The 218,705-nt window shown below is 64.4% G+C and carries 234 protein-coding genes, 2 tRNA genes, 1 other RNA gene and 1 pseudogene (1 of these 238 cut by a window edge); 112 read left to right on the top strand and 126 right to left on the bottom strand.

All coding sequences use genetic code 11. The features are described 5' to 3' along the window. A protein-coding gene (gene putP, locus T8S45_RS07820; RefSeq protein ID WP_322293333.1) for a sodium/proline symporter PutP crosses the window boundary here: on the bottom strand, window positions 1-66 show its 5' end (the start). Its footprint begins 1,398 nt before the window's first position; only the first 66 of its 1,464 coding nucleotides appear in the window; its start codon is at window positions 64-66; its stop codon lies beyond the left edge, outside the window. Between the two features lie 375 nt (window positions 67-441). Here putP and T8S45_RS07815 point away from each other — a divergent pair, with 375 nt between their 5' ends. Genes T8S45_RS07815 through T8S45_RS07805 form a run of 3 tightly spaced genes read left to right on the top strand, consistent with a single transcriptional unit; the run spans window position 442 to window position 3,990 of the window. After that, entirely contained in the window at window positions 442-1,611 is a 1,170-nt protein-coding gene (locus T8S45_RS07815; protein WP_322293332.1) for a PepSY-associated TM helix domain-containing protein, read from the top strand. Beyond that, entirely contained in the window at window positions 1,608-1,823 is a 216-nt protein-coding gene (locus tag T8S45_RS07810; RefSeq protein ID WP_188642348.1) for a hypothetical protein, read from the top strand. Before T8S45_RS07815 ends, T8S45_RS07810 begins: the two co-directional genes overlap by 4 nt. 37 nt (window positions 1,824-1,860) lie before the next feature. Continuing rightward, complete coding sequence (locus T8S45_RS07805) at window positions 1,861-3,990, top strand: TonB-dependent receptor (protein WP_322293331.1); 2,130 nt, start codon at window positions 1,861-1,863, stop codon at window positions 3,988-3,990. Between the two features lie 39 nt (window positions 3,991-4,029). On the opposite strand, the gene T8S45_RS07800 is transcribed toward T8S45_RS07805, so the two are convergent. The 11 genes from T8S45_RS07800 to T8S45_RS07750 all read right to left on the bottom strand — a co-directional run bounded on the left by T8S45_RS07800 (window position 4,030) and on the right by T8S45_RS07750 (window position 11,502). Beyond that, window positions 4,030-5,040 carry a cysteine synthase A gene (locus T8S45_RS07800; RefSeq protein WP_322293330.1) on the bottom strand — a complete coding sequence of 337 codons (1,011 nt, stop codon included), beginning with the start codon at window positions 5,038-5,040 and terminating at the stop codon, window positions 4,030-4,032. A 4-nt stretch (window positions 5,041-5,044) separates the two neighbouring features. Continuing rightward, window positions 5,045-6,874, bottom strand: coding sequence for a gamma-glutamyltransferase family protein (locus T8S45_RS07795; RefSeq protein WP_322293329.1), 1,830 nt, complete (start codon window positions 6,872-6,874; stop codon window positions 5,045-5,047). A 110-nt stretch (window positions 6,875-6,984) separates the two neighbouring features. Next, on the bottom strand, window positions 6,985-7,476 hold the full coding sequence (locus T8S45_RS07790; RefSeq protein WP_322293328.1) for a DUF6692 family protein: 492 nt from the start codon (window positions 7,474-7,476) through the stop codon (window positions 6,985-6,987). Next, window positions 7,473-8,018 (bottom strand): DUF305 domain-containing protein, encoded by a 546-nt coding sequence (locus tag T8S45_RS07785; protein WP_322295203.1) that lies wholly within the window; start codon window positions 8,016-8,018, stop codon window positions 7,473-7,475. Before T8S45_RS07785 ends, T8S45_RS07790 begins: the two co-directional genes overlap by 4 nt. A gap of 53 nt (window positions 8,019-8,071) precedes the next feature. After that, on the bottom strand, window positions 8,072-8,488 hold the full coding sequence (locus T8S45_RS07780) for a potassium channel family protein (protein WP_188642343.1): 417 nt from the start codon (window positions 8,486-8,488) through the stop codon (window positions 8,072-8,074). A gap of 106 nt (window positions 8,489-8,594) precedes the next feature. Further along, window positions 8,595-9,035 (bottom strand): hypothetical protein, encoded by a 441-nt coding sequence (locus T8S45_RS07775; RefSeq protein WP_188642342.1) that lies wholly within the window; start codon window positions 9,033-9,035, stop codon window positions 8,595-8,597. 34 nt (window positions 9,036-9,069) lie between these two features. Beyond that, complete coding sequence (locus T8S45_RS07770) at window positions 9,070-9,294, bottom strand: hypothetical protein (RefSeq protein WP_322293327.1); 225 nt, start codon at window positions 9,292-9,294, stop codon at window positions 9,070-9,072. 42 nt (window positions 9,295-9,336) lie between these two features. Further along, a complete protein-coding gene (locus T8S45_RS07765) occupies window positions 9,337-9,816 on the bottom strand; it encodes a DUF411 domain-containing protein (RefSeq protein WP_322293326.1) in 480 nt (159 codons plus the stop codon). A 13-nt stretch (window positions 9,817-9,829) separates the two neighbouring features. Next, on the bottom strand, window positions 9,830-10,720 hold the full coding sequence (locus T8S45_RS07760; protein WP_322293325.1) for a DUF2231 domain-containing protein: 891 nt from the start codon (window positions 10,718-10,720) through the stop codon (window positions 9,830-9,832). 2 nt (window positions 10,721-10,722) lie between these two features. Then, window positions 10,723-11,211: a YybH family protein gene (locus T8S45_RS07755; protein ID WP_229658145.1), complete on the bottom strand. Its 489-nt coding sequence runs from the start codon at window positions 11,209-11,211 to the stop codon at window positions 10,723-10,725. Between the two features lie 15 nt (window positions 11,212-11,226). Further along, the gene (locus tag T8S45_RS07750; RefSeq protein WP_188642338.1) at window positions 11,227-11,502 is read right to left on the bottom strand and encodes a metal-sensitive transcriptional regulator; all 276 of its coding nucleotides are present in this window, start codon (window positions 11,500-11,502) and stop codon (window positions 11,227-11,229) included. Between the two features lie 86 nt (window positions 11,503-11,588). Here T8S45_RS07750 and T8S45_RS07745 point away from each other — a divergent pair, with 86 nt between their 5' ends. Then, entirely contained in the window at window positions 11,589-13,271 is a 1,683-nt protein-coding gene (locus tag T8S45_RS07745; RefSeq protein ID WP_188642337.1) for a copper resistance system multicopper oxidase, read from the top strand. Window positions 13,272-13,279: 8 nt separating this feature from the next. Beyond that, a complete protein-coding gene (locus T8S45_RS07740) occupies window positions 13,280-14,233 on the top strand; it encodes a copper resistance protein B (RefSeq protein ID WP_322293324.1) in 954 nt (317 codons plus the stop codon). A 12-nt stretch (window positions 14,234-14,245) separates the two neighbouring features. Here the strand turns inward: T8S45_RS07740 and T8S45_RS07735 are convergent, their stop codons facing one another. Both T8S45_RS07735 and typA read right to left on the bottom strand, forming a co-directional pair. Continuing rightward, window positions 14,246-14,917 (bottom strand): hypothetical protein, encoded by a 672-nt coding sequence (locus tag T8S45_RS07735; protein ID WP_322293323.1) that lies wholly within the window; start codon window positions 14,915-14,917, stop codon window positions 14,246-14,248. A 113-nt stretch (window positions 14,918-15,030) separates the two neighbouring features. Continuing rightward, window positions 15,031-16,869 (bottom strand): translational GTPase TypA, encoded by a 1,839-nt coding sequence (gene typA / locus T8S45_RS07730; RefSeq protein ID WP_188642335.1) that lies wholly within the window; start codon window positions 16,867-16,869, stop codon window positions 15,031-15,033. 260 nt (window positions 16,870-17,129) lie between these two features. Between typA and T8S45_RS07725 the strand changes: the two genes are divergently transcribed. Together T8S45_RS07725 and T8S45_RS07720 are read left to right on the top strand one after the other, a co-directional pair. Continuing rightward, the gene (locus T8S45_RS07725) at window positions 17,130-19,787 is read left to right on the top strand and encodes a TonB-dependent receptor (RefSeq protein ID WP_322293322.1); all 2,658 of its coding nucleotides are present in this window, start codon (window positions 17,130-17,132) and stop codon (window positions 19,785-19,787) included. 108 nt (window positions 19,788-19,895) lie between these two features. Beyond that, window positions 19,896-21,713: a sensor domain-containing diguanylate cyclase gene (locus T8S45_RS07720; RefSeq protein ID WP_322293321.1), complete on the top strand. Its 1,818-nt coding sequence runs from the start codon at window positions 19,896-19,898 to the stop codon at window positions 21,711-21,713. Here T8S45_RS07720 and T8S45_RS07715 read toward each other — a convergent pair. Together T8S45_RS07715 and T8S45_RS07710 are read right to left on the bottom strand one after the other, a co-directional pair. Continuing rightward, window positions 21,710-24,214 (bottom strand): ABC transporter permease, encoded by a 2,505-nt coding sequence (locus T8S45_RS07715; protein WP_322293320.1) that lies wholly within the window; start codon window positions 24,212-24,214, stop codon window positions 21,710-21,712. The two genes, T8S45_RS07720 and T8S45_RS07715, sit on opposite strands and share 4 nt — an antisense overlap. A 99-nt stretch (window positions 24,215-24,313) precedes the next feature. After that, window positions 24,314-25,033 (bottom strand): ABC transporter ATP-binding protein, encoded by a 720-nt coding sequence (locus T8S45_RS07710; RefSeq protein WP_322293319.1) that lies wholly within the window; start codon window positions 25,031-25,033, stop codon window positions 24,314-24,316. A 48-nt stretch (window positions 25,034-25,081) separates the two neighbouring features. Here T8S45_RS07710 and T8S45_RS07705 point away from each other — a divergent pair, with 48 nt between their 5' ends. After that, complete coding sequence (locus T8S45_RS07705) at window positions 25,082-25,801, top strand: arylesterase (protein WP_322293318.1); 720 nt, start codon at window positions 25,082-25,084, stop codon at window positions 25,799-25,801. A gap of 6 nt (window positions 25,802-25,807) precedes the next feature. Here T8S45_RS07705 and recF read toward each other — a convergent pair whose 3' ends face one another. Further along, window positions 25,808-26,890: a DNA replication/repair protein RecF gene (gene recF / locus T8S45_RS07700; protein WP_322293317.1), complete on the bottom strand. Its 1,083-nt coding sequence runs from the start codon at window positions 26,888-26,890 to the stop codon at window positions 25,808-25,810. A 221-nt stretch (window positions 26,891-27,111) separates the two neighbouring features. On the opposite strand from recF, the gene T8S45_RS07695 reads away from it, so the two are divergent. Then, window positions 27,112-27,258, top strand: a complete 147-nt coding sequence (locus T8S45_RS07695) for a hypothetical protein (protein WP_188642329.1) — start codon at window positions 27,112-27,114, stop codon at window positions 27,256-27,258. Next, window positions 27,255-27,467, top strand: coding sequence for a PspC domain-containing protein (locus T8S45_RS07690; RefSeq protein ID WP_188642328.1), 213 nt, complete (start codon window positions 27,255-27,257; stop codon window positions 27,465-27,467). The genes T8S45_RS07695 and T8S45_RS07690 overlap by 4 nt, the downstream gene beginning before the upstream one ends. A 59-nt stretch (window positions 27,468-27,526) precedes the next feature. On the opposite strand, the gene T8S45_RS07685 is transcribed toward T8S45_RS07690, so the two are convergent. Then, complete coding sequence (locus T8S45_RS07685) at window positions 27,527-27,898, bottom strand: VOC family protein (RefSeq protein WP_322293316.1); 372 nt, start codon at window positions 27,896-27,898, stop codon at window positions 27,527-27,529. A gap of 123 nt (window positions 27,899-28,021) precedes the next feature. Here T8S45_RS07685 and soxR point away from each other — a divergent pair, with 123 nt between their 5' ends. Further along, window positions 28,022-28,462, top strand: a complete 441-nt coding sequence (gene soxR, locus T8S45_RS07680) for a redox-sensitive transcriptional activator SoxR (RefSeq protein ID WP_322295202.1) — start codon at window positions 28,022-28,024, stop codon at window positions 28,460-28,462. A 75-nt stretch (window positions 28,463-28,537) separates the two neighbouring features. Beyond that, complete coding sequence (locus T8S45_RS07675) at window positions 28,538-30,016, top strand: S41 family peptidase (protein ID WP_322293315.1); 1,479 nt, start codon at window positions 28,538-28,540, stop codon at window positions 30,014-30,016. Window positions 30,017-30,022: 6 nt separating this feature from the next. Here the strand turns inward: T8S45_RS07675 and T8S45_RS07670 are convergent, their stop codons facing one another. The 4 genes from T8S45_RS07670 to T8S45_RS07655 all read right to left on the bottom strand — a co-directional run bounded on the left by T8S45_RS07670 (window position 30,023) and on the right by T8S45_RS07655 (window position 35,541). Further along, on the bottom strand, window positions 30,023-33,436 hold the full coding sequence (locus tag T8S45_RS07670; RefSeq protein ID WP_322293314.1) for an AAA family ATPase: 3,414 nt from the start codon (window positions 33,434-33,436) through the stop codon (window positions 30,023-30,025). A gap of 21 nt (window positions 33,437-33,457) precedes the next feature. Then, on the bottom strand, window positions 33,458-34,198 hold the full coding sequence (locus T8S45_RS07665) for a thioredoxin domain-containing protein (RefSeq protein WP_322293313.1): 741 nt from the start codon (window positions 34,196-34,198) through the stop codon (window positions 33,458-33,460). Window positions 34,199-34,329: 131 nt separating this feature from the next. Continuing rightward, on the bottom strand, window positions 34,330-35,010 hold the full coding sequence (locus tag T8S45_RS07660) for a DsbA family protein (protein ID WP_322293312.1): 681 nt from the start codon (window positions 35,008-35,010) through the stop codon (window positions 34,330-34,332). Window positions 35,011-35,019: 9 nt separating this feature from the next. Further along, window positions 35,020-35,541 (bottom strand): DUF721 domain-containing protein, encoded by a 522-nt coding sequence (locus T8S45_RS07655; RefSeq protein ID WP_188642322.1) that lies wholly within the window; start codon window positions 35,539-35,541, stop codon window positions 35,020-35,022. Window positions 35,542-35,570: 29 nt separating this feature from the next. Between T8S45_RS07655 and T8S45_RS07650 the strand changes: the two genes are divergently transcribed. Next, window positions 35,571-36,599, top strand: coding sequence for an A/G-specific adenine glycosylase (locus tag T8S45_RS07650; protein ID WP_322293311.1), 1,029 nt, complete (start codon window positions 35,571-35,573; stop codon window positions 36,597-36,599). On the opposite strand, the gene T8S45_RS07645 is transcribed toward T8S45_RS07650, so the two are convergent. After that, the gene (locus tag T8S45_RS07645) at window positions 36,596-36,817 is read right to left on the bottom strand and encodes a hypothetical protein (RefSeq protein ID WP_188642320.1); all 222 of its coding nucleotides are present in this window, start codon (window positions 36,815-36,817) and stop codon (window positions 36,596-36,598) included. The two genes, T8S45_RS07650 and T8S45_RS07645, sit on opposite strands and share 4 nt — an antisense overlap. Window positions 36,818-36,916: 99 nt before the next feature. Between T8S45_RS07645 and T8S45_RS07640 the strand changes: the two genes are divergently transcribed. The 3 genes from T8S45_RS07640 to T8S45_RS07630 are packed head-to-tail and all read left to right on the top strand — an operon-like array spanning window position 36,917 to window position 39,782. After that, window positions 36,917-38,227, top strand: coding sequence for a serine hydrolase domain-containing protein (locus T8S45_RS07640; RefSeq protein ID WP_322293310.1), 1,311 nt, complete (start codon window positions 36,917-36,919; stop codon window positions 38,225-38,227). Then, entirely contained in the window at window positions 38,224-39,117 is an 894-nt protein-coding gene (nudC, locus tag T8S45_RS07635; RefSeq protein ID WP_322293309.1) for an NAD(+) diphosphatase, read from the top strand. Before T8S45_RS07640 ends, nudC begins: the two co-directional genes overlap by 4 nt. After that, a complete protein-coding gene (locus T8S45_RS07630) occupies window positions 39,114-39,782 on the top strand; it encodes a DsbA family oxidoreductase (protein WP_322293308.1) in 669 nt (222 codons plus the stop codon). Before nudC ends, T8S45_RS07630 begins: the two co-directional genes overlap by 4 nt. An 87-nt stretch (window positions 39,783-39,869) precedes the next feature. Here the strand turns inward: T8S45_RS07630 and T8S45_RS07625 are convergent, their stop codons facing one another. From T8S45_RS07625 to mgtE, 3 genes are read right to left on the bottom strand one after another with little or no spacing between them, the layout of a single operon-like run. Continuing rightward, the gene (locus T8S45_RS07625; RefSeq protein ID WP_322293307.1) at window positions 39,870-40,115 is read right to left on the bottom strand and encodes a hypothetical protein; all 246 of its coding nucleotides are present in this window, start codon (window positions 40,113-40,115) and stop codon (window positions 39,870-39,872) included. Window positions 40,116-40,164: 49 nt separating this feature from the next. Continuing rightward, a complete protein-coding gene (locus tag T8S45_RS07620) occupies window positions 40,165-40,557 on the bottom strand; it encodes a DUF1489 family protein (RefSeq protein WP_188642316.1) in 393 nt (130 codons plus the stop codon). Window positions 40,558-40,587: 30 nt separating this feature from the next. Then, window positions 40,588-42,012, bottom strand: a complete 1,425-nt coding sequence (mgtE, locus tag T8S45_RS07615; RefSeq protein ID WP_322293306.1) for a magnesium transporter — start codon at window positions 42,010-42,012, stop codon at window positions 40,588-40,590. A 99-nt stretch (window positions 42,013-42,111) separates the two neighbouring features. Here mgtE and T8S45_RS07610 point away from each other — a divergent pair, with 99 nt between their 5' ends. From T8S45_RS07610 to T8S45_RS07600, 3 genes are all read left to right on the top strand, one after another. Continuing rightward, the gene (locus T8S45_RS07610; protein WP_322293305.1) at window positions 42,112-42,573 is read left to right on the top strand and encodes a peptidylprolyl isomerase; all 462 of its coding nucleotides are present in this window, start codon (window positions 42,112-42,114) and stop codon (window positions 42,571-42,573) included. 100 nt (window positions 42,574-42,673) lie between these two features. Further along, window positions 42,674-43,750 carry a PAS domain-containing protein gene (locus T8S45_RS07605; RefSeq protein WP_322293304.1) on the top strand — a complete coding sequence of 359 codons (1,077 nt, stop codon included), beginning with the start codon at window positions 42,674-42,676 and terminating at the stop codon, window positions 43,748-43,750. 4 nt (window positions 43,751-43,754) lie between these two features. Then, on the top strand, window positions 43,755-44,108 hold the full coding sequence (locus T8S45_RS07600) for a response regulator (RefSeq protein WP_322293303.1): 354 nt from the start codon (window positions 43,755-43,757) through the stop codon (window positions 44,106-44,108). A gap of 8 nt (window positions 44,109-44,116) precedes the next feature. Here the strand turns inward: T8S45_RS07600 and T8S45_RS07595 are convergent, their stop codons facing one another. Genes T8S45_RS07595 through T8S45_RS07580 form a run of 4 tightly spaced genes read right to left on the bottom strand, consistent with a single transcriptional unit; the run spans window position 44,117 to window position 47,365 of the window. Next, complete coding sequence (locus T8S45_RS07595) at window positions 44,117-44,998, bottom strand: LysR substrate-binding domain-containing protein (RefSeq protein WP_322293302.1); 882 nt, start codon at window positions 44,996-44,998, stop codon at window positions 44,117-44,119. Next, window positions 44,998-45,918: a hemolysin family protein gene (locus tag T8S45_RS07590; protein ID WP_322293301.1), complete on the bottom strand. Its 921-nt coding sequence runs from the start codon at window positions 45,916-45,918 to the stop codon at window positions 44,998-45,000. Before T8S45_RS07590 ends, T8S45_RS07595 begins: the two co-directional genes overlap by 1 nt. Window positions 45,919-45,923: 5 nt before the next feature. Continuing rightward, window positions 45,924-46,427 carry an rRNA maturation RNase YbeY gene (ybeY, locus tag T8S45_RS07585; RefSeq protein WP_322293300.1) on the bottom strand — a complete coding sequence of 168 codons (504 nt, stop codon included), beginning with the start codon at window positions 46,425-46,427 and terminating at the stop codon, window positions 45,924-45,926. 14 nt (window positions 46,428-46,441) lie between these two features. Beyond that, window positions 46,442-47,365 carry a PhoH family protein gene (locus T8S45_RS07580; protein ID WP_373282521.1) on the bottom strand — a complete coding sequence of 308 codons (924 nt, stop codon included), beginning with the start codon at window positions 47,363-47,365 and terminating at the stop codon, window positions 46,442-46,444. Between the two features lie 272 nt (window positions 47,366-47,637). Between T8S45_RS07580 and T8S45_RS07575 the strand changes: the two genes are divergently transcribed. Next, entirely contained in the window at window positions 47,638-48,198 is a 561-nt protein-coding gene (locus T8S45_RS07575) for a COG3650 family protein (RefSeq protein ID WP_322293299.1), read from the top strand. Here the strand turns inward: T8S45_RS07575 and miaB are convergent. From miaB to T8S45_RS07530, 9 genes are all read right to left on the bottom strand, one after another. Beyond that, window positions 48,195-49,538, bottom strand: a complete 1,344-nt coding sequence (miaB, locus tag T8S45_RS07570; protein ID WP_322293298.1) for a tRNA (N6-isopentenyl adenosine(37)-C2)-methylthiotransferase MiaB — start codon at window positions 49,536-49,538, stop codon at window positions 48,195-48,197. The genes T8S45_RS07575 and miaB overlap by 4 nt on opposite strands. Window positions 49,539-49,573: 35 nt before the next feature. Then, window positions 49,574-50,341 (bottom strand): CPBP family intramembrane glutamic endopeptidase, encoded by a 768-nt coding sequence (locus T8S45_RS07565; RefSeq protein WP_188642306.1) that lies wholly within the window; start codon window positions 50,339-50,341, stop codon window positions 49,574-49,576. Window positions 50,342-50,384: 43 nt separating this feature from the next. Further along, window positions 50,385-51,257: a lysophospholipid acyltransferase family protein gene (locus T8S45_RS07560; RefSeq protein ID WP_322293297.1), complete on the bottom strand. Its 873-nt coding sequence runs from the start codon at window positions 51,255-51,257 to the stop codon at window positions 50,385-50,387. Continuing rightward, a complete protein-coding gene (locus T8S45_RS07555) occupies window positions 51,229-51,651 on the bottom strand; it encodes a Fur family transcriptional regulator (RefSeq protein ID WP_188642304.1) in 423 nt (140 codons plus the stop codon). Before T8S45_RS07555 ends, T8S45_RS07560 begins: the two co-directional genes overlap by 29 nt. Before the next feature lie 84 nt (window positions 51,652-51,735). After that, window positions 51,736-52,173, bottom strand: coding sequence for a Ros/MucR family transcriptional regulator (locus T8S45_RS07550; protein WP_188642303.1), 438 nt, complete (start codon window positions 52,171-52,173; stop codon window positions 51,736-51,738). 120 nt (window positions 52,174-52,293) lie between these two features. Continuing rightward, the gene (locus tag T8S45_RS07545) at window positions 52,294-52,764 is read right to left on the bottom strand and encodes a GNAT family N-acetyltransferase (protein WP_322293296.1); all 471 of its coding nucleotides are present in this window, start codon (window positions 52,762-52,764) and stop codon (window positions 52,294-52,296) included. After that, on the bottom strand, window positions 52,764-53,387 hold the full coding sequence (tsaB, locus tag T8S45_RS07540) for a tRNA (adenosine(37)-N6)-threonylcarbamoyltransferase complex dimerization subunit type 1 TsaB (RefSeq protein WP_322293295.1): 624 nt from the start codon (window positions 53,385-53,387) through the stop codon (window positions 52,764-52,766). The genes T8S45_RS07545 and tsaB overlap by 1 nt, the downstream gene beginning before the upstream one ends. A gap of 35 nt (window positions 53,388-53,422) precedes the next feature. Continuing rightward, entirely contained in the window at window positions 53,423-54,016 is a 594-nt protein-coding gene (locus T8S45_RS07535) for a malonic semialdehyde reductase (RefSeq protein WP_322293294.1), read from the bottom strand. Between the two features lie 29 nt (window positions 54,017-54,045). Then, complete coding sequence (locus T8S45_RS07530; protein WP_322293293.1) at window positions 54,046-54,639, bottom strand: NifU family protein; 594 nt, start codon at window positions 54,637-54,639, stop codon at window positions 54,046-54,048. An 87-nt stretch (window positions 54,640-54,726) separates the two neighbouring features. On the opposite strand from T8S45_RS07530, the gene T8S45_RS07525 reads away from it, so the two are divergent. The 8 genes from T8S45_RS07525 (at window position 54,727) to T8S45_RS07490 (ending at window position 67,148) form a co-directional block, all read left to right on the top strand. Continuing rightward, entirely contained in the window at window positions 54,727-57,636 is a 2,910-nt protein-coding gene (locus T8S45_RS07525) for a M16 family metallopeptidase (RefSeq protein ID WP_322293292.1), read from the top strand. Window positions 57,637-57,697: 61 nt separating this feature from the next. Then, window positions 57,698-59,080: a class II 3-deoxy-7-phosphoheptulonate synthase gene (locus tag T8S45_RS07520; RefSeq protein WP_188642298.1), complete on the top strand. Its 1,383-nt coding sequence runs from the start codon at window positions 57,698-57,700 to the stop codon at window positions 59,078-59,080. Window positions 59,081-59,212: 132 nt separating this feature from the next. Next, window positions 59,213-60,493 (top strand): ergothioneine biosynthesis protein EgtB, encoded by a 1,281-nt coding sequence (gene egtB / locus T8S45_RS07515; RefSeq protein ID WP_322295201.1) that lies wholly within the window; start codon window positions 59,213-59,215, stop codon window positions 60,491-60,493. Window positions 60,494-60,496: 3 nt separating this feature from the next. Then, window positions 60,497-61,483 carry an L-histidine N(alpha)-methyltransferase gene (gene egtD / locus T8S45_RS07510; protein ID WP_322293291.1) on the top strand — a complete coding sequence of 329 codons (987 nt, stop codon included), beginning with the start codon at window positions 60,497-60,499 and terminating at the stop codon, window positions 61,481-61,483. 178 nt (window positions 61,484-61,661) lie between these two features. Next, complete coding sequence (locus T8S45_RS07505) at window positions 61,662-62,351, top strand: energy transducer TonB (protein ID WP_322293290.1); 690 nt, start codon at window positions 61,662-61,664, stop codon at window positions 62,349-62,351. 188 nt (window positions 62,352-62,539) lie between these two features. Then, on the top strand, window positions 62,540-64,969 hold the full coding sequence (locus T8S45_RS07500; RefSeq protein WP_322293289.1) for a TonB-dependent receptor: 2,430 nt from the start codon (window positions 62,540-62,542) through the stop codon (window positions 64,967-64,969). A gap of 101 nt (window positions 64,970-65,070) precedes the next feature. Then, entirely contained in the window at window positions 65,071-65,592 is a 522-nt protein-coding gene (locus T8S45_RS07495; RefSeq protein ID WP_188642294.1) for a PH domain-containing protein, read from the top strand. Continuing rightward, entirely contained in the window at window positions 65,589-67,148 is a 1,560-nt protein-coding gene (locus T8S45_RS07490) for a PH domain-containing protein (protein WP_322293288.1), read from the top strand. Before T8S45_RS07495 ends, T8S45_RS07490 begins: the two co-directional genes overlap by 4 nt. A gap of 98 nt (window positions 67,149-67,246) precedes the next feature. On the opposite strand, the gene T8S45_RS07485 is transcribed toward T8S45_RS07490, so the two are convergent. From T8S45_RS07485 to yghU, 4 genes are all read right to left on the bottom strand, one after another. After that, a complete protein-coding gene (locus T8S45_RS07485; RefSeq protein ID WP_322293287.1) occupies window positions 67,247-68,032 on the bottom strand; it encodes a hypothetical protein in 786 nt (261 codons plus the stop codon). A gap of 218 nt (window positions 68,033-68,250) precedes the next feature. After that, entirely contained in the window at window positions 68,251-70,764 is a 2,514-nt protein-coding gene (locus T8S45_RS07480) for a putative bifunctional diguanylate cyclase/phosphodiesterase (protein WP_322293286.1), read from the bottom strand. Window positions 70,765-70,962: 198 nt separating this feature from the next. Continuing rightward, a tRNA-Gln gene (locus T8S45_RS07475) sits at window positions 70,963-71,037 on the bottom strand. A 143-nt stretch (window positions 71,038-71,180) separates the two neighbouring features. Continuing rightward, window positions 71,181-72,020, bottom strand: coding sequence for a glutathione-dependent disulfide-bond oxidoreductase (gene yghU, locus T8S45_RS07470; protein ID WP_322293285.1), 840 nt, complete (start codon window positions 72,018-72,020; stop codon window positions 71,181-71,183). Window positions 72,021-72,182: 162 nt separating this feature from the next. On the opposite strand from yghU, the gene T8S45_RS07465 reads away from it, so the two are divergent. Together T8S45_RS07465 and T8S45_RS07460 are read left to right on the top strand one after the other, a co-directional pair. After that, window positions 72,183-73,190 carry a DNA topoisomerase IB gene (locus T8S45_RS07465; protein ID WP_188642289.1) on the top strand — a complete coding sequence of 336 codons (1,008 nt, stop codon included), beginning with the start codon at window positions 72,183-72,185 and terminating at the stop codon, window positions 73,188-73,190. Between the two features lie 71 nt (window positions 73,191-73,261). Beyond that, window positions 73,262-74,272 carry a sensor histidine kinase gene (locus T8S45_RS07460; RefSeq protein WP_322293284.1) on the top strand — a complete coding sequence of 337 codons (1,011 nt, stop codon included), beginning with the start codon at window positions 73,262-73,264 and terminating at the stop codon, window positions 74,270-74,272. Here the strand turns inward: T8S45_RS07460 and T8S45_RS07455 are convergent. Beyond that, entirely contained in the window at window positions 74,269-75,366 is a 1,098-nt protein-coding gene (locus T8S45_RS07455; protein WP_322293283.1) for a branched-chain amino acid aminotransferase, read from the bottom strand. The genes T8S45_RS07460 and T8S45_RS07455 overlap by 4 nt on opposite strands. A gap of 743 nt (window positions 75,367-76,109) precedes the next feature. Then, window positions 76,110-76,679 carry a hypothetical protein gene (locus tag T8S45_RS07450; protein ID WP_322293282.1) on the bottom strand — a complete coding sequence of 190 codons (570 nt, stop codon included), beginning with the start codon at window positions 76,677-76,679 and terminating at the stop codon, window positions 76,110-76,112. 63 nt (window positions 76,680-76,742) lie between these two features. Between T8S45_RS07450 and T8S45_RS07445 the strand changes: the two genes are divergently transcribed. From T8S45_RS07445 to T8S45_RS07425, 5 genes are all read left to right on the top strand, one after another. Then, window positions 76,743-77,531, top strand: coding sequence for a TlyA family RNA methyltransferase (locus T8S45_RS07445; protein WP_322293281.1), 789 nt, complete (start codon window positions 76,743-76,745; stop codon window positions 77,529-77,531). A 62-nt stretch (window positions 77,532-77,593) separates the two neighbouring features. Next, complete coding sequence (locus T8S45_RS07440; RefSeq protein WP_188642284.1) at window positions 77,594-78,145, top strand: TspO/MBR family protein; 552 nt, start codon at window positions 77,594-77,596, stop codon at window positions 78,143-78,145. Between the two features lie 32 nt (window positions 78,146-78,177). Next, window positions 78,178-78,429: an accessory factor UbiK family protein gene (locus tag T8S45_RS07435; protein WP_188642283.1), complete on the top strand. Its 252-nt coding sequence runs from the start codon at window positions 78,178-78,180 to the stop codon at window positions 78,427-78,429. A gap of 17 nt (window positions 78,430-78,446) precedes the next feature. Beyond that, window positions 78,447-79,052 carry a DNA repair protein RecO gene (gene recO, locus T8S45_RS07430; RefSeq protein ID WP_322293280.1) on the top strand — a complete coding sequence of 202 codons (606 nt, stop codon included), beginning with the start codon at window positions 78,447-78,449 and terminating at the stop codon, window positions 79,050-79,052. Between the two features lie 39 nt (window positions 79,053-79,091). Continuing rightward, window positions 79,092-80,255 (top strand): glycosyltransferase, encoded by a 1,164-nt coding sequence (locus tag T8S45_RS07425; protein ID WP_322293279.1) that lies wholly within the window; start codon window positions 79,092-79,094, stop codon window positions 80,253-80,255. 31 nt (window positions 80,256-80,286) lie between these two features. Here T8S45_RS07425 and T8S45_RS07420 read toward each other — a convergent pair whose 3' ends face one another. The 9 genes from T8S45_RS07420 to T8S45_RS07380 all read right to left on the bottom strand — a co-directional run bounded on the left by T8S45_RS07420 (window position 80,287) and on the right by T8S45_RS07380 (window position 86,532). Next, window positions 80,287-81,768 (bottom strand): ABC transporter permease, encoded by a 1,482-nt coding sequence (locus T8S45_RS07420; RefSeq protein ID WP_322293278.1) that lies wholly within the window; start codon window positions 81,766-81,768, stop codon window positions 80,287-80,289. Continuing rightward, window positions 81,765-82,682 carry an ABC transporter ATP-binding protein gene (locus T8S45_RS07415; protein WP_322293277.1) on the bottom strand — a complete coding sequence of 306 codons (918 nt, stop codon included), beginning with the start codon at window positions 82,680-82,682 and terminating at the stop codon, window positions 81,765-81,767. Before T8S45_RS07415 ends, T8S45_RS07420 begins: the two co-directional genes overlap by 4 nt. A 110-nt stretch (window positions 82,683-82,792) precedes the next feature. Beyond that, complete coding sequence (locus tag T8S45_RS07410) at window positions 82,793-83,575, bottom strand: NUDIX hydrolase (RefSeq protein WP_322293276.1); 783 nt, start codon at window positions 83,573-83,575, stop codon at window positions 82,793-82,795. 271 nt (window positions 83,576-83,846) lie between these two features. Further along, window positions 83,847-84,176, bottom strand: coding sequence for a Grx4 family monothiol glutaredoxin (grxD, locus tag T8S45_RS07405; protein WP_322293275.1), 330 nt, complete (start codon window positions 84,174-84,176; stop codon window positions 83,847-83,849). 32 nt (window positions 84,177-84,208) lie between these two features. Beyond that, window positions 84,209-84,442, bottom strand: coding sequence for a BolA family protein (locus tag T8S45_RS07400; protein WP_322293274.1), 234 nt, complete (start codon window positions 84,440-84,442; stop codon window positions 84,209-84,211). Window positions 84,443-84,446: 4 nt separating this feature from the next. Next, on the bottom strand, window positions 84,447-84,770 hold the full coding sequence (locus tag T8S45_RS07395) for a DUF1476 domain-containing protein (protein WP_322293273.1): 324 nt from the start codon (window positions 84,768-84,770) through the stop codon (window positions 84,447-84,449). Window positions 84,771-84,828: 58 nt separating this feature from the next. Then, on the bottom strand, window positions 84,829-85,827 hold the full coding sequence (locus T8S45_RS07390) for an NADPH:quinone oxidoreductase family protein (RefSeq protein ID WP_322293272.1): 999 nt from the start codon (window positions 85,825-85,827) through the stop codon (window positions 84,829-84,831). Window positions 85,828-85,840: 13 nt separating this feature from the next. Continuing rightward, window positions 85,841-85,987, bottom strand: coding sequence for an isopropylmalate isomerase (locus T8S45_RS07385; protein WP_322293271.1), 147 nt, complete (start codon window positions 85,985-85,987; stop codon window positions 85,841-85,843). 38 nt (window positions 85,988-86,025) lie between these two features. Next, window positions 86,026-86,532: a DNA-deoxyinosine glycosylase gene (locus T8S45_RS07380; protein ID WP_322293270.1), complete on the bottom strand. Its 507-nt coding sequence runs from the start codon at window positions 86,530-86,532 to the stop codon at window positions 86,026-86,028. Window positions 86,533-86,601: 69 nt separating this feature from the next. On the opposite strand from T8S45_RS07380, the gene T8S45_RS07375 reads away from it, so the two are divergent. Together T8S45_RS07375 and T8S45_RS07370 are read left to right on the top strand one after the other, a co-directional pair. Then, a complete protein-coding gene (locus tag T8S45_RS07375) occupies window positions 86,602-87,009 on the top strand; it encodes an acyl-CoA thioesterase (protein WP_407654884.1) in 408 nt (135 codons plus the stop codon). Between the two features lie 21 nt (window positions 87,010-87,030). Beyond that, on the top strand, window positions 87,031-87,549 hold the full coding sequence (locus T8S45_RS07370; RefSeq protein WP_322293268.1) for a sterol desaturase family protein: 519 nt from the start codon (window positions 87,031-87,033) through the stop codon (window positions 87,547-87,549). A gap of 10 nt (window positions 87,550-87,559) precedes the next feature. Here T8S45_RS07370 and T8S45_RS07365 read toward each other — a convergent pair whose 3' ends face one another. The 14 genes from T8S45_RS07365 to T8S45_RS07300 are packed head-to-tail and all read right to left on the bottom strand — an operon-like array spanning window position 87,560 to window position 92,433. Further along, window positions 87,560-87,910, bottom strand: a complete 351-nt coding sequence (locus T8S45_RS07365; protein ID WP_322293267.1) for a YbaN family protein — start codon at window positions 87,908-87,910, stop codon at window positions 87,560-87,562. A gap of 10 nt (window positions 87,911-87,920) precedes the next feature. Further along, entirely contained in the window at window positions 87,921-88,328 is a 408-nt protein-coding gene (locus tag T8S45_RS07360) for a SufE family protein (RefSeq protein ID WP_188642269.1), read from the bottom strand. A 52-nt stretch (window positions 88,329-88,380) separates the two neighbouring features. Continuing rightward, on the bottom strand, window positions 88,381-88,557 hold the full coding sequence (locus tag T8S45_RS07355; protein ID WP_188642268.1) for a hypothetical protein: 177 nt from the start codon (window positions 88,555-88,557) through the stop codon (window positions 88,381-88,383). Further along, window positions 88,554-88,805: a hypothetical protein gene (locus T8S45_RS07350; protein WP_373282493.1), complete on the bottom strand. Its 252-nt coding sequence runs from the start codon at window positions 88,803-88,805 to the stop codon at window positions 88,554-88,556. The genes T8S45_RS07355 and T8S45_RS07350 overlap by 4 nt, the downstream gene beginning before the upstream one ends. A gap of 12 nt (window positions 88,806-88,817) precedes the next feature. Then, a complete protein-coding gene (locus T8S45_RS07345; protein WP_322293266.1) occupies window positions 88,818-89,063 on the bottom strand; it encodes a hypothetical protein in 246 nt (81 codons plus the stop codon). Then, window positions 89,060-89,344, bottom strand: a complete 285-nt coding sequence (locus T8S45_RS07340; RefSeq protein WP_322293265.1) for a hypothetical protein — start codon at window positions 89,342-89,344, stop codon at window positions 89,060-89,062. Before T8S45_RS07340 ends, T8S45_RS07345 begins: the two co-directional genes overlap by 4 nt. Continuing rightward, window positions 89,344-89,715, bottom strand: coding sequence for a hypothetical protein (locus tag T8S45_RS07335; RefSeq protein ID WP_322293264.1), 372 nt, complete (start codon window positions 89,713-89,715; stop codon window positions 89,344-89,346). Before T8S45_RS07335 ends, T8S45_RS07340 begins: the two co-directional genes overlap by 1 nt. Beyond that, on the bottom strand, window positions 89,715-89,999 hold the full coding sequence (locus T8S45_RS07330; RefSeq protein WP_322293263.1) for a hypothetical protein: 285 nt from the start codon (window positions 89,997-89,999) through the stop codon (window positions 89,715-89,717). The genes T8S45_RS07335 and T8S45_RS07330 overlap by 1 nt, the downstream gene beginning before the upstream one ends. Continuing rightward, window positions 89,999-90,337 carry a hypothetical protein gene (locus T8S45_RS07325; RefSeq protein WP_322293262.1) on the bottom strand — a complete coding sequence of 113 codons (339 nt, stop codon included), beginning with the start codon at window positions 90,335-90,337 and terminating at the stop codon, window positions 89,999-90,001. The genes T8S45_RS07330 and T8S45_RS07325 overlap by 1 nt, the downstream gene beginning before the upstream one ends. 22 nt (window positions 90,338-90,359) lie before the next feature. Beyond that, window positions 90,360-90,674, bottom strand: a complete 315-nt coding sequence (locus T8S45_RS07320; protein WP_188642262.1) for a hypothetical protein — start codon at window positions 90,672-90,674, stop codon at window positions 90,360-90,362. A 24-nt stretch (window positions 90,675-90,698) separates the two neighbouring features. Then, window positions 90,699-91,076, bottom strand: coding sequence for an envelope stress response membrane protein PspC (gene pspC / locus T8S45_RS07315; RefSeq protein ID WP_188642261.1), 378 nt, complete (start codon window positions 91,074-91,076; stop codon window positions 90,699-90,701). Then, the gene (pspB, locus tag T8S45_RS07310) at window positions 91,073-91,378 is read right to left on the bottom strand and encodes an envelope stress response membrane protein PspB (RefSeq protein WP_188642260.1); all 306 of its coding nucleotides are present in this window, start codon (window positions 91,376-91,378) and stop codon (window positions 91,073-91,075) included. The genes pspC and pspB overlap by 4 nt, the downstream gene beginning before the upstream one ends. A gap of 3 nt (window positions 91,379-91,381) precedes the next feature. Further along, window positions 91,382-92,278, bottom strand: coding sequence for a phage shock protein PspA (pspA, locus tag T8S45_RS07305; protein ID WP_188642259.1), 897 nt, complete (start codon window positions 92,276-92,278; stop codon window positions 91,382-91,384). Continuing rightward, window positions 92,275-92,433: a hypothetical protein gene (locus T8S45_RS07300; protein WP_188642258.1), complete on the bottom strand. Its 159-nt coding sequence runs from the start codon at window positions 92,431-92,433 to the stop codon at window positions 92,275-92,277. Before T8S45_RS07300 ends, pspA begins: the two co-directional genes overlap by 4 nt. A 166-nt stretch (window positions 92,434-92,599) precedes the next feature. On the opposite strand from T8S45_RS07300, the gene pspF reads away from it, so the two are divergent. The 6 genes from pspF to rbfA all read left to right on the top strand — a co-directional run bounded on the left by pspF (window position 92,600) and on the right by rbfA (window position 99,838). Continuing rightward, on the top strand, window positions 92,600-93,628 hold the full coding sequence (pspF, locus tag T8S45_RS07295; RefSeq protein WP_322293261.1) for a phage shock protein operon transcriptional activator: 1,029 nt from the start codon (window positions 92,600-92,602) through the stop codon (window positions 93,626-93,628). A 133-nt stretch (window positions 93,629-93,761) separates the two neighbouring features. Next, entirely contained in the window at window positions 93,762-94,328 is a 567-nt protein-coding gene (rimP, locus tag T8S45_RS07290; RefSeq protein ID WP_188642256.1) for a ribosome maturation protein RimP, read from the top strand. A gap of 2 nt (window positions 94,329-94,330) precedes the next feature. After that, window positions 94,331-96,031, top strand: coding sequence for a transcription termination factor NusA (nusA, locus tag T8S45_RS07285; protein WP_188642255.1), 1,701 nt, complete (start codon window positions 94,331-94,333; stop codon window positions 96,029-96,031). Further along, window positions 96,012-96,761 (top strand): DUF448 domain-containing protein, encoded by a 750-nt coding sequence (locus T8S45_RS07280; protein WP_322293260.1) that lies wholly within the window; start codon window positions 96,012-96,014, stop codon window positions 96,759-96,761. The genes nusA and T8S45_RS07280 overlap by 20 nt, the downstream gene beginning before the upstream one ends. A 5-nt stretch (window positions 96,762-96,766) precedes the next feature. Further along, a complete protein-coding gene (infB, locus tag T8S45_RS07275) occupies window positions 96,767-99,307 on the top strand; it encodes a translation initiation factor IF-2 (protein WP_322293259.1) in 2,541 nt (846 codons plus the stop codon). A 135-nt stretch (window positions 99,308-99,442) separates the two neighbouring features. After that, window positions 99,443-99,838 carry a 30S ribosome-binding factor RbfA gene (gene rbfA / locus T8S45_RS07270; protein WP_322293258.1) on the top strand — a complete coding sequence of 132 codons (396 nt, stop codon included), beginning with the start codon at window positions 99,443-99,445 and terminating at the stop codon, window positions 99,836-99,838. Between the two features lie 46 nt (window positions 99,839-99,884). Here rbfA and T8S45_RS07265 read toward each other — a convergent pair whose 3' ends face one another. Further along, complete coding sequence (locus T8S45_RS07265; RefSeq protein ID WP_322293257.1) at window positions 99,885-101,525, bottom strand: AbgT family transporter; 1,641 nt, start codon at window positions 101,523-101,525, stop codon at window positions 99,885-99,887. A 170-nt stretch (window positions 101,526-101,695) separates the two neighbouring features. Between T8S45_RS07265 and T8S45_RS07260 the strand changes: the two genes are divergently transcribed. From T8S45_RS07260 to pnp, 5 genes are all read left to right on the top strand, one after another. Next, complete coding sequence (locus T8S45_RS07260) at window positions 101,696-102,271, top strand: thymidine kinase (RefSeq protein WP_322293256.1); 576 nt, start codon at window positions 101,696-101,698, stop codon at window positions 102,269-102,271. 43 nt (window positions 102,272-102,314) lie between these two features. After that, window positions 102,315-102,992, top strand: a complete 678-nt coding sequence (locus tag T8S45_RS07255) for a site-2 protease family protein (RefSeq protein WP_322293255.1) — start codon at window positions 102,315-102,317, stop codon at window positions 102,990-102,992. Next, the gene (truB, locus tag T8S45_RS07250; RefSeq protein ID WP_322293254.1) at window positions 102,992-103,981 is read left to right on the top strand and encodes a tRNA pseudouridine(55) synthase TruB; all 990 of its coding nucleotides are present in this window, start codon (window positions 102,992-102,994) and stop codon (window positions 103,979-103,981) included. Before T8S45_RS07255 ends, truB begins: the two co-directional genes overlap by 1 nt. Before the next feature lie 5 nt (window positions 103,982-103,986). Continuing rightward, window positions 103,987-104,256 (top strand): 30S ribosomal protein S15, encoded by a 270-nt coding sequence (rpsO, locus tag T8S45_RS07245; RefSeq protein WP_188642246.1) that lies wholly within the window; start codon window positions 103,987-103,989, stop codon window positions 104,254-104,256. Between the two features lie 176 nt (window positions 104,257-104,432). Continuing rightward, window positions 104,433-106,721 (top strand): polyribonucleotide nucleotidyltransferase, encoded by a 2,289-nt coding sequence (gene pnp / locus T8S45_RS07240; RefSeq protein WP_322293253.1) that lies wholly within the window; start codon window positions 104,433-104,435, stop codon window positions 106,719-106,721. Window positions 106,722-106,787: 66 nt separating this feature from the next. Here pnp and T8S45_RS07235 read toward each other — a convergent pair whose 3' ends face one another. Further along, window positions 106,788-107,927: an alanine racemase gene (locus T8S45_RS07235; RefSeq protein ID WP_322293252.1), complete on the bottom strand. Its 1,140-nt coding sequence runs from the start codon at window positions 107,925-107,927 to the stop codon at window positions 106,788-106,790. Window positions 107,928-108,017: 90 nt separating this feature from the next. Here T8S45_RS07235 and T8S45_RS07230 point away from each other — a divergent pair, with 90 nt between their 5' ends. After that, the gene (locus tag T8S45_RS07230; protein ID WP_322293251.1) at window positions 108,018-108,698 is read left to right on the top strand and encodes a spermidine synthase family protein; all 681 of its coding nucleotides are present in this window, start codon (window positions 108,018-108,020) and stop codon (window positions 108,696-108,698) included. Here the strand turns inward: T8S45_RS07230 and T8S45_RS07225 are convergent. Together T8S45_RS07225 and T8S45_RS07220 are read right to left on the bottom strand one after the other, a co-directional pair. Then, window positions 108,695-109,228, bottom strand: a complete 534-nt coding sequence (locus T8S45_RS07225) for a DUF1993 domain-containing protein (protein ID WP_322293250.1) — start codon at window positions 109,226-109,228, stop codon at window positions 108,695-108,697. The genes T8S45_RS07230 and T8S45_RS07225 overlap by 4 nt on opposite strands. A 61-nt stretch (window positions 109,229-109,289) precedes the next feature. Continuing rightward, entirely contained in the window at window positions 109,290-110,012 is a 723-nt protein-coding gene (locus T8S45_RS07220; RefSeq protein WP_322293249.1) for a GcrA family cell cycle regulator, read from the bottom strand. Window positions 110,013-110,099: 87 nt separating this feature from the next. Here T8S45_RS07220 and T8S45_RS07215 point away from each other — a divergent pair, with 87 nt between their 5' ends. After that, window positions 110,100-110,978, top strand: coding sequence for an ABC transporter permease (locus T8S45_RS07215; protein ID WP_188642240.1), 879 nt, complete (start codon window positions 110,100-110,102; stop codon window positions 110,976-110,978). Between the two features lie 14 nt (window positions 110,979-110,992). Here the strand turns inward: T8S45_RS07215 and hspQ are convergent, their stop codons facing one another. Continuing rightward, window positions 110,993-111,376, bottom strand: a complete 384-nt coding sequence (gene hspQ, locus T8S45_RS07210; RefSeq protein ID WP_188642239.1) for a heat shock protein HspQ — start codon at window positions 111,374-111,376, stop codon at window positions 110,993-110,995. Between the two features lie 164 nt (window positions 111,377-111,540). Here hspQ and T8S45_RS07205 point away from each other — a divergent pair. The 6 genes from T8S45_RS07205 to T8S45_RS07180 all read left to right on the top strand — a co-directional run bounded on the left by T8S45_RS07205 (window position 111,541) and on the right by T8S45_RS07180 (window position 114,853). After that, a tRNA-Ser gene (locus tag T8S45_RS07205) sits at window positions 111,541-111,630 on the top strand. Window positions 111,631-111,772: 142 nt separating this feature from the next. Then, the gene (locus T8S45_RS07200) at window positions 111,773-112,954 is read left to right on the top strand and encodes a tyrosine-type recombinase/integrase (protein WP_322293248.1); all 1,182 of its coding nucleotides are present in this window, start codon (window positions 111,773-111,775) and stop codon (window positions 112,952-112,954) included. Window positions 112,955-113,155: 201 nt separating this feature from the next. Continuing rightward, the gene (locus T8S45_RS07195; protein WP_322293247.1) at window positions 113,156-113,356 is read left to right on the top strand and encodes a helix-turn-helix domain-containing protein; all 201 of its coding nucleotides are present in this window, start codon (window positions 113,156-113,158) and stop codon (window positions 113,354-113,356) included. Continuing rightward, entirely contained in the window at window positions 113,353-113,799 is a 447-nt protein-coding gene (locus T8S45_RS07190) for a hypothetical protein (protein ID WP_322293246.1), read from the top strand. The genes T8S45_RS07195 and T8S45_RS07190 overlap by 4 nt, the downstream gene beginning before the upstream one ends. Next, a complete protein-coding gene (locus T8S45_RS07185) occupies window positions 113,796-114,047 on the top strand; it encodes a transcriptional coactivator p15/PC4 family protein (protein ID WP_322293245.1) in 252 nt (83 codons plus the stop codon). The genes T8S45_RS07190 and T8S45_RS07185 overlap by 4 nt, the downstream gene beginning before the upstream one ends. 62 nt (window positions 114,048-114,109) lie before the next feature. Then, window positions 114,110-114,853 (top strand): hypothetical protein, encoded by a 744-nt coding sequence (locus T8S45_RS07180; protein WP_322293244.1) that lies wholly within the window; start codon window positions 114,110-114,112, stop codon window positions 114,851-114,853. 137 nt (window positions 114,854-114,990) lie between these two features. On the opposite strand, the gene T8S45_RS07175 is transcribed toward T8S45_RS07180, so the two are convergent. Then, a complete protein-coding gene (locus tag T8S45_RS07175) occupies window positions 114,991-115,329 on the bottom strand; it encodes a hypothetical protein (protein ID WP_322293243.1) in 339 nt (112 codons plus the stop codon). Window positions 115,330-115,477: 148 nt separating this feature from the next. Between T8S45_RS07175 and T8S45_RS07170 the strand changes: the two genes are divergently transcribed. After that, the gene (locus tag T8S45_RS07170) at window positions 115,478-115,870 is read left to right on the top strand and encodes a hypothetical protein (protein WP_322293242.1); all 393 of its coding nucleotides are present in this window, start codon (window positions 115,478-115,480) and stop codon (window positions 115,868-115,870) included. 420 nt (window positions 115,871-116,290) lie between these two features. On the opposite strand, the gene chrA is transcribed toward T8S45_RS07170, so the two are convergent. Both chrA and T8S45_RS07160 read right to left on the bottom strand, forming a co-directional pair. Then, the gene (gene chrA / locus T8S45_RS07165) at window positions 116,291-117,658 is read right to left on the bottom strand and encodes a chromate efflux transporter (protein ID WP_322293241.1); all 1,368 of its coding nucleotides are present in this window, start codon (window positions 117,656-117,658) and stop codon (window positions 116,291-116,293) included. A gap of 142 nt (window positions 117,659-117,800) precedes the next feature. Then, window positions 117,801-119,090 carry a DUF6438 domain-containing protein gene (locus tag T8S45_RS07160; RefSeq protein ID WP_322295200.1) on the bottom strand — a complete coding sequence of 430 codons (1,290 nt, stop codon included), beginning with the start codon at window positions 119,088-119,090 and terminating at the stop codon, window positions 117,801-117,803. 423 nt (window positions 119,091-119,513) lie between these two features. Between T8S45_RS07160 and T8S45_RS07155 the strand changes: the two genes are divergently transcribed. Next, window positions 119,514-119,951 (top strand): hypothetical protein, encoded by a 438-nt coding sequence (locus T8S45_RS07155; RefSeq protein WP_322293240.1) that lies wholly within the window; start codon window positions 119,514-119,516, stop codon window positions 119,949-119,951. A gap of 498 nt (window positions 119,952-120,449) precedes the next feature. On the opposite strand, the gene T8S45_RS07150 is transcribed toward T8S45_RS07155, so the two are convergent. The 4 genes from T8S45_RS07150 to T8S45_RS07140 form a co-directional block, all read right to left on the bottom strand. Next, a complete protein-coding gene (locus tag T8S45_RS07150; protein WP_322293239.1) occupies window positions 120,450-120,905 on the bottom strand; it encodes a hypothetical protein in 456 nt (151 codons plus the stop codon). After that, a complete protein-coding gene (locus T8S45_RS07145) occupies window positions 120,859-121,554 on the bottom strand; it encodes a recombinase family protein (RefSeq protein ID WP_322293238.1) in 696 nt (231 codons plus the stop codon). The genes T8S45_RS07150 and T8S45_RS07145 overlap by 47 nt, the downstream gene beginning before the upstream one ends. A 363-nt stretch (window positions 121,555-121,917) precedes the next feature. Next, window positions 121,918-122,397, bottom strand: a complete 480-nt coding sequence (locus T8S45_RS14195) for a DUF3617 family protein (RefSeq protein WP_407654883.1) — start codon at window positions 122,395-122,397, stop codon at window positions 121,918-121,920. Window positions 122,398-122,567: 170 nt separating this feature from the next. Continuing rightward, window positions 122,568-124,034, bottom strand: coding sequence for a S41 family peptidase (locus tag T8S45_RS07140; RefSeq protein ID WP_322293237.1), 1,467 nt, complete (start codon window positions 124,032-124,034; stop codon window positions 122,568-122,570). Between the two features lie 956 nt (window positions 124,035-124,990). On the opposite strand from T8S45_RS07140, the gene pip reads away from it, so the two are divergent. The 9 genes from pip to T8S45_RS07095 all read left to right on the top strand — a co-directional run bounded on the left by pip (window position 124,991) and on the right by T8S45_RS07095 (window position 133,540). Then, window positions 124,991-125,962 carry a prolyl aminopeptidase gene (pip, locus tag T8S45_RS07135; RefSeq protein ID WP_322293236.1) on the top strand — a complete coding sequence of 324 codons (972 nt, stop codon included), beginning with the start codon at window positions 124,991-124,993 and terminating at the stop codon, window positions 125,960-125,962. 319 nt (window positions 125,963-126,281) lie between these two features. Further along, the gene (locus T8S45_RS07130; protein ID WP_322293235.1) at window positions 126,282-126,410 is read left to right on the top strand and encodes a hypothetical protein; all 129 of its coding nucleotides are present in this window, start codon (window positions 126,282-126,284) and stop codon (window positions 126,408-126,410) included. 139 nt (window positions 126,411-126,549) lie between these two features. Continuing rightward, window positions 126,550-126,735: a DUF3008 family protein gene (locus T8S45_RS07125; RefSeq protein WP_322293234.1), complete on the top strand. Its 186-nt coding sequence runs from the start codon at window positions 126,550-126,552 to the stop codon at window positions 126,733-126,735. A gap of 256 nt (window positions 126,736-126,991) precedes the next feature. After that, window positions 126,992-127,672 carry a trehalose-phosphatase gene (otsB, locus tag T8S45_RS07120; protein WP_322293233.1) on the top strand — a complete coding sequence of 227 codons (681 nt, stop codon included), beginning with the start codon at window positions 126,992-126,994 and terminating at the stop codon, window positions 127,670-127,672. After that, the gene (locus T8S45_RS07115) at window positions 127,669-129,513 is read left to right on the top strand and encodes a glycoside hydrolase family 15 protein (protein ID WP_322293232.1); all 1,845 of its coding nucleotides are present in this window, start codon (window positions 127,669-127,671) and stop codon (window positions 129,511-129,513) included. Before otsB ends, T8S45_RS07115 begins: the two co-directional genes overlap by 4 nt. Before the next feature lie 23 nt (window positions 129,514-129,536). Next, on the top strand, window positions 129,537-130,919 hold the full coding sequence (locus T8S45_RS07110) for an alpha,alpha-trehalose-phosphate synthase (UDP-forming) (protein ID WP_322293231.1): 1,383 nt from the start codon (window positions 129,537-129,539) through the stop codon (window positions 130,917-130,919). 216 nt (window positions 130,920-131,135) lie between these two features. Continuing rightward, on the top strand, window positions 131,136-131,501 hold the full coding sequence (locus T8S45_RS07105; RefSeq protein WP_322293230.1) for a PRC-barrel domain-containing protein: 366 nt from the start codon (window positions 131,136-131,138) through the stop codon (window positions 131,499-131,501). 568 nt (window positions 131,502-132,069) lie between these two features. Continuing rightward, on the top strand, window positions 132,070-133,116 hold the full coding sequence (locus T8S45_RS07100) for a sensor histidine kinase (protein WP_322293229.1): 1,047 nt from the start codon (window positions 132,070-132,072) through the stop codon (window positions 133,114-133,116). 25 nt (window positions 133,117-133,141) lie between these two features. After that, window positions 133,142-133,540: a response regulator gene (locus T8S45_RS07095; protein WP_322293228.1), complete on the top strand. Its 399-nt coding sequence runs from the start codon at window positions 133,142-133,144 to the stop codon at window positions 133,538-133,540. Window positions 133,541-133,577: 37 nt separating this feature from the next. Here T8S45_RS07095 and asd read toward each other — a convergent pair whose 3' ends face one another. Further along, window positions 133,578-134,420: an archaetidylserine decarboxylase gene (asd, locus tag T8S45_RS07090; RefSeq protein WP_322293227.1), complete on the bottom strand. Its 843-nt coding sequence runs from the start codon at window positions 134,418-134,420 to the stop codon at window positions 133,578-133,580. Further along, a complete protein-coding gene (locus T8S45_RS07085; RefSeq protein ID WP_322293226.1) occupies window positions 134,417-135,289 on the bottom strand; it encodes an SDR family oxidoreductase in 873 nt (290 codons plus the stop codon). The genes asd and T8S45_RS07085 overlap by 4 nt, the downstream gene beginning before the upstream one ends. A gap of 154 nt (window positions 135,290-135,443) precedes the next feature. On the opposite strand from T8S45_RS07085, the gene T8S45_RS07080 reads away from it, so the two are divergent. The 5 genes from T8S45_RS07080 (at window position 135,444) to T8S45_RS07060 (ending at window position 138,210) form a co-directional block, all read left to right on the top strand. After that, on the top strand, window positions 135,444-135,932 hold the full coding sequence (locus T8S45_RS07080; RefSeq protein ID WP_322293225.1) for a CinA family protein: 489 nt from the start codon (window positions 135,444-135,446) through the stop codon (window positions 135,930-135,932). A gap of 134 nt (window positions 135,933-136,066) precedes the next feature. Beyond that, window positions 136,067-136,321 (top strand): hypothetical protein, encoded by a 255-nt coding sequence (locus T8S45_RS07075; RefSeq protein ID WP_322293224.1) that lies wholly within the window; start codon window positions 136,067-136,069, stop codon window positions 136,319-136,321. A 7-nt stretch (window positions 136,322-136,328) separates the two neighbouring features. Continuing rightward, window positions 136,329-137,078 (top strand): guanitoxin biosynthesis heme-dependent pre-guanitoxin N-hydroxylase GntA, encoded by a 750-nt coding sequence (gene gntA, locus T8S45_RS07070; protein WP_322293223.1) that lies wholly within the window; start codon window positions 136,329-136,331, stop codon window positions 137,076-137,078. After that, a complete protein-coding gene (locus T8S45_RS07065) occupies window positions 137,075-137,656 on the top strand; it encodes a DUF1989 domain-containing protein (RefSeq protein WP_322293222.1) in 582 nt (193 codons plus the stop codon). Before gntA ends, T8S45_RS07065 begins: the two co-directional genes overlap by 4 nt. Next, window positions 137,653-138,210: a DUF421 domain-containing protein gene (locus T8S45_RS07060; protein ID WP_322293221.1), complete on the top strand. Its 558-nt coding sequence runs from the start codon at window positions 137,653-137,655 to the stop codon at window positions 138,208-138,210. Before T8S45_RS07065 ends, T8S45_RS07060 begins: the two co-directional genes overlap by 4 nt. A gap of 266 nt (window positions 138,211-138,476) precedes the next feature. On the opposite strand, the gene T8S45_RS07055 is transcribed toward T8S45_RS07060, so the two are convergent. Next, complete coding sequence (locus T8S45_RS07055; RefSeq protein WP_407654882.1) at window positions 138,477-138,920, bottom strand: chromate transporter; 444 nt, start codon at window positions 138,918-138,920, stop codon at window positions 138,477-138,479. Between the two features lie 300 nt (window positions 138,921-139,220). Between T8S45_RS07055 and T8S45_RS07050 the strand changes: the two genes are divergently transcribed. Both T8S45_RS07050 and T8S45_RS07045 read left to right on the top strand, forming a co-directional pair. Further along, window positions 139,221-140,315: a sensor histidine kinase gene (locus T8S45_RS07050; RefSeq protein WP_322293220.1), complete on the top strand. Its 1,095-nt coding sequence runs from the start codon at window positions 139,221-139,223 to the stop codon at window positions 140,313-140,315. Window positions 140,316-141,474: 1,159 nt separating this feature from the next. Next, window positions 141,475-142,185 carry an ATP-binding protein gene (locus T8S45_RS07045; RefSeq protein ID WP_322293219.1) on the top strand — a complete coding sequence of 237 codons (711 nt, stop codon included), beginning with the start codon at window positions 141,475-141,477 and terminating at the stop codon, window positions 142,183-142,185. On the opposite strand, the gene T8S45_RS07040 is transcribed toward T8S45_RS07045, so the two are convergent. Genes T8S45_RS07040 through T8S45_RS07030 form a run of 3 tightly spaced genes read right to left on the bottom strand, consistent with a single transcriptional unit; the run spans window position 142,170 to window position 144,530 of the window. After that, window positions 142,170-142,781 carry a response regulator transcription factor gene (locus T8S45_RS07040; RefSeq protein WP_322293218.1) on the bottom strand — a complete coding sequence of 204 codons (612 nt, stop codon included), beginning with the start codon at window positions 142,779-142,781 and terminating at the stop codon, window positions 142,170-142,172. The genes T8S45_RS07045 and T8S45_RS07040 overlap by 16 nt on opposite strands. Then, a complete protein-coding gene (locus T8S45_RS07035; protein ID WP_322293217.1) occupies window positions 142,768-143,916 on the bottom strand; it encodes a two-component system sensor histidine kinase NtrB in 1,149 nt (382 codons plus the stop codon). Before T8S45_RS07035 ends, T8S45_RS07040 begins: the two co-directional genes overlap by 14 nt. Then, window positions 143,913-144,530 carry a response regulator transcription factor gene (locus tag T8S45_RS07030; protein WP_322293216.1) on the bottom strand — a complete coding sequence of 206 codons (618 nt, stop codon included), beginning with the start codon at window positions 144,528-144,530 and terminating at the stop codon, window positions 143,913-143,915. The genes T8S45_RS07035 and T8S45_RS07030 overlap by 4 nt, the downstream gene beginning before the upstream one ends. A 314-nt stretch (window positions 144,531-144,844) precedes the next feature. Here T8S45_RS07030 and T8S45_RS07025 point away from each other — a divergent pair, with 314 nt between their 5' ends. Then, window positions 144,845-145,483, top strand: a complete 639-nt coding sequence (locus T8S45_RS07025) for a Crp/Fnr family transcriptional regulator (protein WP_322293215.1) — start codon at window positions 144,845-144,847, stop codon at window positions 145,481-145,483. A gap of 14 nt (window positions 145,484-145,497) precedes the next feature. Next, window positions 145,498-146,805: a hypothetical protein gene (locus T8S45_RS07020; protein WP_322293214.1), complete on the top strand. Its 1,308-nt coding sequence runs from the start codon at window positions 145,498-145,500 to the stop codon at window positions 146,803-146,805. On the opposite strand, the gene T8S45_RS07015 is transcribed toward T8S45_RS07020, so the two are convergent. The 4 genes from T8S45_RS07015 to T8S45_RS07000 all read right to left on the bottom strand — a co-directional run bounded on the left by T8S45_RS07015 (window position 146,806) and on the right by T8S45_RS07000 (window position 149,222). Next, window positions 146,806-147,381 (bottom strand): hypothetical protein, encoded by a 576-nt coding sequence (locus T8S45_RS07015; RefSeq protein ID WP_322293213.1) that lies wholly within the window; start codon window positions 147,379-147,381, stop codon window positions 146,806-146,808. A 10-nt stretch (window positions 147,382-147,391) separates the two neighbouring features. After that, on the bottom strand, window positions 147,392-148,117 hold the full coding sequence (locus T8S45_RS07010; RefSeq protein ID WP_322293212.1) for a C39 family peptidase: 726 nt from the start codon (window positions 148,115-148,117) through the stop codon (window positions 147,392-147,394). A 34-nt stretch (window positions 148,118-148,151) separates the two neighbouring features. Next, window positions 148,152-148,610 carry a hypothetical protein gene (locus T8S45_RS07005; protein ID WP_322293211.1) on the bottom strand — a complete coding sequence of 153 codons (459 nt, stop codon included), beginning with the start codon at window positions 148,608-148,610 and terminating at the stop codon, window positions 148,152-148,154. Window positions 148,611-148,682: 72 nt separating this feature from the next. Further along, entirely contained in the window at window positions 148,683-149,222 is a 540-nt protein-coding gene (locus T8S45_RS07000; RefSeq protein ID WP_322293210.1) for a hypothetical protein, read from the bottom strand. Window positions 149,223-149,517: 295 nt separating this feature from the next. Here T8S45_RS07000 and T8S45_RS14190 point away from each other — a divergent pair, with 295 nt between their 5' ends. After that, window positions 149,518-149,622, top strand: a complete 105-nt coding sequence (locus tag T8S45_RS14190) for a DDE-type integrase/transposase/recombinase (RefSeq protein ID WP_407654881.1) — start codon at window positions 149,518-149,520, stop codon at window positions 149,620-149,622. Window positions 149,623-149,912: 290 nt separating this feature from the next. Next, complete coding sequence (locus T8S45_RS06995) at window positions 149,913-151,229, top strand: tetratricopeptide repeat protein (protein WP_322293209.1); 1,317 nt, start codon at window positions 149,913-149,915, stop codon at window positions 151,227-151,229. A gap of 143 nt (window positions 151,230-151,372) precedes the next feature. Here the strand turns inward: T8S45_RS06995 and T8S45_RS06990 are convergent, their stop codons facing one another. Then, window positions 151,373-153,502, bottom strand: a complete 2,130-nt coding sequence (locus T8S45_RS06990; protein WP_322295171.1) for a putative bifunctional diguanylate cyclase/phosphodiesterase — start codon at window positions 153,500-153,502, stop codon at window positions 151,373-151,375. 691 nt (window positions 153,503-154,193) lie between these two features. Between T8S45_RS06990 and T8S45_RS06985 the strand changes: the two genes are divergently transcribed. From T8S45_RS06985 to T8S45_RS06965, 5 genes are read left to right on the top strand one after another with little or no spacing between them, the layout of a single operon-like run. Then, on the top strand, window positions 154,194-155,117 hold the full coding sequence (locus T8S45_RS06985) for a phytanoyl-CoA dioxygenase family protein (protein ID WP_322295170.1): 924 nt from the start codon (window positions 154,194-154,196) through the stop codon (window positions 155,115-155,117). Beyond that, window positions 155,110-156,009 (top strand): phytanoyl-CoA dioxygenase family protein, encoded by a 900-nt coding sequence (locus T8S45_RS06980; protein WP_322295169.1) that lies wholly within the window; start codon window positions 155,110-155,112, stop codon window positions 156,007-156,009. Before T8S45_RS06985 ends, T8S45_RS06980 begins: the two co-directional genes overlap by 8 nt. After that, window positions 156,006-156,911: a phytanoyl-CoA dioxygenase family protein gene (locus tag T8S45_RS06975; RefSeq protein WP_322295168.1), complete on the top strand. Its 906-nt coding sequence runs from the start codon at window positions 156,006-156,008 to the stop codon at window positions 156,909-156,911. Before T8S45_RS06980 ends, T8S45_RS06975 begins: the two co-directional genes overlap by 4 nt. Continuing rightward, window positions 156,905-157,840, top strand: a complete 936-nt coding sequence (locus T8S45_RS06970; protein WP_322295167.1) for a phytanoyl-CoA dioxygenase family protein — start codon at window positions 156,905-156,907, stop codon at window positions 157,838-157,840. The genes T8S45_RS06975 and T8S45_RS06970 overlap by 7 nt, the downstream gene beginning before the upstream one ends. Further along, window positions 157,840-158,760 carry a phytanoyl-CoA dioxygenase family protein gene (locus T8S45_RS06965; RefSeq protein ID WP_322295166.1) on the top strand — a complete coding sequence of 307 codons (921 nt, stop codon included), beginning with the start codon at window positions 157,840-157,842 and terminating at the stop codon, window positions 158,758-158,760. Before T8S45_RS06970 ends, T8S45_RS06965 begins: the two co-directional genes overlap by 1 nt. Here T8S45_RS06965 and T8S45_RS06960 read toward each other — a convergent pair. The 5 genes from T8S45_RS06960 to T8S45_RS06940 form a co-directional block, all read right to left on the bottom strand. Beyond that, the gene (locus T8S45_RS06960; protein WP_322295165.1) at window positions 158,747-159,946 is read right to left on the bottom strand and encodes an ABC transporter ATP-binding protein; all 1,200 of its coding nucleotides are present in this window, start codon (window positions 159,944-159,946) and stop codon (window positions 158,747-158,749) included. The two genes, T8S45_RS06965 and T8S45_RS06960, sit on opposite strands and share 14 nt — an antisense overlap. After that, window positions 159,943-160,734 (bottom strand): ABC transporter permease, encoded by a 792-nt coding sequence (locus T8S45_RS06955; RefSeq protein WP_322295164.1) that lies wholly within the window; start codon window positions 160,732-160,734, stop codon window positions 159,943-159,945. Before T8S45_RS06955 ends, T8S45_RS06960 begins: the two co-directional genes overlap by 4 nt. Before the next feature lie 102 nt (window positions 160,735-160,836). Beyond that, the gene (locus T8S45_RS06950; protein WP_322295163.1) at window positions 160,837-161,841 is read right to left on the bottom strand and encodes a phytanoyl-CoA dioxygenase family protein; all 1,005 of its coding nucleotides are present in this window, start codon (window positions 161,839-161,841) and stop codon (window positions 160,837-160,839) included. 45 nt (window positions 161,842-161,886) lie between these two features. Beyond that, on the bottom strand, window positions 161,887-162,984 hold the full coding sequence (locus T8S45_RS06945; protein WP_322295162.1) for an acyltransferase family protein: 1,098 nt from the start codon (window positions 162,982-162,984) through the stop codon (window positions 161,887-161,889). After that, on the bottom strand, window positions 162,981-164,168 hold the full coding sequence (locus tag T8S45_RS06940; protein ID WP_322295161.1) for a glycosyltransferase family 4 protein: 1,188 nt from the start codon (window positions 164,166-164,168) through the stop codon (window positions 162,981-162,983). Before T8S45_RS06940 ends, T8S45_RS06945 begins: the two co-directional genes overlap by 4 nt. Window positions 164,169-164,310: 142 nt before the next feature. Here T8S45_RS06940 and T8S45_RS06935 point away from each other — a divergent pair, with 142 nt between their 5' ends. Continuing rightward, the gene (locus T8S45_RS06935) at window positions 164,311-165,378 is read left to right on the top strand and encodes a UbiA family prenyltransferase (protein WP_322295160.1); all 1,068 of its coding nucleotides are present in this window, start codon (window positions 164,311-164,313) and stop codon (window positions 165,376-165,378) included. Here T8S45_RS06935 and T8S45_RS06930 read toward each other — a convergent pair. After that, a complete protein-coding gene (locus T8S45_RS06930; RefSeq protein ID WP_322295159.1) occupies window positions 165,375-166,214 on the bottom strand; it encodes an SAM-dependent methyltransferase in 840 nt (279 codons plus the stop codon). The two genes, T8S45_RS06935 and T8S45_RS06930, sit on opposite strands and share 4 nt — an antisense overlap. Before the next feature lie 253 nt (window positions 166,215-166,467). Here T8S45_RS06930 and T8S45_RS06925 point away from each other — a divergent pair, with 253 nt between their 5' ends. Continuing rightward, window positions 166,468-167,415, top strand: a complete 948-nt coding sequence (locus T8S45_RS06925) for an NAD-dependent epimerase/dehydratase family protein (protein WP_229658137.1) — start codon at window positions 166,468-166,470, stop codon at window positions 167,413-167,415. Between the two features lie 11 nt (window positions 167,416-167,426). On the opposite strand, the gene T8S45_RS06920 is transcribed toward T8S45_RS06925, so the two are convergent. The 8 genes from T8S45_RS06920 to infA all read right to left on the bottom strand — a co-directional run bounded on the left by T8S45_RS06920 (window position 167,427) and on the right by infA (window position 173,798). Beyond that, window positions 167,427-168,356, bottom strand: coding sequence for a glycosyltransferase family 2 protein (locus T8S45_RS06920; RefSeq protein WP_322295158.1), 930 nt, complete (start codon window positions 168,354-168,356; stop codon window positions 167,427-167,429). Between the two features lie 295 nt (window positions 168,357-168,651). Beyond that, complete coding sequence (locus T8S45_RS06915) at window positions 168,652-171,039, bottom strand: hypothetical protein (RefSeq protein ID WP_322295157.1); 2,388 nt, start codon at window positions 171,037-171,039, stop codon at window positions 168,652-168,654. Between the two features lie 85 nt (window positions 171,040-171,124). Next, the gene (locus T8S45_RS06910; protein WP_322295156.1) at window positions 171,125-171,625 is read right to left on the bottom strand and encodes a hypothetical protein; all 501 of its coding nucleotides are present in this window, start codon (window positions 171,623-171,625) and stop codon (window positions 171,125-171,127) included. A 159-nt stretch (window positions 171,626-171,784) separates the two neighbouring features. Further along, the gene (locus T8S45_RS06905) at window positions 171,785-172,420 is read right to left on the bottom strand and encodes a response regulator (protein ID WP_322295155.1); all 636 of its coding nucleotides are present in this window, start codon (window positions 172,418-172,420) and stop codon (window positions 171,785-171,787) included. Further along, window positions 172,417-172,731: an ATP-binding protein gene (locus tag T8S45_RS06900; RefSeq protein ID WP_322295154.1), complete on the bottom strand. Its 315-nt coding sequence runs from the start codon at window positions 172,729-172,731 to the stop codon at window positions 172,417-172,419. Before T8S45_RS06900 ends, T8S45_RS06905 begins: the two co-directional genes overlap by 4 nt. 320 nt (window positions 172,732-173,051) lie before the next feature. Beyond that, window positions 173,052-173,276 carry a hypothetical protein gene (locus T8S45_RS06895; RefSeq protein WP_322295153.1) on the bottom strand — a complete coding sequence of 75 codons (225 nt, stop codon included), beginning with the start codon at window positions 173,274-173,276 and terminating at the stop codon, window positions 173,052-173,054. A 57-nt stretch (window positions 173,277-173,333) separates the two neighbouring features. Next, window positions 173,334-173,486 (bottom strand): hypothetical protein, encoded by a 153-nt coding sequence (locus tag T8S45_RS06890; protein WP_322295152.1) that lies wholly within the window; start codon window positions 173,484-173,486, stop codon window positions 173,334-173,336. Window positions 173,487-173,531: 45 nt separating this feature from the next. Next, a complete protein-coding gene (gene infA / locus T8S45_RS06885) occupies window positions 173,532-173,798 on the bottom strand; it encodes a translation initiation factor IF-1 (RefSeq protein WP_322295151.1) in 267 nt (88 codons plus the stop codon). Window positions 173,799-174,209: 411 nt separating this feature from the next. Here infA and T8S45_RS06880 point away from each other — a divergent pair, with 411 nt between their 5' ends. Genes T8S45_RS06880 through T8S45_RS06870 form a run of 3 tightly spaced genes read left to right on the top strand, consistent with a single transcriptional unit; the run spans window position 174,210 to window position 176,486 of the window. Then, complete coding sequence (locus tag T8S45_RS06880) at window positions 174,210-174,536, top strand: hypothetical protein (protein WP_322295150.1); 327 nt, start codon at window positions 174,210-174,212, stop codon at window positions 174,534-174,536. Window positions 174,537-174,540: 4 nt separating this feature from the next. Next, window positions 174,541-175,686 (top strand): YcaO-like family protein, encoded by a 1,146-nt coding sequence (locus T8S45_RS06875; RefSeq protein WP_322295149.1) that lies wholly within the window; start codon window positions 174,541-174,543, stop codon window positions 175,684-175,686. Continuing rightward, window positions 175,683-176,486, top strand: coding sequence for a TfuA-like protein (locus T8S45_RS06870; protein WP_322295148.1), 804 nt, complete (start codon window positions 175,683-175,685; stop codon window positions 176,484-176,486). Before T8S45_RS06875 ends, T8S45_RS06870 begins: the two co-directional genes overlap by 4 nt. On the opposite strand, the gene T8S45_RS06865 is transcribed toward T8S45_RS06870, so the two are convergent. Next, the gene (locus T8S45_RS06865; RefSeq protein WP_322295147.1) at window positions 176,389-177,975 is read right to left on the bottom strand and encodes a winged helix-turn-helix domain-containing protein; all 1,587 of its coding nucleotides are present in this window, start codon (window positions 177,973-177,975) and stop codon (window positions 176,389-176,391) included. The genes T8S45_RS06870 and T8S45_RS06865 overlap by 98 nt on opposite strands. 498 nt (window positions 177,976-178,473) lie before the next feature. Then, window positions 178,474-180,996, bottom strand: coding sequence for a hypothetical protein (locus T8S45_RS06860; protein ID WP_322295146.1), 2,523 nt, complete (start codon window positions 180,994-180,996; stop codon window positions 178,474-178,476). A gap of 332 nt (window positions 180,997-181,328) precedes the next feature. Here T8S45_RS06860 and T8S45_RS06855 point away from each other — a divergent pair, with 332 nt between their 5' ends. Beyond that, window positions 181,329-182,555: a DUF819 family protein gene (locus T8S45_RS06855; protein ID WP_188642210.1), complete on the top strand. Its 1,227-nt coding sequence runs from the start codon at window positions 181,329-181,331 to the stop codon at window positions 182,553-182,555. A gap of 3 nt (window positions 182,556-182,558) precedes the next feature. Here the strand turns inward: T8S45_RS06855 and T8S45_RS06850 are convergent, their stop codons facing one another. After that, a complete protein-coding gene (locus T8S45_RS06850; RefSeq protein WP_322295145.1) occupies window positions 182,559-182,951 on the bottom strand; it encodes a four-helix bundle copper-binding protein in 393 nt (130 codons plus the stop codon). Window positions 182,952-183,011: 60 nt separating this feature from the next. Then, entirely contained in the window at window positions 183,012-183,755 is a 744-nt protein-coding gene (locus tag T8S45_RS06845) for a 3'(2'),5'-bisphosphate nucleotidase CysQ (RefSeq protein WP_322295144.1), read from the bottom strand. 147 nt (window positions 183,756-183,902) lie between these two features. Between T8S45_RS06845 and T8S45_RS06840 the strand changes: the two genes are divergently transcribed. The 10 genes from T8S45_RS06840 (at window position 183,903) to mmsB (ending at window position 191,351) form a co-directional block, all read left to right on the top strand. Next, a complete protein-coding gene (locus T8S45_RS06840) occupies window positions 183,903-185,399 on the top strand; it encodes a CoA-acylating methylmalonate-semialdehyde dehydrogenase (protein WP_322295143.1) in 1,497 nt (498 codons plus the stop codon). Window positions 185,400-185,453: 54 nt separating this feature from the next. Continuing rightward, the gene (locus tag T8S45_RS06835; RefSeq protein ID WP_322295142.1) at window positions 185,454-185,972 is read left to right on the top strand and encodes a hypothetical protein; all 519 of its coding nucleotides are present in this window, start codon (window positions 185,454-185,456) and stop codon (window positions 185,970-185,972) included. After that, a complete protein-coding gene (locus T8S45_RS06830; RefSeq protein ID WP_322295141.1) occupies window positions 185,969-186,445 on the top strand; it encodes a hypothetical protein in 477 nt (158 codons plus the stop codon). The genes T8S45_RS06835 and T8S45_RS06830 overlap by 4 nt, the downstream gene beginning before the upstream one ends. Then, on the top strand, window positions 186,442-186,735 hold the full coding sequence (locus tag T8S45_RS06825; protein ID WP_188642204.1) for an I78 family peptidase inhibitor: 294 nt from the start codon (window positions 186,442-186,444) through the stop codon (window positions 186,733-186,735). Before T8S45_RS06830 ends, T8S45_RS06825 begins: the two co-directional genes overlap by 4 nt. Next, window positions 186,732-187,139, top strand: a complete 408-nt coding sequence (locus tag T8S45_RS06820) for a RidA family protein (protein WP_322295140.1) — start codon at window positions 186,732-186,734, stop codon at window positions 187,137-187,139. Before T8S45_RS06825 ends, T8S45_RS06820 begins: the two co-directional genes overlap by 4 nt. After that, window positions 187,136-188,281, top strand: a complete 1,146-nt coding sequence (locus tag T8S45_RS06815; RefSeq protein ID WP_322295139.1) for an acyl-CoA dehydrogenase family protein — start codon at window positions 187,136-187,138, stop codon at window positions 188,279-188,281. Before T8S45_RS06820 ends, T8S45_RS06815 begins: the two co-directional genes overlap by 4 nt. Further along, entirely contained in the window at window positions 188,278-189,348 is a 1,071-nt protein-coding gene (locus T8S45_RS06810; protein ID WP_322295138.1) for an enoyl-CoA hydratase/isomerase family protein, read from the top strand. The genes T8S45_RS06815 and T8S45_RS06810 overlap by 4 nt, the downstream gene beginning before the upstream one ends. 96 nt (window positions 189,349-189,444) lie before the next feature. Further along, window positions 189,445-190,227, top strand: coding sequence for an enoyl-CoA hydratase-related protein (locus T8S45_RS06805; protein WP_322295137.1), 783 nt, complete (start codon window positions 189,445-189,447; stop codon window positions 190,225-190,227). Then, on the top strand, window positions 190,212-190,472 hold the full coding sequence (locus T8S45_RS06800; protein ID WP_322295136.1) for a hypothetical protein: 261 nt from the start codon (window positions 190,212-190,214) through the stop codon (window positions 190,470-190,472). The genes T8S45_RS06805 and T8S45_RS06800 overlap by 16 nt, the downstream gene beginning before the upstream one ends. A 12-nt stretch (window positions 190,473-190,484) precedes the next feature. Continuing rightward, window positions 190,485-191,351: a 3-hydroxyisobutyrate dehydrogenase gene (gene mmsB, locus T8S45_RS06795; RefSeq protein ID WP_322295135.1), complete on the top strand. Its 867-nt coding sequence runs from the start codon at window positions 190,485-190,487 to the stop codon at window positions 191,349-191,351. Window positions 191,352-191,365: 14 nt separating this feature from the next. On the opposite strand, the gene T8S45_RS06790 is transcribed toward mmsB, so the two are convergent. From T8S45_RS06790 to T8S45_RS06765, 6 genes are read right to left on the bottom strand one after another with little or no spacing between them, the layout of a single operon-like run. Further along, window positions 191,366-192,964, bottom strand: coding sequence for a fatty acid--CoA ligase (locus T8S45_RS06790; RefSeq protein ID WP_322295134.1), 1,599 nt, complete (start codon window positions 192,962-192,964; stop codon window positions 191,366-191,368). Further along, a complete protein-coding gene (locus T8S45_RS06785; protein WP_322295133.1) occupies window positions 192,961-193,743 on the bottom strand; it encodes an SDR family oxidoreductase in 783 nt (260 codons plus the stop codon). Before T8S45_RS06785 ends, T8S45_RS06790 begins: the two co-directional genes overlap by 4 nt. A 26-nt stretch (window positions 193,744-193,769) precedes the next feature. Next, window positions 193,770-194,309: an NUDIX hydrolase gene (locus T8S45_RS06780; RefSeq protein ID WP_322295132.1), complete on the bottom strand. Its 540-nt coding sequence runs from the start codon at window positions 194,307-194,309 to the stop codon at window positions 193,770-193,772. After that, a complete protein-coding gene (locus T8S45_RS06775; RefSeq protein ID WP_322295131.1) occupies window positions 194,306-194,980 on the bottom strand; it encodes a TPM domain-containing protein in 675 nt (224 codons plus the stop codon). Before T8S45_RS06775 ends, T8S45_RS06780 begins: the two co-directional genes overlap by 4 nt. Window positions 194,981-194,992: 12 nt before the next feature. Then, the gene (locus T8S45_RS06770; protein ID WP_188642194.1) at window positions 194,993-195,811 is read right to left on the bottom strand and encodes a TPM domain-containing protein; all 819 of its coding nucleotides are present in this window, start codon (window positions 195,809-195,811) and stop codon (window positions 194,993-194,995) included. A 20-nt stretch (window positions 195,812-195,831) separates the two neighbouring features. Then, on the bottom strand, window positions 195,832-196,431 hold the full coding sequence (locus tag T8S45_RS06765) for a LemA family protein (RefSeq protein ID WP_188642193.1): 600 nt from the start codon (window positions 196,429-196,431) through the stop codon (window positions 195,832-195,834). 132 nt (window positions 196,432-196,563) lie between these two features. Between T8S45_RS06765 and mscL the strand changes: the two genes are divergently transcribed. Both mscL and ssrA read left to right on the top strand, forming a co-directional pair. After that, complete coding sequence (gene mscL, locus T8S45_RS06760; protein WP_322295130.1) at window positions 196,564-197,058, top strand: large conductance mechanosensitive channel protein MscL; 495 nt, start codon at window positions 196,564-196,566, stop codon at window positions 197,056-197,058. Further along, window positions 197,045-197,402: a transfer-messenger RNA gene (gene ssrA, locus T8S45_RS06755) on the top strand. Before mscL ends, ssrA begins: the two co-directional genes overlap by 14 nt. Before the next feature lie 403 nt (window positions 197,403-197,805). On the opposite strand, the gene T8S45_RS06750 is transcribed toward ssrA, so the two are convergent. The 4 genes from T8S45_RS06750 to T8S45_RS06735 all read right to left on the bottom strand — a co-directional run bounded on the left by T8S45_RS06750 (window position 197,806) and on the right by T8S45_RS06735 (window position 201,694). Further along, window positions 197,806-198,057, bottom strand: coding sequence for a hypothetical protein (locus T8S45_RS06750; RefSeq protein ID WP_322295129.1), 252 nt, complete (start codon window positions 198,055-198,057; stop codon window positions 197,806-197,808). A gap of 157 nt (window positions 198,058-198,214) precedes the next feature. Further along, window positions 198,215-199,462: an N-succinylarginine dihydrolase gene (locus T8S45_RS06745; RefSeq protein WP_322295128.1), complete on the bottom strand. Its 1,248-nt coding sequence runs from the start codon at window positions 199,460-199,462 to the stop codon at window positions 198,215-198,217. Between the two features lie 13 nt (window positions 199,463-199,475). After that, window positions 199,476-200,489, bottom strand: coding sequence for an arginine N-succinyltransferase (locus T8S45_RS06740; protein ID WP_188642189.1), 1,014 nt, complete (start codon window positions 200,487-200,489; stop codon window positions 199,476-199,478). After that, entirely contained in the window at window positions 200,486-201,694 is a 1,209-nt protein-coding gene (locus tag T8S45_RS06735; RefSeq protein ID WP_322295127.1) for a hydrolase, read from the bottom strand. Before T8S45_RS06735 ends, T8S45_RS06740 begins: the two co-directional genes overlap by 4 nt. A 150-nt stretch (window positions 201,695-201,844) precedes the next feature. On the opposite strand from T8S45_RS06735, the gene T8S45_RS06730 reads away from it, so the two are divergent. Further along, window positions 201,845-203,944 (top strand): malate synthase G, encoded by a 2,100-nt coding sequence (locus T8S45_RS06730; RefSeq protein ID WP_322295126.1) that lies wholly within the window; start codon window positions 201,845-201,847, stop codon window positions 203,942-203,944. 81 nt (window positions 203,945-204,025) lie between these two features. On the opposite strand, the gene T8S45_RS06725 is transcribed toward T8S45_RS06730, so the two are convergent. Genes T8S45_RS06725 through T8S45_RS06705 form a run of 5 tightly spaced genes read right to left on the bottom strand, consistent with a single transcriptional unit; the run spans window position 204,026 to window position 208,120 of the window. Beyond that, window positions 204,026-205,189 carry a CCA tRNA nucleotidyltransferase gene (locus T8S45_RS06725; protein ID WP_322295125.1) on the bottom strand — a complete coding sequence of 388 codons (1,164 nt, stop codon included), beginning with the start codon at window positions 205,187-205,189 and terminating at the stop codon, window positions 204,026-204,028. Then, complete coding sequence (locus T8S45_RS06720; protein ID WP_188642185.1) at window positions 205,186-205,791, bottom strand: CoA pyrophosphatase; 606 nt, start codon at window positions 205,789-205,791, stop codon at window positions 205,186-205,188. Before T8S45_RS06720 ends, T8S45_RS06725 begins: the two co-directional genes overlap by 4 nt. Then, on the bottom strand, window positions 205,788-206,336 hold the full coding sequence (locus T8S45_RS06715; RefSeq protein ID WP_188642184.1) for a DUF1285 domain-containing protein: 549 nt from the start codon (window positions 206,334-206,336) through the stop codon (window positions 205,788-205,790). The genes T8S45_RS06720 and T8S45_RS06715 overlap by 4 nt, the downstream gene beginning before the upstream one ends. Window positions 206,337-206,391: 55 nt before the next feature. Beyond that, window positions 206,392-206,904, bottom strand: a complete 513-nt coding sequence (locus T8S45_RS06710; protein ID WP_322295124.1) for a GNAT family N-acetyltransferase — start codon at window positions 206,902-206,904, stop codon at window positions 206,392-206,394. A gap of 43 nt (window positions 206,905-206,947) precedes the next feature. Then, a complete protein-coding gene (locus tag T8S45_RS06705) occupies window positions 206,948-208,120 on the bottom strand; it encodes a PQQ-dependent sugar dehydrogenase (RefSeq protein ID WP_322295123.1) in 1,173 nt (390 codons plus the stop codon). Here T8S45_RS06705 and T8S45_RS06700 point away from each other — a divergent pair. From T8S45_RS06700 to folP, 5 genes and pseudogenes are all read left to right on the top strand, one after another. Then, complete coding sequence (locus T8S45_RS06700; RefSeq protein ID WP_188642181.1) at window positions 208,119-208,763, top strand: ribonuclease HII; 645 nt, start codon at window positions 208,119-208,121, stop codon at window positions 208,761-208,763. The genes T8S45_RS06705 and T8S45_RS06700 overlap by 2 nt on opposite strands. Before the next feature lie 231 nt (window positions 208,764-208,994). Beyond that, window positions 208,995-210,152: a site-specific DNA-methyltransferase gene (locus T8S45_RS06695; protein WP_322295122.1), complete on the top strand. Its 1,158-nt coding sequence runs from the start codon at window positions 208,995-208,997 to the stop codon at window positions 210,150-210,152. Window positions 210,153-210,651: 499 nt separating this feature from the next. Then, complete coding sequence (locus T8S45_RS06690) at window positions 210,652-211,065, top strand: hypothetical protein (protein WP_322295121.1); 414 nt, start codon at window positions 210,652-210,654, stop codon at window positions 211,063-211,065. Window positions 211,066-211,072: 7 nt separating this feature from the next. Beyond that, window positions 211,073-211,213 (top strand): annotated as a pseudogene (locus T8S45_RS06685) (site-specific DNA-methyltransferase); the annotation flags it as partial. A gap of 279 nt (window positions 211,214-211,492) precedes the next feature. Next, on the top strand, window positions 211,493-212,605 hold the full coding sequence (gene folP, locus T8S45_RS06680; RefSeq protein ID WP_322295120.1) for a dihydropteroate synthase: 1,113 nt from the start codon (window positions 211,493-211,495) through the stop codon (window positions 212,603-212,605). Between the two features lie 9 nt (window positions 212,606-212,614). Here the strand turns inward: folP and T8S45_RS06675 are convergent, their stop codons facing one another. Further along, window positions 212,615-213,370, bottom strand: a complete 756-nt coding sequence (locus tag T8S45_RS06675) for an SDR family NAD(P)-dependent oxidoreductase (protein WP_188642176.1) — start codon at window positions 213,368-213,370, stop codon at window positions 212,615-212,617. Between the two features lie 229 nt (window positions 213,371-213,599). Between T8S45_RS06675 and T8S45_RS06670 the strand changes: the two genes are divergently transcribed. Beyond that, a complete protein-coding gene (locus T8S45_RS06670; RefSeq protein WP_188642175.1) occupies window positions 213,600-214,001 on the top strand; it encodes a hypothetical protein in 402 nt (133 codons plus the stop codon). Window positions 214,002-214,061: 60 nt separating this feature from the next. Here the strand turns inward: T8S45_RS06670 and T8S45_RS06665 are convergent, their stop codons facing one another. Continuing rightward, the gene (locus T8S45_RS06665) at window positions 214,062-215,483 is read right to left on the bottom strand and encodes a sigma-54-dependent transcriptional regulator (RefSeq protein ID WP_322295199.1); all 1,422 of its coding nucleotides are present in this window, start codon (window positions 215,481-215,483) and stop codon (window positions 214,062-214,064) included. Window positions 215,484-215,639: 156 nt separating this feature from the next. On the opposite strand from T8S45_RS06665, the gene T8S45_RS06660 reads away from it, so the two are divergent. From T8S45_RS06660 to T8S45_RS06645, 4 genes are read left to right on the top strand one after another with little or no spacing between them, the layout of a single operon-like run. Next, window positions 215,640-215,762, top strand: a complete 123-nt coding sequence (locus T8S45_RS06660) for a hypothetical protein (RefSeq protein WP_322295119.1) — start codon at window positions 215,640-215,642, stop codon at window positions 215,760-215,762. A 10-nt stretch (window positions 215,763-215,772) separates the two neighbouring features. Continuing rightward, entirely contained in the window at window positions 215,773-216,912 is a 1,140-nt protein-coding gene (locus T8S45_RS06655; protein ID WP_188642174.1) for a Re/Si-specific NAD(P)(+) transhydrogenase subunit alpha, read from the top strand. Further along, the gene (locus T8S45_RS06650) at window positions 216,912-217,193 is read left to right on the top strand and encodes an NAD(P) transhydrogenase subunit alpha part 2 (RefSeq protein WP_188642173.1); all 282 of its coding nucleotides are present in this window, start codon (window positions 216,912-216,914) and stop codon (window positions 217,191-217,193) included. The genes T8S45_RS06655 and T8S45_RS06650 overlap by 1 nt, the downstream gene beginning before the upstream one ends. Before the next feature lie 2 nt (window positions 217,194-217,195). Next, a complete protein-coding gene (locus T8S45_RS06645; protein ID WP_322295118.1) occupies window positions 217,196-218,692 on the top strand; it encodes an NAD(P)(+) transhydrogenase (Re/Si-specific) subunit beta in 1,497 nt (498 codons plus the stop codon). Window positions 218,693-218,705: the final 13 nt, after the last annotated feature.

The raw sequence follows: 218,705 nt of genomic DNA, 5'->3' as shown, positions 1-218,705 counted from the left end.
ATACAGCCCGATGCCGAGCATCAGGACGAAATAGGCGGCGAGCGAAATGAGCGTTCCGGTCTGCATGGCGCGAGGGGCTAACAAAAGAGGTAGGCAATATCCAGCCATGTCGCGGAAATGCGCGACAGGGCCGGAGACATGGACCGGGTGTTACACTGTCCAGGAGGTGAAAAACGGGCCGAGCGACAGAGCGCGAGTAATCGGCGGGCGGGGCGGCATGGAGGTCCCTGCGCACGCCCATGAAGGCGCGCGGCCAAAGCGGGAGGATCGACGGTAGGAAAGAGCCGCTGCGACCATACCAGCGCGGCGGCGAGTAGGAAAATCATCGGCTTGCGGGCAGATAGCCGAAGCCTGAAACGGGAAACGGGCAACGGCATGTCAATATCGCTATTGCGAATGATTAGCATTGACGGCGGGGTGGTGCGCTCCTAACCGGCGCGAGTGACCCGTCGCGCCATCCGATTCTGGTATCTCCTGCACAAGTGGAGCAGCCTCGTACCGATGGCGTTCCTGTTGATGCTGTGCGTCACCGGTTTGCCGCTGATCTTTCATGACGAGATCGATGCGCTGTCGGGGGCGGATGCCGAGGTGGCGTTGCTGGCTTCGGGGTCGGGCGCGCCGTCGGCCGAAGGTGGCTTGCCGCTCGATACGATGCTCTCCACCGCGCTCGCCGAGCGGCCGGGCGAGGTGCCGCTGTTCATGGCGTTCAGCCAGGATTCGCCGCTGCTGACCGTGACCACCGGGCCCGCGCCCGATGCGCCCGGCAGCGAGATGTCGCTGTTGTTCTTCGATCGCGCGACGGGGGCCTCGCTGGGTCCCGCGCCGACCAACGCGTTTCTCGATTTCGTGCTCGAAGTGCACACCGACCTGTTTCTCGGCCTGCCGGGAATGCTGTTCCTCGGCGTGATGGGGCTCGGCTTCCTGCTCGCGCTGGTCTCGGGCGTGGTGCTCTACGCGCCGTTCATGCGGCGGCTGCGCTTCGGCACGGTGCGTCGCGATCGCAGCGCGCGCGTGAAGCGGCTCGATACGCATAATTACCTCGGCATGGTGACGCTCGCCTGGGCGCTGGTGGTCGGCGCGACGGGCGCGATCAACGCCTTCGCCGATCCGCTGACCGATAGCTGGCGCGAGAACGAGCTGGCCGCGATGACCGCGGCGAATGCGGGCGGCGAAGCGCTCGACCCGGCCGATTACGGCTCGCTCGACACCGCGATGGCGGCGGCCAAGGCGGCGCTGCCGGGCCGCTCGCCGCAATTCATCGGCTTTCCCGGCGGCGACTGGAGCACCGACCGGCACTATGCGATCTTCTTCCAGGGCGACCGCCCGCTGACCTCGCACCTGCTCACCCCCGCGCTGGTCGATGCCGAGACCGGCGCGTTGGTCGATGCGCGCGACATGCCCGCGCTCAACCAGGCGCTGATGATGTCGAAGCCGCTCCATTTCGGCGATTACGGCGGGCTCGCGCTGAAGATCCTGTGGGCGCTGCTCACCCTGCTGACGATCCGCGTGCTGTGGACCGGGCTGCTGCTGTGGTGGCGCCGGCGGCACGAGAATATCGAACGCCGGATTTCCGAAATCCGCACCGGTGCACGGCGCGGGGCGCTGTCATGAGCTGGCTCCCGAGCCTGCGTGCGACCGGGCGCACGACGCGACGCCTGTCCGCGTGGCAGGTGTTCCGCATGCCGCTGCTGCTGATGGCGACCTCGCTCGGCGGGCTCGTCGCCGGGCTGCTCGGCGAGGGCGGGTGGGACATCGCCGCCGCGCTCCTGCTCGGCACCACCCTCCTCACGCTGATCGCGCTGCGCCTGACCGGGCGCGGTTGACCCATTCCAAAACCTCTCAAGAACAGAAAGTCTCCCGATGAACTACCGCCTGTCCGCCTCGCTGCTGTCGCTCTCCGCCGCCATCGCCACCCCCGCGCTGGCGCAGGATGCCGAGAACGAAGCCGCACCCGGGAACACCATCATCATCACCGCGCAGGCGGACAATTCCTCGCAGGTCGACAATGGCGGCGATGCGGGCGCGCTGGGCGACAAGCCGGCCGAGGACCTGCCCTTCGCGGTTCGCTCCTATGACGAGAGTCTCATTTTGAACCAGCAGCCGCAGACGCTCGGCGAGGTGCTCGAGAACGATCCCACCGTGCGCACCAGCTACGGCTTCGGCAATGCGAGCGAGTTGTTCGTGGTGCGCGGCTTCGCGCTGTTCGGCGACGATGTCGGTTTGAACGGGCTCTACGGTATCGCCCCGCGCCAGCTGGTCGCGCCCGAACTGTTCGAAAGCGTGCAGGTCCTGAATGGCGCGAGCGCCTTCCTCAACGGTGCCGCGCCCGGCGGCTCGGGCCTTGGCGGCAGCGTCAACCTGATGTTGAAGCGCGCCGATGCCGATCCGCTCACCCGGGTGACCGCGGGCTATACCGGCGACGCGCATTTCGGCGGCAGCGTCGATATCGGTCGCCGCTTCGGCGCGGGTGGCGAATGGGGCGTGCGCGTGAACGGCGCGTATCGCGAGGGAGAGCTGGCGATCGACGGCGAGGACCGCCGCACGCAGGTGCTCGGTGCCGGGTTCGATTACGACGGCGGGAATGTGCGCGCCGCGCTCGACCTCGCCTACCAGGAGGTGCGCGTCGACAATCTTCGCCCCAAGGTGACGGTCGGCACCGCGACGATCCCCGCCGTGCCCGCGCCGGAGGCGAACTACGCGCAGGATTTCAGCTTCACCGAGATGCGCGACCTCTTCGGCACCGCGAGCTTCGAATACGACCTTGCCGACAACGCGCTGTTCTACCTGCGGGGTGGGGCGCGCGACGGGCGCGAAGACGGCATCTATAGCGGGCTGACGGTGCTCGACGCTGCAACCGGCGACGCCAACGGCAACGCGCTGGTGGTCCCGCGCACCGACAATAACGAGGCAATCGAGGCGGGGCTGCGCGCGCGCGTCGGCAGCGCGGTGACGCATGAGTTCAATTTCGGCGGCAACATCAACTGGCAGACCAACCGCAACGCGTTCGATTTCCGCTACGGCCCGGGCTTCGCCGGCTTCGCGACCAATCTGTACGACACCCCGCAGGTCGCACTGCCGAGCTCGACGCTGGTCGGCGGCGATCTCGACGATCCGTTCCCGATCGCTCGGAGCAAACTGGTCAGCGGCTTCGTATCCGACACGGTCGGCCTGTTCGACGAGCGGCTGCTGGTGACCGGCGGCCTGCGCATCCAGTCGATCCGGCAGGACAGCTTCAACTACTACAATGGCGGCCAGCTCGATTCGACCTACGAGGAGGATGCGGTGACGCCGGTGGCCGGAATCGTCGCCAAGCCGTTCGCGGGGCTCTCGCTCTATGCCAATCGGATCGAGGCGCTGCAGCAGGGGCCGACCGCGCCGCTCGACCCGACGCTGGTCTCGAACCCCGGCGAAACGCTCGGTCCGCGCAAGTCGACACAATACGAAATCGGCGGCAAGCTCGCGCTGGGCGACATGTTCCTGACGCTCGCCGGCTATCGCATCAGCCGGCCGGGCGAGGGCGTGCTCCCCTCGGGACGGTTCGGCTATCTCGGCGAGCAGCGCCACCAGGGCCTCGAATTCACCGCCAACGGCACGGTGGTGCCGGGTCTGCGCTTCATCGGCGGCGCCTCGCTCGCCGACGCCGAACTCGACGGCAGCGGCGAGGTGCCCGGTGTGCCCGAATTCACCGCCAATGCCGATGTCGAGTGGGACCTGCCCTTCGCCCCCGGCCTGACACTGACCGCGCGCGCGGTCCACACGGGCGAGCAATGGGTCGATGCGGCGAACACGCTGCGGCTCGATGCCTGGACCCGCTTCGATCTCGGCGCGCGTTACGTGCTGGCGGCGGGCGAGGTCCCGGTCACGCTGCGCCTGACGGTCGATAACGTCGCCAACGAGGCCTATTGGGCCAGCGCCTTCGACAGCTTCTCCGCCGCACTGCTGCAAGGTCGGCCGCGCACGGTGAAAGCGTCGATTTCAGCGGATTTTTAGACGCTCAACCTCCCCTCCCGCATGCGGGAGGGGGCTGGCTCACAACCACCCAAACACCGGCAGGCCCTTCGCCTCGAGCCATTCGCGGTTGTAGATGGTCGAGAGGTAGCGGAAACCGGTGTCGCACAGGATCGTCGCGACCCTTGGCTTTGGGCGCGGGTTGTCGCGGCCGTCGGCGACCAGCTGCTTGCCTAGCGCGATCGCGCCGGCGACGTTGATGCCGCTCGACAGGCCGAGGCAGAGGCCTTCCTCGCGCAGCAGCTCGGCGACCCAGTGCAGGCCTTCCTCGTCGGATATGCGGAACTGGGTGTCGATGGGCGCGCCTTCGAGGTTGCCGGTTATGCGGCCCTGGCCGATCCCCTCGGCGGCCGAGCTGCCTTCGGACTTGAGCTCGCCATGCGCGTAATATTCGTAGAGCGCGGCGCCGTGCGGGTCGGTCAGCGCGATGCGGATGTTTGCGTCCTTCGCCTTGAGCCCCAGCCCGACGCCCGCGAGCGTGCCTCCGGTGCCGACCGCGCAGGTGAAGCCGTCGACCCGGCCTTCCAGCTGCTCCCAGATTTCGGGCGCGGTGGTGGCTTCGTGGATGCGGCGATTGGCCTGGTTGTCGAACTGGTTGGCCCATACCGCGCCATCTGTCTCTTCCGCGATCCGGCGGCTGGTATGGACGAAGTGGTTCGGGTCCTTGAATTTGGTCGGCTTGACCAGCACCAGCTCGGCGCCGAGCGCGCGCAGCGTGGCGTATTTCTCCGAGGCCTGGTTGTCGGGCATGACGATGATCGTCTTGTAGCCCAGCGCGTTGGCGACCAGCGCGATGCCGATCCCGGTATTGCCCGCGGTCCCCTCGGCCACCGTGCCGCCGGGCTTCAGCGCGCCGCGCGCCTCGGCATCGCGGATGATGCCGAGCGCGGCGCGGTCCTTCACCGAGGCGCCGGGGTTGAGGAATTCGCACTTGCCCCAGATCTCGCACCCGGCGGCCTCGCTGGGCCCCTCGAGCAGGACGATGGGGGTGTTGCCGATCAGGTCGAGCGGGGTGGTGGCGACCGGTGCCATCCGGTCAATACCCGGCCGCCTGGCCGTCCTTCCGCATCTCGGTCGCGCCGGTATAGGCCCCGGTCGCGGGATCGCGGACGATCGCCTGGTAGCCGCCGAAGGGAATGCCGGTGGTCTCGATCTCGACATTGTGGCCCATATCGCGCAGCGCCTCGATCGTAGCCGCGGGGGTGCCGGGCTCGACCATCAGCACGCCGAGGCTGTCGATCTCGTAGGTGTCGGCGGCGCTGCCCTTGATCGCGTCGGTCGGCGCGCGGCCGCCATCGTGCATCAGCCGCGCGGCGTCGCCCGCTTCCTGCAGGTTCATGCCATAGTCGACGAGGTTGACGAGGATCTGGACGTGGCCCTGCGGCTGCATCCCGCCCCCCATCAGGCCGAAGCTCATCCAGGGCTTGCCGTCCTTCTTCACGAAGGCAGGGATGATCGTGTGGAACGGCCGCTTGGAGGGCGCATAGGCATTGGGGTGCGTCGGATCGAGGCTGAACAGCTCGCCGCGATCCTGGAACATGAAGCCGAGCCCGTCGGCGACCAGCCCGCCGCCCATGCCGCGATAGTTCGACTGGATCAGGCTCACCATCATGCCGTCCTTGTCGGCGACGGTGAGGTAGGTCGTGTCGCCTTCTCCCTCGAGTTTCGGAGCCTTGGGCGCGCCGGGGGTGAAGGCGGGGGTGGCCTTCGCCGGATCGATCAGTGCGAAGCGCTCGGCCCCGTATTGATCGGTCAGCAGGCCTTCGGGGGCCTTGTAGAAATCGGGATCGGCATAGAAGCGCGCGACGTCCTCGAACGCCAGCCGTTTGGCCTCGGTGATGTAGTGCAGCACCTGCGGGCTGCCGCGCTCCCACTGCGAGAGGTCGACGTTCTTCAAGATGTTGACCATCTGCAGCGCGGCGAAACCCTGCCCGTTGGGCGGCAGTTCGCACAGTTCGTAGCCCGCCTTGTAGGTGACACAGGCGACGTCGACCCATTCGCTGTCGTGGCTGGCGAAATCCTCGAGCGTGAAGGCGCTGCCCTGTTCGCGGAGATAGTCGACGATCACCTGCGCGGTCTCGCCCTCGTAGAATTCGTCGCGGCCGTTCTTCGCGATCCGTTCGAGCGTGTTGGCGAGGTCGGGATTGCGGAAGATGTCGCCCGCTTCGGGCGCGCCGTTGAGGAAGTAGGTCGCGCGCGCGTTCTCGAACTCGAAATCGTAGCGTTCGAGCCGGTCCTCATAGGCGGCGAGCGAGCGCTGGAGGTACATCGCGATCACCGGCGCGACAGGGTGGCCTTCGCGCGCATAGCGGATCGTCGGGGCGAGGTTGTCCGCCATCGACAGCTTGCCGAATTTTTCGTGCAGGTCGAACCACGCGTCGACCGTGCCGGGGATCGTGATCGGCAGCGGGCCGACCGGCGGAATCGAGGTCGCCCCCGGTCCGAGCTTCTCCTTGAGCTGGTCGAGCGTCTGGCCGCTGGGCGAGCGCCCCGAGCCGTTGATGCCGTAAAGCTTGTCGGTCTTGGGATCGTAGACGATCGCGAACAGGTCCCCGCCGATGCCGTTGCCGGTCGGCTCCATCAGCCCGAGCGCGGCATTGGCGGCGATCGCCGCGTCGACCGCGCTGCCGCCCGCCTTGAGGATGTCGAGCGCGACCTGCGTCGCCAGCGGGTGCGCTGTGGCGGCCATGCCGTTGGGCGCGACCACGGGGGAGCGGCTCCATTGCGCGCCCACCGGCCGCGCGCCGGGACCGATCCCGCCGGTCGCCTCGGCGGTCGTGGTGGTGGCGGCGTTCTGCGCTTCCTGTGCCGCGAGCGGCGTTGCGGCAAGCGCGGCGGTGGCCAGAAGTGTGGTTGCGATACGCATGGTCGGCTCTCCCCAGATTGCTTTGGGTGTCAGGCTAGGGCCCGCAGGTCCGTGCGGCAATCGCAAATCAGGTCGGGTGCGCCCCGCATCTCACCAGGCGGGGCGCAGCCTCACGCGGTCCGCGGGCAGCCGACGAAGCCGTGATAGCCGAGCTCGTCCTTCGCGCCCGGCGGCACCACGATGATCTCCTGCCCGCGCAATCCGGCATTGCCTGTGGTGTCGAGATCGCGCGTGGCAACCACGAGGTCGCCGCTGGCATAGCGGTTTGCGCCGCTCGCCGAGAGCGGGATCAGCTTGCCGTTGAGCTTGATGAAGCCCTCTCCGCCCGGCTCGTAGACGAACACCGGGTAGCCGATCTCGGTCAGCCGGTAGACGCAGCGGCCCTGCGTGCCGCCGATCGCGGCGATATCGGCCTCGCTCATCGTCTCGGGCTTCACGATCGCGGTTGCGACGTTCTGCAGCGCGCTCGCGGCGGGCTCGATCGCCGCGGCCTCGGGCGGCGGGTAGAGATCGGCTTCGCGGTCGTTGCCGATCGCAGTGTTCTGGTTGCAGGCGCCCAAGGTCAGGGCGAGCGCGACGGCTGGGAGTGCTGCGGGTTTCATTGCGCTGCTCCTTCGGTCGTGGCGATCGGAACGGCGGGGGCGGGCGTTGCGGTCGGCGCCGGTGTCGGTGTTGAACGCGGGGCCTCGAACCCCTCGGGCAGGCGCTCCTCGCTACGCACCCCGTTGGCCTCGATATCGGCGATCAGGTATTTCATCTGCGCGATCTCGCGCCGCTGGGCGAGGATGATGTCGTGCGCCAGCTTGCGCACGCGAGGATCCTTGATGCTGGCGCGCTCGCTGGTCATGATCGCGATCGAGTGGTGCGGGATCATCGCCGACATGTATTCCCTGTCGTCGATCGTCGCCTGGCTGCGGACCAGCCACAGCGCCAGCGCCATCACCACCGCGCCCACCGCGAGGATGATGAAATTCTTCTTCCGGTCCTTGTACATGCCCCACATGAAAAGCAGCATGACGATCATCATCATCCCGCCCATCACGAAGGTCATCCAGAAGCGCGTTTCGCTCCAGAAGACGTGATCGGCGTCGAAGGTGTTGGCGTACATCAGGAAGAACATGATGACGGTGGAGGTCGCCACCATCGCCATGAAGCGCCAGTAATTGCCTCCGTGGCCGGAGTGTCCGTCTGCCATTCCTAATCCTCCTGTTGGCTCATGGTCTTGTAGACGTATTGCGCGGTACAGCTGATCATCAGGAAGCCGGTGATCGCCGCGATGCCGGTGATCGCGCGCAGGTGCCCGGTGGGATAGATGTCCCCCAGCCCGACGGTCGAAACCGTGATCAGCGCGAAGTAGTAGTAGTCCATCCAGCCATCGGTCGGCTCCTTCTCGAACCCGCCGAGCCCGAGGCTTTCGGCAAGGCCGAAGCCGCCCGCGAAAATCCCTGCGATCAGCAGGTGGCTGATGAGCACCAGCACCGATCCGCCGATCAGCCGCAGATGGTGCGGATCGCCTTCGGGCGGCGATATCCTTTTCGCGCCGCGCAGCATCGTCAGATGCAGGTAGAGCGACAGCACGAACAGGATCACCCCGATGATCAGCGCAGTTGTCACCGCGCGATCCCGTCGCGCCTGTCGATTTGGACGATCGCCCTGCGGCAAACCCGCGGGCGGCTGTTTGGCGCAGCCAATGCTTCCTCCGCTGTCCGATGGGTCTAGTTTATCGATTCAAGCTTTTTCGGGGAGGAATGTTCCGAGACAGCCACAGCGTGAAGAGCGGGACGACGATCCACATCGCGATCGGGACCAGGCCGACACCGGTCAGCGGCTCGCGCGGCATGAGCGGGGCGTAGTGCCAGCCCCATGCCCGTCCCTCGACGATCATTTCGACGACGATGGTGGCGAGCAGGCCGGTCCCGAGATAGGCAGCGAGCGCCGCCGGTGTCCATTGCCGGACCCAGTGACGGTTGCCGGTGGCGATAGACCCGACCGAATAGGCCAGGACCATTAGCCCCGAATCACCGAGTGAGCCCAGCGAACACCCGCGCACGGCTTCCGCGATGGTGAGGCCCGCCGTCGCGTAGAACGGCATCTGCCACATCTCCCACAGGAAGGCGGCGAGAAAGCCGAACAGCGCGATCCTGACCTCGGGACGCGACATTCAATTCAACGGGCGGAAGCTTGGCGGGATGCGGTCATTCCTCCCCGGTCGCGGGGGTTTCCGGAGCGGGTTCGCCGTTTTCGGGATGCTGGTGCGGCTCGTCGCCGCCGTCCTCGCCCGCCTTCTTCATCTTTTCGCAGCACGCCATCTCGCCGTCCGCGTCCTTTTCGCAGCACGGCATGTCGCATTTCATTTCGGCTGCCATGGCCGGGGAGGCCAGCAGGGCCGCCGCGCTCATTGCTGCAAACATGGTCTTCATCGATGCATTTCCTTCTTCGGGCCGGATCGACCGGGTTGATCACTATTTGGCGGGATAGCTCGCCCATACGCTGCGTCCGGCAGGGCCGAAGGCGATGACCTGGTAGGGCTGGCGCCGGTCGCCCGCTTCCATGCCGGGGGAGCCGAGCGGCATTCCGGCGACCGCCAGACCCGTCACACCCTCGGGGCGTTCGCGCAGCAGGCGCTCGATATCGGCGCGGGGCACATGGCCCTCGATCACGTAGCCGTCGGCGAGCAACGTGTGACAGGACCACAGGTCGTCGGGGACGCCGTGCTTGGTCTTGATCGCCCCCATGTCGGGATGATCGACGCGCTCGACTTCGTGCGCTTCGTCGCCTTCGACATGCTGTGCCCAGGCGAGACAGCAGCCGCAGCCGGGATCGCGAAACATCGTGAAACTCGCCGCCTGCGCGACGCCGGCACAGGCGACGAGGGCATAGGCCGCAAAAAGTCCGAGCGAGCGGCGGAGGTGAACCGGCGAGAGACGGGGTTTCAGGCGCATCTTGGGGGTTCCTTTAGTCGGTGGGTGGGGCATCCATGTCGTGACCCGCATGCGGATCCGCCTGTTCTGCGGCAGGAGGCGGAGTGGGCGAGGGCGCGGGTGCCGGGCTCGACCTCGTCGCATCAGCCTCGGTCTGGCGAGGTGAGGGAGCCGGCGATGGCTCGGCCGTGTCTCCGGGCGATTCCGCACCCTCGGGATCGACGGCAGGGCGGGTTTCTCCAGAGGCCTCGACGCCTGCGGCTTGCGGTGCCGGAGAGATCGCCTCGTTCTCCTGCGGAGAGGCTTCGTGGTGAGCGCCAAGGAGATGGTTCGGCCCGTGAGAAAGCTCTGCGCCGAGATAGCCCTGGACCATGATCAGTGTGGCCGACGCAAAAAGCAGGACGCGGAAGGCCTTGCGATAATCGGGATAGCGGCTGACCCACCAGGCCAGCAGCGCGAGCGCGGCGAGATTGGTGCCGAGCCAGCGGTGCCACTGGACCAGACCGTCGCCGCCGAACCACAGCCCGGTATGGATCCAGCCGAATAGCGCCGCGATCACCGATCCGATCGCGCCTGCGCCGACCATCACGGTGGCGGCCTGGGCGAGGCGCTGCGAACGGCGGCGCCAGGCGAGCAGTTCGACCAGCGCGGCGGCGAACAGCAGGCCGATCGGAAAATGGACGGTCGCCGGGTGCAGGTTTTCGAGCACTGATGCGACGGTCACCTGCGGTTCCTGCCGCGCTCCGACATCGGCCTGCGCCGCTCGGGCGGAGCTGTCGCCAACGGCATCGATTGGGGCCTGGGACCCGGTCGGCGGCGAGACTTGGGCGGTTTTCTCTTCCTCGTGGCTCTCGGGGCCGTGCGCGGCGAGCGGTGTCGCGATCGCGAACAGCAAGACGGCCGCGGCCAGGGCAATCAATCGCATGGTCAGTTCCTCGGTGCCCGGCTGGAGCTGTGGTGGCTGACGATCTTCCACGTGTCGCCTTCACGGCGCAACAGGCTGGTCGCCACCCCGTCGCGCTCGATCACGCGGCCGTCTTCGAGGGTGATGCGGTAGGAATAGCGTTCCTCGCCATAGGCCAGATCCCCCATCTCGCGGATTTCGACCTCGTATCGCGGGAATTCGAACGCCTCGAAATGACCTAGCTCGGGCCCGAGATGGTGCTCGAGATAATTGGCCCAGCTGCCCTCGGCCTTGCCGTTCTCGAACACGCTCGAATCCTCGACGAACAGCGCGCTCGCGGCGTCGGCATCGAGCGCGACCAGCGCGTCGCGATAGGCGATCAGGGCGCCCGCCGCAGTGGCTTCGTCCGCGCCCTGTTCGGCTTCCTGCGCCGATGCGGTGGTCGCCAGGCTGGGCAGTGCAAGCGACAGCATGCCTGCCGCGGCCAGCATCCTCAGTGCTCGATGGTTCATGCTCTCTCCCTCGTGTTATTTCCGGACGCGCTCGAACAGGTCGACGAGTTCGCCGAACTTGGCCTGCTGGTCCTCAGTGTCGCCGGTCGCGATCGCCTCGGCGACGCAATGCGCGGCGTGGTTCTTCAGAATCTCGCTCTCGGCCTTGGCGAGCGCGGATTTGACCGCCTGCAGTTGGTGCAGGATTTCGATGCAATAGCGGTCGTCCTCGATCATGCGCGCGATCCCGCGCACTTGTCCCTCGATCCGCGAGAGTCGATGAAGCGTTTTTCGTTGGGGATGCTCGGCCATGGTTCGCTCTTGAAATACCCTTGGGGGGTATATAGAAGGAACCCATCAAGTCAACGTTACCCCTTGTCGACCGGTCCTCTTCCCCCATGACCATTTCGCGCCTTTCGATTCCCCGCCGCTCGTTCCTGTCCGGCTCCGTCGCGCTCGCCGCGGCCTCCGCGCTGACCGTGCCCGCCTGGGCGCGCGGCGGGTCGCTGCGCCATGCCGTCAAGGGGCCGCCCGAACTGTCGGGCGAGGACATAAACCTGACCATCGACCGCGCGCATTTCTCGACCGGAGGACGCAGTGGCCATGCGGTGGCGATCAACGGATCGGTGCCGGGGCCGCTCGTGCGCTTGCGCGAAGGGCAGGACGTCCGGCTGCACGTCACCAACAATCTCGACGAGGACAGCTCGATCCACTGGCACGGCCTGCTGGTGCCTTTCCAGTTCGACGGCGTGCCGGGGGTCAGCTTCCCGGGAATCAGGCCGGGCGAGACCTTCACCTACGAATTCCCGATCCGCCAGAGCGGGACATACTGGTGGCACAGCCATTCGGGGCTGCAGGAACAGGCCGGGCATTACGGCCCGCTGGTGATCGAGGCGGCCGACGGGTCAGATGCGCAATACGATCGCGACTACGTCGTGCTGCTAAGCGAGTTCACCCCGCTCCACCCGCACGAGGTGATGCGGAAACTGAAGGTCGGCGAACACTATTTCAACCGCCAGATGCAGACCGCCACCAATGGCGAGATGTCGGGCGAAATGCGGCGCGAATGGGCGAAGATGCGGATGAACCCGCGCGACATCTCGGACGTCACCGGATCCACCTACACCTTCCTGATGAACGGCCACGGCCCGGCGGACGATCTCGAATACTTGTTCAAGCCGGGCGAGCGCGTGCGGCTGCGCTTCATCAACGGTTCTGCGATGACCTTCTTCAATGTCCGCATCCCGGGCGTCGAGATGAAGGTGATCCAGGTCGACGGGCAGGACGTGCGCGACGTCGCGGTCGACGAATTCCAGATCGCGACGGCCGAGACCTACGACGTGGTGGTCGAGCCGAAGGCCGGCGCGCACACGATCGTCGCCGAGGCGATGGATCGCTCGGGCATGGGCGTCGCGACGCTAACCGATACGCCGGGCCGCAAGGGCCTCGTGCCGCCGTTGCGCGAACCGGTCACGTTGACCATGGCCGATATGGGCATGGCGGGAATGGACGAGATGGAGGGCATGGACCATTCGATGCGCGACATGTCCAAGCTGCCGCCCGATGCCGAGCCCGCGGGCGTCGACATGGTCTCGCCGATGCCGGTCGACCGGATGGACTTCCCGGGTCTCGGCCTCGACAAGGTGGATCACCGCGTATTGCGCTACACCGACCTGCGCGCGAAGAAGCCGAACCCGCGCCGCAAGCCGACGCGGCGGATGGAAATCCACCTCACGGGCAACATGGAACGCTACATGTGGTCGTTTGACGGCAAGCGCTTCACGGCGGTGACCGACGATCCGATCCGCTTCGCCTATGACGAGCGGGTGCGCGTGACGCTGGTCAACGACACGATGATGGCGCACCCGATCCACCTCCACGGCCATTTCTTCGAACTGGTCAACGGCGCGGGCGCGACCGACCAGCCCTTGAAGCACACGATGGTCGTCCAGCCGGGCGGCAAGGCAACCTTCGACCTGACCGCCAACGAGCCCGGCGACTGGGCCTTCCACTGCCACCTGCTCTACCACATGCACGCCGGCATGATGCAGGTCGTGACCGTGCGGCCGTTCCCGGCATGAACCGCGCGATGAAACTTGCCGCGACGCTGGTCGCCGGTGCTGCACTGTTGCCCGCGAGTGCGTTGGCGCAGGACCATTCGCAGCACGGCAAGCAGGAGGAGCAGGAGAAGGAAAAGGCCGAACAGCCGGCACCGGCTCCCACCCAGGCGCCGATCCTTCCGGGCCTCCAGTTCGGCCCCGACGGGCAGCTGACCGTCGGCGAGGCCGACACCGTGATCCCGCTCGACGAGACCCCGCCGCCCGCCGCGCTAGAAGGGCCGCGCCACGCCGCCGACGAAATCTACGGCGAGGCCGCGATGGCCTCGGCGCGGGCGCAGCTGGCCGAAGAGAACGGCAACATGACCACCGGCATGGTGATGGTCGAACGGCTCGAATATCGCGGCGGCGCGCACGATGCCTATCTGTGGGACGCGCAGGCCTGGTACGGCGGCGATATAGACAAGCTGTGGCTCAAGTCCGAGGGTGAGGGCGAAATCGGCGAAGCGCTCGAGGACGCCGACGTGCAGGCACTGTGGAGCCGCGCGATCGGGCCGTGGTTCGATTTCCAGGCAGGCGTGCGCTACACGATCGCGCCGGTCGAACGCGCGCATCTCGCGCTCGGCGTTCAGGGCCTCATGCCCTACATGTTCCATGTCGACGCCGCGGCCTTCCTCTCGACCGAGGGCGACCTCACCGCGCTGGTCGAGGCCGAGCTCGACCAGAAGATCACCCAACGCCTGATCCTCCAGCCGCGCGTCGAGATGGAATTCTCCGCGCAGGATATCCCCGAATTCGATCTCGGCAGCGGGATCACCAAGATCGAGGCGGGCGCTCGCCTGCGCTACGAAATCGCTCGTGAATTCGCGCCCTATGTCGGGGTCGGCTGGGAGCGCAAGATCGGCCGCACCGCCGATATCGCGCGCGCCGAGGGCGAGGGCACCGGCGGGTTCGTCGCGGTGCTGGGCGTGCGGGCGTGGTTCTAGCTCGCCGGTAGTTCAGCGTTTGAAGTAGGGTCCGACCTGCGGGTAGGCTTGGTTCTCCGCGATCAGGTCCTGCACCGATCCCGGTTCGACCCCGAGCATTTCGGGCGTGTAGCCGAAGGGCATCTGTTCGACGTGCAGCCACATCAGGCGATCGAGCAGGGTCTTGGCGGCATCGAGGTCGAGCAGCGCCATGCCGGTGTAGTAATCCCCCTGTATGTCCCAGCGCAGCACCGCATAGGCGACGGTCTTTTCCCACTTCTCGGTATCGTCGTGATCGACCGGGCCCATGAAGCGGTCGTGGAAGCTGCGGCTCGCCGTGTCGGAGAATTCGAATACGGGGCCCGACTCCCCGATCCGTCGCAACCACAGGTGCATCGAATTGGGCTGGGCCAGCTCGTCATCGAAAATCCGCCCCAGCTCGGCTTCGAGCTTTTCGCGCTTCAGGTCGGGGATATTGCCCTGCAGATCGCGCTCGAGCAGGTCGCGCAGGCGGCGATTGAGCGCTTCGGCATGTCGCACCAGCGGCTGCATCCCCTCGAACAGCCGCTCGATCGCTTCGTCCCGCTCGATCTCGAAGCTCGACCGAGGGGGAGCGGCGTTGCGCGATGACGATCCTGCCGTGACCCTACGAAAGAGCCAGATTGCGACGATCGCAATGACGACAAGCGCAAGCAGTTCCGACATCCGACATCCTCCCCTCGGTCGCGACCCCGGGGCAGCGATAAAACACGAAGGGCCGCGATAGCAAGATCGCGGCCCTTACGGTTTCAGTCAGCGGAACAAGCAGTTGCCGCGCGTCAGGCGGCTTCCTTGCGCGACATCTTCTTGCGCTCGTGCGGATCGAGATAGCGCTTGCGGAGGCGGACGCTCTGCGGGGTGACCTCGACCAGTTCGTCGTCCTGGATGTAGGCGATCGCCTGTTCGAGCGTCATCTTGCGCGGCGGGGTCAGCTTGATCGCGTCGTCCTTGCCGGTCGAACGGAAGTTGGTGAGCTGCTTGGACTTCAGCGGGTTCACCTCGAGATCCTGCGGCTTGGCGTTCTCGCCGATCACCATGCCCTGATAGAGCTTTTCGCCCGGGCTCACGAACAGCACGCCGCGATCTTCGAGCGCGTTCAATGCGTAGCCCACCGCTTCGCCCTGTTCCATCGAGATCAGCACGCCGTTCTGGCGGCCCTCGATCTTGCCCTTGTAGGGGCCGTATTTCTCGAACAGCCGGTTCATGATCCCGGTGCCGCGCGTGTCGGACAGGAATTCGCCGTGATAGCCGATCAGGCCGCGCGAGGGGGCGCTGAAGGTCAGGCGGGTCTTGCCGCCGCCCGAGGGACGCATGTCGGTCATCTCGGCCTTGCGCTGCGCCATCTTCTCGACGACCGTGCCCGAGTGCTCGTCGTCGACGTCGACCACGACCGTCTCGTAGGGCTCCATCCGCTGGCCGTTCTCTTCCTGGAACAGCACGCGCGGGCGGCTGATCGACAGCTCGAAGCCTTCGCGGCGCATGTTCTCGATCAGCACGCCGAGCTGGAGCTCGCCGCGGCCGGCGACTTCGAAGGCGTCCTTCTCGGCGCTTTCGGTGATGCGGATCGCGACATTGGTCTCGGCCTCGCGCTCCAATCGTTCGCGGATCACGCGGCTCTGCACCTTGTCGCCCTCACGGCCCGCATAGGGGCTGTCGTTGACCGCGAAGGTCATGCTCAGCGTCGGCGGGTCGATTTCCTGCGCGTGGAGCGGCACGGTGACTTCCGGCGAGGCGATCGTGTCGGCCACGGTCGCATCTGTCAGGCCCGCGATCGCGACGATGTCGCCCGCCTTGGCATGGAGCACGGGGACGCGATCGAGGCCTTCATAGGCGAATACCTTGGTGGCGCGGCCCGCTTCGATCACTTCGCCCTTCAGGTTCAATGCGCGGATCGGCATGCCGACCTCGAGCCGACCGCTCTCGATCCGGCCGGTCAGGATGCGGCCGAGGAACGGATCGCGATCGAGCAGCGTCGCGAGCATCGCGAATTCGCCATCGGGATCGAGATCGGGTTCGGGGATGTGCGAGACGATGGTCTCGAACAGCGGCAGCAGGTCGCCGTCGCGCACGCTGTCGTCCATGCCCGCATAGCCGGCGCGGCCCGAGGCATAGAGCACCGGAAAATCGAGCTGGTCGTCGTCGGCGTCGAGATTGACGAACAGGTCGAACACCTCGTCGAGCACTTCCTGCGGGCGACCGTCGGGGCGGTCGATCTTGTTGACCACGACGATCGGGCGCAGGCCGAGGCCGAGCGCCTTGCCGGTGACGAACTTGGTCTGCGGCATCGGGCCTTCGGCGGCGTCGACCAGCAGGATCACGCCGTCGACCATCGACAGGATGCGTTCGACCTCGGCGCCGAAATCGGCATGGCCGGGGGTGTCGACGATGTTGATGCGGATATTCTCGCCGCCCGAGGGCGGGGCCCATTCGATCGAGGTCGGCTTGGCGAGGATGGTGATCCCGCGTTCCTTCTCGAGGTCGTTCGAGTCCATCGCGCGCTCTTCCACGCGCTGGTTGTCGCGGAAGGTGCCGGACTGGCGAAAAAGCTGGTCGACCAGCGTGGTCTTGCCGTGGTCGACGTGCGCGATGATCGCCACGTTGCGGAGCGAAGTGGTCATGAAAATATCCGTGTTGCGAGTTGTGGGCGGCGGCATCTCATTGTGCGCCGCACAATCGGGCGCGCCACTAGCCTAAGGGCGCGTCGCCTGCAAGATGGGGACTTGTGGCGCAGATGCAACAGTATAGACGCGCTTGGGGACGGAGCGGGGCAAATCCGCGTTAACGCGATTGTCCAATCCTAATCGATCGATTAACCGTTGTGACATGGGAAATGCGCAGGCCCGAAAACCGGCCGCGCGATTTGGGAGAATATCGTCGTATGAATACCCGTTTCAACGGCCGTGGTGCCGGCCTTCGTTTTGCCCTGCTTGCCGGTGCGGCAAGCGTGGCGCTGCCTTCCGCCGCCTTCGCGCAGGATGTCGACCAGGCATCCGACGAGGACGATCTCGAAATGGCGCAGCCCGCCGACGGTGACGAGTTCGGCGCGCAACAGGATGTCGCGACCGGCAATCGCATCGTCATTACCGCGTCCAAGCGCGAGCAGACGCTTCAGGACACGCCCATCTCGGTCAGCGTGACGACCGCCGAAACGCTCGAGCGCGCCGAAATCCGTGACCTGATCGACCTCCAGACGGTTACTCCGTCGCTGCGGGTCAGCCAGCTCCAGAGTTCGGCCAATACCACCTTCATCATCCGCGGCTTCGGCAACGGCGCGAACAATTTCGGCATCGAGCCTTCGGTCGGCGTCTTCATCGACGGCGTCTATCGCTCGCGCTCGGCGGGCCAGATCTCCGACCTCGCCAACGTCAGCCGCATCGAAGTGCTGCGTGGACCGCAGTCGACGCTGTTCGGCAAGAACGCCAGCGCCGGCGTGATCTCGGTCGTGACCCAGGCGCCGCAGTTCGAGTTCGGCGGCTCGGTTTCGGCGACCTACGGCAATTACGACCAGTTCATCGTCAAGGGCGATGTGACCGGCCCGATCACCGACACGGTCGCCTTCGCGATCGACGGTTCGTACAACACCCGCGACGGCTACGTCGAAGCGGTCGGGCTCGGCGAGAACATCAACGATCGCGATCGCTACAGCGTCCGCGGCCAGCTGCTGTGGGAGCCCGACGCGGTCTCCAGCGCACGCCTGATCGCCGATTACGGCAAGATCGACGAACTGTGCTGCTATGTCGGCACCGTCCAGGCCGGTCCGACCACGCCGCTGCTCTTCGCGCTCGGCGGGGCGACCAATACCGGTCCCGACAGCATCTACGACGACCGCACCTTCCTCAACCGGCTGCCCGAGAACGAAGTCGAGAATTACGGCGTCTCGCTGCAGCTCGACACCGAGTTCGGACCGTTCTCGGTGACCTCGATCACCGCCTATCGCGAACTGCGTTCGCGCAACGAGCAGGACGTCGATTTCACCAGCGTCGACGTGGTCAACGAGCTGCGCGACCAGTCGGTCGACACCTTCACTTCCGAGCTTCGCCTGACCGGCGAATTCGGGCCGCTTTCGGTCCTGCTCGGCGGCTTCCTGTTCGACGAGAAAATCCGCCAGGTCTCGGGCCTGACGACGGGCACGCAGTCGCGCCCGTTCTTCGACCTGCTCGCGGGCGGGGGCGTCCCCGGGACGCTTTCGGGCGTCGAGTTCGCACTCGGCCTGCCGCAGAACTCGATCTTCGCGCCCGGTCCGCTGACCGATGAATTCTTCGCGCTCGACAACGAAGCCTACTCGATCTTCGGCACGTTCGATTACGAGGTGTTCGATGGCGTGACGCTGACCGCCGGTTTCAACTACACCGACGACAAGAAGAACTTCACGCTGTCGCAGGCGAGCTACGATCCGCTGGCGCAGATCAACGTGGTCGACGCCTTCATCATCGGTGCCACGGGTGGCGCGATCAATTCGCCCACGGCCTTCCGGTCGCTGCCCGCCGCCAACCGGGCGGCGCTGATCGCCGCGGCCACCAATCCGGCGATCAACCCGCTGCTCGGCCTGACCGCGCTGCAGTTCCAGCCGCCCTTCCTCAACCTGCCCAACTCGGTCGAGCCGGGCCAGACGGCGGACGACGATTTCAGCTACACGCTGCGACTGTCGGCCGACCTCTATGAGGGGCTCAACGGCTACATCACCTACGCGACCGGCTTCAAAGCCTCGTCGGTGAACCTGTCGCGCGACAGCCGCCCGTCGGCCGCCGACTTCACCCCGGGCCCGGGCCGCAGCCTCATCGCCGCACCCGACTCACCGATCTTCAATGCCGGTCTCGCCGTGCCGAACCTCACCACCGGTTCGCGCTTCGCCGGCCCCGAGAACGCCGAAGTCTACGAAATCGGCCTCAAGGGCGTGTATCCGGGCATCTCGTTCAACCTCGCGCTGTTCGACCAGACGATCGAAGGGTTCCAGTCCTTCGCCTTCACCGGCACCGGCTTCGCGCTGGCCAATGCGGGCGTCCAGTCGACCAAGGGCATCGAGTTCGACATGACCCTCACGCCGACCGACAACCTCGTGCTGACGATGGCGACCACCGTGCTCGATGCGAACTACGACGAGTTCACCGGATCGGCAGTGGGCGACCTGTCGGGCAGCACCCCGGCCGGCATTCCCGAGCTGACGTTCGCGGCCTCGGCGATGTACACGATCGATCTCGGCAGCTCGGGCAATCGCCTGATCCCGCGCGTCGACTACTATCACGAAAGCGACACGCAGATCCTCGACGGCCTGCCCGATTTCGCCGATCCGACCGCGGCCGACCCGTTCGCCTCGGCGCGCGCGGCGGCGACCCAGTTCACCCGCGAGGTCAACCAGGTCAACGCCTCGCTGACCTTCGCGATGGATAACGGGTTCGAACTGTCGGCCTGGGCGCGCAACCTGACCAATGATCGTTACCTGACGACGATCTTCCCGGGCGTGGCGCAGTCGCGGACCGTCTCGGGCTATCCCAACGCCCCGCGCACCTATGGTGCCACCGCGCGGTTCCGCTTCTGAACCGACCGCACTCGATGATACGGAAAGGGGGCCCTGTGCCCCCTTTCTCGTATTGGCGCGGCGTGCGTTCTCAAGTCGTTGTTAACCGCCACTCGGCATAGGGATACGATGTCAGACAGGGTCGACAACGCCGGGATCACAGCGTGGTGGGCTCCGCTTGCCTTCGCGCTCGGCTACGGCCTGCTCGCGGTGCTGGCGCTCGTCACCACACGCACCGCCGATGGAATCGCCGTGATCTGGCCGTCGAGCGGCGTGTTGCTGGCGGGGCTGATGCTGCTCAAGGGCAACGCGCGGATCGCGCTCCTCCTGCTCGTCGGTATCGCCAGCATGGTGGTGAACCTGGTCTTCAACCAGTCGTGGCTGTTGGCGACGGGGTTTACCGCCGGCAACCTCGCCGGGGGCATGATCGCCTCCCGGATCAGCCTCGACGGCAACCGCGCCTGGGGCCGGTTCGACGACCCGGTCTGGGTCGCCCGGTTCTTCTTCGGCGCGGTGATCGCTTCGGGTTCGGGCGCGATGATCGCCGCGACCCTGCCCGCGATCGAATCCCCGCTCGAATTTGCCGGCTCGTGGTTCAGCACCGTCCTGCTCGGCCAGCTGATCGTGGCCCCCACCCTCGTGATCCTCTATCAGGGACGGCACCGCCGCCTCCTGTCCCGCGACATGTGGCTCAAGGCGATCGTGATCCTGCTCGCCGGCGCGGCCTCGATCGCGGTCGCATTCTTTCAGACCCGCTTTGCGCTGCTGTTCCTGCCGCTCACGGTGACGGTGTTCGCGACCTACCTGCTCGGGGTGACCGGGGCGCTCGGGATGCTGATGCTGGTCACCATCGGCGGTTCGACAGCGGCGGCGCTCGACCGCTTGCCGACCGGCTTCACTGACGACCCGATCATCAGCATCTACATGCTGCAACTCTACCTTTTGACGGTGTTCGCTTCGGCATTGCCGCTATCGACGCTGCTCGAGAAATCGCGGCGCCAGGCGCAGGAACTGGCCCGGCGCAACACGCTGCTCGAGACCGCGGAGGCCTTCGCCAATGTCGGGCACTGGCGCTACGACGTGGAGAGCGGTGAAATCGAATGGTCCGACGAGATGTACCGGATCTTCGGGCTCGACCCGGACCACGACGAGCCGCAGGACCTGAACAGCGGTGCAATCGATGCCGAGCACGTGGAAATCGTGCGCGCGGCGTTCCGCGAGGCGATCATCAGCGGCAAGCCGTTCGACTACAAGATCCGGATCCGGCGCCCGAGCGGCGAGCTGCGGTTCGTCCATTCGTCGGGCTATGTCGAGCGGTCGGAAATGGATCGTTCGGACGCCCTGTTCGGCGTCTTCAAGGACATCACCAACCATGTCGAGGCGATGGGCAAGCTCGAGCAGGCATGGGTGCAGGCGGAACAGGACGTGCGCAAGGCGCTGCTGCTGTCCGAGACCGACCAGCTCACCGGCGTGGCCAACCGGCGCAAGCTGCTGACCATGCTCGCGCGCGAGATGGAGGCCGCGGACGAGACCGGTCGCGATCTCGCGATCATCATGCTCGACGTCGATCACTTCAAGGCGATCAACGATACGCACGGGCACGGCGTGGGCGATCTCGTGCTGCAGAAGATCGCCGGGGCAGGGCGCTCGTGCCTGCGCGACCAGGACCTGTTTGGACGGTTGGGGGGCGAGGAGTTCCTCGTCATCCTGCCTGGTGCGGATGCGGAACTCGCCGCCAAGGTCGCCGAGCGGTTGCGCCATGCGGTCCACGAGCTGTCGGGCGATCCCGAACTCGGCCTCGACAGGTTGACCGTCAGCCTCGGTGTGGCGATGCACCAGGCGGGGGCCGACGAAAGCTTCTTCCTGCAAGCCGCCGACGCCGCGCTCTACCAGTCGAAGGCCGACGGGCGGAACCGGCTCACCGTGGCCCGGGCCGACGCGGCCTAGAGCGTCCGGAGCGCGCGCGCGGGCTTGGCCCTGAGTAACGGCAGCGAGCCGCCCAGCGCCACCACCAGCACCGTCGCGACCCCGCCGCCGAGCACCGCGAGCACCGTCGGCCAGTCGGGCAGCCAGTCGAACTCGAACAGTTTGACCACCACCAGCCATGCAAGCCCGCTCCCGATCGCGAGCGCGACCCCCGACAGCACCAGCGCGAGCAGGCCGTATTCGAGCAATTGCAGCACCAGCAGCTGGCGCCGGCTCGCGCCGAGCACGCGCAGGATCACGTTGTCGTAGAGCCGGCTCGCGCGCGCCGCGGCGATCGCGCCCGTCAGAACCGCGAGCCCGGCCAGCACCGCGACCGAGGCGGCGGCGAGGATCGCGGCGCCGACCTGGCTCAGTAGGTCGCGCGCCTGGCACAGCAATCCGCCGACCTCGATCGGCGAGCTCGAGGGAAATTCTCGCACCAGCGCCTGCAGCAGTTCGGGCGGCGGCCCGCCGGGGGTCTCGATCGTCGCGGCGAGGTTGTGCGGCGCATCCTCCAGCGCATTGGGCGAGAACACGAGCACGTAATTGAAGCCGAGCGCCTCCCAGTCGATCCGCCGGAAGCTGGCGATCCGCGCGGTGCGTTTGACCCCGAGCACGCCGATCGTGATGGTGTCGCCGATGTCGAGGTCGAGCACCTCGCCGAGTTCTGCGTCGACCGAGACCAGCGGTTCGCCCGCCCAATTCGGCCCCCACCACTCGCCCTCGACCAGCGAATTGCCCTCCGGCACCTCATCGGCGTAGGTCAGCCCGCGTTCGCCGCGCAGCGGCCACGCGCCCTCGGGCAGTTCCTCGAGCTCGTCGACCACCACCTGCGCGTCTTCGGGACCGTAGGCGAGGATCCGCCCGCGCAGTGCGGGCACGGTGCGCACGTCGGAGCCGGGCGCGGTCTCCTCGATCAGCGCGCGGAAGGCGGGTTCGTCGTCGCGCGGCACGTCGAGCACGAAATAGTCGGGCGCGCGTGCGGGCACGCTCAGCGCGATATTGCCCGCGATGCTTGTCTGGATCGCGGCGAGCAGGACGAAGGCCGAGAGGCCGAAGCCGAGCGCGGTGACCAGCGCGCCGGTCTGCGCGCCGGGGCGGTGGAGATTGGCGAGTGCGATCCGCAGCAGCGGCGCACCGGGCCGCGGCGCGCGCGCGGCGAGCCGGCGGATCGCCCAGCCGAGCAACGCCAGCGCGGCGAGCATTGCGGCGGCCCCGCCAAGGAAGAACATGCTCAGCATGCGCTGCTGCGAAGTCAGGAGCACGAGCACGACGATCGCGGCGAGGCCGAGCGTCACCGGCAGCCAGGCGGCGCGATCGCGCGCGAGCGGGGCGGCGCGGGCGCGCATCAGCGCCATGGCGGGGAAGCTGCGTGCCTTGGCCAGCGGGGGCGCGGCGAACACCAGCGCGACCAGCAGGCCGAAAGCTGGCGCGACCAGCAGCGCGCGCGGATCGAGCGTCACCCCGGCGGCGACCGGCAGCAGGTCCTCGAGCGCGGCCCCGAGCATCGGTGTCAGCGCAAGCCCGGCGACCAGCCCGGCGAGGCTCCCGACCAGCGCCGCTGCGACGATCTGCAAGAGGTAGATGCGCGCGATGTCGCGGCTGGTCGCACCGAGCACCTTCAACGTCGCGATCGATTGGCGGCGGGCCTCGAGATAGGAGGCGACCCCGCCGCCGATCCCGATCCCGGCGATCACCAGCGCGGCAAGGCCGACGAGGACGAGGAATTGGCCCATCCGCGAGACGAAGCGTTCGGCCCCGGGCGAGGCGCGCTCGGAAGTGTCGAAATCGAAGCCCGCTGTGGGGAAGCGGGTTTCGAGATCCTCGACCGTCGCGTCGAGATCACGCGGGCCGTCGAAGGCGATGCGGGTCTTCGACTGGTAGAACGATCCCGGCGCGGCGAGCCCCGCGGCCTCGGGAAAGCCGGTGCGCACCAGCACGGGCGGGCCGAGCGAGAAGCCCTCGCTCAATCGGTCGGGCTCGTTCGCGATAATCCCGCCGACGCGCGCCTCGCGCCCGCCGATCGAGAAGGTGTCGCCCGGGGCAAGGTCGAGCCGGTCGGCCGCGCCACGGCTGACCCAGGCCTCGTCCATCGCGGGTGCGCCGACGTCGCGACCGTCCTCGAGCGTGAGGACGCCGACCAGCGGATAGGCCTCGTCGACCGATTTCAACTCGATCGGGGAGACGAGATCGCCATTGCGCGCGCTGGCCTGCATGCGGAGCCCGATCGAAACCTCGCCCAGCGCTTCGAACGCGGCGAGTTCCTCTTCAGTGGGCCCGCGCTGCCAAACCTCGGCCTGCAGATCGCCACCGAGGATTTCGCGCCCGCGCGTTTCGAGCTCGCCCTCGATCGCGCCGGTCAGCGAATAGATCGCCGACAGCGCCCCGACGCCGAGGAACAGGCAGACGAGCAGGAGCCGCAACCCGCGAAAGCGCGCATTGAGATCGCGCTTGGCGATGCGCCAGGCGGTGGACCAGCCCATTATCTCGTCATCCCCGCGCAGGCGGGGATCCAGAGCGGATCGACACCCGTCCTGCCGCTCTCCATGGATTCCCGCCTGCGCGGGAATGACGAATAGAGGCTATTGTGCACTATCGCTCTCGATCCTGCCGTCGGCGAGCGTCACGATCCTGTCGCATCGTTCGGCCAGCGCGGGGTCATGCGTGATGATCACCAGCGTGGCGCCGGTCTCGCGGCGGCGGTCGAACAGCACCTCGATGATCTGCTCGCCGGTCGCGGCGTCGAGATTGCCGGTCGGCTCGTCGGCGAAGATCAGCGTCGGTCGCGGGGCGATCGCGCGGGCGATCGCGACGCGCTGCTGCTCGCCGCCCGACAGCTGGGTCGGGTAATGGTCGAGCCGGTGGCCGAGCCCGACCGCCTCGAGTTCGCTCGCGGCGCGGGCGCGCGCGCCGTCCATCCCCGCCAGTTCCATCGGCGTGGCGACATTCTCGCGCGCGGTCATGGTCGGCAGCAGGTGGAAGGCCTGGAGCACGATCCCGATCTTGCCGCGCCGCGCGGTCGCCAGCGCATCCTCGTCGAGCGTGGCGAATTGTTCGCCGGCGACCTCGATGCTTCCGCCCGAGGCGCGTTCGAGCCCCGAGAGCACCGCCATCAGCGAGCTCTTGCCCGAGCCGGAAGGGCCGAGCAGGGCGAGTGTCTCGCCTTCGCGCACCGCAAGGTCGATCCCCTTGAGGATCTCGACCGGCCGGGCGGCATCGCCGAGGGTGAGGCGGATATCGCGCGCGTCGATCGCCAGATCGGTCCGCGCGGATGGGGCGTTCGTCGAGGAAAGACTTGTCACCCGGACGCGATGGCATAGCTAGGAGCGAACCCGCAAGGAGGTTTCACAATGAAACGCATCATCGCATCGACGAGCGCCTTGGCGCTGCTGGCCGCCTGCGGTTCGACCGAGGACGAAGCGCCCGCGCCCGCCGAGGCTGCGCAGGCGACCCCGGTCGGGCCCGAAGCCGCCGCCGACCCGCAGGGCGAAGCGGTCCATATCCTCGCCTTCGGCGACAGCCTGTTCGCGGGCTACGGGGTCGAGGCCGGGCAGAGCTACCCGGCGCAGCTCGAGGCGGCGCTGCGCGCGCGCGGGATCAACGCCAATATCGCCAATGCCGGCGTTTCGGGCGACACCACGCAGGCGGGTCGCGATCGGCTCGCCTTCACGATCGACGGGCAGCCGCACAAGCCCGACCTCGTGATCATCGAGCTGGGGGGCAACGACTTGCTGCGCTCGATACCGCCCGAACAGACCCGGTCGAACCTGCGCCGCATGCTCGAGATCGCGCGCGAGAAGGACGTGCCCGCGATCCTGTTCGGGATGCGCGCGCCGCCCAATCTGGGCGAGGAATTCGTCAGCCAGTACGACGCGATCTATCGCGAACTCGCCGACCAGTTCGACGTGCCGCTGGTGCCGTTCTTCCTCGAATCGATCTACCGCGACCCGGGCAATTTCCAGTCCGACCGCATCCACCCGACCGCTACGGCGATCGGGACGCTGGTCGAGGATACGGCTGACGAGGTTGTGGCCGCCATTCCCGAGCAAGCGACCGCGACCGCCGAATAACCCGGTTCATCTGCGCCTTTCGACCGAGCCTGCGCTGACATCCCACCGCGCGGCTTCGGCTTGGATCTCGGCGAAGGGGGCGGCTTCGGTCCCAGTCAGCCAGACCTGCGCCTGGCCATCCCGCAACCGATCGAACAGCGCCGCGCGCCGCTCGGGATCGAGATGCGCGGCGACCTCGTCGAGCAACAGGACCAGCGGGCGATCCTTCGGCATCAGCCCGGCATGCGCGAGCACCAGCGCGATCAGCATCGCCTTCTGTTCGCCGGTCGAGCAATCGCCGGCAGGGCGGTCCTTGCCTGCCATGTGGACGAGGAGGTCGGCGCGGTGCGGGCCGATCAGCGTGCGCCCGGCGGCGCGATCGCGCGGGCGATGCGCGGCCAGCGCCTCGCGCAGCGCGTCGGCATCGTCCGACCCGCCCTGGTCGAGCGCGATATCGGGCCGCGCGAACGGCTCCTCGGGCAGTTGTGCGAGCGCGCGCGAGAGGCGACCGACCAGCGCCGCACGCGAGAAATTCATTGCCGCGCCGTGCTCGGCGAGCTGCGCCTCGATCCCCGCCATCCACACCGGGTCGGGCAAGGCATCGTCGGCGAGCAACCGGTTGCGCTCGCGCAGCGCAGTCTCGTAGCGCGTGGCATGGTGCGCGTGACCGGGCTCGAGCGCGAGCACCAGCCGGTCGAGGAAGCGGCGCCTGCCGCCCGGGCTTTCGGTGAAGAGCCGATCCATCGCCGGGGTCAGCCACAGCACGCCGAGCCATTCGCCGAGCCGCGCGAGCGGGGCGTCGGCGCCGTTGATGCGCGCGGTGCGCCTGCCGGGGCGCGCGGGATCGATCCGCGTGCCGAGCCGCACGATGTCGTCGCCGACCCGCAGGTCCGCGCCAACCGCGAGTCCGCCCGTACCGCCATCGCGCGCCATCTCGCCCAGCGCCGCGCGGCGCATGCCGCGCCCGGGAGAGAGCAGCGAGATCGCTTCGAGCGCATTGGTCTTGCCCGCGCCGTTTTCGCCGAGCAGCAGGTTGAATCGCCGCGCATCGGCGAATTCGCTGTGCGCATGGTTGCGGAAATCGGACAGGGTGAGCGAGGCGAGGGCCATGGAGGAATTCCTAGGGGAGGGGGCAGGCAAAGGTCACGCGAAATTCACGAAACCAAGAATTGGGAAAATATCCCACAACGTGGCATTCACTTCCTGTAAAGAATCGTGCACCCGGTCAGAAAACCGCAGAAAACTGCGAGTTTTTGAGTTTGGCACACCTCCTGCAGAGTATTCGGCGTGGCCAGACAATGGGGTCTCGGCCCACCAAAAGGACCCTTGAAATGAATACGCTTTCTTCGCTTCGCAACCAGGTCGCCGCCGCCTTCTCGGCGCTCGCGCTTTCCCTGGTCCTGATCACCGGCACCGTCGCCGTCCCCACCGACAGCGCCATCGCCGCCGACACCATCGTCATCGGCCAGCTCGCATGAGCCAGCTCGATCGACGCCAAAATCCCGGGGCACCGACCAAGTTCCGCCTCGGCCGCGCCGACGCCAAGCTGATGGGCGTGTGCTCCGGGATCGCCAATTACTTCGGCTGGGACGTCACGCTGGTGCGCGTGGCCTGGGTCCTCGCCGCCCTGTTCGGGATCGGTGCTCCGTTCCTGATCTATCTCGCGATCGGCCTGATCGCAGACTAGGTCGCCCCTCGAGGGCGACCTCGTCACGTCTGCCGAAGATCGAATTGCGCAGGATCGGCTCATTCATAGCTGACCACCTCCCACTCGATCCCGTCCCAATCGAAAAAGTAGAAGCGCTCGCCCGGCTCGTAATCGCCGTGCCCGAAGGGTTCGAGACCCGCTTCCTTCACCACTCCTTCCGCCGCCGCCAGATCGTCGACTTGGAGCGCGACGTGGTTGAGCGGCGCGCCCTTGGCGAAGTCCCCCTTCACCTGGTCGCCGGTGTAGAGCGCGACATATTGCCGCTCGGTGCCGACATGGATCGTGCGCCCGCCCAGCATCGACGGCCCGCGCCAGCGCTCCTTCCATCCGCACAGTCTTTCGAGCAGCGCGGCGCTGCGGTCGGGATCGGTTACCGAGATATTCACGTGTTCGAGCAAGCCCTTGGGCATCGTTCGTCTCCTCCAGTCGAGGTTGGTCCAATGCCCCTCCGGAGAGGGACTTGCTCTATATGCAAGCTGAAGTTAGGTTCAGGTCAATGGCGGTTCTGCCGATGGGGGAAAGCGGAAATGGCGATGACACGAAACGACCTGCTACCGATCGGGGCGCTGGCGAGGCGCACCGGGCTGGCGGTGTCGGCGATCCGGTTCTACGAGAAGAAGGGCCTGATCGAGAGCCTGCGCAGCCCAGGCAACCAGCGCCGCTTCCTGCGCTCGGACATCCGCCGGTTGAGCTTCATCCTGATCGCGCAGAAGCTCGGGCTCAATCTCGATGAGATCGAGCGCGAACTCGCCAAGCTACCGCAGGGCCGCACCCCGACGCTCCGCGACTGGCAGAAGATCAGCCAGTCGATGCGGGCGATGCTCGATGCCAAGATCGAGCTGCTCCACCGCACCCGCAACAAGCTCGACCAGTGCATAGGCTGCGGCTGCCTGAGCCTCGAAAAATGCGCGCTCTACAACAAGGACGACCGCGCCTCCGCGATGGGGGCAGGCCCGCGCTTCGTGCTGGATTAGCCGCCCACCGCGCCATCGATCGTCCCTCCGCCCGCCCAGTTGACCCGCCGGACGGGGCGGATAAGACAGCGGGCCATGACCCGATTATTCGCTCGAATCGCCGGCTTTTTCCTGCTCGTGACTGCCGCGACAGGAGCCTCCGCGCAGGAACAAGCCGCGTGTCGCGACTGTCTCACCGCGCAGGAAGCGCGGGCCGACCTCGCCTCGCTCTACGCCATCCTGCAACAGGAGCATGTCGACCTGTTCGCGCGGCGCAGCGAGGCCGAATACGACGCCAAGATCGCGGAACTTCGCGCGCGGATCTCGGGACCGATTGCAAAGCCGGAGTTCAACCTGCTGGTCCAAGAGGCACTCGCCTTCGGCAATATTGGCCATTCGAAGACCGATGCGCCCGTCGGCGATACGATTGCGTATGTCCAGGCCGGCGGAACGATAGTCCCGCTGTCCATCGTGTATCGCGGTGATTCCATACTGACCGAGGAGTGGGCGGACACGACTGACGATATGCCGCCGGGATCGCGTATCACGCGGATCGGCGGAATGACCATGCAACAGTTCGAAGATCGAGCCCGCGAATTGATCGCCGCCGATACGCCACGCCTGCTGCGCGCGCAGGTGGAGATGGCGCTTCCGGTCTACCTTCACCAGATGTTCGGCCCGGTCGATGCTCTCGCCGTCGAATATGTCGTTTCGGACGGCACGACCCGAAGCCGCGAGATCGCGGCCATGACCTATGGTGAAATGCTCGCTCTCCAGGAATCGCGCCCTGTTGTGAAACCCGAGCGCCGCGCCTCGACGCGAATTGCGCGGGAGATGCCCGATGATATCTACTATCTCCAGCCGGGACCGTTCTTCGCCACCGAAGAAGAACGCGGCGATGGCGAAGGTGATTATGCGATCGGGGCCTTCAGCTCCTTCGTCGACGAGGCCTTCGCCAGTATGGCACGCTCGGGCGCGCGCGACCTGCTGATCGACTTGCGCGGGAATCCGGGCGGCGATGCGAGCTTTTCCGATCTCATCGTCGCAAGGCTGGTCGACGAGCCTTTTCGTCACTCATCGCGCTACGAGATTCGGGCGGGAGCCAATACAAAACGCATCTGGCAGGATCGCGAGATCGATTCCGATACGCTTGGCGGCAAGGTCGGTTCGGCGATCGCAACCGCAAAAGTGGGCGAACGGGTGGCGATCGAACTTCCGTCGATTGAGCCGATCGACCAAAACGCCTTCGAAGGGCGGGTCTGGCTGCTGGTCGACAAGCACAGCTATTCGAACGCGGCGGTGGTCGCGGCGCTGATGCAGGATCTCGATATCGCGACGATCATGGGCGAAGAGACCGCCGACCTGCCGACCACCTACGGCGCCGTCGAACGGTTCAGCCTGCCGAATTCGGGCGCTTCGATCGTCTATCCAAAGGCCTATATGGTGCGGCCATCGGGCTCGGAAGAGGTGCGCGGTGTCGTGCCGGAATATCCGATCGCTCCCAATCCGATCGGCGAGAAACGCGACCTCATGCTCGAAACGGCGCTGACGCAAATCCGCGCTGCGCGTCGCTGATCGGACCTACTCCGCCGCGAGCAGCTCTTCCGCCCCACCGAGATCGACGCTGACGAGGCGCGAGACGCCCTTTTCGACCATCGTCACGCCGAACAGGCGGTGCATCCGGCTCATCGTTACCGCATTGTGGGTGACGATCAGGTAACGGGTCGCGGTTTCGCGGACCATCGCGTCGAGCAGGTCGCAGAAGCGATCGATATTGGCGTCGTCCAATGGCGCGTCGACCTCGTCGAGCACGCAGATCGGCGCGGGATTGGTGAGGAACAGCGCGAAGATCAGCGCGATCGCGGTCAACGCCTGTTCGCCGCCCGACAGCAGCGTCAGCGACTGGAGACGCTTGCCCGGCGGTTGGGCGTAGATCTCGAGGCCGGCTTCCAATGGATCGTCGCTGTCGATCAGCGCGAGATGCGCCTCGCCGCCCTCGAACAGGCGCGCGAACAGCCGCTGGAAATGTGCGTCGACCGCGTGGAAGGCGGCGCGCAGCCGCTCGCGGCCCTCGCGATTGAGGTTGCCGATCGAGCCGCGCAACCGGTTGACCGCTTCGCCCAGCTCTTCCTGCTCGGCGATGCTCGCGCCATGCTTTTCCTCGGCCTCCTCAAGCTCGGTCTTGGCGACGAGGTTGACCGGACCGAGCCGGTCGCGGCTGGCGACCAGCCGGTCCATCTCGGTGCTTTCCTCGCCCGCCGACTTGACTGCGTCTTCGTCGAATTCGAACTTTCCGGGCAGCATCGGCGGCGGGACCTGGAAGCGCTCGCCCGCGACCCCTGCCATTTCCTTACGCCGTGCATCCTCGCTCTCCGCCCTGGTCGAGGCGGCAGCGCGGCCCTCTCGCGCGGTCGAGAGTGCTTCCTGCACCTCGCGCAGCTCTTCGTCGGCGGCGCGCGCGGTCTCGCCCGCCTCGGCGACGGCCTGTTCGGCCGCCTCGAGCTCGACGGTCAGCCGCGCGCGGACGACGTCGCCCTGTTCGATTTCCTTGATCAGCCCCTCGGGCTTGGCGGCGACCACCGCGCGCTCTTCCTCGATCTCCTCGAACCGACGCGACATGTCCGAGAGGCGCCGCGTGGCATCGTCGCTGCGCGCCTGCCAGCCGGCGATATCGGCCTTCTGGCGCTCGGCCCGCTCGCGCGCGACCGCAAGCGACTGTTCGTGGCTGGAGAGCGCGGTGAGCGCCGATTGCTGGGTGGCGCGCGCCGCGTCCTGCTTCGCCTGCGCGGCGGAAAGCGTGGCACGCCCGCTTGCGGGGTCGGGCAGCTCGGCCTTCTTGCCGCGCGCATGGTCGAGATCGAGTTCGGCCTGCTTGCGTTGCTCGGCGAGTTCGCCCTCGGCGCGCGAAAGCTCTTCCGCGCGGCTGGCGAGCCGGGCCTTGAGCGCCTCGGCGCGATCGACCTCGCGCAGCGCCGCGCGTTCGTCCTCGACCGCGTCGTTGACCGCGCGTTCGGCGGCGACGAGATCGGTCTGCAATGTGCGCAGGTCCTCCTGCGCCTCGTCGTGGTGCTTATCGGCTGCCTCGACCGCGTTGCGCAGCGCGGGCAGCTGCGCGTCGAGTTCGGCGAAGCGGTTCTCGGCCTCGAGCCGCGCGGCTTCCGCCCCGCCTTCGCCGCGGGCGACGAACCCGTCCCAGCGCCGCAGCGCGCCGTCGCGGGTGACCAGCCATTCGCCCGGTTCGAGGGCGCGGCCATCATCCGTATCGACGACATGCACGAGCGCGAGGCGGGCAGCGAGTTCGGGCGGGCAGTCGGTGACATGGGCGGCGAGACTGTCGACCACCGGTGCGGGCTTGCTCGCCCCGGTCCAGTAGCGCCCGTCGCCGTCCGCATTGCCGAGCATCGCCTTGGCGTCGCGCCCCAGCGCGGCGGCGAGCGCGCGTTCGTAGCCCTTTTCGGCGCGGACCTTGTCGAGCGCCTTGGGGAGCGCGCCCTGCGCCTGCCGCTCGCGCGCTTCGCGGTCGCGCTTGAGGGCCTGCCATTCGCGCTCGATCCCGGCGAGTTCGGCGCGCGCCGAGGAGAGCGCGGACGAGGCCTCGTCGCGCGCGGCCTGCAATTGCTCCTTCGCCGCGCGCTTCTGCTCGAGCGCGTCGCGCGCACCGGTCAGCGCCGTTTCGGCGGCGGCGCGCGCCTGCGCGGCGTCCTGCAGCAGCACCTCGGGATCGCCTTCCTCCGACAGCGCGGTGCGCGCCTCGGCGAGCCGCCGCGCTTCGCCGTCTAGCCGGTCGAGCCGGTTCTGCGCCTGTTCGAGCGCGGCTTCGGCAACACGCCATTCGGCCTCGACCCCGGCCTGGTCGGCGGTCGCCTTGGCGAGCGCGAGTTCGGCGCTGCGCGCGGCGCTCTCGGCCTTTTCGAGTTCGGTGCGCAGCGCGGGCAGGCGCTCCTCGTCGGCGGCGAGCGCGGCTGCGCCGTCCTTCAATTCCTTCTCGAGCCGCGACAGCGCTTCGGCGGCGTCTTTGGTCAGCCGGTCGGCATCGCCGCGATCCTCTTCGAGGCGGCGCTTCTGGCGATCGAGGTCGGCGAGCCGTTCTTTGGCCGCCTGCAACTGGTCGGACAAAGCCGCCATCCGGTGGCCGTGCGCGCTGGCATCGTCGCGGCGGTCGGCCTGTTCCTCGCGCGCCTCGGCGAGGCGCTCGGCGGCGAGGCCTTGCGCCTTCTCGGCTTCCCTGGCGCGCGCCTGCGCTTCGCTCACCTTCGTCTCGGCGGCCTCGGCTTCCTTGCGCGCGGCATCGGCGGCGGCGGCGGCATCGCGCCAGCGGGCATAGACCAGCCGCGCCTCGGCGACGCGGATCTGGTCGGTGACCTTGGTGTAGCGTTCGGCCGCCTTGGCCTGCCGCCGGAGCGAGGCGATCTGGCTGTCGAGACCGGCCATGATGTCTTCGAGCCGCGAAAGGTTCGTCTCGGTCGCGCGCAGCTTCTGCTCGGCATCCTTGCGGCGAACGTGCAGGCCCGAGATGCCCGCCGCCTCTTCGAGCATCTGGCGGCGCTCGGTCGGCTTGGCGGCGATCACCTGCGCGATCTTGCCTTGGCTGACCAGCGCGGGGCTGTGCGCACCGGTGGCCGCATCGGCGAAGGTCAGCGCGACGTCTTTCGCGCGGACGTCCTTGCCGTTGATGCGATAGGCGCTGCCCGCGCCGCGCTCGACCCTGCGGACGAATTCGAGGTCGTCGCCATCGTCGTCGGCGATCGAGAGCTGGACTTCGGCGAAATCGCGCGGGGACCGTGCTTCGGTGCCGGCGAAGATCACGTCTTCCATCCCGCCGGAGCGCAGCGACTTGGGCGAGTTTTCGCCCATCACCCAGCGGATCGCCTCGAGCAGGTTGGACTTGCCGCAGCCATTGGGGCCGACGACTCCCGTCAGCCCCGGCTCGATCCGCAGTTCGGCAGGCTCGACGAAGCTCTTGAAGCCGCTCAGTCTAAGCCGCTTGAACTCCATCCGCGCGCTGCCCGGACGCGCTTACCGCGCGCCCATGGCCTCCAGGCGTTGCTTGACCGCGTCCCAGCTGGTGACGCCTGCCGGGTTGCCGTTGATGTAGATCGTCGGCGTGCCGGTGATCTCGTAATTCGAGTTCCAGCTCTGCATCTGCTCGGCCATCTGGGTGGCCTTCGCTTCGTCGGCGATGCACGACAGCGCCTCGTCGCGGCTGATGCCGCGCTGGGCGAAGAAATCGAGCAAGCCGCTGATCTCGGCAAACGCGGCGTTCTGCTGGTCTTCGGGGAGGCTCGAAATCTGCTGCATGCGCGGATCGGACAGGGCCTGGCCGAACTCGTCGAAGCGCGCATAGTGCTGGTCGGCCAGCGGGATCACGCGCTCGGGCGCGCCGCATTCCATGATCTGCGCCGCGATCAGGTCCTGAGGGCCGCGCAGGTAGTTGCGATATTCGAACGAGACCCGGCCGCTTTCGATGAATTCGGATTTGAGTTCTTCCGAGCTCTGCTGCGAGAACTGGGCGCAGGCGCCGCAGGTCAGCGAAGCGAATTCAAGCAGCTTGATCGGGGCATCGGGGTTGCCCATCAAATAGCCGCCCTCCTCGGTGCGGGTCACGACCTGGGTCCACGTCTGGCCTTCGGGCGCGGGGACTTCGGCGATCGGTTCGCCGGTCAGCTCGGTGCCCGAGGTGGCATCGTCGCCGCCGCCACAGGCGGCAAGCGCGAGTGCGAGCGGGGTGAGGGCGAGAAGGCGGAAGTTGCGGGTCATGGATGTGGCCTCACGGAAAGATTGGATGACAGTCTAGGCGAAGGGTCGCGCGGCGGGAAAGTCGCCCGTGCGCTTCGTCCACCGGCTTTGCACAGCTTTACCCCGGACGGAAGGGGGCTTGGGTACTCGGATCAGCGCTTGATCGCGTTCTCGAGCACGAACAGCACCTCGCGCGCAGTGATCGCGGCGAGCCGTACGCCGTTCAATTCGAAGGTAGGTGTGCCGTTGATGCCCCGCTTCGATGCGGCGGCGGTCTGGTCGGTGATCGGCTGGTAGACGGCCGGATCGCCGAAGCAATTGTCGAGCTGGCTGCGCGACAGGCCGTGGCGACCCAGCATGTCGTAGAGCCCGATATCCGAAGCCACCGCGCGCATCTTGTCGCGCGGGGTGCCGGCTTTCCAGCGCGCCTGCTGCGAAGCCGTGGCCGAGGACGCCTTCGCCAGCCATTTGTCCTGGCTCCGCAGCATCGCCGAATGGGCGGTGAAGAACTTGGCGGTCGGCAGGCAGTGAACACCTGTCGCCACCGTCATGTCGACGACGTTGAGCACGCGGTGCCGGACCTCGAATTTCATCCGGCCGGTGGCGACGTATTGCGCCTTCATCAGCTCGGCGCCCTCGCGCTCGAAGGCGGCGCAGTGCCCGCAGGTATAGCTGACGAACTCGACCAGCGTGTCCTTCGCCTCCGGATTGCCGATCAGGTGCGATCCGGTCGCGGTCCGGGTGACGTTGGTGACGAAATTCTTCGACTGCGGCGGGACCGCGCCGATGGCGAGAACCGCGGCGAACGCGGCGGTGATCTGTTTGAGCATCATCTCGGTGGTCTAGTCCTTGTCGGCTCCGAGGCCGCGCGCAAGGCCCTCGAGCACGGCGCGCAGTTCGGGATCGCCGATATCGCGTAACGATTCGCCGAGCTCGACCGGGACCGGCTTGAGGCTGGGCGGTGCGGCGGCGGGTCTGGCCACGGGCGCCTTAACCGCGCCTTGCCGCAGCTTGACCTGCGCCACCGCATTGTAACCGAAGAAACGGTTCACCCGCTCGATGATCTCGGGGATCACGTGCTGGATCATCGGCGCGTGCGCGGGCAGCACGACCAGTTCGAGCGTGCCGCCATCCTTGCGCCCGCGGGCGAAGCGGATGCGCTCGGGCTGGCAGGTGCGCGCATGGTTCGCGCCGACGATCTCGGGCCAGCGGGTGACGATCGAGCTCTGCACGAAGCCGAACTTGCGGAACGCCGCGCGCCCGATATCGGGCACCAGCTCGCCGAGCCGCCGCGCCCCCTGTCCGCGCGGGCGTTCGTAGCGCTTGGGTCCTTTGCGCGACTTGGGGGGATCGGAGCGTTTCATCGGTGGGCCGACCATGCCATGGGGGCGACGTGACTTCCAGACCGATCGCCGACCTTTTGCTCGACTGGTATGCCAGCCATGCGCGGTCGCTGCCGTGGCGCGTGCCGCCGGGCGGCGAGCGGCCCGCCGGTCATGCCTATCGCGTTTGGCTGTCCGAAGTGATGCTGCAACAGACCACGGTCGCCGCGGTGCGTCCCCGTTGGGAGGCATGGGTCGCGCGCTGGCCGACGGTCGAGGACCTCGCTTCCGCCAGCGACGAGGAGATCATGGCCGCCTGGGCGGGGCTCGGCTACTACGCCCGCGCCCGCAACCTTGTGAAAGCGGCGCGCGCGGTGGCCGAGCGCGGCGGTTTCCCGCAAAGCGAGGCGGGCCTGCGCGAATTGCCGGGGCTGGGCGACTACACCGCCGCCGCCATCGCCGCGATCGCGTTCGGCGAGGACGCGGTGCCGGTCGACGCCAATGTCGAGCGGGTGGTGGCGCGGCTGTTCGCGGTGGACGAGCCGCTACCGAAAGCGCGCAAGGCGATCCGCGCCGAGGCCGCGACGATCTGGCCCGAAGGCCGCGCGGGCGATTTCGTCCAGGCGGTGATGGATCTCGGCGCGACGATCTGCACCGCGCGCGATCCCAAGTGCCTGCTGTGCCCGGTCCGCGAACACTGCGAGGGCTATCGCACCGGCGAGCCCGAGCGGTTTCCGGTCAAGCCGCCAAGGAAGGCCAAGCCCGAGCGGCGCGGCGCCGCCTTCTGGATCGAGCGCGACGGCGCGGTGTGGCTCGTCCGCCGACCCGAGACAGGCATGATGGGCGGGATGCGCGCACTGCCCGACGATGGCTGGACCGCGCGGGTCGATGGCTCGGGCGAAGCCCCGCTCGACGGTGAGTGGGAAGATGCCGGTGCAGTGACCCACACCTTCACCCATGCGCGACTCACGCTCGCGGTGAAGCGGCATCGCGGCGAAGGCAAGCCTTCGGGCGATGGCGAATGGTGGCCGCTCGACCGGCTCGACGAGGCGGGGCTGCCGACGCTGTTCGCGAAGGCAGCCGACCGCGCGATTGCCTAGAAGATACCGCCGCCGATGCTGAGGCGGAGTGCCGCGACGACCAGCACGACCAGGTTGAAGTTCCGGCCGGACTTCTGCGGTGCCAGCTGGCCGACGATCACGCCGAGCGCGAGCACGGGGAGCGCAAACCAGTTGCCCCAGCCGAGCAGCGGGATGGTCGAGGGGATGACGATGACCAGGGCCAGCAGGCCGAGGATCCAGGAAATCAGGTTTCTCATGTGTCCTACATAGGTAGGACAGCGCCTCCATTCAACTCTCTTGCAGCTTCGCGCAACTAGTGCGACGGTTGCCATTCGAAACCGATAGGAATCTTGTCCATGCGCCCAGCCGAATTCGCCGTTCCCGCCCTTTCGCGTCGCCAGATGTTGCGCGGGTCTGCCATGTTCGGCGCCGGTGCCGCCTTCCTCGGATCGCCCGCGGCGGCGTTCGCGAAGAGCGAGGCGGCGCGCAAATTGTGGCCTTCGGTGGCCGAGATGACCGACGAGTTCGTCGGCGGCGGCAAGGCGGTCAACATGGTCTCGGTGCTCGGCTTCGGGCAGAAGGCGCCGGCCGTGATCGCCAAGGGGCCGCAGACGCGCGACGGCGCCGCGCAGGCCGATATCGACAGCCTCTATCGCATCTATTCGATGACCAAGCCGATCACCGGCCTCGCGACGATCATGCTGGTCGACGAGGGCAAGCTCGGGCTCGACCAGCCCCTCGGCGAGATCATTCCCGCCTTCAAGGAGATGAAGGTGCGCACCGCGGGCGGCGGCACGGTCAAGGCCGAGCGCCCGATCACCGTGCGCCAGCTTCTGACCCACACCGCGGGGCTCGGCTACGCGATCCCCGGCATGCCCGGCAATTCCGAATACGGGAAGCTCGGCCTGACCTCGGGCCAGGTCACCCGCCTGCCGATCCCGGGGCTGAGCGGCGGCAAGTCGGTCACCTCGCTCGAGGAATTCGCCGACACGCTCGCGGGCCTGCCGTTGATCTACCAGCCGGGCACGCGCTGGTCCTATTCGGCCTCGATCGACCTCCTCGGTCGCGTGATCGAGGTGGCGAGCGGAATGCGCTTCGATCGCTTCCTGCAGCGCCGCATCTTCGATCCCATCAAGATGGAAAGCACCTTCTTCCGCGTGCCCGCGAGCGAGAAATCGCGCCTCACCACCAATTATGGCGTGATGAACGGCAGCCTCGTCCCGCTCGATCCGGCGGTTGCGTCGATCTATCTCGATCAGCCCCCGCTCTACTGGGGCGGGTCGGGCCTCGTCTCCTCGGCGCGCGATTACGACCGGTTCCTACGCATGGTCCTCGGGCTCGGCAGCATCGACGGCACCCGCGTGATGAGCGAAGCCGCGGTTCGTCTGGCGACCTCCAACCTGCTGCCCGATACCGCCAGCACCGCCGGCACCTGGGTGCAGGGCGAGGGCTTCGGCGCGGGCGGCCGGGTCGGCCTCGGCGATAACGAAGGCACCTATGGCTGGGGCGGCGCGGCGAGCACCGCGGCTTTCGTCCATTTCGGTGTGAACCTGCGCGCGAGCGTCTACACCCAGGTCATGCCGCAAGGCGAGAACGCGGTTCAGGCGGCCTTCCCCAAGGCGGTGCGCGAAGACCTCGCCGAGATGGCGACCGCCGCGGCGGCGTGACCTCCGCCCCGCCCGCGATCGCCTTTACCGGCTCGCCGCTCGACCGCGCGGACCATCTGCGCGCCGATCCCGATGCGCTTGCAGGGCAGATGAACTGGCGCGCGCGGCTGCTCAAGCTCGACGGGCTGACGCCGGGGATGGACGATCGGGGCGCGCTCGCCTGGGGCACGCTGGCCGATTGCGATCCCGACGCCGAACTCGTCTTCCTCGGGCTTATGGAGGGCAAGCCGTGCTTCGCCCCGGTCCCCGCCGAAGGTGCCGAGGGCCCGGCCTATGCCCAGCCGCAGGTGTGGCAGGCGATCAACCTGCTCTCCGAGCAGGACCTCGCGACCTATGGCGGCGCGCGCAGCCTGGTCGACTGGCATGCCCGCCATCGCTTCTGTGCGCGTTGCGGCGCGGCGACCGAGATCGCCAAGGGTGGCTGGCAGCGCGATTGTCCATCCTGCGACGCCCAGCATTTCCCGCGCACCGATCCGGTCACGATCATGCTGGTCGAGCACGAGGGCAAGCTGTTGCTCGGTCGCCAGCCCAAATTCCCGCCGCGCACCTATTCGGCGCTGGCGGGCTTTGTCGAACCCGGCGAGAGCATCGAGGAGGCGGTCGCGCGCGAGGTTAAGGAAGAGGCGGGCGTGAGCGTGCGCGACGTGCGCTATGTCGCGAGCCAGCCATGGCCGTTCCCCTCGCAATTGATGATCGGCTGCCACGCGCATGCGATCGATCCCGCGCTGACGATCGACGAAACCGAGCTCGAGGATGCGCGCTGGTTCACCCGCGCCGAACTCGAGGAAGCGCGCGCCGCTGGGCCCGACGGGACCGAGACGCTCGTCTTTCCCCGCTCGGTCGCGATCGCGCATCACCTCGTCACCTGGTGGCTGGAGCACGATTCATGACCAACCTTTCGATCGACATCTATTCGGACGTGATGTGCCCGTGGTGCATCATCGGGTACCGCAATCTCCTCAAGGCGCTCGATGAACTCGAGGGCGAGATCGAGGTGGAGACGCGCTGGCGGCCGTTCGAGCTCAATCCCGACATGCCGTCCGAGGGTGAGGAGCGGCTCGAACACATCGCGCGCAAGTATGGCCGCACGATCGACCAGGCGCGTGTTGGGGCCGCGCAGATGCAGGAGCGAGCCGAACAGGTCGGCTATTCATTCGAATGGGAAGGGGAAGGTGAAGAACCGCCCGCGCTGATGCGCAACACCTTCCTCGCGCACAAGCTGCTCGCGCATGCACTCGATGAAGCGGGATGGGAGGTCCAGACTGACCTCAAGCTGGCGCTGTTCGACGCGCATTTCCGCGACCGCCGCAACGTGGCAGACCGCGAGGTCCTGCTCGAACTGGCCGAAAGCGTCGGCCTCGATCGCGACGCCGCGTCCACCGCTCTCGACAACGAGGCTCTAAGCCAGCGCATCCGTGCAGAGGAACGTGCCGCCTTCGACGCGAATATCACCGGCGTTCCGGCGATGGTCGTGGCGGGCAAGTTCCTGATCCCCGGCGCGCAGGAGCCGGAAACCTATGTCACGGCCCTGCGGCGGGTGGCGGAACGCACCTAGCCTCGTCATCCCCGCGCAGGCGGGGATCCAGTGCGGGGTTGCACTCGGCTACTCTGGATTCCCGCCTGCGCGGGAATGACGGAGTTTTTAGGACTCACGGCTGTCCTGCATCGCGGCGCGGGTTTTGGGACCCTTCTTCGCGTCTTCTTCGGGATTGTCGGAGCCGACGACCGGCTCGCGATTGTCGGGATCGGTCGCGCGCTTGAGATCGGCGCGGCTGCCGACGCGGGTGTTGACCGTGCCGCCCGAGGAACTGCCTTGCGAAGGCGTTTCCTCATCGGTCATGCGGTCGATGAGATCGTTGTCGGGGTGAAGCGATTGGCGTTCGGGCATAAATACCTCCTTTCCCAACCAACGGGAAAGGCGGGGGCCATGTTCCGAATTAGACCAGTCCGAGCTTCTTGAGCTTGAGTTGCAGCCGCCCGGGCAGCGCATCACCGATATCCTCGCCCTCGGCGAGGTCGCGCGGGGCATTTTCGTCCTTCAAGTAGCGCCAACCCTGGTGGGCGCGCTTGGGCTTGGGGTGGACGCGGATCAGCCGCGGCTCGAGGTTGATCCACCAGCGACCGTCGGGGCGCTGCTCGAACCCCTCGATCGGCGAGCGCGCGACCAGCGAATGGTCGAAGATCCAGTAGAGCGATCCGCCTTCGAGTTCGTCGACCCGCTTCGGACAATAGCGCGTGTTGAGGCGAAAGTCGGTGCGGTTGGCGTACCAGCCCTCGATGTCCGCGAAATTCTTCGCGCCGAAGGCGATCTTGGTCAGGTGAAGCGGCATGGGATCAAGATAGGGCGCCCATGGAGCGCCTCAACCCACCAACCCGCTCGCCACGGCGAGGCCGAGGAAGGCGAAGAAGCCCATCGAATCGGTGATCATCGTCACGAACACGCTCGATGCGACCGCGGGGTCGACATCCAGGCGGTCGAAGATCACCGGCACCAGCACGCCCGCCAACCCTGCGATGACGATATTGACGACCATGGCGAGCGCGATCACTCCGCCGAGTTGCGGCGTGAACAACACCGCCACCGCCGCTCCGATCAGCACCGCGATGGTCACCCCCATCAGCGCGGCGACGCGAAACTCGCGCCACAATATGCGCACGGTGTTCGATTCGGTCAGCTGATTGGTGGCGATTGCACGCACCGTCACCGCCATGGTCTGCGTGCCCGCATTGCCGCCGATGCTGGCGACGATCGGCATCAGGATCGCCAGCGCGACCAGCTGTTCGATGGCCGCACCGAAAAACGCGATGATCGCGCTCGCCACCACGGCTGTGCCGAGATTCGCGATCAGCCAGCGCACGCGCGCAGAGTAGGCTTCGCGGATCGGCTCGTTGATGTCGCCTTCGCCCGCGCCGGAGAGCAGCAGCGCGTCCTCGCCCGCCTCTTCGGCGATGACGTGGGCGATATCGTCGGCGGTGATCTGGCCGACCAGCCGTCCATCGGCATTGATCACCGCGGCCGAGATCAGCGCGTATTTCTGGAACCTGAGGCCCACCTCCTCCTGGTCGAGATCGACCGGGATCAGCGTCTGGTCGCGTTTCATCACGTCTTCGAGCCGGACCGTGCGCGGGGTGCGCAGGATCCACGACAGCTGGCAGGTGCCGAGCGGGCGCATCCGCTCGTCGACCACGAACACTTCGAAGAAATCGGTCGAGAGGTCGCGCTGTTCGCGCAAATAGTCGATCAGGTCGCCGACCGTGAGATGGCCCGGCACCGCGACGAATTCGCGGCTCATCAGGCGCCCGGCCGATTCCTCGGGATAGGCGAGCGCGGTTTCGAGCGGGGCGCGGTCCTCGGGGTCGAGCTCGGCGAGGATCGCCTTCTGGTCGGCCTCGTCGAGATCCTCGAGCATCGCCACCGCGTCGTCGGTGTCGAGCTGTTCGGCGATCTGCGCGGCGGCGTCGGCGGGCAGTGCCTCGACCAGCAGTTCGCGCACGTGCTCGTTCATTTCGGCGACGACCTCGGCGGTCATCAGCTCGGCGATCGAGGTCGCGAGCAGCGGGCGCTCGTCCTCGTCCATGAGCTCGAAAAGGTCGGCGATGTCCGCCGGGTGGAGCGGCTCGACGAGGTCGTGCGCGGTGCCCGGCTCGCCGTCGTGCAGCGCGTCTTCGACCCGGCGGACGAATTCGGGCTTCAGCCGGTTGTCCTCGTCGAAATTGTCCGCCACGTTGCCGCCATCGCCTTTATAGGGCGCATCGAGCAGCTCGGTATCGCGGGTCTCGGTCATGACAGCGGTCTAGGCAAGCCGCGCGTAAAGGCAAGGCGCGGGTGACATTGCTCCGCAGCCTCGCTAGTCGCTTCGCGCATCAACAGGAGATCCAAATCCATGGCCGAAAAACTTACCTTCTCGATCGACACCGGCGACGGCGAACCCAAGGACGTCGTGATCAAGCTGCGTCCCGACCTCGCGCCCAACCATGTCGAGCGCATCGCCGAACTGGCGGGCGAGGGCTTCTACGACGGGGTCGTGTTCCATCGCGTGATCGCCGGCTTCATGGCGCAGGGCGGCGACCCGACTGGCACCGGCATGAGCGGCTCGGACAAGCCCGACCTCAAGCAGGAATTCAACGACGCGCCGCACAAGGAAGGCACCTGTTCGATGGCGCGCACGATGGACCCGAACTCGGCCAACAGCCAGTTCTTCATCTGTCTCGACGATGCCGGTTTCCTCGACCGCCAGTACACGGTCTGGGGCGAGGTCGAGAGCGGGATGGACGTCGTCCACGCGATCCCCAAGGGCGAACCGCCGGCCAATCCGGGCAAGATCGTCAAGGCGACGGTCGCATAAGCGCGGATTTTCGAGGGAACGCGCCCCTTTCGGGCGCGTTCCTTTTGCAGGCCTGAACACGTCCGGGCGCCAAGCGCGCTGCGAGCGGGAGCACAAAGCATTGTCGGAAAACGAGAATTTTGGAGCGCGAGCGTTCGATCAGACTCACGACGAAGCGCCCGCGCACTTTCGTGACAACCATCCCGAAGACCAGTTCGAAGGCGCATCGGGCGTCCTGTTCGAACAGGCGATGGCGCAGACGCGCATGGCGATCTGCCTGTGCGATCCCAACCAGCCCGATGTCCCGATCATCTTCGCCAATCGCGCCTTCCGCGAACTGACCGGTTATTCCGAGGACGAAGTCGTCGGGCGCAATTGCCGTTTCCTTCAGGGGCCGGACACGCGGCCCGAAGTCGTCGAACGCCTGCGTCATGCGATCGACAACGAGGAAGTCATCGTCGTCGAGATCCGCAATTACAAGAAGGATGGCACACCCTTCTGGAACGCGCTCCATATCGGCCCGATCTACGATACCGAGGGAAACCTGATCTACTTCTTCGGCAGCCAGTGGGACGTCAGCGACGTCTACGCCGCGCGCGCCGAACAGCAGCATGCGACCAAGCTCGCGCGCGAACTCTCGCACCGGATGAAGAACATCATCGCGGTGATCTCCTCGGTCGCCAAGCTGGTCGGACGCGAGCGCGGCGACCCCGATACCGCGCGCGAGATCAACGACCGGATTTCGTCGCTCGGGCGGATCTACGACGCGACGCTCGAAACCGCCAAGGACGACGCGATCGACCTCAAGGCGGCGATCGATTCGGTCCTCGACGTGCACCGGACCGAACAGGCCCGGCTCACCGCCGAGGGTCCCGACGTCCTGATCCCGTTCAGCATCGTCTCGATGCTCGCGATCGTGCTTCACGAACTCGTCGTGATGTCGAGCGAGCATGGCTGCCTGTCGCGCGGGGAGGGGGCGGCGAGGCTCGACTGGGAAGCGCCTGCGGACGAAGACGGCATCGTCTGCCTGAAATGGCACGATTCCTTCTCCGAGGCTTGGTCCGGCGAGGGCGGCAAGGCTGGCACGCTGATCATGCAGCGCATGGTGAATGCGGCGGGCGGCTCGATCGCGGTCGAGCCCACCGGCGAGGGAGACGACGTGCGCGTCGTCGTCTGCCTGCCGATGGTCAAGGACTGACGCCTTGAACGGCACGCTCCTCTTGGTCGAAGACGAGGCCCTGATCCTGATGGACCTCGAATTCGCGGCCGAGGACGCGGGGTACGATTACTGCGCCGTGCGCAGCGTGCAGGCGGCGCTCGAGGCGCTCGAAACCCGCGACATCGTCGCGGCGGTGCTCGACGTGAACCTGGGCGGGGGCGAGACCTGCGTGCCGATCGCCGAGGCGCTCAGCGGCCGCGGAATTCCCTACATCCTCCATTCGGGCGATCTCGATCGCAACGACGAACTGGTCCGCACGCTCGATGCCGAACTGATCAAGAAACCCGCCCGCTCCGAAACGGTCGTCGAGCGCGCGATGACGCTCGCCGCCGAATAGCCCCGCGGCTAGAGCCGCGCGCCCACCAGCCAGTCGTGGAATTGCCGCACCGCTCGGGTTTCGAGCGCGCCCGGGCGGCACACGAACCAATAGCTGAACGGGCTTTCGACCTCGATATCGGGAAACAGCGCGGCAAGGCGCTCGTCCTTGGCGCGGGCGAGGTGATCGTCGTGCATGATCGCGATGCCGAGGCCCTGCGCGGCTGCTTCGAGGATCAGCTGGCCCGAATCGAAATGGTCGATCGCGGCGGGGGTGAGCTCGGGCAGGCCGATCTCGTCGCGCCAGGCGGTGAAGCTTTCGGCCAACTCGTTGTGGACCAGGAAGGTCTGCCGCGCGAGCCGCGCCGCGTCGGGCGTATCACCCACTTCGGCCACCGTGGCCCGATCGGCGATCGCGAACACCCGGTTGTGATCGAGCCGCACCGAATAGAGCGCGCTGTCGGGCGATTGCGACAGCACGATCGCGGCGTCGAGCGTATCGCCGACGCGCGCCTCGAGATGCGGGCTGGTGTCGATGTCGATATGCAATTGCGGATGCTTCTTGCGCAATTCGGCGAGGCGCGGGAACAGGCGCTGGCTGCCGAACAACGGCATCACGCCGAGATGCAGGCGGTGGAGCCGCCCGTCCTCGACCTGGCCGTCGATCGCATCGGCCAGCGCATCGATCCGCGGTGCGACCGCGCGGTAGAAGGCCTCGCCCTCATCGGTCAGCTTCATCGCCTGTTTCTGGCGGGAGAACAGCCGCTTGCCGGTGAATTCCTCGAGCGTCGCGATACGGCGCGAAAGCGCGCTGGGGCTCAGTGCGAGTTCTTCCGCCGCGGCGCGCGCGCTACCCAGCCGCACGGTGCGGGTGAAGGCTTCGAGCGAACGCAGCGGAGGCAGTCTCCGCATCAGCCGTCGGCGCTTTCGTCGTCGTCCTCGCCGGGCGGATGCAGTCGCACCTTCTCGACCCGGCGCTCATTGCCTTCGAGTACCTCGATCCTCCAGCCGCTGGCATGGACGAGGATCGCGCCGGGCTGCGGCACCTGTTCGGCGAGCACGAAGGCGAGCCCGCCGAGCGTATCGACCGCTTCCTCGACCTCGGCCAGGCGCGGATCGACGTGCTCGGCGATATCGTCGAGCTCGCAGCGGGCATCGGCTTCCCAGATCCCGTCGTCGAGCGCGCGCAGCTGCGGCTCGGGCTCGTCGTCATGTTCGTCCTCGATCTCGCCGACGATCTCCTCGACCAGGTCCTCGATCGTGATGATCCCGTCGGTGCCCGAATATTCATCGACCACGATGGCGAGGTGGGTGCGGTGGCTGCGCATGTCGGCCAGCACGTCGAGCGCGCCGCGCGCCTGCGGCACGAACAGCGGCTGGCGCATGAGCACGGTCCAGTCGTCGGGCGGCTGCGATTGCGTGGCGAGAAACGGGAACAGGTCCTTCGCCAGCACCATGCCGATCACTTCGTCGAGCGTGTCGCGATAGACCGGCAGGCGCGAATGACCGTGCTCGGCGAAGGTCGCGACGACCTCGTCCCAGCTGTTGCTGGCGCTGACGGCGACGATCTCGCTGCGCGGCACGGCGACGTCATCGGCATCGTGTTCGGAAAAATGCAGCAGGTTCTTGAGCATCTGCCGCTCGACCAGCGTCAGGTCGTCACTGCGCGGCTCGCGCTGGGTTTCGTCGGAGCCTTCGGCGTCGTCGACGGCGTCGAGCTGGTCCTCGATCTGCGCGCGCAGCGTGCGCTCGCCATCGTCGGACCCCATCAATTTGCGGATGGCCTGGAGCAGGCCGCCCCTACTGTCCGCGTCTCCATTGCTGTCGGGCATGGCCCTTACGAATCTCTCTTTATTGCGTTGGACGCATCATATGGGTCCGCGACCCCCAGCCGTGCAAGTATTTTGACCTCGAGCGCTTCCATTTCCTCGGCGTCTTCGTCGCTGGTCTCGTGGTCGTAGCCCGCGAGGTGGAGCATACCGTGGACGATGAGGTGCGCGGTATGATCCTCAATCGGGATGGCCTTCTCCGCCGCCTCGCGCGCGCAGGTCTCGTAGGCGAGCGCGAGGTCGCCGAACATTTCGGGCGGGCCGTCGGGGGCGAGGCTCTCGAATTCGTCCGCGGTGAGCATGGGGAAGGAAAGCACGTTGGTCGGCTTGTCCTTGCCGCGCCATTCCTTGTTGAGTTCGTGAACCCGGGAGTCGGTGGTGAACAGCAGGCTCGCCATCAGGCGCTCATTGGCGAGCGCTGGCAGCTCCTCCGCCGCGGCCTCGACCGCGCGCTCGGCGAGCGCGGGCCAATCGCTGTCCGGCCAGCCGTCTATCTCGATGTCCAGATGCACTTCGCGCCAGCTTCTTACTCTGCCGTGCCCTCATAGGCGTCGACGATCCGACCCACGATCGGGTGGCGGACGACATCCTTGGCAGTGAAGCGGATCGTGCCGAAGCCTTCCACCCCTTCCAGCTTCTCGACCGCGTCGGCGAGGCCGCTCATGCGGTCGCCGCCGGGGATGTCGACCTGTCGCGGGTCGCCGCACACCACCATCCGGCTGTTCTGGCCGAAACGGGTGAGGAACATCTTCATCTGCTCGCGGGTGGTGTTCTGCGCTTCGTCGAGGATCACGAAGGCATCGGCGAGCGTGCGGCCGCGCATGAAGGCGATCGGGGCGATCTCGATCACTCCGCTTTCGATATGCCGCTCAACCTGCTCGGGCGGCATGCAATCGAACAATGCGTCGTACAGAGGGCGCAGGAAGGGATCGACCTTCTCCTTCATGTCGCCCGGGAGGAAGCCGATCTTCTCGCCCGCCTCGACCGCGGGGCGCGAGAGGATCAGTCGCTGGACATCGCCGGTGATCAGCTGGCTGACCGCCTGCGCAACCGCGAGATAGGTCTTGCCGGTGCCCGCCGGACCGAGCGCGAAGACGATATCGTCGCGCGCAAGCGCCTTCATGTAGTCGATCTGCGTTGCCGAACGCGGGGCGATCGTCTTGCGCCGGGTGCGGATCATGATCGGCGGCGCGTCCTGTTTCGAATCGACGATGCCCTCGAGCGTCGGCTCGTTCGACATTGCGATGATCGATTCGATCAGCCCGGCATCGAGGTCCTGCCCCACCGCGACCCGTTCGCTCATCGTGGTGAGCACGTCGCGGGCGCGGGCGACCTGGTCGGTCGGGCCTTCGATCTGGACGGTATTGCCGCGGGCGGAAATGTAGACGCCGAGCCGATTTTCGACCTGGACGAGATTGGCGTCGAACTGACCGAACAACGCGCCGAGCAGGGCGGTGTTCTCGAAATCGACCTCGGTCCGCGAGCGACCGGTGCCACCCCCGCTGCCGTCATTGGCCGGCTTGCCGGGTTTGTCGTGGCGGGGCTTGTGAGCGGGTCTGCGAGCCAACTGAGTCCTTTCTTGCGTACGAGTCGGAAATCTAGGCCATGGGGAGCGGTGCGCAAGGCTGCTTGCGACAGGGCGGTGGAAAGTCACGAACTTGTCATCAGTCGCAGGCCGGCGCATCTTGCGCGGATTCACGCGACCACTGAAAGGATCACGCCATGCCTCTCGCCGCCAGGCTGTCCGCCGCAATTGCCCTTTGCGCGCTTGCCGGGTGCAATGCGCCCAAGGAGTCGGAAACCGAAGAACCGGCGGCGGAGGCGACCCCGGTGGGACCCGAGGCGACTGGCGCGCATGGCGATGCGGACAGCGCGGCGATCGAAGGCTGGATACGCGAGAACTACGCCGAGATGGGCCGCCTCATGTACCGTTCGGCGATGGTCGATCTCGACGGCGACGGCGGGGCCGAAGCGCTCGTTTATGTCGGCGGTCCGATGCTGTGCGGGACCGGCGGGTGCTCGCTGGTGGTGCTGGCGGAGGGCGAGGAGGGCTTCCGCAAGGTATCGGAGACCAGCGTCGTGCAAATGCCGTTCGGCGTCCTCGACAGCTCGACCGACGGCTGGCGCGACCTGTGGGTCACTACCTATGGCGGCGGCGCTCCGGAAGTCACGCGCAAGCTGGTCTGGACCGGCGAGGGTTATACCGCCAACGCATCGAGTGCCGAGGAAGCCACGGGGGGCGAGGTGCTGGTCGACGCCGCCGCGTTGATGCCGATCGATTAGGCGAGGGCCCCTTCGCGGAGCCTTGCGGCGAGCGAATTCTGCCCGGCTTCAAGCAGTTCGGCCTGCACCAGGTCGCCGATCAGCGCGTCGCCTTCGAACCACACCGATTGCAGCCAGGGCGACTTGCCGAGCCACTGGCCGGGCTTCTTGCCGCGGCGTTCGACGAGTACCTGGCAGGTCTTGCCGACGCTCGCCTCGTTGAAGGCCATCTGGTCGCGGCGCAGTGCGGCCTGGAGCCGCTGGAGGCGCTCGTCCATCACTTCCGGCGCGACTTGGCCGTCCATCGTCGCGGCAGGAGTGCCGGGTCGGGGTGAATACTTGAAGCTGAAGGCGGCGGCGTAGCGTACCTCGTCGACGATCTTCAGCGTGTCCTCGAACTCGGCCTCGGTTTCGCCGGGGAAGCCGACGATGAAATCGCCCGACAACGCAAGGTCGGGGCGCGCCGCGCGGAAGCGTTCGAGCAGCTTCAGATAGCTTTCCGCCGTGTGGCTGCGATTCATTGCCTTCAAGACGCGGTCGCTGCCGCTCTGTACCGGCAAATGGAGGTAGGGCATCAGCTTGGCGATGCTGCCGTGCGCCTCGATGATGTCCTCGTCCATGTCGGCCGGGTGGCTGGTGGTATAGCGGATCCGCGCGAGGTCGGGGTCCTTCGCCAGTTCGGCGACGAGCCCGGCGAGGCCGACGCGGTGACCGCGCTCGTTTTCGCCGCTCCAGGCCGAGACGTTCTGCCCGAGCAGCGTGATCTCCTTCGCGCCCGCCGCGACGAGGCGCTTTGCCTCCTCGACCAGCTCGACGAAGGGGCGGCTGATTTCGGCGCCGCGCGTGTAGGGCACGACGCAATAGGTGCAGAACTTGTCGCAGCCTTCTTGGATGGTGAGGAAGGCACTGGGCGCGCTCTTGCGGCGCTGCGGAAGCTCGGCGAACTTGGCGTTGGCGGGCATGTCGGTATCGGTCGCGCGCTCACCCTTCACCGCGCGGTCGAGCATAGCGGGCAGGCGGTGATAGGCCTGCGGGCCGACCACCATCGACACCGCCGGCGCGCGCGCCATGATTTCCTCGCCCTCGGCCTGCGCGACGCAGCCCGCGACCGCGATCAGCGGCTTCTTTCCAGCCTCTTCGCCCGCCTTGGCGATACGCCCGATGTCCGAATAGACCTTCTCTGCCGCCTTCTCGCGGATATGGCAGGTGTTGAGCACGACAAGGTCGGCATCTTCGCCCTCGGGCGCGGGCGTAATGCCCTTTTCGGCCAGCAATTCGGCCATCCGCTCGCCGTCATAGACGTTCATCTGGCAGCCGAAGCTCTTGACCCGGTAGGTCTTGGGAGGCGTGGTCTGTTTCATCGGAGGGGCGCCTTTAGGCGAAACCGGGGCCGCGTTCAACGCGGTCGCGCGTGAAACCAGTCGCGGTTTCGGTGCCAGGCAATGGCTGCAGCAACGACCGAGACCGCTATCACGGCAGCGAATGCGCCATATTGCGCGGGCATCGAGGTTGCGTTCGGATCGATCACGGTTTCGGCGGTGTTGAAGGATGCGTGGAGGACGATGCACCCGACCAGCCCGCCACCGCGCGCGTAGAGTAGGCGCGTGAGCAGGATCGAATTGGCCAATCCTCCGATCGCGAGCATGGCCACGAACAGCGGTCCGATCCCGAATTTGGGCAGGTGCCAGAAGAACCACGCGAGGGCGACGAGCAACGCGACGGCGATCGGCGCAAGGCGCGCGGCGAGGACCGGGACGAGGTGACCGCGCCAGCCGATCTCCTCGAGCAGCGCGACAACCAGCAACTGGAGGGTGAAGGCGAGCGCGATATCCGTGATCGAAGGCACGACCACGGTCGCGCCGCTCGCCTTCGCGCCGAGCAGTGCGGCCAAGCCGTAGCCGAAGGGCAGCAGCAGGAGCTTCCACGAGGGCAAACCGGTGTTCGGCGATAGACGCTCGCGGCGAAACAAGCGCGCAAACAGGATCGCGGCCAGGGTCGGGCCCGCCACACCGGCGGCGAGCAGCGAAATCGGCGGCGCCGTGGTGCCGGTGAAGCCCGCCGCCATGCCGACGAGCAACATTGCCGTGGCCGAGAACAGCAATGCGGTCAGCGAAAAGCCGGCGGCGTAGATTGCGGCGGCGCGAAGGTTGGGGACGGTTTTCATAGGTGCGCGCGCATTTGAAGGGGCGAAGCCAGTGCCAGGCTGCCTATTTCGGCGCGTTGTACCTGACCGGCACGACGTCGTGCCTGAACTCGCGCAGCGGCTCGCCGTGGGCGGTGGCCAGCGCGGCTTCGATTGCGGCGCGGGCGCGGGCGCCGATCGCCTTGCGACCGCGGAATTCCTCGGGGCTGAAGGGCTCGAGGAAATGCAGGTCGAGCGTGAAGGTGCCGGGGCGCGCAAGGATGCGCTTCGCGTTGTTGAGGCCGCTCTCGTTGCCGATCCAGCCGAGCCATTCGCCGTATGTGCCGTAGTCGAGCATCACCGGCTGGACCATCACGCCGGGCGGCGGCGGTTCGAGCACCGAGAGCATCGAGGTCTTGAACGGCAGCAGCGACTTGTTGTCGGTGGTCGTGCCCTCGGGGAAGACGGTGACCGACCAATTGTCCTCTAGGGCCTCGCGCAGCGCGTTGATCTGTTCGGCCACCCCCATGCGGTGTTCGCGCTGGACGAAGACGGTGCGGTTCAAGGTCGAGAGCCAGCCGACCACCGGCGTTTTCTCGAGTTCGGCCTTGGCGACGAAGGCGGTGCCGCTGTGCCCGGCGAGCGCGAGGATATCGATCCACGAGACATGGTTTGCGACGAAGAACACGTCGCGCTTGAGCGGGGTGCCGATCTTGCGCACCCGCGCCCCCGCGATCCACGCGGCCAATCCCAGGAACCACATCGGGAAGGGCGAGCCGTAGGCCGCGACGCGGTAGAGATAGTGGAGCGGCACGAACACCAGCAGCGCGAGCACCAGCGCCACGATCCGCACCGTGAACACGATCCAGCCGAGCGCCCCGATCGGCGTCGTTTCGCCGCGGGTCGCCGCCTCGCGGGTGTCCGGGTCCTCAGTCCTTGCGGGAGAGCCGGACGCCATACAGTTCCATCCGGTGGTCGACGAGGCGATAGCCGAGCTTTTCGGCAATGACTTTCTGGAGCGCTTCGAGTTCGGGGTCGACGAATTCGACGACCTTGCCGGTTTCGATATCGATCAGGTGGTCGTGGTGCGCCTCGGGCGTGGGCTCGTAGCGCGCGCGCCCGTCGCCGAAATCGTGCCGGTCGAGGATGCCGGCCTCTTCGAACAGGCGGACGGTGCGATAGACCGTCGCGATCGAGATCTTGGGATCGATCTTGCTGGCGCGCTCGTGCAGCATCTCGACATCGGGATGGTCCTCGCTGTCGGAAAGAACCTGCGCGATCACCTTGCGCTGCTCGGTGATCCGCAATCCGCGTTCGGCGCATAGCGCCTCGATGTCGATTTTCTGGTGCACAATATTCCGTATCGCAAAGAAAAGCCCTGCGGCGCAATAGCGCGGCAGGGCGAATCTTCAAATCGGTGGGGGCGATTGCCCCGATCAGGCCTTCTTCTTGCGCCCGCGCTTCTGGCCGGGCTTGCGGCCGAGGCCGATCTTCTTGGCGAGATCGCGGCGCTTCTCGGCATAGTCGGGCGCAACCAGCGGGTAATCGGCCGACAGGTTGTAGCGCGCCTTGTATTCTTCCGGAGTCAGGTCGTGATCGGTCGATAGGTGACGCTTGAGCATCTTCATCTTCTTGCCGCATTCGAGGCAGACGATGTGGTCCTTCTTGACCGACGAACGGATCGAAACGGCCGGTTCGGGGGCCGCTTCCTCTTTCTCGCCAAGGTCGCCGAGGCCGGCGAGGGCACCGTAGACATTGGTGATCAGGTTCGGGACATCGGCGACGTCGACGCTGTTGTTGCTGACATGCGCCGCGACGATTTCGGTCGTGAGCGTAATGAGCGTCTCGGTCATGTCGAGATCGATCTCTTCCATTGTGTTTCCTTGTTTTTCAATTGAGCCTTGAGGGGGTGGCCGGGGGGACGGCCAACGGTCGCGCGGTTAAGCCGTAATCCATGATATAGCAAGCAGACCAACAGGTCTATTTTGTTCGCTCTAGATGGTTAACGCGAAGGTTATTGCGTCCAATTTGTGTCCCGAACGCGTCCGATAGTATTCCTTTCGTCGGCCTATTGGGACAAAACCGATGCGGTCGTACAATCTAACCGCCGGATTTCCTTCGCGCATTTCGAGGAACAATCTTTCGCCTCCGCGCGCCCGCGCATCTGCTGCGAGCAGCGCCAACAGCCGGGCGCCGAGGCCGGCTTCGCGATGCGCCGGGTCGACCGCGATCAGCAGCAGTTCCTCTTCGCCGGGCGCGGCGCGCGACAATGCGAATCCCGCGACCCGGCCGCGACGATCGAGTCGCCGACCGTCGCGATCCACCGCGATCAGGTGACCGCTGGGCATGGCGAGCATGTCGGTGACCTGCTTGCGGGTCCAGGCTTCGTTGTATTCGGGATCGAATCCGCGCGACATCACCCGCATGACGCCATCGAGCACGGTTTCGTCGGCGAGGCTCGCCATCAGCGACGTTTTGCCCTGGCGGGCTTGGCATCGGGTGCGCGGCCATAGATCGCGGCGACGTCGGACGTCAGCGCCTCGGGATTCAGATGGGCGAAGCCGCGCGCATCGGGCCACAGCGCCATCGCCTTGCCCGAACCGCGCCGCTCGACCAGCGCTTCGGCCTCGCCTCCCGCGACGAGCCCGGCCGAAAGCGAGGCAGCGGCGTATTCGGGCTTGAGCGAGGCCGGCGCGAATTCCTCGCGGCCCTCGGCGTCGTATTGCGCGCAGAACCATTCGCCGTGGCCACCACGGGTGCACACCGCGACCGGCTGCGCACCGCGCTCGGCCCGCGCCATCGCCGCGATCATCGCATGGGTGGCATAGCCGACCAGCCCCGCGTCCCACGCCAGCGCGAGCGCCCGCGCGGCGGCGATCCCGACCCGCACCCCGGTGAAGCTGCCCGGGCCGCGCGACACCGCGATCCGGCCCGCGCGACCGCGCTCGGGCAGGTCGGCGATCATCGGGACCAGTCGTTCGGCATGGCCGCGGCCGAGCACGTGGTGTTCGTGCGCGATCAGTTCGCGCCCTTCGAACAGGGCGACGGAGCAGGCCTCGGTGGCGCTATCGATCACGAGCGTACGCATCGCTTCGGCCTAATCGGCGCGCGCGCCGGCTGCAATCATTCGAAGCGGTTGAATTTCTCGAACTCGGGACGCGGCGAACGATCGAAGATACTCTCGCGGTCGCCATAGCCGATGCCGCAGATGAAGTTCGAGCGGTGCTGGGGCGCATCGGCGAAGAACGCCTTGTCGACCTGGTCGTTGTCGAAGCCCGACATCGGGCCGCAATCGAGGCCCAGCGCGCGCGCGGCGATCATCAGATAGGCGCCCTGGAGCGAGGAATTGCGGAACGCGCCTTCCTTGCGGCCGTCCTCGTCGCCGTCGAACCAGCTCTTGGCATCGGTGTGCGGGAACAGCCACGGAAGTTCCTCGTGGAAATCGATGTCGTAGCCCACGATCGCGACGACGGGAGCGGTCAGGATCTTGTCCTTGTTCGAATCGATCGCGGTCTCGGCGAGCTTCTGTTTCGCCTCGTCGCTCCGGCACCACACGATCCGCGCCGGCTGCGAATTGGCCGAGGTCGGGGCCATCTTCATCAGGTCGTAGATGGCGCGGATCTGGTCCTCGCTCACGTCCTTGTCGAGCCAGCCATTATAGCTGCGCGCTTCGCGGAAGATGAGGTCGAGTGCGTCGTCGGAAAGGATGTCGGTCAAGGGTCTCGTGCTCCGTCTGGTGAGGGAAATCAGGCTGCGCGGACTTCAACCACTTCGGGCACGTAATGTTTCAGCAGCCCTTCGATGCCGTGCTTGAGCGTGGCGGTGGAGGAGGGGCAGCCCGAGCAGGCGCCCTGCATCTGGAGGAACACCACGCCTTCCTTGAACCCGCGATAACGGATGTCGCCACCATCCCCGGCAACCGCAGGGCGCACGCGCGTGTCGAGCAGTTCCTTGATCTGGGCGACGATATCGGCGTCGGCCGGATCGTCCTCGATCTCGATTCCGCCATCGTCCTCGGGCGGCACCGCGATGCCGTTGCCGCCGGTCGCGCCGGGTTTGAACAGCGGCGTCTTGGTGACGAAGTGATCGAGCAGCACCGCCACCACCTGCGGCTTCAAGTCGGCCCAGTGCACGCCGGGGGCCGCGGTGACCGACACGAAATCCTTGCCGAAGAACACGCCGCTGACGTCGCCCAGCGCGAACAGCATTTCGGCGAGCGGCGAGATCTCGGCATCCTCGGGCGAGGCGAAGTCGCGCGTGCCGTCGTCGCCCATCACCGGGCGACCGGGCATGAATTTGAGGGTCGCGGGATTGGGCGTTGTTTCGGTTTCGATGAACATGCACACGATGTAGCGACGCGATCCGCCCCTGCAAGGGGAGGGGGATATTCACTCGCGCTTCATGGGGTGCGACGATATGCCCCCAACATGACCTTTCTCCCGCGCGCATTTGCCGCCTTCGCCTTCCTCGCCTCGGCCGTCGCCGCGCCGCTCCACGCGCAGAACCACGATTCGACCCCGACCGTGCAGGTCCAGGCCGAACCCGAAAGCCTGCAGCGCGGCGAGGACAACTGGTTCTACGAAGGCTCCGACCTGGAACAGGAGCGCGCCTGGCTGTTCGGCGAGCTTCCCAACGGCCTGCGCTATGCGGTGCGCCGCAATTACGTGCCGCAGGGCCAGGTATCGGTTCGCGCGCTGGTCGATGCGGGCTCGATGTACGAGACCTACACCGAGCACGGCTACGCCCACCTGCTCGAACACCTGCTGTTCCGCGAGAGCAAGTATCTCGGCCCGAACGAGGCCTTTTCGCGCTGGCAGGCGATGGGCGCGCAGATCGGGATCGACGCCAATGCGACGACCAGCCCGACCCAGACAGTCTACCAGATCAACCTGCCCAGCGCCGCGCACGACGATGTCGACGAGACGTTGCGGCTGTTTTCCGGGATGCTCGCCGCACCGGTGCTGTCGGACGCGAACGTGCGTCGCGAACTGCCGATCGTCCAGGCCGAGAACCGCGACGGTGAAAGCGCACAGCGCCGGGTTGCCGAACGCCAGCGTGAAATTTTCTATCGCGGGCAGCGGCTCGGCGAGACGCAGCCGGGCGGCACGCCTGAAACGCTTGCGGGCGCCACGGGAGCGAGCGTTTCGGCTTTCCATCGCCGCTGGTACCGGCCCGACAACACCGTGCTGGTGGTGGTCGGCGATATCGATCCGGTGGCGGTCGCGCGGATGATCGAGGCGCATTACGCCGATTGGCGCGCCGAAGGCCCGGCGACCGAGGCACCCCGTTTCGGCGATCCGGAGGCACCCGGCGATGCGGTCGCATCGGACGGGATCCTGCCGCCGCTGGGCGAGGCCGCGACGATGGTCGAGCCCGATCTCGCACCCTCGCTCAACTGGGCGATCCTGCGGCCCTGGCGGCCGGTGCTCGACACGAAGGAATACAATCGCGGCCTGATGCGGAGCTTCATCGCGCAGGCGGTGATCAACCGCCGACTCGAGGCGCGCGCCCGCGCGGGGGCCTATCTCTATGCCTCGGTGCGGCAGGACGATGTGTACCGTTCGACCGATGCGACCTACATCTCGGTCGGTCCGCTCGAAAGCGATTGGGAGGGCGCGCTCGCCGAGGTGCGCGGGATCATCGCCGATGCCATCGCCACTCCGCCGACGCAGGAGGAAATCGACCGCGAGGTCAGCGAATACGAAGTCGGCTACCAGGACTATTTCGACAAGCGCAACCTGCAGCCCTCGGACGAGCTCGCCGACGATCTGGTCGGGGCGATCGATATCCGCGAGACGGTGACCTCGCCCGGCGCCGTGCTGCGCCTTTTCGCCAGTGCCAAGCCGTCCTTTACCCCGGAGGCGATCCATGCCGCGACGCGCGAACTGTTCGAAGGAACGGTCGGGCGCGCGCTGTTGGTCACGAACCGACCGGACACGGCGGACGATGCCGCGCTGGCGCTCGCGCTGACCCGAGAGGTCGCGGCCAATGGCGAGGCGCGCCTCGCCGCCGCCGATGTCGATATCGACAGCCTGCCCGCTGTCGGCGAACCCACCGAACCGGAAATCACGCAGACCGGGATCGAGGCGATCGAACGGCTCGACTGGGGCAATGGCGTTTCGGCGCTGATCTGGCCCAAGACCAACGAGCCGGGGCGGCTGACGGTCAAGGTCCGCTTCGGGGCTGGCCGCCGCGCGTTTTCGGCCGAGGACGTGCCCTATGCCGCGCTCGGCGAAATGGCGCTGGTCGCAGCGGGGCAGGCGGGGCTCGACAACGAGGCGCTCGACCGGCTGACCACCGGGCGCAAGATCGGCTACCAGTTCACGATCGAGGACGGGCGCTTCGTGCTCGAGGCCGAGACCCGCAATGAAGACCTCGCCGACCAGCTCTACCTGTTCGCCGCCAAATTCGCCTATCCGCAATGGGACGAGGGCCCGGTCCGTCGCGCGCGTGCGGCTGGCATCCAGGGATATCGCAGCTACGCAACCAGCGCGCTCGGCGTGTTCGAGCGCGATTTCGAACAATTGCTGCATGACGGCGATCCGCGCTTCCGCTCTCCCACGGGGGAAGATTTCGAAGGCACCACCCAGGCGCGTTTCGCCGAGCTGTGGGGGAAGATCCTCGCTTCCGGCCCGATCGAGGTTCAGGTCTTCGGCGATTTCCGGCGCGAGGCCGGGATCACGGCGCTCAACCGCACTTTCGGCGCGCTCGCCCCGCGTCCGGCGCTGCCCGTGGATACCGCCAGCGCCACCGTCCCCGTCACTGCGCCGACAGCGACGCCGATCACCGTCACCCATCGCGGGGCCGACGACCAGGCGATGGCGGTGATGGCGTGGAACACTGCGGGCGGGATTGCCGATTATCGCCAGGCGCGAAAGCTCGAGGCGGTCGCGACGATCTATTCGAGCCGCCTGCTCGATGCGCTGCGCGAGCGGATGGGCGCGAGCTACACCCCGCAAATGGTGTCGCAATGGCCGGTCAGCGTCGAGAACGGCGGGCGCATGCTCGCGATCGCGCAGGTGAAACCCGAGGACGTTTCTGCGATCTACGAGGAGATCGATCGCATCTCGGCCGACCTGGTCGCCAACGGACCGACCGAGGCCGAGCTGGCCAAGGCGCTCGAACCGATGAGGCGACTGCTGCGCCCAGGCCTGCTCGGCTCGGCCTTCTACATGTGGCAGCTCGAGGATGCGACGTTCGACCCCCGCCGCTTCGCGCAGATGGACACGGTGTTCGAGGACTTCTCGCAGGTGACCCGTGAGGACGTGCAGGACCTCGCGCGCCAATATCTCCGACCCGAGGATGCGATCCGGATCGCGATCGTGCCGGAGGACTGATCGACGAAACCGATCGAGGATTTTCTGGCATCCACCCGATGCGCTTACTATGTCGCGGGGGATGAAGCAGGATTGGTCTCCCGATAGCTGGCGCCGCTACGAGGCGCGGCAATTGCCCGAATATGCGGACGAGGCGGCCCTGCGCGCGACGACCGACGAGCTCGCCGAACGCCCGCCGCTGATCTTCGCGGGAGAAGCGCGCGCGCTGACCGAGGACCTCGCCGAAGTCGCGCGCGGCGAGGCTTTCCTGCTGCATGGCGGCGATTGCGCCGAGAGCTTCGCCGAGTTCCACCCCGACAATATTCGCGACACCTTCCGCGCGATCCTGCAGATGGCGGTGGTGCTGACCTTCGCCGGGCGGATGCCGGTGGTGAAGCTGGGCCGGATGGCGGGCCAGTTTGCAAAGCCGCGTTCGACCCCGACCGAGCGGCAGGGCGATGTCGAGCTGCCCTCCTATCGCGGCGACAGCATCAACGGGATCGATTTCGACGCCGCCGCGCGCGAACCCGATCCCAGGCGCATGGTGCAGGCCTATTCGCAGGCCGCCTCGACGCTCAATCTGCTGCGCGCGTTTGCCGGCGGTGGTTATGCCAATCTGCGCCAGGTCCACCAGTGGACGCTTGATCATATCGCGAGCTCGCCCTGGGCGCAGCGCTTCACCGAAACCGCCGACCGGATCGGCGAGGCGCTCGATTTCATGGAAGCTTGCGGGGTTGATCCCGCCACGGTCCCGCAGTTGCAGGGCACGACCTTCTACACCAGCCACGAGGCGCTGCTGCTCCCATTCGAGCAAGCGCTGGCGCGCAAGGACCCGCTGACCGGAGACTGGTACGGCTCCTCGGCGCACCTGTTGTGGGTCGGCGACCGCACGCGCTTCGATGGCAGCGCACATGTCGAATTCCTGCGCGGGATCGCCAACCCGGTCGGCATCAAGTGCGGCCCCTCGCTCGATCCCGAGCTCTTGCTGCGCCTGCTCGACACGCTCAACCCGGCGCGCGAGGAGGGGCGGATCACGCTGATCTCGCGCTTCGGGCACGAGGCCATCCACGACGGCCTGCCGCCGCTGCTGCGCGCGGTGGAGCGCGAAGGACACCCGGTGGTGTGGAGCTGCGACCCGATGCACGGCAATGTCGTCAAGACCGCGGGGGGGCTCAAGACCCGTCCGTTCGAACGGATTCTCGCCGAGGTGCGCGGTTTCTTCGCCGCCCACCGTGCCGAGGGTACCCATCCGGGCGGGATCCATGTCGAGATGACCGGGCAGGATGTGACCGAATGCGTCGGCGGTGCGGTGGCGATCACCGACGACCGGCTGGGCGATCGCTACCACACCCATTGCGACCCGCGCCTCAATGCCGCGCAATCGCTCGAACTCGCCTTCATGCTGGCGGACACGCTGCGGGACCAAGCGGCCTTCGGCCCCGACGCGAAATCGAACGCCGCCTGAGCGATCCGGTCCTCGATCAGATCGGCAAATTTTTCCCATCTGAAATTGCCGGGAAAATAATCGCCGCCCGAGGGTTTCAATGAGTGAACGGTCGCTTATGCTGGGTCGACCGGAGCCCGAGGGAGAGTTTCGCTGGCCGAGGCAGCATTACCGCTAAGTGCACCTGATTGGTGCGCCGAGAAGCGAGCCGAGCATTTTCGCGACGTGCGTTCGTTGACCGAAGCGCTCGCTGCGCCGCTGGGCGATGCCGATGCGACGATCCAGTCGATGGAGGATGCCTCCCCCGCCAAGTGGCACCTCGCGCACACGACCTGGTTCTTCGAGACCTTCCTGCTGAGTGAACACGTCGATGGCTACGAGCCCTACGACCCCGACTGGGCTTTCCTGTTCAATTCCTATTACGAGAGCCACGGGGAGCGGAACGCACGCTTCAATCGCGGAATGATCTCGCGCCCCTCGCTCGACGAGGTCCTCGCCTATCGCGCGCATGTGAACGCGGCGATGGAGCCGCTGCTTGCCGACGATGAGCTGGCACCACTGGTGGTGCTCGGTTGCGCGCACGAACAGCAGCATCAGGAATTGCTGCTCACCGACATCAAGCACGCTTTGTTCCAGAACCCGCTCGGCCCGGCGATGTTCGACGCGGCACGGGATCCGGCCGCGAAACGATGCGAACCCGAATGGCTCTCCTACCCCGGCGGAATCGCGAAGATCGGCCACCAGTCCGATGGCTTCGCCTATGATTGCGAAGGTCCGTCGCATCGTGCGCTGCTCGAACCCTTCGCTATGCGTTCGACGCTGGTGACCAATCGCGAATGGGCCGAGTTCGTCGCCGATGGCGGATATGACGACGCGCTGCTGTGGCTGTCCGACGGCTGGGCCTGGGTGCAGGAGAACGACGTGCAGGCGCCGCTCTACTGGCGTGATGGAGAGCAGTTCACCCATGCCGGCTGGCGCGCGCGCGACCCGGATGCTCCGGTCACCCACATCTCCTATTTCGAGGCCGATGCCTTCGCGACATGGGCGGGCCGGCGCCTGCCGACCGAGTTCGAGTGGGAAGCGATCGCGCGCGGGCAGGATTGCCCCGAGTGCGACGCCGCCTTCGACAGCGCGGCGGGCAACCAGCTCGATGCCGGGCGGGTCGGCGCCACCCCGGTCATGCCACGCGGCGGGACCGAGCTGTTCGGCGACTGCTGGCAATGGACCCGCTCGGCCTATCTCCCGTTCCCGCGCTTCCGGCCCGCCGAAGGCGCGGTAGGCGAATACAATGGCAAGTTCATGAGCGGGCAGTTCGTGCTCAAGGGCGCGAGTTGCGCCACCGCGCGCGGCCATTCGCGCGCTTCCTACCGCAACTTTTTCTATCCGCACCAGCGATGGCAGTTCACCGGCCTGAGGCTGGCAAAGGATATCTGACTTATGGCCGCAGAAGAGGGCATCGCGCTCGTCGACAAGGACGAGCAAGGGGTCGATCGCGCCTTCCGCGAGGAGGTGCTGACGGGCCTGTCCTACGACCAGAAGGCGGTCCCCGCCCGCTGGCTCTACGACGATGACGGCTCGCAACTGTTCGAGGACATCACCCAGGTCGAGGAATACTACCCGACCCGCGCCGAGACCGAGATCCTGACCGACCGCGGGGCCGATTTCGCCAATGCGATCGGGCCGGGCAGGGCGGTGGTCGAATTCGGGTCGGGCAGTTCGGTCAAGACCCCGCTGCTGCTGCGGGCGATCGATCCGGCGGCCTATGTCCCGCTCGACATCGCGGGCGATTTCCTGCGCGCCGCGGCAGCCGACCTGGCGCAGCAATTTCCCGGTCTGGCGGTCCATCCGGTCGAGGCGGATTTCACCAAGGAAGTGGCGCTTCCGCCCGAGACAGCCGACATGCCCAAGCTCGGTTTCTTCACCGGGTCGACGATCGGCAACATGGTGCCGCGCACCGGGGTCGACCTGCTCCGCTCGATGCGCGCCACGCTGGGTGCGAAATCGATGTTGCTGATCGGGATGGACCTCGTGAAGGACCGCAAGGTGCTCGAGGCCGCCTACGACGACGCCAGGGGCGTGACAGCCGCCTTCAACCTCAACCTCGCGCATCGCATCAACCGCGAATTGGACGGTACGATCCCGGTCGACGCGCTGCGCCACGAAGCGCGCTGGCACGACGATTATGCCCGGATCGAGATGCACCTCGTCGCGACGCGCGACATCACCTTCGAGGTGGCGGGCCGCAAATTCGCGATGGCCGAGGGCGAGAGCATCCACACCGAGAACAGCCACAAGTTCAGCCGTCGCAGCGCCTTCATGCTGCTGCGCGCGGGCGGCTGGACGCCCTTGCAGCGCTGGCTCGACCGGCAGGAGCGCTACAGCCTGATCCTGTGCCGCGCGGCGGAAGAACGCATCGCGCCGTAACTTTCCCGGGTTCAGGTGTGCTCAGCCTCATTCCATTCAGCTTTCCTGTCCGTCTTCTGAACGACCGTTCCACTTTCGGTTCACCGATGGGGGCGCACGGTTCACCTGTTCCCCAACGGAACCCCGCCCTTTCCCGGGCCGCCGGGAGGGCGGCGCAACACGGGAAGAGGAGAGAAGCATGTCCTATGCGAATACCCATAAGGGGCCGGACCCCAGGGCAATGGCTGCCGCGACCGCGATCCAGGTCGGGATCGCAGCGCTGGTGATCACCGGGCTGTCGAGCGGGTACGTTCCGTTCGTCGAAACGCCCAAGCCCAATCCGACCGCCGTCATCTACGACCCGGTCGAGCCGCCTCCCCCGCCCACACCAACCGCGTCGCCGGAGGTGAGTAAGACCGGCGAGACGGTGGTTTTCACACCGAAACCCCGCACTGAACTGCCGACCACGGCGACCGGTGTCCCCACGACCGACGTGCCCCCTTTGCCCACTGACTGGTTCGAGATTCCCGGCCCCACCGCGAGCGGCACGCCGGGCCCGGCGGTGACGCCCAGGCCCAGCCCGACCGTCGCCTACACGCCAACCGGGCCGGTGCCGTCGAGCCCGCCCGCGAGCTGGTTCAGCACCGCCGACTACCCGTCGGTCTCCGCGCGGCGCGGGGAAGAGGGCACGGTCGGCTACCGGCTCGAGATCGGCGCAAATGGCAGGATCGAGAGCTGCACGGTGACGCGTTCGAGCGGCCATAGCGCGCTCGACCGCGCGACCTGCCGCCTGCTGCCGCGGCGCGGCGCGTTCTCTCCCGCGCGCGACGACACCGGCGCCAGGGTCAAGGGGACGTTCTCGGCCGAGATCGTCTGGCGCTTGCCCTGACCGAGACCGGCGGCCGGTCGCGTGCCGGCCGCCGACATCCCATCGGATGTTGCCGCTATGCAACATAGGTGGACGCAAGCACAGCTCTTGTCTGTTAGAATCTTGCGCGGTCACGTCAAATTGTGAAAGTATCAACCCGTCTGTTCGCGGAATGGGGAATTTCGCGACGATTTGAAAGGACGGGACTGATGAGAACTTTCGCAACGAGATCGACCCATGCCATCGGCTATCGCGCGGCCTTGCTGGTCGGCGCCGCCACGCTGCTCGCCGCTTCGCCGGCAATGGCGCAGGATACCGGGGAGAGCGACCAGGAAGACGCCGCGACCCAGCCGACCGACGAGGTCCCGCCGCAGAACCGCATCGTCGTGACCGCGACCAAGCGCGACCAGACGATCCAGGACGTCCCGTTCTCGATCAACGCGCAAACCGCCGAGGACATCCGGAAAACCGGTTCGGCGAACATCGAAGACATCTCGCGCAACGTCGCAGGGCTCACGGTCCAGAACCTCGGCCCGGGCCAGAGCCAGGTCGCGGTGCGCGGCGTGTCGGCGGGGCAGGTCGTCCGCGACCAGCCGGGCGTGAAGGAACAGGTCGGCGTCTATCTCGACGAATCGGTCATCTCGCTGTCGCTTTTCACCCCCGATCTCGACCTGTTCGACCTGCAGCGCGTCGAGACGCTGCGCGGACCGCAGGGCACGCTGTTCGGATCGGGCTCGGTCGGCGGGACGATCCGCTACATCACCGCGCAGCCCGAACTCGGCGTGACCGAAAGCGTCATCGAGGCGGGCGTCACCGCGATCGACGGCGGCGATGCGGGCTGGAGCATCAAGGGCGCGACCAATGCGCCGCTCGGCGATATCGGCGCGATCCGCATCGTCGGCTACCACACGAGCTACGCCGGCTTCATCGATGCGATCGGTCCGGCCGGGGGGCAGGACATCAACGACGGCACGCGTGCGGGCGGCCGGATCGCGATGCGGCTCGAACCGGCGCCCGGTTTCAGCATCACGCCGCGCTTCGTCTATCAGCGGATCGACGTGAACGGGTTCAACCGGCAGGACGTGTTCAACCTCTATGCCAACGAGTTCACCACCCCGCCGACGGTCTACGACGACCGCCAGCAGTACCTGCTGCTGCGCGAGGCGTTCGAGGACGAGACCTTCCTCGCCGATCTGGTGGTCGAAATCCCGCTCGGCGACTCCGTTGGCCTGACCTCGGTGACCTCCTATACCGATCGCGACATCCTCGTCAGCCGCGATGCCAGCGCGCTGACCGGATCGGTTTCGGTCGACCTCGGCTATCCCGTCGCAGCGGTGAACCTGCCATCGAACCTGCGCGACACGACCGAGTTGCAGAGCTTCACGCAGGAAGTGCGCGCGTCCTCGACCGGCGAGGGACCGTTCCAGTGGGTGTTCGGCGCATTCTATTCGCAGGTGGATCGCACCTATGCCCAGCGCCTGCCGACTCCGGGCTATGCCGCCGCCACCGATGCCACGCTGGGCGCGGGAACCTCTGCGGCGGTCGCCAACGGCTTCCCCAACCTCGATTCTCCCTACAATGCCGACCTGCCCTACGACATCCAGCAGGTCGCAGTGTTCGGCGAGGGAACCTACGAACTGACCGAGCGCCTGTCGGTTACCGCGGGCGCGCGGTACTACGATTTCGAGGAATCGCGCCAGTTTCTCTCGGGCGGCCTGTTCGCCAATGGCGACAACAATTTCGACACCACCGAATCCGACGGGATCAGCCCGCGGGTGATCCTCGCCTACGACGTGTCGGACAACTTCACCCTCAACGCGCAGGCGGCGAAAGGCTTCCGGCTCGGCGGTGTCAACGATCCGCTCAACGTGACGCTCTGCTCGGCACAGGACGAGGCGCTGTTCGGCAGCTTCCAGTCGTATGAAGACGAGACGCTCTGGAACTACGAGGTCGGTGGCAAGGCGTTCGGCGATTCGTTCAGCTTCAGCGCCGCGGCGTTCTACAACGACATCAACAACCTCCAAGTCACGCTCGACGCCGGCAGCTGCTCCTCGCGCATCGTCTTCAACGTCGAGGACGCCTATTCGGCCGGGGTCGAGATGGAACTCGAGTTCGCACCGGCCGAAGGCTACGACGTGAGCCTGGCGATGAGCTATATCGACGCGCAGTTCGATACCACGCTGCCCGGCGCGCTCACCGCCGCGACCGGGATCCGCGACGGCAACCGGCTGCCCTCGGTGCCCGAATTCCAGATGTCGGCGGCGGCCAGCTACGAGTGGGATTTCTCCGACAATGCGACCGGCTTCTTCGGGGGCTCGTTCCAATATGTCGGCTCACGCTTCACCCAGCCGGCGGACCAGGAGAACAACCCGCGGACCTTCGTCTCGAACCTGCCCTTCGCGGGAGCGCCGGGAACCGACAGCACGACGCTCGATCTCGAATTGCCGGCCTATTCGCTGCTCAATTTCAGCGCCGGGGTCGATTTCGACAGCGGGCTGTCGGTGATCGTCTATGCCAACAACGTGCTCGACGAGAACCCGCTGCTGTCCTTCGACCGCGAACGCGGGGGCCGCGCGCGCCTCGGCTTCCAGGTCGGCCAGCCGCGGACCTTCGGGATGACCGTGCGCAAATCGTTCTGATTGCTTCAAGTCGAGAATTCGGGGCATCGCCGCGCGGCGGTGCCCCTTTTTCATGCCGACCTGTCTTGTGCGAACAGCACACCGGTCGCATATAGGTTGGCATGAGCGACGTGGAGGGTATCGAGCGGGCGAAGGTGCCCGAAGCTGGCGGCGACGAAGGGCTTACGCCGGTCCATCCCAATTACCGTACGGTGCTGCGCATCACGATTGCGCTGACCGCGCTGCCGTTCCTGGTCGGCGCGAGCGTGCTCGAGCTCGTGCGACCGTTCGACGACGCGGTGCCTGGCGGCATCTTCGTCGGGCCGGTGCTGCTGCTGGCCGGGTTCTTCCTCTGGCGCTGGCCGCGACGTCGCTACCAGGCGCGCGGCTACGATCTCGGGCGCGACCGGCTGCGGGTGGCGCGCGGGGTGTGGTGGCGTTCGGACACGATCGTGCCGTTCGGCCGGGTCCAGCATATCGACGTCGATCGCGGGCCGCTCGAACGCGCCTTCGGCCTCTCGACGATCGTCCTCCACACGGCGGGCAACCACAATGCGAGCGTCTCGCTGCCCGGCCTGCTCGACGAGGACGCACTCGCCATGCGCGAGGAAATCCGCGCGCACATCAAGCGCGACACGCTGTGACCGACGCGGCGGAGACGCCTGCGCCGATCGCGCCGGAAGATCACGCGGCAGTGACGGTTGCAGAAGGCGAGCCCGTCCGGCGCACAGCGCCGATCGGCCTGCTCGTCCGACTGGTCGATTCGGTGCGCCAGGCGATCCTCCCGGCGATCGGTATATTCTTCGTCGCCGGCGAAGTGCGCGAGGCGCTGGGTTTCCTGCCGCTGCTCGGTCTCGTCGTCATGGTCATCGGCTTCGTCACCTGGCTCGGCTGGTGGAAGACCACCTATCGCGTGGGGGCGGAGGATATCCGCGTCGAAAGCGGGATCGTTTCGCGCCAGGCGCGCTCGGTGCCCTACGCGCGGATCCAGGACGTCAGCCTCGAGCAACCGCTCGTAGCGCGGCTGTACGGGCTGGTGCGGGTCAAGTTCGAGACGGGCGCGGGCGGAGGCGAGGACCTGAACCTCGCCTATGTCACCGAAAGCGAGGCCGAGCGCTTGCGCGAAACCGTGCGGGCGCAGCGAGAGGGCGCCCTCGACATCGATGCCGACGACCCTGCCGCCGAGGCCGCGACCGCGGACGGGCAGGCGCTGTTCGCGATGGACGAGAAACGCCTGTTGCGGTTCGGCCTGTTCGAATTCTCGCTGGTGATCTTCGCGGTGATCTTCGGTGCCATCGGCCAGCTCGACTTCCTGTTCTCGTGGGACGACATGTACGATGCGGTGCTCGGCGACGCGCTTGAGGGGCAGGGGCGCAAGCTTGCCGCGATGGGCCTCGCCGCCCAAGTCCTGAGCGCGATCGCCGCGGCGGCCGGGGTGGTGGCGCTCGGTCTCGTCACCGGGGTCGTGCAGACCTTCGTGCGCGATCACGGCTTCCTGCTCGAGCGCACGGCCAAGGGCTTCCGTCGCCGGCGCGGCCTGTTCACCAGGACCGATGTCGTGATGCCCGCGCACCGGGTGCAGGCGATGACGCTCGGCACGAAGTGGTTCCGTCGCCTGTTCGGTTGGCACTCGCTCAAATTGGTCAGCCTCGCGAGCGATGCCAAGAAAGCGAGCCACGTTGTCGTCCCCTTCGGGCAAATGGACGAGATCGTCCCCGTTGCCGAGGCGGCGAGGATAGCGCTTCCCCCCGAAAGCATCGCGTGGGTGCGTCCCACCCCGAAGGCGTGGATCGACACCGCGCTGATCGTGTCGGCCGGGATATTGGTAATCGGTGCAGTGGTAGCGACCACCGTCAGCCCGTGGTTGCTTGCCGCACCGGTCCCGCTGCTCGCGTTGGTTGGTGGGCTCAGCTGGTTCAGCTGGCGGCGCCACCGCCACGCGACCGCGCTCGAACAGGTCTTCGTGCGCACCGGGATCCTCTCCCCGCAGCTGACCGCCGCGCCCAAGGTCAAGCTCCAGTCGGTAGAGATCGCGCAGGGCCCGCTGGCGCAATGGCGCGGCTATGCCACCGTGCAATTTGGTCTGGCGGGCGGAACGATGGAGATACCCGGCGTTCCGATCGACGAGGCCAGGCGTCTCCGCCACGAAGTGATCGAAGCGATCGCCGCGGTCGACTTCTCCGTCGCGCAGGAAGCCTGACGGCTCGTCGGACAGGTCGATCGACCGCGATCGGGAGCGATTTTGCTCCGGGACCTCCTTCCCCGAAGCTCCTGTTCACCGCGGGCTCGATCCGGCGGTCAGTCGCCGAGCGGGATTTCGGCAACGTATTTGGTCGCCCGCTCGCCGAGGCGCTCGACGATCGCCTTGCGGACCTCCTTGTAGATATCCTCGTTGAGAACGAAGCGCGCGGCGGCCTGTACGATCTTGATCGAATCCGAGCTCCAGCTGAACCACAGGAAGCGCTTTTCCGAATGGTGCGCGGTAAATTGCATGCCCGTCAGGATCATTGCGACATCGCCATTGTCCTCGCGGGTACAGGGCAGGATCTGGAAATTGCCCTTGGAACCGTCACTCGATTTCGAATCCCAAACGGTCATCTGCTTGGAATCGTCGCTCATTTCCTTGAGCGCCTCCATCGTGGCGGCGACCATCGCGATCTCGTTCGCGGTCGCGAGGCCGCCGAGGATCGTCAGCACCGCCTGGTCGAGCTGCACGGTCGTGCCGCCCGAAGTGTAGCTGCTGAAGTTGAAGCCGGGGCGGTTCCACCCGATCTGGCTCAGGACCTCGACATACTGGTGGTACCATTCCATCGGCTGCGACTGGCGGTCGAACGCGGCATCGGCCGCCAGTTGCGCAAACAGCGTCGCATTCTTGGAGTCGGACCGGTTCTGGCCGGTCAGATTGGCGGTGAACGAGGCGAGGCTCCCGCCGACCACCGAAGCGGTTTCATCGCCCTCGGGATCGTCGGCCATCGGACCGACATCATCGCGTGCCCGCGCGATCGCGCGGTCGAATGCCTTGTCTTCGGGCGGGAGTTCGACGCTTCGCACGAAATCCAGCGCCTGCTTGCTCTTGTCTGACATTGATCGCCTCCTGATTGGTGGAGGCCCGGTGATGCGAACCGGCGCAGCGAAACGGCAAACCGAATTCGCTCGGCAGTGGATGTTCAAGGCGATGGCGAGCGCGATTAATCCCCGCAACCGGCCAGTTGGGGACTTTCAGTCCGGTCTGGATTGAAGACCGAGCATCGCCGTCCGCGGCGGTGATACGCGCCGCATACCGCGCAATAGTCGGGCAGGACTTAGGCGACGTTCTGGAGCGACGCGCGGGACATCAGCTTCGAATTCACCGGGCGGCTCAGGAAATAACCCTGCAGGTGCGTGCAGCCCATCGCGCTGAGCACATGCATCTGTTCTTCGGTTTCCACCCCCTCGGCCACCACGCCCATCTGCAATTTTCGGCCCAGCCGAACGATCGCTTCGACGATCGCCTTCGCGGTGTGCGATCGATCGATTTCATTGACGAAGGACCGGTCGATCTTGACCCGGTCGAAGGTGAAACGCTGGAAATAGCTCAGCGAGGAATAGCCCACGCCGAAATCGTCGAGCAGCACCTGGATGCCGTGGGCACGCAAGGCCTCGAGCTGCTCGAAGGTCCGATCGACATCCTGAATCAGGAGGCTTTCGGTCACTTCCATCTGCAAACGTTCGGGGGGAAAGCCCGTGGATTCCAGCGTATCGATGACCCGGCTTGGCAGGCTCCCCGAGTGGAACTGGAGCGGCGAAAGATTGACCGCGACGCAGATATGCGACGGCCACTGCAATGCCGCCTCGCAGGCCTGCTGCAGGACCTGGGCTTCGAGCTCCCCGATTAGTCCGCATTCCTCCGCCAGCGGAATGAACGTCTCGGGCGAGATCGGGCCGCGGGTGGGGTGGTTCCAGCGCGCCAACGCTTCTGCGCTGACTATCGACCAGTCCTCGACCGAGTATACGGGCTGGAATTCGAGGGAAATCTCGCCATTCGCGATGGCTTCGCGCAATTCGGTTTCGAGCTCGCGCTGGTCCTTCAGCACCGCATCCATTCTCGAATCGAACACGCAATAGGTGCCGCGACCGTCGGCCTTGGCCCGATACAGTGCCAGGTCGGCATTTCCCCTGAGTTCGTCGGTGGTCTTTCCGTCATGCGGAAAGCCGACCATGCCAATCGACGTTCCGATATAGCAGTTCCGGTTGTCGACCTCGAACGGGCGCGCGAGATCATCGATCGCGCGTTGGGCCAACTCTATCGCCTGCGCTTCGCAATCCGCACCCTCGATGATCGCCGCGAACTCGTCACCGCCGATCCGGGCGATGTGGTTGTCCGACCCGACGATCGCCTGCAGGCGTTCTCCTACCATTTTCAGGACCCGGTCGCCGACAAGGTGTCCGAACTGGTCGTTGATCGCCTTGAAGCGGTCGAGATCGATGCTCAGGAGCGTGAAGGGCGCCTTCGCATTGACCAGGTCGTGCATGATCTCGGTGAGATGCGACCGGTTGTAGAGCCCGGTCAGGGCATCGTACCTTGCGAGCTGGAGGACCTTGGCCTCGACCCTGCGGGTCTCGCTGACATCCTCGGACAGGCCGAGGATGTAGCGCGATTCACCGTCCGCGCTGTCCATGATCACGCGCTTGGTCCGGACATTGGCGGTTTCGCCGTCGTCGCGCACGAATTGTCCCTCGAAGGTGAAGGGGGCCGCGAGCGCGATCGCCTGTGTGTCGCGGGCCTCGTAGTCTGCGCCCTGATCGGGGAACAGCTCGCGGTCGGTTCGGCCGATGATGTCTTTCGCCGGACGGCCGATCAGTCGTTCGGCAGCCGGGTTCACGAACACGTATTCGCGTGTCGCCACGTCCTTGACGAACAGCATCGCCGGCAGGTTTTTCACGATCGTGTCGAGCAGCGTGACCGCGTGCCGTTTTTCCGCTTCGAGCCGCTTGCGGACGCTGATGTCCCTGATGATCGATGCAAACCCGATCCGCTCATCCGCTTCGCCGATACTCGCAAACGACAATTCGGTTGGGAACCGCGATCCGTCGGCGTGCAGTGCCTCTCGCTCGACGAAGCCGTCGTTCGAAGCTGAGGGTTCGAACGCGCCCCACTTATCGCTGCGCGACGGGCAATCAGGGAAAAGCGCGGAGAATTGGCGGCCGACGATGTCGGTTGCGGATTGGCCGAACATGCGCTCGGCCGCAGGATTGCAGAAGAGGATCCTGCCGGCATGGTCGGCCGCCAGGATGGCGTCGGACGTGACCGATGCGAATTCCCTGACGATGCGGTCGAGCGTTGCGCCGGGCCGGTTTCGGATCGACGACCTGGCAAGCGCCTGCAGGTCCTGCCAGCAGGACAGTTCGGTCGACGGCGGGATTTCGGGGTGCCCGAACACGCACAGTGCGCCCACGCACTTGTCCGCGCAATCGAACAGGGGGACGGCGGTCGAAAGAAGCCGGTGGCCCGATTCTTCGGAGCCGGGCTGGAGGCATGCCCCTTCGGCCTCAGCCCTTTCGCGCACCACCGCCTTTTCGCCGGAGCCAATGGCCCGCTGACAGAGCGCGACGATCTCGGCGCGCCTGCCTCGTTCTCCTCCGTGGATACTTTCGAACTGCTCGCCGCCGCGATCGAGCAGGACGATGGCACTGCCTGCGGCATCGAATATCTTGACTGCGATGCGCAGGAGCCTGGCCGCGTCTCCGTCGGGCTTCGCCCGAACTTGGTTCCGGTCGATCCCTGCGTCCGCCTCGCTGGAGCTCGCTCGGAATTTCCGGGAATTCAACAGGCTCATGCCGACTTGATAAAGCAAGGCGCCTAATATTTCATTGAATTTTATCTTCGTAATTGTCGTGGCGACATCACCCGTCGAAGACCAGCCGCAGTAGTGACCGCGGACCGGGCCATCGGCTGCGCCATGCAAGCGGCCGGTTCGCGCCCGATTCGCACCGAAATCGGGCAGCCCGCGTCCGCTATCGATATCGAGGAGGGCTGGCTGGGGTGGCAGGGATCGAACCTGCGAATGGCGATACCAAAAACCGCTGCCTTACCACTTGGCTACACCCCAGCAGCGCGCGCCCATATAGCGCGGTGGACGCGGATGTGAAGGGCGAGATGAGGATTGTTCAGGTGTGCCCTCGACATCCGTCGATAGCTTGCGGAGGAGTCTTGGGACCGAGGTCGGGCGGATGCCTGACCGCACCCAGGAACCTACATTTTCTTCCCCGCGAAATCGGCGGCGGAGTGGCGTTCGAGCAATTGTTCGTCGTCCTCGCCCCAAGCCTTGTTGACGATCCGGCCGCGCTTGACCGCGGGACGGGCGGCGATCTCCTTCACCCAGCGCGCGACGTTTTCGTATTCGTCGATCGAGAGGAAGGTCTTGGCGTCGTTGTAAATCGTGCCCTCGACGAAGGGAGCGAACCACGGGAAGATCGCGATGTCGGCGATCGTGTAGTCGTCACCGGCGAGGTATTTCGTCGCGCCCAGCCGCTGGTCGGCGACGTCGAACAACCGCTTGGTCTCCATCGAATAGCGGTCGATCGGGTATTCGAACTTCTCGGGCGCATAGGCGTAGAAATGGCCGAAGCCCCCGCCGATGAAGGGCGCGCTGCCGACCTGCCAGAACAGCCAGCTGAGCATTTCGGCGCGATGTTCGGATGACAGGAAGGCACCGAACTTTTCGGCCAGGTGAAGCAGGATCGCGCCGCTCTCGAACACGCGCACTTCCTCGTCGCCGGTAAGGTCGAGCAGGGCGGGGATCTTGCTGTTCGGATTGATGCCGACGAAGCCCGAGGTGAACTGGTCGCCTTCGCCGATATTGATCGTGTAGGCGTCGTATTCGGCATCGTGGCCGGCTTCGAGCAGTTCCTCGAGCATGACCGAGGCCTTCACCCCGTTGGGCGTCGCCAGCGAGTAGAGCTGGAAGGCATGCTCGCCGCGCGGCAGCTCGCGCGTCTCGCGAGCGCCGGAGGTGGGCCGGTTGATATTGGCGAACTTGCCGCCGCTTTCGGTGTTCTTCCAGACTTTCGGCGGCGTGTAGGCGTTGGGCATCGGCGGGTCCTTGGTTCGGTTTCGATCTGCGACCGGGTCTGGCCGAGATGGGGCATCGGGTTACGCGCGCAAGGGCCGATTTCGCGATCACGTTGATCGAAAGGGCAGGGGGAACCGCTCGCGCGGCAAGGCGGTTTGACTCTTTCGAAGGGACGCAACTCGATGACGAAGCTGATCTATGTCGACGACGACATGCCGGGCATCACGCGCAAGGGAGCGGGGCGCGGCTTCGCCTATTACGATCCCAAGGGGCGCTTGATCACCGACCAGGCGGAGAAGGACCGATTGAACGCGATCGCGCTCCCGCCCGCCTACACCGACGAATGGTATTGCCCCGCGCCCAACGGTCACATCCTCGCGACCGGCTACGATGCGCGCGGGCGCAAGCAATATCGCTACCATCCCGATTTCCGCGCGCAGCAGGAAAGCGAAAAGTTCGATCGCTGCGCTGCCTTCGGCAACCTCCTGCCGCTGATTCGCGACCGGGTGGCGAAGGATTTGCGCTCGCCCAACCTGACACGCGAGCGTGCGCTCGCGAGCGTGGTGCGGCTGCTCGATACCGGGAGCATCCGGATCGGGAACGAGGGCTATACCCGCGAGAACAAGAGCTTCGGCGCGACCACCTTGCGGCGCAAGCATGCCGAGGTGAAGGGTCGCAGCCTCGTGCTGCGTTTCACCGCCAAGGGCGGCAAACGGCGCGAGATGCGCGTCACCGACGGCAGTCTCGCCAATTTCGTCAAGCGGATGCAGGACCTGCCCGGCCAGCACCTGTTCCAGTTCCTCGACGAGGATGGCGACCCGCACCCGATCGATAGCAGCGACGTCAACGAATACCTCCGCGAGACGATGGGCGAGGCCTTCACCGCGAAGGATTTCCGTACCTGGCATGCGAGCGTCATCGGACTGGGCGAGCTTGCCGCTGCCGAGGGCGAGCTGACGATCAAGGCGCTGACGACCGAGGTCGGCGAGCGGCTCGGCAATACGCCCGCGATGGCGCGCAAGAGCTACATCCATCCCGCCGTGATCGCGCTGGTCGGACGCCAGGAGAAATGGCGCGCCAGGCTGCGCATGCCGCGCAAGACCAAGTGGCACAGCCGCGAGGAGCGGGCATTGATCGAGCTGCTCGAACACGCCCCCAGCGCGGCCGAGCTGCTGTCGCTCGCGGGCTGACTTGAAATCATGCGACAGGTGCAAGATTTTGATCTACAGCGCCTGCCAGTTTCAAGGGTCCCGCAGTTTCCATGCAACGCCTAGCCCGTTTCAATATCGGCGATCGCTATGTCAGCGATACGCGGCGGCAGCTCGCCGAGATCGCGTTCGGCCTGTTGTGCGGCGGGGCAATGATGGGCATCCGCGCGCTCGTGAACTTGTGGGCGCCCGAAAGCGGGCCCTTCGCGATGATCTACCCGGCGGTGCTGATCGCGACGCTGTTCAGCTCGTGGCGGGGCGGGATCTCGTGTTTCGTGCTGACCTTCGGCTGGGCCTGGTATTTCGTGCTGCGCCCCCAGGGAGATTTCGCCTTCGAGGATCCGACCGATCCGGCGCGGGTGGCGATCAATGCGGTCTGCGTCCTGGTCGTGGTCCTGTTCGCCGAGGCGTTTCGCCGCGCGGTGCGCAACAATGCCGAGCTCGCCGAGGACCAGCTTGCTCGCAAGCAGGTGCTGATGGCCGAGCTCGAGCACCGCACGAAGAACAATTTCGCGCTGGTCGCCGCCTTGCTCGAAATCCAGAAGAAGCGCGAGAAGGATCCGCGGCTCGATGTTGCGTTCGACGATGCGATCCGCCGCGTGCGCACTTTCGCCGAGGCCTATTCGAACCTCCAGCTCGAGCAGGAGGAGGGCGCCGAAACGGCGATGAAGCCCTATCTCGAAAACCTCGCGGGCCGGGTGGCGAGCGCCGCGCTGCACGACGGGGTCGACCTCGACTGCGATATCGCCGACGTCACCCTGCCGCGCGAAATTGCGGTCGCGATCGGGCTCTATGTCAACGAGGCGATCGCCAATTGCGGCAAATACGCCTTCGCCGACGGGCGCGACGGATCGGTCGAGGTGTCGCTCATCCATGACGGCAAAGCGTGGACGGCGACCGTCGTCGACGACGGGGCCGGTACGTCCGCGCGCCCGAACGAGGGCGGCGGCCTCGGCGCCCGCCTGCTCAATGCCTTCGCCCACCAGGCGCGTGCATCGCACCTGTCCCATATCGACGAAAACGGTGCGACGATGGTGCTGACCGCGCTCCCGCGCGAGGACTAGCCGAGCTTGGTGATCCAGCCGTGGCGGTCCTCGACCGTGCCGGTCTGGATCCCGACCAGCCGCTCGCGCAGTTTCTGGGTCAACTGACCCGGACCGCCCGATCCGATCTCGAAGCTGTAATCCTCGGCCGTGACCTTGCCGACCGGGGTCACCACCGCGGCGGTGCCGCAGGCCAGTGTCTCGACCAGTTTCCCACTTTCGGCATCGGCGCGCCACTGGTCGATCGCATAGCGTTCCTCGACCACGTCGAGCCCTTCTTCACGCGCGAGCGTGAGGATGCTGTCGCGGGTGATACCGGCGAGGATCGTGTCGCCCAGCGGCGGGGTGACCATACGGCCGTCCTCGAACACGAAGAACAGGTTCATCCCGCCCAGTTCCTCGACCCACCTGCGTTCGACCGCGTCGAGGAACACGACCTGGTCGTGCCCCGATGCCAGCGCCTCGCCCTGCGGCACGAGGCTGGCGGCGTAATTGCCGCCGCATTTGGCGAAGCCCGTCCCGCCCGGCGCGGCGCGGGTGTAATGCTCGCCCACGCGGATCGAGATCGCCGGGGCACCCGACTTGAAATAGCCGCCGGCGGGCGAAAGGATCACCATGAAGGCGTATTCCTTCGCCGGGCGCACGCCAAGGAAGGCCTCGGTCGCGATCATGAAGGGGCGGATGTAAAGCGAGCCGCCCTCGACGCTCGGGCACCAGTCCCTGTCCTTGAGCACCAGCGCGCGGATCGCGCCGAGGAATGCCTCTTCGGGTAGGTCGGGCATCGCGAGGCGCGCGGCCGAGCGGTTGAACCGCCGGGCGTTTTCCTCGGGCCGGAACAGCGCCAGCGAGCCGTCGGCGTGGCGATAGGCCTTCAATCCTTCGAAGATTTCCTGCGCGTAGTGGAGCACCGAGGCGCTGGGATCGAGTTCGATCGGTCCGCGCGCCATCAGCCGCGCATCGTGCCAGCCCTTGTCCTCGTGCCAGTCGATCCGGACCATGTGATCGGTGAACAGCTTGCCGAAGCCGGGATCGGCGATCGCCTGATCGCGGGTCGCCGACGGGACCGGGTTGGGGTGTTCGATATGGCGAATGTCGTATTCCGGCGCGTCGGCCATGGTATCTCCCTCGGGTTTGGTTGGCCGGTTAGGCGAGCCGGTGATTTTCGACAAGGGGAGGGAGGGGATGCGGTGCAGGTGGTGGGGAAAGTCTTTGTGTTTCGCTCGCCCATCCGGAGTCTTTTGTTTGGGGCCCTCAAACGCCGGGCGCAGCGCATCCGCGCTGTTTGGATTCGGCCTAACGGCCAGCGTGCGGTCGCACGCGTGCGCGCTGCCGCGCGCAAGTCCTGGACGGATATCGCGATGAAGCGCCAAACGGACACGACGAAGGCGGTCGCCCGAGGCCGACCAGGCGGAGGCAAGCCCGACCGGGCGCCCGCAGGTGCCTCGGAGCAAAGCGGAGAGAACAGCACCGAGGATGCCCGCGCGGATGCGCGGGCGTAATCACACAAATGAGAAGGGCGGCCCCGCGATCTGCGGGAGCCGCCCTTTTCATGGTCAGCGGCCGTCAGCGCCGCTTCACGAGATCTCTATCTTTTACCTTGGTGGATCAAAGATAGTACCTCGCGCGGAAACTTACCGACCTCCCTGCTGAACCATGAGACATCGGATCACCTCCTTTCGCGCTTGTAAGCCAGTCGCCACTCATGTGGCTCGGACGGATCAGGCGCCTGGAGGTCCCTTTGTGCTGGTATCCTTCAGGCTACCATCGCGCCGACCGTGACCCCTTTGTGAGTCATGATCGTTCGCCAAACAACCCTTGAATAAGTTTTTTTCCACGTCAGAATATCGCGTTCGCGCAATCAACGTGCGCGGCACTCCTGGAAAACCCGCACCATTTCCGGATCGCTCGGCAGGTAAAGCGTCGGCAGGCCGGGCACTTCGAGCGTGAAGCGCCCGCGCGAGAACGAGATCCGGTCGAGCATCGGATCGACCGCCGGGACGCTGGCTTCGTACATCAGCGGACGTACCGGGCGCGCGGTCCGGGTGTCGGCACCGAAGCTGCCATCGGCCTGCACGGTGCGGAAGGTCATTGGCAATTCCTCGCTCCCCGTCCCGGCGCGGCGGATATCGACGCGCAAATTGTCGCAGCGGATTTCGACCAGCGTTTCGCCGCCGGGCGCCTCGTAGACTGCGGAGGCCGGATAGCTCCCCTGCTTGATCGAGCGCCACGCGCCCGCGGTCTTCGGTGCGTCGCGCCAGTCGTCATAGGTCGGCGCCGGCGCCGGAGCCGGCGCGGGTGTCTCGACCACCGGCGGCGGCGGGGGAGGCGGGGTCGGCGAGGGCGGGGCGGCCTGCTGCGAACAGGCGGCCAGCGCGAGCGCGGCGGTGGGGGCTAGGATCGTGTAGCGGAGCAGGGGAATAGACTTCATCGATCCGGTATGGGAGGGGGATCGCCCGCCCGCAAGCATTCCGGAGCCGAAACGACAGCGAAAATGGGCAAGCCGACGAAAATACGCGTCGATCAGGCGCTTGTGTCGCACGGGCTCGCCGAAAGCCGGACTCGCGCACAGGCGCTGATCATGGCCGGCGTGGTGTTCGTGGGCGAGACCAAGATCGAGAAACCGGGCCAGCAGGTCGCCGAGGATGCCGCGCTCGATGTGCGCGGGCGCGACCATCCCTGGGTCAGCCGCGGCGGGATCAAACTGGCGGGCGCGCTCGACGCCTTCGGTCTCGACCCCAAGGGCGCGGTGGCGTTGGATATCGGCTCTTCGACGGGGGGCTTCACCGACGTGCTGCTGAGCAAGGGCGCGAGCCATGTCTTCGCGGTCGACAGCGGGACCAACCAGCTCTCCTGGAAGCTGCGCAGCGACGAGCGCGTGACCGTGCTCGAACAGACCAATGCGCGTCACCTGACCCCCGAACTGATAGACCGGGCATGCGACTGGGTGGTGTGCGATGCGAGTTTCATCGGCCTTGCCAAGGTGCTCGAGCGCCCGCTGGCGCTCGCCGCGCCCGATGCCCGCGCGGTGGTGCTGGTCAAGCCGCAATTCGAGGTCGCGCGACACGAGGTCGGTAAGGGCGGGGTGGTGCGCGACCCCGTGCTGCACGAGCGGGTCTGCCACGAGGCGCGCGCCTGGTTCGAGGCGCAGGGCTGGACCGTCGACGGGATCGTGCCGAGCCCGATCACCGGGCCGGAGGGTAATGTCGAGTTCCTGCTCGCGGCGCGACGCGGGCGCTTGTCGTCCGGAGATGTCCCTTCACCGGACAGCGGTCCGGCGTGATTTGCGCCCCGCCGCCGCTGTGCTAGCGCGCACCGACCGAAAGGCCCGATAGAAGGACTGTCATGAATCTGATCGCTTCCCCCGGCCAGTTACGCGCCTCGCTGCTGCGTTGGGCATTGTTCCTCGTTCCGATGACGATGCTGCTCGGTTACCTCTCGGGCCAGGTCGGCGGCGATGCCGGCAGTCCTTGGTTCCAGAGCCTCACCAAGCCTTCGCTGTTCCCGCCGCCCGCGGTGTTCGGTATCGTGTGGACGATCCTTTACGCGATGATCGGCTTTGCCGCCGCGCTGGTCGCTTCGGCGCGCGGAGCCTATGGGCGCGAGCTCGCGCTCGGCGTGTGGTTCGTGCAATTGCTGCTCAACCTCGCGTGGACGCCGGTGTTCTTCGGCGCGCAGAAGATCATCGAGGCCTTCTGGCTGCTTGTCGCGATCGATGTCGCGGTGATCGTCACCGTCGTGCTGTTCTGGCGCATCCGCAAGCTCGCCGGGCTGTTGCTGCTGCCCTATCTCGCATGGGTCCTGTTCGCGACCGTGCTGAACTTCCAGTTCTGGCAGGAAAACCCCGACGCGTCGGAGACCGAAGTGTCGGGCGCGGTGCAGCGCGTCGCCATCTAGACAAGTCCCGCGCGAACGCCCATCTGCGCAGCATGCAAAGCGAAAACCCGATCATTTCCGACTTCGTGAAGCTCGCCAACGCGGCGGCGGGCACCTTTGCGGGGATGACCCGCGAGGCCCGTGACGGCGCGCGCGAGCGCTTGAAGGAATCGCTCGGCGGGCTCGACTTCGTCAGCCGCGAGGAATTCGAGGCGGTCAAGCAGATGGCCGCGACCGCGCGCGAGAAGCAGGACATCCTCGAGGCCAAGCTCGCCGCGCTCGAAGCCAAGCTCGCGGGCAAGTAGCCGCGTAGCAGGGCGCCATGCAGCTGCGCGCGCCCGCCATCCTCGTCGCCTCGCGCCCGCATGGCGAGACCGCGGCGATCGCACGTTTCCTTACCGAGAGCCACGGGCTCGTCGCCGGCTATGTCGCCGGCGGGCGCGGACGCGTACTGCGCCCCGTACTGATCCCGGGAAACCGCGTCGCGCTGGACCTGCGCGCGCGCTCGGCTTCGCAATTGCCCTTCGCGAAGGTCGAACTGGTCGAGAGCCGCGCGCCGCTGCTGGGCGAACCGCTCCCGGCGGCGGCGATCGAGTGGTGCTGCGCGCTCACCGCTGCGGCGCTGCCCGAGCGGCAGCCCTATCCTTCGGTGCACGATGCCTGCGACGGTTTGCTTTCCGCGATCGCCGCCGCGCCGAGCGCGCGCGGCTGGGCCGGGGCGCTGGTGGGCTACGAATTGCTGGTGCTGCGCGAACTCGGTTTCGGTGGGCGCGTCGCGCGGCCCGATCCGGCCGACTGGTCGCGATTCCTCGCCGATCTCGATCGGCTCGAAGCCCCTTTGCGAGAATACCTGCTGGGCGAACGGCGCGAAGACCTGCTCGCCGCACGAGCCCGGCTACGCGCCCGGTTGGCCCAAATCGGAGCTTAACATGCTCGCAACGCTGGGCTAACGCCACGCCGGATTTCCATGGCCACGCAGACCATCCCTCCCTCCGCAGAAGCTCCTGCCCCGGGCCATGCCCTGAAGCTGGCGGTGGTGCTGCCCACGCTCAACGAACGCGATAATCTCGCGCCATTGGTCGCGCGGCTGGAGCAGGCGCTGGGCCCCGATGGCTGGGAGGCCATCTTCGTCGACGACAATTCGCCTGACGGTACTTCCGACGCGGCGCGCGCACTGGCGCTGAAGGATCGCCGCGTGCGCGTGATCCAGCGGATCGGGCGCCGCGGGCTGGCCTCGGCCGCGATCGAGGGGATGCTGTCGACTGCCGCGCCCTATGTCGCGGTGATGGATGCCGATCACCAGCACGATCCGAACCTGCTGCCGCAAATGCTCGCTGCGCTAGACAGCGGCGAGGCGGAGGTCGCGGTCGGGTCCCGGTTCGTCGAGGGCGGAAGCGCGGCCGGCCTCTCGAGCGCAACGCGCGAAAAGGGATCGCACCTGGCCAACGGGCTGGCACGTAGATTGACCGGCGTGGAACTGACCGACCCGATGTCGGGTTTCTTCATGCTGCCAAGCGCCACCTTGCGCGCCACCGCGGACCGGCTGTCGGGGATCGGGTTCAAGATCCTGCTCGACATCCTGGCGACCGCAGACGAGCCCTACCGGGTCAAGGAGTTTCCCCTGAAGTTCGCAGAACGCGCAAGTGGCGAGAGCAAGCTCGACCGTACGGTCGTGTTCGAATACCTCATCGGTCTCTACGATCGCTGGCTGGGGCACATCATCCCGACCCGTTTCGCACTGTTCGGCACGATCGGCGCGGCGGGCGTGGTGGTCCACATGGCGGTGCTGGCGCTGTTCCTCGAAAGCTTCGGCGGGACCTTCCGCAACACCGTGGTGACCCCGTTCGAGGTCGGCCAGACGATCGCCGCGCTGGTCGCGATGACGTTCAACTTCGTGCTCAACAACGCGCTGACCTATGCCGACAAGCGGCTTTCAGGGTTCGGCGAGTTGGTCGCAGGCTGGATCAAGTTCGCGCTCACCTGTTCGATCGGCCTGCTCGCGAATATTGGTGTCGCGGCGGTGCTGGTGCGCTACGATTTCAACGAATACGTCGCCGCGCTGGCCGGGATCGTGATCGGCTCGGTGTGGAATTTCGCCCTCTCGAGCCGATTCGTCTGGGGCAAGTATTGAGGAAAGGGAGCGTGGCCTGCTCCCGTCCCGCTCAACTTCCCTTTAGTCTCGCAGCCAAGACCTTCAGACCCGGCTTCTGGCCCGTGGCGAGCAGGCTCGCTCGGAACAGTCGTCCGAGATAAACGAATTCGAGCACCACGAAGCCGGCAAGCAGCGCGCCCGATCCGAGCACTTCCCAAGTCTCGATCCCGGTGCCCAGCCGCGCGAGCACGGTGAAGGGCGTCCAGAGCGGGATCCAGGTCAGCGCCTGCACCATCGGCCCCGAATTGCCCGCGAGGATCGCCTGGATCACGAAGGTTACCGGCAGCAGGATCGCGAACAGCACCGGCATCAGGAAGCCCTGCGCCTCGTTCATCGTGTCGCTCATCGACCCAATCGCGAGGAAGATGATCGACACCGCGACGTAGCCCATGACGAAGAAATAGAGGATCGCGAGGATGATGAGCGGGTCGCTGACCGGTTCGAGCGCGGGCCGCAGGAAATCGGCCACCGCGCCCGAAAAGGCGAAGCCCGCGATTCCGGCGAAGATCGCCCAGACGAGGATCATCGACAGGCCGACCGCGACGGTGCCGATCAGCTTGCCCCACATCAGCTCCTCTGCACGCACACAGGCGAGCAGGCTTTCGAGCAGCTTGTTCGAGCGTTCCTCGACCGAGCTCTGGAGCATCCAGCTGCCCGACAGCATCAGGCTCATCATCAGGATATAGGCGAGCGCGAGCGGCACGATCGAGCGCACCAGCAACGCCTCGCGCGCGCCGTCGCCGGGCTTGGGAGTGGTCACCGCGATCGCGGGCTGGGCGGCCTGGACCGCAGCAGCGCGTTCGGGCGAGAGGCCGTCGGCGGCCAGCAGCCGCCCGCGCAGATCGGTCGTGAGCACGTCCTGCAACGTGGTGACGAAACTGGTGCGCGGGGTATCGTTCGACCACAGCCGCACGACCGGGCGTTGTTCGTAGTTCTCGTCGACCAGCACGACGTAGGATGCTTCCTCGTCGCCCTCGTCGGGATCGATCACGTCCTCGACTGCGGCTTCGAGCGCCTCGCCCTCGGCGGTGGCGAGCGCATCAGGGGCCTCGACGAATTGATAGTTCGGCTCGCCCGGTTCGAATTCGGGGGTGTCCTCCTCCTTCGCCGCGTCGATCCTTTCGAGCGCACCGTCGATCCCGCCTGCTTCGCGGAAGCTGGCGATATCGGCCTCGGTGTACCAGCGGTCGTACTGGGTCCACGGCGCATCGGGATCGGCGCGTTCGAGCCCGTGGCGGCGGACATAGCGCGCCAGGCGGGCGAGGGCGGTACGATCCTCCTCGAGCGCGAAACGCTCTTCGATCGTGGCGGCGATGGCGCCGCCCGAGCGATCGACCAGCATCACCTTGGTCGCCTCGTCCTCGTCGAGCGAGTCGGCCACGATCGGACCGAGCGCGAGCGCGATCGGGATCAGCAGCAGCGTGACCCAGAAGCTCTTCATCTGGACGATCTGGCGGAACTCGCGCCGTGCGACGAGCAGGATATTGTTCATCGTTCGACTCCCTCGTCACCGACCAGCTGGACGAATACCTCGTGCAGGCTGGCGCGCTGTTCGGCGAATTGCCGCAGCGGCACGCCGTTGGCGGTGCAGTGTTCGAGCACCGCGCCGGCATCGCCCTCGGGCGGGACGGTGAGGGTGTATTCGTGCCACCCGTCGCCCAGCGCCTTGCCGCGCTTGGCCTTGGCGAGCCCGGGGACGTTTTCGATCGTATCATTGGCCACCGCATCGATCCGCGAGGGCAGCAGGTCGCGCGCCTCGTCGAGCGTACCTTCGAAGCGCTTCTGCCCCTTGCGCAGCAGCAGCAGGCGGTCGCACAACCGTTCGGCGTGCTGCATCACGTGGGTGGAGAAGACCACCGCGGCACCATCGCGCGAGGCGCGCAGGATTTCTTCCTCGAGCAGGCCCTGGTTGACCGGGTCGAGGCCGGAGAAAGGCTCGTCGAGCAGCAGCAGGCGCGGGCGGTTGACCAGCGAGGCGGCGAGCTGGACCTTCTGCGCCATCCCCTTCGACATGTCGGAGATGTTAGATTTCGCACGGTCCGCGAGGCCGAAGCGTTCGAGCAGTTCGAGCCCCGCGTTGCGCGCCGCGCCCGCTTCCATGCCCTTCAACCGCCCGAAATAGACGATCGTGTCGATCGCGCTCATATTTCCGTAAAGCCCGCGTTCCTCGGGCAGGAAACCGATCCCCGCGGCGTTGTCGCGGTCGGGCGATCCGCCGAGCACGGTGATTGCGCCGCTGGTCGGGCGGATGATGTCGAGCACCATCCGTAGCGTGGTGGTCTTGCCTGCGCCGTTGCCGCCGAGGAAGCCGTAGATCTCTCCCGGCTCGACCGCGAAGCTCAGATCGTCGACCGCGCGCACGTCGGCGAAGGTCTTGGTGACCGAAGCGACCGTCAGAATGCTCATGTCTAGTCCCGTTTGCCCCTTGTCCGCATGGTCTTACGCACAAGCATGACGAGAGCAAGACACGCCGGACCACGGTCCCACAGCACTCGACGGGCAACTATTTGCCCCGGCTACTTACCCTTGCCGCCGCCGCGATCGGCGGTGGAAAGCAATTGCTCGGTCACCGGATAACCCTGGTCGTCGGGAATCGTCAGCCATTTGCCGTCCTCGCGGGTCTCGACCGTGGGGCGGATCTCGCGAATCTCGATGCCCTCGGCCTGATCGCGCGCGCCGCCGAAGCCGTCGAACAGGGCGAGTCGTTCGAGATTGCGCAGAGTGGGGAAAATCGCCTCGATCTCACCTCGTGCGATCATTGCGAGTGCTTCCTTCGCGCTGGCCCAGAACAGGCGGGTGTTCTCGGTCTCGTCGACCGCGACGTCGACCGCGCCGGTGCCGAGGTCGTGAAGGTAGAAGCGGGTGTCGTAGACGCGGAAATGCGCGTGGCGCGGATGCCAGCGGGCGAACGGCACCAGCGCATCGAGATCGAGCGCTAAGCCGAAATGCGCGAGCACCGGCTCGAGCGCGCCGATCTCGTCGAGCATCGCGCGGGCTGCCTGCGCGCGATCGGCACTGATCTGCTCGGTAAGGCCGATGGCGAGACCCGATTCCTCTAGGGTCTCGCGGATCGCGGCTATGCGCGCGCCGGCCTCCTCGCGATCCGCCGCGCCGAGCGTCTCGGCCAGCGCGAGATCGGCCTCGTCGACGCGTCCGCCCGGAAACACCACCATACCGCCGGCGAATTCGAGTTCCTTCGAGCGCCGCAGCATCAGGATTTCGTCGGGACCGCTATCGGCGCGGCGGAAGATCACGCAGGTCGCGGCCGGGCGCGAGGGCTGGACGTCGGTTTCGCTCATGCGACGTTAGGTGGACGATGCGCGTGGCACTGCCAAGCCTGTCGGAGATTTTGACACCTGCTGGTTACGCAACAAGCTTAACGCGTTCAGGAATCGCTCAAATCCACGATTTCTCGCAACTGGCACGGGTCTTGTATGGAGGTCGTTACCCAAGCAGTCATTCGAGGCGGGACTGCAACCCCAAGTCTCCGCGGTCCCGCTTCCCTGACACCCAAACGAAAAAGCCCGCCGAAATGGCGGGCTTTTTTGTATCCGGTGCGCGAGGGGCGCTTTATTCGGCCTTGGCGACTGCCTTGTCGGCAAGCATCTGCTGCAATTCGCCGGCCTCGAACATCTCCATCATGATGTCGCTCCCGCCGACGAAGTCGCCCTTGACGTAAAGCTGGGGGATGGTCGGCCAGTCCGAATAGGCCTTGATGCCCTGGCGGATTTCCATGTCCTGCAGCACGTCGACGCTTTCGAACTCGACCTTGCAATGGTCGAGGATCGCGCAGGCGCGGCTGGAAAAACCGCATTGCGGAAAGAGCGGCGTGCCCTTCATGAAGAGGACGACGTCGTGGCTTTTGACGACGTCTTCGATGCGGTGGTTGGTGTCCGACATGTCCCGGTCCCTTGGCAATCTGTGTGTAGGCTTCAGTTGGGAAGCCCGGTGGTCAGTTGCAAGGCATGGAGTTCGCCGCCCATCCGGCCACCCAGCGCGTCGTAGACCATCTTGTGTTGCGCGACCCGGGTCTTGCCCTCGAACGCGGGCGAGCGGACGTCGGCGGCGTAATGGTCGCCGTCGCCGGCGAGGTCGCGAATGGTCACCTCGGCATCGGGCAGGGCGGCCTTGATCAGCCGTTCGATGTCGTCCGCTTGCATCGCCATCGGATCAGATGCTTTCGATGAACTGGCGGCGCGCTTCGGCTTCGCACTCGTCAAGCTTGGCGCGAACGGTCGCCTCGTCGATGTCGCATTCGGCCGAGGTGAGGTCGCCCAGCACCTTGCGGATCACGTCCTCGTCGCCGACTTCCTCGAAATCTGCCTGCACCACCGCCTTGGCGTAGGCGTCGGTTTCTTCCTCGGTCAGGCCCATCTGGTCGGCTGCCCACTGGCCCAGCAGCCGGTTGCGGCGGGCGGTGATCTTGAACTGGGTTTCCTGGTCGAACGCGTACTTGGTTTCCTCGCCGCGCTCGCGGTCCTTGAAATCGGTCATCGCTTGTTCCTCTCGAATGGGTCGCCCGCCGCATAGCAGCGCGCCGGGTGGCTGCAAGTCAATCCATCGTTACGACGAGCTTGCCGATCGCCTGGCGGTTTTCGAGCTTGGCGATCGCCTCTCCGCCCTTTTCGAGCGGGAAGGTCTCGGACACCAGCGGGTTAATCTTCCCCGCCGCGAGCAGGTCGAACAATTCGGCGATGTTCTGCCGGTTCTTTTCCGGTTCGCGCGCGGTGAAGGCGCCCCAGAACACGCCGCGGATGTCGCAGCTCTTCAGCAGGGTGAGGTTGAGCGGGATCTTGGGGATGCCCGCCGGGAAACCGATCACGAGGTGCCGGCCCTCCCACGCGAGCGATCGCAGCGCCGGTTCCGAATAGGCCCCACCGACGATATCGTAGACAATGTCCGCGCCTTGCGGTCCGACGGCAACCTTGAACTGGCCAGCAAGTTCTTTCGAGGCGTCCTTGTCGATGTCGCCCGTGGGATAGATCACGACCTCGTCGGCACCGGCCTTGCGCGCGACCTCGGCCTTTTCCTCGCTCGAAACCGCGGCGACGACGCGCGCACCATAGGCCTTGGCGAGTTCGACCGCCGACAGGCCGACGCCACCCGCCGCACCGAGCACCAGCACGGTCTGCCCTTCGGCGATATCGCCGCGATCCTTCAGCCCGTGGATCGTGGTGCCGTAGGTCATCAGGATCGAGGCGGCGGTGGGAAAATCGACTCCGTCGGGAATCGCGAACAGGCGTGCGGCCTCGACCGCGACCTGTTCGGCAAGCCCGCCATTGCCGAGCATCGCGATCACGCGGTCGCCGACCTTCCACCCGCACACGCCTTCGCCGAGTTCGGCGATCACGCCCGAGATCTCGCCGCCAGGCGCATAGGGGCGCTCGGGCTTGAACTGGTAGAGATCGCGGATCATCAGCGTGTCGGGATAATTGATCGCGCAGGCCTTCACGTCGACCAGCACCTGGCCCTTGCCGGGCGTGGGGGTCTCGACCTCGTCGAGCGTGAGCGTGTCGGGGCCGCCGACTTCGTGCGTTCGCAGCGCTTTCATGATCGCGTCTCCCTCAATCGGTTTCGGGCGGGACGACGTCCGGCGCCTTGGGCTTGTTGCCCTTGTTCTTGCGCTTGTTGGCGTAAAGCAGCGCCGCGGCGATGGCGGCGGATCCGATGGCGGCGCCGATGGCGGCCGGTCCTTTGAGTTTGCTCGTCATTCCCGGCCTTATGAAAGCGCAGGCCGGGCCTCGCAAGGCTAGAGATGGTCGGCGATCACGGCCCAGCGTTTTTCCTTTTCGGCTAGTGGCATCGCGGCATAGGCGGGGCTGCTCGACGGCAGGTCGACCAGCGCGATATCGGTCGTCCCGATCGCCTTGCGGCCTAGCGCAGCCGACTTCGCTCCGTTGAAGCCGATCATCCGCAGGGCGGGAAGGGTTACGGCCAGGCCGGATAGGTCGGTCGGACGGGCATCGCGAATCGCACTGTCGAGGCTCCCGCTGCGGTGCGCGCTGTCGACCGTGTCCCACAAGCCGATCCCGCGCGCGAGCAACAGCCCGAGCCGCGCTTCGTAATCGAGCGTGGCGAGGTCCTCGCCGATCGCCTTGCCGACCAGGTGCCAGAAACGATTCGCCGGATGCGCGTAGTAACGCTGCGCCGCGAGCGAGGATTCGCCCGGCAGGCTGCCGAGCAACAGCACGCGCGTTCGGCGGTCGACCACCGGTTCGAAACCGAGCTTTCGGCCAGGTGCGTTGTCTTCGGGCAACGGTTTCCCTCCTTTCGTCGCAAAATCCGCATGGTGTCATGGAAACGCAACCGGTTGTTGCTTACATCGATGTCAATGACGCGTCGCGACCATACCCTTCCGATCAACATCGTGCCCGACGACATCGACTTCATGGGCCATGTGAACAATGCCCGCTATCTCGGCTGGGTGCAGGACGCGGTGCTTGCGCACTGGCGCAAGCTCGCCCCGGCAGAAGCGCTCGCGAGTCGCGCCTGGGTCGCGCTCAAGCATGAGATCACCTACCGCAAGCCTGCCTTTATCGACGACGAGGTGATCGCCAAGACGGTGCTCGACAGCATCAAGGGCGCGCGCGCCTTCTATACCACCGTGATCGCGCGCGGCGAGGAGGTGCTGGCCGAGGTCAAGTCGAGCTGGTGCTGCATCGATTCCGAAACGCTGCGTCCGGCGCGGATCGGCGAAGAGATCGCGAGCTACTTCTTTCCGAAGAAGGCCTGAGCGCCTATATTCATGCCTGCCATGCAGGTCGCCATCGCCATCGCCATCGTCCTTGCCACCATCTTCGCGATGGAATGGGTCGCGTGGGCGAGCCACAAATACATCATGCACGGCGTTGGCTGGGGCTGGCACCGCGACCACCACGAACCGCACGACAAGACACTCGAAAAGAACGACCTCTACGCACTGGTCGGCGCGGCGATGAGCATTTCGATGTTCGCGCTCGGCAGCCCGATGGTGATGGGGGCCGATGCCTGGTGGCCGGCGACCTGGATCGGGCTCGGCGTGCTCGGATACGGGATCATCTACACGCTGGTGCATGACGGGCTGGTCCACCAGCGCTATTTCAAATGGGTACCCAAGCGCGGCTATGCCAAGCGGCTGGTGCAGGCGCACAAGCTCCACCATGCGACGGTGGGCAAGGAAGGCGGGGTCAGCTTCGGCTTTGTATTCGCGCGCGACCCGGCGAAGCTGAAGGCCGAGCTCAAGGCCCAGCGCGAGGCGGGGATCGCCGTCGTCAGGGACAGCGCGGGGGCCTGATCTAGCGCTACTATTCGTTGCGCGTGGCGATCCAGCTGCCCGCAATCACGAGGATCGCGACCGAAATCCAGTACCAGGGATGACCGAGCGTGAGATAGGTGACGACCGCGCCGGTCGCCATCGCGCCGAGCGCCATCGTCTTCGCCCGGCGACTGATCGCCCGACGATCGCGCCAGTCCCGGACCTGCGGCCCCCATTGCGGATGGTCGAGGATCTTCTGTTCGAGCTGCGGGCTCGACCGTGCGAAGAAATAGACCGCCAGCAGCAGGAACGGCACGGTCGGCATGATCGGGAGGACCGCGCCGATCGCGCCGAGACCGACGGCAATGAACCCCAGCGCGCGATAGATATGCCTTCGCATCGGCGTGCAATTATCCGCCGGCGATCCGCGCGGCGTGTTCCTTCACCAAGGCGATCATGTTGGGGACGCCCTGGGTGCGGTTCGAGGAGAGCTGGTTTTTCAGGTCGAACGGTTCGAGCGCCGCAGTCACGTCCATTTCCGCGACTTCCCCGGCCGGCTTGTCCTGCACGGCGGACAGCACAAGCGCGACGATCCCCTTGGTGATCGCGGCGTTGCTGTCGGCAAGGAAGTGGAGCGCCTTGCCCTCCTGCGTGGGATAGACCCACACCTGCGCCGAACAGCCGCGCACCAGCGTGGCATCGGTCTTGAGCGCATCGGGCATCGGCTCGAGGTCGCGTCCCAGCTCGATCAGCAGGCGATAGCGTTCGTCGCCTTCGAGGAATTCGTATTCTTCGCGTATGTCGTCGAGGCTGCGCATGGCGGCGCCTCTAGCGCGGGCGGCGGGGATGCGAAAGCCCGCCGGGGATCGCTCAGCCCGAAATGCCGCCCGGGCGGGTGAGCGCGTAATAGATCACGTAGAACCAGCCGAAGATGCCGTGCAGGATCGCCCACAGGATCGATTTGTGCAGCGACCAGCTGATCGCCACCGCGATCGCGCTGCCGAGGCCGATCCCGGCCTGCGCGGCGGTGCCGGAATTGCCGCTCACAAATCGACGCCGCTGGCAATCGCCTCGAGCCGGCGGATGCGTTCCTTGAGGTCGGCGATCTCGATCCGCGCCGCGCCTTCAGGCGCGCCGCCCTCGATTTCGGGCGCTGAGGCGCTGCCGCCGCGCCGTTCCATTTCCTGGCGCTTGAGCGCGATCCAGCTTTCCCAACCGCGCAGCGTGGTGGCGGAAAGGATGACGAGGCCGATCAACACGGCACTTGCCAGCATCAATGTTTCGGACATCATCATGTGCGCGTCTCCCTAGTCTTTGCGCAATTCGTCGATTTCGTTGGCGAGGCGCTTGGCCTCGGTGTCGTCGGTGGCGATGCGTTCGAGCACCCTGATCCGTTCGCGCAGCTCGGCGATTTCGCGCTCGGCCTCGGGATCGCGTTTCTCGATGTAGCGCTCGTTCCCGCTCCGGTCGGAGATGATGCCGTGCTTGGCCTTGTAGAGTTGCACCACGCCGATGATCACGGCGATGATGACGGCGGCGGTCCAGAAACTCATTGTACGCTCTCCTCGATGTCGCGGTCGCGTAGGTCCTCGATCTGGGCGGCGAGGTCGGCGCCGGTATCGGTCGCGATCCGTTCGAGCACGCGCACGCGCTGCTCGAGCTTTTCGGCCTTGGCGGCGTATTGCGCGGCCTGCTCGGCGGTCTTGTCGGCCATCAGCTCGAGCTGCTTCTCCTTGTGGCGCAGCCAGCGCTGGAAGGCGTCGTTGCCAATCCCGAGCACGATCGCGAGGATCGCGACGACGAAGACCATGATGGCGAGGAATTCGAAGTCCATCAGGCGCGCTCCTTCCGCCCGTCGTCGAGCGAGACGACGCCATTGGAGCCGTCACTGCGCAGGCGGTCGATTTCGCGGGTCAGGTGATACCCTTCCTCGGTCACGATGCGTTCGACATTGCCGAGGCGATCCTTGAGCGATCCGATTTCGGCGCGCAGTTCGGCATTTTCCTGGGTCAGCAGGGTGACACGCTGCTGAGCATCGCTGGTCATCCCGGGCTTGAGCGACTGGCCCCACATACCTTCGAGCGGATAGCCGTGCTTCACCTTGAGGCGGGTGTTGTGGATCGAGGCGACGATCCCCCCCGCGCCGAGCGCGAAGGCACCGCCGATGATCCAGCCCAGATAAGAAAGCAGATCGACGAATTCCATCAGACGGTTTCCTTTCGTGTGACGGGCGAGGTGATGTCGCCGTCGCGCAGGGCTTCGATCTGTTCGGCGAGATCCGTGGGGCGATCGGTCGCGATGCGTTCGAGCACGCGAACACGGTCTTCGAGCGATCCGGCACCCTGGGTTTTGGGCTCGGCCGGTGACGGCGCGCCCTGGTTCGTGCGGGCGTAGCGCCGGAACAGAAGCGTGCCGCCGATCCCCGCACCCAGCGCGACGAGGCCGATCTGGATCGCGTCTATAACGAGGCTGGTGTCGGGGCCGAACATCAGGCGCGCTCCCCTTTCTTCAGGTCGAGCGGGATGCCGCTGGACTGGTCGATCTTGCGTTCGTCCCGCAGCCGCTCGATTTCCTCGGCGACGCCGTAGCCGCGATCGGTGACGATCTTCTCGAGCACGATCATGCGGTCCTGCATGCCGTCGAGCTTGTCGTGGAGCGCGCGATTCTCCTCGCGCAATGCCTTGGTCTCGGTGCTGTCGGATCGCTCGGTCTTGCCGCCCCACTCGTCTTCCAGCGCGTAGCCGTGCCTGGCGCGGATCCAGTTGTTGACCAACCATCCCAGCGTCATGACGACGACGATGACGATGATCATGCTTTCCTTGTCCATTGTCCCCTCTTCCTTCCGTGTTCTAGCGTGCGTGCTGCTTGTCGGTGTCGAGCGCCACGCCGCTGTCGTTCTCGTCGACCCGGCGCTGGTCGCGCAGCGCCTCGATCTGGGTCGCGACATTGTAGCCGCGATCGGTGACGATCCGTTCGAGCACCTGAACCCGGTCCTCGAGCTCCTGCACGCGGCTCGCATATTGCGCGGCCTTCTCGGCGGTCTGGGTCGAGGTCGCCTCGATCTCCATCTGCAAGACGTCCTTGCGATGCTTGGTCCAGATCGCGACGATCGGGATCGACACGCCGATGATCGGGATCAGCAGGGCAAGTGTTCCGGTATCCATTTCGTATCAGTCCCTTCCGTGCGCTCAGCGCAGCTGTTCGATTTCGGCGCTGAGCTGGCGGTTGTCGCTCACGTAGAAGTGCTCGACCTTGGCCAGCCGGCGATCGACGTCGCGCATCTGGGCGCGGATCTCGCGCGCGGTGCGCTTCGGACTCTGGCGGACACGCTGCCAGTAACGGGTCTCGTCCTGGTCGACATAGAGATGCGGGGGCTTTTTGTTCAGCAGGAACCCGGCGATGAAATACGCCGGAAGTATGACGCCCATGCCTGCGAAGAGGGTAATGATGACAGCCATACGGACCCAGAACGCGTTGATCCCGGTGTAGTCGGCGATCCCGGCGCAAACACCCATGATCTTGCCGTTCTGCTTGTCGCGGTAGAGCGTAGTGCGGGGGCTGTTCATCGGGCGGTCCTTTCCTTCTCGGCGAGCAGTCGGTCGAGCTCGCGCAGTTGCTGGTTGTCGCGTTCCTGGTCGGCGATCAGCTTGGGAGCGTCGTATTCGGGGTTATCGGCGGCGACGAGACGTTCGACGGTGTCCATCCGTTCGTCGAGCCGCTTGGCAAGGTTGTAGAGCTCCTCGAGCAAAACCTCGTCGTCGGTGGTGATGGTGGCGGAGGTCTTCCACTTCGTGACGTAGTGGAGGATCAGCCAAGGCAGTGCGACGAAAAGCGTCGCGACGATCAGGATTCCTGCTACTTCTTCCACGGGTCAGTCCTCTTTCTTCTGTTCTTTGTCGCCTGCCGCGCTGTCTCCGTGGCCAAGCAATTTCTTCATTTCGGCGAGTTCGTCGTCGATCGCGTCCTGGCCCTCGAGCGCGGAGATCTCGTCGGCGAGGCTCGGCTTGTCCGAACCGTCGGCGATCTTGAGCGCGTCGGCGCGGCCCTCGGCGTAGTCGACGCGACGTTCGAGCTGGTCGAAGCGGGTCAGTGCATCGTCGACGCGCTCGTTGGTCATCAGGCTGCGCAGCTTGACGCGGTTTTCCGCGCTTTCGAGGCGCGCGGCGATCGAGGACTGGCGGCTGCGGGCTTCGCGCAACCGGCCCTGCAGCTTCTGGATGTCCTGTTCGTAGGCGCGCAGCGCATCGTCGAGCACCGCGATCTCTTCCTTGAGCTGGGCCGACATGTCGGACGCCTTCTTCTTCTCGACCAGCGCCGCGCGGGCGAGGTCTTCGCGGTCCTTCGACAGCGCGAGCTGGGCCTTTTCGGCCCAGTCGGCCTGGAGCTTGTCGAGCTTGACCGTGTGGCGGTGCATTTCCTTCTGATCGGCGATCGTCCGGGCGGCGGAGGCGCGGACTTCGACCAGCGTCTCCTCCATCTCCATGATGATCATTCGGATCATCTTCGAGGGATCATCCGCCTTGTCGAGCATGTCGTTGAAATTGGCGGCGAAGATATCGCGCGCACGGTTGAAAATTCCCATTAGGGGTGCTCCCGAGGATTGGAAGTTGTTGAATTTCTGGCGGACCTTGTCGCCGTCGAGCCAGTCGCCCGCGGTCATCTTGTCGCGGGTCGGTTCGGGCGAACGGCGGATGCGTTCGATTTCCGCATCGATGCGGCTCTGGCGCTTGGCCTTGCCGACGGGACCGAGGGGGCTCTCGTCGCTCATGCCAGCGCCCCGGTACCCGGAAGGATGGCAAAGACGGGGGCCGCCTGCATCTGTCCGGCGATGTAGAACAGGTTCACGCCCAGCGTCGCGAGAATGCTGGCGACGATCGCCCCATCGAGCTTGCTGCGCGTCGGCTGAAGCTGGCGGGTTTTCATGGCGGTTTTTCCTTCGTCCAGGGTTTGCATTGGTGTTGTTCACATATTAGCAATCTCTGTGCCAAACGCGGAAAAGCGCGGAATTGCGCGGTTTCCATGTCGTTCGTCGAAAACGACGTTGGGGTATATTGCCAAGTGTTGGGGTTTTTCACTATGGCTGTAACCCATGGAACGGGACACCCAATTCATCGGCCAGTCGGGGGCCTTTCTCGACGCGGTCGAACGCGCCAGCCGCGCCGCCCCGATGCTGCGCCCGGTGCTGGTCGTCGGCGAGCGCGGGACGGGCAAGGAGCTGATCGCCGAGCGCCTCCATCGCCTCTCGAACCGGTGGGAGGAGCCGCTGGTGATCATGAATTGCGCCGCGCTCCCCGAAACGCTGATCGAGGCCGAGCTGTTCGGCCACGAGGCGGGCGCCTTCACCGGCGCGACCCGCTCGCGCGAAGGCCGCTTCGAGGAGGCCGACAAGGGCACGCTGTTCCTCGACGAGCTCGGCACGCTGTCGATGGGCGCGCAGGAGCGCCTGTTGCGCGCGGTCGAATACGGCGAGGTCACCCGGATCGGTTCCTCGCGCCCGACCCGGGTCGACGTCCGCATCGTCGCCGCGACCAACGAGGACCTTCCCAAGCTGGCCGAGCAGGGCAGGTTCCGCGCCGACCTGCTCGACCGGCTGAGTTTCGAGGTCATCACGCTTCCCCCGCTACGCGCCCGCGAGGGCGATATCGTGGTGCTCGCCGAATTCTTCGCCCGGCGGATGGCGGCCGAATTGCATTGGGACAACTGGCCGGGATTCGCGCCCCACGTGATGCAGCAGCTCGAGGACTATGCCTGGCCGGGGAATGTGCGCGAGCTGCGCAATGTAGTCGAGCGCGCGGTCTATCGCTGGGACGACTGGGACGAGCCGATCGGGCACGTTCAGTTCGATCCGTTCGACAGTCCGTGGAAGCCGCTCGGCGAGCGCAAGGACGAAGCGCACCGCGAAGCGGCGCCGCGCGCGAGGGTCGCCTCCGCCAAGCCGCGCTACGACGATATCGACGATTTGCGCAACGCGGTCGATTCGCACGAGCGCGCGATCCTCGAACATGCGCTCGGCAAGAACCGCTGGAACCAGCGCAAGACCGCCGAGGCGCTCGGCCTGAGCTACGACCAGCTGCGCCACTGCATCAAGAAACACGGCCTCGCGGAGAAGCAGGATTAGGCGCTTGCCTTTGGCGCTACACGCCCCTATCTAGCCCGCATCCCGACATTGTCGCGACACTGGAGGGGCTGGCGCCGCGAGGGGCCGGCCGAAACCGCCTTTGCCGCTTCGGATGTCCGAAACCGGAGAACGAATGGCCGATCTGGCACGCCTGACCGAAGTGATCGAACCCGAAGCGCAAGCGCTCGGATTCGACCTCGTGCGCGTGAAGACGATGGCGTCCGAAGCCGGCGACGGCGGCGTCGCGCTCCAGGTCATGGCCGAGGATCCGGCGACCGGCCAGCTGGTGATCGAGCAGTGCGCCGCGCTGTCGCGCCGCATCTCGGCCAAGCTCGACGCGCTCGAGGAAGAGGGCGAGGTGCTGGTCGAGGGGCATTACCACCTCGAAGTCAGCTCGCCCGGGATCGACCGTCCGCTGACCCGCGCGAAGGATTTCGCCGACTGGGCCGGACACGAGGCCAAGATCAGCATGGTCAAGGGCTATGACGGCCAGCGCACCTACAAGGGCGAGTTGAAGGGCATCGAAGGCGACACGGTCGTGATAGAAGATGCCAAGGCGGGCGAGGCCCGGATCGACCGCGAACAGATTCACAGCGCGAAGCTCGTTCTCACCGACAGGCTGATCGCCGCGACCCAGCCGCTCGATACGAGCGGCGCCGACGAAATCATCGAAGACACGTCCAACGAGGAACAGGACTGACAATGGCAAGCCCGATTTCCGCCAACCGCGCCGAACTGCTCGCGATCGCCAACGCCGTCGCGACCGAGAAGATGATCGACAAGTCGATCGTGATCGAGGCGATGGAGGAGGCGATCCAGAAGAGCGCGCGCAACCGTTACGGCGCCGAAAACGACATCCGTGCCAAGCTCGACCCGCAGACCGGCGACCTCCGCCTGTGGCGCGTCGTCGAGGTCGTCGAAGAAGTCGAGGACTACTTCAAGCAGGTCGACCTCAAGCAGGCGCAGAAGCTCGAGGACGGCGCGCAGCTCGGCGACTACATCGTCGACCCGCTGCCCCCGGTCGATCTCGGCCGCATCGATGCGCAGGCCGCCAAGCAGGTGATCTTCCAGAAGGTCCGCGATGCCGAGCGCGAGCGCCAGTACGAGGAATTCAAGGACCGCGCCGGCGAAGTCATCACCGGCGTGATCAAGTCGGTCGAATTCGGCCACGTGATCGTCAATCTCGGCCGCGCCGAGGGCGTCATTCGCCGCGACCAGCAGATCCCGCGCGAAGCCGCCCGCGTCGGCGAGCGTATCCGCGCGCTGATCACCAAGGTCGAACGCAACAATCGCGGGCCGCAGATCTTCCTGTCGCGCGCGCACCCCGATTTCATGCGCAAGCTGTTCGCGCAGGAAGTGCCCGAGATCTACGACGGCATCATCGAGATCAAGGCCGCCGCCCGCGATCCGGGCAGCCGCGCCAAGATCGGCGTCATCTCGTATGACAGCTCGATCGACCCGGTCGGCGCCTGCGTCGGCATGAAGGGCAGCCGCGTCCAGGCCGTCGTGCAGGAACTGCAGGGCGAGAAGATCGACATCATCCCGTGGAGCGAGGACATCGCGACCTTCGTCGTCAACGCGCTGCAGCCGGCCACCGTCAGCCGCGTCGTGCTCGACGAGGAAGAGAGCCGGATCGAAGTGGTCGTGCCCGACGATCAGCTTTCGCTCGCGATCGGCCGCCGCGGCCAGAACGTGCGCCTCGCCAGCCAGCTCACCGGTCACCAGATCGACATCATGACCGACGAGGAAGCGAGCGAGAAGCGGCAGAAGGAATTCTCCGAACGCTCGAACATGTTCGAGAACGAACTCGACGTCGACGAGACGCTGTCGCAGCTGCTCGTCGCCGAAGGCTTCGTCGAGCTCGAAGAAGTCGCCTACGTCCCGCTCGAGGAACTGGCTTCGATCGAGGGCTTCGACGAAGACCTCGCCGAAGAACTCCAGAACCGTGCCAAGGAAGCGATCGAGCGTCAGGAAGAGGCCTATCGCGCCGAACGCCGCGAGCTGGGCGTCGAGGACGACCTCGCCGATATACCGCACCTCACCGAAGGCATGCTGGTCGTGCTTGGCAAGGCCGGGATCAAGACGCTCGACGATCTGGCCGACCTCGCCACCGACGAGCTGATCGCGAAGAAGCGCGAAGCGCCGCGTCGCCGCCAGAGCCCGACCGCCGACGGCCCGCCGCTGCGCCGCGATCGTCCGCAGCGCGAGCAGGACAAGGGCGGCGTGCTCGGCGAATACGGCCTGACCGAAGAGCAGGGCAACGAGATCATCATGGCCGCCCGCGCCCACTGGTTCGACGACGAGGAAGAGGCCGCCCCGGCTCCTGCCGAGGCCGCTCCCGCCGAGGCCACCGAGGCCGAGGAAACCACACAGGAGGCCGCCGATGCGGACTCCACCCAATGAGCGCCTGACGTCCGACATCGCTGAAGACGCGCGACCCGGCAATTCCGGGTCCGCGAAATCCTGCCCCGAAAGGAAGTGCATCCTTTCGGGCGAGCACGGTGCGCGCGACGAATTGCTGCGCCTTGCCATCTCGCCCGATGGCGACGTGCTGTTCGATGCCCAGGCCAAGGCGCCCGGTCGCGGCGCCTGGATCGGCGTGTCGCGCGCCGAGCTCGAGCAGGCGATCGCGAAGAAGCGCCTGCGAAGCGCCTTGGCGCGCGCGTTCAAGGGCGCGCCGCTGAACGTGCCCGACGACCTGCCCGAACGGATCGAAAAGGGGCTGCTACGCAGCCTGAATGACCGGCTGGGCTTGGAAATGCGCGCAGGACACCTAATCTTGGGTACCGAAAAGATCGCCGCCGCGGCGCGCGGTGGCGAAGTCCGCTGGCTCGGCCACGCGGCCGATGCCTCGGCGGACGGGACCGCAAAGCTCGATCAGGCCTGGCGCGTCGGCAGCGACGCGGAAGGTTCGGCGTTGAAAGGCGAACGCTTGCCGCTGGACCGCGAGGCGTTGTCTGTGGCATTGGGCCGGGCGAACGTCGTCCACCTGGCGCTGGTCGATGCAGGAGCCGCTGCGCGCGTCGCGACGGCTTTTGGCCGCCTCAACCGATTTCGCGGTGCCGCTGCGCCGCACCCGGGCGGTGCGGAACACACCGCCGACGACGAAAAGAATGTGATGAAGGAAGTTTGACCGAGATGAGTGACGACAAGAAACCAGCCCGCAAGCCGCTGACCCTCAAGGGCAGTCAGCCGGGCGAGGTCAAGCAGACCTTCAGCCACGGTCGCACCAACAAGGTCGCGGTCGAGGTCAAGCGCCGCCGCAAGCTGGTCAAGCCGGGCGAAGAGCCTGCACCGACGCCTGCGCCCGAAGCGACGCCCGAACCGGCCCCCGCGCCCGCGCCGACACCTGCGCCCGCGGCCAAGAAGCCTGCGCCCAAGAAGCCCGCGCCCGATGCGGAAACACCGCAGGAACGCGTCGCGCGCATGCAGCGCGAGGCCGAGGAAGACCGCCTGCGTCTCGCCGAAGAGGCCCGCAAGCGCGACGAGCGCAAGGCCAAGGAACGCGAGGAAGAGGAAAAGCAGCGCGCCGAGAACAAGGCCAAGGCAAAGGAAGAGGCCAAGGAACAGGCCGACCAGCAGGCCAAGGAAGACGCCGAACGCGAGCAGGAAGAACAGACCGCCGCAGCCGAAGCGAAGGCCGATGCCTCCGCCGCCGCCTCGGACGAAAGCGAGAGCAAGGGTCCTGCGCCGCGCAAGTTCACGCCGGTTGCGCGCCCCGAGCCCAAGCGCCCGGCGAAGAAGGAAGAGAAGAAGCCCGCGCGCGCTGCCGGTGGCGGCAAGGACAAGCGCCGCTCGGGCAAGCTGACCGTGACCAAGGCGCTCAACGAGGACGAGGGCCGTCGCGCCCGTTCGCTCGCCGCATTGAAGCGTGCACGCGAGAAGGAACGCCGCGCGCAGGGCGGCCCGAGCAAGCCGCGCGAGAAGCAGGTCCGCGACGTGGTCGTGCCCGATGCGATCACGGTGCAGGAACTCGCCAACCGCATGGCCGAGAAGGGTGCCGACCTCGTGAAGGCGCTGTTCAACATGGGCATGATGGTGACCGTCAACCAGACGATCGACCAGGACACCGCCGAGTTGCTGGTCGAGGAATTCGGCCACAATATCGAGCGCGTTTCCGAAGCCGATATCGATATCGTGCCGACCGAGGACGAGGATCCGGAAGACACGCTCAAGCCGCGTGCCCCGGTGGTCGCGGTCATGGGCCATGTCGACCACGGCAAGACCAGCCTGCTCGACGCGCTGCGCAAGACCAACGTGACCAAGGGCGAGGCCGGGGGCATCACCCAGCATATCGGCGCCTACCAGATCACGACCAAGGACAAGCAGCAGATCACCGTGCTCGACACGCCGGGCCACGCCGCGTTCACCGAGATGCGCCAGCGCGGCGCCAACGTGACCGATATCGTGGTTCTGGTGGTCGCGGCCGATGACGGCATCATGCCGCAGACGATCGAGGCGATCAGCCACGCCAAGGCGGCCGACACGCCGATCATCGTCGCGATCAACAAGATCGACAAGCCGGAGGCCAACCCGCAGAAGATCCGCGAGCGCCTGCTCGAACACGAAATCATCGTCGAGGCGATGTCGGGCGACGTGCAGGACGTCGAAGTGTCCGCGAAAGAGGGCACCAATCTCGACAAGCTGATCGATGCGATCAACCTCCAGGCCGAACTGCTCGAACTGAAGGCGCGCCCCGATCGCGCGGCCGAAGCCACCGTGGTCGAAGCGCAGCTCGACAAGGGCCGCGGCCCGGTCGCTACCGTGCTCGTCACGCGCGGCACGCTCAAGCGCGGCGACACCTTCGTCGTCGGCACCGAAAGCGGCCGCGTGCGCGCGCTGGTCAACGACCAAGGCAAGCAGGTGAAGGAAGCCGGTCCGTCGACCCCGGTCGAGGTGCTCGGTCTCGGCGGCGTCCCCGATGCCGGCGAGCAGCTCACCGTGGTCGAGAACGAACAGCGCGCCCGCGAGGTCGCCGAGTTCCGCCAGGCCAAGGCGACCGAGAGCCGCACCGCGCTCGCGCCGACCAATTTCGACACCATGTTCAACAACATGCAGTCGAACGTCGTTGAATTCCCGGTGCTGGTGAAGGCCGACGTCAAGGGCTCGGTCGAGGCGATCACCACCGCGCTGCACAACCTGTCGAACGACGACATCAAGGTCCGCGTGCTGCATGCGGGCGTGGGTGCGATCACCGAAAGCGACGTCACGCTGGCGGCCGCCTCGAAGGCGCCGATCATCGGCTTCAACGTGCGTCCGAACCCGAAGGCGCGCGAACTGGTGAAACGCGACGGCGTGCGGATGATGTATCACGACGTGATCTATCACCTGACCGACGAGATCACCAAGGAGATGCTCGGCGAACTCGGGCCGCTCAAGGTCGAGAACGTCATGGGCCGTGCCGAGGTCAAGGAAGTCTTCAAGTCCGGCAAGAAAGACAAGGCGGCCGGCCTGCTGGTGGTCGAGGGCGTCATCCGCAAGGGGCTCCACGCGCGTCTCACCCGCGACGACGTCATCGTCTCGGCGACGACCATCGCCTCGCTGCGGCGCTTCAAGGACGATGTGGACGAAGTCCGCTCGGGCCTCGAATGCGGCGTGGTGCTCGAGGATACCAACGACATCAAGCCGGGCGACCAGCTCGAGGTGTTCGAGGTGAACGAGCAGGAACGGACGCTTTGATCAGTCTCCCCTCCCGCACGCGGGAGGGGGCGGGGGTGGGCATGGGCTCGCGAGAGCCCACCCCGCTGCGACTAGGACTTGCGAGACAAGCCCAAGTCTCGCCGCCCCTCCCGCAGGCGGAAGGGGAGGAAACCTATGGCTAAGAACGCATCGACCCCCGAACAGCAATCGGTCCGCGTCCTCAAGGTAGGCGAGCGGGTTCGGCATATCCTGTCCGAGCTGCTCGCGCGCGGAGAGGCGCATGACGATGTGCTGCGCGCGACCAATATCTCGGTCACCGAAGTGCGGATGTCGCCCGACCTGCGGCAGGCCAAGGTCTATGTGAAGCCGCTATTGGGCGAGGACGAGGCCGCGGCGCTCAAGGCGCTGCGCACCAACACCGCATTCTTCCAGAAGGAAGTCGCCCAGCGGCTCGGCCTCAAATTCGCGCCCAAGCTGCAATTCCGCGCCGACGAGAGCTTCGACGAGGCCAACCGGATAGAAAGCCTGCTCGACGACCCGCGCGTGAAGCGGGATCTGGACGAGGACTAACCACACATTCCGTCATCCCCGCTTTCGCGGGAAAGACGACTATCTCCTACTGCCCGCCCGGCAGCGCGTAGCTCACCGGCGCATCCGGCCCCAGCGGGATGCCGAGGTAGAACCACGCCACGATCAGCAGCGTGCCGCTGACGAGCAGCCAGATCGAATAGGGCAGCATCATCGCGGTCAGGCTGCCGAGCCCGAAGCTCTTCTGCCAGCGCTGCGCGAACACCAGGATCAGCGGAAAATACACCATCAGCGGGGTGATGATGTTGGTCGCGCTGTCGCCCACGCGATAGGCCGCGGTCGCGCCCTCGGGGCTGATCCCGAGCAGCATCAGCATCGGCACCAGGATCGGCGCGAGCAGCGCCCATTTGGCCGAGGCCGAGCCCACGAACAGGTTCAGCACGGCGGCGAAGATCACCATCAGGCCGAGTACCAGCGGCAGCGGCAGCCCGGTGCTCTCGATCCCGGCGGCGCCGTGCACCGCGGTGATCAGACCGAGGTTGGACCAGCCGAACATCGCCACGAAATGCGCCGCGGCGAAGGCGAGGACGAGGTAGTAGCCCATGTCCTTCATCGCCTGTGCCATCATCTCGACCAAGTCCTTGTGGGTCTTGATCGTGCCGACCGCGCGGCCATAGGCCCAGCCGGTCGCAAGGAAGAGGATGAAGAACCCGGCGACGAGGCTGCGATAGAGCGGGGAAAGCTGGGTGTGGATCGAGCAATCGGCCACCGGCGCTCCGGCTTCGGTCAGGCAGGCCGCCTCGTCGATGAGCGGCGTGCCGGGTGCGAAGGTCATCAGCAACCACAGCGCGATCACGCCCAGTGCGGCGAGGCCCGCATGGCGCAGGCCCTTCGAGGCGAGCGCGCCGTCATGCTCGGTCGGGTCGGGGCTGGTGTCGTCGTCCATTCCCGCCTGCGCGCCACCCTTCCACGGGCCGAGGCGCGGCTCGATGATCTTGTCGGTGACGTACCAGATGATCGGCAGGAAGATCAGCGTCATCGCGCTGATGAAGTACCAGTTACCCGCAATGTTCGCGGTCCACAGCGGGTCGAGCGCGGAGGCGCCCACCGCTTCCTCGGTGATCCCGAACAGCAGGGCGTCGAGCTGGCCGGGGGAGATATTGGCCGAGAACCCGCCCGAAACCCCGGCGAAGGCGGCGGCGATGCCCGCGAGCGGATGGCGTCCGGCGGCGGCGAACAGGATTCCCGCGAGCGGGATCAGCACGACGTAACCGGCATCGGCGGCGTGGTTACCGAGCATTGCGACCAGCGCGACCACCGGCGTCAGCAGCGCCTTTGGCGCGGCCTTGACCGCCTTGGCCATGCCGGCGGCGAAGAAGCCTGAGCGTTCCGCCACGCCCGCGCCCAGCATCACCACCAGCACGTAGCCGAGCGGATGGAAGTGGGTGAAGGTGGCGGGCATTTCGACCCACAGCCGCTGGATGTTCTCGGCCGACAACAGGCTGACCGCGGCGATCACCGCATTGCTGCCCGTCGCATCGTCCACTTCGGTCGGGTGTACCGCGGAAACGCCGAGCAAGGCGCAGGCTACCGAAACCACGACCAGTGCGATGATCAGGTAGAAGAAGATGAAGACAGGATCGGGGAGGCGATTGCCTGTCCGTTCGACCCAGCCGAGAAAACCTGTCTGGTCCGGTGCATCCGGCGTGGCGGTGGCGGCGTCTGCCATGCGGTATTCCCCTTCGATTTTTCCCTCGTATCCCGCCTAGCATCGCCACGGCGGTCTGTCGCGTAGGTGAACGGCCAGTTTCCCACAGCGGTTCCCCCGGCGCTTGTCGAACGGCGGTGGCTCGGCCCATAGGGGGCTCGACGGGATCATCACCAACGGGGATGCGGCGCTTGGCCAAGCTCTATTTTTACTATGCCAGCATGAACGCGGGGAAGAGCTCGAACCTGCTGCAGGCCGCATTCAATTATGGCGAGCGCGACATGCGCGTGTCGCTGTGGACCGCGGCGATCGACGACCGGCCCGGCTTCGGCGCGATCAGCAGCCGCATCGGCCTGTCGAGCGACGCGCACCGTTTCGATGCCTCCACCGATATTGAGGGACATGTCCTGCGCGAACATGGCGAGGAGCCGCTCGCCTGCGTGCTGGTCGACGAGGCGCAATTCCTCACCCGCGACCAGGCCTGGCAGCTCGCGCGGCTAGCCGACAAGGGCGGGATACCGGTGCTGTGCTACGGTTTGCGCACCGATTTCCAGGGCGAGCTGTTCCCGGGCAGCGCGGCGCTGCTCGGTATCGCGGACTCGCTGGTCGAGCTGAAATCGGTCTGCAAATGCGGGCGCAAGGCGACGATGAATCTGCGCGTCGACGAGGCGGGCCGGGCGGTCAAGGCCGGCGCGCAGACCGAGATCGGCGGCAACGACCGCTACGTCGCGCTTTGCCGCAAGCACTTCAGCGAGGCCTTGGCTTGATCCGGCATTGGGTATTCGCCCAACCCACCCTATCTAGCCTCGCATGACAGACACCCTCCTTATCGCGGCGATCCTGATCCCGTGCCTCGTCGTCGCGATCGTGTTCCATGAAGTCGCGCATGGCTGGACCGCGCTCGCGCTCGGCGATCCGACCGCCAAGGAGCAGCGCCGCCTGTCGCTCAACCCGCTCCGGCATATCGATCCGATCGGTACGCTGCTGGTGCCCGGTGCGCTCGCGCTCACCGGCGGGCCGATCTTCGGCTGGGCCAAGCCGGTGCCGGTGCGCAAGGACCGGCTCGACAATCCGCGCTACGGGATGATGGCGGTCGCCGCAGCGGGGCCGGGGACCAACATCCTGCTCGGCTTTCTCGGGGCGATCGCCTTCGGACTCTATGTCGGGCTCGCGGGGGTGAACGAAACCGCGATCACGGTGTTCTCCTATTTCGTCCTGATCAACGCCTTCCTCGCGCTGTTCAACCTGCTGCCGATCCCGCCCTTCGACGGTTCGCACATCCTCGAAGGCCTGCTGCCGCGGTCGATGGCGGCGCAGTATGCCAAATTCCAGAAGGCCGGCATCCTCGTCTTCGTCGCGTTGGTCATCGTCATCTGGGCCTTCCCCGAATGGCGCATCCTCGAACGCACGATCGGCCCGCCGCTCGACTGGGTGCTCGGCCAGTTCCGCGAAGTCGCGCTGTTCATCGCGCAGCTGGTGGCCGGCTGATGGCATTGAACGGCTGGCTGATCCTCGACAAGCCGCGCGGCTTGGGTTCGACCCAGGCGGTCGGCAAGGTCAAACGCGCGATCCGGGAGAGCGGCCTGCCCAAGGCCAAGGTCGGCCATGGCGGCACGCTCGATCCGCTCGCCGAAGGCGTGCTGCCGATCGCGCTGGGCGAGGCGACCAAGCTCGCCGGCCGCATGCTCGACAGCGACAAGACCTACGAATTCACGCTCCAGTTCGGCGAAGAGACCGACACGCTCGATGCCGAGGGCTCGGTCGTGCGCCGCTCCGATCGTCGCCCGCCGATGGCCGCGATCTCGGCGGTGCTCGAACATTTCACCGGAGAGATCGCGCAGGTCCCGCCCAAATACTCGGCGCTCAAGGTCGACGGGAAGCGCGCTTACGACCTCGCGCGCAAGGGCGAGGAGGTCGAACTCGCGACGCGCAAGGTCACGGTTCATTCGCTGGGCTTCGCGGGCGGCGAGCGCGACTTCAACGAGATCGAGCCGAGCGCCTTCGCCACCACCGCCGGGCGGCCCGACCCCTACGATCCCTCGGCCCCGCTCGAGCTGGCCGAGGCGGTGACGCTGGTCGCGAGCGTCTCGAAGGGGACATACATCCGCTCGCTGGCACGGGATATCGCACATGCGCTTGGAACGGTCGGTCACGTCACCTATCTGCGCCGGACCAAGGCCGGTCCTTTCACCGAGCGACAGGCGATTTCGCTGGACATCCTCGACGAAAACGCTAAGCGCGCGAGCCTTGAAGACCTACTCCTGCCGCTAGAGGCGGGGCTGGACGGTATCCCGGCCCTTTCCCTCGACCCGGAAGACGCGCAGGCGGTCCGCCAGGGCCGGGTCCTTTCCGGAATGCCCCAATCCGACGGGCTCTACTGCGCCACCCACGCTGACGTGCCGGTGGCGCTGGTCGAACTCGAAGGCGGGACGACGAGGGTCGTCCGGGGTTTCAACCTACCGGATACCGCGGAGTAAATGGAATGTCGGTCACCGCCGAGAAGAAAACGGAAATCATCAAGGACAACGCCACCAACAAGGGCGATACCGGTTCGCCGGAAGTCCAGGTCGCGATCCTGACCGAGCGCATCCGCAACCTGACGGAGCACTTCAAGGACCACCACAAGGACAACCACTCGCGTCGCGGGCTCCTGATGATGGTCAACAAGCGCCGCAACCTCCTTGCCTATCTCAAGCGCAAGGATCTGGAGCGCTACAACAGCCTGATCCAGAAGCTGGGTCTGCGCAAATAAGAGTTTCGCGAGAGGCGGCTCCCACAAAGGGCCGCCTCTTTCGCATCCGGTTCCATCGCAATCCGGCGAAGGGACTATTGGGGCACAGGAAAACGCCCCGCACCGGACCGGGACGGTATCCCCGGCAGTAGGCCCCGCCGACGCAATCAGGCGCGGCGGGTCATTTAGGAAAATACATGTTCGACAAGAAAACCGTATCGATCGAGTGGGGCGGAAAGACCCTCACCCTCGAAACCGGCCAGATCGCCCGTCAGGCCGACGGCGCCGTGCTGGCCACCTATGGCGAAACCGTGGTGCTGTGCGCCGTGACCGCCGCCAAGAGCGTGCGCGAAGGGCAGGACTTCTTCCCGCTGACCGTGCACTACCAGGAAAAGTTCTCCTCCGCCGGGCGCATCCCGGGCGGCTTCTTCAAGCGCGAAGGCCGCGCGACGGAGAAGGAAACGCTGACCTCCCGCCTGATCGACCGCCCGGTGCGGCCGCTGTTCCCGGAAGGCTTCTACAACGAAATCAACGTCATCTGCCAGGTCCTGTCGTATGACGGCGAGACCGAACCCGATATCGTCGCGATGATCGCCGCTTCGGCCGCGCTGACCATCTCGGGCGTGCCCTTCATGGGCCCGATCGGCGCCGCGCGCGTCGGTTTCCGCAATGGCGAATACGAACTCAACCCGTCGCTTTCGAGTGCGCTCGACGAAGAAGGTCGCCTCGACCTCGTCGTCGCCGCCACCAACGATGCGGTGATGATGGTCGAATCCGAAGCCAAGGAACTGACCGAAGAGGAAATGCTCGGCGCCGTAATGTTCGCGCACGAGGAATCCAAGAAGGTCATCGGCGCGATCGTCGATCTCGCCGAACAGGCGGCCAAGGAACCGTGGGAAATCGACACCTCGGACGATTCCGCCGCGATCAAGGAAAAGCTGCGCGGTCTCGTCGGCGACGATATCGCCGCGGCCTACAAGCTGACCGACAAGTCGGCCCGCTCGGATGCGCTCAACGCAGCGCGCGCCAAGGCCAAGGAAGCCTACGCCGAGGAAGACGGCCAGACCCAGATGACGGCCGGCAAGGCGGTCAAGAAGCTCGAAGCCGAAATCGTCCGCGGCGCCATCCTCAAGGACGGCCAGCGCATCGACGGCCGCAAGCTCGACCAGGTCCGCCCGATCGAGGCGATGGTCGGCCTGCTGCCCCGCACGCATGGTTCGGCACTGTTCACGCGCGGTGAGACGCAGGCGATCTGCACCACCACGCTGGGCACCAAGGACGCCGAGCAGATGATCGACGGCCTCGAAGGCCTGAGCTACTCGCCCTTCATGCTGCACTACAATTTCCCGCCCTATTCGGTCGGCGAAGTGGGTCGCTTCGGCTTCACCAGCCGCCGCGAGACCGGACACGGCAAGCTCGCCTGGCGCGCGCTGCACCCGGTGCTGCCCGATCACGAGGACTTCCCCTACACGATCCGCATCCTGTCGGACATCACCGAGTCGAACGGCTCGAGCTCGATGGCGACCGTCTGCGGCGGCTGTCTGTCGATGATGGACGCCGGCGTGCCGATCGAACGCCCGGTCTCGGGCATCGCGATGGGCCTGATCCTCGAAGGCGAAGACTTCGCCGTGCTGTCGGACATCCTCGGTGACGAGGACCATCTCGGCGACATGGACTTCAAGGTCGCCGGTTCGGAGAAGGGCATCACCTCGCTCCAGATGGACATCAAGGTCGCCGGGATCACCAAGGAAATCATGGGCAAGGCGCTCGAGCAGGCGAAGGCCGGCCGTGCGCACATCCTCGGCGAAATGTCGAAGGCGCTCGGTTCCTCGCGTTCGGGCGTTTCCAAGCACGCGCCGCGCATCGAGACCATGCAGATCGACAAGTCGAAGATCCGCGACGTGATCGGCACGGGCGGCAAGGTGATCCGCGAGATCGTCGCCGAAACCGGTGCCAAGGTCGACATCGACGACGAAGGCACGATCAAGATCAGCTCCTCCAACGCCGATGAAATCGAAGCCGCGAAGAAGTGGATCGAAGGCATCGTCGAGGAAGCCGAAGTTGGCAAGATCTACACCGGCAAGGTCGTCAACATCGTCGATTTCGGTGCGTTCGTGAACTTCATGGGTGGCAAGGACGGCCTCGTCCACGTCTCCGAAATGAAGAACGAGCGGGTCGAGAAGCCGACCGACGTCGTCTCCGAAGGCCAGGAAGTTAAGGTCAAGGTCCTCGAGATCGACCAGCGTGGCAAGGTCCGCCTGTCGATGCGCGTCGTCGACCAGGAAACCGGCGAAGAGCTCGAAGACACCCGTCCGCCGCGTGAACCGCGTAGTGGCGGTGGTGGTCGCGGTGGCGATCGTCGTGGCCCGCGCGGCGGTCGTGACGGCGGTGGCCGTGGCCGTGGCGGCGACCGTGGCGGTCGCGGCGGCTCCGAGGGTGGCAACGGCGGCGGCGACAGCCACGTGCCGGACTTCCTCAAGGACTGATCGTCCCCCGAACCAATCGATGAAAGGCCGCGGAAAGCAATTTCCGCGGCCTTTTTTCTTGTCAGCCTACCACCCTCCGAAGCGGGGCCAGGTTTCGACCACCGACGTTCCTCCGTCGAGCACCCGGTACTCCGCATGCTGCGCGGCTGTCGCGCAGGCGTGGTTGGGGAGGATACGGATGCGCGTGCCGATCGGAAGGTCCGGCATGAGGGCGTCGGAAGCCGGCCTGACTTCGATCACGCCGTGCTCCTGGTTGGCACCGGCAATGATCAGGTCATCGAACGGCCTGCCGTCCTCTCTGCACACCAGTCCATAGCCCTGGTCGACATCCTGGTTCCGGGTTCCGCGGTCGCGCGACAGCGCCATCCATCCTGCATCGACGAAAACCTGCCCGCGATCCGGTCGCGCGCCGACGACCGTGGCGAGCACGGAAATCGCGATCTCGTCGAGCGTGCAGACTCCGATGCCCGCCATGACGAGATCTTGGAATACGTATACCCCGGCCCTCAGTTCGGTGACGCCGGTAAGATCGCGCGCGCCCATTGCGGTAGGCGTCGATCCGACGCTGACCACGGGGCAGGGGAGCCCGGCTTTGCGCAATCGCTCGGCGGCGGCGACGGCCGCATCGCGCTCGCGCTCCGCCCATTCGGCATGGCGATCGGCTCCGGCAGCGTCGTAGCTGCCGCCGGCATGGGTCATCACGCCGCGCAGTTCGGCACCGCCTTGGTCGAGCTCCTTTCCGATCCCGACCAGCTGCGCGTCGTCCGGGCGCACACCGGCACGATGCCCGTCGCTGTCGATCTCGATGAGCACCGGAATGGGATCGTCCGACGCTCGCGATGCCGCTGCCACGGCCTCCGCCTGTTCGAGGCTGTCGAGGATGATGGCGAGGTCGCAGCCAGAGGCCCGGATCGCGGTTACGCGGTCGAGCTTTTGCGGTGCGATGCCCACTGCGTAGAGCAGGTCGTTGAATCCGGATGCGGCGAATTCTTCCGCCTCGGCAAGGGTAGAAACCGTTGCCGGGCCCTTGAGGCGCGGCACCATCCGGTCCGCGATCTCGATCGACTTGCAGGTCTTGAGATGCGGTCGCAGGCCGACGCCTAGGCTCCGCGCTCGTTCGGCCATCCGGTCGATGTTTCGCTGCATCTTGCCCTCATCGAGGAGCAGGCACGGGGTGCGGATGGTTGCGATGCTGGGTTGCGTCATGTCAGCGTCTGTCTAGACGGTTCGAATTGTCGATCAAACCGGACTGGCCGCGCCGGGAGATAAGCGACCAAATATCGGAGAAAGCCGTCCATGCTCCCCCGCGAAACCATTGCCACTGCAGAAATACCCGGCGGAGACACGCTCACCCTCGTCAGCCACGGGCGCGATTTCATCATCATGCTCGGGCGTGACGAGCTGATGGGCACGCGGATGCAGTTTTCCGAGGAGCAGCTCGCGGTGCTGGCGCTGGCGGAACTCGACGCCAAGGACCCGCGCGTGCTGATCGGCGGCTATGGCATGGGCTTCACCTATCGCGCCGCGCTCGCGGCGGTGGGCGAGGACGGAGAGTTGGTCGTCGCCGAAATCGTGCCCGAAATCCTCGACTGGGCGAAAGGGCCGCTCCAGCACCTCACGGGCAATACGCTCGACGACCCGCGCGGAGAGGTCGTGATCTGCGACGTGGCGGCGCTGATCGACGACGCTAATGACGGTACCTGTGAAAAATTCGATGCGATCCTGCTCGATGTCGACAACGGTCCCGACGGGATCGTGCGCGATCAAAACAGCCGGATCTACACCCGCACCGGTCTCGCCAAGGCGCGCGAGGCGCTCAATCCCGGCGGGATCCTGTCGGTGTGGTCGGCGGCGCCCGATCACAAGTTCACCAAGCGGCTCAAGGATGCGGGCTTCGACGTCGAGGTGCGCGAAGTGCGCGCACGGCCCAACAACAAGGGCCCGCGCCACACGATCTGGTTCGCGCGCAACGCCTAGGACTGGAACATCGGGCCTGCCGGATTGCCCATATAGTCGCGCTTCGACAGCGGCACGCCCTTCATCCGCAGGATGTCGTAGAAGGTCGTCGCGTGGAACTGGAAATTTGGCAGGTTGAAGCCGAGCAGGAAACGTTCGCCGGGCACGGTGAAGCGCGTTTCGCCGCCGAGCACGAAATCGATCTTGCGTTCGGCGATGGAATTGACCGCCTCGGGAGTCGCATCGGCGAGCCGGTCCTCCGCTTCGGCGATCATCGCGCGCATCGCGTCCCAGCTGTCGGGGATACTCGTGAAATCGGGCGTGAACTCGGTCCCCGCCAGCTGATCGAGCGCATAGGCGCTGTGCATCCAGCACGAGCGGACGTGCCACGGCAGCGGCCACATGTCGTCGGCCAGCCGCGCCTCGATCAGCTCGGCATCGCTGCAATTGTTCTCGGCGACGAATTCCTCCGCCTTGGCGATCACGCCCGGTAGCGCGCCTAGCAGTTGGCGGGTGGTCGGTACGAAGGCGGCGTAAAGGTCGAAGGCCATGGGTTTCTCCAAATGAAAAGGCCCGCCGATCTGCACCGGCGGGCCTTCTGAAAGGTGTTGGTCAGCGGACCCGCGGACCGCCGAAGGGCAGGGGCGGCGGGGGACGGCGCGCGCCGCGCGGCAGCTGCGCCTGATAGGCCCGGCCGCAATGCTCGACGCAATAGGGGAACCCGGGGTTCACCTTCGCTCCGCAGAAATGGAAATCGGGTTCGCCGGGGTGGCCCATCGGCCAGCGGCAGATTCGGTCGTTGAGGTCGAGCAGGCTCGTCTTGTCGGCGATCTCGGGGCTCGGCTTGGCCGGCACGCGGCGGCGCGGCGGTGCGGGCGGGATCGGCGCCTGCTGGTCGCCCGGGCCCTGGCGCAGGAAGCCACCGGGCCCGTAGGACACGATCTTGGGCAGGTCGGGCGCGCGGTTGGGGATCGGCTGCGACGTGCCACTCGCATCGGCCTTCGCCGCCGCAGGAGCCGGGGTCGGCGCCGGAGCGGGGGCCGGATCGGGCTTGGTCGGCTGCTTGGTCGCAGGCGCCGCCTTCTTGGCGGGCGCGGCCTTCTTTGCGGCGGTCTTGGCCGCCGCCTTCTTGGCAGGTGCGGCCTTCTTGGCCTTGGGCTTGTCGTTCGCCTTCACCGGCGAGGGGCGCGACTTGAGCCCCAGGCGGTGCGCCTTGCCAATCACGGCATTGCGCGACACGCCGCCCAGTTCGTCGGCGATCTGCGAGGCGGTCGATCCGCCCTCCCACATCTTCTTGAGCGTCGCGATGCGTTCGTCGGTCCAGCTGACTGCCATGAAAGTCCCGTAATCTGTGTCGCGCCCATTTTCGGTGCCTTGGACGCGGCTTGCTTCGTTTCGGCCGCGCGTTTAGTCGCGAGTGCCATGTCTTCCCAACCCGAAAACAGCGCGCCGGTTTCCGTCTCATCGAACGAGGCGACGGGCGCTGCGTTTCCCGAAAGGGGAGTGCCCCAGATCGGCCGGATAAACCGGCGCGGGCTGTGGACGCTCTATATGAAGGAGGTGCGCCGCTTCTTCAAGGTGCAGACGCAGACGATCTGGGCCCCCGCGCTCACCACTTTGCTGTTCCTGGTCATCTTCACCGTCGCCTTCGGCCGCGGCGAGCGCGAAATCCTCGGCGTCAACTTCGCGACCTTCGTCGCGCCCGGCCTGATCGCGATGGGCATGATGAACAATGCCTTCGCCAATTCGAGCTTCGGCCTGCTGGTGGGCAAGATCCAGGGGACCATCGTCGACTATTTGATGCCGCCGCTGTCCGAGGCCGAGATGATGCTCGCGATCGTCGGTGCGGCGATGACCCGCGCGATCCTCGTCGGCGGCGCGGTAGCGCTGGCGATGGCCTTCTATCCGGGCGTCGAACTGGCTGCTCCGCATCCGTGGGCGATCGTGTGGTTCGGACTGATGGGCGCGCTGCTGCTCAGCTTCGCCGGGCTGATAACGAGCATGTGGGCGGAGAAATTCGATCACAATGCGGCGGTGACCAATTTCATCATTTCGCCGCTGACGCTGCTGTCGGGGACGTTCTACACGATCCAGAACCTCGCCCCGCTGTTCCAGGCGATCAGCCGCGCGAACCCGTTCTTCTACGTGATCTCGGGCTTTCGTTACGGCTTCCTCGGCCAGAGCGATATCGGCGACGCGTCGCACGTCGCCTGGGCGGCGCTCGGCCTGCTCGCGTTCAATGCGGCGCTTGGCTACCTGACCTACCGCCTGCTCAAGAGCGGGTGGAAGATTCGGTCCTGAAGCTGAATTCCGGCTCAGTGGGTCATCGAACGGCGCAGGCGATACTTGCTGCCGGTGAATTCCTCGAAGATCTCGGCGACGTTGGGGTGGTCCACCGGGCCGCTATCGCCGTCGAACACGAGGTTCTGCTGGCTGACATAGGCGACGTAGCTGCTGTCCTCGTTCTCGGCGAGCAGGTGGTAGAAAGGCTGGTCCTTCTTCGGGCGAAGGTTTTCGGGGATCGCCTCGTACCATTCGTCGCTGTTGGCGAAGACCGGGTCGATATCGAACACCACGCCGCGGAAATCGAACAGACGGTGGCGCAGGACGTCGCCGATCGAATAGCGCGCGACATTGCGCATCGGCGCATCGACACTGCGTCCGGCGGTTGGCGAAAAGAAGATCGAACGATCGCTCATGGTCAAAATATAGGTATGCCCCCGTGGCGCTACAATGAACACCGCAGGCCCATCCCCCGAAAAAGCGCGCCGCGACCTGAAAACGGGGTTGGCAAGGTCCCGGCCTTCGGCTAACCGCGCCGCTTCGTTCGACCGGGCGCCAGGCGCCCTCGATGCACCGATACGGAGAGGTGGCAGAGTGGTCGAATGCGCTGCACTCGAAATGCAGTGTGCGGGTGACCGTACCGTGGGTTCGAATCCCACCCTCTCCGCCATCGGGCTCTTTCCAGCCGTTCCCGACTAGCCCCTTGGAACGGAAAAAGTAGCGAAAAATAGCCGTTTATCCGTTTCCAGCTGTTTCTTGCCGTTCCCTTCTAGCCGCGCTAAGGTGTGGGAGAAAATGTGGGAGCAGCGACGATGGGCAGTTTGACGGCGACGGCGGTAAAGGCTGCGAGCGAGCCGGGGCGCTATGGCGACGGGGATGGGCTGTTCCTGCTTGTCGGCAAGCGTGGCGGCAAAAGCTGGATGGTGCGAATCCAGAAAGACGGGCGGCGGCGCGACATCGGATTGGGCAGCGCCAGCAAGGTTCCGCTGAAATTGGCGCGGGAGCGCGCTGGCGCGGTGCGCGAGCAGATCGAGGCGGGGATCGATCCGGTTGCCGAGCGGCGCAAGGCGGCTGGCATTCCCACGTTCCGCGAGGCTGCCAAGCAGGTTCATGCCGAACACAAGGCCAGCTGGAAGAACGCGAAGCACAAGGCGCAATGGCTTTCCACGCTCGAATCTTATGCCTTTCCGGCATTCGGGGATCGATCGGTTGCCCAAGTGGACGCGCCAGCTGTGCGCGATGCCTTGGCGGCGATATGGCTGGAAAAGCCGGAAACGGCCCGGCGGCTCCGCCAGCGCATTCGCACGGTGATCGACTGGGCGGTTGCCAAGGGATACCGCGAGGCCGCGCTAGCTATGCCTGTGATCGACAAGGCGCTGCCGAAGCAGCGCGGCAAGGTTCGGCACCATAAAGCGGTTCCCTATACCGAGATGCCCGCATTCATGCGCGAATTGCGCGAAACCGAAAGCATGGGGCGGCTGGCATTGGAGGCCGCGATTTTGACCGCCGCGCGCTCGGGCGAGGTCCGGTTGGCGACATGGGGAGAGTTGGATCTGGATGCTGCCACCTGGACCGTTCCAGCCGAACGCATGAAGGCGGGGCGCGAGCATGTTGTTCCGCTATCTGAGCCAGCCGTAGCGCTGTTCGAGCGCATGAAGCCGCATCGCCGCGATGACAGCAAAGCGGCGCTGGTGTTTCCCGGCATGAAGCGCGGCAAGCCCCTCAGTGACATGACGCTGACGAAAGCAATGCGCGACATGGGCCGGACCGAAACCCCGCACGGCTTTCGCAGCACGTTCCGCGACTGGGTAGCCGAGCAAACCACTTGGCCAGCCGATCTGGCAGAGGCGGCATTAGCCCACGTTGTCAGCGACAAGACGGTTGCCGCCTATCAGCGCGGTTCGATGCTGGAAAAGCGGCGGGAGTTGATGACCGCTTGGGGAAATTATTGCATTGGAGACAGCGCGGCAAAGGTTCTTTCGATAGTCGGCTAAGCCGCTCGCAGTCCGTGCACTGAATGGGTGCAATACTTATCCCAAAATAACCCTCTGAGTTAAAAGGAAAAGCTCGCTTTTTTGTGGACGGCTTGCTGATAACTAGGCCCAAACCATTTCCAATCCGCTCACGCGGGCTACCCTTTCTGTTCCCTCGGTGTTCCCCGGCAATCCTGCGGGCGAGGGAGGAAAGGTAAAAAAATGGAAAACAAGCAAATTCTCGAGTTGATGACCGTAGCGGACTTTTGCGCCCGCTACTCGATTGGCCGCACCTCGCTTTATCGCGAGGTAAATGCTGGCCGCCTCAAGCTTCGCAAGTTCGGATCGGCCACGCGCATCGCTCGCGCCGATGCGGAAGCGTGGGCTGCGAGCCTGCCCGGATATGATGGGGAGGCGGCATGATGGAACCGAAGATGGAAACGGAACGGCCCCCGGTTGCTGGAACAACCGAGGGCCAGCCGAGCCTTGTGGAAGCAAACGGCCAACGTTCTTTGGCGCAATGCCGCGCCAAGGGCAAGCATGGTGGGAGCGCTAGGATGGACGAGCGGTCGCGATTGGGCTCCTGCTCCGCGCCTACCGCCTATCGTGCCCCTACGGGCCGCATCTGGCGCTATACGGGCAAGCGAGGCCGCGTTCTCGCCATGCTCGCCACCATGCCGTCTGGAGTGACGCAATGGGACACGCTCCCCTGGCACACGCGGCTGGGCGGCACGATCCATGTGGTGCGTGAGGCTGGGCTCGACATCACTACCGAACTGGAGGGCGAATATCGCCATGCGCGCTATCGCCTCGCCACCCCCGGCTCCCTGTTAAAACAGGGAAAGAACAGGGAGGGCGCGCAATGACCGATCGTCCCGGTTTTACCGATCATCCCGTCTGGGAGCTGGCGCGGTTCGATGGCCGCTTGATTGCCGGGGAGCGTGAGTTTCGCGGCAAGCGGTTCTTCGAATTGCGGCTCTGGGCGGGCGAGCAGGGGGATACGCCTACCCAGAAGGGCGTAACGATTCCCCCCGAACAGGTGCGCGCCTTGGCTGATGCGTTGCGGTCCTATGCCGACAGGCGGGACGCGGCAGCGCTCGCAACCCGCGCCTAGACCGAAGCGGGGCGCATCGATCCAGCCGGACGGTGCGCCCCGTTTCGCATCCATCTTGAAACTTGACCGCGATGGGCAATCCTTTCCAGCCGACCGCCGACCGTGCCGATAAACAAACGGCAGGAAACCGCCACGCGTGCCGATCTGGCGCGGCCCTTGCAAACTATAGCTCTAGCCCAAGTTGCGAACGGCTTTGCGGCTGGGGCGGTGCGCGCAATCGATCGGATCGGACAAGCGACGGCCTGACAGACAGCCAGGTGGCGGCGATAATCGAAGCGGCGGCGTTCGCGTTGGCGACGGGCCGCACGTTCCAGCGGCACTGGACGATCCACTATGGCAAGGCCGGGATTGGCCCCCGCGACGGGGCGCGGTTCGTTTCGCATGTGCTGGCTCTGGCGAGCAAACAGGCGCGGCGAGAGGGCGGCGAACTGACAGCCCTTTGGGTGCGCGAGCGGGCGAGCGACAAGGGCGAGCACGTCCATATCCTCTTGCACCTGCCAGCCGCGATGCGATTGCATGGCAGGACGCGCCGCTGGATCGAAGCGGCGGGCGGACGATGGCAGCCGGGGGTGGGCTGCGTCCGCATCATCGGTGGGCGCTTGTCTAAAATAGAGGCTGATAGGGACACGCATCGCACGGCCAACGCTGCGAACGTGGCGCGCTACCTGCTCAAAGCAGCGAGCCCAGAAACCGGCGAGCGCCTGGCACTGACCCGCGCGGGTTGTGGCGGCCGGATTGTCGGGAAACGGTGCGGCTGGACGCAGAACATCGGGTCCAAGGCGAGGGGGGTGGTTTCGTCTCTATAGGTGGCGGGTCGGACACCGGGGCCGTTCCTGCTCCATATCGCAAATACAGTTTTTCGCCCGCGCGCGTGAAAGGGGACCGTCCGCTTTCATAATCCGAAAAAGGTGCCGAGTGTCCGATAACGGGTGGAAAGCGGACCTCAGAAACCGAAGAGTAGCGACAGTCCCAACAACAGAAAAATGAGAGCAAAGATCGGCGCGATGACGACCACCCATGCGGCAATAGCTCTGCGTAGGGTCTGCTCTTCAGCTCTTTTCCGGTAGAGGTTTGCAGCGACGGCGAGGGCAATGCTGAAGATCGAAGAGGTCAGGTGAAAAATAGGTATGCTCTCGGAAAAAAGAGCTAGCAGCCCGAGCGGCACGAACAACGTCAAAGCATAGATCGCAAACCCTAGCTGGCACCCCCAGCTAAAACGGAGATCCGACTGAAGATTACGCCGAGTTTGAGCAATTGGTGAGCTATCGTGGGCTTTGGACATGCCGCTACCATACAGAGAACGCTAATGTCCGCTACCGGGCCTTTAGCCGATGGTCCGATCCTGGTGCATCCGTAGCCCAGTGATGGCGTCGATAACTGGGTGGTAAGCGGACAGAAGTGCCTGTAAGCAGACTGAAAGGGGAAGCAACTTGAAGCACTTGGCTATCTTGGTCGTGATAGGCTTGTTACTGGGAGCGGTGTTCCCTTCGCAAAGTGAGGCTGCGAACTCGACGGCAAAAAAAATTGTCGCGGAGATGATTGAGCGCCAGACTTCCCTGTTGCAGCAGTATCCGTCACTGTCTTTGATCGACAATGTGGTCCGCGCTGATTGTTCAGCTAGATCCGACCAAAAAGCTCCTAGCTCTGAGTTTTGTGGCTGCGCATCTGCTGTCACGATGAATCTCTGGATGTCTGGCATGGACCCGAAGATGATCGATCGGTTGAACGCTTTTCTTCAGCAGCCTAGCGAAGATGCAGCGCAAGAGTTCGCGGCGTATCAGGGGCCCGAGCTCTACGCACCTCTGTGTGAAGCAGCGGCTTAGCTAGTCAGATACTAACGTCCGCAATCGGGTCGTTAGCCGACGGTCGGCTCCTGGCACGCCATACGCGTGGTGATGCTGTCACGAATGGGGTGGAAAGCGGACAACGCGTTGATTGCTATCGACAGTTGCGTCGCGTCCCTGCGAGGCTCTACAGTCTCACAATGGCCAAACCTTGGATCATCGCACTTTGGATTGCGGTATTCGCAGCAGCCGGATGGCTATGGATAAGTGGGCTACGATGGGAAGCAGTCGGCCTAGTGGCTTGCGGAGCTTTCTGGGAGGCAGTTCATTTTTTCGACCCCAGCAGAAAGGCCGATTGACTTGTTCCGGGTCGTTACCGGCCCGTCCGCTCCTGGCCCCTCGCTAGCTCGGCAATTCTGTCGCGAACTGGGTGGAAAGTGGCCGTTCACTGACCTTTGTTCAGAGCGGAACTAGACCAAGGAACAGTCCCGCAACTGCGCATCCGCCGATCACCGTCAGCGCTCCGGCGTTGAACCGAAACATTGCCGCGAAAGCTGCGACCGCGAGCAGGAGCGCAGGCCAGCTGATGCTGCTCAGGACTGGCACATCGAACGCGAACGGAGCGGCTCTGAACTCGACCACTTCCGCGAATATCGTGTGCAGCGCAAACCAGACGGCGAGGTTCAGGATCACTCCGACCACGGCCGCCGTTATCGCGGTCATTGCGGATGAAAGGGCCACATTCCCTCTGATGCGCTCAGCGAACGGAGCTCCCAGGAATATCCAGAGGAAGCAGGGGATGAACGTGACCCAGGTGGTCAGAATAGCTGCGAGCGTGCCGGCAAGGAGCGGATCCAGCCCCCCTGATTCGCGTGCTGCCCCCATGAAACCGACGAATTGAACCACCATGATCAGCGGTCCCGGAGTGGTCTCTGCCATTCCCAGCCCGTCGAGCATCTCTCCGGGGCGCAGCCACCCGTAACTCTCCACTGCCTCCTGTGCGACGTAGGCGAGCACTGCGTAAGCGCCGCCGAATGTCACCACCGCCATCTTGGAAAAGAAGGTGGCAATCTCAGTGTAGACGCTTTCCGGCACAATCATGAGCAAAACGGCTACCGGCGCGAGCCACAGAACCAGAAATACGGCCGAGATACGCAAGCTCCAACCGAGGCTCGGGCGAGCGTGATCGGGAATATGCTCCCCCAGCACGGTATCCCGATCGGCCACCGGCGTGCCTCCCAAGCTGCCATGCCCGCCGCTCGCCTCGAAAGTCTTGAGGCCACTCCTGCCGCCCAAGTAGCCAACCACCCCCGCAAACAGGATGATGATTGGAAATGGCACGGACAGGAAGAAGATCGCGATGAAGGCTCCGGCGGCAACCGCCCACATCGCAGGGTTCCGAAGCGTCTTGCTGCCGATCCGGCGCACGGCGGCGAAGACGATCGCAAGAACGGCAGCCTTCAAGCCTAGGAAGAGAGCCTCGATGGCTCCAAGGTTACCGTAGAGGGCATAGAGCCATGACAGCAGCATGATGGCGAGGAAGCCGGGCAGGACGAACAGCGTGCCTGCCATGATGCCGCCCTTCGTCTTGTGGAGGAGCCAGCCTATGTATGTCGCGAGCTGCTGTGCCTCAGGGCCGGGCAGAAGCATGCAGTAGTTGAGTGCGTGGAGAAAGCGCTCTTCCCCGATCCATTTCTTCTCCTCGACAAGAATGCGGTGCATCACCGCGATCTGTCCAGCAGGTCCGCCAAACGAAAGCGCGGCGATCCGGGCCCAGACCCAGACGGCTTCGCCAAAACGGATGTTATGCTGTTCCGGGGTGGCCATCTACGGCTTATCTACTGAAGCAGGAAAGACCGCAATCGGGTCGTTATCAGCCTGTCCGCTCCTGGCGCATCGCCACCTCGGCAAATCGGTCACGAACTGGGTGGGAAGCTGACAACGAGGCTGCGCTCAAGACTGCTTCCGATCAGATCCCAGCTTGATCCAGAAGCGCCAAGACCTTCGGCCATTTCTGATACTCGCTCCACCCTCTCAAGGTTTTCCCGTCTGCGGGCCTAACCGCTCTTAGGTCAGCGCCGCGGGAAATGAGTAAGAGCGCAACGTCCTCATCTGAGATGTTGAAGAGGATATGTTCCCCATCTTCGTCTTTGAAGTTTGGATCGGCCCCAGCGTCCAACAGCAGTTTCGCGACGCCAGCGTCACTCACCTCCCACAGAACGCTGTCGCAGTATCCATATCGGCAATGCTCGATACTTGCTCCAGCGACCAATAGCTGTCGGACAACCTTTCTCCGATCTCTGGCAGGATGTGCATCGTCATTGCTCATCAGCCCATTGGCAGCTTCAAAGAGCGGAGGGTCGCTTCGGTAACGACTACCTACCTCTCCATTCGGGTTAGCTCCACGACGGAGCATCTCAGCTACGAGTTGGGGGTCTGCGTTCGAAGCGGCGCTCGAAAGCAGCTTTGTTGCGAAGGCGCTGTCAATCCAGCTCAGGTTCTCGGGCTGATACAATGCGTCGTAGGCGGCGTGATTATCGGAATCCACTGCCTGCTGAAGCGCGGTCTTCCACTGTTCTTGGTCCGCAATCCCTCCGTTAGCAATCAGCCATCCGATCGCATTGCTATGTCCTTCGTAGATTGCTGTCCTTAGTGGGCTAGGCCCTTCTGCGAGGAAAACCGGAGCTCCCAGGTCTTTCAATCGCTGCAATGTCCCCACTTCATTGCGCTCCGCCGCAGCGTCCATGAGTTCGAGGCCTAGGATGCCGGTGAAGTCAGCGCCCTCATTTTGAAGGAGTGGGATGACCTGCGGCGTTCCCTCGATCCAGCGATCGGTTCCTGCTGCTGCATCGATTGCATCTTGAAGCGCTGTGACCGCCTCTGGCATCCCGACTTTCCTACCGACATAATCGACGACCGATTTCTTGCCGTTCCCCGTCTCGATCGTGACCACATATGTAGGATTGTCGGTAACCTCTGCTCGGTACTCATCGCGAAGCGCGAAGAATCGCGCCTGTTCGAACTGCACCAAGAGGCGGTCGATCACCTCCGGCTCTATCGTTGTCTGGTGAGTGCCGGGAACTCGGACACTACTCTCGGTCGAGAATGCGCGGTGCACATTTGCGACATCATCACGGTCTAGATACGGCGTGGTCTGAAAGACGACGCGACCATCCCCGGTGATCGTGACTTGGTAATCTGGGCAAGACCCAAAGCAGGCAGTCCTTTGAAGACTGATTACAAGCTCATCTCTGTTCACATCGGGAAAGGGTGCGCTCAGAGGGTGACAAACACTCAGTAATAAGGTGCAAATTCCAATCAGGATCGATCGCAATTTTACGCTCCTCGGCTTCAGTGGATTCCGACTACATAACGAATGAACGACGAAAGTCCGCAATCGGGTCGTAAGCAGAATTTCCGTTCCCAGCCGTTCAAAATGCAAGAATTCGCTGATGATTTAGGAAAATGTCTCGGGCTGCGAATCCCTATCTGCTAAGTGGAATGCATGGGCGGATATGGATCTGGGCGGCACGGCGGACGGCCAACGGCGGACAGCTCGCTGCGCATTGATCTTGCATGGATGCTGCGAACCGGGCGAGCGCGCGAGGGATTCCATTATCGCGGTTCGCTCAATTGGGCGTGTGGCGGGCGGCCCTCCGGTTCGATCGGCTATGATGCCATAATGGACGATCCATACCACGAGCGCCTGGAGCTCAATTACACGAACACGCGGCACGGCGAGCGCCGCGATGTTCGCCAGACCGTCCACCTAACGCATACCGTTCCGAATTATGGCGGAAAGCGATGGTGGATGTTGTGTCCGGTCAGCGGGGCGCGCGTGGGTAAACTATACCTGCCGCCGGGCGGGGACGTTTTCGCATCCCGACAGGCGTGGCGACTTGGCTATCAATGTCAACGCGACGCTGCGCGTGACAGGCCGTTCGAACGCCTCTTCCGGCTGCAAAAGAAGCTCGGTTGCAGCGAAGGTTGGGAGCAGCCCATATTCAAGCCCAAGGGTATGTGGGAACGGACTTGGCAGCGGCACTTAGCCGAATATCGAAGGCTGGACGAAGAATGCGCGATTGAAATGGCCGCTGTCATGGCTCGTTTCAAATGGTGACGCGGCGGCAGCGTGGGAGGAAATGTGGGATGAGATTTTCAGCTTGATAAATAATCAAGATAAATCAACTTTCTGATAGAATTGTTAGGCGGACACCCTCTCCGCCATCGACCCCCAGCACTAGTCTCTGTTTGCCGGGGCCTCGCGCTTCGCCGCGGAACAGGCGGCATTGCAAAGACCAATCCGCACTTGCTGCATCTTACTGCGCGTCTCTGCTGCCGTATCAGGGACATTTTGCTGGCGGCGTCTCTGCCGACATCGACATCGGTCCGGTTTCCCTGCTCAACAGGCAATTAACAGGGAAAAACGCGAATTTGAGCTCGAAAACAGGCGTTTTGGCCGCCAATCGAGGATACTCGGGCTGACTAAACCACCTGATTACAGAGCCTTACGCGCACAGATTCGACGTTTCCCTGTTATTCGACGGAACAGGGATAGAATCGGGCGTATCAGGGGTGCAATTCGAGGGTATCAGGGGCAAATTCGACCAGAACAGGTCTAAATCGTAGCGTCGTACCCAAGCGCCGTCCGCTGCTGGGACCAGGCGAGCGGCAGGTCGATTTTCCGGAAGGTCTGGACGTTGAGTGAGGCTGGCTGGCGGCCATCGAGGATGTCTCGCTGAATGTCGGGCGCAAGGAATGCGAGCCGCAGGATGTTGGCGTCGTAACGTGAGGCAGGACCTGCATCCATGGTCGGCAGCCCGCCTTCCTGGTTGAGCATCGCATGGGCCTTACGGAGCGCTGCGATCAAAACCGGGTCCGGAGGCGTCGTTTCTCCATTGCCGTGGGCGACAGATCGCTTGCCCCCGCGCAAGGGCAGTGCAAGCGGCAAATGAATGGCGCTCTTTTCACGGTAACTGTGCAGGACCCGCTCGCCGTCCTCCAATCGAGTAGTAATCGCGACCAGGTCACCTCCATTCAGTTCGATGACGATCCCGTCCTTGGCAAGCCGCACCTTTTCGACCTGATCCAGACCGCGACCGGACTTGGCAAGCCAGCGCGCTGCGGCGTTTCCAACGATGCGTTCGATGGCAGAGGCAGGGCAGTCGCTGCACCAAGCCCTCGGCGCCGGGCGAGGCTCCCTGCTGGAGCGAGGCGGAAACATAATAGCGATAGGACTTGCCTGATTTCCCGCGCGAGAAGGTCGGGCTCATGGGCTCGCCGTTGGCATCAAAGAGCTTACCCGTAAGCGGCGCCTTGGACATTCGGGTCACCGACCGCTTCCGAACCCGCCTGGCATTGGCAGTGAGCTGCTGCTGCACCCGGTCGAACAGGTCCTGCTCGATGATCGCATCGTGCTGGCCGTCGTGAACTTCGTCCTTGTGGACGATCTGTCCGAGAAAGATCCTGTTGCGCAGAAGGTGGAACAGGGCACCGCGGCTGAATGGCTGCCCGCCGCTGGTCTTGCCCTTCTTGGTCACATGAATCTTCGAGCGATATCCGTTCGCGGTGAGATCGCGCTCGAGTGCGTGGACCGATCCGAGCTCGAGATAACGCTTGAATATGTGGCGCACGATCTGCGCCTCGCCTTTGTTCACCTCGAGCTTGCGGCTGTCCTTCGCTGGCAAATCGTAGCCAAGCGGCGGCCGGCCACCCATCCACATGCCGCGCTCCTTGGAGGCGGCGATCTTGTCGCGGATTCGCTCGCCCGTGGGTGGAAAGCGGACCTTCGAAGGCACCGTATCGTGAGAACCAAATGTGGTTTGAAATCGGCTATCTTAGGGATGCCGCGTCCATCCCTTAGCCTTCATGCAATCGTAGAACTCTTGCGACCCTTGAGGGGCTTTTGTGGATTCTTCACAGCCCGCAAGTGCTCCATCGAGCGGCTCCGCGCCCTCGCCCCGCCATCCGTATCCGTCGTTTAAGCGAACACTTTGACAACTGGACAGCGCGAGCGCTGCAAAAAGCACGTAAAATGACTTGAGCAAATCCTGTCTCCCGATTGTCCACTAAATTGTCCGTTTGGGTCAGGGACGCAGATCCCCTACATTGCAAGGACCGGCATAGCGGCTTTCCACTCTAGCATCGAGGTCGACAGGCTCATCAATCCGCTGGGAAGAGCCCTTCAAAACGAACCGCCCCGACAGACGCTCCGCCGTGTATTGTCCGATATAGGAAGCTTTGACATCGTAGGCGCCGGGAACTGAGCATTGCGCGCTAAACTGGACAGATGAGGTCTCGATCTTAGTTGATTGGGAACACGAAGATACCTCGAAAGATATTCCGGGAAGAAGTAGCTCCGAAGGGCGTGAATCTTGCGGTAAGATGCACTCCTCCACAGTTTCTCTCGAGGTTGCATCTGCCACTTCCGAAACCCATAGCCCAGGTCGAATACCTAGACTGTCTAATAAATTCACGTCAGGCGAGAGTGGCGCATCGGATGAGAGGGCGGAACCGTCGCAGCCAAACACTAAAACTGCGGCAGGAATTAAAAGCAGTCGTCTCATGTGTGATGTCCCAGCCGAAGGCGAGAAGTTTCCCAAATATCGCATACCTGAGGAGCGGCGACAATCGGGTCGTTAGCCGACGGACCGCTCCTGGCACCCCGCTAGCTCGGCATATCAGTCACGAACTGGGTGATAGCGGGCGTGTCATCATTCCTCAGTGAACGCTAGGCTCACCGAAGTTCGGCCACCCACTTCTGGAGCTCACCAGTCTGTGCCAGGTCCCCGGAATAGACGATAGCCGGTTCGTAGGGGCCATAATCGCCCGAGCCCACCGCGACCTTTTGGAGCGTTGAGAAGGTGCGAATGCCCGAGGGGAGGAGTTCCTCGCGAACCTCCATGTAACGCGTGCTGACATCGGTCGCTTCGCCGACATGGAGCGCACCGAGCCGTCGAAATATTTCAGCTGCGATCAAGCACGAGCTGAAACACGCTCGGTCGGTGACCAGGACTAGGCGCCCAGCCATCTCCGAGACGGGCAATTCCTCGCTCTTGCGATTGTTCTCGGGCAGTTTCCGGCTGGCGCAATCTGGCAGCGCCGGTGTAAAAGCGCGCTCCTCAGCCAGGCCCGCTTCCATGTCTTCGACCAGTGCTGAAACATAGGCGAGGGACTGCGAGTCGCCGGCTTTGAGCCGATCGCGCCAGTTTTGCAGGGCCGCGAGGTTTCCTTGGGAGACGCGCCAGAAAGCACCGCGACATGTCGCGACCGGCTGCGATTGTCCGGTTGCCGCCATTTCTCCCACCAGCAGTTTAGCGATCGCCAAGGCATAGGATGAGTCCCCGCCGCCGTTCCCGCGCAGGTCGAGCACGACCATCGTTGAGGCTCGCAGATCTTCCTGGAGAAGCTCGACCTCGGCGACCACTTCGGCTGCGCTCGATTCCAACGTTTCTAGATGGATCCAGTAGCCTCCATCGAAGGGCTTTACGCCCATGCCAGCAGCGGGCCGCATTCCGTCGGCACGCTCGATGAAAGGATAGATTTTGGGAACCGTGATCTGCCGCCAATCGAGCCTCGCTTCGACGCGGGCCCCAGCCGGAGACTCGAAGACGCAGCTTTCCGGCTTGCTCAGGAACGGGTTGCCGTCGCGTACCAGCAGCCACGCCGCGTTGGCCGCGAGCTGGGCCTCGATTTCGGGATTGCCCTTGAACGCGCCGATCCGCTGCTTACCCCAGCTTTCGGCTTCAGTCCCGTCGCAGGAGATGAGCCTGTGCCCGACGAGCGCGGGATCGTTCGGGCCGCGCTCCTGCGCTCCGACTACCCAACTTCCACCGCGCCGTGAGAGAATGATCCCCGCCCATGCCCGATGGGGAAACTCGACAAGCGAATTGGACCAGATGTGACGATCCCCGAACTCCGCAGCCAAGCCCGTCATGAGGGCATCGTAGGCGGGATAGCTATCTACCCCCGGAAGTCGGTTCTCAACATTGGCGCGCGCCGTGTCGAGCCGCGCGAGGAAGTCCGTGTCATTAAGCGATGTTTCGGCACCGGGATGGTTGCGCTCGACCAGCTCAAGCGCAGCCCGCGCATCTCTTTCTGCGAGCAAACGCCACGGGCTTGCAGTCTCTTGCGCATGCGATTGCACAGCCAAACTTGCAGAGGCACAGGCCAGCGCTCCGAACATCATATATCTCAACAGCATACTATTCGCTCCTCAGAGATCAGCTCCGATCCTCCCGCGATAAAAACCTTGCGCATAACTCGGATTCTCTCAAATTTCGTTGTCGACGGCTATTCCGATGTTTCCCCCGCAGGGAGCCATTGTTAACTTGTCGCTAAATTGTTTATCACTGGTACACACCAACTCCATCGCAAAAACTGGCCGTCGACAAACTTGGACTTTTTCGAGACGAAGCTGCGGCAATATGCGCGAGTTGGGACGCTCAGTAGTCAGAAGGGCGTGCTTCATCAAATTTGGGGCGGTAAGCTCAGCTGACGCAATAGTGGCCCAGCTTTCAAACGTGCATTCGGCCTGCGGCTGCCTTATTCCTGCGATATCTTTTGTGACTTGGCTTGAAGGGGCGGGCGGTCACTTTTCTCGCCGACTCTCAGTCTCAGCCCTCGCCACCGAGTGACATCAATAAAACGAGCGATGAGAATGGCCGACTTAGCCGTGGCGCTTGGGCGGTGCTTGGGAATCTCTAGCGTTGGGTTCGCTTTCGTCGCAGTGAGGGCGGGATTGAGCGATTACGAGCATAAAGCCAAAGTTCTGTCTCACGGTAGCTGCCTGTGCACCGTCAATCCCGCATTTTCGGTTGAGGAAAAGGACCTGCTGTGATGCGTAAGCTTGTATCTACTATCATTTTGGTCTCATTAACTTCGGCATGTTCGCCCTTCCAGCCGGTCGAGATGCGGCTTCCTTCCAACCTTGCTACTCAGTCTGCCCGGCTGCCAATCGATGCTTCGGCGGATGGCCTCATGGTCGCTTTCGCACCGGAGACTCGTACGGTGGATACGAGCGTTCTGAAGAGCGGCTCTCATATTTCGACACCTTCATCCAGAATTCGGGCCATAGCCAGGATGTCCAATTCGATGGAGCCCAAGCTGCAAAATTTGGGTTCTGGCGACAAAATACACCCTGTTTGAACGAGATCAAAAATGAAGTCGTCACTCCGCGTTGATACTGGCCTACATCCCTTTGCAGATGAATCTTTCTCGAGCGGGTGGCTCCAAACGGATTTGCTACACCGTATTTACTACGAAGAGGTTGGGAACCGTGACGGTATCCCGGTACTCGTGATCCACGGTGGACCTGGTGGAGAAATTCGACCTTATTACAAAAGGCTAATCGACAAGGAACGTTGTCGGGGTGTTTTTTTCGATCAGCGGGGTTGTGGCCGGTCTCTCCCCTTTGGTTCATTAGACGAGAACAACACCTGGGCCTTAGTCTCTGATATGGAGCAGCTGCGTAAGCACTTGAGCATTGATCAATGGCTACTCTTAGGTGGCTCTTGGGGATCTGCACTGGCGCTTGCTTATGCTCAAACCTATCCAGAGCGTGTCACAGCGCTCGTAATTAGCGGAGTGTTCCTATGTAGGCAGGAAGATGTTGATTGGTGGTGGGAAGGAGCGAGAACAATCTTTCCTGAGGTATTCGCAGCAAGAGACGAATTCCTTGATCCGGATGAACGTAGCAACCCGCGCTTGTCTTTTCATAAGCGCATTCTTGACGGCGATTCCTCCACCTCGTTTTCGACCTCACTGATGCTTTCTGAGGTCGAGGGGCAAACTCTCGACCTCTGGCCTTCATTGCAGCCCGACCCCTCAGAAGAGGAAAAGGTAAAAATGGCAGCTTATGCTCGCATTTTGTGCTGGTTCGACCAGAATCGCTTCTTCCTCGAAGAAGGACAGTTACTGAAGGATGCATACAAATTGGCAGATATTCCTGGCGCTATTATCGCTGGAAGATCTGATATTTGCACGCCTCCCAAAGGAGCTTGGGATCTCTCCCGGGAGTGGGGCGCGGCTAATCTTACAATCGTTGCGGCGGCGGGCCATCGCTGGAGTGACGAGTTACTAGGTAGTGCAATCTCTCGGGAAGTTGAGCGCTTAATAACTCGGATCTTCTGAAACCGCCTAACGCCCTGAAGCTTCTGACAGCCCCCTTCTCTACTGGAGAGCCGCTTACTGTCCGCTTTCGGGTCGTTAGCCGTCAGACTGCTTTTCGTTGAATCAAGCCGATACCGGTCGGTCCGCTAGCGGCCCCAATTGCTGCGATTCGGAAAAGCCGTCCCTTTCGTTTGAACCTTGATTGCACGTTGGGAAAATCAACGGGAGCTCGTCGCCAATGAAAGGCGCGTTGTCGCTTTTTATGCAACCTTACTCAGGCCTCATAATTTCGGATTATACCCCTCCACCTCGAGGGGACTCCCAGGAAAGGAACCGAAAGATGGCAAACCAGAAAGATCGCAATCAGGAGCGCCAAGACCAGCAGGGCAAAAAGCAGCAGGAGCAGCAAGGGGGTGCCCAGCGTCAGCAGAATGACGCCGATAACGAGCGTGATCGCAATCGCGACTAACATTCATGTCTCGATATGCCGCCCGGCTTCGTCGGGCGGCATACTGATACCCGGCGGACCTCCGCGTTAGAGGGTAGGGCGTTGGAGTTCCATTAAACTGATCACACGATTTGAACGCGCATCAAGAGGAGAAAGAGCCATGCCAGCTAAATCGAAAGCACAGCAGAAAGCCGCAGGGGCTGCTCTAAGTGCCAAGCGGGGCGAGTCAGAGAAGAGCGATCTTCAAGGTGCTTCCAAGGAAATGTATGAAAGCATGAGCGAGGACGAGCTAGAAGAAATGGCGAGTGGCGAGCGCAAGGGAAAACCCAACCACAAGGCCGACTAAGATACGCACGAACCGATTGTCCTAATAGTTCGACGTTACGATTGCTGGATGGTGCGCCGCGCGATTGGTGCGGCGAAAAAACGTCTCGTCGATGATTCCTATGAGCTAGGATATTTAGGATGAGAATTTCGGAAGGTTTTCAATATTTTCCGGGCTTTGCCCGTTTCACTGGCGATTAAGCCCCGAGTTCCTGCTGGCGATGAGCAATACTCTTCCACCCCCGCCCACACTGAAATCCCTCCTAGCGGAAGGTCCAGTGGCTCTGTTTCTGGATTTCGACGGAACTTTGATCGAAATCGCACCCTCGCCGGATGCGATCAAGGTTCCGGTGAGTCTGACCCATACCCTGCTCGCATTGGATCGCAGCCTTCATGGTCGTTTGGCGCTGGTGAGCGGGCGAGCGGTGGAAGACTTAGGGCGACATCTCGGAGAGTTGGCTATCGCCGTAGCGGGATCGCATGGGGCTGATCGACGTTTGTCGAACCGCAGCCCTTTAGGGAAGCCGCCAGACCCCCTGCCCGCCGCTGCTCGAAGGGCACTTGCTGCATTCGCGGCGGCCGAAGAGTTCCCGTTGGAGGCAAAGCCTCACGGTGCGGCACTGCATTTTCGTGGGCGCCCTGAACTGGAGGTCAGGGGTGCGCGCTTCGCGCAGAAACTCGCTCGGGAGCATGCACTGCTAATCAAGCGCGGAAAGGCAGTCTTCGAACTCGTGCGCCCGGGAGCAGACAAGGGCGCAGCTGTGCGGGCTTTTATGTCGGTGGCTCCATTTCGAGAGGGACGCCCTGTGTTCGTAGGCGACGACGTAACCGACGAGGACGGGTTCCTCGCTGCACGCGAGCTTGGTGGCTTCGGTATCGCAGTGGGCGAACGATCCTCCCAAGAAGCTAACTTCGCCCTTGCAGACACCGCTGCCGTGCATGCATGGCTCCATTTGTGACTGAATCTTTGCTCGCCGCGACGCCGGTCCCCGACAAGCGATCGTCCAACGCCGATCTCGAATTGGCACCGATTGGCAATTGTCAGGTTTCTGCGTTGGTCGACCGCACCGGCGCATTCGTTTGGGGCTGCATCCCTCGCGTCGACGGTGAACCAGTGTTCTGCTCCCTGCTTAACGGGGAGCGTCGGGACGACGGAATTTGGCGCTTTGAACTCGAAGGCCAAGTTTCGGCGACGCAGCAATATATCCGCAATACTCCGATCCTCCTCACCAAGCTCGTCTCCAAGGACGGTAGTGAGGTCGAAATTCTCGACTTCTGCCCTCGTTTTGAGGGTCAGGGGCGGATGTACCGCCCGGTCGCCTTCGCTCGTATCGTGCGCCCCGTCGCAGGCCACCCGCGTATTCGCGTTGTGCTGCGCCCGATGAAGAATTACGGCGAGGCGGTCGCCCCAACCACCAGGGGCACAAATCATGTCCGTTTTCTGTGCGGATCGCAGACACTGCGCCTCTCCACGGATGCTTCGATCGGATACATCCAGGAAAGTCATTTTTTTCGGGTCGAAGATGACACGCATTTTTTTCTTGGACCAGACGAGCCCTTCGTAGGGGACCTGCGCGAACAGGTCCGCCGGATGGAGCAATCCACGCGCAAATACTGGCAACTTTGGGTCCGGGGGCTCGCCACTCCGTATGAATGGCAAGAAGAAGTCATTCGCTGCGCCATCACGCTCAAGCTCTGCCAGCATGAAGAGACAGGTGCTATCGTTGCTGCGCTCACGACTTCAATCCCCGAAGCGCCGCATTCGGAGCGTAACTGGGACTATCGTTATTGCTGGCTGCGCGACTCCTATTACACAGTGCAAGCCCTCAATCGCCTCGGCGCGCTAGATGTCCTGGAAAAATATCTCGGCTTCCTGCGCAACATCGTCGACGGGGCGAAGGGTGGCCAGATCCAGCCGCTCTACTCTGTCATGGGCGTGGCCGAGCTCGATGAGACAAACGCACCGTCACTGGCGGGTTACCGCGGGATGGGCCCTGTGCGGATTGGCAATGCCGCCTACCAGCAGGTACAATACGATTGTTATGGCCAGATCGTCTTGCCAACAGTCCAAGGCTTTTTCGATCACCGCTTGTTGCGGATGGCCGACGAAAACGATTTCACAAGTCTTGAAGCGGTAGGCGAGGCCGCGTGGGACAAGCATGACAAGCCCGATGCAGGGCTTTGGGAATTCCGCACCCGCCAAGAGGTGCACACCTACTCCGCCGTGATGTGCTGGGCGGCTTGTGATCGCCTTGCAGACGTGGCCGTCCATTTGGGCAAGGACGAGCGGGCGCAATTATGGCGGGAGCGAGCGAACTCCATTGCGGACAAAATCGAAGCGAAGGCCTGGTTCGCTGGCGAAGAAGGTCGATATGGTCATTACGGCGCGAGCTTCGAGAGCAGCTATATTGATGCCAGTTTACTACAGATGGTCGAATTGCGCTTTTGCTCGCCCGATGCCGAACGGTTTCTCGCCACCTTCCGCGAGGTCGAGAAACAGCTCCGTCGGGGCGAGCATATGCTGCGTTATGCGGCAGAAGACGACTTCGGCCTACCGGAGACCGCGTTCAACATCTGCACCTTTTGGTTGATCGACGCGCTGGCTCGGGTGGGAAGAGAGGGAGAGGCTCGCGAGCTATTCTGCACAATGCTGAATCATCGTACGGCGTCGGGCCTGCTGTCGGAAGACATGGACTTCGAAACCGGTGAATTATGGGGGAACTTCCCGCAAACTTACTCGCTAGTTGGAGTAATCAATTGTGCGGGCCTCCTTTCGAAAAGCTGGAATGAGGTACGCTAAACGGATTTAGCAGGGGAAGCGGCATGAGCCGCCTAGTAGTCATTTCCAACCGCGTTGCGGTTCCCGAAGCCCGCGGAGCCGCGGGTGCTCAGGGTGGGCTTGCGGGCGCACTCAATGCCGCTTTGCGGGAAAAAGGTGGCGTCTGGTTCGGTTGGTCCGGCCAAGAATGTGCACGCTTCACGGGCACGATAGATCGGCAGGTGTCCGAAGACGGCGTCGTAACCGCGACAATCGATCTCGAGCCCCAGGACATCGAGGAGTACTATAACGGCTACGCTAATTCTACGCTGTGGCCGCTGTTCCACTATCGTATCGACCTGACAGAATACGAGCGCGAATATGGTAAAGGGTACGAACGTGTAAACGATCTGTTCGCAGAGAGCGTGCGGCCGCTAATCGAACCCGGTGACGTAGTCTGGGTACATGATTATCACTTCATGCCGCTAGGCGAACGGTTGCGGCAGCGCGGGGTGAGAAACCGCCTCGGCTTTTTCCTTCATATACCATGGCCGCCAGCGAACTTGTTCGTATCGCTTCCCTATCACGAACGCTTGGTTCGCTCCCTGTTGTGCTACGATCTGTTAGGTTTTCAGAACAATGTCTGGCTGGAGAGTTTTCTCCATTATTGCGAAACGCAATTGGGAGCGGAAGTGGATCGTGAAACGGGCGAAATCACGTATGAGGGTCGTTCCGTCATCGCCCGTGCTTATCCGATCGGAATCGATTACGAACAATTCATGGAGAAGGGCAGCTGCGGTGAGGCGCGTCAGGCGCAACAGCGTCTTGAATCATCGACCCGGCACCGGACCGCGATGATTGGCGTGGATCGGCTCGATTATTCAAAGGGTCTGCCTGAACGACTGGACGGAATCGCCCGGTTTTTCGAACGGTATCCTGATCGGGTACGAGAACTGGTTTTCGTCCAGATCGCACCACCGAGCCGCGAAGACATAGGTAGTTATCAGAACATCCGCGAGACTCTCGAGCGCAAGACAGGTCGTATCAACGGCGTCTATGCGGATGTCGATATGACCCCGATCCGTTACGTGAATAAGGGGTATCCGCAAGAAGAGTTGTTTGGTCTCTATCGCGGCGCAAAAATAGGTCTAGTCACTCCCTTGCGCGACGGCATGAACTTGGTCGCCAAGGAATATGTTGCTGCGCAGGATCCCGATGATCCCGGTGTCTTGATCCTTTCACGTTTTGCGGGAGCAGCGGAGCAAATGCCCGACGCTTTGCTCGTCAATCCGCATAGCTCGGACGAGCTTGCCCATGCAATCCGGGAGGCGCTGGACATGCCGCTGGCGGAGCGCAAGGCGAGGTACACAAAGCTCATCGAAACGGTGCGCAACGACAATGTTCAACGCTGGACCGACAACTTTATCGGCCATTTGCGAAGGATTTAAAGATCAGATTACGAGGGGCTGAGCGAGGTGGTCAGGCCTATCGGCCGCCGCCGGGCAGCGCTGTGACGAGCGGCCGCCCATGAATATGGGCTGGCCCGACCCAGAGGAGCGATAGATTACGAAACGTTTCGCTCGCCGTTCGTTAATCCAATGAGGGGCGATCCTCTCACCATGAGAAGCTCCTCGCTCTTAAACGTAGTAGAGAGGAGAACACAAATGCTTGACGAGAAAACCAGGGCCCACGATTTGATCGGCAGCGATCGAGTCGAAGGCACGAGTGTCTACGACAAGGAAGGCGAAAAAATCGGAAGCGTAAAGCGCGTCATGATCGAGAAGTTGAGCGGCCAGGCTCGAGATGTGGAAATCTCGGTGGGAGCATTTCTCGGAATGGGCGGTGAGCTGCATAGCCTCCCGTGGGAAAAATTCGAATACGATACCGATCTCGACGGCTACAAGCTTGATGTGACCGAAGATCAGCTGCGAAATGCGCCGACCCATACTGCGGATAATCGCGACCTTCAGCATGACCGGGGTTATCAGTCGCGAGTTTATGAATATTGGACCGTGACACCGTATTGGTAAGGCAGCGGCTTGTAATGGCCAGTTGGCGATGAGTCTGGTGCAGAACTAGGGTTGCATAGGTGACCAGGAGGGGAGGGGTAGATCGCTGCGCGATATGTTCGCGACGCGGTTGCCCCTCCGCCGGTCTTAGATGCAATTGAACTGTGTCGAGCCCCACCGGACAGTCGGGAAGCTGGTTGTCAGCCGAAAAATCTTTCGATCCGATCAGTCGCGAAACTCGAGGATGGTCCCGCGATAGGGCACGAATTGCCCTGTCGGGTCTAGGAATCCTGCGCCGATCTTGTTGGCTTGACGTTGTGCTTCGCTGAGCGTCGGATACCATTTCCCACGCCTACCTTTGGCGATGTAGCGATAGTGCGTCATACTTCTGCGAGACGCGCCATAAACCCTTCAGTTTCCAATCCGATATATAAAGAGTTGAGGGGGCGATCACACACGCTCATTGCAGGAGTGCAAGGCGGGTCGAAGACTAGGCCCGTGCCAGCCTATTGCGACGCTTGTGGCCGCCAGACGCTCTCATTAAGAATGTGCTTAGAAATCCCCCATTTGGCCAAGTCGATGGATACCGATGCCGCAGCGTGAAAAGCAGCCAATCTCCGCCGCACAGCTTGGCCTTATTGTCGAAGATGCTGCCAGCGAGATTTTCATTTTTTCGGCCACGGATTTTCGGTTTCTTCTTGTAAACCGCGGTGCGCGGGAAAACCTTGGCTATGGTCTCGCAGAACTGCGTGAGCTTAGCCCATGGGACATCAAACCAGAACTTACCGAGGAGCAGTTTAGAAGAAAGGTCCAGCCGCTAATCGAGAGCGGTGCAGGCGACATGGTTTTTGAGACAGTTCACCGGCGGAAAAATGGCTCGCTTTACGACGTATCGGTTCACCTCCAGCTTCTTAGGCAAGATGGTGAGCCGATATTCTTTGCTGCGATACGTGACGTAACCCGGGAAAACGAATTGCGGAGAGAATTAGAACAGCGCGAATGTGACTTGGAAAAAGCCCTCGCGGGTCGCGAGATGCTCCTCCAAGAGGTGAACCATCGCGTGAAGAACAGCCTTCAGGTAGTGATGGCCTTGCTTCAACTCCATGCTCGTCAGGCAAAAAAAGGGAGCCTACGCGCTGCTCTCGCCGATGCTCGAAACCGTGTCGCGGTCGTCGCGTCAATACATCAGCGGCTCTACATGGGCGGCGATCACTCCATGGTCGACATCGGAGAGTTCCTAGAGGACCTGGTCAATGCCACCGTTGAATCGCTGGCCATCAATGGCGAAATCACCACCGAACTTGATCTTGAGCCTGGCATTGCCCTCGGAATCGATGAGGGAGTGCCTCTAGCGCTGATTGTTGCAGAGCTTTTAACTAACAGCCTAAAATATGCTTTTACGGATGGGAAACGGGGAACATTGGGTGTGGTTCTGGGTTCGACCGACAAGGAAATTTCCGTAAAGGTGTATGACGACGGTAAGGGCTATTCGACCTCCGCGACTGGTCCGGATATCTCCGGGTCTGGCCTCGGATCGAAAATCATCAAAGCTCTGAGCCGGCAGCTACGAGCAAAGATAATGAGAAAAACTGGCCCCGAGGGAACCGCAGTCACGATAATACTGCCGCGAAACTGAGCTGATGCTAAACTGACCCACCGATATGAAGATATTAATTGTTGAAGACGAAGCACTCATCGCGATGAACATTCAAGATGTTCTCGAGGAAAATGGGCATGAGGTTGTCGAGATCGCCGACAACGAGGCATCGGCTTTGGCTGCCGCTGCTCGACTTAAACCTGAACTCGCACTCGTCGACATGCGTCTGGTCGGGGGCGACAGCGGCTTAAGTGTCGCCCAGAAGCTGGCTTCAACTGGCATTTCGGTCGTGTTCGCCACCGGAAACTGCCCGGGTGCGGCGATTGAGGGGGTCGCGATTGGCTGTCTTCACAAACCCCTTTCCGACGAACAAATAGCTGCCGGCATCTTGGTGGCCGACGCGAGGCGTCGTCAGATTCCCAATCCACCTCCACCGCCTCCGGGAATGCATCTATTTCAATAATGCCGACGGTTTGCCTGCACAGATGCGGGGAAAGGCATCAGGCAGGTGCATCCCCCATGCGTTCTCCAAGTCGAACCGATCTCTCGGGTTCCCAATCAGCGTTGAAAGATATGGCGCCCTTTCCGAATAGGGTAATGACTGTGGAGCCGAGCAGGAAACGGCCCATTTCCTCTCCTTTTTTCAGATCGATCGAGGATTCATCGTAGCTCCATTCGTATGGTTGGTCAGTGCGACGTGGGATGATTCCTCCGTGCCATACGGTCGCCATGCTCCCGACAATCGTTGCTCCGACGAGAACAACCGCGAATTTTCCATGATCGGATGAATTGAAGAGACAAATTATGCGTTCGTTCCGCGCAAAAACACCCGGCACGGCGCGCACCGTGGACGGTTTGACTGAGAATAGGGTGCCGGGGACGTAGGTCATGTGAACTAATCTTCCCGCACAAGGCATATGCACGCGGTGATAATCCCGTGGCGAAAGATAGAGCGTCGCAAAGCTGCCATGATGAAATTCAGCGGCAAGGTCAGCATCGCCTCCCAAGAGGTCTGTCACGGTAAAACGGTGACCCTTCGCCTGAAGCATTCGGCCTTCCTCTACCAATCCGAACTGGCTGATGGCACCGTCGACGGGAGAAACGAAATCGGCCGCCGCCAACGGACGGACACCTGGCTTGAGTGGACGGGTAAAAAAGTCATTGAAGGTGCGATAGCCCCTAAGATCGGGTTGAGCCGCCTCGTCCAGATCCACCCGATATTTGCCGATAAACCAGCGGAGCAGCGGGGGAATGATCCGGCCGTCTTCAATACGCGCGACACGCCCGGCCACTTTCGTGAGCAGCCGCTTTGGAACCAGATAATCAAAAAGTGCGCTGATCAAAGTAGTGGTTTCCCGCCAGTGACGGCGATCGTCGCGCCCGAAATGTAACTGGCTTCGCCGCTCGCCAGCATGACATACGGAGGAGCCAGTTCCGCAGGTTGCGCAGGACGTTTCATCGGATAATCTTCGCCGAACGTCGTCACTGCTTCCCCGGGCATCGTGGCAGGGATCAGCGGAGTCCAAACTGGCCCAGGTGCGACACAATTGACCCGGATTTTTCGATCGGCCAACAGTTGCGCCAGGCCAGCGGTGAAATTCTGGATGGCTCCCTTCGTGGTCGCATAGGGTAGCAGCATCGGATTAGGCTGATCCGAATTGATCGATGCCGTGTTTATGATTGAGCTACCCTCGACCATGTGCGGCAGTGCCGCCTTGGTGAGATAGAACATCGAATGGATGTTGGTCGCGAACGTTTTTTCCCATTCGTCATCAGCGATGTCTTCGAGTTTTTCGAAGGTCGCCTGATAGGCAGCATTGTTGACCAGTATGTCTATGCAGTCCCAATCTCTCATGGCTGATTCAATTACGTCGCGGCAGTGCGACGCATCGCTGATATCGCCCGCCACGAGGATTGCGGTGCGGCCCTCCTTTTCGACAAGGGCGGCGGTATCCCGCGCATCTTTCTCTTCACAAAGATAGGAGATCAGCACGTCGGCACCCTCGCGAGCGAATGCGATAGCAACAGCACGACCAATTCCGCTGTCTCCACCGGTGATGATCGCACGTTTTCCCTTCAGCCGGCCCGCGCCTCGATAGGATTCCTCACCATGGTCTGGCACCGGGTCCATGTCCCAGAAGGATCCCGGCACGGTTTGCTGTTGCGTTGGAAGTGGAGGCTCTGTCTTTTCGCCGGTCGCCTGATCGCTCATGTGATCGCTTCCTCAGAAATTATAACCTTTTGTGGAGCTATTGAGCCGATTATGTGTTCCGAGCTTGCTGCCAGCAGTGCGAGGTGCGCGCCGAGCTCCGACCTTTGTTGGCCCAACCGTGAAAGCCGAGATGTAATTATCAGTCAGCCTCAAAATGACCGACAATTCGATCACCAATCTGCTTGAGAAGTTGGCTAATATTCTTCTGGCCCGCGATCACACCCTCGCCGTCGCAGAAAGCTGCACTGGCGGTATGTTGGCCTCGGCCATCGTGTCGAATGTTGCGGCCAGCCCTATTCTGGAGAGGGCTTTCGTTGTCTATTCTATCGATGCGAAATGCGATGTTTTGGGGCTGGAGCGCGGCCGCGTGGAGGAGTGCGAAGGGGTCGCAGAAGACGTAGCGCGCGCTATGGCGGAAAGAGCCCTTGAAAACAGTCGCGCAAATCTGGCCGTTGCTATCACGGGGTTTGCCGGGCCGCGCGAAGGCGATGAAGAAGTGGGTTTGATACATTTGGCCACGGCAAATGCGCGAGGGACAAAGCACGAAGTGCTGCACCTAGGCGATATCGGCCGAAACAAGGCATGCCAAAAAGCGGTCGAGGCCGCTCTCAAAATGTTGGTTGACCAAGCGCTTCGCACGTAGAATTTTCGTCCCAGCTTGCGTTCAGACGATGCGATCCTTCATGCCTCCCAATTATCAGAAATGGCTGCAGAAACGCCGGCACGGGAAACGTTTCGGGTTCGCGTGCATTGATGGCGCGAAGGCAGTCAAACTAGATGTTTACCCAGCTCAATCCTCCCCTCCCGGTTTTTGTTTTGGAGCGCGGCGAGGCTATGGCCTTTGCAGTTATCGATTATGGACCCGAGCACCATTTGCTCTGGGTCACCGCCCTTACCGAAGGCGGTGAGATCTGGTGTGCGCCGAACCCAAAAGTCAGGCTGCAGAAAAACTGGAGCATGGGGCGTGATGTCGCGCAGCGCATGTCTGGACTAGACGCGGGCGACCCTCCTGAACGGTTGCGCGAGGTCTAACTCTACGATGCTCGGATCGGACCGAACGCCCGAAGGTATTAACTGCCAAAAACCTCAGGCCCCGACTGAAGGGGATTTTGAGGCTGAGCCTGACGTTGATTGGGTGGGGCGTCTGCGCCAATTCATCGAGAAGCGCGAATTTCCCTGTGTCGGCGCCAAGGCAGTCCTAAATCGCGATTGGCTCGGAGCATACGTCGCTCGCGATCTTGAGAGCGCTTGGGACGACCTCAAAATTCACGACCGTCTGCTCGAATGGGCTTACGATTATCGAGACAACCCGACCGGCCTGCGAAGTTTTGCGGTAATCTTCGCTGCGCGAAAGAATTTTGACGAACGCCAGTTCGAGGCGCTGATGTGGGAGCGATTGCAATCGCTCGCCGATAAGGATCACTGGCGGGGGCAGAAACTCGATGCCAGCGTGAGCGCCGACCCGCAGGACCCCCACTTCTCTCTGAGTTTCGGCGGCCAAGCGTTCTTTGTCGTTGGGCTGCATCCGTGTGCTTCTCGCAAGGCGCGGCGGTTCGACCGTCCAACCTTGATTTTCAATCTGCACGATCAGTTCGAGCGGCTGCGCGAAGAAGGCCGCTACGAGACCATGCGCCGCTCCATTCTCGCGCGAGATGAAGCCTATTCGGGTTCGATCAACCCCATGCTGGCGCGCCACGGCGATGCCAGCGAAGCGAGACAATATAGCGGACGCGTTGTGGACGAAGACTGGTCGTGTCCCTTCAGTGACCCGAGAACGGAGAGCAAATGAACCGGATCGAAAAGCGCAGCGGCACTGCCTTCAAATTAGCAAAGGGCGAATTGCTCAGGATTGTCGATCCCGAGGGCGGACAAGTGTCGGATTTGGTCTGTTACAATGAAGGGGACGTGAAAGAAGTTATCTCGAACGGCCGAACCTTCGATTATGAAGAGACGATCGAACTTGGCTTAGGCAATCGATTGTGGTCGAACCGGTCAAACGTCATGCTGTCGATCGTCGAGGACATATGCGGCCGTCATGATTTCCTGCTGACCCCTTGTAGCAAAGACACTTTCAAACATTTTTACCCGGACAAGCCAGTCCATCGCGGTTGCTTCGGCAACCTTGCCGAAGCACTCAAACCGTTCGGCGTGGACGAGGACGACATCCCGACCGCGTTCAATGTTTTCATGAATGTAGAGGTGGAAAACGGAAGCGTCGCGGTGAAACCACCGCGCAGCGATGCCGGCGACTATATCGTTCTGCGGGCGGAAATGGATCTGATTATTGGTCTCACCGCGTGCTCCGCATATGCCTCAAACGGGGGGAGCTTCAAGCCGATTGACTACGAAATTCAGCCAGCAAAATGAGTTTCAATAGCCTCATCACGATCGACAACATGTGGTCTTCTGTTGAGCGCGTCGCCGATATCCTATTGTCGGCAACGGTATTTTACCTCTTGATCGTCGTAATGGTTCGGGTCAGCGGAAAACGCACGACCGGCGAACTCAACAATTTCGACTGGATCATAACTGTGGCCGTCGGAAGTCTAGCAGCCAGTGGTATCTTGCTTAAAGATATCTCCACTTTGGACGCGGCCGCTGCAATCCTTGCGCTTGCCTTTTTGCAATATATTACGACGCGCTGGGTTCAGAAGAGCGATTTCGCCAGCCGGGTCTTCAAGGCAGAACCCACCTTGCTAACCCATCGAGGGGAGTTTCTTGAGGACGCTATGGCTCGCACCAGGATTTCGCGTGAGGAAATCCTCGGCGCCTTGCGAGCTAATGGCTGTCTAAACCTCGATGACGCAAACTGGGTCGTGTTAGAGACCAATGGCCAATTGAGCGTAATTCCTAAATCCGACAGAGCATATGAGGAGGTAGAGACAGTCAGTAACGTGCCCGCGCCCAAGCAGGTTACTTAGTGGTCATTCCGTGCATTCCATCATTGAGCGGTGTGGTCGCTCGGATAATCTAAGCGCTCCTTCCTGCATTGGGATTGCAATGGTCCCCTAGTGCCGCGTCCCGATCGGCTCCTGGCGTACCCCCAAGCTGCCGTGCCCCCCGCTCGCCTCGAAGTCTTGAGGTCAATTCTGCCGCCCGCGTAACCAACCACGGCCGCGATCAGAATGAGGATTGGACATGGCATGGACAGGAAGAAGATCGCGATAAAGGCCCCCGCAGCAACCGCTCACATCGCGGCGTTCCGCAGCGCCTTGCTGCCAATTCGGCGCAGGGCGGCGAAGACGATTGCAAGGACGGCAGCCTTCAAGCCGAGGAAGAGAGCCTCGATCGCTCCAAGGTTGCCGTATAAGGCATAGAGCGACGACAGCACCGTGATGGCGAGAAAGCCCGGGCAGGATGACGTGCCAGCCACGATGCCGCCCTTCGTCGTGTGGAGGAGCCAGTCGATATATGTTGCGAGCTGTTGTGCCTCGGGTTCGGGCAGAAGCATGTTGAGCGCGTAGAGAAAGCGCTCCTCCCCGATCCATCTCTTCTCCTCGATAAGAATGCGGTGCATCACCGCGATCTGTCCGGCGGTTCCGCCAAGCGGCAGCGCGGCGACCCGAGCCCATACCCAGACGGCTTCGCCAAAGCGAATGTTGTGCTGCTCGGGGATGGCCGTCTGCGGCATATCTACTGCCGCGCGAAAGTCCGCAATCCAGTCGTCAGCGGAGGATCCGCTCCTAGTAAATGTTTCGCTCGTTGAAGCCGTCTAGAATAAGTCGAAAGTGACATCGCAAGCCACCTCGATACGACCGTAGCTATAGCCATAAGATGATCGGTTAAAAATGGCGTGGAGTGGAACTTAGTCGCTAAAATCGGAGCGGAGGGAGGATCCGACTATCGCTCGAGCCCTAATAGGTTTAGTCGTTGGCTGGATGCTTGGCCTAGAAACGTCTGGCGTGATAAAGCGAAATTGCGGAGCAGTGTAATGCAGTCGCCAGACATCAGTGAATCGCGAGAAGACCAGCGTAGGGCAGCGGTCCGTCGCTACGACATACTGGACACTCCCCCTGACGGTGCATTCGATCGCATTACCGCACTCGCCGCTCGGCGGTTCAACGTCCCAATTTCAGTCATCAGCATAGTCGACGAAGATAGGATCTGGTTCAAATCGCGTCACGGTTTACCGGTCGAGCAGATTGACAGGGAACCAGGGCTGTGTGCTTCTGCGATTATGGGTGATGTCCCGTATTTGGTCGAGGATGCCCGCACAGACCCTCGATCCTTAGCGAATCCGCTCGTCGCTGGAGAATTTGGCCTTCGGTTTTATGCTGCTGTCCCGCTTACAACCAGTGACGGTCACAGCCTGGGTACTCTTTGCGTGATCGACAAGGAGCCCCGTTCGATAGATCATCGAAAAGTCGAGGATCTCAAGGACCTCGCGTCTATTGTCATGGACCAGTTGGAACTTAGGTTGTCGTCTATTCAAGCAATCGAACGGGCGAATTTGCTAGCGAAGGAAATCGACCACCGAGTGAAGAACAATCTTCAATTCGTTTCGGGTTTGCTCAAAATGCAAAGTCGTTCAGCAGGTATCGGCGACGGCGCTAACCATCTTCTATCGGCTGCAAATCGCGTAGCCTCGGTGGCTCAGGTGCACCGCCATTTTTACTCGGAGGCTGAGGCGGAGGTATCCTGCGCAGATTTCCTGCGACGCCTTTGCGAAGACCTTGGCTCTTTACTGGAACGAGAAATAACCGTTGTCGGCGACGAAGGCCATGTCCCTTCTAACTCGCTTCAAGCAATTGGTTTGATCACCAACGAGCTGGTCACCAACGCAGCGAAGCACGGTCGTGGAAAGATCGATGTCTCGTTCCGCATTTCAGATAGTGCTAACCGGCTTATCGTATGTGACGAAGGACAGGGGCCTCCCGAATCCTTCGATCCATATGCGGCAACCGCAGGCCTCGGTATGCGGGTGATTACGTCACTCGCGTCCCAGCTCCATGGCACGCTTTCAGCTGGCACACGAGACGGTGGGGACGGAGCCTGTTTTGTGGTTGAGTTCCCTCGCGGCCCCTAGGCCTTTTTCCGGTCGTTAGCAGAATGCCCGGTTTCGAGGTCGTGTATCTACATCGCAGCCACAGCCGCGCGTTGCACCTGACGGTCTACGGCGACAGCGATTCTGGAACCTATTGAAAGGAAACTGGCCGTTTTCGGTCGAGTCTACAGCAAGGAATGGCGGAATTCTGCGATTGCTGTCAGCTTGGGAAGCTTACGATCTACCCAGTTGATGGCGGAGGGACTCGAACCACAGCACCCGGGTTGTAATCGGTGCAATCGGACTGCTCGATTAAGAACATAGCTCCATCATCGCGAGCGCCCATCAATCGCGAAATTCGAGCACCGTCCCGCGATAAGGAACGAAGTGCCCCGTTGGATCCAAGAACCCTGCCCCGATCTTGTTGGCATGGAATTGGGCTGCGCTGAGCGTCGGATACCATTTTCCACGCCTACCTTTGGCGATGTAGCGATACTGCGTCATAGACAGTCGAGACGCGCCGCAAGCCATTCCGTTTCCGACGGAAAAGCAAAACTTTGGTTTTGGCCTGCACTTCCCGGTTCTTCGTTCGATCAGCTCCGTTCCGAAGACCGACAACCCACATATCGATGCGGCGGCACGTGAAATTCCTCTGCCGCACAGTGCGTGGAACGGTCGCAAAGCTCGTGGGTTGATCGAACATGAGGGGCGATAGCAGCATTCAACCCAGAAAGCTTTCCAAGGAAGACCTGGAAATCTTGCGCCGTTTTGAAACTGCCGTCCGCAGCCTACGTGGCTATCGTCATCCGACGAAGCCTCAATCCCTCCTCGCCAGATTCGTCGGGTGAACTCCACCGTGAACGGGGAGACGTCGCCGCCATCAAGTCGTGCACGGTTGGTCACGACTTGCTGGCAGGAAAGTCTTTCCCGCTGAAAGCGATCTAGAACTGATGAAAGCGATGCCCGGACTGCTGGCCGACCAAAAATTGCTAGCGGAGGAGGGACTCGATCCTCCGGACAAGCTCGGCTGCGCTGGCTGAGTGGCAATCGCTCATTGCCTGAGCCTTGCCGGGGAAGGGGAGAGCTGCGCCGGTCGAAGACAAGGTGCGATTAAGCTGACAGCACCCTAAATCGCCCTTGCGGAACATACCGATTTTCGCCGCCTCGCCGGTTTTCTATCACGGCGGACAGGAGAAGAACGATGCGATCCGAAGCGGGCGCGGGCGGCCAGTCGAAGTTGTCGAACAGCATTCGGACGACGGTTCACGACCTGCGCAACCTGTTCACAGTCGTCAATGCCGCCCAACAGATTTTGGTGCGCGACTCGGATAGGTCCCGATTGGTGGTCGTGGCCCGTTCGCTCGAACTGGTGGCGCGTGACGGCATCGCGCTGACCACGAGACTGCTCGCCCAAGGCGCGTTGGAAAGCGGCTCCCGCTGCGATCCTAATCGAACCCTGCGCAATCTCGAGGCGATGCTGGTCCCGCTGGGCGGGCCGCGCACGTTGATCCGGGTCGAACCTGGTGCCGAGCCCATAACTATTGGAATCGGGCCGATCGACCTTCAGGCCATTGCGCTGGAATTGGTGTCGAACTCGCTTGCAGGTGGGTCGCACCATGTCATCCTGCGTGGTCGTGCCGTGAACGACAACTACTGGCTTCTCGCGGTGGACGATGGTTGCGGTTGCGACATGGACAGTGCTTTGGTCGCCATGGTTGAGGATCGCGTCGGAGGAAGCGCCAATGGCACCGGCCTCAACCGGATCGGTCGCACCGTGCAGGAAGCAGGCGGGATCGCCAAGTTGCGGTCCGAACCGGGCAAGGGTTGCGCCATTGGGCTGGTCTTCCCAATCCTCGCCCAGACGGAATCCGAAGACGCCATGATTTCCGAGCAGAATCAGATACTCTCGTAATAGGTCCTGACGGCCTGCGCCATTCGCCCGACCTGAAGCTTCATGAAGATCATCTCGCGGCAAATCTCCACCTGATCGAGGTTCAGCTTCATCAAATGGGACGCCCAGCGTTCGGACTGGCCGCGGGCGAAGATCTTGAGCAGTGCGGCCTCGCGCTCGTCTAGCCCGGCGAGCTTGCTGCGCGCGCGTTCGCGGGCTCGCAACGGCTCCTGCGGATCGATAATCCATTGTTTCGCGCTCATCAGGGCGGATTGCAGCTCCACGCGCGTGAACGGCTTGTGCAGGAAATCCCTCGCGCCTTCCTTCAGCGCCCGGGCTTCCATCTGCGCGTCGCCATGGCCGGTCATCATGATGAGCGGAAACGAGCTGCGACGATCCGCCACGCCCTTCTGTACAGACAGTCCGTCCATCCCCGCCATGCGAAGGTCGAGCAGCACGCAGCCGGGCTCGATCTCATTCAGGTTGGCCACGAAGCTAGCTCCGTCGTCCCACATGACGGGCCGGAATTGCAGGGATTTGAGCAGGATCGACAGCGAGCGCCGCACTTCGGCCTCGTCGTCGACGACGTGGACCGTATTGTGATCAGACGTGCTCATCAGGCGGCTGTGCCATTGGGATCGTGAACTTGAACGCGCTTCCCGTGCCTTCGCGATCCTCGTGCCAGATGCGCCCGCCATGGGCCTCGACGAGCGTCTTGCAGATCGATAGCCCCAGTCCCATGCCGTCATGCTTGGTGCTCTTAAACGGTTCGAAGAGATTATGGCCGGCCGGAACCCCCGGGCCATTGTCCAGTACTGCGAAACACACACTGTGGAGCTCCGAACGGACGGAAAATACGATTGTGGTCTCGTCGTCGCTCTCCTCCATCGCTTCAATGGCATTGCGCGCCAGGTTCAGCAGGACTTGCTGGATCTGGATCGGATCGACCAGAACGGGGGGCGAGTCCGATCCGACATCGACATGGCACTGTAGCCCGTGGGCCTTGGCATCGATGGTCGCAAGCGCGCAGGCTTGGGTCGCCAGTTCTTCGGGTATTGCCAGGGTGCGCTGCAATTCGCCACGCGAGACGAAGCGACGCAGGCGCGATACGATCTCGCCGGCGCGGACAGCCTCCTGCGCTGCCCCGCGCAGAGCTTCGAAGATCTCGTCCCGATCCCAGAAGGGCAGCGAGGGCTCGAGCATCGCGGTGGCAGCTTCGACATAGTTCGAAATCGCCGAAAGGGGTTGATTGATTTCGTGCGCGAGAGCGGTGCTCATCGTCGCCGCAATCCCCACCCGCGACTGCCGGTGCATTTCGGCTTGGACCTCCTGGAGCCTGCGCTCCGCGCTCTCCTCCGTGGCAAGGTTGTGCATGAAAGCTGTGAACAGGCGGCGCCCCCCGGCATCGGTTTCGCCGATGCTGAGGCGCACCGCAAACACGGTGCCGTTCTTGTGCTTGGCATAAACCCGGCGCCCCTGTCCGATGATCTTGCGTTCGCCGGTTTGCAGGTAGCGAGCGATAAAGGAATCGTGGCGATGCGCGTCGGGTTCCGGCATCAATAGCGCGACGTTCCGTCCAATCGCTTCGGCGGCCGCATAGCCGAACATCTCCTCCGCGGCAGCGCTGAATGCGCAGATCGTCCCCACGTTATCGATGACTACCAGCGCGTCGGGGGCCGTTTCGAGGATAGCACGGAACTGAGCCTCGCTGATCGCGGCCAGCTGGGCGGCTTCCTCGGCCCCATATCTCACAACCGGGCCTCGAACACCGTACGCAGCACCTGAGCGAAACTGTTTGCTTCGAGCTTGCGCATGATCTTCGCCCTGTGAGCTTCGACAGTGCGTGCGCTGACGCCAAGGTCGAAGGCGATCGACTTGTTAGGAAGGCCTTCGACCAATCCCTCGAGCACATCGGCTTCGCGGGGGGATAGGCGTGCGAGCTTGGCCTGCGCCTCAACCGAACCGTCCGGGTCACGGCCCAGTTGTTCGAACGCAATGTCAAGTGTCTGGCGCAATTTGGCCGGCGCCGCGGGCTTTACGAGGAAATGCACCGCGCCGTGCTGCAAGGCGGAAACGGCTTGCGGGACCTGCGCTGTGCCGGACAGGAAGACGATCGGCCATTTCTTGCCCAGCTGGACCAGTTCGCGCTGGACTTCCAGGCCATCGACGCCGGGCATGTGGAGGTCGAGCAGAACGCAGGAAGGTCCGAGCGAGGGAGCGGCCTTGAGGAAGCTTGCGCCGTCGACCCAGCACTGGACGTAATATCCCAGCGACCGAAGCATGATCGATGTCGATTTCCTGACCACTTCATCGTCGTCAACGATTTGGATCAGTCGCGATTTACTGTCACTCCATTCTATTGCCATCTTGCACCCCCGTTGCGAGCCGGCTCACATTGCTTGCCGGTCACGGAGAATACTTTGCGAACCGGCGCAGGCAGGGACATAATAGACCAATTGCCCTCGATTTCTTTGCGAATTCGCAAATATAGCCAGCAACTGTCCTATTTTGACACAGAAAGATAACGCGGCAATCGATCACAGCCTCGCTCCGAGAACATGGCCCAATCGGCCAACCAGACAATTGGTAAACATACGAATATTCCGGAACGCGAGGAGGCCTAGCTTTTGTTCCATCCAGAGCATCGAGTCGCGGCTGTTGCAAAAGGGGGAAGATTGAGATGGAAGACGAGAAATCCGAGGGGTTTGGCCCCAAGACTTCGTCGGTTGCAAAGGGCCAGATTGCCTATTTCCAAGGCGAACCGGGAGATTCTTGGTACGAGGTCGTCAGCGGTTTCATGATGCTCTGTCATTTTTTCGGCGACGGGCGGCGGCAGATTTTCCGATTCGCGGGGCCCGGCGATGCGTTCGGGTTCGAAATCGGCCAGCGCCAGTCCTCGGCCGAGGCCCTCACCGACGCCAAGGTAATCCGTCATCCTCTCGTTGAGATCGATCGACGTCAGGAATACGAACGCTTCAGCGGCTCGCATCCGGCATTGCAGCGCGCCCTGCGTGCGGTTGAAGAGACCATCCAGCTGTTCAGCTACGGACATGCAGACGAGCGGATCGTCGCCTTCCTGCTGAAATTCGGCGAGCATGCAGACCAGCCCGACCTGATCGAACTGCCGATGTCGCGGCAGGACCTCGCCGATCACTTGGGCCTGACCATGCATACGATCAGCAGATCGATTTCCGAACTGGCCCGGCGGGGCTTCTTCGTCCTCGAGAAACCCGATCGGCTGCGCATCATCGATCGAGCGGGGATGGAAAGCCTCGTGCAATTCGAGGGGGTCGAACAACACGCTCAATTGGTAGCATAAAGGGGGAACGGGGGATGAATACGATCGGAATCGCAAAGTTTCGGCGGGTCCTCGCACTCGGCTGTTCGCTCGGCCTGGTCTGGTCTGCGCCGTCCTACGCACAGGAACAGGCCGACGAACTCGCCGAATTGCGCAGCCAACTGGCCGCTCAGGCCCAGCGTCTCGACGAACAGCAGCGGAGGCTCGAGCGACAGGAAGAGGAGCTGAACCGCCTTCGCATCGTCATAGAGGCAGAAAACGTTCTCTATTCGCGCGAAGAGATCGATCGCCTTCGCGCCCGGGGCCTCGGCCGCAACGTCGATGTCTTCTCTTTGCCGCCCCAACAGACTCAATCCGAAACGCCCTCCGGTCCACCGCCGGACCCGCCGTCGCAACCGGTCGGCGAGGCACCGCCCGAGCAGCTCGATCAACGCCCCGCCGTCGCCGCTATTCCGCCGGAACAGGGGGTCCTCACTTCCCCGGGGCGGTTCGTCTTCGAGCCGAGCTTTGGATACGTCAATACCGCGAACAATCGCCTGGTGTTTCGCGGCTTCGAACTGATCCCGGGGATCCAGGTCGGCCTGATCGAGGCGAGCCGTGCTCGTCGTGACACATTCGTCGAGACGATTGCCCTGCGTTACGGCGTGACCCCGCGGCTCGAACTTGAGGGGCGCGTGCCATTGCTCTATCGCCGCGACGAAATCTCGGTGACGCAGCAGCGGGACGAGGGCATCGTTCGCGAAATCGAACTGGAAGGAAGAGGGGTCGGCGATGTCGAGCTGTCCGCTCGGTACCAGCTGAACAGCCAGAACGGGCAGTCCCCGATCTGGGTGGCGGGACTGCGCGTAAAGAGCGATACGGGGATCGGCCCCTTCGATGTAGGATACGATGAATTCGGCGTTGCCGACAGTCTCACGACAGGGTCCGGATTCTGGGGGGTGCAACCCAGCATCAGCATGCTTCTGCCCTCCGATCCGGTCGTGATCTTCGGCGGGGTGAGCTATCTCTACCAGTTCGGGCGGAACATCGATCGTTTGATCGGCGATGTTCCGATCGGGCGTGTCGAGCCGGGCGGTTCCATCGGGGCCTCGCTCGGCTTCGGCTTCGCCCTCAATCCGCGCTTCTCGTTCTCGCTGGGTTATCGACACAATTACGTCTTCCCCACCGAAACCGAGATCGGAACGAATTTGGAGCGATCGGCTTCGCTACAGGTCGGCACGCTGACCTACGGCATGTCCTATCGCCTTACCGAGCGAGAAACGCTCAACGTCTCGTTCGAATTCGGCGTGACGGAAGAAGCGCCCGATCTGGGCGTGACCTTGCGATTCCCCTTTGGGCTGTGATCAGCGGCCGATCGAACTCAGCGCCGATTGCGCAATAGCGTCGGCCAATCCGGACATCATGATCGCAGGGGCCATGGCCGTACGGAAGTCCTGATAGTTCGCGATTGAAAGCGAGATCTCCGCTTCCTGGCGAAGGTCGGTGCCGCTGGCGGTATTGAAGATCATGTTCTGCAACCGCCCGTCGACCCTCTGCAGCAGCGCGGTCTGGCCCTCGTTCGTCAGAAAGACCGGCTGCGAGTTGACGCTCATCTGCAGATTGCCGTTCGCCAGCAGGCCGGCACGCATCGCGGCTGCGTCGACCGGGTGGAGCAACGGTGATGCCCATTGTTCGCTCTGCGGCCCGCTATCCTCCCACGACACGATCGTGCGCAGCACGAGCTCGCCACCCAGATAGGTGCGCATCTCCGCGCCCAGCCTGATCTCGAGGCCATTGATCGTGAACCCGCCGCGCGCGTCGGACATTTCTTCATCGCTCAACAAACGCGGCTGATCGCCGGCTTCCCGGGCGTGGGTCGCGATCGGTGCGACCAGCATGGCACCGGTCGCCAGCGTAGCCAGAAGGCGAATGCGGAACATGGCAACTCTCCTATTCGACCGTGCCGACCCGCACCGGGATCAGCATTTCGGGGGTGATCTGGTATTCCGGGGGCAGGTCGTTGGTCAGATCATTGGAGGCGATCCTGATGCCGCCGCCTTCGTCGAGCGGTGCGCGCGACCAAGGTCCCCAGTCGCTTGCCAGGTCATAGGCGGGTCGTTTGCTGTCGGGCGCCTTCATGATGGCAAGCCCGATCCCCTCCCAATGGCGTGCGAAATCCTCCGTCGAGTACTGAACCAAGCCGAGGACGGGATCGCCGGTCAGGATACGGTCGCCGCGCATGCCCTTGATGACGACGAAATGCTTGTAGCCGTGTAGATCGATCAGCGCGATCATCGGGCGGCGCACCTGTGCCAAATGTTCGACCGAGAGACGGAATCCTTCGGCTTCATAGCCTATCGATTTGAGGTAGGTCCTCATGTCGAGCAGCGAGAAACCGCGCACACGGATCTCTTCGCGCTCGCCAACCTCCCACATCTTGACGAAGGCCTCGTGCTCTGATGTCGGGCGACCGTAATGATAGGTGAGGAGTGTCGCGAGGGCGGCCGAGCCGCAACTGAAGTCGTAGCGTTGACGAATGATCGAGCGAAAAGGGATTTCCCACCAGCTCATCACCCCGACATTGAAATTGCCTCCGCTGTCCGGCTGCAGACGCACCTGGGCGTCGACCGGGGCAGCGGAGGCGAGGATCGCCGCTGCTAGGGGGAGTCGGATCAAGGACGGGCAGCGGCGGAACCCGGCGAACACCACGTCAATTCTCGATCGTGATGGTGAGAGTCATCCCGGCCTGGAGATTGTTCTGTGCGCCGGTATTGAAAAGGAAATTCCCGACCCCGGTGAAATTACTCAGCGCATTGTCGCTCAGCAGTATCGAACCGGCGACGTAATCGCCGAGCGAGTTGCCCGATACGATCCCTTTGAGATCCTGGTCGTTGATTACGATGGTCGCCTTGCCGCGGGTCTCGGCGAGTTCCTCTTCGCTGAGCAGCAGCGGCAGGGAATCGTCGCGGGCAGGCGCAGGCATCGCCTCGTCCGGCAATGCTTCGTGCCGGTTGGCTGCTTGACCGGTTGGTTGGTCGGGGACGTTCGCGACGTCTTCCGCAAGCAGCGGTGCGGGCTGAACGTCCGGGTCTTGGGCAGCTCCGGGAGCGGTGGATGCCAGGCCGATGCCGACAGCCAACATCGCGGAATAGGGTGTGAACTTGGGCATGGTCGCATCTCCCGAAAAGACAGATAGAATGACAGGGTCCCGGGGGGCGGGACCCTGTCACTTGGCGTGGGCTCAATCGCCGCCGGGCGCGCCGCCACCTGCGTCGCTGCCGTTCGCAGCGAAGCTTACCTGTCCGTAGGCCGCGATGTTGGTCGCAGCCTGGGTGTTGGCGTTGATGCCGGTGTTCCAGGCGTTGTTGCTGATGCCGGCGAAGGCCGCGAACGCGTTGCCGCGCACATAGTTGTCGCCGCTGTTGTAGCCGACCGGGGCCGGCGTACCATCTTCGCCGTCCAGATCCACCAGTTCGTCCATCAGGCTGTTCGTATTGACAGCGCTTAGGGACTGATTCGCGGTGACCACCAAGAGGGTGTTCCCGTTGAACGAACCGTTCAGATCATCGTCGGACGAACTGTCGGTCGAATAGTCATTCCCATTGTTGATGATATCCAGCAGGTCGTTGAACGAATCCTGCACACCATCGTCATTGGTTTGGTTGCCATTCTGCTGGTTGCCGTTGCCGTCGTCGTTTTCGACGTCTTGGGCGAGTGCGGGGGTGCTGGTGACCAGCAGGGCGGCTGCGGCCCCGGCAGTCAGAGTCAGAAGTTTACGCATGACATTGCTCCATAAAATGGCGCAGCCATCAATCGCGATGCCTGCCCCTGTTCTGCTCCCGCCAATCGGAAGCTGCGGGTGAGATATCCGGCTACAGGGCGCGCTGTGTTGTTCTGCCGCAAAGCAAGGCATCCGCAATTTCCGCAATCAGCCCATTGCAGTCTGAGCGCCAACTAACAGAGCGAACTGAGATCTGACCTTGAGCGCCCCTTCGGAAAGCTTTTCGCCGGCGAGATTTGCAGGCAGCAAATGAGCCGGTTGGGAGGGCAGGCAGTGGCAATGACACCTCGATGGAATGTACGTGAAGGTGAACGGCGAGATGGCCCACCTGTGGCGCGCGGTCGACCAAGAAGGCGCGATCCTCGACTGGCCGCGTCGATTGGAGACGAGTTGCGATTAGACTGACAGCACCGCCATCGACCCCCAGCACTAATATCTGTTTGCCGGGGGGCCTCGCGCTTCGCCGCGGAACAGGCGTTCTGCCCCCGGCCCTTTCGTAGCAATGCGGCTAAACCGAGCTATCCCTTGATTCGCGATTGCGGCAATTCCACCCAAGAGAGGAATGACCGTTCGAACCTGGCTGTTTGCTGGCCGGGTGCCCACTCCGGTGGCCCAACCTCAAGGCAGGAGCTTCGCCGGTGTCCGACTTCGACTGCTGACAAACCTGCACATGAGCCTATGGCATAAGCCATGCGTGTCATCTTCGCATTAGCTTTGATGGTAATACCTCGCGCGCTCGGCGCCCAAGAAACCTTCTGGCCAATCCCTGCGGAAGCTCAAGGGTTACAAGCCGGAACCGACTTCTATCCCACCCTGCTTGCCGAGTTGGAAAGGTGCGAAAGCTCTGGTGACACCGACCTAGACTGCCTTTTCTTGGTGGATCGTGCCGCAGTCATTGCCGATCAAACAGGACGGCCGGAGGAGGCCCTGAGATTCAGGTTTCGTGCCGCCGAGATAGCGTACCAGTTGGCGCCCGACAGTCGACATTACGTTTGGCAAGCCAACACATCCCGAAGTCTGGCGCGGGCTCTTATATTGCGGGGGCGGCAGCCTGAAGCCATTCCCTTGCTGGAAAACGCCGTGCGTGTGCGCAGATTGATCGCGTCCAGGAGTGCCGAACCCGTAAGCACCGATGCGATCTTGATGGCGGGGACATTGCTCGAACTGGCCAGTGCCAGTGAGTACAGTGGTCGCTTGGGCAAGGTTGAGGACTACTTGCTGGAAGCCGACGATTTGCTCCAATTGATTGGTGAAGACTCCTCGCGCCTGGCGATCGAGATACAGGTCGCGATTGGCAAATTTTTGCTCGCTACCGGCCGAAGCGGAGCGGCGCACTCGTACCTGCAAAATGCATTGGCCTGGTATGTCGATCGCAAGATGCCCGACCATAAGGACACAGCGCATATTCGCGAGCTATTGGGCGATCTAGGGATGCTCGATGGCGACTATGCCAAGGCCGAGGCGCTCTACAACAAGGCTTTTTCGATCGCGCATGGCAACCTCCCCCGCGCCCGCAGCGAGCGCATGGCGGCAATGGCGATGCAAGGTTGGCTGAGCCTCAAGCTGGGAGAGGCGCAGCTGGCGCTGGGTGATGCCTTCGGTGCCCGACACAATTTCAACAAGGGGCTCGGCCTCGCAAACGAAAACACACCCGACAACCATCGTTTATTGACAGCGCTGCATCTACGGCTCGCCGCAGCGAGTGCAAAGCTCGGAATGGGCGAGAACCAGAGACGTCATCTCGAGCTCGGTTGGGCCAGGAGCCGCAATTTGGGAGACATCGGCGATAGCGAAAAGATCAGGGCAGATGCTGCGCTTGCAATCGCATTACAGCGTGAGGGCGAGGATTATGATCGAGCTCGTTCCTTATTTCTCGGGGCGATGACCGGAATCGAAACGCGATTGGACCGTGCAACTGAATTCGATGCTGCCGCGCAAAAAGATCTGGATAGCTATCGGGATATTTTTCAAGGACTGGTTCAGACCTCTTGGCAGTTGTCGCAGTGATAGGTGGGGCGCGCAGCGCCTGCTCAGCGCTCGGTACTCACTGCCGTGCGAGGCACTGTCAGAGCAAATGCGTCAACTAGCGGAACGCGCCGGAGAACGGCCATTTGCCGTTCCGATCTCGGGAACGGGCCCTCATTGAAAGTTTACGCAGCCTCTCGGCCATGAACCGAGAAAGCCTTTTTAACAAGTCGTGAAGCGTTTTTCGCGTCCATCGGCATTCCCACATAGTACCCCTGAGCGTGGGAACATCCTTCCATTTGGACGTGCTTGAGTTGCTTGGCGGTTTCAATTCCTTCAGCAGTTATAGACATGCCGAGGTTGGTTCCGAGATCGGTCACAGCCCGGACGATAGATAGAGCCTCAGGTTGGACGTCGATGTCCCGGATGAAAGATTGATCAATTTTGATTCTGTGGAAGGGGAACGAACGCAAGTAACTTAGGCTCGAATATCCCGTCCCAAAATCGTCCAGCGCAAATCTCACTCCAAGGTTTCGAAGTTCTTGTAGTATCGTCAGAGTTTCGAGGGTTTCGTCTAGTAGAACCCCCTCTGTGATTTCAAATTCGAGACGCTTGGGATCGATACCCGAAACCGCAAGTGCGTTGGCAACGCTACGGACGAGCTTATCGCCACTTCTGAACTGGACCGGCGAGAGGTTCACGGAAACCCCTATGTTCGTGGGCCAAGCTGACGCCTTCGAGCATGCTTCTCGCAGGGCCCATTCTCCGATGGGCACGATCAAGCCCATGTCTTCGGCAGTAGAGATGAAATCGCCCGGCAGGATCATGCCTTTGCTTGGGTGGCTCCAGCGCAAGAGTGCTTCGAATGAAGAGATCTTCCCGTCACAGGTGTCTATCACGGGCTGATAAACCATCTCGAACTCGTTATTCACGACTGCGCGGCGAAGGTCTTCTTCAAGCTCGCGTTTAGTCTGCATCTCCAAGTCCATTTCGGGAACGAAGAAAGAATAACGGGCCCGTCCCCGCGCTTTCGCTTGATATAAGGCCAAATCGGCGTTCACCAACAGTTGGTTCGCGTTGAGGCCGTCGTTCGGTCCGAGGGAAATCCCTATGCTCGCCCCGATGCAGACTTGCTTCGCGCCCACGTAAAAGGGGTGGTCAAGAGCCGAAACGATTCGCTCTGCAAGTACGCTTGCACCTTCTGGTTGGGTGGAGGCGGACTGAATGATTGCGAACTCGTCGCCGCCGATCCGGGCGACGCTGTCATTCTCTCGCACGCAAGCCTTCAGTCTTTCTGCGACTTGCTGGAGGATTGCATCGCCGACCGAATGGCCGAGCGTGTCGTTTACAGGTTTGAATCGGTCCAAGTCCAAGCACATCACCGCCACTTGTTTATGGGCGGGGATTCGAGCGAGCGCTTCGGTTAATCGCTCCTGGAAGAAAGTGCGGTTGGGAAGATCCGTTAGCGCATCGTGACGAGCCATGTGAGCGATCCGTGCTTCTGCACGTCGACGCTCGGTCACGTCCTCATGCGTGGTTACCCAGCCTCCCGAACGCATCCTCTCATGTGCAAGTGCGATGGTACGCCCATCTTCCAGCTCGTTTAGAAATGTTGAGGAATCAGAGGACACGATCTTGTCAACGAATCGATCGTGCAACTCCTCTGCGTCGCGCGCCGAATGATTTCCGACTTCCACACTGTGCTTGAGTATGCCCATCAAATCGATGCCAGGACGAACGACATCTTCAGACAGTCCATATATTTCGATATATTTCCTATTACAGACAACCAGACGTCCATCCCCGTCGAACATACAGAGACCCTGCGCCATATTATTCAGGGCGGCATCAAAACGGCGGTTCTGCTCGCTGAGGATCTTGTCCTTGATAATGATTTCTTGGGCGTCGATGTAGTGAGCGAAAGCTGTTCGCCAAATCATGAAGGATAATATCAGAGCGCCTACGCCCAAGACCCCGTATTCTATCCCGCCATGAATGAAACATGCCAAGGCGCCCGGCACGGCGACGGAAATGAGCTGTGCCGCCACCAAGCGGGGCCGGTGGTAGTTGCGTTGTGCTATAGCCATGGTGGCCATTGCGAGAGCGAGCGCCAAGAAGTGGACGATGGGTATATTGGTCGCGATGATCGCGCGGGCACTCAGCGCTCCGACCGCAGAAGAAGAGCCCAATGCCGCGAACCAGAAGGGCACCTCCGATTTGTAGATTTCCCTAGCAGATCTTTGCTCAAGAAATCGGGGCCGGCGCAGGAGACCGAAGAGCACAAACGATACCGCGGAGATCGTGAGAACAGCCAACCCAAGATCGTTAGCCCGGAACGCGGCCAGCCCGCCAAGCAAACCAATATAGCAGCCAGATCCTACCGTTACAGTAAGGGGCGTCTGGTAGAGCCTGGTTACGAGCTGAGCATACACTGGTAGGGGAAGTGCTTTGTCGCTACTACTGAGTGTGAACCAATCCAAATTCAGTTCCCCAATCCCCCACGAAGGTGGTGCGTTTCGGCGCCTCCGATCCGATACCGCCAAACCGCTAAAGGAAGGTGAAGAATTGCAATGGACCCAACAGCCTCCTTGCCTTCCGCGTTTAGCATTTGAAGACGCAAAAGCGATGAAGGCCCGTAACTAGGTCTCCGCGCCTCTAGTTAGGGCATGCGTGGACACTCGTTTCATAGCGGTTTCTTAAATGGTGCCCAATGAACGCAGTCGGGTCGTTAGCCGACGGTCGGCTCCCAGCAGTACGGGCGCTCGGTGCAGATCGTTGGAGTTTCCGCACTGCCATTTCGATGCCTCACGCACCCTCGCGATGGTTGGAGACGCAGCCTCTGCCGCAGCAGAGTCCCGCTGCTAATCGCCTTGAAGATCCGAAGCCTTTTTGATCGGAACGTCTTGGCTGGAGCGCGTCTATTCAGGGACTCGACGACTTTTCGCCAGCTGTTAAGAGGAAGGCCGGGTTTTAGTGTGGAGGGGAATCATATTTCACTCGGATTCCTTGGAAGAACAGTACGCGCGCGACGGTTTCGTCGTGGCCCGGTTGATGGATCGCGAAGTGGCCCTCGGAATCGCTCGTCGGGCCCGTCATTCGCTGCCGTCGCGCATCCCCCGGCATGAGAACGTAACCTACATCTATACTGACGAACCTGAGTTAGCCTGGATCGAGGAGCTGGCCGGCCCGGTCTTCGATCAGGGCATGATGCCGTTGCTCGACGGCATGAAGCGACTGCACCCCTCGGTGATCGTCAAGCCTGCGGGCGAGCGCGCCGTACCGCCGCATGTCCATCCGATCTTCACGCTCGACCAGTCGGTCTCGACCGTCTTCTGCTGGTGCGCGCTGGAAGACATGCGGGAGGAAAACGGCGTGATGCAGGTCCTCCCGGGGAGCCACAAGCTTTTCCCGATCATGCCGATGTACGGACAGAAACCCTATTTCCTGTGCGCGTGGGACTCGATCGCGGAGAGGATGGAGTCGGTGTACCTCGAAGCGGGCGAGGCCATGCTGTTCGACGAAAGCCTGATCCACGCATCCTACCCCAACACGACCGGCGACCATCGCATCGCGCTGGCCACGCATTGCATTCCCGAAGCATTGGAGCCGATCGCGTTGTTCCCGGCGGCAAACGGACAATACGTGGTCTACGAAACCGGCAAGGATTTCGGTTACCAGTATCACATCCGGCCGGACATGATCGATCCGCCCGGGCACTGGCGCAAGCTGGGCTATGTCGACGACGTCCACGAACTCGTCGATCCCGATGAATTCTGGCGCCGCCTCGACGCCGGGCGACACATCGATACGACGTTTCCGCTGGTCCCTCGCAGGAGCGAGGCATGTTCGGCCCCGCGCGCTTCCCGGCAGCCCGGTCGCTGGCGCGGGCGGGTGCGACGGCTCGTCGATCGGGTCCTCAACAATGCATAGCTTACGTGCCCCACGCCGGGCCCTTCTTCGCGACGATCTGCAGGCGCGCCTCGATCGCGACGGGTATGTCGTCGTCGACGCGTTGAGCGAGTCAGCGGCACGCGAATTGCGCGCGCGGGCGATCCGGTCGATGGATGGCGCTACGCCCGTCAACGACCCGCAGGGCGCGCTCTACGGCACCCTGTTCGACCCGCCGCACCGTGCGAACGGCGCCGGGATCGCGGATCGCACGCTCACCCCGCTCGTCGCTGACCTGCTCGACCGCTTCCGCTACGAAGGAGGCTATGTCGTCGCCAAGCCCGCCGGCGCGGGTCGCCTCGACATCCACCAGCACCAGCCGGTGACGCGCGATATTTTCGAGCCCGCCGTGCATTGCTGGCTCACGCTCGACGATACCGGTCGGAACCGGGGCGGGTTACGCGTCGTTCCCGGCAGCCACGCGATAACCCGGCATGTCCAGAGTTTCGACACCGCGCCCTATTTCGCCGGTTTCGCCGAAGCGCTTGAAAGCCGACATGCGGTCACGCTCGAACTTCGTGCCGGGCAGGCGATCATCTTCGAGCGGTCGCTGCTGCACGGGTCGGAGCCCAATGCGAGCGACGATCCGCTGTTGCGAATCCTCGGGACGGCGATTCCGGAAGAGAGCCGGCTGTGCATCCTCGCCGAGACAGCCCCCGGTCGCTTCGAAGCGCTCGAAGTCGGCACCGGCGAAATCGACCCCGAGCTCTATTGCATCGCCCGGGAAAATCGAGCGGCTTTGCTGAGCGCCGGCTTCGTCGAGAACCGGAATCTCGCGCTCGACGAAACCGAGTTCATCGCGCTTTTGGCGGCGGGGGAAAGGATCGCCCCGGGTCACGATCCCATCGACCGTATTCGAGTAGCGCACCGGTGAACGGGTATTTCCGCGACCCCGGATTCGATGCGGCGTTCGCCCGCGACGGCTTCGTCGTTGTCGACCTGCTGGGCGAAGAGGCGGTCGAGGCCCTCTCCCGCGAAGCGCGGCGGCTATTGCCATCCGAGCGAAGCTTCAACGATCCGCAAGGGGCGGCCTACACCTCGTATTTCGATCTCGAATACCGCGCGGAGGCGTCAGCGCTGATCCGCTCTTTCGTCGAGCCCGTATTGACCGAAGTGCTGGTCGGGTTCGAGCCGCTCTTCGCGACGTTCTTCTGGAAGCCCGGCAAAGGACCGGAAACGCCGATCCACCAGCATTCGCCCTACGTTTCGGATCTGCGCGGAGCGACGATCAATTGCTGGTGCCCGCTGGTCGACTGTACGCGCGATTCGGGCGCCCTGACGATCGTGCCGCGGAGCCAGCGGCTGACCCGGCATATCCAGGTCCCGATGCGCCCCGCATACTGGCAGTCCTTCACCGCGAGCTTGCAGCAGCAATATCTCGAAGCGATCGAGGTTCGCGCCGGCCAGGCCGTCCTGTTCGACGACACGATGCCGCACGGTGCGGCGAGGAATGCGCGCGAGCAGGATCGGCTGGTAACCCTGACCACGATGGTGCCGGAGGGGGCGATCCCGTCCTACGTCGTCGGCGACGAGGGAGGGGAGGTGGCAGTGGCCTACGCCGCCGAGGACGAATACGCCTATTCGGACATGTTCAACGGACGACTTCCCGCACCGAGCGAGCGGCGCCCATTAGCGCGGGTCGACGAAAGCTGCGAACCGATCGATGCGGCCGAGTGGCGCCACCGGCTGCGGATGCGGGGAGTCCATCCTCGAGGCAGCTGGCAGCGCCGGATCTCGAGACTGAAGAAATTGCTGGCGAGGGAAGAGAAATGGTGATGTTTCGAGATGCGGCCACGCAGGCCGAATTCGACAGGACCGGCTTCGTGGTGCGCAGGATCCTCGGTGAAGACGAGGTCGTAGAAGTACGCGAGCGGCTCGAAAACGTTGCGGCCGGTCGCAGCTTCGAACGGAACGACTGCGAGGACAGCTACTACAATTCCATGTTCGAGCGGGAGCCCGTCTTCCAGGCCCGGTTTCGCGATGCCATGGCCGAGGCGTTTCATCCACGCCTCGATGCGATGCTGGACGACACCCGCTATTTCGAGACCTCGCTGCTGTACAAGCCCCCCCGATCGCGCGCCCTCAACGTCCACCAGCACGTTCCGCTGACCGAAAGGCCGTTCGAACCGGCGGTGTTCTGCTGGTGTGCGCTCGAGGATTGCGACGAGAGTTCCGGAACCCTGCTGGTGGTCCCCGGCTCGCACCTGCTCCTGCGGTTCATCCGCACCCTGCAAACGGACGAGTTCTTCCTCGACTATCGTGACGAGCTCACGCGCCGTCACGCGATTCCGATCCCGCTCCGCGCGGGTGAGGCGATCATGTTCGAGAATTCGCTGCTCCATGGCTCGACGCCCAATGCCAGCGAGCGGGCCCGCCCGATCGTCCTGACCATCGTGATGCACGAGGGCGCGCGGCACATGCTCTACCATCACGACGAAACCGGCGAGGCGGTGATGATCGACAACGACTTCGACGAAATCCAGTGCCAGACCATGTTCCCCGGCGGCACCGACGTGATCGAAGGCCGTGAAATCGGACGCCTGCCATCCTGGTCAGACAAGCCCACGCTCGAGGAATTCGAGGCGCTGCTCGAACGCGGGCAGCGGGCCAGCGAAACCTTCGACCCGCTCGCCCAATTGCGGGCGGAACGCGGCGCGACGTGGCGCGGTCGCCTTTCGCGCGCCTTTGCGGGACTTGGCGCCTGATGGCCGCCATATTGCGCGATCCGACATTGCAGGAGGCCTTCGACCGCGACGGCTATGTGGCGGTGCCGCTGCTCGAACCGCGCGAAGTCTCCGAATTACTGACGGCGCTGGCCGGGCTTGCCCCGGCCGACGAGTGGACTCCCGACGGCTCCGGCCCGGCAATGAACAGCTATCATTGCAGTTTCCTCGATACGGGGAAGGCCTACAAGCGTGCAGCTTTCGAACTGCTCTCGAAGGCATTCGCCGAGGCCATCGCGCGCCACCTGGCCGATTTCCGACCGCTATCCGCCAATTTCTACGTGAAGCCGACCGGCCAGGGGCGCATCCCGGTTCACCAGAACTGGCCGGTGCTCGATTCGCTCGACGCGACCTCGGTGACAATGTGGTGCCCCCTGGTCGATGTCGATGCGACCAACGGAACGCTGCATGTCGTGCCGGGGAGCCACAAGCTCGTGCCGCACATCGAGGGGCCCGGATCGCTCTCGTTCTTTTCGGCCTATCGCGACGATCTCGACGACCAGTTGGTCCCGCTCGCCGCATCGGCAGGTCACGGCTTCATCTTCGACGACAGCCTGGTCCACGGTTCTCCGGAGAACCATGGCCCCGATCCTCGCATCGCCGTCCAGATCACCTGCGTCCCCGCCGCTGCCGAGCCGGTCTTCTATTTCAATTCGGGCGACGAAGAGTTCGAGCTGGTCGATGCCGACAGCGAATTCTACCTCCAGAACGACGTCACCGACCTGGTCAGCCGCCAGGCGGACTGGCGGGTCCGGGGACGGGTAGCGAGCCGCAATCGACAGATCGACAAGCGTGAATTCGTCGGCCTGGTGAAAAGGAAGCGTTCGGGAGGCGAACCTGGCTCGCTTCGATCATCGCTCTTGCGCGGCCTTGCTTCGTTGCTGCCCCTCAGGTCCAGCTGACTTCGACCACCGCGAGCTGGCCGAGTTCGACCTGGTAATTGCTCGCGATCGAGGGCGGGCTTTCCACGACGATACAACTCGCCGCGCCCGCAAAGCCGGCCAGCGCCACCGGCGTACCGGACCTGCGGTCGATGATGTTGAGCCGTATCGCATAGGTGCCGGGTGCGAGTGGAAGGCGGTCGACCCGGCAGCGGAGCGTCCCCGATCCCGCGGCAAGCTCGCGTCCGCGCATGTCCTGTGCGGTGGTGACGCATTGGAGCTGGTCGGCGGTCCATATCTCGAAGCCCCAGCAGACATCGTCGACATGGTGATCGAGGGTGTAATCCACCTCCAGGACGGCTGCCTTTCCCGTCACCGCCTTACCGGCTTCGTCACCGAAGCGAACGAGGCGAAGCGATGTCGCCTCCGCCTCGACGGGCCGGTCGCAGTGGCGATTGCGCTCGACGAGGGCGCGGACCGCCTCGGTCGCGCTTCCCGCGAAGGCAGGCTTGCCGGAGACGAGCATGATCGCCTGCGAGCAAAGCATCTGGACCTGGACGAGGTTGTGCGACGCGAGCAGGATCGATCCGCCGCGCGCGAGGAAGTCGTCGATGAAGCGGACGCATTTGCGCTGGAAGGCCGGGTCCCCGACCGAGAGCGCTTCATCGATGAGCAACACGTCGGGCCGCGCCATCGCCGCGGCGGCGAACGACAGCCGCGCGATCATGCCGCTGCTATAGGATTCCAACGGCGCATCGATCGCCTCGGCCAGGTCCGCGAACACGAACACACGGTTCGCATAGGCCAGCGCCTCGTCGTCGCGGAGCCCCTTCAACAGCGCGCCCAGCTCGATGTTCTCCCGGCCCGTGAGCAGGGGGTTGAGCCCTTCGCCCAGTTCGATCACCGCTCCCACCGTGCCATGTCGTGCAATTTCGCCCCGGCTCGTTTGGAGGGTGCCGGCCAGGGCCTTGAGCAGCGTGCTCTTGCCCGCACCGTTCTCGCCGATGACGGCGATGGCCTCGCCCGCGCGAAGTTCGAGGTCGATCCCGTCGAGCGCGTAGAATTCCCCGGGACGCAGCCGTGGCGCAGCGGCGCGACTGCCGCCGAACGACTTCAGGCTGTCCACCAGCGCGTACCAGGCGGCGCGCGATCGGTTCGCGCACCGCACCACGGCGAGGTCGGTGGCGCGCAAGCGCAGCGCGGTCATCTCAGCGCGCTCAAGAATCGGCGTTGGCCCGACTTCAGCCAAGATAACGCCAACACCAGCATGGCCGCGACGACCACCACGCAGCCGACGAGGAATACGACACTGACCGGCAGGCCGGTTGCGCTCGCCCGTGCCGCTTCGATCACCGGGGCCAGGGGATTGACCCAGTCGGGGATGAAGGCGGGTTGGCGATAGAATACCGGGCTGGTGAACATGGCCACCGCCAGCAACACCGCCAATAACCTGCCGATGTCGTCGATGAGCATGCCGGGCAAGGCGGCGAAGATGCCGATTGCGAGGCCGCCGGTGGCCAGGACGATGAGGAAGGCGGGGAGGGCTGCCGCGCTGAGCGAAGGAGACACGCCGAGGAGCGGGACGACCAGCAGGAGAAACAGGCAGCGGAAAAGGATTGCGAAGACGAGGTCGAACAGTCCGACCAGGAGTGCGAGTTCGACCGTCATATGTCCCCCCGCAAGCTCGGTCTGAAAGGAGGCCAGCTGTCGCTGGGGCATGAGCACCGCATCGGCGAAGACCTGCCAGAAGGTCACCCCGGTCAGCACGAACACCGCAGGAGGAAGTCCGCCGAGGCCGGACTGGCCGATCAGGCGGGTCGACTGGAGGCCCAGACCGATACCCAGCGCGGCCAGCAAAGGGACGATCACCCAGGTGAGTCCCAGCCAATTGCGTCGCCGCCGGGTCTTGAGGTGGAACAGGTAGACTTTCCACCTGACCCGGAAGGCCTCCGTCCAGGCTTTCGCCACCTGTGCTCCTACAGCCGCGAATCCCATCAGCGCTCCTGACGAAGTCGACGCTAGAACGACGTCACCCAATCCGATCCCGAGGGACTAGGCCAAGCGCGATCCGAAGTCACCGCGCAACGGTCGCTCGTCTCAACCTGGTGCACCGCGCCCGGTCCACCGGCCTGCCAGCCTTGCCGCTCGCCGCACGATCCGGGAAAACCGGCTTCGCGGCGACCGGATGGCATCGAGCGGATCATGGTCGAGCGTCGCCGCCTCGTTCCCCGCCAGCAAACGCACGAATTCTTCCTCGGAGATCGCTCGGTTGCGGTTGGCGATTCGCGACACGGGGTGCCAGGATTCCGGCCATTCCCCGGTCTCGAGAAACTCGGCCATGCCGTCCCTGCCGCCGGTGTCGATCACGGCAAAGGCGTCATCGCCATCGGGAAGCAGCGCCGCGGTCCCCATATCGGCGCCGACAAAGTTCGCGAGCGCGGCGACCCGCATCTGTTGACCGGGATTGGCTCCGGTCCCGTGCAGTATGCTGTCCTCGAACAGCACCGCCTCTCCCGGCGACAATTCGAGGTCGCGGGAATGGCGCCGTTCGACCTGCTCCGAAAACCCGTCGAAATAGTCGCCCGACCGGGAATGGCGAATATAGGGCAAGATGCGCTGGCTTCGCGGCACGAGCCTGAAGCGAGCCGCGCTTCCCTGACGGTCGGACAGCAGGACCCAGCAGGCTATCCGGCGCGCGAACGGATCGATGGTGGTCGGCCAGTGCTGGTGGATCGGCGTTGCTCCCGCCCCTCCGGGCTTGATGGCGACGCTCGCATAATGGCAGCGGGCATGGGCGAAGAGCGGAGCGAGAGACGGTACGATGGCGTCGCGCACCAGCCTCGCCGAGCGCAGGGCGAGTTCGCGATCGTCGTCGATGAGGCCGAGATACCAGTTCGACTGCGGCTGGTTCGCCTCCACACCGTGGGGATACAGCCGGGCAATCCTGCCGGCGATTGCGATCGCTGCATCGCTCGGGAGGATCCGCAACTTGACGAACCCTTCTTCGGAAAAGCGCCGTTCGAGCGCCGGGTCGCGGAACGACGGCGTGCTGTCGGTGGCGGCATCGTCCGGAGTTCCAGCCAGGTTTGCCGGTTCAGGCATCGCTCCACTCACGACGCCTCTCGAAGATGGCCGCACGACCTCGGGTCACGTCGCAAGGCCTCGCAACGGTCGTGCGCGGCGGGCGGCGCGGACCGACCTGACCAGCCGCATCATCGGACGCTCGACGAGGTGGAACGTGGCGAGCCCGCTCGCCAATCCCCCCGCCACCACCACCGCAAAGTACGCCGCGGGCGCGATCGGCACCGCCGCGCCGACCCGATCGAGGAGGATGATCGGGAAGAAATGGACGAGGTAGATCGAATAGCTCGCATCGCCGACCAGCTTGGCGGGCTTCCACAAGGGCAGTCCGCCGCTGGCGCGATCGAGGGCGACGCAAGCGATGAAGAGCGCAAGGACGAAGGGCAGGTATTGCATCCGTTGCGGCGTGAACGGTGAGTCGAGGAAATACTGCTCGGTCACCGCCATGAGGGGGAGCCAGGCAAGCATCAGCCCGAGGAAGACCAGCCCGTAATTCCACCGACGCTGCCATGCGAGACCGACCCACAAACCGAATACGAACTCGAATATCATCGGCGAGGTCCAGAAGCGGAATGGTTCGCCCCCCTCCAGCAGGATCCCCAGTGCCACCAGCACGCCGAAACCGACGGATACCACCGGAACGAGGTAGCGCCGGGGTAGAAACAGCGCGGCGGCAAACAGCGCGTAAAACATCATTTCGTAATTGAGCGTCCACCCCTGAGGAATCAGGGGGTTGAGATCGGGTTCGAACGGGCTGCTTCCGGGGATGAACAGCAGCGAGCGCACGAGAAATGCCCAATCGGCGCCGGCCATTCGTGTCGCGATCGTTCCCGGATCGAGGATCGGGAACAGGATGCCCGAATAGATCAGCACGAACGCGGCAAGCGTGAGCGTCCAGTAGAGCGGAACGATCCGCGCCAGCCGATCGCCGAAAAAGTCGAACGGCCTCGTCTCGTCCGAAGAGATGACGACCACCAGGAACCCGCTCATCAGGAAGAACAGGTCCATCGCCAGCCCGAGAAGCGAGATCGGCAACTGCGGGAGGTCCGGCAGGCCGTGGGCAACGAGCACCGCGATTGCCGCGAGGGCCCGCAGGTACTGGATGCTGAGCAGGGTGCGGTCGATCCGTTGCCATCCGACAGTGCCGATCCCTTCGACGCTCATCGCGCGCCCGTCCTCGAAACGGACTGCGTATCGGCCAGCGAACGAAGCGTAGCGGCCAGTTCGGCGGCGGGATCGGGCGGAACGCTATCGCGGATCGCCGCGGCCGCGGCCTCGCCGATCCCGCGCCACCGGTCGCGGACCGCCCAAGCCCGTTCCATCGCGGCATCGAGTCCGGCCTCGTCGAAGCCCTGCATCAGGAAGGCGGTTCGGCCGTCCGCGACGACTTCCGCACTCCCGCCGGCGGTGCTCACGATCGCGACCCGCCCTGCCATCATCGCTTCGACCAGCACCAGCGGAAGGCCTTCGGCCCGGGACGGCAGGACCAGCGCATGGTGCGACGCCCAGATTTCGCGCACGTCTGCGACATGCCCCCGGAAATGTGCCTTGTCGCAACCGAGATGCCGCGCCATTCCTTGGAGGCCGTCCCGGCATGGTCCCGCGCCGAAGAAACTGACCTCGACATCGCGCTCGCGCCACTTCGGATCTGCGAGGACGCGCAACAGGATGTCCTGGCCCTTTTCCATCGGGAAGAGCCGTCCGACGCATGCCAGCCGTGTCGTGCCCGTCTCGCCGGGCCAAGGCAGCGGTGCCTCCCGGTCGACGAGGTAGGGATTGCGCACGACCGAAGCCGATGCGAGCGCAGCGCCAACCTGCTGCTCGAGCAATCGGCGGTTGTGCTCGGACACGAAGAAGACGTGGCTGGCTCCCTCGATGAAGTCGCACACCGTGGGGCGCAGGTGATCGGGCGGCCAGTAGTGATCGGATGCCTTCTGGCAGATGAGCGCATAAGGGACCGAAAACCGCTTCAGCACGAAGTGCATGTAGAAGCCGTCCCAACTTCCCCCTTGCGACAGCACGATGAGACCGGGGCGAAAACGCCACAGGAAGAGGGTGAGCCTGAGCAGCTGCCAGCCGATCAATGCCGGGCGTGCGAACCAGGCGGCGAGGTCGCGGATCCGGTCGGGGAGGGGCCAGATGCGCGCAAGATCGACAAGCTTCACGCCCGCCTCGCGCAGTGCCTTTATCGCGGGCGCGCTCGGGTCGATCCGCGGCTTGGCGACCCGGACGGTTATGCCTTCGCCCACGAGGGCGAGGGCGGCACGCGACCATAGTTCCTCGCTGCCACCCCACGGCGTCTCGTTGCAGCTGACGAAGGCAATCCGCCTCGGCGACCGGGACGCCATCGGTTTTAGTCCTCCCAATTGACCGGCTGTATTCCCGGCGTTCCCCACCAAATCCGTTTGATTGTCTGTGCTTGTTGGCGCATTCGCCCACAACGGGAAAGTCGAAATCGTCCGTTACTCGAAATTCTGGAGGGTGCGCGAGTTGACGCAGGCAATCGGGAACGATGAGGCGGCGGGTTCGGGTAGTAGATCTCGAAATAGATCGTGGATCAGGGCGTCGGACTGGTGGGAGTACAAGCTGCTGCCGCCACTCGCGGTCGCCTATGCCACCAGCCTCTATCTTGACCGGACCCTCTACGATGCCCTTGCCCCGATCGCGCTCGTGCTGGTGTCGCTGATCCCCGGCGCGATCTATGTCAGCGTCCTCAACGACCTGACCGACCGGGGCGACGACCACCGTGCCGGCAAGCCGAACCCGCAGATCGGAAGCGGGAAGATCCTGCCGCTCGCCATCCTCGCGACCTGCGCCGCAGGCGGGGTCCTCTTCGGCTACATCTGGCGCGACAACCCCTTCATGATCGCGGTCTACGCGACCGGCTGGCTGGCCTTCTCGCTCTATTCGCTGCCCCCGATCCGGCTCAAGACCCGCGGGGCTGCGGGAGCTCTGTGCGATGCGATCGGCGCCAATACCGTCCCGGCGGTACTGGCTGCGCTCGCCTGCTTCGCGACGGCGCCCGTTGCCGAACAGACCGCGTGGCTCGCCGGGGTAGCCATCTGGTCGACCTGCTTCGGTCTGCGCGGAATCCTGTGGCATCAGATCGTCGATTTCGAGTTCGACCGGCTCGCCGGCGCGAACACGCTGGTCGCGCGCATCGGCGTCGAGGCGGCTGCCCGCTGGGCCCGTCGGGTCATCTTCCCGCTCGAACTGATGGCAATCGGCTCGTTGGCGCTGTTGGGAGGGCCGATCGCCTTGGCGGCGGGTGTCGTCGCGTTGGCGCTCTACGGCTGGCTGGTGTGGGAGCGGAACGACCGCTTCCTGATGGTGGTCAGGATCGTCGGGCACCATCCGCGCGGCACCTTGTTTCTGCACGAGTTCTACGACGTATTCCTACCGCTCGCGCTGCTCGTGACGTGCATCGCGATCGATCCCAGGAATCTGGCCGTGCTCGTCTTGCACCTGCTGCTGTTTCCGCAGCGTTGGCGGCAGGTCCTGGACGACGTGACGCGGCTGCGCGACCCGCAATACGAGAGCAGCCGCAGAAGCCGTTAGATCTGCGCCAGAAGTTCGAACCCCTGGATCACTTCGCCCGGTTGCGTATGCGGGCTCCACGGCCTGCCGGTTTCGACTTCGTATTGCGCCCAGTGCCGGTAGGTCGGCTCGAATTCGGGCATCCGCAGATAGACCAGTTGGAAGCCCAGCTCCGAGACCAGATCGAGCACGCTCGGGAGGTCGGGGACGACGAGCTTGTAGATATCGGTCAGCCGTTTCAGATCGGTGTTCTGGGCCTCGATCCGCTCCGGCCGGGCGCGGTGGTCGACGGCATAGAAATCCTTGATGTAGATCTTGCCGCCGGGCTTGAGCAGGTCTCGGGCCCCGGCAAGCACATTGCGATAGGATTCGGCGTGGCAAAGCGATTCGAGCAGCAGCACCCGGTCGAATTGTCGCCCCGGGTACAATGTCGCCAGCTGGTGAAAATCGCCTTGCCTCACGGCAACTGAACCCTTGAGTTCGGCCTTGGCGATCCGCGTGCGAGCTTCGTCGACTTGAGCCGGCGCAAGCGTGACACCCTCGATGCGGAGATCCAGATGGGTGGCGAATGCAAGCGCGGGACCGCCTACGCCGCACCCGGCATCGAGGACATCCTGTCCGTCGGCGAGCTGCGCGGCTTCGATCGTGTAGCTGACCAGCTGTTCGTCTGAATCAGGCCTGCTGCCCTGGAAGAATTCTCCGAAACCCCGGAGGTAGGCCGGGGTGTTGTGCTGGTAATAAGATTCGACATCGCGGGTCGAATGGCCGCTGGCCCGGACGCGCGCATCGCGGATGGGCGATCGTCCTCCGCCCGGAGGGACGGGCCTTACGGAGACCATCTGGGCGAGCCGAGCCATGGACCTGGTGATCAATCCGCGCAATTCCGGTGTCTCCTGTGAATTGAACCTGCAGTGACTGTGAATAGTCCCGTTTGACGCATGTGAAAGCGAGCCGCAACCAAGCGGTTGGCGCAATGCGAGGCATCCTCCTGCCTAACTTGCAATAACAGCCTTCTGGATATTATATCGATCTTCGGGCTGGTTGATTGATGGTCATCGCGTCTTGCGTGTGGGCTCCATCGGCCGGAAGGGAAGTGGGGCTTCGCGATCGATGATCTTGGTCACAGGTTCCAGCGGGTTGATCGGCCGTTCGATCGTGAAGCGCTTGGTCCGGTCTTCCATCCCGGTTCGCACATTCGATTTTCACGATAACCCTGCGGAGGACAGCCGGAGTTCGGCTGCCCTCGAACGCGCCATGCAAGGCGTGACGGGTATCATTCACCTCGCTGCGATTTCCCGGGTCGTGTGGGCGGAACAGAATCCCGTTCTGTGCCAAGCGGTCAACGTCAACCCACTGCGCGAAATCATCGATATTGCGCTGCGGATGGAGGTACGGCCGTGGCTCATCTTCGCCAGCAGCCGAGAGGTTTACGGCGAATCTCCGAGCCTGCCCGTGAGCGAGGATGCGCCGCTCAGCCCGCTCAATGTCTATGCCCGCAGCAAGGTCGCGGGGGAGCAACTCGTGCACCATGCGAGTGCTGCGGGCCTGCGCGCCAGCCTGGTCAGGTTTTCGAATGTCTATGGATGTATTCACGACCATTCCGACCGGGTTGTCCCCGCCTTCGCGCGCACCGCTGCCGAAGGAGGCGTCCTGCGGCTCGAAGGAGCCGACAACCTGTTCGACTTCACCCATATCGATGATGCGACCGACGGTCTCTACCGGTCGGTGATGGCGACCATGGCCGGCGAGGCGCTGCCCCCGATCCATTTCCTCACCGGAAGCGGCACGACGCTTCGCAGGCTGGCCGAACTTGCGATCGAATGCGCGCGCGCGCCGGTCGAAATCGTCCTCGCGCCGCCGCGGAGCTACGATGTGAGCCGCTTCGTAGGTAACCCCGAGCGCGCGATGGTCCAGCTTGGCTGGCAACCTCGAACCGGGATCGAACGCGGGATGAAGGACCTCGTGGACCGGTTCGCGATGGGCGAACTGGTGGGCGCGTCGGTCCCCTTCATCGATGGGATGACCGGAACGGCAGGCCTCGGTTCCGGGGTGAGGTAGGGCGTCGTCGATCAGGGCGAGGCGTGAAAAAGCCTCGGGAATGCGCGCGATACTATCGGCATGGCACCGAGTACGAAAAGCAGTCTCTTCAATGCCTGTTTGAAAACGTGAGTTTTGATCTCTCGGACGAATTGTTCGCGAGATGTGCGGACGAGGCCAAAGCTTTCCCGCATCAGCGGTCGGGCGGGAAAGCCGTCAGGCGACCCAAGTTCCTGTTGTGCCTGAAGCGAAGCTGCCCGGAGCCGAAGCTGGGCGATCGAAAACCGCACGGCGTAGCGCTGGCTGATTGAATCGCCATGCACACGATAGGAGACGAGCGCTTCTTCGTGGTTTGCCATCCTCGTGAGCGGAGCCATGCGGAGCCAAAGATCCCAATCTTCGCCATAACGGATGCCGGGGCGGTACCCTCCCGCGCGCTCATAAACCTCGCGTTTCATCATCACGCTCGAATGGCAAAACGGCACAAGGCGAGACATCAGTCGTCGAATTTCGGGATCATGGGTTGGACGGGTCAGTCTCGCCAGGGGCCGGCTTCGATTGTCTATCATCGTCACTTGTGAACCCATTAGACCAAGTCCGTGATCCGCTTCGAGGCGTTCCATCTGGAGCGCAAAGCGATCTGGCCTGGCCAGGTCGTCTGCGTCGAGGCGCGCAAGGTATGGGGCGGCGCTGTTGGCTATTCCCAGCCGGAGGCAGTCGGATAGCCCGGGGTCTGGAAGGAATAGCAGTCTTATCCGCTTGTCCTGCCGGGCAAACCCGGAGAGGATTTCAGCCGTCTCATCGGTGCTGCCATTGTCGACGATGACAAGCTCGAAATCGCCCATGGTCTGCCGAAGAATGCTGCGAACTGCTTCCCCCAGATAATCTGCGCCATTTTTGACGGCCAGAATGGCTGCGATGCGAGGGACAGAAACCATTTCGGTGACGAGTACTCGGGACAATTTCCAGGCCCGTTCGATGCACGTGATTGCAGGACCGTGCAAGTGCGGAAAACACGCAGAAATCCGGAGGATAATCGCCTAAGCAGCCGGGCATTGTCTAGGCAAATGCTCCCATTGGCGGTTCGCCGCTGATCGGCCAGTGGAGGGCATGCCTCGCCCCCGAAAACCGGCCAGCCCATTTCGCCATTTCAGCTCGTCGCCCGAGGTGATCCGGCTGGTGGAACAGGTTCCGAGTCATGTTCGCCGGCGACATCCGCAGGCTTTATTGGGGAACGGGATTGGTGGATCTGCGGGGCTAGAACGCCTTGCGCAGTTCGATCTCGACAATCCGTCCGATCGGGTCTCGATATGCCTTTTGGTAGGCGAGCGGGGTCACCCCGTCGTCGTCTGAAACGATCTGGCGGTCATTGCCGACGTTGATGATCGAGAGTGAGACGCGCGCACCTTTGGTAAAGCCGGACGACGGCAGGATACGGTCGAGGTCGGTGAAGGCGCGAACATTGACGGTGGCGAGGCCGCCGAAGTCGAGCCTGTCCTGCGCGCTATTTCCAGTAATCAGGCGCGAAGCCGAGCGCCATTGCGTGGCCATGCGAATTCCCTGGCCACGCGCCGATAATGCGGCGCTTGCATCGAGGATATGGCGCGGCCGTCCGCCGCCCAGGCCGATGGCGCCTCCTTCGAGCAGGTCGATCGGGGAGGCCGCATCGCTCAAAAAAACGCGATCGCGCAGCGCCAGCGTATGGGCGAGAACGAACTGCAGGCGCGTCCCCGCTCCCGGCGGAATTGCGATATAGGAATCACTTCCCGCATCATCCGCAGAGTTTGACGGGCTCGCTGTCTCGGAGCCCCCAATGGGGAGGAGAAACGAGGCACCCCATCGCAGCTCTTCTCGTTCCTGGCGCGCGAAATTCACCGGTCGGCCATCGACGGCGATCAGCAGTCCTGCTCCGTCGCGGACGAACCGATCGGCAAATGCCGTGTAGAAGGGCAGGCTCGCAGAAGAAACGAACCCGATCGTATCGCGCAACGTTTCCCCGCGATAATCGGCGAATACATTCAACCCGATCTCGGGCCAGGGCGATGCGTTGATGGCGAAGCGGCGTGTTTCGTGGGTCGCGGAGCGCAAACCGGCATTGCCGCCGCTGAGGAAGTCCACATCCACCGTCTGACCGGTCGGCAGATCGACGATCCGGATATTCGGCGTGATGGTAAGCGGGTCGCCCAGCACCTCGACCGGAACCGGAAGATTGGCGCGCTCGAACGATGCCGTAATGGAAAGCGGTGCGATCGGTTGCCAGAGTGTACCGATGGTGATCCGGTCGAGCACCCCCGCGCCTTCGACATCGCTTCGCGCATAATCGAAGCTCATGTTCAATTCGCCGAGCCCGGAAAGGACATCCTGCCGTGCGCTTGCGATGGGAATATCGACTCCGACTTCACCGCCGCGGGTCCGGCGCGACACATCGCGCAATCTCCGGCCTGCGCCGAAATCGCTGACCGAGGTTTGTGTATCGCGGCGGAACTCGAGCGCGCCGCGCACTCGTGCATCGCCTGCGGGCAGTGCGAGTAGCGGGCCGAGTGCGTTGAGCCGGACGCCGTCCGTCGCGCCGCGCGAGTTGCTGCGTCCGGTGGTGATGGCAAAAAATGCGTCGAGCGGTTCGACCGCGGGATCCACCCCGGCAGGCAGCCGGGGCCCGGCCGCGATCCCCGCCGGGGCAAAATCCGCTTCAAAGGATCTTGCGCTGCGATTGCGCTGGCCTGCCAAGCTGATCAGCCAGCGACCCACGTCGGCATTCAGCACCAAATTGCCGCTGGCGCTATCGAAGGCGAAGCTTTGTTCGAGCGGCGTGCGCGAATAGGCCCGCAGGATTTCGCCTCCCGCATCGGTAAACAGGGCATTGGCCAGTCCATTGAGACTGTCGTCGCGCGACCAGCGGCCCCGCAGGTTGAAGCTGGCGGACAGCCAAGGCGCCAAGCGGTTCGCACCGGCGAGGCTGGCTTCGATCACATGCGAATCCGGCTTGAGGGTTCGCGCTGCGGCTATGTCTGCTGTGTCGGTCAGGCCGAATATCGGAAGGTCGCGCGCAAGGGCCGGTTGGGCCAAATCGCGATCGGATTCCAGCAAGGCATCGGAATCGCGATAGCGGAGCGCGGCATTGAGCCGGTCGCGACCGGCGATCCTCGTCAATGCGATCTCGCCGCGCCCCTCTGCCCATCCCCCTTCGGTCGCGAACCTTGCACTGGAGGTGACGACGGCGCTTCGCAGCTGTTTCTTGAGGACGATATTGTACACGCGCCGATTGGGAACGCCGCCCGCCATCTGGCTGCTTCCGCGCGGAAGCACTTCGAGCGCATCGATCGCTTCGGCCGGCAGGTCCTCGATATCCTCGATCCCTGCGACGCGCTCGCCATCGACTAGGAAGACCGGGTCTTCATCGCCGTTCTGCGCCTTGATCTCGTCGAGGAATTCGCCGACGGTGGCCGAACCGTAGGATTCAACATCGCTTTCATCGAGGCTGCGCTCCGGCTTGATCCCGCGCAGAGCCGGCATGATGAAGCGGTCGGCAGTGATGACGATGCGGTTTTCCTCGCTCGACTGCTCGGCCGCCGCTTCCTGTGCAGCAAGCTCGAGCGGAAATCCCGACAGGGCAAGGATTCCGATCGCGGTGAGGCTGGTCTTCATAGGCCTTTCCGAACCAAAGAGGGCGGAGGACCGAGGTCCCCCGCCCCCCTGGAGGGCTTCCAAATTGGAGAAAGCCTCAGGAACGTCAGAGCTGCGCCGACATGCCGTTGAAGTGCACGAACAGGCCGCCGGTGGTGCCCAGTTCCTGGACTTCGGTCACGATGCCGGGATTGTTGCCGGGGCACGCGCCGCCGACGGTCGGAACCGACTGCCCGCTGGTGGTCGTCGCGCCGAAGCCCGACAGGTTGTAGCCCGTATACTGGCCGGTCTTGCGCGGATCGGAATTGATGTTCGAATTCAGGGCCGTGTTGCGGCGCAGGTTCACTTCGTGATGGATGACGTTGCCCGACTTGCCAGCCACGGTGTCCCACTCGCAGGTGGCGATATAAGCGGTTTCGGTTTCGAACGTGAAGCTGACGGCATTGGCATTGTCCTGCGCGGCCTTGTTGTTCCAACCGAAAGCGAGCTGGACGTCGCCCTTGCCGACGAAGCCGGTGCCGGTTTCGGCGTCGAAGGTAACCGCAGCAAGCGCGGCGGAAGACATGGCGAGAGCGGCGAGACCGCCGAGAATCGAAATGGTTTTCATGGGTATGCTCCTGGGTGCAAAAAAGCGTGCTGTCCCCGTGATCTTTGTGATCGATGGGATGCCCAGAAGATTACCGAACCATTTACCCTTATCCCATTCAGCGTTCGGCCAAATCGACGTTATCCTTCGACAGCGAAACAGGTCTTTTGCTGTTGAATTTCATTCTATTTCGGGCGCGGACGACGCCAGGAGCGCCAGTTCCGTGCGACTCTGCACGTTCAATTTTTCGTAGATTCGGTGAAGGTACACCTTCACCGTTCCCTCGGTCACTCCGAGCTCGGTCGCGATCGCGCGATTGCGCATCCCGCGGGCGATCAACCCGGTGACGGCGCGCTCGCGCTTGGTCAGACAAGTCAGGGGATGCTGGCCCTTCTTACCGTCGTTCATTGTATAGGACAGGGCGCGATCCATCGCCTCGCGATCGATCCAGCGCTTGCCCTGGCATACCTCCCGCAGGCAGCGCACCAGCAGGTGTTCGGCTCCTTCCTTGAGCAGGATGCCGTCGACGTTGAGCGACAGCGCCTCCACCAAGCAATGATCGGCGAGGCTTGCAGTAAGCAGAATGATTGGCCGCTGATCTCCGCGGGCGCGCATCGTTCGAAGCACGTCCATCCCGCTCATCTGCGGCATTGAGACGTCCAATACCAGGATGTCTGGGCGCACGGAGGAGAGCGCTTCAAGAACGGAGGTGCCATCGCTGGCGCGCCCCACCACTTCGAATTCGCTGTCGCGCAGGATCGATTCCACCCCCGAGAGTACGAGAGGGTGATCATCGGCAATCATTACCCGCGTCATGACAATCGCTCCATTGGCAGAGAAATACGTGTACGCGAACCCGAATTAAGCGCCACTATTTCCAAGTCCCCGTCCAGCTTTTTCACGCGCTCGGAAAGGGAAAGCGGCAAGTGCAATATGGTCTCGCCGTCCTCCGCGATCATCGCGGAATTGAAACCGCTGCCGTCCTCGAATATCGTCAGCAACAGACGGCCGGATTCCACCAGGCATTCGACCGCGATTTCCCGGGCACCGCCGTGTTTTACCGCGTTCGCTGCAGTTTCCCTCAGCATGAGTCCGATTTCGCGCTGGCAATCCGCCGAAATGGTCAAGCGCTCCGGAGAGTACCCCAGAGTGCAAGTCACGCCCTTGTTCGGTAAAGCGCCACTGCCGGAGGGTTCGCGGTTTTACCCCAAGCCGTACATGCCCGGTAAGGTTCATGCGGCAATTCAGGAGATGCTGGCGCAAGCCGACTGAAGCACACCCTGCCCCGGCGCGCGAGATGGCGGGCCGGGGTCGTGTATCAAGTCGTCAAATGGACCGAGGTCGCCGTAATCAGGGCGCGAGAACCGGAAATTTCCGATCGCCCGGCCGTGCGTGGATACCTGTCGAATTTCCACCTGAGCAGAATTGGTTCGTCAGGGCCCTCGAACTACAGGATCGCTTGGGAGTCCGTCTTGATCAACGCGTGGTCGGCAAACTGCGCCTTGCTCCAGGCACAGGCTGCCGCGGCGCCCAGTCTGATCTGGAAGTCGCTGATACGGCCTGCGATGCGCGAAGCTGTCGCCAGTTTGACCAGGCGCTCGTCTTCGTTTGCGGTACGACCGGCCCCCATCAGGGCTCGCTGATGCTCGGCATATTGGTGGTTCAGGTCCATGTCAGGCGTCCTGCTGTGGCGGGAATGCAGATGCATGGCCGCGATTATGGTGTGTCATCAGTCGATCATCGTCGCGACGAGATGTCGCAATTCGGCGGTCGGCATCGGAAGGGAACTTGTCCCTTCCCGATCGGCGCGCTGGGCGTGGATCGCGCCGTAGCGCAGCGAAAGTTTCGGGCGCGAGGCATCGCGCAGGTTCATTGCAGTCATAATTCTTGTGTCCGGCGGGTCGGTCCCGCCGCCTCTTCAAAAGTGTCAGCGCCTGAATCCGCGCTTGCGGGCACCAACGGGCGTATGCCCCGGTGTCCGTTCGCGGAAAACGATCCGGCCTTTGCTCAGATCGTATGGCGTCATTTCGACGTGTACGCGGTCTCCAACGACCGATCGGATGCGATAGCGACGCATCTTTCCTGCAGTGTAGCAGATAAGACGATGCCCATTGTCGAGGGTGACGCCGAAGCGCCCGTCGGGCAGGATCTCGTCGATCGCGCCCTCCATCGTAATGAGCTCTTCTTTCGCCAATCAAGTCATCCTTGCGTACGAAAAATCATCCGCACGGACGAATTCCGTAGCGGAGCCGGTAGGATGAAATGGAAGTGGTGCCACTGCCGCGGTTAATCGCAGGATGAGGCAATCAAAATCCGTCGCAAACGACGTTAGGCAATTTCTGTATAGCAGCGTGCAAAAAAATTACAAGGGACGCGATGGTCCTGTCAGAAGAGATGCAGCTGATTGACGATCGAGCCGGATGCGTGGCTTTAGCCAGTGGAAGCGGCCTGCATGATGAGGGCGAGATCCTCGAGAGCTTAGTGAGGAAGATGCGGGACAAGCAGGCAGCGCTTGCGGTAAAGTAAACGGAAAACCCATTTACCTTAGGGCGATGGGAGTTTTCCTACGATTTTGCCCTGGGTCCCGTTTCGATCGGTCGTGCCATTGACGAAGGGGTTCCCTGCGCCGAAGATGCCGCCGCTGATTTCAGCAACAGGAGGCGGTATGTCTGGCAGGAGAAAAGCGTTCGTTTGTGTCGACCCAGTCGAAGCATTTGCGGAACCCAAGTTCGTGCTCGAGTTCGGGGGCAAGATCTACGTCACGCAGGCGGTGTCCGAATTTGATCCGGACGATCCGGACCTGAGCGAGGATGCCCGTAGCGACATCGATCGACTGAAGGTTGTCCTGGACCGCGGCGACAAAGTGTGCGGAACCTATATCGAGCCGCCGCAGAAGATGATGAGCACGGCTCAGGCGCAAACGGATAACTGATAGGATGCCGTTCCGGGACGTTGCTCCCGGACCACCAAGCGAGCCGCGCGCGCTCGCGCCGGGCCTGTTTCTCGACCGGATCGAGGCCGAGGGATTCGAAGCCGGAGTGACGCGGCTCGCCGACCTGACCGGCCTCGACCGGATCGGTTTTCCCGTGTGGCAGGCGGTGCGCCCGTTCGGCCGCGCGCAAAGCGTCCACCAGGGCAAGCACGCGTCCAACCTGCTGGCGCGGATCGGTGCGCTGGGCGAGGCGCTCGAGAGCCATCGCGCCGAGAATGCGGTCGTCAATATCCGTGCGACACGTTGGCGCGACCTGCCTGCGTCGGCGCGCTGCCCCGATCCGCACGATTGCAACGCCGATCGCGGCATCGGCGAGGCGCACGGGGCGCTCGACTGGTGCACCGCGCGCGAATTCCGCACGGATGACGAGTTCTTCCTGCCCCACCTGTTCGTGTCGCTCGATTTCACTCTCACTGACGGTCACTGGCTCGAACGCAGCAGCGCGGGCCTGGCGCTGGGCACCTGCGAAAGCGAGGCGATCGCCACCGGCCTGCGCGAAGTGCTCGAGCGCGACGCGGTGGGCGCGTGGGAGCGCTCGTCGCCGGCCGCCAAGGCGCATGGCCGGATCGACGTCGCCTCGATCCCCTACGGCTGGTTTCATCATTGGAAGGAGCGCGCCGCGAGCGCCGATGCGACGCTGCGCGTCTTCGCCACCGAAACGATCGACGGCATGCCGGTGTGCATCGTCTGCCTGAGCGGGCCCGCGGCCTACGGGGAGGGGCAACGCGATTTTATGGGCAGCTGTGCGCACGGCGATCCCGAGCGGGCGCTGTTCGGGGCGATGGCCGAGGCGATCCAGTCGCGCCTGACGGTCATCGCGGGATCGCGCGACGACGTGATGCCTCGCCTCTACCGCTCGACCCCCGGCGGCGGGCTGCTCGGCGCGGTCGAACTCGGCGTCCCGCTTTCGTCGTTCGAGAATATCGAGCCGCGCTGTTCGGAGCCGCGCCGGGTGGCGGATCGGCTGGCGAGCCTCGGATACGACCGGATCGTCGTGGCGCGTCTCGCTCCCGAAGGCGCGATCCCGGTGGTCAAGGTCTTCGTGCCCGGCCTCGGTTCGCTCCACCGCGAACGACGGGCGCCGACATGACCGTATTCTGTTTCGCCGGACCATCGCTCTTGCCGGCGGATCGCGCGGCCTGGCCGGACATCGCCTGGCGCGATCCGGCCGAAGCGGGCGACCTTCTCGTGCTCGACGCCGGGTCCGATGATACCGTTTGCCTCGTCGACGGCTATTTCGACCATCGCCCGGCGGTTCGGCACAAGGAAATCCTTCTGCTGCTGTCACGCGGCGTGCGCGTGCTGGGCGCCGCCAGCATGGGCGCGCTGCGGGCCGCGGAAATGGAGGCGGCCGGGATGGTCGGGGTGGGGGCCATCTATCGCGCCTATGCCGCTGCGCGGCTCACCGCGGACGACGAGGTCGCGCTGGTACACGGCCCCGCGGAATGGGGCTGGCGGCCGTTGACGCTCCCGCTGGTCGATTGCCGCGCAACCGTCCACCGGGCGCTGCGCCGTGAGGCTCTCACAACCGGCGAGGCGCGTTCGATCATGACCGCCGCCCGGAGCCTCCACTATACCGAGCGCGAATGGGAATCGCTGCTTGAACAGGCCGATCTTCCCGCCGGGCGCGCCGAGCCGATCCGCCGCTGGATCGAGATCAACGCGCTTTCGCAGAAGAACCGCGATGCGATCGCCTGCCTCGAAGTGGCAGCTCGGGGAGTCGCCGTCACCGGTCATCGCCCTGCAATGGTCTGGACCAGCCTCGTCGCGGCGCTGGCACGCTCCCGCGGCCTCAATCCACGAGATCTGCAATCGCCTGCAGCTGGTCTGTCACCCAGTCGCGCCGATCCTGCTGCTGGAACGGATGATGGAACAGCGCCCAGGCGATGAACCGCTCGCGATCGGGCGGTGTATCGCCGCACCAGCGTGCCGCCACCATCGCGTGCAGCTTGCGGGCGAGGGTCGCGGTCTCGCTTGCGCCCGCGGCCGAAGCGGCAAGGACGCGGTAGAGCTCGCTCGAGATGGTCGGGCGCGCGACGCGTCGCAGGCAATCCTCGGCCTTGTCGTATTCGCCCAGCAACAGGTGCAGCAAGCCCGCTTCCTCGTGCGGCGCCTCGGTGATGAAGGGAGTCAGGCTTTCGCACTTGTCGAGCAGTTCGACCGCCCGGTCGAGGTCTCCGATGAACATCCACCCGGTCCCGATCTGGAGCAGCCGCTTGCGATGGTAGGGATTGAGATCGTACGCCTGCCGCAAATGTTCGCTCGCCTGCGCGGCCTCGCCGGCCCAGAGATAACACCACGCCATGACGGTGTGGAGGAAGGGTTCGGTGGGGTCGATCAGCACCGCCCGCCGCGCCAGCTCCGCGGCGCGGCCCCGGTGGGCGGGGGTCGTCGAGCCGAGGCCGCTATACCCGAAATCGGTATTCAGCAGGAGGATGAGCGGGGCATAGGCGCGCGCGAAACCGGGATGGCTCTCGATCAGTTCTTCCCACCTCCGCGCAACCTCCTGCATCGCCTCGAGGCCGCTTGCCGTGCGCATTGCCTTGGTGTTCTGGAGATAGCGACCATAGGCATCGGTGGGTATCGCAGGCAGGTGGCGTGTCAGGTCGTCGGTCAGGCGCGGGAGCACCGCGGAGACGATGACTCGAACCAGCTTCTCGATATCGGCCTCGGGTTGCTCGGGATCGACCTGGGCGCGATCCGACCAGATGATCTCGCCGTTTTCCATTCTCACCAGCCTGGCGAATACCCCGAGCGGGCCGACGCCGCGGAACAGCCGGATCTCGAGGCGGTAGTCCCGTTTCCCCGTCGGTTGCGCGGCGTCGTCGGTATTCTCGGCGACCGAGCCCGAGACCAGCCGGAAATCGCTGAAGCGGGATAGCGCGTGGAGGATTTCCTCGCGGATCACCTCGTCGAGCCATGAGCCCCCCTGCGCGGAGTCGTGTCGCAGCGCGGGAACATGCAGCAGCGGCGGATAGGATTGCGGTTCGGAGCGATCGGACGATCCCGGGCGGGCTGCGGACGCCTTCGGGCGGGCCGGCTCGCTCTCGGCCACGGCCTGCGCGACCAGCCGGTATCCGCGGCCGTAGACGCTTTCGATATAGCGCGGATTCTTCGGATCGTCGCCGAGCGCACGGCGCAGTTCCTTGACCGCCGAGGTCAGCGCCGATTCCGATACCGCCATCCCGTCCCAGACCGAGCTGAACAGCTCGTCCTTGGTCACGAGACCGCCATCCTGCTCGACCAGTCTCAGCAGCACCTGGAACGCCTTGTTCCCGAGCTTCACGTGCCCGGCGGGACCCCACACCCGTTCGTCCTGCGGGTCGAGCGTGAACTCGCCCAGTCGGAAATGCGATGCCGGGCCTGCTTTAGCATCCAAGGAAGTGGGCCTCCTGCATGTGCCGCGCGACTCCGTCGACCTTCCCGAAGGAAGATATTGCAGAGGTGTCCCATTGAATTATCACGAAATCGTCAACCCCGGCAAACTTCGCCCGAATCTGGAAAGATTATGGGCCAGATTCTTTCCAGCGCCTCCTCAGGATGTCCGGCGCGACCGCTCCTAGACAGGGGACATCGGCAATCGTGCCGAACCCGTCCAGGAGACCTGCAATGAAAAATACGATCACCCTGCTCACCGCCGTGCTGATGACGATGGCCGTTTTCAGCGGCACCGTCGGGATCATGAACTACGCCGTGACCGACGGAACGTACGAAGCGCGGCTGGCGTGACGGCGGCAACGCCGGTGCCGGAGGGCACAGGATGGCTCGACAGCGATGTCGGGCCATCCTTTTTTGTGTGCCTGCCCGGCTCACGGCGAGCGGCCCCCGTGACCGGTGACCATCTTCGCCGCTTCCCACGCACCGCGCTCTGCGCGAGCTAGAACCCTACGGCGAAGCCCACCTGCGCTGTAACCCGGTCGTCACCCGTATTGCCCGCGATGCCCGCACCGACAGCGAAGCTGTCGTTCACCCGGCCAAGGACGCTCGCGGAGTATCCCTGTTCGCCGCCGTGAGTGGCTATGTTCCCGGCAAGCGTAAAGCGCTTGTCGGGCAAGGCGATGGCGCTTCCGAGGGCAGCGGCGGCAGCAATGCCCCCCATGGCGGAGCGATCGAGTTCTTCAATCCGAAGACCCATTGCATCGACCCGTCCGCCGAGAGCGACGACATCGCTCGACAGGGCCTGAAACTGTGCCTCGGAAACTGCGGCAATATAATCGACATTGGCCCGCACGGCCGCGACGGAGGCTGCGCTCGCCGCCTGTTGCCGTCCGAGCACGCCGTTGGCATCGACCGTAACAATATCCACCGGTCCGCTCTGCGCCTCTGTGCTCGCATCGATGTCACCAATGCGCACGGCGCTGTTATCTCCTCCGATCGCAACCTGATTGCTGGCGGTCGTGACCGCCGCGAATCCGATTGCTGTCGACCGCGTGTGATCGGACGTCGCCGTATGTCCGATAGCGGTAGCGCTTTCGGCGCGGGCAAGAGCAGCCTTGCCGAGAGCGGTGGCGTTTTCACCGGTCGCCTGGGCTCCGTTGCCCACCGCCGTAGCCTGGAATGCGGGCGCGTAGGATGAATAACCCAGTGCGGTGGCATAGTTCCCACGGGCCTGGGCAAAGGCGCCGAAAGCCAGGGTCCCTACTCCGGACGCTCCAGAACCCGCCCCTGCGGCGGTAGATTGGACCCCGTCAGCCGCAGCTCCATAGCCAAACGCCGTCGTGCGCAGGCCCGAGGCCGAAGTGTTGCTGCCAATGGCAAGGCTCTCCGTGCCAGAAGCGTCCGCCGTTTCCGCTCCGGTCGATGCGAAATAGGACAGCTCGGTCGCGTTGCTACTGGCGGTGGTCGCAATGGCATTCAACTGGCCGACCGTCGCGGCATCGGTGGCGGCTGTTCCGTCGGCGACATTGGTGATCCGTCGCTCGCTACCGGAAGAGCCGACGCTCACCGTGTCCTCTTCATCCGCAACCGAGTAGGAGCCGAGTGCGACCGCATTACGAGCGGTCGCTTCCGCACTCCGACCTATGGCAAGCGCTGCAAATTGGTTGGCAACACTACCTGTGCCGAACGCGTGGGCACCCGTTCCGGATGCCTCCGAACTGACACCCAATGCCATCGAATAGGTTTCCGATGCGGAGGCGCTCAAGCCGAGCGCGGTGCTGGATTCGCCAATTGCCTGCGCATAGGCTCCGACCGCCGTAGAGGATGCGGCGGTAGCTTCTGAAAGCGCCCCAAGAGCAACCGATTGCCGCCCATCGGCATTGGACACGAAGCCCATAGCAGTCGCGTATATGCCGGTGTTGGCCGCAGCGCGGGACCCGATGGCGGTATTTCCTACGGCCAATGCCGTGGTCCGGTCGCCTACAGCGGTTGCGCTACTGGCGCTCGCCGTCGCATCGTATCCTAGGCCCGTTGCGTAATCGGCCGTGGCTGCGGAGCTTGTGCCCACGGCGAGCGAATAGCTCCCATCAGCGCTTGCGTAGGCACCTACCGCAGTCGCCTCAACACCGGTATCTGCGCCAGCGTTGAAGCCGATGGCAATATTCTGGTCGGCCAATGCGCTTGACCCCATCCCAAGGGCGATTGTCCCATTGGCAGTAGCCAGTGCACCCTTACTGATAGCGGTTGCCCCGGTTCCGCTCGCCGTGGCTTCTGAACCGATGGCGGTCGCATCTTGGCTGTTCGCGCTGGCATTTGCACCCAGGGCAGTCGCATCGGTCCCTGCCGCTGCGCCGTAGCCGAGGGCGATACCCGCGACACCGTAAGTTGCCGTATCGGCACCGATCGCGATCGATCTGATATATCCCGCTTGCGCGCCGTCCGCATCGGCATCGTCTCCATCGCCACCTATGGCAATCGCAGCCGTCTGGTTGGCGCTCGACTGAGCCCCGATCGAAACAGCGGTTTGACCAGCCTGAGCGTCGGCGCCGACCGCGACCGCGCCGATCCCGCTGACATCAGCGGACTGCCCAATTGCGGTCGAGCCGGTATAATCCGCCCAGGCATTCTGACCGACCGCAGTCGCGCTGTCCGCCGTGGCCTGCGCGTTGTGTCCTACGGCAGATGAATCCGAACCGGTCGCATCGGACAGGCGGCCGATCGAGATCGAGCGCGCCCCCGAAGCATTGGAAGCACTACCGAATGCGCTGGCGAAGCTGCCGGTTGCTTCCGCCCCTACGCCGCAGGCGGTGGAGCTGTCGTCATCATTGGAATTCGCGCCCCCGTCATTGTCGGTAGCCCCTGCATCAACATTGCCGTCATTGTCACGATCCAACAGGCAGTCGTCAGCCCGGACATTTGCGGGAACCAATGCTGCACATGTAGCGAAAGCGATCGTTGCTGAACTCAGGAATAGTGAAAAGCGCATCATTTCTCCTTCTTCAAAGCAAATTAAACGGCGCATCTTGGAAGCCGGATCTCGTCGAAAGCCCCCCAAATCGGACCGATGTGAAGAGGGTTAACAGTTTATTATTTTGATTCCGACCCGGGTCACTGTTTTGTCGACGGCTGACCAAAACGATGCTTTTTCAAGGCGCTGGTGCCTGCCTTCGGCAGGGCGATGCTGCCCAAACTCGTCCGACGTTTAACGTAGCAGATCTGCCATCGGATCATTCCGCGAGATATCCGAACCAGGCCCTCGCGCTGTGATTTGACGCTGCGTGAACTGTTGCTAGGACGGCGCGCAATGGGCGGCGGGGCCGGAGGGGCCGCGCCGAGGGACGAGGGAATTTTCACGTGATCCAAAGCGACGTCATCATTTTCGGCATCCTCGCCGGCATCCTCGGGGTGCTGTTTCTCCTGCGCGAGCGCGGCGGGGTGTGGAGCCGGGTCTTCACCTTCGTCCCGATCATCCTGCTCGCCTATTTGATCCCCTCGCTGCTGGTCAGCTTCGGCTTCATGGACGTGTCGGAAAGCAATCTCTGGCCGATCGCGAAGGATTATTTCCTCACCGCGGCGCTGATCCTCCTGACACTCAGCATCGACATCAAGGGGATCATCGGATTGGGCCCCAAGGCACTGATCATGTTCTTCACCGCCACGATCGGGATCGTGATCGGCGGCCCGATCGCGTTGTGGATCGTCGCGCAGTTCGCGCCCGAAATCCTCGGTACCGGCGGATCGGACGCGCCGTGGCGCGGCTTCGCGACCCTCGCGGGAAGCTGGATCGGCGGCGGTGCGAACCAGACCGCGATGCTCGAAGTCTATGGCTACGATATCGAGCAATACGGCGCGATGGTCGCGGTCGATATCGTTGTCGCCAATATCTGGATGGCGTTCCTGCTCTATGGCGCGGGCATGCACGAGCGGGTCGATCGCTGGCTCGGCGCAGACAGCTCCTCGGTCTCGCGCCTGCGCGACACGATGGCCGCCTTCACCGAGAAGGTGGCGCGCGTGCCCAGCGCCAACGACATGATCATGCTGGCGGGCTTCACCTTCGCCGCGGTCGGCTTCTGCCACTGGAGCGCGGGCTGGATGTCGTATTGGTTCACCGGCATGCTCGGCCCCGAAGCAGTGCTGGCGGACCGCTTCTTCTGGGTCGTCGTGATGGCGACCACGATCGGCCTCGCCTGTTCGTTCACTCCCGCGCGCCAGCTCGAAGGCGTCGGCGCATCTAAGATCGGCACCGTATTCATCTTCCTGCTGGTCGCGGTGATCGGGACCAAGATGGACATCTTCCAGCTTGGCGACGCGCCGCTGTTCATGGCGGTCGGCCTGATCTGGATGACCTTCCATTCGGCACTGCTGCTGACCGTCGCCAAGATCGTGAAGGCGCCATTCTTCTTCGTCGCGGTGGGAAGCAAGGCGAATGTCGGCGGCGCGGCGAGCGCCCCGGTGGTCGCCGGCGCGTTCCATCCCGCGCTCGCCCCGGTCGGCGTGCTGTTGGCGGTGCTCGGCTATGCGCTCGGCACTTACGGTGCGATCCTGTGCGCGGAGATGATGCGCGCGGTCAGCGGGGGCTGAGGCCTAGTCCACGCTGTCGAGGCATGCCTTGAAGTCGCGCGCGACCTCACGGCACATCTCGGCGCATTTGCTGCAGTGCGGATTGTCATGCCGGACGCATTCGGCGGCGCAGGCTTCGCAGGCTGCGATGCACGCCTGTATCTGCGCGCGCAGAACCTCGACATTCTGCGCCGTGCGACGGATCCCGAGGCGCGCGGTGGCGGTGCAGACATCGGCGCAATCGAGACAGTTCCGGATGCATTGCGCCATGTCCATGTCCTCGACAACGCAGGCCTCGGCACACGAGGTGCAGAACTGCGCGCACAGGTTCGCGTGGCGGCTGGCTTCGACCAGCGCTTCGTTGAGCGTGGCATCGGTCACCTGCGGGTGGCGCGAGATCATTTCTTGTAGCGACATGGATTATCCTCTCTTTTTCGTGGGTTGCCCTACGAACGGAGAGGGGGAACGGTCGTTCCGTCAGAGTGCGGCGATTGCGGCGAGGGCACGCTCCGCCCAGTCGGGATGAGCGAACAGCAGGTCGGGCACCAGCGTGTCGGCGCGGTTGTAGCGGAACGGAGTGCCGTCGATCCGCGAACAGTGCAGCCCGCTCGCCAGCGCGACCGCGGCGGGGGCGCAATTGTCCCATTCGTGCTGCCCGCCCGAATGGTAATAGATATCCGCGTCGCCGCGCAGCACCGCCATCGCCTTGTAGCCGGCCGAGCCCATCCTGATCAGCTCGCCGCCCAGCGCCGCGGCCAGCGCATCGGCCTCTACCGGAGTGCGCGATCCGCTGACGAGGATGCGCGGCTTTCGCTGCGCGCTGCCGAGGGCCGACGGCCGGTCCGAGCGCCAGGTCTCCTGCCGCGTGGGGAGCGCGACCGCGCCGTGCGTCGGCACGCCGTCCTCGACAAGCGCGACGTGGACCGACCATTCGCGGCGGCCTTCGCTGTAGCTGCGGGTGCCGTCGAGCGGGTCGATCACCCACACGCGCTGCGCGCAATGGCGATCGCCGACATCGGCCGATTCCTCGGACAGGATGCAGTCGCCGGGGCGCGCCGCGCGCAGCCGTTCGAGGATCAGCGCATCGGCGCGGGCGTCGCCGACATCGCCCAGCTCGCGGCCCTCGAATCGGCCCGAGCGCTGCAGCTCGAGCAGCAGTTCTCCCGCATGGGTGGCGATCTCTGCGGCCAGGGCGGCATCGGTGGCGGCGTGGTCGGTCATCGGGTCGATCCATCCACGAAGGTGCGCCGCGCTGCAAGGCTTGCGGGGCGGGAACCGGCGCGTTCGGAACCCTTGGCGGTCTCCACCCTTGATTAAACGAGTTCTCGCGCGCATCGCGCGGCCAACAGATTCTCGAGAGGAAATCACATGCGCAACATCGATCATTTCATCGTCGGCGGCCCCGCTAGCCCCACGGGTCGCACTCACAAGGTCTGGAACCCGTCGACCGGCGAGGTCCAGGCCGAAGTCCCGCTCGGCGACGCCGCGCTGCTCGATCGCGCGGTCGCCAAGGCCAAGGAAGTGCAGCCCGGCTGGGCCGCGACCAACCCGCAGAAGCGCGCGCGCGTGTTCTTCAAGTACAAGGAGCTGATCGAGGCCAACATGCAGGAGCTCGCCGAGCTGCTGTCGTCCGAGCACGGCAAGGTGGTCGACGACGCCAAGGGCGACGTCCAGCGCGGGCTCGAGGTGATCGAATATTGCGCGGGCCTGCCGCAGTTCTCGAAGGGCGAATACACCCAAGGGGCGGGCACCGGGATCGACGTCTATTCGATGCGCCAGCCGCTCGGCATCGGCGCGGGCATCACCCCGTTCAACTTCCCCGCGATGATCCCGATGTGGATGTTCGGCATGGCGATCGCGGCGGGCAACGCCTTCATCTTGAAGCCGTCCGAGCGCGATCCGAGCGTCCCGGTGCGCCTTGCAGAGCTGTTCGTCGAAGCCGGCGCGCCCGAAGGGCTGCTGCAGGTGGTCCATGGCGACAAGGAAATGGTCGACGCGATCCTCGACCACGAGGACATTGCGGGCGTCAGCTTCGTCGGTTCTTCCGACATCGCGCACTACGTCTACAAGCGCGGCGTTGCTGCCGGGAAGCGGGTGCAGGCGATGGGCGGTGCGAAGAACCACGGCATCGTCATGCCCGACGCCGATCTCGACCAGGTGGTGAACGATCTTGCCGGTGCCGCCTTCGGCTCGGCGGGCGAACGCTGCATGGCGCTGCCGGTCGTCGTCCCGGTGGGCGAGGACACCGCCGAGCGCCTCCGGGAAAAGCTGATCCCCGCGATCAACGCGCTGCGTGTCGGCGTATCGAACGATCCCGACGCGCATTACGGCCCGGTGGTCACGCCCGAGCACAAGGCGCGGATCGAGCAGTGGATCGACACCGCCGAAAAGGAAGGCGCGGAAGTCGTGGTCGACGGGCGCGGTTTCTCGCTCCAGGGCCACGAGGACGGCTTCTTCGTCGGCCCGACGCTGCTCGACCGCGTCACCACCGACATGGAAAGCTACAAGGAAGAGATCTTCGGTCCCGTCCTCCAGATCGTCCGTGCGAAGGATTTCGAGCACGCGGTCAAGCTGCCGAGCGACCACCAGTACGGCAACGGCGTCGCGATCTTCACCCGCAACGGCCACGCCGCGCGCGAATTCGCGCAGCGGGTCAATGTCGGCATGGTCGGCATCAACGTGCCGATCCCGGTGCCGGTGAGCTACCACACCTTCGGCGGCTGGAAGCGCTCGGCCTTCGGCGACACCAACCAGTACGGCACCGAGGGTTTCAAGTTCTGGACCAAGGTCAAGACCGTGACCCAGCGCTGGCCCGATGGCGGCGGCGACGGTTCGAACGCCTTCGTCATCCCGACGATGGGTTGATACGGGGATAGGATCGGCAGGCGGCGCGTTGGAGCATCAATGGGAGACATATCCATGATCGCCTTCAAACCCGCCGCCTGCGCCGCCCTTGCCGCCCTGCTGCTTGCGGGTTGCAGCGAAGCGTCCGACACATCCGAAGACGAAACGTCGATCCCGGTCGAACCCGATGGCGGGATCGGCGACGGCGCGCCGCCGCTTGACGAGGTGCAAGCGCAGGGGCGATCGGGCATGCCCCCGGCGCTGCGCGGCGAGTGGCGCGAGGACGATCTCGGCCGCGCGCCGACGATGGAGGATTGCGACCAGACCTCCGACACCAACCGCAATTTCGGCAAGGTGATGACCGTCTCGGCGAATGGCTTCAGCCTGTTCGAGCAGGGCGGCACGATCGTCGAGCTGCACGATCGCAGCGAGTCGAAGATCGTGGCGACCTTCGACACCAGCTATGCAGACGAGATCGCCAGTGAGCGGATGGAATTCGCGCTTCAGCCCGACGGATCCTTGACCGTCGATCGCGGCGACGATGCCGGAATCCCGTCGATGAAAAGATTTCGCCCCTGTCCGGAGATGCCATGATGAAAACACCAGCCCTGTTCGCCGCCGCGCTCGCGCTCGCAATTTCGGGATGCGACGCCGAACCTGACACGCCGGTCGACGGCGATATCTCTGCGGCCGACAACGTCGCCGACTCGGCCCCGCCCGCAGACGAAGCAGGAAATGCCGGCAGCGCCGACGCGCTCCGCGCGATCCCCGCACGCTTCCTCGGCGCGTGGGACTATGTCGAAGGCAACTGCGACCCGGCCTCGGACCTGCGGATGGAGATCGGCCAGCGTCGGATCGTGTTCTACGAATCGGTCGGCGACGTCACCGGTATCCGCGCAGAGGGTGACGATGCCATCGTCGTCGACATGAACATGTCGGGCGAGGGCGAGACCTGGACCCAGTCGACAAAGCTCACGCTCGAGGATGGCGGTGACCGCCTGGTTCCCTCTGAAGCCGGTGACGATGGCGGCTACGAACCGATGCCGCGCAAGAGGTGTGCGGCATGAAGGCGCTGCTAGCCTTGCCGCTGTTCGCCCTCGCGGCCTGCGCGACGACGCAGGCCGGCGACGAGCCGATCGAAGTCGCGCCGCAGGGCGAATGCGACGCCGCGCCCATCCAGTCGCTGGTCGGCCAGCGCACCAGCGTCGAACTCGGTGCGCGGATCCGGGCGGAAAGCGGCGCCGATGCCTTCCGCTGGATCCCGCCGCGCAGCGCGGTGACGCAGGATTACCGGCCCGACCGCGTCAACGTCGTCTATGACGACGATTACGTCATCGAACGGATCTATTGCGGGTGATCGGGGGAGGAGGACAGGAACGCCGCCGCGCGCAGTCCGCCTCGCCCTACGAGGCGCAATTCGGATTCTGCCGCGCGCTCAGGGTCGATGATCGCATCCTCGTCTCGGGCACCGGGCCGATCGAGCCCGACGGCAGCACCACACCGGGCGATGCGGGCGCACAGGCGGCGCGGTGTTTCGCCATCGCCGTGGCCGCTATCGAGGATCTGGGCGGGACCGCCGCCGATGTCGTCCGCACGCGGATGTACGTGACCGATCTTGCCGACCAGGACCTAGTCGGCGCGGCTCATGCGCGCGCCTTCGGCGATCACCCTCCGGCCGCCACGATGGTGGGCACGCCCGCGCTCGTGCGCGATGATTGGAAGGTGGAAATCGAGGTCGAAGCCGTTATTGGGACCCCATGACTGGACAATTCGCACTCACCGACGACCAGCTCGCCATCCAGGAGATGGCGCGCAAGTTCACCGCCGACAACATCACCCCGCATGCGGGCGAATGGGACGAGACCCATCACTTCCCCAAGGAGGTGATCCAGCAGGCCGGCGAGCTTGGCTTCGGCGCGATCTACGTCTCGGAAGAAAGCGGCGGGATCGCGCTCGGTCGGCTCGAGGCGGCGCTGATCATGGAAGCGATGGCCTATGGCTGCCCCGCGACCAGCGCCTATATCTCGATCCACAACATGGCGGCGTGGATGATCGACCGCTTCGGCGGCGACGCGGTCAAGGCGAAATTCCTGCCCGAACTGGTGACGATGGAGAAGATCGCCAGCTACGCGCTGACCGAGCCGGGCAGCGGTTCGGACGCCGCCGCGCTCAAGACCAGCGCGGTCAAAGACGGCGATCACTACGTCCTCAACGGTACCAAGCAGTTCATCTCGGGCAGCGGCTACAACGACGTCTATGTCGTGATGGCGCGCACCGGCGACCACAAGTCGAAGGGCATTTCGTGCTTCGTGGTGGAGAAGGGCACCGAGGGTCTTTCGCACGGCACGCCTGAGAAGAAGCTCGGCTGGAACGCCAGCCCGACCGCGCAGCTGATCTTCGAGGATTGCCGCGTGCCGGCCGAAAACCTCGTCGGCGCCGAAGGCGACGGGTTCCGCTTCGCGATGGCGGGTCTCGACGGCGGGCGGCTCAATATCGGTGCCTGTTCGCTTGGGGGCGCGCAGCGCTGCCTCGACGAGGCGGTCGCCTACACCAAGGACCGCCAGCAATTCGGCCAGCCGATCGCCGATTTCCAGAACACGCAGTTCATGCTCGCCGACATGGCGACCGAATTGGAGGCGGCGCGCGCGCTGCTCTATCTCGCCGCCGCCAAGGTGACCGAGAACGCGCCCGACAAGACGCGCTTCTCCGCGATGGCGAAGCGGCTCGCGACCGATAGCGGCTCGAACGTCGTCAACAACGCGCTACAGCTGTTCGGCGGCTACGGCTATTTGAAGGATTACCCGATCGAACGCTTCTGGCGCGACCTGCGCGTGCATTCGATCCTCGAAGGCACCAACCAGGTCATGCGAATGATCGTCGGAAGGGACATGCTGCGCCAGTGACCGAACAAGCAAATACCGAACAAGCCGAAGACGTCCTCACCCACACGCATGATCGTGTCGGGCATCTCTCGCTCAACCGCCCCAAGGCACTGCATGCGCTGACACTCGACATGTGCCACGCGATGAGCGCGGCGCTGAGCGAATGGGCGGCGCAGGATGCGGTCGAGGCGGTGATCGTCGACCATGCCGAAGGGCGCGGCTTCTGCGCCGGCGGCGACATCGCCTTCCTGCGCAATTCGGCGCTGCACGACGGCGGCGAGAGCGGGCGCAAGTTCTTCCACGACGAGTACCAGCTCAACCACCAGCTCTTCACCTACGACAAGCCCGTGGTCGCCTTCATGGACGGAATCACGATGGGCGGCGGCGTCGGCATCTCGCAGCCCGCCAAGTACCGCGTGGCGACCGAACACACCCGCTTCGCGATGCCCGAAAGCGGGATCGGCCTGTTCCCCGATGTCGGCGGCGGCTGGTACCTCTCGCGCCTCGGCGGTCGGATGGGCCAGTTCCTCGCGCTGACCGGTGCAAGGCTCGATGGCGCGGACTGCCTGTGGGTCGGGATTGCCACGCACTACCTGCCGAGCGAGAAACTCGCCGAGGCCAAGGCGCGCATCATCGAGCATCCCGACCGCATCGGCGGAATCCTCTCGGACCTCTCCGAAACCCCGCCCAAGGCGAAGATCGAGGAGCAGGCCGAGCGCGTCGCCTGGCATTTCAAGTCCGACTCGCTCGAAGAGATCATGGCGAGCCTGGAAACCGACGACAGCGAATGGGCGGCGAAGGAACTCGCCACGCTGCGGACCAAGAGCCCGCAGACCTGCAAGGTCGCGTTGCGCCAGCTCGCCGAGGCGGCCGAGTTCGACGATTTCGCCGACAACATGCGCAACGAATACCGCATAGCGAGCCGCGTGATCACGCGCCCCGACTTTGCCGAAGGGGTGCGGGCAGTGATCGTCGACAAGTCGAACGATCCCAAGTGGGATCCGGCGACGCCCGAAGGCGTGACCGACGAATTGCTCGACAGCATCTTCGCGCCGCTCCCCGAAGGCGAGGAGTGGCAGCCGCTCTGATCTTCGTCATCCCCGCGCAGGCGGGGATCGAGAGCGGCGACGCACGAATTTTCCCTGGATTCCCGCCTGCGCGGGAATGACGAGTTTGGAGAGACCATGTCCTACGAAACCATCACCGTCGAACAGCGCGACAATGTCACGCTGGTCACGCTCAATCGCCCCAAGGCTTTGAACGCGCTCAATTCTCAGGTCCTCGAGGACCTCGTCGAGGCATTCGCCGCGTTCGAGGCCGACGACAGCCAGGGCTGCCTCGTGCTCACCGGCGCGGGCGAAAAGGCCTTTGCCGCAGGCGCGGACATCAAGGAGATGGCCGACAAGCCGGCGGCGGATTTCTACAACGAGGATTTCTTCGCCCGCTGGACCAGCCATCTCGTCAAGGCGACGCGCAAGCCGTGGATCGCCGCGGTCAACGGCTTCGCGTTGGGCGGCGGGTGCGAGCTCGCGATGATGGCGGACTTCATCCTCGCCAGCGACAAGGCCAAGTTCGGCCAGCCCGAGATCAAGCTCGGCGTCGCGCCGGGCATGGGCGGTTCGCAGCGCCTGACTCGCGCGGTCGGCAAGGCCAAGGCGATGGAAATGTGCCTCACCGGCCGGATGATGGACGCCGAGGAAGCCGAACGCAGCGGGCTCGTCGCGCGCGTGGTGCCGCATGACGACCTCGTCGAGGACGCGGTTAAGACCGCCACGGCGATCGCCGGCATGCCCCCGATGGCGGCCAAGGTGAACAAGGAAATGGTCAACGCCGCCTACGAGACCTTCCTCGACCAGGGCGTGCTCCACGAGCGCCGCCTGTTCCAGATCCTCACCGCGACCGAAGACAAGGTCGAGGGCATGAAGGCCTTCATCGAGAAGCGCGAAGGCGAATGGAAGGGGAAGTAATTACGAAAGGCTTCGGCCTTCTTGTATTCGGTGCCCTGTTCGTCTGGCGCGGCATCGACGGCTGGCGTCATCGCCGCGAAGAGCGCATCACCCTGATCGAAGCTGCGACCCTGAAAATCGGCGGAGAGGATGAGCCGCTGCCGCTCAATCGCTGGGACCGGATCATGGCATATGTCCAACCGGTCCTGATGCTTCTATTCGGCCCGGCAATGATCGTCCTGGGCTTTGCAATTCTATTCGTGTGACTGGAGAGAGACATGAAAATCGCATTCATCGGCCTCGGCAACATGGGCGGCGGTATGGCCGCGAACCTGGTCAAGGCGGGGCACGAGGTGCGCGCCTTCGACCTGTCCGAGGACGCGCTCAAATCCGCCAAGGATAGCGGCTGCGACACCTTCACCGCCGCCAAGGATGCGGTCGAGGGTGTCGAGGCGGTGGTCTCGATGCTGCCCAACGGGCAAATCGTGAAATCGGTCTATGAGAACGACGTTATCGGCCACGCGCCCGACGGCGCGGTGCTGCTCGATTGCTCGACGATCGACGTCGCCACCGCGCGCGAGGTCATCTCGGCTGCCGAAGAGGCGGGCTACGACATGGTCGATGCGCCGGTCTCGGGCGGGATTGCGGCTGCAGCGGGCGGCACGCTGACCTTCATGGTCGGCGGCACCGACAAGGCATTCGATCGCGCCAAGCCCATCCTCGAGGCGATGGGCAAGGCGGTGATCCATGCCGGCGATGCGGGCAACGGCCAGGCGGCCAAGATCTGCAACAACATGCTGCTCGCGATCCAGATGATCGGCACCTGCGAGGCCTTCGGGATGGCCGAGAAGCTCGGCCTCGACCCGCAGACCTTCTACGACATTTCCTCGGTCAGCTCGGGCCAGTGCTGGTCGATGACTTCCTATTGCCCGGTCCCCGGTGTCGGCCCCAAGAGCCCCGCCGACAACGAGTACAAGGGCGGCTTCGCGACCGCGCTGATGCTCAAGGATTTGAAGCTGGCGATGGAAGCGGCGCAGACCGCCGATGCGGGCACGCCGCTCGGCCAGCACGCCAAGGAACTGTACGAGAAATTCGCCGACGAGCACGGCTCGCTCGATTTCTCGGCAATCGGTCGCTCGCTCTAGGGGGGAAGGGGCCGCTAGCTGATCTGGCGGTCCTGCCCTTCCCAATAGGGCGCGCGGAGTTCGCGGCGCAGCACCTTGCCGGAAGGGTTGCGGGGTAGTGCGTCGAGGAAATCGACCGATTTGGGGCATTTGAAGCCCGCGATTCGTTCGCGGGCATGGGCGATGATATCGGCCTCGCTCACATCCGATCCGGGCTTGCGCACCACGCAGGCCTTCACCGCCTCGCCCCATTTTTCATCCGGTACGCCGAACACCGCCACGTCGGCCACGCCCTCGCAGCCGAACACGGCGTTCTCGACCTCGGCCGGGTAGACGTTCTCGCCCCCGGTCACGATCATGTCCTTGATCCGGTCGAACAGGTAATAATAGCCGTCCTCGTCGACATAACCGGCGTCGCCGGTGCGGAACCAGCCCTCGGCATCGACCGCCTCGGCGGTGGCATCGGGGCGGTTCCAGTACTCGGTGAGGTTGGCGGTCGAGCGGATGGCGATCTCGCCGATCCCGCGCGTTTCGACCTCGTTCCCGTCCGCGTCGATCACCTTCATCTCGACCCCGTTGATCGGCTGGCCGATGCCGCGCATCCGCTCGTTGCCTTCGACCGAGTGATCCTCGGGCATCAGCGCGCAGATCGTGCCGGTGGTCTCGGTCAGGCCGTAAACCTGCGCGAAATCGCAGCCGAACACCTTGAGCGCCGCGCGCAGCAGGTCGAGCGGGATCGGCGAGGCACCGTAGCCGACCAGCCTCAGGCTCGAGAAATCGGTCTCCTGCGCCTTGGGGTGCGCGAGCATCACGTGAATCGCGGCGGGGACGAGGAAGGTCTTGGTGACGCGGTGCCGCTCGATCGCATCGAGCGCGGCTCCGGGTTCGAATTCGCGGATCATCGCGCTCTTGATCGCGCCCTTCAATCCGCGGATGCCCGAGGCGATCCCGCCGATATGGAAATTGGGCATGGCGAGCAGCAGTACGTCGTCCTCGTCCCAGATGTCCCACAGGTCCATCTTTTCGGGCGAATAGTCGAAATCGGCGCGCAGCAGCGCCTTGCTCGAGAGCACGACGCCTTTGGGAAAGCCGGTCGTGCCCGAGGTGTAGAGCTGCAGCGCGGCATCGTCGGGCGCACGGGTGACACCCGGTTCGCTGTCCGATTGCTCTTCGCGCCAGTCGTCGTAGCAGACGAAGGCCTCGCCGCAGTCCTGCATGCAGATGATGAATTCGAGGCCGGGCAGGCTGCCGCGCAGTTCCGCCGCGACCTCGACATAGGCGGCGTCGACGAACAGCACGCGCGCGGCGCAATCGCGCAGGATCCACTCGATCTCTGGCGGGGCCAGCCGCCAGTTGATCGGAGTGACCACCGCCCCGGCGCGCGCGGCGCCGATCACCGTCTCGTAGAATTCGATCGTGTTGCGACCGAGAAAGGCTACGCGCTCGTCCGCGCCAATGCCGATATCGCGCAAGCCATTGGCGACCTGCGCGGTGTGGCGCGCGAATTGGTCGAAGGTCAGGTCGGTGCCGTCGCAATGGAAGGCGATGCGATCGAGAAAATCGCGCTGGTTGAAAATGGCGAGGTCCGCGAGGGTGCGGAAGGAAGCCGGGTCGGGCATCCGCCAATCATTCATTGCGCCGATATCCCCCCGTCGAGCTTCAATTCCGCCCCGGTCATGAATTTGCTCTCGTCGCTCGCGAGGTAGAGCACGCCGTTGGCGATGTCGTCGGGCTCGCCCACCCGGCCGAGCGGGATCTGCCGCGCGAGCTTGTCCATGATCACGGCCTTCTCGCGCCCGGTATTGCGCACGATGCCGTCGAGGATCGGGGTGTCGACGAAGGTCGGGTGGACCGAGTTGCAGCGGATGTTCCAACCCTTCTTGGCGCAGTGCAGCGCGATCGACTTGGACAGCATCCACACCGCCGCCTTGCTGGCATTGTAGGCAGGCATCGTCTCGCTCGCGATCAGGCCCGCGATCGAGGAGATGTTGACGATCGAGCCGGGCTGGTGGTCGGCCATCAGGGGGAGGGCGCGCTGGCAGCCGAGAAAGATGCTGTCGACATTGACCGCGAAGCCGCGCCGCCAGTCTTCCAGCGTGCAGGTTTCGATATCGCCGCGAATGCCGATCCCGGCATTGTTGACGAGCACAGACAGCCCGCCCAGCTTGTCCTTTACGAAGTCGATCACGCGGTCCCAGTCGTCGGGATCGGCGACGTCGTGGCCGATCGCGTAGGCCTTGTCCTCGCCATGTTCGGCGCAGATCGCGGCGGCAGTATCCTGCGCGCCTTGCTCGTTGAGATCGGACAGCACGATCCGCGCGCCTTCTTCGACCAGGCGGCGGCCGGTCGCGGCGCCGAGGCCCTGCGCGCCGCCGGTTACGAGGGCGAGTTTTCCTTCGACACGACCGGCCATGCGCTCTCCCGTTGTGGCCCGGAGCTTCAGCCCCTTGTTAATCGCTCGCTTAACAGGAGTGTGATGCGCGAGTCGATACCCATTCCTTCGGCGCGCTTCGCGGCGATGAAATCCTCGATTCGCTCGAGCGGGACGCGGTGGACGGTGATGTCCTCGCTGTCGGTGCCGCCGCCTTCTCCGACCTTGGTGAGGCCGGTCGCCTTCACCAGCGTGAAGCTTTCGGAGACCATGCCAGGCGAGGAATAGAATTCGCCGCAGTCCTCGAGGGTGTCCGCGCGATAGCCGGTCTCTTCCTCGAGCTCACGCCCGGCGGCCTTGAGCGGGTCCTCGTCCTCCCGGCCGTCGTCGTCGCCGATCAGCCCCGCGGGATATTCGATGCAGCTTCTGCCGAGCGGCACGCGGTACTGCTCGACCAGCAGGACGTGCCCGTCCTCCACCGCGACGATCACCGCCGCGCGGATGCCGCGCGCGCGACCGACATATTCCCATCGCCCGCGTTTCTTCGCGGTGATGTAATCGCCGGCCCAGACGGTTTCCTCGGGACAGTCGGCGTCGGTACCGCTCACACCTCGATCAACCGGTCGGGCAGCTCGTTCTGGTCGTCTTCTGCGCGGGGAAAGTTTTCGGACAGCACCTTGCCGACATCGCGTACACCGGCAGCGAGGCCGTCGGCGATATGGCCTTCGCGGATATGCATCAACATGTCCTCCATCGCCTCGCCCCAGACCTCGGCCGAAACGATCTCGGCAATCGGCTGGTCGGCGACGATCTCGGCGCGGTGTTCCTTCATCGAGAGATAGAGCAGCACTCCGGTGCGGCCATGGGTGCGGCGTTCGGCGCCGACCTTGAAATGTTCGATCGCGCGGTGGTGCACGCGCTTGGTCTTCACCGGGCCGGGGATCAGCGCGTAGGTCAGGCGTTCCCAGCTGAACAATCCCCAGATCGCGAGGAAGAGGACCACGCCGAGGCCTGTCAGCCAGGCGATCACCTCGCCGAAGGTCCAGTCGTGCGTCCAGCCGCCGCGGAACCAGTCGATCGTGTCGAGCAGTGCGTCGGGCACGACGGCAAAGATGCTCATCGCGGTAAAGGCGATCACCGCCGCCCAGACGAGGATCACGTCGGTATAACCGTCCGAGCGATCGGCCAGCACGGTGACGATTTCGCCGCTGGTGGTCAGCTCTGCCGCGGCGACCGCCTCGCTCACCTTCGCATGATCTTCTGCGTTCAGATATTTCATCTACAGCCCCGCTTACCAGCCACCTGAGGCGCCGCCGCCGCCGAAGCCGCCGCCACCGCCGCCGAACCCGCCGAAGCCACCGCCCCCGCTACCGCCCCAACCGGACGAGCCGCTGTCTGACAGGCCGCGCGCGACCGCCTTGCCGGCTTCCCACAGAATGATGTCGCCGACCACGCTGCCGACGCCGCCGCGGCGATAGCGGCGGCCGCGCCCGCGCGAGAACATCGGCAGGATGAAGAACAAAAAGATGAAGACGAACCAGATGATCGTGCCGATCGGGAAGCCACCTTCCTCGGCGCGTTGCGTCTCGGCGGCGGCTTCGGCTTCGGCGATCGCTCGGGCATCGGCGGGCGACAGGTCGAGCCGCTCGATGATCTCGTCCACCGCCTGCGTGATCCCGCCGCCGAAATCGCCCGCGCGGAAGGCGGGGCGCATGGTGTTGCGGATGATCCGTCCGGCGCTGATGTCGGTCAGCCGGTCGTCGAGCCCGCGTGCGGTCTTGATCGCCATCTTGCGGTCGTCGCGCGCGACGAAAACGAGCACGCCTTCCTCGGTCGTGGCCCCGCCGATATTCCAGAACTCCGCCAGCCCGCGCGAGTAATTGTCGATGTCGGCACCGTCCATCGAGGGTACCGTCGCGACGATCACCGCACGGCCGGTCTGTTCGTTGTAGTCGCGCAGGCGCCGATCGAGCGCCGCCTCCTGATCCGCGGGGATAAGATCGGCGGCGTCGAGGATCGGACCGTCCGGCGGGGCCGGATAGTCCTGCGCCAGCGCCGGGCTCGCGATAAGCGCGAACACCAGCGCGAAGGCGGCGAGGACACGCGACATGACGTTTAGCTGAAGCAGGATCAGCCCTCGTTACCGAAGTCGACCGTGGGCGCTTCGTCGGCACCCGGCTTGGCGCTGAAGGTCTGCATCGGCTCGGCACCGTGGATCACCTTCGCGCCGACGATGTCGGGGAAGGTGCGGATCGTGGTGTTATAGTCCTGCACCGCCTCGTTGTAGCGGACGCGCGCGGTCTCGATGCGGTTTTCGCTGCCCTCGAGCGCGACCATCAGGTCGCCGAAACGCTGCTGGCTCTGCAACTCGGGATAGCGCTCGACGGTAACCATCAGGCGGCTCAATGCACTGCCGAGCTCGCCCTGCGCGGCTTCGAACTGCTGGAACTTGGCCGGGTCGTCGAGATCGTCGGCGCTGAGCTGGATCGATGTGGCGCGCGAACGGGCCTCGATCACGCCGGTCAGCGTGTCTTCCTCTGCCGCGGCGGCGCCGCGCACGGTCGAGACGAGGTTGGGGATCAGGTCGGCACGGCGCTGGTAGGCGCTTTCGACATTGGCCCAGGCGGCCTTGGCGGCCTCTTCCTTGGTCGGCACCGAGTTGATGCCGCAGGACGCCAGCATGGCGGCACCTGCAGCGATGAGGGCAAAGCGGAAGGACTTCCAGGACATGCGGCAAACTCCCCTAAGAACGACTGTCTTACCTAGATAGCACGGCTAGGCGCGCTTTCAAGCTTTGCACCTCGCTTGTGGCCTCGTGCGGCGCGTGTCAAACGATGTCCCTCAGACAAGAAAGGATAGAGCATGGGCTTGGGGAAGGAATTCAAGAAATTCATCGCGCGCGGCAATGTGATCGACCTCGCGGTGGGCGTGGTCATCGGGGCGGCGTTCGGCAAGATCACGACCTCGCTCGCCGAGGGGATCATCATGCCGCTGATCGGCTGGCTGTTCGGCGATATCGATTTCTCGAACAAGTTCGTCCGGCTAGGTCCGATTCCCGAAGGCTATGATGGCTCGCTGACCAATTACGCCGAGCTTAGGGAGGCCGGCGTGCAGATGATTGGGTATGGCGACCTGATCACGCAGGTGATCAATTTCCTGCTGATCGCATTCGCCGTATTCATGTTGGTTAGGGGCGTGAACCGGGCGATGGACGAGATGCAGGAGCTCGCCCGACAGACCGAGGACAGTGCGAAGAGCCCCGACGTGCCGACCGACCCGCAGCTCGACGTGCTGAAGAAGATTCTGGCCGAATTGAAGAAAGACGAGGCGAGCGCGCCTCCGCCCACTTCACATTAATCTCCGCGCGCCTATATAGGGCCTGCTCGTTTCGGCGGGCTATGACGATAAACTGCGGCGTGCAATAGGCACGGCGGACCCGGGGGCAGTACCCGGCGGCTCCACCATTGCGTCTGCCTCCACCGAGCAAGTGGGCGGGCGCATTGACGGGGCCGAACCAGGATCGACGCGTGTTGAAAGGCGCTGTTTTCGTCCGGGCTGAGTAACCCGTTAAAGGCTCAAAACCAATAAGTGCCAACGATAACGAAGCACTTGCTCTCGCTGCGTAATGTGACGGCCTAACGGCCTGAATTTACAAAGCCAAAAGCGCGGTCGGTCCGACCGGTCAACAGAACGGATACAGGGGTCCGGAGCGTACCTGGCAACAGAAACGCTCCACTTCATTTTTCTTATCGGTTACGCACCCGCATCCGCGGGTGCATCCTCGCGGCTTTTCTCTCCGCTTCGCTACGAGGCCGCTGCGGGCGGGCAGTCGCCCTTGCCTCGGCCTGGTCGGCCTCGGGCGTCCGCCTTGGTCGATTCAACTTGGTGCCCGTTATCGATATCCGTCCTGAATTTGCGCGCGGTAGCGCGCACGCGCAAGACCGTGCGCCGGCCGTTAGGCCGAAGCCAAGCGGGCCGGATGGCCCGCGCCCGGCGTTTGAGGGTCCCAAACAAATGACTCGAGCCTCTTGGAGCCTACGCTCCTAAGCTCAGGCGCAACCGAACCAGCGACCTAGCTCCACCACGCCCAGCCGAGACCGAACGCTACGCCTTGCCGCCAGCCGCCTCGAGCGTCTTTCGCTCCGCCTGTTCGCGCGTCACGCAATCGAGGATCTTCGCGCCGCCGAGGAACACCGCGCCGGTGCAGGCAAGCAGCAGGAGCCAGCCGCCGATGCCCGGATACTGGTCGAGATAGGCCGTGCCGCGTTCGATCGCGCCGAGCGCGAGGGCATAGATGATGACGTATGCCTCGAACTTGGTCTTGATCGTGAACAGGCGTCCGATTTTTCGGAACATGGGTGGCCGAACTCCTTTGCCTGCCGGATGAGCAAGCAGCGTGCCACGTGCGGAATCGCGTGGCTTGCGTGCTTAACGATCCGATAACCGTAAAGTTGCCCGACAGAAGCGGCTTTGTCGAATCCGTCCCGAAATCGAGCAGCCGCAGCGCAGACGGTCAGGCCAGTTCGGAGAGTTCCAGCGCATCGAGCAGCGCGCGCCGGGCGTCGATCACGCTGCGGGCGAGGCCATCGCTGCCGATATCGGCGGGATCGATCTGCTCGGGCCAGGTTTGCGCCACCACCTGTTCGATCCGTTCGGCCTTGGCCTCGTCGACCATGAAGCGCGAATCGACCGCATCCGGGTCGGCCACCACGCGCAGGCGCAGGCAGGCGGGGCCACCGCCATTGGCCATCGATTGGCGGACATCGACCGGCAGCACCTGCCGGATCGGCCCGTTCGAGCCGAGCATGGTCTCGACCCACGACCACACGCTTTCGCTCTCGCGGCATTCGCTCGGCACCACCAGCGCCATCCCGCCCTCGGGCAGCGAGACGAGCTGCGCATTGAACAGATAGGTGCGGATCGCTTCCTCGAGGCTCACCGAGGCTTCGGGCACTTCGACCACCTGCAGCGCGGGGAAGGCGGCGCGGATCGCGTCGTAGGCGCCCGCCTGGTCGGCAAAGGCGCGCTCGTGGGTAAACAGCACGCGTTCGTTGGCGACCGAGACGACGTCGTTGTGAAACGCGCCCGCGGCGATCGCCTCGGGGTTCTGTTCGATGAAGACCGCGCGCGCCGGGTCGAGCCCGTGGCTGCGCGCGACGATGCGGCTCGCCTGTTCGTGCTGGCGCGCGGGGAAGCGACCGCCTTGCCGGCCCCAGACGAACACTTCGACTCCGGGGGCGTCGTGGCCTTCGCAGAAGCGCATGTGGTTGGCCGCGCCTTCGTCGCCGAAGCTCGGCATCACCGCGTCGTGGACGACGAAGCCGTCGCCGCCGAAGGCCAGGTCGAGCTGGGCCTTTGTGTCCTGCCATTCCTGCGCGCGGTGCGGCATGGTGACGAGGTTGGCGGGGGTCAGGTGGCACTTGCCGTCGCGCGTATCGGGCGCGGGCGAGACCGTCGCCGCATTGGCGGTCCACATCGAGGAGGCGGACCATGCCGCCGCGACCAGCGCCGGCGGGGTGTCTTCGTCGGGCGCGATCGCCTCGAGAAAGGCGCGGTTGGGCCGGGGCAGCGGAAGCAGGAAACCCTGCGCCAGCCCGAGGCCGAGATTGTGCCGCATCTTGGCGACGCCCTGCAGCGCCGCGGCGCGCGGATAGGACGGATCGCCCTTGTGGCTCGCACTCGCGATATTGCCGAGGCTCAGCCCGGCATAATTGTGCGAAGGACCGACGATCCCGTCGAAATTGATTTCCCTGAGGCTCATTCGATCCTCTCCGTCACCGCGCCACGCACCAGGCGGTGTCGCCCGGCTCGACCGCGAGGGTGCGGCAGGTGGTGTGATCGATCGCGACCTTGTCGCCCTCGTGTTCGATCATGCCGTAGCAGCAGCGGAAGTTCGCATTGTGCCCGGTCGCGATCAGCACGCGGTCCCCGATGTCGAGATCGCAGCGCGAAATTTCCATCGGGCGCGTCTCGCGCAGCGTCTTCAACTGGTCGGTGCGGGCGGTGACCGTCGGACCGCCGTCGAAGATGTCGACATAGCCCTCGTAGGCGAAGCCCTCGTTCTCGAGCATGCGCATCGCTGCACGACCGGTGGGGTGCGGCAGCCCGATGACGGCGCGCGCGCTTTCGGGCAGCATCGCGGTGTAGATCGGGCTCTTTGGCATGAGGTCGGCGATGAACTGGTTGCCGTTCAAGGCGTTGAACTCGTCGGCTTCCTGGAAGCTCATGCCGAAGAACTTGCCCGCGAGGCCGTCCCAGAACGGCGACCCGCCGCGATCGTCGATGATTCCGCGCAGTTCGGCGAGAATCTTGTCGCCGAAGCGGTCGCGATGCATCGCGATAAAGAGATAGCGGCTGCGCGCGAGCAACATGCCGAGCCCGCCCGCACGGCTGCTGGGGTGGAGGAACAGGCCGCCCACTTCGCTCGCGCCCTCGAGGTCGGTGACCAGGCTCAGCATCTCGGCACGAAACGTCCGGTCGAGCTCCTGCGAGTGCTGGGTGTGGGTCTGGATCCGGTAGGAATAGAACGGCCATTGCTGGCCCACTTCGGTGAACAGCTGGCTGGTGCCGCGCACCTCGCCGGTCTCGGTATCCTCGAGCACCAGCACGAACAGGTCGTCGTCGGGCCGGTCGGCCTCCTTGGCGAAGCACGCTTCAGAACGCTCGAGCTTCTTGCGCAGCGTGTCGCGATCGGGCGGGAGGTTGGTGAACCCGCCGCCGGTCAGTTTCGCCATCTCGTACATGGCTTCGACATCCTGCGCGGTGGCCGCGCGTATTACGTAACTCAAAACTTTGCTCCGGTGGCAATACGGTGAAGGACGAGCGCGGCGAGCTTCGCGCGCTCTTCGAGGCTGGGGACGATCAGGAATTCGTCCGGCGAATGGATCGCGCCGCCGCGCACGCCCATCGTGTCGACCACGGGGACGCCGCAGGCGGCGATATTGTTGCCGTCGCACACCCCGCCGGTCGATTTCCAGCCAATCTCCTGGCCGAGCAGCGCGCCGCACTCCTTGACCAGGTCGAACAGCTTCTGCGCCGGTTCGTCGACCGGCTTGGGCGGGCGGGTGACGCCGCCATGGCGGTGGATCGATACTTCGCGCGCCGCTTCGACCTCCCGCAATACGCCGTTGAGATCGGTATCGAAGCTTTCCATCGCTTGCGTGCTCTTGGGACGGATGTTGAAGCGCAGCACGGCATGGTCAGGGACGACGTTGTTGGCCGCGCCGCCTTCGATCTTGGCCGGGTTCACGGTCATCTCGTCATGCGCCATGGCCTCGAGCCGCAACGCGAGGTCGGCAGCGGCGAGCAGGGCGTTTCGGCCCTCGTGCGGGTTGCGCCCGGCATGGGCCGACTTGCCGGTGATGGTGATCGAATAATTGCCGGTCCCGCCGCGTTCGTGCGCCAGCGTTCCGTCGGGCAGCGCGGCGGGTTCGAAGGTCAGCGCGGCGAGTTTGCCCTGCGCCAGCTCGGCGATCAGCGCGCTGGAAGACAGCGAACCGGTCTCCTCGTCCGAATTGATCAGGACATCGTAGCCCAAGGCGCTTGCCTCGGGCGTCGTTTCGAGCGCTTTCGCCGCAGCGAGGATGATCGAGAGGCCGCCCTTCATGTCCGCGACGCCGGGTCCGTTGAGCGTCTCGTCGTCGAGCCATTTCTGGTCCTGGAACGGATGATCCTCGGGAAACACCGTATCCATGTGCCCGGTCAGGATCACGCGGCGGTTGGCGCCGGGGCGTACGCGCAGCACGAGGTGCTTGCCGTGGTCGAGTGCGACCTCCTGCCCGTCGCTCGAAATCGCGGTGACGGGCGCGGGTTCGACCAGTTCGATCTCGCCCGGCAGCGCGCCGAAGGCGGCGGCCAGCGCATCGGCCTGCTCGGCCAGTCCGGCAAGGTTGCGGGTGCCCGAATTGATCGCGCTCCAGGCCTGCACCTGGTCCAGCATGGGGGAGGCGTCGAGCGCGTCGAGCAGGGCTTTTTCGGCATCGGTCAGCGACATGGGCGCCCTGTTAGTCGGCTGCGCCCGGAACGCCAAGCCGCGCCATGCATCTTTACTGTACTTGCCAACGTAACTGCCGACCTCCATAGCGCGGCTGCCCTCCCCAGGCATTTCGTGGTCGCTGGTTAATACACGAAAACAAGGTGACGGATGTCCAACAGGGTTGTGCGTGCCGGTCTGCAGGTTGATGCGGCACTGGCGAAGTTTCTCGAAGACGATGTGCTGATGGTGCTGGGCCGCGATACGGAGCGGTTCTGGGAGGGTTTTGCCGCGCTGCTGGCGGAATTCATGCCGCGCAACGCGCAGCTGCTGCAAACCCGCGAGACGCTGCAGGCCAGCATCGATCGGTGGCACAATGAACGCGCCGGAAAGCCCCACGATCCGCACGTCTATCGCGCGTTTCTCGAGGATATCGGCTATCTCGTTCGCGAGCCCGGCCCGTTCACCATCGGGACCGAAAAAGTCGATGCCGAGATCGCCACCCGCGCGGGCCCGCAGCTGGTCGTACCCGCGCTCAATGCGCGGTTCCTGCTCAATGCCGCCAATGCGCGCTGGGGCAGCCTCTACGACGCGCTCTACGGCACCGATGCGCTCGATGCGCCGCCCGCCAAGAGCAAGGGTTACGATCCCGATCGCGGCGCGGCCGTGATCGCCGCAGCCAAGGAATTCCTCGACGTGACGCTGCCGCTCGAAAGCGGGAGCTGGGCCGAGTTGACCGGCGACCCGGTGCTCAAGGACGGTTCGTGTTTGTGCGGACGGAAGGAAGACGGAAGCTGGGTCTTCCAGCACAACGGCTTGCACATCGTTGTGGTGATTGACCGCAACCACCCGGTCGGACGCAACGATCCGGCGGGGATAGCCGACGTGCGGCTCGAAAGCGCGTTGACCACGATCGTCGACCTCGAGGATTCGGTCGCGGCGGTCGATGCCGAGGACAAGCTCGCAGCCTATCGCAACTGGCACGGCGTGATCTGCGGAAATCTGACCGCCGAGTTCGAGAAGGGCGGCGAAACCGTGCTGCGCGAGCTCGGCGACGATGTCGAATATCGCGCGACCAACGGCCGGCTGGTGACGATCCAGGGCCGAAGCCTGATGTTCGTGCGCAATGTCGGCCACCTGATGACGAGTGATGCGGTCCTCACACGCGACGGCGCGGAAGTGCCCGAAGGCGTGCTCGATGCGGTCGTAACGTCTGCGATCGGTGCGCTCGACGTCGAAGGCCACGTCCGCTGGCGCAACTCGATCAAGGGCTCGATCTACATCGTGAAGCCCAAGATGCACGGGCCCGAGGAATGCGCTTTCACCAACGACCTGTTCGATGCGGTCGAGGACCTGCTCGAGCTGGAACGGCACACGATCAAGGTCGGCGTGATGGACGAGGAGCGCCGCACCTCGGCCAACCTTGCCGCGTGCATCCACGCGGTGAAGGATCGGGTGGTGTTCATCAACACCGGCTTTCTCGATCGCACCGGGGACGAAATCCACACCTCGATGCGGGCCGGTGCGATGCTGCGCAAGGCCGAGATCAAGGACAGTATCTGGCTGCAGGCCTATGAGCGCCGCAACGTCGCGATCGGGCTCGCCTGCGGGTTCAAGGGGAAGGCACAGATCGGCAAGGGCATGTGGGCCGCGCCCGACCGGATGAAGGCGATGATGCTGGAGAAGAGCGGTCATCTCGAGGCTGGGGCCAATTGCGCCTGGGTGCCGTCGCCCACCGCGGCGACGCTGCATGCCATCCATTACCACGGCTTCGACGTCGCGCGGCGGCAGGACGAACTGGCGGGCGAGCCGGTGCCGCCGCTGGCGGACCTGCTGACGATCCCGCTCGCGAACGGGGCGAACTGGTCGGACGCGGAAGTCCAGGCCGAACTCGACAACAATGCCCAGGGTATCCTTGGTTATGTCGTGCGCTGGATCGATGCGGGGGTAGGATGCTCCAAAGTGCCCGACATCCACGATGTCGGCCTGATGGAGGACCGGGCGACGCTGCGCATCTCGTCGCAGCATATCGCCAATTGGCTCGCTCACGGCGTGGTCAGCAAAGACCAGGTCGATGCCGCGCTCCGGCGCATGGCGGCCAAGGTCGACGCGCAGAATGCGGGCGATCCGGCTTACGTGCCGCTGGTCGGAAACGAGGCTGGCCCGGCGTTCCAGGCCGCGCGCGAGCTGATCTTCGAAGGCGCGACGCAGCCCAACGGCTATACCGAGCCCCTGCTGCACACGTGGCGGAAGCGGGCGAAGGCGGCTTAGTTCGGCATTCCCGCGCAGGCGGGAATGCTGACCAAACTCGCACGGCCCCTCACTCGGTCCCTGCCTGGGCGGGGATGGCGACTATTTTTCCAGTTCCTCGTCCAGCAGCGCATCCACCCGCTCCCGATCGGGGAACCCTTCCGCGATCCAGCGCTTCTCGACCGTCTGCATCAGCCGCGCGACGTCGGGCCCGGCCTTGACCCCGCGCTTGACGATTTCGCCGCCCTTCAGGGGGAATTGCGGCGGTTCCCAGCCGCGCAGCTCGGCATTGCTGGCACCGAGGATCGCGAGCCGGTCGTTGGCCGTCTCGAGGCCGTAACGGAAGGCGAGGCCGCGCGGGTCGTCGGCATCTGCGGGTTCGCGTGCGGCGGCGAGCCGGAGGCGTTTCTTCTGTGCGTTCGACAGGCGCAGCCGTCCCGCGACCTTGCTTGCGATCTCGGGATCGGGCGGAAGCAATCCGGCCAGACGCCGGATCGGCTCGGGCCGGAGCTCGTTCTGGCGCTCCCACCGCACCACATCCGCCTGTGCGAGGTCGGCCTCGGGCAGGATCACGTCGAGCACCCCGAGTGCGTCCATCCGCGCGAGCGTATCCATCTCGTCGGGTGCGACGAGGATCTGGAGCAGTTCCATCGCGATCCGCTCGCGGCTGATGCCCTTCAATGTCGGTGCGAGTTCCTCGCAGGCGGCGATCGCTTCGGCGTCGGGCGGTTCGCTTCCGAATCGCGCCTGGAAGCGGAAATAGCGCAGGATCCGCAGATGATCCTCGCGGATGCGTTCGCGCGCATCGCCGATGAAGCGGACGGTGCGTGTGGCGATGTCGTCGAGCCCGCCGAAATAGTCGTAGACCTCGCCGCTCCCGGGCTCGGCGTAGAGCGCGTTGATCGTGAAATCGCGCCGCGCGGCGTCCTCCTTCCAGTTCTCGCTGAAGGCGACGGTGGCGCGGCGGCCGTCGGTCGAGACGTCGCGCCGCAGCGTGGTGATCTCGACATTGCCGTTCTCGCACAGCGCGGTGACGGTGCCGTGATCGATCCCGGTCGGCACGGTGCGAATCCCCGCCGCCTTGCAGCGCGCAATCACTTCGCGCGGCTCCAATGGCGTGGCGCAATCGATATCCTTGACCGGCTGCCCAAGCAGGGTGTCGCGCACCGCTCCGCCGACCCAGCGCGCATTGCCTTCGCCCAGCGCGGCGACGAGTTCGCGCAGGTCCGCGCGGGTGGTCCATTCGGTGTCGGGCAGGGTGGTCATGATTCGACCCATGCCAGTCGCCGCGACAGGTTGACAATGATCGCCGCGGTCACCCCCCAGATATGGAAGCCGTCCCACTCCATCTCGTAATAGGTCCGGTCCGCGCCTTTCCAGAACACCGTGTTGCGCGACCAGTTTGCGCGGTCGAGCAGGACCGAGAGCGGGGTTTCGAACCACGCCTCAACCTCGCCCGGATTGGGCTTGAGTGGCAGGCCCGGCGGCACGACGCCGAGCACCGGGGTGATCTCGAACCCGGTCCCGGTGACGTAGCGGTCGGTCGCGCCGACCACGCGGACATGAGCAGGTTCGAGCGCGAGTTCCTCGTGCGCTTCGCGTAGCGCCGCCTCGACCGCGTCTTCGCCCGGATCGATCCGCCCGCCGGGAAACGCGACCTGTCCGGGGTGCTTGCGCATGTCGTCGAGCCGCTTGGTCAGGATCGCGGTCGGCCCGCCCTCGCTGTCGGGGCGCTCGACCACCGGGATCAGCACCGCGGCGGGGCGCGGATCGGGATCGGCGAAACGCTGGTCGTTGAGCAGGTCGGGGAGTTCGACTCCGTGACCCTCGTCGAACAGGCGCTGGAGGCGGGCGAAGAGCTGGCTCATGCGGGGAGCAGCGAAAAGCGCGCGCCGTTGCTCGAGACGCTCGGGTCGTCGCCATTTGCCAGGGCGATCTCGGCGAGCTGGAGCCAGGTCGAACGGTCGAGCCGCGCGCGCGTGCCGTGGCGCACCGCGACATAGGCGGCGGGCTCCTCCGCCGTTCCCTCGACCGAAAGCGGGTTGTCGGGCCCGGCGATCACGAGGTCGTCGGTGTTGAGCCGGAAGGCGAGCGCGCCGTCCTCGCACTTGACGTCGGTCGCGATGAAACCCGCGTCCTCTACTTCGATGGACAGTTTCTGGTGCGGGGTGACGAGCCAGTGCTGCCCGTCCTCGTCGCGCAGCAGCAGCGAGGCGAAGGCGCGCACCATCGCGGTCCGCTTCACCTCGCCGCCCTGGTGGTACCAGCGTCCGTCCGCCGCAATCCGCATCTCGCTGTCGCCGACATGTTCGGGCTGCCACTGGTCGAGCGGCGGCAGGCCGCGATCGTGCATCGCCTGCGCGACCTCCATCAGCGACATTCCGGCAAGATCGGGGGGAGGGGTGTAGGGCATCGCTGCCCGATTGGCAGATTGGCGCGGGTCCGTCATCCCCGCTGACGCGATCGGGCTAATTCAAATCCGCCTGCCACGGGCCGAGCATACCGTGGCTGGGAAGCACGGCGGGGTTGTCGGTGCGCACGAGCAGCCGGTCTCGCTCGACCGGGCCGGGCGTGTCCCAATTGAGGGTGTGCCGCGCCGAATAGCCGAACTGGCGGTAATAGGGCTCGTCGCCGATCAGCACTTGCGGCGGGGCGCGGTCGCCCAGCGCCTGCGCAAGCGCGGCGAACAGCGCGCGGCCATAGCCTGCGCCCTGGCGCTCGGGCACCACCGCGACCGGGCCCACCATTACCATCGGGCAGGCGCGCCCCTGCGGATCGGTCAGCGCGACCGGCCAGCTCTGCAGCGTCGCGACCAGCAGGTCCTCCTCGTCGAGCGCGGCGAAGCTGAGGCCGGGGAGGGGGGAGAGCCCCTCGCGGATGCGATAGGCGGTGCGCGCATGGCGCTCGTCGCCGAACACCCGGTCGAGCAGTTGCTCGACCAGTTCGGGATCGACACTATCGAGCGGGATGATCGACGGCATGGCCGGGCCCGTTACGCCCGCGCACCGGCCAAGTCGAGCAGGATCAGCGCGTCAGCTTGAGGAGCCTGCCGTTCTCGCCGTCCTCGAGCACCCAAAGCGCGCCATCGGGACCTTCGACGATCTCGCGCAGCCGCGTGCCCATGTCGTAGCGCGCGACCTCGCTGGCCTCATCGCCGTCGAAGGTCACGTGGACCAGCGCCTTCGACTTGAGCCCCGCGATCAGCAGGTCGCCGTTCCAGCCCGAGAACATGTCGCCATCGACGAAGGTCATGCTGCCCGGCGCGATCACCGGCGTCCAGCCGACCTTCGGCGCCTCGAATTCGGGCCGGGTCGCATGGTCGGGAATCGCGCCGCCATCGTAATGGATGCCGTCCGAGACCACCGGCCAGCCGTAGTTGAGGCCACGCTTGACGAGGTTCAGTTCGTCGCCGCCGCGCGGTCCGTGCTCGACTTCCCAAAGCTGTCCGTCGGGCGCGAACTCGAAGCCGAGGATGTTGCGATGGCCCCAGCTCCAGATCTGCGCCGCGCTGCCGCCCTCGTCATACATCGGATTGCCCGGTGCGGCCTTGCCGTCGAGCGTCAGCCGCAGCACCGAGCCGAGATTGTTCGAGGTGTCCTGCGCCGGCTGCATCTTCTGCCGCTCGCCCGAGGCAAGGAACAGGTATCGGCCGTCGGGCGAAAAGGCGATGCGGTGCGAATAGTGGCCGCGACCGGTCACCTTGTCCTGCCGCCAGATCACGTTCAGCCCTTGAATCGCGCAGGCATCGGCCTGTTCGCACACCAGCTGGCCGCGCCCGAGCACCGCGCCGCGCGTGTCGCCGTCGCCGGCCTCGGCCCAGGTCAGGTAGATCGTGCGCCGGTCGAGCGTGGCGCTGCTCTCGGACGGCAGGAAGGCGATGTCGCCGAGCCCGCCCTGGCCGCCATAGTCGACCCGCGGCGCGCCGCTGACCGTGATCATGCGCCCGGTCCGCGTATCGACCGCCTCGATCGCGCCGGCCTTCTCGGTGATGAACAGCACCGGCGTGCCGGGCGCGAAGGCTGCCGCCCACGGTTCGTTGAACGTGCCGATCTCGGCGATCGCGAAGGGCTCGCCCTGCGCCGGAGCCGAGGCCGCAGGGGTCGATTCCGTCCCGCCATCCCCGGCGGCGGAGCCGCCACAGCTTGCCAGCATGGCGGTGGATAGCGAAAGTGCGAGCGCGTGCGAGAGATAGGTCATGCTGGTTTCAACTCCTCATCCCGGTTTCGGGTCCGAATGTGCCGGGCAGAATGACGGCCGCCTCGTGATCGGGGTCGACGAGGCAGGCCGCGGGCCGCTGGCGGGACCCGTTGTTGCCGCCGCCTGCGTGCTTTGCAAGCCGCGACCCGCCGGGCTCGCCGACAGCAAGGTGCTGTCGCCCGCGAAGCGCGCCGCGCTCGCCGAACCGATCCGCGCGCGCTGCGGCTGGGCACTCGGCGTGGTCGAGGTCGAGGAGATCGACCGGCTCAACATCTTCGGTGCGACCATGCTGGCGATGACGCTCGCGGTCGCGCGGCTGGTCGAGGCGCTGGGGTGCGAGCCGACCGAAGTGCTGGTCGACGGCAACCTCACCCCTGCCGGGCGCACCGCGGACTGGAGCTGGCCCGCGCGCGCGATCGTGAAGGGCGATGCCAAGGAGCCGTGCATCTCGGCCGCCTCGATCCTCGCCAAGGAGCACCGCGATGCCGCGATGCGCGATCTCGCCGCGTGCCATCCTCATTACGGCTGGGAGCGCAATGCCGGCTACGGCACTGCCCAGCATCTCGAGGCCCTGCGCACCCACGGGCCGACCCCGCACCACCGCCGCAGCTTCGCTCCGGTGGCGCAATTGAGCCTGCTCTGAACGCCCCGACGCCAAGCTAGAAACGGTCTGAAGTTCGGCTCCGCAGGTGAGTCAAACGCGCCACACCCCCATATCTGGAGTCGTCGGATTCGCCCGCGACTCAACATCTTGTGCGCCGCTGTTATGACGTCGCCGGTAACCTTTTGTTAACCATATTGGCCGAGCTTATCGCTGCTTGACGGGGCCCCTTCGGAGCCTCCAATTGCCCCGGCAGCAGGGGGAAGGACGACGATGGGCCAGGTCATGGAAACGAAGGCGCTCGCAGGCGCGAAGCAGCCGAAGCGGAAGCTCAAGCTTTCCGAAGAAGATCGTCGCAAATTATTGCCGTTGGGTAAGATTTTGGACGGCGACTGCATCGAGGCGATGCGTTCGCTGCCCGACGACAGCGTCGACATGGTGTTCGCCGATCCGCCCTACAATCTCCAGCTCGGCGGCGATCTCAATCGCCCCGACGGCAGCCATGTCGATGCGGTGACCGACGATTGGGACCGCTTCGACAGCTTCCGCGCCTACGACGAATTCACCCGCGCCTGGCTGGCCGAGGCGCGCCGCGTATTGAAGCCCAATGGCTCGCTCTGGGTCATCGGCAGCTACCACAACATCTTCCGCGTCGGCGCGACGCTGCAGGATCTCGGCTTCTGGATCCTCAACGACATCATCTGGCGCAAGTCGAACCCGATGCCGAACTTCCGCGGCACCCGCTTCACCAACGCGCACGAGACGCTGATCTGGGCGGGGATGGGCGAGAAATCGCGCTACACGTTCAACTATCGCGCGATGAAGACATTGAACGACGAATTGCAGATGCGCAGCGACTGGGTCCTGCCGATCTGCGGCGGGCAGGAACGCCTGAAGGAGAACGGGCACAAGGCTCACCCGACGCAAAAGCCCGAAAGCCTCCTTTACCGCGTCATGCTCGCCACCACCAACAAGGGCGACGTCGTGCTCGACCCGTTCTTCGGCACCGGCACCACCGGCGCGGTCGCCAAGCGCCTGGGCCGCGAATGGATCGGCTGCGAGCGCGAGGCGAAATACCGTCGCGTCGCGACCGCCCGGATCGAGAAGGAACTCCCGCTCGACGAAAGCGCGATCACAACCATGCAGGCCAAGCGCAATGCGCCCCGCGTCGCCTTCGGCGCGCTGGTCGAGGCGGGATTCGTCAAGCCGGGCACGGTCGTGTTCGACAAGAAGCGCCGGTGGGAAGCCACGGTCCGCGCCGACGGTTCTTTGGCCCACGGCAAGCAGGACGGTTCGATCCACGCGCTCGGCGCCAAGCTCCAGGACGCGCCCAGTTGCAATGGCTGGACCTTCTGGCACTTCGAGGACGGCGACCAAATCAAGCCGCTCGATGCCGCGCGCGAACTGTACAGGCTCGCGACCGAAGATTGAGGGTATATGCCCTCAAGACTTTCGATGCAGATGGTGGAACGAGCTAGGTCCCTCCCGATACTATTCTGCTTGGTTTTGTGCAGCTGTGAGAAAGTGGTCGAGCCGAATTTCGAACAGTTTTACGGAACCTACGCGGCAGAGACATGCCCTGAAATAACGGTATCTGATACCCAAATTTCTTTCGACGATCACGATATCGAAGTCGAATTCGTTTCGATCAAAAGAAAAATCTTTGCTGATTCTGATGTTCGGATTGTCGTGGAAGGGGATTGTGAACTTTCCAAGCGCAAAGGATCGCTGGAATTACGTTTTTACAATCGATCTGGCCGCAGGTTTTTTGATATATATGATGAGAATTTCGATACTTACGTGAGGTATCGAAGGCGGTGAATAGTAATCGTTTGCTTCGGTTGTGCCTCATGTGCGGTTCGACTTTTTACGCTCGACGTGACGTGCGATTTCTATCGGCTCGCTACCGAGGGTTGAGGGGAGATTTGCGATGAAAGTGACTACAAGAATCGCCGCGTTGTCCGCCATCCCGATGGCGCTCGCGCTCTCGGGCTATGTCGCGCCGGCCGATCCCGCGCTCTACACGATGAGCATGGACCTCACCAACAATGGCGAGACCATCGCCCAGCCCGAACTGCAGGTCCGCGATGGCGAGACGGCAACCGTCCATATCGCAAAGCCCGACGGGCGCAGCTATCGCGCCGACGTGACTTTCACTCGCGACGATGCGGGCATGATCGATATGCGTTCGCAGATCGACGCCACCTCGCCGACTCTGGGCGATGTCAGCTTCGCACCCAAGCTGAAGCTCCGGATCGGTGAACCCGTCCGGATCGAATACGGCAACCAGGCCCCCGGGGTGCGTCCCTTGCGGATCGAGATTACGTTAAGCGAAGCGAGCTAAGACCGACGGCTCGATCCACGCGCTGGGCGCGAAGCTGCAAGGCGCCCCCAGTTGCGACGGCTGGACCTTCTGGCACTTTGAGGATGCGGGCGAAATCAAGCCGCTCGACGCGGGGCGGGAGTTGTACAGGCTCGCGACGGAGGATTGACCCCTTTCGACACACCGGACTTGATCCGGGGCCCGGGATAACGGTGGGACTTATTGTTTCGTCATCCCCGCGTAGGCGGGGATCCAGCGAGGGGTGGTGCCGGATTGCTCCGGATTCCCGCCTGCGCGGGAATGACGGTGGGAAAAGGGCACTGTCCTACTGCCGCCGGTGACGCTACCAACCGCGCATGTGTGCCCCGAATTACACCCCGAAGATTCCTTCCCCTGGACAGTGTAACACCTGTAACACGTCGCCCGATTTCAACCACTTGGGTGCGGCATGAGCAATAGCGTCTACATCCGCCCGATCGCGCTCGCAGGTTCGCCGCAGAGCGAGGAGGGGGAGGCGATCCGGCTCGCCGGGGGGATGGTCTATGCCAGCCGCTTTGCGGTGATCGTGCGCGAAGGTGATAAGGTCGTGTCGCGCGTGCGGTGCGGGGTCGCGGAGATGCCCGAGGTGCTCGGTGCGCTTCCCGACGAACTCGGGGATGAGGGCGAGGCGCAGTGGGCGAATCTCACGCTTGCGCATCCGCCGCTCGAACTGGGCGCGCGGACCGTCCGCATGGACCAGCCGCAGGTGGTCGGGATCCTCAACGTCACGCCCGACAGCTTCTCCGACGGCGGCGCGTTCATGGACGACCCGGAAGCCATGCGCGAACAGGCCGCGGCGATGTGCGAGGGCGGCGCGGCGATGATCGACATCGGCGGCGAAAGCACGCGGCCGAGCGCCAAGGAAGTGTGGGAGGGCGACGAGATCGCGCGCGTCGTCCCCGCTATCGAGGCTGTGTCCGCGATGGGTGCCGCGATCTCGATCGACACCCGCAAGGTCGGCGTGATGGAGGCGGCGCTGCAGGCGGGCGCGCATGTCGTCAACGACGTCTCGGCGCTGCGCCACGATCCCCGCAGCCTCGCCTTCGTCGCGGATCGCGGCGTGCCGGTGATCCTGATGCACGCGCCGGGCGACGGACCCAACCCGCACGAGGGCGGCGACTATGCCAATGTCGTGCTCGACGTGTTCGACGCACTCAAGGAACGGCGCGACGCCGCGCTCGAGGCGGGGATCGCGGCGCGCAACATCCTGCTCGATCCGGGCATCGGCTTCGGCAAGACGCTGGCCGAGAACCTCGCGCTGATCAACGCGCTGCCGCTGTTCCACGCGCTCGGCCACCCGCTGATGCTCGGCGCCAGCCGCAAGCGGATGATCGGCGCGCTTTCGAACGAGGCGCCCGCGCACGAGCGGCTCGGCGGCAGCATCGCGCTGGCGGTAAAGGGGATGGAGGCAGGCTACCAGCTGCTGCGCGTCCACGACGTCACCGAGACGGTGCAGGCGCGCAATGTCTGGCGCGGGCTGAGGGATGCCGCGCTGACGGACTTCGGAGAGCTGCCGACCTGAAGGCGGGACCTAGAGCGAGTAACCGCCGTCGGTCACATGCACCGTGCCGGTGACGTTGCCTGCGAGGTCGGACAGTAGGAAGGCGATCTCGCCCGCGATCTCGTCAGCCGTGGCGAAGCGGCCGCGCGGGCTCATCGCGCCCATCGCGGCGATGGTGGCCTCGCGACCCTGTTCGGCGGCCGACTTGCGGAAGTCCGGCGAGGATTCCCAGATCGCGGTGTCGACCCCGCCCGGCGCGATCGCGTTGACGCGGATGCCGTGCGCGGCGTTCTCCGCCGCCGCGATCCGCGCGAGATGCGCCGCGCCGGCCTTCGAGACGCCGTAGGGCCCGATGCCGGGCACCGGCTTCACCCCGGTGATCGAAGCGGTGATGACGGCGCTGCCGCCGCCCCTGAGCTTCATCGCGCGCAGCGCCGAGCGCAGGGTGAGGAACGCACCGTCGAGGTTGACCGCCATCACCTTGCGCCACTCGGCGAGCTCGAGATCCGCGATCTGTCCGCCGCTGCCGATCCCGGCATTGGCCAGCGCGAGGTCGAGCCGGTGCTCTGCGGCGTCGAACTCGTTCCAGAACGCCTCGTCGGAAACGTCGGCGACGTGACGGTGGACCGTGCAGGCGAGGTCGAGCGCGTCGAGCCCGTCGCCGTCCGGATCGACGAGGTGCAGTGTATCCACGCCGTCGGCAGCGAGGCGGCGGGCGGTGGCGGCGCCGATGCCCGAGGCGGCGCCGGTGACGAGGGCGTGCTTGCCCGAGAAATCGAATGTCATGCCGCTTGGGCTAGGGCTCGCCCGCAGGCTTGTCCATCTCCGCCGACTAGCCGCTCCATTTTGGACCTCGTCCCGGGGCGCGGGCGAACCGTTCCCTTCCGCAAACCGGCGGTCGCCGGAAGAGCCCTGTCGGTCCACCTCGGACTAGCCTCTCCTCGCACACCCGGCTTGGCCGAGCGATGATCCGGCGCTTTCCCATCCCGGGGAGGCACGGAAGAGGAGAGGCAAGATGAAACCGCAAATGGCAGAGAAAGACACGCTGTCGCACATCGACTACGGCGAGAAGATCGACGCCGACGATCCGAAGCTGCTCCGCAACCAGGTCTCGGCGACCGACGGGCGGATCGTGATCGTCTCGGCGTTCGGCTGTTCGCTGGTGCTCAACTGGTCGTTCGGCGCCGACGGCGTGCATGTCCAGGTCGTGCTCGAGACGCCGGTCGGCAGCGTGACGATCATCGACACCACGCTCAATGCCAGCAAGCCGAGCATCACGCTGGGCGGAAGCATCGACAGCTTCAAGGCGGAGGCGACGATCACCTTCGACTTCAGCAATCTCGAACTGTCGGGCACGGGCGAGGTCTGCGCGCCGATCGTCGGCTGCAAGAAGGGCAGCTTCTCGATCAAGGTCTGATCGAAAGCGTGTGTCAGGAGCGTTGCACGGCCTGGTCGCGCTGTGCGGCGCTTCGTCGCGTCAGGCGGCGTTGTCGATCCCGAGGTCGGAGAGCTTGCGGTAGAGCGTCGAGCGCCCGATCCCGAGGCGGCGGGCAACTTCGGTCATGCGGCCGCGATAATGGCCGATGGCGAGCCGGATCACGTCCGATTCGATGTCCTCGAGCGGGCGCAGGTTGCCGTCCGCCGTGTAGAGCATGACCCCGGCGTGTTCGGAATAATTGGTCGCGCTTTTCTGCGGCTCGGGCAGGACCATGCTCGAGAGTTGCGGGAAGTCCTCGCTGGTCAGCGCGTCGCCTTCGGTGAAGACCGCGGCGCGGAACAGCACGGCCTGCAGCTGGCGGGCATTGCCGGGCCAGTCGAATGCGGCGAGCAGCGCCAGCGCGCTGTCGGTGATACCGAGCTGTCGCAGGCCCGGCTGTTCGGCGATCTGCGCGAGGAAGTGGCGCGCGAGCGCGGGAATGTCGGTCGCCCGTTCGCGCAGCGGCGGCAATTCGATCCGGGTCGAGGAAATCCGCTCGAACAGGTCCTTGTCGAACAGGCCGGCCTCGACGAGTCCTGCGAGCTTGGTATTCGAACAGGCCAGAACGCGGGTATCGATGCGGAAGCCGTAGGTCGCGCCGAGCGGGCGGACGCAGCCGGTCTCGAGCACTTCGGCGAGCCGGACCTGCGAGGCCAGCGGGAGGCGGTCGATCTCGTCGATCACCAACGTGCCGCCGTCGCAATTCTGGAGCGCGCCGGACTGGTTGTCGAAGGCACCGGGGAAGGCGCCCTGCTCATGGCCGAACAGCGCCGAATCGACCGCGCTGGCGGATAGGTCGGCGACGTTGAGCAGCTTGAGCGGCGCTTTCGCGCGCGGGCTCGCGCCCTGCATCGCGCGGACCAACGTTTCCTTGCCAGACCCGCTTTCGCCCTCGATCAGCAAGTGGCCGTGGCCGCGCGCCGCCTTGGCGGCGACTGCGAGCGCGCTGCGAAAGGCGGGCGCGGCGCCGACCATCGCGTCGAAATCGCGACCCGACTTGATCTTCTCGGCGAGGGGAGCGAGCTCGTTCTGGGGGCTGCCGCGGCGGGTCGCCCCGGCGACGGCCTGCATCACCTTTTCGGGACCGACCGGCTTAACGAGGTAATCGGTCGCACCGGCACGCATCGCCTCGACCGCGAGCTGCGGCGAGGTGCTGGCGGTCAGCATCAGGATCGGGAGCGCCGGGCGGCGGCTCTTCATTTCGGCGATGAGGTCGCAGGCCTCTTCGCCCGGGACCGACTGGTCGAGCACGATCGCGGTCAGCTGCATGCCTTCCTGCGTCCCCAGCGTGGCGATCGCCGCCTCGCATTCGTCGACGCAGACCGTGCGCCAGCCGTCGCGGGAGGCGTGGTTCGCCACCGCGCGTGCCTGCGCTGGATCACGATCTATGATCAGCAGGAGCCGTGCTTCGTCCTGTTCCATATCGGGATTCACCCCTCATTCCGTCCCTATCTGGCACGAATTGATAGCGAATAGGTGTAAAGGGGTCATTAACTGAAACCAAGGGCGATCCCCTTGAGCCATTGCGCCTCCCGCGATAGGGAGCGGGGCAAGACAACTTCAAGGGGAACCGCCGACATGGCGAAAGTGGATATGGACAGCGCGACCAAGACCTATGGCGGGTTCATCAACCTGCTCAAATGGTCGGTCCCTGTGATCGCGATCATCACGATGATCGTCGTCTTCCTGATCGCGGAATAAACCGATCAGTATGGCCGAACCGATTCGCATCGCCATCCTCAAAGAGACCGAGGAGGGCGAGCGGCGGGTCGCTGCCACGCCCGAAACGGTCGGGAAATTCATCAAGCTGGGTGCCGAGGTCGCGGTCGAGCAGGGCGCGGGCGATGGCGCGCGCATGTCCGATGCGGCCTATGCCGAGGCGGGAGCCAAGGTGCTCACCGGCCCGCAGGCGCTCGACGGCGCCGATATCGTGCTCGCCGTGCGCGCGCCCGATCCGGTCGTGCTGGCCGGGGCGAAGCCGGGGGCGTGGATCGTCGCGATGCACGATCCCTACCAGCGCGGCGAGCGGGTCGCGGCCTATGCCAAGGCCGGGTTCGAGGCGCTGGCGATGGAATTCATGCCGCGGATCACCCGCGCGCAATCGATGGACGTGCTCTCGAGCCAGTCGAACCTTTCGGGTTACAAGGCAGTGATCCATTCGGCCGACACGTTCGGGCGCGCCTTCCCGATGATGATGACCGCGGCGGGCACGGTGAGCCCGGCCAAGGTCTTCGTGATGGGCGTCGGCGTCGCAGGGCTGCAGGCGATCGCCACCGCCAAGCGGCTGGGCGCGCAGGTTTCCGCCACCGATGTGCGCTCGGCGACCAAGGAACAGATCGCCTCGCTCGGCGCCAAGCCGATCTTCGTCGAGACGGTCGAGGGGATCGAGGGCGAGGGCTCGGGGGGCTACGCCACCGAGATGAGCGACGAGTACAAGGCCGCGCAGGCCGAGCTCGTGTCAGAGCACATAGCCAAACAGGACATCGTCATCACCACCGCGCTGATCCCGGGACGTCCCGCGCCCAAGCTGATCAGCGATGAACAGATCGCGAGCATGAAGCCCGGCAGCGTGATCTACGATCTCGCGGTTGTTCAGGGCGGCAACGTCGAGGGCAGCAAGCCCGACGAACCGGTCGAGAAGCACGGCGTTACCATCATCGGCTACTCGAACACCGCCGGGCACCTCGCCGCCGATGCCAGTGCGCTCTATTCGCGCAATCTCTACAATTTCCTCTCGGCCTTCTGGGACGAGGAGGCGGGCAAGCCCGTGCTCGACGAGGAAATCGGCGACGCGGTGCGGCTGACGCAGGGCGGCGCGATTGTCAACGAACGGCTGAGGGGGGCCGAATAATGGACTTCATCAGCATCCTGTCGATCTTCGTGCTGGCGTGTTTCGTCGGCTATTACGTGGTCTGGTCGGTTACGCCCGCGCTGCACACGCCGCTGATGGCGGTGACCAATGCAATTTCCAGCGTGATCATCGTCGGCGCGCTGATCGCGGCGGCCGAAGCGGGCAGCCCCGCGGCCAAGTGGCTGGGGCTGGCTGGCGTGGTGCTGGCGAGCATCAACATCTTCGGCGGCTTCGCGGTCACCGAACGAATGCTCGCGATGTACAAGAAGAAGGAGAAGTGAGCATGCTCACGAAAATCCTTCCTGCTTCGCTTGCTTCCGCAGCCGCGCTGTGGGCCTCTCCGGCCCTTGCCGCGAGCGACAGCGCTTCCACCACCTCGCCCTGGGTCGCGCTCGCCTATCTCGTCGCGGGCGTGTTCTTCATCCTCGCGCTGCGCGGGCTGTCGAGCCCGGCGACCAGCCGCACGGGTAACCGCTTCGGCATGGCGGGGATGCTGATCGCCATCGTCACGACGCTTGTCACCCATTCGGTCGCCAGCCTCGCCGAGATTGGCATCGCGATCGCCATTGGCGGCCTGATCGGCTTCCTGATCGCGCGCCGCATCGCGATGACCGCGATGCCCGAACTGGTCGCGGCGTTCCACAGCCTCGTCGGCCTCGCCGCGGTGCTCGTGGGCTGGGCCGCCTATCTCAATCCGGGCGCGTTCGGCCTGCTCGAAGGCGACGCGATCGGAGCGGTCAGCAAGGTCGAGATGGGGCTCGGTATCGCGATCGGCGCGATCACCTTCTCCGGGTCGGTGATCGCCTTCGCCAAGCTATCCGGACGGATGAGCGGTGCCCCGATCCTCCTGCCCGCGCGCCATGTCATCAATCTCGGCACGCTCGCCGCTATCATCGGCCTGACCGCGATGTTCGCGATGACGACCGGCCCTGAAGAAACGCTGCCGCTGATCGTGGGGCTGACCGTACTCGCCTTCGCGATCGGGTTCCTGCTGATCATTCCGATCGGCGGGGCGGACATGCCGGTCGTGGTCTCGATGCTCAACAGCTATTCGGGCTGGGCCGCGGCGGCGATGGGCTTCACGCTGGGCAACACCGCGATGATCATCACCGGGGCGCTGGTCGGCTCGTCTGGCGCGATCCTCAGCTACATCATGTGCCGCGCGATGAACCGCAGCTTCCTGTCGGTGATCGCGGGCGGCTTCGGCGCCGACGACAGCGCGGCGGGCGGCGGCGAGGCGCGCGAGCAGCGGCCCTACAAGCAGGGCAGCGCCGACGACGCGGCCTTCATGCTCGAACAGGCCGAGAAGGTCATCGTCATCCCCGGCTACGGCATGGCGGTGGCTCAGGCGCAGCATGCCTTGCGCGAGATGACCGATATCCTCGAGGAAAAGGGCGTCGAGGTGAAGTTCGCGATCCACCCGGTCGCGGGCCGCATGCCCGGCCACATGAACGTGCTGCTGGCCGAGGCCAACGTGCCCTACGACAAGGTGTTCGAGCTCGAGGACATCAACAGCGAATTCTCGCAGGCCGACGTCGCCTTCATCATCGGCGCGAACGACGTGGTGAATCCGGCGGCGAAGACCGACAAGTCCTCGCCGATCTACGGAATGCCGGTGTTCGATGTCGGCGCGGCCAAGCAGGTCTTCTTCATCAAGCGCAGCATGGGTGGCGTCGGCTATGCCGGCGTCGACAACGACGTGTTCTACATGGACCAGACGATGATGCTGCTGTCCGACGCGAAGAAGATGGTCGAGGAAATCGTCAAGGCGATCGACTAGGCGCAGGGTGCCC

The organism is Pseudoblastomonas marina (assembly GCF_034374265.1).
Lineage (GTDB): Bacteria > Pseudomonadota > Alphaproteobacteria > Sphingomonadales > Sphingomonadaceae > Alteriqipengyuania_A > Alteriqipengyuania_A marina.
The sequence above is the reverse complement of the archived record's forward strand: the minus strand, read 5'-3'. Positions and strand labels throughout refer to the sequence as shown.

What these genes read in the sequence shown, in the direction of transcription:
- T8S45_RS07810 (WP_188642348.1), top strand. Translation starts at nt 1,608, where the DNA reads ATGAGCTGGCTCCCGAGCCTGCGTGCGACCGGGCGCACGACGCGACGC.
- T8S45_RS07805 (WP_322293331.1), top strand. Translation starts at nt 1,861, where the DNA reads ATGAACTACCGCCTGTCCGCCTCGCTGCTGTCGCTCTCCGCCGCCATC.
- T8S45_RS07800 (WP_322293330.1), bottom strand. Translation starts at nt 5,040, where the DNA reads ATGGCACCGGTCGCCACCACCCCGCTCGACCTGATCGGCAACACCCCC.
- T8S45_RS07795 (WP_322293329.1), bottom strand. Translation starts at nt 6,874, where the DNA reads ATGCGTATCGCAACCACACTTCTGGCCACCGCCGCGCTTGCCGCAACG.
- T8S45_RS07790 (WP_322293328.1), bottom strand. Translation starts at nt 7,476, where the DNA reads ATGAAACCCGCAGCACTCCCAGCCGTCGCGCTCGCCCTGACCTTGGGC.
- T8S45_RS07785 (WP_322295203.1), bottom strand. Translation starts at nt 8,018, where the DNA reads ATGGTGGCGACCTCCACCGTCATCATGTTCTTCCTGATGTACGCCAAC.
- T8S45_RS07775 (WP_188642342.1), bottom strand. Translation starts at nt 9,035, where the DNA reads ATGTCGCGTCCCGAGGTCAGGATCGCGCTGTTCGGCTTTCTCGCCGCC.
- T8S45_RS07770 (WP_322293327.1), bottom strand. Translation starts at nt 9,294, where the DNA reads ATGAAGACCATGTTTGCAGCAATGAGCGCGGCGGCCCTGCTGGCCTCC.
- T8S45_RS07765 (WP_322293326.1), bottom strand. Translation starts at nt 9,816, where the DNA reads ATGCGCCTGAAACCCCGTCTCTCGCCGGTTCACCTCCGCCGCTCGCTC.
- T8S45_RS07760 (WP_322293325.1), bottom strand. Translation starts at nt 10,720, where the DNA reads ATGCGATTGATTGCCCTGGCCGCGGCCGTCTTGCTGTTCGCGATCGCG.
- T8S45_RS07755 (WP_229658145.1), bottom strand. Translation starts at nt 11,211, where the DNA reads ATGAACCATCGAGCACTGAGGATGCTGGCCGCGGCAGGCATGCTGTCG.
- T8S45_RS07750 (WP_188642338.1), bottom strand. Translation starts at nt 11,502, where the DNA reads ATGGCCGAGCATCCCCAACGAAAAACGCTTCATCGACTCTCGCGGATC.
- T8S45_RS07745 (WP_188642337.1), top strand. Translation starts at nt 11,589, where the DNA reads ATGACCATTTCGCGCCTTTCGATTCCCCGCCGCTCGTTCCTGTCCGGC.
- T8S45_RS07740 (WP_322293324.1), top strand. Translation starts at nt 13,280, where the DNA reads ATGAAACTTGCCGCGACGCTGGTCGCCGGTGCTGCACTGTTGCCCGCG.
- T8S45_RS07735 (WP_322293323.1), bottom strand. Translation starts at nt 14,917, where the DNA reads ATGTCGGAACTGCTTGCGCTTGTCGTCATTGCGATCGTCGCAATCTGG.
- typA (WP_188642335.1), bottom strand. Translation starts at nt 16,869, where the DNA reads ATGACCACTTCGCTCCGCAACGTGGCGATCATCGCGCACGTCGACCAC.
- T8S45_RS07725 (WP_322293322.1), top strand. Translation starts at nt 17,130, where the DNA reads ATGAATACCCGTTTCAACGGCCGTGGTGCCGGCCTTCGTTTTGCCCTG.
- T8S45_RS07720 (WP_322293321.1), top strand. Translation starts at nt 19,896, where the DNA reads ATGTCAGACAGGGTCGACAACGCCGGGATCACAGCGTGGTGGGCTCCG.
- T8S45_RS07715 (WP_322293320.1), bottom strand. Translation starts at nt 24,214, where the DNA reads ATGGGCTGGTCCACCGCCTGGCGCATCGCCAAGCGCGATCTCAATGCG.
- T8S45_RS07705 (WP_322293318.1), top strand. Translation starts at nt 25,082, where the DNA reads ATGAAACGCATCATCGCATCGACGAGCGCCTTGGCGCTGCTGGCCGCC.
- recF (WP_322293317.1), bottom strand. Translation starts at nt 26,890, where the DNA reads ATGGCCCTCGCCTCGCTCACCCTGTCCGATTTCCGCAACCATGCGCAC.
- T8S45_RS07695 (WP_188642329.1), top strand. Translation starts at nt 27,112, where the DNA reads ATGAATACGCTTTCTTCGCTTCGCAACCAGGTCGCCGCCGCCTTCTCG.
- T8S45_RS07690 (WP_188642328.1), top strand. Translation starts at nt 27,255, where the DNA reads ATGAGCCAGCTCGATCGACGCCAAAATCCCGGGGCACCGACCAAGTTC.
- T8S45_RS07685 (WP_322293316.1), bottom strand. Translation starts at nt 27,898, where the DNA reads ATGCCCAAGGGCTTGCTCGAACACGTGAATATCTCGGTAACCGATCCC.
- soxR (WP_322295202.1), top strand. Translation starts at nt 28,022, where the DNA reads ATGACACGAAACGACCTGCTACCGATCGGGGCGCTGGCGAGGCGCACC.
- T8S45_RS07675 (WP_322293315.1), top strand. Translation starts at nt 28,538, where the DNA reads ATGACCCGATTATTCGCTCGAATCGCCGGCTTTTTCCTGCTCGTGACT.
- T8S45_RS07670 (WP_322293314.1), bottom strand. Translation starts at nt 33,436, where the DNA reads ATGGAGTTCAAGCGGCTTAGACTGAGCGGCTTCAAGAGCTTCGTCGAG.
- T8S45_RS07665 (WP_322293313.1), bottom strand. Translation starts at nt 34,198, where the DNA reads ATGACCCGCAACTTCCGCCTTCTCGCCCTCACCCCGCTCGCACTCGCG.
- T8S45_RS07660 (WP_322293312.1), bottom strand. Translation starts at nt 35,010, where the DNA reads ATGATGCTCAAACAGATCACCGCCGCGTTCGCCGCGGTTCTCGCCATC.
- T8S45_RS07655 (WP_188642322.1), bottom strand. Translation starts at nt 35,541, where the DNA reads ATGAAACGCTCCGATCCCCCCAAGTCGCGCAAAGGACCCAAGCGCTAC.
- T8S45_RS07645 (WP_188642320.1), bottom strand. Translation starts at nt 36,817, where the DNA reads ATGAGAAACCTGATTTCCTGGATCCTCGGCCTGCTGGCCCTGGTCATC.
- T8S45_RS07640 (WP_322293310.1), top strand. Translation starts at nt 36,917, where the DNA reads ATGCGCCCAGCCGAATTCGCCGTTCCCGCCCTTTCGCGTCGCCAGATG.
- T8S45_RS07630 (WP_322293308.1), top strand. Translation starts at nt 39,114, where the DNA reads ATGACCAACCTTTCGATCGACATCTATTCGGACGTGATGTGCCCGTGG.
- T8S45_RS07625 (WP_322293307.1), bottom strand. Translation starts at nt 40,115, where the DNA reads ATGCCCGAACGCCAATCGCTTCACCCCGACAACGATCTCATCGACCGC.
- T8S45_RS07620 (WP_188642316.1), bottom strand. Translation starts at nt 40,557, where the DNA reads ATGCCGCTTCACCTGACCAAGATCGCCTTCGGCGCGAAGAATTTCGCG.
- mgtE (WP_322293306.1), bottom strand. Translation starts at nt 42,012, where the DNA reads ATGACCGAGACCCGCGATACCGAGCTGCTCGATGCGCCCTATAAAGGC.
- T8S45_RS07610 (WP_322293305.1), top strand. Translation starts at nt 42,112, where the DNA reads ATGGCCGAAAAACTTACCTTCTCGATCGACACCGGCGACGGCGAACCC.
- T8S45_RS07595 (WP_322293302.1), bottom strand. Translation starts at nt 44,998, where the DNA reads ATGCGGAGACTGCCTCCGCTGCGTTCGCTCGAAGCCTTCACCCGCACC.
- T8S45_RS07590 (WP_322293301.1), bottom strand. Translation starts at nt 45,918, where the DNA reads ATGCCCGACAGCAATGGAGACGCGGACAGTAGGGGCGGCCTGCTCCAG.
- T8S45_RS07575 (WP_322293299.1), top strand. Translation starts at nt 47,638, where the DNA reads ATGCCTCTCGCCGCCAGGCTGTCCGCCGCAATTGCCCTTTGCGCGCTT.
- miaB (WP_322293298.1), bottom strand. Translation starts at nt 49,538, where the DNA reads ATGAAACAGACCACGCCTCCCAAGACCTACCGGGTCAAGAGCTTCGGC.
- T8S45_RS07565 (WP_188642306.1), bottom strand. Translation starts at nt 50,341, where the DNA reads ATGAAAACCGTCCCCAACCTTCGCGCCGCCGCAATCTACGCCGCCGGC.
- T8S45_RS07560 (WP_322293297.1), bottom strand. Translation starts at nt 51,257, where the DNA reads ATGGCGTCCGGCTCTCCCGCAAGGACTGAGGACCCGGACACCCGCGAG.
- T8S45_RS07550 (WP_188642303.1), bottom strand. Translation starts at nt 52,173, where the DNA reads ATGGAAGAGATCGATCTCGACATGACCGAGACGCTCATTACGCTCACG.
- T8S45_RS07545 (WP_322293296.1), bottom strand. Translation starts at nt 52,764, where the DNA reads ATGGCGAGCCTCGCCGACGAAACCGTGCTCGATGGCGTCATGCGGGTG.
- tsaB (WP_322293295.1), bottom strand. Translation starts at nt 53,387, where the DNA reads ATGCGTACGCTCGTGATCGATAGCGCCACCGAGGCCTGCTCCGTCGCC.
- T8S45_RS07530 (WP_322293293.1), bottom strand. Translation starts at nt 54,639, where the DNA reads ATGTTCATCGAAACCGAAACAACGCCCAATCCCGCGACCCTCAAATTC.
- T8S45_RS07525 (WP_322293292.1), top strand. Translation starts at nt 54,727, where the DNA reads ATGACCTTTCTCCCGCGCGCATTTGCCGCCTTCGCCTTCCTCGCCTCG.
- T8S45_RS07520 (WP_188642298.1), top strand. Translation starts at nt 57,698, where the DNA reads ATGAAGCAGGATTGGTCTCCCGATAGCTGGCGCCGCTACGAGGCGCGG.
- egtD (WP_322293291.1), top strand. Translation starts at nt 60,497, where the DNA reads ATGGCCGCAGAAGAGGGCATCGCGCTCGTCGACAAGGACGAGCAAGGG.
- T8S45_RS07505 (WP_322293290.1), top strand. Translation starts at nt 61,662, where the DNA reads ATGTCCTATGCGAATACCCATAAGGGGCCGGACCCCAGGGCAATGGCT.
- T8S45_RS07500 (WP_322293289.1), top strand. Translation starts at nt 62,540, where the DNA reads ATGAGAACTTTCGCAACGAGATCGACCCATGCCATCGGCTATCGCGCG.
- T8S45_RS07495 (WP_188642294.1), top strand. Translation starts at nt 65,071, where the DNA reads ATGAGCGACGTGGAGGGTATCGAGCGGGCGAAGGTGCCCGAAGCTGGC.
- T8S45_RS07485 (WP_322293287.1), bottom strand. Translation starts at nt 68,032, where the DNA reads ATGTCAGACAAGAGCAAGCAGGCGCTGGATTTCGTGCGAAGCGTCGAA.
- T8S45_RS07480 (WP_322293286.1), bottom strand. Translation starts at nt 70,764, where the DNA reads ATGAGCCTGTTGAATTCCCGGAAATTCCGAGCGAGCTCCAGCGAGGCG.
- yghU (WP_322293285.1), bottom strand. Translation starts at nt 72,020, where the DNA reads ATGCCCAACGCCTACACGCCGCCGAAAGTCTGGAAGAACACCGAAAGC.
- T8S45_RS07465 (WP_188642289.1), top strand. Translation starts at nt 72,183, where the DNA reads ATGACGAAGCTGATCTATGTCGACGACGACATGCCGGGCATCACGCGC.
- T8S45_RS07460 (WP_322293284.1), top strand. Translation starts at nt 73,262, where the DNA reads ATGCAACGCCTAGCCCGTTTCAATATCGGCGATCGCTATGTCAGCGAT.
- T8S45_RS07455 (WP_322293283.1), bottom strand. Translation starts at nt 75,366, where the DNA reads ATGGCCGACGCGCCGGAATACGACATTCGCCATATCGAACACCCCAAC.
- T8S45_RS07450 (WP_322293282.1), bottom strand. Translation starts at nt 76,679, where the DNA reads ATGAAGTCTATTCCCCTGCTCCGCTACACGATCCTAGCCCCCACCGCC.
- T8S45_RS07445 (WP_322293281.1), top strand. Translation starts at nt 76,743, where the DNA reads ATGGGCAAGCCGACGAAAATACGCGTCGATCAGGCGCTTGTGTCGCAC.
- T8S45_RS07440 (WP_188642284.1), top strand. Translation starts at nt 77,594, where the DNA reads ATGAATCTGATCGCTTCCCCCGGCCAGTTACGCGCCTCGCTGCTGCGT.
- T8S45_RS07435 (WP_188642283.1), top strand. Translation starts at nt 78,178, where the DNA reads ATGCAAAGCGAAAACCCGATCATTTCCGACTTCGTGAAGCTCGCCAAC.
- recO (WP_322293280.1), top strand. Translation starts at nt 78,447, where the DNA reads ATGCAGCTGCGCGCGCCCGCCATCCTCGTCGCCTCGCGCCCGCATGGC.
- T8S45_RS07425 (WP_322293279.1), top strand. Translation starts at nt 79,092, where the DNA reads ATGGCCACGCAGACCATCCCTCCCTCCGCAGAAGCTCCTGCCCCGGGC.
- T8S45_RS07420 (WP_322293278.1), bottom strand. Translation starts at nt 81,768, where the DNA reads ATGAACAATATCCTGCTCGTCGCACGGCGCGAGTTCCGCCAGATCGTC.
- T8S45_RS07415 (WP_322293277.1), bottom strand. Translation starts at nt 82,682, where the DNA reads ATGAGCATTCTGACGGTCGCTTCGGTCACCAAGACCTTCGCCGACGTG.
- T8S45_RS07410 (WP_322293276.1), bottom strand. Translation starts at nt 83,575, where the DNA reads ATGAGCGAAACCGACGTCCAGCCCTCGCGCCCGGCCGCGACCTGCGTG.
- grxD (WP_322293275.1), bottom strand. Translation starts at nt 84,176, where the DNA reads ATGTCGGACACCAACCACCGCATCGAAGACGTCGTCAAAAGCCACGAC.
- T8S45_RS07400 (WP_322293274.1), bottom strand. Translation starts at nt 84,442, where the DNA reads ATGGCGATGCAAGCGGACGACATCGAACGGCTGATCAAGGCCGCCCTG.
- T8S45_RS07395 (WP_322293273.1), bottom strand. Translation starts at nt 84,770, where the DNA reads ATGACCGATTTCAAGGACCGCGAGCGCGGCGAGGAAACCAAGTACGCG.
- T8S45_RS07390 (WP_322293272.1), bottom strand. Translation starts at nt 85,827, where the DNA reads ATGAAAGCGCTGCGAACGCACGAAGTCGGCGGCCCCGACACGCTCACG.
- T8S45_RS07385 (WP_322293271.1), bottom strand. Translation starts at nt 85,987, where the DNA reads ATGACGAGCAAACTCAAAGGACCGGCCGCCATCGGCGCCGCCATCGGA.
- T8S45_RS07375 (WP_407654884.1), top strand. Translation starts at nt 86,602, where the DNA reads ATGTCAATGACGCGTCGCGACCATACCCTTCCGATCAACATCGTGCCC.
- T8S45_RS07370 (WP_322293268.1), top strand. Translation starts at nt 87,031, where the DNA reads ATGCAGGTCGCCATCGCCATCGCCATCGTCCTTGCCACCATCTTCGCG.
- T8S45_RS07365 (WP_322293267.1), bottom strand. Translation starts at nt 87,910, where the DNA reads ATGCGAAGGCATATCTATCGCGCGCTGGGGTTCATTGCCGTCGGTCTC.
- T8S45_RS07360 (WP_188642269.1), bottom strand. Translation starts at nt 88,328, where the DNA reads ATGCGCAGCCTCGACGACATACGCGAAGAATACGAATTCCTCGAAGGC.
- T8S45_RS07350 (WP_373282493.1), bottom strand. Translation starts at nt 88,805, where the DNA reads ATGATGATGTCCGAAACATTGATGCTGGCAAGTGCCGTGTTGATCGGC.
- T8S45_RS07345 (WP_322293266.1), bottom strand. Translation starts at nt 89,063, where the DNA reads ATGAGTTTCTGGACCGCCGCCGTCATCATCGCCGTGATCATCGGCGTG.
- T8S45_RS07340 (WP_322293265.1), bottom strand. Translation starts at nt 89,344, where the DNA reads ATGGACTTCGAATTCCTCGCCATCATGGTCTTCGTCGTCGCGATCCTC.
- T8S45_RS07335 (WP_322293264.1), bottom strand. Translation starts at nt 89,715, where the DNA reads ATGGAATTCGTCGATCTGCTTTCTTATCTGGGCTGGATCATCGGCGGT.
- T8S45_RS07330 (WP_322293263.1), bottom strand. Translation starts at nt 89,999, where the DNA reads ATGTTCGGCCCCGACACCAGCCTCGTTATAGACGCGATCCAGATCGGC.
- T8S45_RS07325 (WP_322293262.1), bottom strand. Translation starts at nt 90,337, where the DNA reads ATGGACAAGGAAAGCATGATCATCGTCATCGTCGTCGTCATGACGCTG.
- T8S45_RS07320 (WP_188642262.1), bottom strand. Translation starts at nt 90,674, where the DNA reads ATGGATACCGGAACACTTGCCCTGCTGATCCCGATCATCGGCGTGTCG.
- pspC (WP_188642261.1), bottom strand. Translation starts at nt 91,076, where the DNA reads ATGAACAGCCCCCGCACTACGCTCTACCGCGACAAGCAGAACGGCAAG.
- pspA (WP_188642259.1), bottom strand. Translation starts at nt 92,278, where the DNA reads ATGAGCGACGAGAGCCCCCTCGGTCCCGTCGGCAAGGCCAAGCGCCAG.
- T8S45_RS07300 (WP_188642258.1), bottom strand. Translation starts at nt 92,433, where the DNA reads ATGAAAACCCGCCAGCTTCAGCCGACGCGCAGCAAGCTCGATGGGGCG.
- pspF (WP_322293261.1), top strand. Translation starts at nt 92,600, where the DNA reads ATGGAACGGGACACCCAATTCATCGGCCAGTCGGGGGCCTTTCTCGAC.
- rimP (WP_188642256.1), top strand. Translation starts at nt 93,762, where the DNA reads ATGGCCGATCTGGCACGCCTGACCGAAGTGATCGAACCCGAAGCGCAA.
- nusA (WP_188642255.1), top strand. Translation starts at nt 94,331, where the DNA reads ATGGCAAGCCCGATTTCCGCCAACCGCGCCGAACTGCTCGCGATCGCC.
- T8S45_RS07280 (WP_322293260.1), top strand. Translation starts at nt 96,012, where the DNA reads ATGCGGACTCCACCCAATGAGCGCCTGACGTCCGACATCGCTGAAGAC.
- infB (WP_322293259.1), top strand. Translation starts at nt 96,767, where the DNA reads ATGAGTGACGACAAGAAACCAGCCCGCAAGCCGCTGACCCTCAAGGGC.
- rbfA (WP_322293258.1), top strand. Translation starts at nt 99,443, where the DNA reads ATGGCTAAGAACGCATCGACCCCCGAACAGCAATCGGTCCGCGTCCTC.
- T8S45_RS07265 (WP_322293257.1), bottom strand. Translation starts at nt 101,525, where the DNA reads ATGGCAGACGCCGCCACCGCCACGCCGGATGCACCGGACCAGACAGGT.
- T8S45_RS07255 (WP_322293255.1), top strand. Translation starts at nt 102,315, where the DNA reads ATGACAGACACCCTCCTTATCGCGGCGATCCTGATCCCGTGCCTCGTC.
- truB (WP_322293254.1), top strand. Translation starts at nt 102,992, where the DNA reads ATGGCATTGAACGGCTGGCTGATCCTCGACAAGCCGCGCGGCTTGGGT.
- rpsO (WP_188642246.1), top strand. Translation starts at nt 103,987, where the DNA reads ATGTCGGTCACCGCCGAGAAGAAAACGGAAATCATCAAGGACAACGCC.
- pnp (WP_322293253.1), top strand. Translation starts at nt 104,433, where the DNA reads ATGTTCGACAAGAAAACCGTATCGATCGAGTGGGGCGGAAAGACCCTC.
- T8S45_RS07235 (WP_322293252.1), bottom strand. Translation starts at nt 107,927, where the DNA reads ATGACGCAACCCAGCATCGCAACCATCCGCACCCCGTGCCTGCTCCTC.
- T8S45_RS07230 (WP_322293251.1), top strand. Translation starts at nt 108,018, where the DNA reads ATGCTCCCCCGCGAAACCATTGCCACTGCAGAAATACCCGGCGGAGAC.
- T8S45_RS07225 (WP_322293250.1), bottom strand. Translation starts at nt 109,228, where the DNA reads ATGGCCTTCGACCTTTACGCCGCCTTCGTACCGACCACCCGCCAACTG.
- T8S45_RS07220 (WP_322293249.1), bottom strand. Translation starts at nt 110,012, where the DNA reads ATGGCAGTCAGCTGGACCGACGAACGCATCGCGACGCTCAAGAAGATG.
- T8S45_RS07215 (WP_188642240.1), top strand. Translation starts at nt 110,100, where the DNA reads ATGTCTTCCCAACCCGAAAACAGCGCGCCGGTTTCCGTCTCATCGAAC.
- hspQ (WP_188642239.1), bottom strand. Translation starts at nt 111,376, where the DNA reads ATGAGCGATCGTTCGATCTTCTTTTCGCCAACCGCCGGACGCAGTGTC.
- T8S45_RS07200 (WP_322293248.1), top strand. Translation starts at nt 111,773, where the DNA reads ATGGGCAGTTTGACGGCGACGGCGGTAAAGGCTGCGAGCGAGCCGGGG.
- T8S45_RS07195 (WP_322293247.1), top strand. Translation starts at nt 113,156, where the DNA reads ATGGAAAACAAGCAAATTCTCGAGTTGATGACCGTAGCGGACTTTTGC.
- T8S45_RS07190 (WP_322293246.1), top strand. Translation starts at nt 113,353, where the DNA reads ATGATGGAACCGAAGATGGAAACGGAACGGCCCCCGGTTGCTGGAACA.
- T8S45_RS07185 (WP_322293245.1), top strand. Translation starts at nt 113,796, where the DNA reads ATGACCGATCGTCCCGGTTTTACCGATCATCCCGTCTGGGAGCTGGCG.
- T8S45_RS07175 (WP_322293243.1), bottom strand. Translation starts at nt 115,329, where the DNA reads ATGTCCAAAGCCCACGATAGCTCACCAATTGCTCAAACTCGGCGTAAT.
- chrA (WP_322293241.1), bottom strand. Translation starts at nt 117,658, where the DNA reads ATGGCCACCCCGGAACAGCATAACATCCGTTTTGGCGAAGCCGTCTGG.
- T8S45_RS07155 (WP_322293240.1), top strand. Translation starts at nt 119,514, where the DNA reads ATGGACGATCCATACCACGAGCGCCTGGAGCTCAATTACACGAACACG.
- T8S45_RS07145 (WP_322293238.1), bottom strand. Translation starts at nt 121,554, where the DNA reads ATGTGGATGGGTGGCCGGCCGCCGCTTGGCTACGATTTGCCAGCGAAG.
- T8S45_RS14195 (WP_407654883.1), bottom strand. Translation starts at nt 122,397, where the DNA reads ATGAGACGACTGCTTTTAATTCCTGCCGCAGTTTTAGTGTTTGGCTGC.
- T8S45_RS07140 (WP_322293237.1), bottom strand. Translation starts at nt 124,034, where the DNA reads ATGCTGTTGAGATATATGATGTTCGGAGCGCTGGCCTGTGCCTCTGCA.
- pip (WP_322293236.1), top strand. Translation starts at nt 124,991, where the DNA reads ATGAAGTCGTCACTCCGCGTTGATACTGGCCTACATCCCTTTGCAGAT.
- T8S45_RS07130 (WP_322293235.1), top strand. Translation starts at nt 126,282, where the DNA reads ATGGCAAACCAGAAAGATCGCAATCAGGAGCGCCAAGACCAGCAGGGC.
- T8S45_RS07125 (WP_322293234.1), top strand. Translation starts at nt 126,550, where the DNA reads ATGCCAGCTAAATCGAAAGCACAGCAGAAAGCCGCAGGGGCTGCTCTA.
- T8S45_RS07110 (WP_322293231.1), top strand. Translation starts at nt 129,537, where the DNA reads ATGAGCCGCCTAGTAGTCATTTCCAACCGCGTTGCGGTTCCCGAAGCC.
- T8S45_RS07105 (WP_322293230.1), top strand. Translation starts at nt 131,136, where the DNA reads ATGCTTGACGAGAAAACCAGGGCCCACGATTTGATCGGCAGCGATCGA.
- T8S45_RS07100 (WP_322293229.1), top strand. Translation starts at nt 132,070, where the DNA reads ATGCCGCAGCGTGAAAAGCAGCCAATCTCCGCCGCACAGCTTGGCCTT.
- T8S45_RS07095 (WP_322293228.1), top strand. Translation starts at nt 133,142, where the DNA reads ATGAAGATATTAATTGTTGAAGACGAAGCACTCATCGCGATGAACATT.
- T8S45_RS07085 (WP_322293226.1), bottom strand. Translation starts at nt 135,289, where the DNA reads ATGAGCGATCAGGCGACCGGCGAAAAGACAGAGCCTCCACTTCCAACG.
- T8S45_RS07080 (WP_322293225.1), top strand. Translation starts at nt 135,444, where the DNA reads ATGACCGACAATTCGATCACCAATCTGCTTGAGAAGTTGGCTAATATT.
- T8S45_RS07075 (WP_322293224.1), top strand. Translation starts at nt 136,067, where the DNA reads ATGTTTACCCAGCTCAATCCTCCCCTCCCGGTTTTTGTTTTGGAGCGC.
- gntA (WP_322293223.1), top strand. Translation starts at nt 136,329, where the DNA reads ATGCTCGGATCGGACCGAACGCCCGAAGGTATTAACTGCCAAAAACCT.
- T8S45_RS07065 (WP_322293222.1), top strand. Translation starts at nt 137,075, where the DNA reads ATGAACCGGATCGAAAAGCGCAGCGGCACTGCCTTCAAATTAGCAAAG.
- T8S45_RS07060 (WP_322293221.1), top strand. Translation starts at nt 137,653, where the DNA reads ATGAGTTTCAATAGCCTCATCACGATCGACAACATGTGGTCTTCTGTT.
- T8S45_RS07055 (WP_407654882.1), bottom strand. Translation starts at nt 138,920, where the DNA reads ATGCCGCAGACGGCCATCCCCGAGCAGCACAACATTCGCTTTGGCGAA.
- T8S45_RS07050 (WP_322293220.1), top strand. Translation starts at nt 139,221, where the DNA reads ATGCAGTCGCCAGACATCAGTGAATCGCGAGAAGACCAGCGTAGGGCA.
- T8S45_RS07045 (WP_322293219.1), top strand. Translation starts at nt 141,475, where the DNA reads ATGCGATCCGAAGCGGGCGCGGGCGGCCAGTCGAAGTTGTCGAACAGC.
- T8S45_RS07040 (WP_322293218.1), bottom strand. Translation starts at nt 142,781, where the DNA reads ATGAGCACGTCTGATCACAATACGGTCCACGTCGTCGACGACGAGGCC.
- T8S45_RS07030 (WP_322293216.1), bottom strand. Translation starts at nt 144,530, where the DNA reads ATGGCAATAGAATGGAGTGACAGTAAATCGCGACTGATCCAAATCGTT.
- T8S45_RS07025 (WP_322293215.1), top strand. Translation starts at nt 144,845, where the DNA reads ATGGAAGACGAGAAATCCGAGGGGTTTGGCCCCAAGACTTCGTCGGTT.
- T8S45_RS07020 (WP_322293214.1), top strand. Translation starts at nt 145,498, where the DNA reads ATGAATACGATCGGAATCGCAAAGTTTCGGCGGGTCCTCGCACTCGGC.
- T8S45_RS07015 (WP_322293213.1), bottom strand. Translation starts at nt 147,381, where the DNA reads ATGTTCCGCATTCGCCTTCTGGCTACGCTGGCGACCGGTGCCATGCTG.
- T8S45_RS07005 (WP_322293211.1), bottom strand. Translation starts at nt 148,610, where the DNA reads ATGCCCAAGTTCACACCCTATTCCGCGATGTTGGCTGTCGGCATCGGC.
- T8S45_RS07000 (WP_322293210.1), bottom strand. Translation starts at nt 149,222, where the DNA reads ATGCGTAAACTTCTGACTCTGACTGCCGGGGCCGCAGCCGCCCTGCTG.
- T8S45_RS14190 (WP_407654881.1), top strand. Translation starts at nt 149,518, where the DNA reads ATGTACGTGAAGGTGAACGGCGAGATGGCCCACCTGTGGCGCGCGGTC.
- T8S45_RS06995 (WP_322293209.1), top strand. Translation starts at nt 149,913, where the DNA reads ATGCGTGTCATCTTCGCATTAGCTTTGATGGTAATACCTCGCGCGCTC.
- T8S45_RS06980 (WP_322295169.1), top strand. Translation starts at nt 155,110, where the DNA reads ATGCATAGCTTACGTGCCCCACGCCGGGCCCTTCTTCGCGACGATCTG.
- T8S45_RS06970 (WP_322295167.1), top strand. Translation starts at nt 156,905, where the DNA reads ATGGTGATGTTTCGAGATGCGGCCACGCAGGCCGAATTCGACAGGACC.
- T8S45_RS06965 (WP_322295166.1), top strand. Translation starts at nt 157,840, where the DNA reads ATGGCCGCCATATTGCGCGATCCGACATTGCAGGAGGCCTTCGACCGC.
- T8S45_RS06960 (WP_322295165.1), bottom strand. Translation starts at nt 159,946, where the DNA reads ATGACCGCGCTGCGCTTGCGCGCCACCGACCTCGCCGTGGTGCGGTGC.
- T8S45_RS06955 (WP_322295164.1), bottom strand. Translation starts at nt 160,734, where the DNA reads ATGGGATTCGCGGCTGTAGGAGCACAGGTGGCGAAAGCCTGGACGGAG.
- T8S45_RS06950 (WP_322295163.1), bottom strand. Translation starts at nt 161,841, where the DNA reads ATGCCTGAACCGGCAAACCTGGCTGGAACTCCGGACGATGCCGCCACC.
- T8S45_RS06945 (WP_322295162.1), bottom strand. Translation starts at nt 162,984, where the DNA reads ATGAGCGTCGAAGGGATCGGCACTGTCGGATGGCAACGGATCGACCGC.
- T8S45_RS06940 (WP_322295161.1), bottom strand. Translation starts at nt 164,168, where the DNA reads ATGGCGTCCCGGTCGCCGAGGCGGATTGCCTTCGTCAGCTGCAACGAG.
- T8S45_RS06930 (WP_322295159.1), bottom strand. Translation starts at nt 166,214, where the DNA reads ATGGCTCGGCTCGCCCAGATGGTCTCCGTAAGGCCCGTCCCTCCGGGC.
- T8S45_RS06925 (WP_229658137.1), top strand. Translation starts at nt 166,468, where the DNA reads ATGATCTTGGTCACAGGTTCCAGCGGGTTGATCGGCCGTTCGATCGTG.
- T8S45_RS06915 (WP_322295157.1), bottom strand. Translation starts at nt 171,039, where the DNA reads ATGAAGACCAGCCTCACCGCGATCGGAATCCTTGCCCTGTCGGGATTT.
- T8S45_RS06910 (WP_322295156.1), bottom strand. Translation starts at nt 171,625, where the DNA reads ATGAAAACCATTTCGATTCTCGGCGGTCTCGCCGCTCTCGCCATGTCT.
- T8S45_RS06905 (WP_322295155.1), bottom strand. Translation starts at nt 172,420, where the DNA reads ATGACGCGGGTAATGATTGCCGATGATCACCCTCTCGTACTCTCGGGG.
- T8S45_RS06895 (WP_322295153.1), bottom strand. Translation starts at nt 173,276, where the DNA reads ATGGACCTGAACCACCAATATGCCGAGCATCAGCGAGCCCTGATGGGG.
- T8S45_RS06890 (WP_322295152.1), bottom strand. Translation starts at nt 173,486, where the DNA reads ATGACTGCAATGAACCTGCGCGATGCCTCGCGCCCGAAACTTTCGCTG.
- T8S45_RS06875 (WP_322295149.1), top strand. Translation starts at nt 174,541, where the DNA reads ATGCCGTTCCGGGACGTTGCTCCCGGACCACCAAGCGAGCCGCGCGCG.
- T8S45_RS06870 (WP_322295148.1), top strand. Translation starts at nt 175,683, where the DNA reads ATGACCGTATTCTGTTTCGCCGGACCATCGCTCTTGCCGGCGGATCGC.
- T8S45_RS06860 (WP_322295146.1), bottom strand. Translation starts at nt 180,996, where the DNA reads ATGCGCCGTTTAATTTGCTTTGAAGAAGGAGAAATGATGCGCTTTTCA.
- T8S45_RS06850 (WP_322295145.1), bottom strand. Translation starts at nt 182,951, where the DNA reads ATGTCGCTACAAGAAATGATCTCGCGCCACCCGCAGGTGACCGATGCC.
- T8S45_RS06845 (WP_322295144.1), bottom strand. Translation starts at nt 183,755, where the DNA reads ATGACCGACCACGCCGCCACCGATGCCGCCCTGGCCGCAGAGATCGCC.
- T8S45_RS06840 (WP_322295143.1), top strand. Translation starts at nt 183,903, where the DNA reads ATGCGCAACATCGATCATTTCATCGTCGGCGGCCCCGCTAGCCCCACG.
- T8S45_RS06835 (WP_322295142.1), top strand. Translation starts at nt 185,454, where the DNA reads ATGATCGCCTTCAAACCCGCCGCCTGCGCCGCCCTTGCCGCCCTGCTG.
- T8S45_RS06830 (WP_322295141.1), top strand. Translation starts at nt 185,969, where the DNA reads ATGATGAAAACACCAGCCCTGTTCGCCGCCGCGCTCGCGCTCGCAATT.
- T8S45_RS06825 (WP_188642204.1), top strand. Translation starts at nt 186,442, where the DNA reads ATGAAGGCGCTGCTAGCCTTGCCGCTGTTCGCCCTCGCGGCCTGCGCG.
- T8S45_RS06815 (WP_322295139.1), top strand. Translation starts at nt 187,136, where the DNA reads ATGACTGGACAATTCGCACTCACCGACGACCAGCTCGCCATCCAGGAG.
- T8S45_RS06805 (WP_322295137.1), top strand. Translation starts at nt 189,445, where the DNA reads ATGTCCTACGAAACCATCACCGTCGAACAGCGCGACAATGTCACGCTG.
- T8S45_RS06800 (WP_322295136.1), top strand. Translation starts at nt 190,212, where the DNA reads ATGGAAGGGGAAGTAATTACGAAAGGCTTCGGCCTTCTTGTATTCGGT.
- mmsB (WP_322295135.1), top strand. Translation starts at nt 190,485, where the DNA reads ATGAAAATCGCATTCATCGGCCTCGGCAACATGGGCGGCGGTATGGCC.
- T8S45_RS06790 (WP_322295134.1), bottom strand. Translation starts at nt 192,964, where the DNA reads ATGAATGATTGGCGGATGCCCGACCCGGCTTCCTTCCGCACCCTCGCG.
- T8S45_RS06785 (WP_322295133.1), bottom strand. Translation starts at nt 193,743, where the DNA reads ATGGCCGGTCGTGTCGAAGGAAAACTCGCCCTCGTAACCGGCGGCGCG.
- T8S45_RS06775 (WP_322295131.1), bottom strand. Translation starts at nt 194,980, where the DNA reads ATGAAATATCTGAACGCAGAAGATCATGCGAAGGTGAGCGAGGCGGTC.
- T8S45_RS06770 (WP_188642194.1), bottom strand. Translation starts at nt 195,811, where the DNA reads ATGTCGCGTGTCCTCGCCGCCTTCGCGCTGGTGTTCGCGCTTATCGCG.
- T8S45_RS06765 (WP_188642193.1), bottom strand. Translation starts at nt 196,431, where the DNA reads ATGTCCTGGAAGTCCTTCCGCTTTGCCCTCATCGCTGCAGGTGCCGCC.
- mscL (WP_322295130.1), top strand. Translation starts at nt 196,564, where the DNA reads ATGGGCTTGGGGAAGGAATTCAAGAAATTCATCGCGCGCGGCAATGTG.
- T8S45_RS06750 (WP_322295129.1), bottom strand. Translation starts at nt 198,057, where the DNA reads ATGTTCCGAAAAATCGGACGCCTGTTCACGATCAAGACCAAGTTCGAG.
- T8S45_RS06745 (WP_322295128.1), bottom strand. Translation starts at nt 199,462, where the DNA reads ATGAGCCTCAGGGAAATCAATTTCGACGGGATCGTCGGTCCTTCGCAC.
- T8S45_RS06735 (WP_322295127.1), bottom strand. Translation starts at nt 201,694, where the DNA reads ATGTCGCTGACCGATGCCGAAAAAGCCCTGCTCGACGCGCTCGACGCC.
- T8S45_RS06730 (WP_322295126.1), top strand. Translation starts at nt 201,845, where the DNA reads ATGTCCAACAGGGTTGTGCGTGCCGGTCTGCAGGTTGATGCGGCACTG.
- T8S45_RS06725 (WP_322295125.1), bottom strand. Translation starts at nt 205,189, where the DNA reads ATGACCACCCTGCCCGACACCGAATGGACCACCCGCGCGGACCTGCGC.
- T8S45_RS06720 (WP_188642185.1), bottom strand. Translation starts at nt 205,791, where the DNA reads ATGAGCCAGCTCTTCGCCCGCCTCCAGCGCCTGTTCGACGAGGGTCAC.
- T8S45_RS06715 (WP_188642184.1), bottom strand. Translation starts at nt 206,336, where the DNA reads ATGCCCTACACCCCTCCCCCCGATCTTGCCGGAATGTCGCTGATGGAG.
- T8S45_RS06710 (WP_322295124.1), bottom strand. Translation starts at nt 206,904, where the DNA reads ATGCCGTCGATCATCCCGCTCGATAGTGTCGATCCCGAACTGGTCGAG.
- T8S45_RS06700 (WP_188642181.1), top strand. Translation starts at nt 208,119, where the DNA reads ATGCTGGTTTCAACTCCTCATCCCGGTTTCGGGTCCGAATGTGCCGGG.
- T8S45_RS06705 (WP_322295123.1), bottom strand. Translation starts at nt 208,120, where the DNA reads ATGACCTATCTCTCGCACGCGCTCGCACTTTCGCTATCCACCGCCATG.
- T8S45_RS06695 (WP_322295122.1), top strand. Translation starts at nt 208,995, where the DNA reads ATGGGCCAGGTCATGGAAACGAAGGCGCTCGCAGGCGCGAAGCAGCCG.
- T8S45_RS06690 (WP_322295121.1), top strand. Translation starts at nt 210,652, where the DNA reads ATGAAAGTGACTACAAGAATCGCCGCGTTGTCCGCCATCCCGATGGCG.
- folP (WP_322295120.1), top strand. Translation starts at nt 211,493, where the DNA reads ATGAGCAATAGCGTCTACATCCGCCCGATCGCGCTCGCAGGTTCGCCG.
- T8S45_RS06675 (WP_188642176.1), bottom strand. Translation starts at nt 213,370, where the DNA reads ATGACATTCGATTTCTCGGGCAAGCACGCCCTCGTCACCGGCGCCGCC.
- T8S45_RS06670 (WP_188642175.1), top strand. Translation starts at nt 213,600, where the DNA reads ATGAAACCGCAAATGGCAGAGAAAGACACGCTGTCGCACATCGACTAC.
- T8S45_RS06665 (WP_322295199.1), bottom strand. Translation starts at nt 215,483, where the DNA reads ATGGAACAGGACGAAGCACGGCTCCTGCTGATCATAGATCGTGATCCA.
- T8S45_RS06660 (WP_322295119.1), top strand. Translation starts at nt 215,640, where the DNA reads ATGGCGAAAGTGGATATGGACAGCGCGACCAAGACCTATGGCGGGTTC.
- T8S45_RS06655 (WP_188642174.1), top strand. Translation starts at nt 215,773, where the DNA reads ATGGCCGAACCGATTCGCATCGCCATCCTCAAAGAGACCGAGGAGGGC.
- T8S45_RS06650 (WP_188642173.1), top strand. Translation starts at nt 216,912, where the DNA reads ATGGACTTCATCAGCATCCTGTCGATCTTCGTGCTGGCGTGTTTCGTC.
- T8S45_RS06645 (WP_322295118.1), top strand. Translation starts at nt 217,196, where the DNA reads ATGCTCACGAAAATCCTTCCTGCTTCGCTTGCTTCCGCAGCCGCGCTG.